General features: G+C 64.9%; 224 protein-coding genes and 3 tRNA genes (1 of these 227 only partly in view). 107 read left to right on the forward strand and 120 right to left on the reverse strand.

Annotated features, from left to right (window positions below):
• On the reverse strand, positions 1-532 hold the 5' end (the start) of the coding sequence (gene ggh, locus CH274_RS02820) for a glucosylglycerate hydrolase (RefSeq protein WP_032396956.1). 806 nt of this gene lie to the left of the window's left edge; 532 of the gene's 1,338 nt are visible here — the first part of the coding sequence; its start codon is at positions 530-532; the stop codon falls past the left edge of the window.
• A 109-nt stretch (positions 533-641) separates the two neighbouring features.
• Between ggh and CH274_RS02825 the strand changes: the two genes are divergently transcribed.
• Positions 642-1,157, forward strand: a complete 516-nt coding sequence (locus CH274_RS02825; RefSeq protein ID WP_094656678.1) for a DinB family protein — start codon at positions 642-644, stop codon at positions 1,155-1,157.
• Positions 1,158-1,170: 13 nt separating this feature from the next.
• On the forward strand, positions 1,171-1,842 hold the full coding sequence (locus CH274_RS02830) for an SDR family oxidoreductase (protein WP_094646238.1): 672 nt from the start codon (positions 1,171-1,173) through the stop codon (positions 1,840-1,842).
• A gap of 72 nt (positions 1,843-1,914) precedes the next feature.
• Here CH274_RS02830 and CH274_RS02835 read toward each other — a convergent pair whose 3' ends face one another.
• Complete coding sequence (locus CH274_RS02835) at positions 1,915-2,277, reverse strand: LuxR C-terminal-related transcriptional regulator (RefSeq protein WP_082322619.1); 363 nt, start codon at positions 2,275-2,277, stop codon at positions 1,915-1,917.
• Positions 2,278-2,502: 225 nt separating this feature from the next.
• On the opposite strand from CH274_RS02835, the gene CH274_RS02840 reads away from it, so the two are divergent.
• Positions 2,503-3,762 (forward strand): TetR/AcrR family transcriptional regulator, encoded by a 1,260-nt coding sequence (locus CH274_RS02840; protein ID WP_094656679.1) that lies wholly within the window; start codon positions 2,503-2,505, stop codon positions 3,760-3,762.
• Between the two features lie 66 nt (positions 3,763-3,828).
• Positions 3,829-4,254 (forward strand): pyridoxamine 5'-phosphate oxidase family protein, encoded by a 426-nt coding sequence (locus CH274_RS02845; RefSeq protein ID WP_045200650.1) that lies wholly within the window; start codon positions 3,829-3,831, stop codon positions 4,252-4,254.
• 28 nt (positions 4,255-4,282) lie between these two features.
• Here the strand turns inward: CH274_RS02845 and CH274_RS02850 are convergent, their stop codons facing one another.
• On the reverse strand, positions 4,283-5,521 hold the full coding sequence (locus CH274_RS02850; RefSeq protein WP_373453903.1) for a lipase family protein: 1,239 nt from the start codon (positions 5,519-5,521) through the stop codon (positions 4,283-4,285).
• Between the two features lie 122 nt (positions 5,522-5,643).
• Positions 5,644-8,466, reverse strand: a complete 2,823-nt coding sequence (gene leuS / locus CH274_RS02855) for a leucine--tRNA ligase (RefSeq protein ID WP_094656681.1) — start codon at positions 8,464-8,466, stop codon at positions 5,644-5,646.
• A 68-nt stretch (positions 8,467-8,534) separates the two neighbouring features.
• On the opposite strand from leuS, the gene CH274_RS02860 reads away from it, so the two are divergent.
• From CH274_RS02860 to CH274_RS02875, 4 genes are read left to right on the forward strand one after another with little or no spacing between them, the layout of a single operon-like run.
• Entirely contained in the window at positions 8,535-8,939 is a 405-nt protein-coding gene (locus CH274_RS02860; protein WP_094656794.1) for an SdpI family protein, read from the forward strand.
• A gap of 9 nt (positions 8,940-8,948) precedes the next feature.
• Positions 8,949-9,929, forward strand: a complete 981-nt coding sequence (locus CH274_RS02865; RefSeq protein ID WP_094656682.1) for a DUF1648 domain-containing protein — start codon at positions 8,949-8,951, stop codon at positions 9,927-9,929.
• Positions 9,930-9,938: 9 nt separating this feature from the next.
• Positions 9,939-10,940: a bile acid:sodium symporter family protein gene (locus tag CH274_RS02870; protein WP_094656683.1), complete on the forward strand. Its 1,002-nt coding sequence runs from the start codon at positions 9,939-9,941 to the stop codon at positions 10,938-10,940.
• Positions 10,941-10,973: 33 nt separating this feature from the next.
• Positions 10,974-12,335 carry a glutamate decarboxylase gene (locus CH274_RS02875; RefSeq protein ID WP_045197745.1) on the forward strand — a complete coding sequence of 454 codons (1,362 nt, stop codon included), beginning with the start codon at positions 10,974-10,976 and terminating at the stop codon, positions 12,333-12,335.
• A gap of 64 nt (positions 12,336-12,399) precedes the next feature.
• Here CH274_RS02875 and CH274_RS02880 read toward each other — a convergent pair whose 3' ends face one another.
• Both CH274_RS02880 and CH274_RS02885 read right to left on the reverse strand, forming a co-directional pair.
• Positions 12,400-13,017, reverse strand: a complete 618-nt coding sequence (locus CH274_RS02880) for a YqgE/AlgH family protein (RefSeq protein ID WP_032396966.1) — start codon at positions 13,015-13,017, stop codon at positions 12,400-12,402.
• An 86-nt stretch (positions 13,018-13,103) separates the two neighbouring features.
• The gene (locus CH274_RS02885) at positions 13,104-13,793 is read right to left on the reverse strand and encodes a TetR/AcrR family transcriptional regulator (protein WP_094656684.1); all 690 of its coding nucleotides are present in this window, start codon (positions 13,791-13,793) and stop codon (positions 13,104-13,106) included.
• A 117-nt stretch (positions 13,794-13,910) separates the two neighbouring features.
• On the opposite strand from CH274_RS02885, the gene CH274_RS02890 reads away from it, so the two are divergent.
• From CH274_RS02890 to CH274_RS02900, 3 genes are read left to right on the forward strand one after another with little or no spacing between them, the layout of a single operon-like run.
• Positions 13,911-14,840 (forward strand): NAD-dependent epimerase/dehydratase family protein, encoded by a 930-nt coding sequence (locus CH274_RS02890; RefSeq protein ID WP_094656685.1) that lies wholly within the window; start codon positions 13,911-13,913, stop codon positions 14,838-14,840.
• Between the two features lie 24 nt (positions 14,841-14,864).
• On the forward strand, positions 14,865-16,151 hold the full coding sequence (locus tag CH274_RS02895; protein ID WP_094656686.1) for an MFS transporter: 1,287 nt from the start codon (positions 14,865-14,867) through the stop codon (positions 16,149-16,151).
• Positions 16,152-16,210: 59 nt separating this feature from the next.
• Positions 16,211-17,707 (forward strand): DUF4185 domain-containing protein, encoded by a 1,497-nt coding sequence (locus tag CH274_RS02900; protein WP_094656687.1) that lies wholly within the window; start codon positions 16,211-16,213, stop codon positions 17,705-17,707.
• A gap of 51 nt (positions 17,708-17,758) precedes the next feature.
• On the opposite strand, the gene CH274_RS02905 is transcribed toward CH274_RS02900, so the two are convergent.
• A complete protein-coding gene (locus tag CH274_RS02905) occupies positions 17,759-19,225 on the reverse strand; it encodes a CCA tRNA nucleotidyltransferase (RefSeq protein WP_094656688.1) in 1,467 nt (488 codons plus the stop codon).
• Between the two features lie 101 nt (positions 19,226-19,326).
• Between CH274_RS02905 and CH274_RS02910 the strand changes: the two genes are divergently transcribed.
• The 8 genes from CH274_RS02910 to CH274_RS02945 all read left to right on the forward strand — a co-directional run bounded on the left by CH274_RS02910 (position 19,327) and on the right by CH274_RS02945 (position 30,740).
• Positions 19,327-19,887, forward strand: coding sequence for an NUDIX hydrolase (locus tag CH274_RS02910; RefSeq protein ID WP_045200652.1), 561 nt, complete (start codon positions 19,327-19,329; stop codon positions 19,885-19,887).
• Between the two features lie 2 nt (positions 19,888-19,889).
• The gene (locus CH274_RS02915) at positions 19,890-22,295 is read left to right on the forward strand and encodes a glycoprotein (protein WP_094656795.1); all 2,406 of its coding nucleotides are present in this window, start codon (positions 19,890-19,892) and stop codon (positions 22,293-22,295) included.
• A complete protein-coding gene (locus tag CH274_RS02920; RefSeq protein ID WP_179275621.1) occupies positions 22,292-26,449 on the forward strand; it encodes a lipid II flippase MurJ in 4,158 nt (1,385 codons plus the stop codon). Before CH274_RS02915 ends, CH274_RS02920 begins: the two co-directional genes overlap by 4 nt.
• Before the next feature lie 99 nt (positions 26,450-26,548).
• Complete coding sequence (gene sigM / locus CH274_RS02925; RefSeq protein WP_032396975.1) at positions 26,549-27,130, forward strand: RNA polymerase sigma factor SigM; 582 nt, start codon at positions 26,549-26,551, stop codon at positions 27,128-27,130.
• A gap of 60 nt (positions 27,131-27,190) precedes the next feature.
• Positions 27,191-27,919, forward strand: coding sequence for a hypothetical protein (locus tag CH274_RS02930; RefSeq protein WP_094656689.1), 729 nt, complete (start codon positions 27,191-27,193; stop codon positions 27,917-27,919).
• Between the two features lie 126 nt (positions 27,920-28,045).
• Positions 28,046-29,035: a thioredoxin-disulfide reductase gene (gene trxB / locus CH274_RS02935; RefSeq protein WP_032397344.1), complete on the forward strand. Its 990-nt coding sequence runs from the start codon at positions 28,046-28,048 to the stop codon at positions 29,033-29,035.
• Positions 29,036-29,069: 34 nt separating this feature from the next.
• Positions 29,070-29,402, forward strand: a complete 333-nt coding sequence (trxA, locus tag CH274_RS02940; protein ID WP_008711582.1) for a thioredoxin — start codon at positions 29,070-29,072, stop codon at positions 29,400-29,402.
• A 144-nt stretch (positions 29,403-29,546) separates the two neighbouring features.
• Positions 29,547-30,740: an N-acetylmuramoyl-L-alanine amidase gene (locus tag CH274_RS02945; protein WP_032396977.1), complete on the forward strand. Its 1,194-nt coding sequence runs from the start codon at positions 29,547-29,549 to the stop codon at positions 30,738-30,740.
• A gap of 34 nt (positions 30,741-30,774) precedes the next feature.
• Here the strand turns inward: CH274_RS02945 and CH274_RS02950 are convergent, their stop codons facing one another.
• The 9 genes from CH274_RS02950 to rpmH all read right to left on the reverse strand — a co-directional run bounded on the left by CH274_RS02950 (position 30,775) and on the right by rpmH (position 39,027).
• A complete protein-coding gene (locus CH274_RS02950; protein ID WP_032396978.1) occupies positions 30,775-31,455 on the reverse strand; it encodes a hypothetical protein in 681 nt (226 codons plus the stop codon).
• Positions 31,456-31,719: 264 nt separating this feature from the next.
• Positions 31,720-32,796, reverse strand: a complete 1,077-nt coding sequence (locus CH274_RS02955; RefSeq protein WP_094656690.1) for a ParB/RepB/Spo0J family partition protein — start codon at positions 32,794-32,796, stop codon at positions 31,720-31,722.
• A gap of 4 nt (positions 32,797-32,800) precedes the next feature.
• Positions 32,801-33,811: a ParA family protein gene (locus CH274_RS02960; protein ID WP_032396980.1), complete on the reverse strand. Its 1,011-nt coding sequence runs from the start codon at positions 33,809-33,811 to the stop codon at positions 32,801-32,803.
• Positions 33,812-33,892: 81 nt separating this feature from the next.
• Complete coding sequence (gene rsmG / locus CH274_RS02965; RefSeq protein WP_094629016.1) at positions 33,893-34,570, reverse strand: 16S rRNA (guanine(527)-N(7))-methyltransferase RsmG; 678 nt, start codon at positions 34,568-34,570, stop codon at positions 33,893-33,895.
• A gap of 1,792 nt (positions 34,571-36,362) precedes the next feature.
• Positions 36,363-37,025, reverse strand: coding sequence for a Jag family protein (locus CH274_RS02975; protein ID WP_094656692.1), 663 nt, complete (start codon positions 37,023-37,025; stop codon positions 36,363-36,365).
• A gap of 25 nt (positions 37,026-37,050) precedes the next feature.
• Positions 37,051-38,142: a membrane protein insertase YidC gene (gene yidC, locus CH274_RS02980; RefSeq protein ID WP_032396984.1), complete on the reverse strand. Its 1,092-nt coding sequence runs from the start codon at positions 38,140-38,142 to the stop codon at positions 37,051-37,053.
• Between the two features lie 4 nt (positions 38,143-38,146).
• The gene (gene yidD / locus CH274_RS02985; protein WP_032396985.1) at positions 38,147-38,476 is read right to left on the reverse strand and encodes a membrane protein insertion efficiency factor YidD; all 330 of its coding nucleotides are present in this window, start codon (positions 38,474-38,476) and stop codon (positions 38,147-38,149) included.
• Complete coding sequence (gene rnpA / locus CH274_RS02990) at positions 38,473-38,853, reverse strand: ribonuclease P protein component (RefSeq protein WP_032396986.1); 381 nt, start codon at positions 38,851-38,853, stop codon at positions 38,473-38,475. The genes yidD and rnpA overlap by 4 nt, the downstream gene beginning before the upstream one ends.
• A gap of 30 nt (positions 38,854-38,883) precedes the next feature.
• Positions 38,884-39,027, reverse strand: coding sequence for a 50S ribosomal protein L34 (gene rpmH, locus CH274_RS02995; protein ID WP_026347786.1), 144 nt, complete (start codon positions 39,025-39,027; stop codon positions 38,884-38,886).
• Positions 39,028-39,648: 621 nt separating this feature from the next.
• Here rpmH and dnaA point away from each other — a divergent pair.
• The 15 genes from dnaA (at position 39,649) to CH274_RS03070 (ending at position 59,049) form a co-directional block, all read left to right on the forward strand.
• Positions 39,649-41,181 (forward strand): chromosomal replication initiator protein DnaA, encoded by a 1,533-nt coding sequence (gene dnaA / locus CH274_RS03000; RefSeq protein WP_032397345.1) that lies wholly within the window; start codon positions 39,649-39,651, stop codon positions 41,179-41,181.
• A 583-nt stretch (positions 41,182-41,764) separates the two neighbouring features.
• The gene (gene dnaN / locus CH274_RS03005) at positions 41,765-42,949 is read left to right on the forward strand and encodes a DNA polymerase III subunit beta (RefSeq protein ID WP_032396987.1); all 1,185 of its coding nucleotides are present in this window, start codon (positions 41,765-41,767) and stop codon (positions 42,947-42,949) included.
• A 65-nt stretch (positions 42,950-43,014) separates the two neighbouring features.
• The gene (gene gnd, locus CH274_RS03010; RefSeq protein ID WP_032396988.1) at positions 43,015-43,941 is read left to right on the forward strand and encodes a phosphogluconate dehydrogenase (NAD(+)-dependent, decarboxylating); all 927 of its coding nucleotides are present in this window, start codon (positions 43,015-43,017) and stop codon (positions 43,939-43,941) included.
• On the forward strand, positions 43,942-45,192 hold the full coding sequence (gene recF, locus CH274_RS03015) for a DNA replication/repair protein RecF (protein WP_094629012.1): 1,251 nt from the start codon (positions 43,942-43,944) through the stop codon (positions 45,190-45,192).
• Positions 45,189-45,752 carry a DUF721 family protein gene (locus tag CH274_RS03020; RefSeq protein WP_032396990.1) on the forward strand — a complete coding sequence of 188 codons (564 nt, stop codon included), beginning with the start codon at positions 45,189-45,191 and terminating at the stop codon, positions 45,750-45,752. The genes recF and CH274_RS03020 overlap by 4 nt, the downstream gene beginning before the upstream one ends.
• 166 nt (positions 45,753-45,918) lie before the next feature.
• Positions 45,919-46,836, forward strand: a complete 918-nt coding sequence (locus tag CH274_RS03025) for a metal-dependent hydrolase (RefSeq protein WP_052049959.1) — start codon at positions 45,919-45,921, stop codon at positions 46,834-46,836.
• Positions 46,837-46,868: 32 nt separating this feature from the next.
• Positions 46,869-47,966 carry a PDR/VanB family oxidoreductase gene (locus CH274_RS03030; RefSeq protein WP_094656797.1) on the forward strand — a complete coding sequence of 366 codons (1,098 nt, stop codon included), beginning with the start codon at positions 46,869-46,871 and terminating at the stop codon, positions 47,964-47,966.
• A gap of 257 nt (positions 47,967-48,223) precedes the next feature.
• A complete protein-coding gene (gene gyrB / locus CH274_RS03035; protein ID WP_032396991.1) occupies positions 48,224-50,266 on the forward strand; it encodes a DNA topoisomerase (ATP-hydrolyzing) subunit B in 2,043 nt (680 codons plus the stop codon).
• A gap of 68 nt (positions 50,267-50,334) precedes the next feature.
• Positions 50,335-52,878, forward strand: a complete 2,544-nt coding sequence (gene gyrA / locus CH274_RS03040) for a DNA gyrase subunit A (protein ID WP_032396992.1) — start codon at positions 50,335-50,337, stop codon at positions 52,876-52,878.
• Positions 52,879-54,288: a DUF3566 domain-containing protein gene (locus tag CH274_RS29885; RefSeq protein ID WP_306436591.1), complete on the forward strand. Its 1,410-nt coding sequence runs from the start codon at positions 52,879-52,881 to the stop codon at positions 54,286-54,288. It begins immediately after the preceding gene.
• A 109-nt stretch (positions 54,289-54,397) separates the two neighbouring features.
• Positions 54,398-54,471: transfer RNA gene (locus CH274_RS03050), tRNA-Ile, on the forward strand.
• Positions 54,472-54,661: 190 nt separating this feature from the next.
• Positions 54,662-54,734, forward strand: a tRNA-Ala gene (locus tag CH274_RS03055).
• A 409-nt stretch (positions 54,735-55,143) separates the two neighbouring features.
• Positions 55,144-56,094 carry an acyl-ACP desaturase gene (locus tag CH274_RS03060; RefSeq protein WP_045197778.1) on the forward strand — a complete coding sequence of 317 codons (951 nt, stop codon included), beginning with the start codon at positions 55,144-55,146 and terminating at the stop codon, positions 56,092-56,094.
• A gap of 205 nt (positions 56,095-56,299) precedes the next feature.
• Positions 56,300-57,298 (forward strand): GGDEF domain-containing protein, encoded by a 999-nt coding sequence (locus CH274_RS03065; RefSeq protein ID WP_230596956.1) that lies wholly within the window; start codon positions 56,300-56,302, stop codon positions 57,296-57,298.
• A gap of 119 nt (positions 57,299-57,417) precedes the next feature.
• Positions 57,418-59,049: an alpha/beta hydrolase gene (locus CH274_RS03070; RefSeq protein WP_094656693.1), complete on the forward strand. Its 1,632-nt coding sequence runs from the start codon at positions 57,418-57,420 to the stop codon at positions 59,047-59,049.
• Here the strand turns inward: CH274_RS03070 and CH274_RS03075 are convergent.
• Positions 59,044-59,424 carry a hypothetical protein gene (locus tag CH274_RS03075; RefSeq protein WP_143546519.1) on the reverse strand — a complete coding sequence of 127 codons (381 nt, stop codon included), beginning with the start codon at positions 59,422-59,424 and terminating at the stop codon, positions 59,044-59,046. The two genes, CH274_RS03070 and CH274_RS03075, sit on opposite strands and share 6 nt — an antisense overlap.
• A gap of 94 nt (positions 59,425-59,518) precedes the next feature.
• On the opposite strand from CH274_RS03075, the gene CH274_RS03080 reads away from it, so the two are divergent.
• Positions 59,519-60,055, forward strand: a complete 537-nt coding sequence (locus CH274_RS03080; RefSeq protein ID WP_094629007.1) for a peptidylprolyl isomerase — start codon at positions 59,519-59,521, stop codon at positions 60,053-60,055.
• 24 nt (positions 60,056-60,079) lie between these two features.
• Entirely contained in the window at positions 60,080-61,009 is a 930-nt protein-coding gene (locus CH274_RS03085; RefSeq protein WP_045197780.1) for a rhomboid family intramembrane serine protease, read from the forward strand.
• 77 nt (positions 61,010-61,086) lie between these two features.
• Here CH274_RS03085 and CH274_RS03090 read toward each other — a convergent pair whose 3' ends face one another.
• Complete coding sequence (locus CH274_RS03090; protein WP_094646260.1) at positions 61,087-61,572, reverse strand: PH domain-containing protein; 486 nt, start codon at positions 61,570-61,572, stop codon at positions 61,087-61,089.
• A 36-nt stretch (positions 61,573-61,608) separates the two neighbouring features.
• Positions 61,609-61,872 carry a cell division protein CrgA gene (gene crgA, locus CH274_RS03095; protein WP_032396997.1) on the reverse strand — a complete coding sequence of 88 codons (264 nt, stop codon included), beginning with the start codon at positions 61,870-61,872 and terminating at the stop codon, positions 61,609-61,611.
• 203 nt (positions 61,873-62,075) lie between these two features.
• Between crgA and CH274_RS03100 the strand changes: the two genes are divergently transcribed.
• Positions 62,076-62,822 (forward strand): DUF881 domain-containing protein, encoded by a 747-nt coding sequence (locus CH274_RS03100; protein WP_094656798.1) that lies wholly within the window; start codon positions 62,076-62,078, stop codon positions 62,820-62,822.
• Between the two features lie 13 nt (positions 62,823-62,835).
• Entirely contained in the window at positions 62,836-63,477 is a 642-nt protein-coding gene (locus tag CH274_RS03105; protein ID WP_094656799.1) for an aminodeoxychorismate/anthranilate synthase component II, read from the forward strand.
• Between the two features lie 16 nt (positions 63,478-63,493).
• Here CH274_RS03105 and pknB read toward each other — a convergent pair whose 3' ends face one another.
• From pknB to CH274_RS03140, 7 genes are all read right to left on the reverse strand, one after another.
• Entirely contained in the window at positions 63,494-65,431 is a 1,938-nt protein-coding gene (gene pknB, locus CH274_RS03110; protein WP_032397000.1) for a Stk1 family PASTA domain-containing Ser/Thr kinase, read from the reverse strand.
• Positions 65,428-66,792, reverse strand: a complete 1,365-nt coding sequence (locus CH274_RS03115; RefSeq protein WP_094656695.1) for a serine/threonine-protein kinase — start codon at positions 66,790-66,792, stop codon at positions 65,428-65,430. The genes pknB and CH274_RS03115 overlap by 4 nt, the downstream gene beginning before the upstream one ends.
• A 7-nt stretch (positions 66,793-66,799) precedes the next feature.
• Positions 66,800-68,284 (reverse strand): peptidoglycan D,D-transpeptidase FtsI family protein, encoded by a 1,485-nt coding sequence (locus tag CH274_RS03120; RefSeq protein ID WP_032397002.1) that lies wholly within the window; start codon positions 68,282-68,284, stop codon positions 66,800-66,802.
• The gene (locus tag CH274_RS03125) at positions 68,281-69,738 is read right to left on the reverse strand and encodes an FtsW/RodA/SpoVE family cell cycle protein (protein ID WP_032397003.1); all 1,458 of its coding nucleotides are present in this window, start codon (positions 69,736-69,738) and stop codon (positions 68,281-68,283) included. The genes CH274_RS03120 and CH274_RS03125 overlap by 4 nt, the downstream gene beginning before the upstream one ends.
• Positions 69,735-71,174 carry a PP2C family protein-serine/threonine phosphatase gene (locus tag CH274_RS03130; RefSeq protein WP_032397004.1) on the reverse strand — a complete coding sequence of 480 codons (1,440 nt, stop codon included), beginning with the start codon at positions 71,172-71,174 and terminating at the stop codon, positions 69,735-69,737. The genes CH274_RS03125 and CH274_RS03130 overlap by 4 nt, the downstream gene beginning before the upstream one ends.
• A complete protein-coding gene (locus tag CH274_RS03135; protein ID WP_032397005.1) occupies positions 71,171-71,635 on the reverse strand; it encodes an FHA domain-containing protein FhaB/FipA in 465 nt (154 codons plus the stop codon). The genes CH274_RS03130 and CH274_RS03135 overlap by 4 nt, the downstream gene beginning before the upstream one ends.
• 168 nt (positions 71,636-71,803) lie before the next feature.
• Positions 71,804-73,255, reverse strand: coding sequence for a DUF3662 and FHA domain-containing protein (locus tag CH274_RS03140; RefSeq protein ID WP_094656696.1), 1,452 nt, complete (start codon positions 73,253-73,255; stop codon positions 71,804-71,806).
• Positions 73,256-73,462: 207 nt separating this feature from the next.
• On the opposite strand from CH274_RS03140, the gene CH274_RS03145 reads away from it, so the two are divergent.
• The 4 genes from CH274_RS03145 to CH274_RS03160 all read left to right on the forward strand — a co-directional run bounded on the left by CH274_RS03145 (position 73,463) and on the right by CH274_RS03160 (position 81,117).
• A tRNA-Leu gene (locus tag CH274_RS03145) sits at positions 73,463-73,548 on the forward strand.
• Between the two features lie 429 nt (positions 73,549-73,977).
• Entirely contained in the window at positions 73,978-78,567 is a 4,590-nt protein-coding gene (gltB, locus tag CH274_RS03150; protein WP_094646264.1) for a glutamate synthase large subunit, read from the forward strand.
• A complete protein-coding gene (locus tag CH274_RS03155) occupies positions 78,560-80,011 on the forward strand; it encodes a glutamate synthase subunit beta (protein WP_045197790.1) in 1,452 nt (483 codons plus the stop codon). The genes gltB and CH274_RS03155 overlap by 8 nt, the downstream gene beginning before the upstream one ends.
• A 200-nt stretch (positions 80,012-80,211) precedes the next feature.
• Positions 80,212-81,117 (forward strand): cutinase family protein, encoded by a 906-nt coding sequence (locus tag CH274_RS03160; RefSeq protein ID WP_094656697.1) that lies wholly within the window; start codon positions 80,212-80,214, stop codon positions 81,115-81,117.
• Here CH274_RS03160 and CH274_RS03165 read toward each other — a convergent pair.
• Entirely contained in the window at positions 81,096-82,622 is a 1,527-nt protein-coding gene (locus tag CH274_RS03165; protein WP_094656698.1) for an MFS transporter, read from the reverse strand. The genes CH274_RS03160 and CH274_RS03165 overlap by 22 nt on opposite strands.
• A 99-nt stretch (positions 82,623-82,721) precedes the next feature.
• Between CH274_RS03165 and CH274_RS03170 the strand changes: the two genes are divergently transcribed.
• Positions 82,722-83,018, forward strand: a complete 297-nt coding sequence (locus CH274_RS03170) for a putative quinol monooxygenase (RefSeq protein ID WP_045197796.1) — start codon at positions 82,722-82,724, stop codon at positions 83,016-83,018.
• Here the strand turns inward: CH274_RS03170 and CH274_RS03175 are convergent.
• From CH274_RS03175 to CH274_RS03185, 3 genes are all read right to left on the reverse strand, one after another.
• Entirely contained in the window at positions 82,953-84,458 is a 1,506-nt protein-coding gene (locus tag CH274_RS03175) for a phage infection protein (protein ID WP_094656699.1), read from the reverse strand. The genes CH274_RS03170 and CH274_RS03175 overlap by 66 nt on opposite strands.
• A gap of 105 nt (positions 84,459-84,563) precedes the next feature.
• On the reverse strand, positions 84,564-85,160 hold the full coding sequence (locus tag CH274_RS03180; RefSeq protein ID WP_045197800.1) for a histidine phosphatase family protein: 597 nt from the start codon (positions 85,158-85,160) through the stop codon (positions 84,564-84,566).
• A 4-nt stretch (positions 85,161-85,164) separates the two neighbouring features.
• Entirely contained in the window at positions 85,165-86,076 is a 912-nt protein-coding gene (locus CH274_RS03185; protein ID WP_256988125.1) for a LysR family transcriptional regulator, read from the reverse strand.
• Positions 86,077-86,158: 82 nt separating this feature from the next.
• Here CH274_RS03185 and CH274_RS03190 point away from each other — a divergent pair, with 82 nt between their 5' ends.
• Positions 86,159-87,385, forward strand: a complete 1,227-nt coding sequence (locus CH274_RS03190; RefSeq protein WP_094656700.1) for an MFS transporter — start codon at positions 86,159-86,161, stop codon at positions 87,383-87,385.
• Here the strand turns inward: CH274_RS03190 and CH274_RS03195 are convergent.
• The 5 genes from CH274_RS03195 to lysX form a co-directional block, all read right to left on the reverse strand.
• Positions 87,374-87,835 carry a DUF4190 domain-containing protein gene (locus tag CH274_RS03195; RefSeq protein ID WP_179275622.1) on the reverse strand — a complete coding sequence of 154 codons (462 nt, stop codon included), beginning with the start codon at positions 87,833-87,835 and terminating at the stop codon, positions 87,374-87,376. The genes CH274_RS03190 and CH274_RS03195 overlap by 12 nt on opposite strands.
• Positions 87,836-87,887: 52 nt before the next feature.
• Positions 87,888-88,289, reverse strand: coding sequence for a PPOX class F420-dependent oxidoreductase (locus tag CH274_RS03200; protein ID WP_094628988.1), 402 nt, complete (start codon positions 88,287-88,289; stop codon positions 87,888-87,890).
• A 173-nt stretch (positions 88,290-88,462) separates the two neighbouring features.
• On the reverse strand, positions 88,463-89,467 hold the full coding sequence (locus CH274_RS03205) for a beta-ketoacyl-ACP synthase III (RefSeq protein WP_032397016.1): 1,005 nt from the start codon (positions 89,465-89,467) through the stop codon (positions 88,463-88,465).
• Between the two features lie 100 nt (positions 89,468-89,567).
• The gene (locus tag CH274_RS03210; protein WP_176459181.1) at positions 89,568-90,464 is read right to left on the reverse strand and encodes an alpha/beta fold hydrolase; all 897 of its coding nucleotides are present in this window, start codon (positions 90,462-90,464) and stop codon (positions 89,568-89,570) included.
• 109 nt (positions 90,465-90,573) lie between these two features.
• Positions 90,574-93,885 (reverse strand): bifunctional lysylphosphatidylglycerol synthetase/lysine--tRNA ligase LysX, encoded by a 3,312-nt coding sequence (gene lysX / locus CH274_RS03215; protein ID WP_094656702.1) that lies wholly within the window; start codon positions 93,883-93,885, stop codon positions 90,574-90,576.
• Positions 93,886-94,192: 307 nt separating this feature from the next.
• Between lysX and CH274_RS03220 the strand changes: the two genes are divergently transcribed.
• Positions 94,193-95,182, forward strand: coding sequence for a hypothetical protein (locus CH274_RS03220; RefSeq protein ID WP_256993461.1), 990 nt, complete (start codon positions 94,193-94,195; stop codon positions 95,180-95,182).
• Here CH274_RS03220 and CH274_RS03225 read toward each other — a convergent pair.
• From CH274_RS03225 to CH274_RS03240, 4 genes are all read right to left on the reverse strand, one after another.
• Complete coding sequence (locus CH274_RS03225) at positions 95,158-95,718, reverse strand: GNAT family N-acetyltransferase (RefSeq protein ID WP_094656703.1); 561 nt, start codon at positions 95,716-95,718, stop codon at positions 95,158-95,160. The genes CH274_RS03220 and CH274_RS03225 overlap by 25 nt on opposite strands.
• Before the next feature lie 149 nt (positions 95,719-95,867).
• The gene (locus CH274_RS03230; RefSeq protein WP_094656704.1) at positions 95,868-96,287 is read right to left on the reverse strand and encodes a TIGR03668 family PPOX class F420-dependent oxidoreductase; all 420 of its coding nucleotides are present in this window, start codon (positions 96,285-96,287) and stop codon (positions 95,868-95,870) included.
• Positions 96,288-96,302: 15 nt separating this feature from the next.
• Positions 96,303-97,688 carry a putative bifunctional diguanylate cyclase/phosphodiesterase gene (locus CH274_RS03235; RefSeq protein ID WP_094646274.1) on the reverse strand — a complete coding sequence of 462 codons (1,386 nt, stop codon included), beginning with the start codon at positions 97,686-97,688 and terminating at the stop codon, positions 96,303-96,305.
• Positions 97,689-97,781: 93 nt separating this feature from the next.
• The gene (locus CH274_RS03240; protein WP_032397020.1) at positions 97,782-98,846 is read right to left on the reverse strand and encodes a substrate-binding domain-containing protein; all 1,065 of its coding nucleotides are present in this window, start codon (positions 98,844-98,846) and stop codon (positions 97,782-97,784) included.
• A gap of 47 nt (positions 98,847-98,893) precedes the next feature.
• On the opposite strand from CH274_RS03240, the gene CH274_RS03245 reads away from it, so the two are divergent.
• The 4 genes from CH274_RS03245 (at position 98,894) to CH274_RS03260 (ending at position 103,106) form a co-directional block, all read left to right on the forward strand.
• Positions 98,894-100,093: an MFS transporter gene (locus tag CH274_RS03245; RefSeq protein WP_032397021.1), complete on the forward strand. Its 1,200-nt coding sequence runs from the start codon at positions 98,894-98,896 to the stop codon at positions 100,091-100,093.
• A 177-nt stretch (positions 100,094-100,270) separates the two neighbouring features.
• A complete protein-coding gene (locus CH274_RS03250) occupies positions 100,271-101,299 on the forward strand; it encodes an ABC transporter substrate-binding protein (protein ID WP_094646276.1) in 1,029 nt (342 codons plus the stop codon).
• The gene (locus tag CH274_RS03255; protein WP_032397023.1) at positions 101,296-102,321 is read left to right on the forward strand and encodes a FecCD family ABC transporter permease; all 1,026 of its coding nucleotides are present in this window, start codon (positions 101,296-101,298) and stop codon (positions 102,319-102,321) included. Before CH274_RS03250 ends, CH274_RS03255 begins: the two co-directional genes overlap by 4 nt.
• Positions 102,318-103,106 (forward strand): ABC transporter ATP-binding protein, encoded by a 789-nt coding sequence (locus CH274_RS03260; protein ID WP_045197814.1) that lies wholly within the window; start codon positions 102,318-102,320, stop codon positions 103,104-103,106. The genes CH274_RS03255 and CH274_RS03260 overlap by 4 nt, the downstream gene beginning before the upstream one ends.
• A 79-nt stretch (positions 103,107-103,185) precedes the next feature.
• Here the strand turns inward: CH274_RS03260 and CH274_RS03265 are convergent, their stop codons facing one another.
• Complete coding sequence (locus CH274_RS03265; RefSeq protein ID WP_094656802.1) at positions 103,186-103,656, reverse strand: nuclear transport factor 2 family protein; 471 nt, start codon at positions 103,654-103,656, stop codon at positions 103,186-103,188.
• A gap of 60 nt (positions 103,657-103,716) precedes the next feature.
• Here CH274_RS03265 and CH274_RS03270 point away from each other — a divergent pair, with 60 nt between their 5' ends.
• The 3 genes from CH274_RS03270 (at position 103,717) to CH274_RS03280 (ending at position 105,220) form a co-directional block, all read left to right on the forward strand.
• Positions 103,717-104,085: a glyoxalase gene (locus CH274_RS03270; RefSeq protein ID WP_094656705.1), complete on the forward strand. Its 369-nt coding sequence runs from the start codon at positions 103,717-103,719 to the stop codon at positions 104,083-104,085.
• Positions 104,086-104,287: 202 nt separating this feature from the next.
• On the forward strand, positions 104,288-104,707 hold the full coding sequence (locus tag CH274_RS03275; protein WP_218829190.1) for a tetratricopeptide repeat protein: 420 nt from the start codon (positions 104,288-104,290) through the stop codon (positions 104,705-104,707).
• A gap of 81 nt (positions 104,708-104,788) precedes the next feature.
• Positions 104,789-105,220 carry a PPOX class F420-dependent oxidoreductase gene (locus CH274_RS03280; RefSeq protein ID WP_094656706.1) on the forward strand — a complete coding sequence of 144 codons (432 nt, stop codon included), beginning with the start codon at positions 104,789-104,791 and terminating at the stop codon, positions 105,218-105,220.
• Between the two features lie 82 nt (positions 105,221-105,302).
• Here the strand turns inward: CH274_RS03280 and CH274_RS03285 are convergent, their stop codons facing one another.
• The gene (locus CH274_RS03285; protein WP_094656707.1) at positions 105,303-105,758 is read right to left on the reverse strand and encodes a DUF3237 domain-containing protein; all 456 of its coding nucleotides are present in this window, start codon (positions 105,756-105,758) and stop codon (positions 105,303-105,305) included.
• A 1-nt stretch (position 105,759) separates the two neighbouring features.
• Positions 105,760-106,287: a phenolic acid decarboxylase gene (locus tag CH274_RS03290; RefSeq protein ID WP_094656708.1), complete on the reverse strand. Its 528-nt coding sequence runs from the start codon at positions 106,285-106,287 to the stop codon at positions 105,760-105,762.
• A 59-nt stretch (positions 106,288-106,346) separates the two neighbouring features.
• Between CH274_RS03290 and CH274_RS03295 the strand changes: the two genes are divergently transcribed.
• Positions 106,347-106,790 (forward strand): MarR family winged helix-turn-helix transcriptional regulator, encoded by a 444-nt coding sequence (locus CH274_RS03295; protein WP_218829191.1) that lies wholly within the window; start codon positions 106,347-106,349, stop codon positions 106,788-106,790.
• A gap of 102 nt (positions 106,791-106,892) precedes the next feature.
• Here the strand turns inward: CH274_RS03295 and CH274_RS03300 are convergent, their stop codons facing one another.
• From CH274_RS03300 to CH274_RS03310, 3 genes are all read right to left on the reverse strand, one after another.
• Positions 106,893-107,387 carry a hypothetical protein gene (locus CH274_RS03300; protein WP_094656710.1) on the reverse strand — a complete coding sequence of 165 codons (495 nt, stop codon included), beginning with the start codon at positions 107,385-107,387 and terminating at the stop codon, positions 106,893-106,895.
• Between the two features lie 160 nt (positions 107,388-107,547).
• Positions 107,548-108,417, reverse strand: a complete 870-nt coding sequence (locus CH274_RS03305; RefSeq protein ID WP_094656711.1) for an AraC family transcriptional regulator — start codon at positions 108,415-108,417, stop codon at positions 107,548-107,550.
• Positions 108,418-108,505: 88 nt separating this feature from the next.
• Entirely contained in the window at positions 108,506-109,366 is an 861-nt protein-coding gene (locus tag CH274_RS03310; protein WP_094656804.1) for a helix-turn-helix transcriptional regulator, read from the reverse strand.
• A gap of 127 nt (positions 109,367-109,493) precedes the next feature.
• On the opposite strand from CH274_RS03310, the gene CH274_RS03315 reads away from it, so the two are divergent.
• Entirely contained in the window at positions 109,494-110,567 is a 1,074-nt protein-coding gene (locus CH274_RS03315) for an aldo/keto reductase (protein WP_094656712.1), read from the forward strand.
• Positions 110,568-110,579: 12 nt separating this feature from the next.
• Here the strand turns inward: CH274_RS03315 and CH274_RS03320 are convergent, their stop codons facing one another.
• Both CH274_RS03320 and CH274_RS03325 read right to left on the reverse strand, forming a co-directional pair.
• The gene (locus CH274_RS03320; RefSeq protein WP_179275624.1) at positions 110,580-111,041 is read right to left on the reverse strand and encodes a GNAT family N-acetyltransferase; all 462 of its coding nucleotides are present in this window, start codon (positions 111,039-111,041) and stop codon (positions 110,580-110,582) included.
• On the reverse strand, positions 111,038-111,367 hold the full coding sequence (locus tag CH274_RS03325; RefSeq protein WP_218829194.1) for a cupin domain-containing protein: 330 nt from the start codon (positions 111,365-111,367) through the stop codon (positions 111,038-111,040). Before CH274_RS03325 ends, CH274_RS03320 begins: the two co-directional genes overlap by 4 nt.
• Before the next feature lie 369 nt (positions 111,368-111,736).
• Here CH274_RS03325 and CH274_RS03335 point away from each other — a divergent pair, with 369 nt between their 5' ends.
• A complete protein-coding gene (locus CH274_RS03335; protein ID WP_094656715.1) occupies positions 111,737-112,462 on the forward strand; it encodes a haloacid dehalogenase type II in 726 nt (241 codons plus the stop codon).
• A gap of 34 nt (positions 112,463-112,496) precedes the next feature.
• Positions 112,497-112,691 (forward strand): hypothetical protein, encoded by a 195-nt coding sequence (locus CH274_RS03340; RefSeq protein ID WP_143546520.1) that lies wholly within the window; start codon positions 112,497-112,499, stop codon positions 112,689-112,691.
• Between the two features lie 38 nt (positions 112,692-112,729).
• On the opposite strand, the gene CH274_RS03345 is transcribed toward CH274_RS03340, so the two are convergent.
• The 4 genes from CH274_RS03345 to CH274_RS03360 all read right to left on the reverse strand — a co-directional run bounded on the left by CH274_RS03345 (position 112,730) and on the right by CH274_RS03360 (position 115,591).
• Positions 112,730-113,185 (reverse strand): MarR family winged helix-turn-helix transcriptional regulator, encoded by a 456-nt coding sequence (locus CH274_RS03345; protein ID WP_094656717.1) that lies wholly within the window; start codon positions 113,183-113,185, stop codon positions 112,730-112,732.
• A gap of 164 nt (positions 113,186-113,349) precedes the next feature.
• Positions 113,350-113,562, reverse strand: a complete 213-nt coding sequence (locus CH274_RS03350; RefSeq protein ID WP_032397043.1) for a hypothetical protein — start codon at positions 113,560-113,562, stop codon at positions 113,350-113,352.
• A 16-nt stretch (positions 113,563-113,578) separates the two neighbouring features.
• Positions 113,579-114,649 carry a phospho-N-acetylmuramoyl-pentapeptide-transferase gene (gene mraY / locus CH274_RS03355; RefSeq protein WP_094656718.1) on the reverse strand — a complete coding sequence of 357 codons (1,071 nt, stop codon included), beginning with the start codon at positions 114,647-114,649 and terminating at the stop codon, positions 113,579-113,581.
• A 117-nt stretch (positions 114,650-114,766) separates the two neighbouring features.
• Positions 114,767-115,591 (reverse strand): helix-turn-helix transcriptional regulator, encoded by an 825-nt coding sequence (locus CH274_RS03360; RefSeq protein WP_254923854.1) that lies wholly within the window; start codon positions 115,589-115,591, stop codon positions 114,767-114,769.
• Between the two features lie 45 nt (positions 115,592-115,636).
• Here CH274_RS03360 and CH274_RS03365 point away from each other — a divergent pair, with 45 nt between their 5' ends.
• Both CH274_RS03365 and CH274_RS03370 read left to right on the forward strand, forming a co-directional pair.
• Positions 115,637-116,014, forward strand: coding sequence for a VOC family protein (locus CH274_RS03365; protein ID WP_094628940.1), 378 nt, complete (start codon positions 115,637-115,639; stop codon positions 116,012-116,014).
• Complete coding sequence (locus tag CH274_RS03370; RefSeq protein ID WP_094628938.1) at positions 115,995-116,420, forward strand: VOC family protein; 426 nt, start codon at positions 115,995-115,997, stop codon at positions 116,418-116,420. The genes CH274_RS03365 and CH274_RS03370 overlap by 20 nt, the downstream gene beginning before the upstream one ends.
• 4 nt (positions 116,421-116,424) lie before the next feature.
• On the opposite strand, the gene CH274_RS03375 is transcribed toward CH274_RS03370, so the two are convergent.
• The 4 genes from CH274_RS03375 to CH274_RS03390 form a co-directional block, all read right to left on the reverse strand.
• On the reverse strand, positions 116,425-116,817 hold the full coding sequence (locus CH274_RS03375; RefSeq protein ID WP_032397048.1) for a VOC family protein: 393 nt from the start codon (positions 116,815-116,817) through the stop codon (positions 116,425-116,427).
• The gene (locus tag CH274_RS03380) at positions 116,814-117,335 is read right to left on the reverse strand and encodes a mycothiol transferase (protein WP_094656719.1); all 522 of its coding nucleotides are present in this window, start codon (positions 117,333-117,335) and stop codon (positions 116,814-116,816) included. The genes CH274_RS03375 and CH274_RS03380 overlap by 4 nt, the downstream gene beginning before the upstream one ends.
• 19 nt (positions 117,336-117,354) lie before the next feature.
• Positions 117,355-117,708, reverse strand: a complete 354-nt coding sequence (locus CH274_RS03385; protein ID WP_032397050.1) for a PLD nuclease N-terminal domain-containing protein — start codon at positions 117,706-117,708, stop codon at positions 117,355-117,357.
• Between the two features lie 106 nt (positions 117,709-117,814).
• Positions 117,815-118,432, reverse strand: coding sequence for a LysE/ArgO family amino acid transporter (locus CH274_RS03390; protein WP_094656720.1), 618 nt, complete (start codon positions 118,430-118,432; stop codon positions 117,815-117,817).
• A gap of 75 nt (positions 118,433-118,507) precedes the next feature.
• Here CH274_RS03390 and CH274_RS03395 point away from each other — a divergent pair, with 75 nt between their 5' ends.
• Positions 118,508-119,362 carry a LysR family transcriptional regulator ArgP gene (locus CH274_RS03395; RefSeq protein WP_179275625.1) on the forward strand — a complete coding sequence of 285 codons (855 nt, stop codon included), beginning with the start codon at positions 118,508-118,510 and terminating at the stop codon, positions 119,360-119,362.
• A 1-nt stretch (position 119,363) separates the two neighbouring features.
• On the opposite strand, the gene CH274_RS03400 is transcribed toward CH274_RS03395, so the two are convergent.
• Together CH274_RS03400 and lat are read right to left on the reverse strand one after the other, a co-directional pair.
• On the reverse strand, positions 119,364-119,768 hold the full coding sequence (locus CH274_RS03400; protein WP_045197865.1) for a hypothetical protein: 405 nt from the start codon (positions 119,766-119,768) through the stop codon (positions 119,364-119,366).
• Positions 119,769-119,837: 69 nt separating this feature from the next.
• Positions 119,838-121,166, reverse strand: a complete 1,329-nt coding sequence (gene lat / locus CH274_RS03405; protein WP_094656722.1) for an L-lysine 6-transaminase — start codon at positions 121,164-121,166, stop codon at positions 119,838-119,840.
• A gap of 124 nt (positions 121,167-121,290) precedes the next feature.
• Here lat and amaB point away from each other — a divergent pair, with 124 nt between their 5' ends.
• Complete coding sequence (amaB, locus tag CH274_RS03410; protein WP_094656723.1) at positions 121,291-122,826, forward strand: L-piperidine-6-carboxylate dehydrogenase; 1,536 nt, start codon at positions 121,291-121,293, stop codon at positions 122,824-122,826.
• A gap of 16 nt (positions 122,827-122,842) precedes the next feature.
• Positions 122,843-124,075, forward strand: a complete 1,233-nt coding sequence (locus CH274_RS03415) for a hypothetical protein (RefSeq protein ID WP_143546521.1) — start codon at positions 122,843-122,845, stop codon at positions 124,073-124,075.
• A gap of 60 nt (positions 124,076-124,135) precedes the next feature.
• On the opposite strand, the gene CH274_RS28825 is transcribed toward CH274_RS03415, so the two are convergent.
• Both CH274_RS28825 and CH274_RS03425 read right to left on the reverse strand, forming a co-directional pair.
• Positions 124,136-124,324: a hypothetical protein gene (locus CH274_RS28825; RefSeq protein ID WP_143546522.1), complete on the reverse strand. Its 189-nt coding sequence runs from the start codon at positions 124,322-124,324 to the stop codon at positions 124,136-124,138.
• A gap of 157 nt (positions 124,325-124,481) precedes the next feature.
• On the reverse strand, positions 124,482-126,167 hold the full coding sequence (locus CH274_RS03425; RefSeq protein ID WP_094656726.1) for a cutinase family protein: 1,686 nt from the start codon (positions 126,165-126,167) through the stop codon (positions 124,482-124,484).
• Positions 126,168-126,271: 104 nt separating this feature from the next.
• Here CH274_RS03425 and CH274_RS03430 point away from each other — a divergent pair, with 104 nt between their 5' ends.
• The 7 genes from CH274_RS03430 to CH274_RS03460 all read left to right on the forward strand — a co-directional run bounded on the left by CH274_RS03430 (position 126,272) and on the right by CH274_RS03460 (position 132,672).
• Complete coding sequence (locus CH274_RS03430; RefSeq protein WP_143546523.1) at positions 126,272-126,526, forward strand: hypothetical protein; 255 nt, start codon at positions 126,272-126,274, stop codon at positions 126,524-126,526.
• 86 nt (positions 126,527-126,612) lie between these two features.
• Entirely contained in the window at positions 126,613-127,500 is an 888-nt protein-coding gene (locus tag CH274_RS03435; protein WP_094656728.1) for a hypothetical protein, read from the forward strand.
• Complete coding sequence (locus tag CH274_RS03440) at positions 127,497-129,683, forward strand: heavy metal translocating P-type ATPase (RefSeq protein ID WP_094656729.1); 2,187 nt, start codon at positions 127,497-127,499, stop codon at positions 129,681-129,683. Before CH274_RS03435 ends, CH274_RS03440 begins: the two co-directional genes overlap by 4 nt.
• A 43-nt stretch (positions 129,684-129,726) precedes the next feature.
• Positions 129,727-129,960 (forward strand): RNA-binding S4 domain-containing protein, encoded by a 234-nt coding sequence (locus tag CH274_RS03445; RefSeq protein WP_032397061.1) that lies wholly within the window; start codon positions 129,727-129,729, stop codon positions 129,958-129,960.
• Positions 129,957-130,694 carry a class I SAM-dependent methyltransferase gene (locus CH274_RS03450; protein WP_094628922.1) on the forward strand — a complete coding sequence of 246 codons (738 nt, stop codon included), beginning with the start codon at positions 129,957-129,959 and terminating at the stop codon, positions 130,692-130,694. Before CH274_RS03445 ends, CH274_RS03450 begins: the two co-directional genes overlap by 4 nt.
• Positions 130,691-132,208, forward strand: a complete 1,518-nt coding sequence (locus CH274_RS03455; protein ID WP_094656730.1) for an NAD(P)/FAD-dependent oxidoreductase — start codon at positions 130,691-130,693, stop codon at positions 132,206-132,208. Before CH274_RS03450 ends, CH274_RS03455 begins: the two co-directional genes overlap by 4 nt.
• 8 nt (positions 132,209-132,216) lie before the next feature.
• On the forward strand, positions 132,217-132,672 hold the full coding sequence (locus CH274_RS03460) for a GNAT family N-acetyltransferase (protein ID WP_094656805.1): 456 nt from the start codon (positions 132,217-132,219) through the stop codon (positions 132,670-132,672).
• A 52-nt stretch (positions 132,673-132,724) separates the two neighbouring features.
• Here CH274_RS03460 and CH274_RS29065 read toward each other — a convergent pair whose 3' ends face one another.
• Both CH274_RS29065 and CH274_RS03465 read right to left on the reverse strand, forming a co-directional pair.
• On the reverse strand, positions 132,725-132,898 hold the full coding sequence (locus tag CH274_RS29065) for a hypothetical protein (RefSeq protein WP_155290817.1): 174 nt from the start codon (positions 132,896-132,898) through the stop codon (positions 132,725-132,727).
• A 50-nt stretch (positions 132,899-132,948) separates the two neighbouring features.
• Positions 132,949-133,386 (reverse strand): Hsp20/alpha crystallin family protein, encoded by a 438-nt coding sequence (locus tag CH274_RS03465; protein WP_094656806.1) that lies wholly within the window; start codon positions 133,384-133,386, stop codon positions 132,949-132,951.
• Positions 133,387-133,614: 228 nt separating this feature from the next.
• Between CH274_RS03465 and CH274_RS03470 the strand changes: the two genes are divergently transcribed.
• Positions 133,615-133,959 carry an ArsR/SmtB family transcription factor gene (locus CH274_RS03470; protein ID WP_032397064.1) on the forward strand — a complete coding sequence of 115 codons (345 nt, stop codon included), beginning with the start codon at positions 133,615-133,617 and terminating at the stop codon, positions 133,957-133,959.
• Positions 133,956-134,423 (forward strand): SRPBCC family protein, encoded by a 468-nt coding sequence (locus CH274_RS03475; RefSeq protein ID WP_094656731.1) that lies wholly within the window; start codon positions 133,956-133,958, stop codon positions 134,421-134,423. Before CH274_RS03470 ends, CH274_RS03475 begins: the two co-directional genes overlap by 4 nt.
• A gap of 1 nt (position 134,424) precedes the next feature.
• On the opposite strand, the gene CH274_RS03480 is transcribed toward CH274_RS03475, so the two are convergent.
• The 3 genes from CH274_RS03480 to CH274_RS03490 form a co-directional block, all read right to left on the reverse strand.
• Positions 134,425-135,444 carry a DUF5914 domain-containing protein gene (locus tag CH274_RS03480; RefSeq protein ID WP_032397363.1) on the reverse strand — a complete coding sequence of 340 codons (1,020 nt, stop codon included), beginning with the start codon at positions 135,442-135,444 and terminating at the stop codon, positions 134,425-134,427.
• Positions 135,445-135,597: 153 nt separating this feature from the next.
• Positions 135,598-136,743 carry an NAD(P)/FAD-dependent oxidoreductase gene (locus tag CH274_RS03485; RefSeq protein WP_179275626.1) on the reverse strand — a complete coding sequence of 382 codons (1,146 nt, stop codon included), beginning with the start codon at positions 136,741-136,743 and terminating at the stop codon, positions 135,598-135,600.
• Positions 136,740-137,075 (reverse strand): bifunctional 3-phenylpropionate/cinnamic acid dioxygenase ferredoxin subunit, encoded by a 336-nt coding sequence (locus CH274_RS03490; RefSeq protein ID WP_179273657.1) that lies wholly within the window; start codon positions 137,073-137,075, stop codon positions 136,740-136,742. The genes CH274_RS03485 and CH274_RS03490 overlap by 4 nt, the downstream gene beginning before the upstream one ends.
• Positions 137,076-137,252: 177 nt before the next feature.
• On the opposite strand from CH274_RS03490, the gene CH274_RS03495 reads away from it, so the two are divergent.
• From CH274_RS03495 to CH274_RS03505, 3 genes are read left to right on the forward strand one after another with little or no spacing between them, the layout of a single operon-like run.
• The gene (locus CH274_RS03495) at positions 137,253-139,685 is read left to right on the forward strand and encodes a GcvT family protein (protein WP_094656732.1); all 2,433 of its coding nucleotides are present in this window, start codon (positions 137,253-137,255) and stop codon (positions 139,683-139,685) included.
• Between the two features lies 1 nt (position 139,686).
• The gene (gene solA, locus CH274_RS03500) at positions 139,687-140,826 is read left to right on the forward strand and encodes an N-methyl-L-tryptophan oxidase (protein WP_032397068.1); all 1,140 of its coding nucleotides are present in this window, start codon (positions 139,687-139,689) and stop codon (positions 140,824-140,826) included.
• A complete protein-coding gene (locus CH274_RS03505; protein ID WP_045200696.1) occupies positions 140,823-141,968 on the forward strand; it encodes an aromatic ring-hydroxylating oxygenase subunit alpha in 1,146 nt (381 codons plus the stop codon). Before solA ends, CH274_RS03505 begins: the two co-directional genes overlap by 4 nt.
• On the opposite strand, the gene CH274_RS03510 is transcribed toward CH274_RS03505, so the two are convergent.
• From CH274_RS03510 to CH274_RS03520, 3 genes are read right to left on the reverse strand one after another with little or no spacing between them, the layout of a single operon-like run.
• Positions 141,942-142,703: an IclR family transcriptional regulator gene (locus CH274_RS03510; RefSeq protein ID WP_094656808.1), complete on the reverse strand. Its 762-nt coding sequence runs from the start codon at positions 142,701-142,703 to the stop codon at positions 141,942-141,944. The two genes, CH274_RS03505 and CH274_RS03510, sit on opposite strands and share 27 nt — an antisense overlap.
• A gap of 18 nt (positions 142,704-142,721) precedes the next feature.
• Positions 142,722-143,033 (reverse strand): AzlD domain-containing protein, encoded by a 312-nt coding sequence (locus tag CH274_RS03515; protein ID WP_094656733.1) that lies wholly within the window; start codon positions 143,031-143,033, stop codon positions 142,722-142,724.
• Positions 143,030-143,728, reverse strand: coding sequence for an AzlC family ABC transporter permease (locus tag CH274_RS03520; protein WP_045197892.1), 699 nt, complete (start codon positions 143,726-143,728; stop codon positions 143,030-143,032). Before CH274_RS03520 ends, CH274_RS03515 begins: the two co-directional genes overlap by 4 nt.
• 66 nt (positions 143,729-143,794) lie before the next feature.
• On the opposite strand from CH274_RS03520, the gene CH274_RS03525 reads away from it, so the two are divergent.
• The 3 genes from CH274_RS03525 (at position 143,795) to CH274_RS03535 (ending at position 146,132) form a co-directional block, all read left to right on the forward strand.
• On the forward strand, positions 143,795-144,352 hold the full coding sequence (locus CH274_RS03525) for a helix-turn-helix domain-containing protein (protein ID WP_032397072.1): 558 nt from the start codon (positions 143,795-143,797) through the stop codon (positions 144,350-144,352).
• 166 nt (positions 144,353-144,518) lie between these two features.
• Positions 144,519-145,346 carry an SDR family oxidoreductase gene (locus tag CH274_RS03530; RefSeq protein WP_094656734.1) on the forward strand — a complete coding sequence of 276 codons (828 nt, stop codon included), beginning with the start codon at positions 144,519-144,521 and terminating at the stop codon, positions 145,344-145,346.
• A gap of 255 nt (positions 145,347-145,601) precedes the next feature.
• Complete coding sequence (locus tag CH274_RS03535; RefSeq protein ID WP_094656735.1) at positions 145,602-146,132, forward strand: hypothetical protein; 531 nt, start codon at positions 145,602-145,604, stop codon at positions 146,130-146,132.
• Here the strand turns inward: CH274_RS03535 and CH274_RS03540 are convergent.
• Positions 146,116-146,502 carry a hypothetical protein gene (locus CH274_RS03540; protein ID WP_094656736.1) on the reverse strand — a complete coding sequence of 129 codons (387 nt, stop codon included), beginning with the start codon at positions 146,500-146,502 and terminating at the stop codon, positions 146,116-146,118. The genes CH274_RS03535 and CH274_RS03540 overlap by 17 nt on opposite strands.
• A gap of 27 nt (positions 146,503-146,529) precedes the next feature.
• The gene (locus tag CH274_RS03545; protein ID WP_256993464.1) at positions 146,530-147,090 is read right to left on the reverse strand and encodes a DUF3558 domain-containing protein; all 561 of its coding nucleotides are present in this window, start codon (positions 147,088-147,090) and stop codon (positions 146,530-146,532) included.
• Between the two features lie 463 nt (positions 147,091-147,553).
• Here CH274_RS03545 and CH274_RS03550 point away from each other — a divergent pair, with 463 nt between their 5' ends.
• A complete protein-coding gene (locus tag CH274_RS03550) occupies positions 147,554-148,810 on the forward strand; it encodes a reverse transcriptase family protein (RefSeq protein ID WP_094656737.1) in 1,257 nt (418 codons plus the stop codon).
• 81 nt (positions 148,811-148,891) lie between these two features.
• On the opposite strand, the gene CH274_RS03555 is transcribed toward CH274_RS03550, so the two are convergent.
• From CH274_RS03555 to CH274_RS03570, 4 genes are read right to left on the reverse strand one after another with little or no spacing between them, the layout of a single operon-like run.
• Complete coding sequence (locus tag CH274_RS03555) at positions 148,892-151,024, reverse strand: alpha-galactosidase (protein WP_256993465.1); 2,133 nt, start codon at positions 151,022-151,024, stop codon at positions 148,892-148,894.
• On the reverse strand, positions 151,021-151,950 hold the full coding sequence (locus CH274_RS03560; protein ID WP_082073862.1) for a carbohydrate ABC transporter permease: 930 nt from the start codon (positions 151,948-151,950) through the stop codon (positions 151,021-151,023). The genes CH274_RS03555 and CH274_RS03560 overlap by 4 nt, the downstream gene beginning before the upstream one ends.
• Positions 151,950-152,849, reverse strand: coding sequence for a carbohydrate ABC transporter permease (locus tag CH274_RS03565; RefSeq protein WP_045197906.1), 900 nt, complete (start codon positions 152,847-152,849; stop codon positions 151,950-151,952). The genes CH274_RS03560 and CH274_RS03565 overlap by 1 nt, the downstream gene beginning before the upstream one ends.
• Positions 152,850-152,907: 58 nt before the next feature.
• Positions 152,908-154,203 (reverse strand): ABC transporter substrate-binding protein, encoded by a 1,296-nt coding sequence (locus CH274_RS03570; protein WP_045197909.1) that lies wholly within the window; start codon positions 154,201-154,203, stop codon positions 152,908-152,910.
• A gap of 212 nt (positions 154,204-154,415) precedes the next feature.
• On the opposite strand from CH274_RS03570, the gene CH274_RS03575 reads away from it, so the two are divergent.
• From CH274_RS03575 to CH274_RS03595, 5 genes are read left to right on the forward strand one after another with little or no spacing between them, the layout of a single operon-like run.
• Positions 154,416-156,449 (forward strand): beta-galactosidase, encoded by a 2,034-nt coding sequence (locus CH274_RS03575; protein ID WP_094656738.1) that lies wholly within the window; start codon positions 154,416-154,418, stop codon positions 156,447-156,449.
• Entirely contained in the window at positions 156,449-157,267 is an 819-nt protein-coding gene (locus CH274_RS03580; RefSeq protein WP_094656739.1) for a DeoR/GlpR family DNA-binding transcription regulator, read from the forward strand. The genes CH274_RS03575 and CH274_RS03580 overlap by 1 nt, the downstream gene beginning before the upstream one ends.
• A 16-nt stretch (positions 157,268-157,283) precedes the next feature.
• Positions 157,284-158,399 carry a galactose-1-phosphate uridylyltransferase gene (galT, locus tag CH274_RS03585; protein ID WP_094656811.1) on the forward strand — a complete coding sequence of 372 codons (1,116 nt, stop codon included), beginning with the start codon at positions 157,284-157,286 and terminating at the stop codon, positions 158,397-158,399.
• Positions 158,396-159,562, forward strand: a complete 1,167-nt coding sequence (gene galK, locus CH274_RS03590; RefSeq protein WP_094656740.1) for a galactokinase — start codon at positions 158,396-158,398, stop codon at positions 159,560-159,562. Before galT ends, galK begins: the two co-directional genes overlap by 4 nt.
• 21 nt (positions 159,563-159,583) lie before the next feature.
• On the forward strand, positions 159,584-160,675 hold the full coding sequence (locus CH274_RS03595; protein WP_094628896.1) for an ABC transporter ATP-binding protein: 1,092 nt from the start codon (positions 159,584-159,586) through the stop codon (positions 160,673-160,675).
• Between the two features lie 7 nt (positions 160,676-160,682).
• On the opposite strand, the gene CH274_RS03600 is transcribed toward CH274_RS03595, so the two are convergent.
• A complete protein-coding gene (locus CH274_RS03600) occupies positions 160,683-161,333 on the reverse strand; it encodes a cutinase family protein (protein WP_094628894.1) in 651 nt (216 codons plus the stop codon).
• Between the two features lie 196 nt (positions 161,334-161,529).
• Here CH274_RS03600 and CH274_RS03605 point away from each other — a divergent pair, with 196 nt between their 5' ends.
• The 3 genes from CH274_RS03605 to CH274_RS03615 all read left to right on the forward strand — a co-directional run bounded on the left by CH274_RS03605 (position 161,530) and on the right by CH274_RS03615 (position 163,940).
• Positions 161,530-162,654 carry a hypothetical protein gene (locus CH274_RS03605; protein WP_094656741.1) on the forward strand — a complete coding sequence of 375 codons (1,125 nt, stop codon included), beginning with the start codon at positions 161,530-161,532 and terminating at the stop codon, positions 162,652-162,654.
• A 118-nt stretch (positions 162,655-162,772) separates the two neighbouring features.
• Positions 162,773-163,042, forward strand: a complete 270-nt coding sequence (locus CH274_RS03610) for a GNAT family N-acetyltransferase (RefSeq protein WP_094656742.1) — start codon at positions 162,773-162,775, stop codon at positions 163,040-163,042.
• Between the two features lie 67 nt (positions 163,043-163,109).
• A complete protein-coding gene (locus CH274_RS03615; RefSeq protein WP_094656743.1) occupies positions 163,110-163,940 on the forward strand; it encodes a MerR family transcriptional regulator in 831 nt (276 codons plus the stop codon).
• Here CH274_RS03615 and CH274_RS03620 read toward each other — a convergent pair.
• Together CH274_RS03620 and CH274_RS03625 are read right to left on the reverse strand one after the other, a co-directional pair.
• Positions 163,928-164,110: a hypothetical protein gene (locus CH274_RS03620; RefSeq protein WP_032397091.1), complete on the reverse strand. Its 183-nt coding sequence runs from the start codon at positions 164,108-164,110 to the stop codon at positions 163,928-163,930. The genes CH274_RS03615 and CH274_RS03620 overlap by 13 nt on opposite strands.
• Before the next feature lie 39 nt (positions 164,111-164,149).
• Positions 164,150-164,782 carry a DedA family protein gene (locus CH274_RS03625; RefSeq protein ID WP_094628888.1) on the reverse strand — a complete coding sequence of 211 codons (633 nt, stop codon included), beginning with the start codon at positions 164,780-164,782 and terminating at the stop codon, positions 164,150-164,152.
• Positions 164,783-164,917: 135 nt separating this feature from the next.
• Here CH274_RS03625 and CH274_RS03630 point away from each other — a divergent pair, with 135 nt between their 5' ends.
• The 3 genes from CH274_RS03630 to CH274_RS03640 are packed head-to-tail and all read left to right on the forward strand — an operon-like array spanning position 164,918 to position 167,609.
• Positions 164,918-166,192 (forward strand): sensor histidine kinase, encoded by a 1,275-nt coding sequence (locus CH274_RS03630; RefSeq protein WP_094656744.1) that lies wholly within the window; start codon positions 164,918-164,920, stop codon positions 166,190-166,192.
• Entirely contained in the window at positions 166,183-166,839 is a 657-nt protein-coding gene (locus tag CH274_RS03635; protein WP_032397093.1) for a response regulator transcription factor, read from the forward strand. Before CH274_RS03630 ends, CH274_RS03635 begins: the two co-directional genes overlap by 10 nt.
• The gene (locus CH274_RS03640) at positions 166,836-167,609 is read left to right on the forward strand and encodes a DUF4097 family beta strand repeat-containing protein (RefSeq protein WP_094656745.1); all 774 of its coding nucleotides are present in this window, start codon (positions 166,836-166,838) and stop codon (positions 167,607-167,609) included. The genes CH274_RS03635 and CH274_RS03640 overlap by 4 nt, the downstream gene beginning before the upstream one ends.
• A 20-nt stretch (positions 167,610-167,629) precedes the next feature.
• Here CH274_RS03640 and CH274_RS03645 read toward each other — a convergent pair whose 3' ends face one another.
• Together CH274_RS03645 and CH274_RS03650 are read right to left on the reverse strand one after the other, a co-directional pair.
• On the reverse strand, positions 167,630-168,850 hold the full coding sequence (locus CH274_RS03645) for an FAD-binding domain-containing protein (protein ID WP_094656746.1): 1,221 nt from the start codon (positions 168,848-168,850) through the stop codon (positions 167,630-167,632).
• Between the two features lie 44 nt (positions 168,851-168,894).
• Entirely contained in the window at positions 168,895-169,236 is a 342-nt protein-coding gene (locus tag CH274_RS03650; protein WP_094628878.1) for an FmdB family zinc ribbon protein, read from the reverse strand.
• Positions 169,237-169,322: 86 nt separating this feature from the next.
• Here CH274_RS03650 and fmdA point away from each other — a divergent pair, with 86 nt between their 5' ends.
• On the forward strand, positions 169,323-170,579 hold the full coding sequence (gene fmdA / locus CH274_RS03655; RefSeq protein WP_032397096.1) for a formamidase: 1,257 nt from the start codon (positions 169,323-169,325) through the stop codon (positions 170,577-170,579).
• 324 nt (positions 170,580-170,903) lie between these two features.
• Positions 170,904-172,814, forward strand: a complete 1,911-nt coding sequence (locus CH274_RS03665) for an HNH endonuclease signature motif containing protein (RefSeq protein WP_094656747.1) — start codon at positions 170,904-170,906, stop codon at positions 172,812-172,814.
• 228 nt (positions 172,815-173,042) lie between these two features.
• Here the strand turns inward: CH274_RS03665 and CH274_RS03670 are convergent, their stop codons facing one another.
• Entirely contained in the window at positions 173,043-173,882 is an 840-nt protein-coding gene (locus CH274_RS03670; protein WP_094656748.1) for an SDR family NAD(P)-dependent oxidoreductase, read from the reverse strand.
• Positions 173,879-174,223 (reverse strand): nuclear transport factor 2 family protein, encoded by a 345-nt coding sequence (locus CH274_RS03675; RefSeq protein WP_179273154.1) that lies wholly within the window; start codon positions 174,221-174,223, stop codon positions 173,879-173,881. Before CH274_RS03675 ends, CH274_RS03670 begins: the two co-directional genes overlap by 4 nt.
• A gap of 163 nt (positions 174,224-174,386) precedes the next feature.
• Between CH274_RS03675 and CH274_RS03680 the strand changes: the two genes are divergently transcribed.
• On the forward strand, positions 174,387-175,211 hold the full coding sequence (locus tag CH274_RS03680; protein ID WP_094656749.1) for a MerR family transcriptional regulator: 825 nt from the start codon (positions 174,387-174,389) through the stop codon (positions 175,209-175,211).
• A 53-nt stretch (positions 175,212-175,264) separates the two neighbouring features.
• On the opposite strand, the gene CH274_RS03685 is transcribed toward CH274_RS03680, so the two are convergent.
• Positions 175,265-175,648 carry a GNAT family N-acetyltransferase gene (locus CH274_RS03685; protein ID WP_176459084.1) on the reverse strand — a complete coding sequence of 128 codons (384 nt, stop codon included), beginning with the start codon at positions 175,646-175,648 and terminating at the stop codon, positions 175,265-175,267.
• Positions 175,649-175,703: 55 nt separating this feature from the next.
• Positions 175,704-176,678: an aldo/keto reductase gene (locus CH274_RS03690; protein ID WP_094656750.1), complete on the reverse strand. Its 975-nt coding sequence runs from the start codon at positions 176,676-176,678 to the stop codon at positions 175,704-175,706.
• Between the two features lie 64 nt (positions 176,679-176,742).
• Between CH274_RS03690 and CH274_RS03695 the strand changes: the two genes are divergently transcribed.
• Positions 176,743-177,654, forward strand: coding sequence for an aminotransferase class IV (locus CH274_RS03695; RefSeq protein WP_179275627.1), 912 nt, complete (start codon positions 176,743-176,745; stop codon positions 177,652-177,654).
• 127 nt (positions 177,655-177,781) lie between these two features.
• Here the strand turns inward: CH274_RS03695 and thrS are convergent, their stop codons facing one another.
• The 3 genes from thrS to CH274_RS03710 form a co-directional block, all read right to left on the reverse strand.
• Positions 177,782-178,999: a threonine--tRNA ligase gene (gene thrS, locus CH274_RS03700; protein WP_094656751.1), complete on the reverse strand. Its 1,218-nt coding sequence runs from the start codon at positions 178,997-178,999 to the stop codon at positions 177,782-177,784.
• Between the two features lie 197 nt (positions 179,000-179,196).
• The gene (locus tag CH274_RS03705; protein ID WP_094656752.1) at positions 179,197-179,565 is read right to left on the reverse strand and encodes a glyoxalase superfamily protein; all 369 of its coding nucleotides are present in this window, start codon (positions 179,563-179,565) and stop codon (positions 179,197-179,199) included.
• Between the two features lie 45 nt (positions 179,566-179,610).
• Positions 179,611-180,171: a TetR/AcrR family transcriptional regulator gene (locus CH274_RS03710; RefSeq protein ID WP_094656814.1), complete on the reverse strand. Its 561-nt coding sequence runs from the start codon at positions 180,169-180,171 to the stop codon at positions 179,611-179,613.
• 103 nt (positions 180,172-180,274) lie between these two features.
• Between CH274_RS03710 and CH274_RS03715 the strand changes: the two genes are divergently transcribed.
• On the forward strand, positions 180,275-181,114 hold the full coding sequence (locus CH274_RS03715; RefSeq protein ID WP_094656753.1) for an alpha/beta fold hydrolase: 840 nt from the start codon (positions 180,275-180,277) through the stop codon (positions 181,112-181,114).
• Between the two features lie 50 nt (positions 181,115-181,164).
• Here the strand turns inward: CH274_RS03715 and rraA are convergent, their stop codons facing one another.
• A complete protein-coding gene (gene rraA / locus CH274_RS03720) occupies positions 181,165-181,644 on the reverse strand; it encodes a ribonuclease E activity regulator RraA (protein WP_032397105.1) in 480 nt (159 codons plus the stop codon).
• Positions 181,645-181,668: 24 nt separating this feature from the next.
• Positions 181,669-182,052: a DUF5313 family protein gene (locus CH274_RS03725; protein ID WP_032397106.1), complete on the reverse strand. Its 384-nt coding sequence runs from the start codon at positions 182,050-182,052 to the stop codon at positions 181,669-181,671.
• Between the two features lie 112 nt (positions 182,053-182,164).
• Between CH274_RS03725 and CH274_RS03730 the strand changes: the two genes are divergently transcribed.
• Together CH274_RS03730 and CH274_RS03735 are read left to right on the forward strand one after the other, a co-directional pair.
• Positions 182,165-183,205: an amidohydrolase family protein gene (locus CH274_RS03730; RefSeq protein ID WP_256993466.1), complete on the forward strand. Its 1,041-nt coding sequence runs from the start codon at positions 182,165-182,167 to the stop codon at positions 183,203-183,205.
• Between the two features lie 23 nt (positions 183,206-183,228).
• Complete coding sequence (locus CH274_RS03735) at positions 183,229-183,522, forward strand: WhiB family transcriptional regulator (protein ID WP_032397107.1); 294 nt, start codon at positions 183,229-183,231, stop codon at positions 183,520-183,522.
• On the opposite strand, the gene CH274_RS03740 is transcribed toward CH274_RS03735, so the two are convergent.
• Both CH274_RS03740 and CH274_RS03745 read right to left on the reverse strand, forming a co-directional pair.
• Positions 183,491-184,285 carry a MerR family transcriptional regulator gene (locus tag CH274_RS03740; protein ID WP_256980405.1) on the reverse strand — a complete coding sequence of 265 codons (795 nt, stop codon included), beginning with the start codon at positions 184,283-184,285 and terminating at the stop codon, positions 183,491-183,493. The two genes, CH274_RS03735 and CH274_RS03740, sit on opposite strands and share 32 nt — an antisense overlap.
• 66 nt (positions 184,286-184,351) lie before the next feature.
• Positions 184,352-185,557: a lipase family protein gene (locus tag CH274_RS03745; RefSeq protein ID WP_256993467.1), complete on the reverse strand. Its 1,206-nt coding sequence runs from the start codon at positions 185,555-185,557 to the stop codon at positions 184,352-184,354.
• A 154-nt stretch (positions 185,558-185,711) separates the two neighbouring features.
• Here CH274_RS03745 and CH274_RS03750 point away from each other — a divergent pair, with 154 nt between their 5' ends.
• Positions 185,712-187,265 carry a succinic semialdehyde dehydrogenase gene (locus tag CH274_RS03750; RefSeq protein ID WP_094656755.1) on the forward strand — a complete coding sequence of 518 codons (1,554 nt, stop codon included), beginning with the start codon at positions 185,712-185,714 and terminating at the stop codon, positions 187,263-187,265.
• Positions 187,266-187,301: 36 nt separating this feature from the next.
• Here CH274_RS03750 and CH274_RS03755 read toward each other — a convergent pair whose 3' ends face one another.
• The 3 genes from CH274_RS03755 to CH274_RS03765 all read right to left on the reverse strand — a co-directional run bounded on the left by CH274_RS03755 (position 187,302) and on the right by CH274_RS03765 (position 191,310).
• Positions 187,302-188,696 (reverse strand): outer membrane protein assembly factor BamB family protein, encoded by a 1,395-nt coding sequence (locus CH274_RS03755; protein ID WP_094656756.1) that lies wholly within the window; start codon positions 188,694-188,696, stop codon positions 187,302-187,304.
• Between the two features lie 121 nt (positions 188,697-188,817).
• The gene (locus tag CH274_RS03760; RefSeq protein WP_256993468.1) at positions 188,818-190,821 is read right to left on the reverse strand and encodes an MDR family MFS transporter; all 2,004 of its coding nucleotides are present in this window, start codon (positions 190,819-190,821) and stop codon (positions 188,818-188,820) included.
• Positions 190,822-190,824: 3 nt separating this feature from the next.
• Positions 190,825-191,310 (reverse strand): MarR family winged helix-turn-helix transcriptional regulator, encoded by a 486-nt coding sequence (locus tag CH274_RS03765; protein ID WP_032397378.1) that lies wholly within the window; start codon positions 191,308-191,310, stop codon positions 190,825-190,827.
• A gap of 214 nt (positions 191,311-191,524) precedes the next feature.
• Between CH274_RS03765 and CH274_RS03770 the strand changes: the two genes are divergently transcribed.
• The gene (locus tag CH274_RS03770; protein WP_032397112.1) at positions 191,525-191,875 is read left to right on the forward strand and encodes a VOC family protein; all 351 of its coding nucleotides are present in this window, start codon (positions 191,525-191,527) and stop codon (positions 191,873-191,875) included.
• Positions 191,876-191,877: 2 nt separating this feature from the next.
• Here CH274_RS03770 and CH274_RS03775 read toward each other — a convergent pair whose 3' ends face one another.
• From CH274_RS03775 to CH274_RS03815, 9 genes are all read right to left on the reverse strand, one after another.
• Positions 191,878-192,981, reverse strand: coding sequence for a TDT family transporter (locus CH274_RS03775; RefSeq protein ID WP_094656757.1), 1,104 nt, complete (start codon positions 192,979-192,981; stop codon positions 191,878-191,880).
• A gap of 68 nt (positions 192,982-193,049) precedes the next feature.
• Positions 193,050-193,958, reverse strand: a complete 909-nt coding sequence (locus CH274_RS03780; protein ID WP_032397113.1) for a LysR family transcriptional regulator — start codon at positions 193,956-193,958, stop codon at positions 193,050-193,052.
• A 24-nt stretch (positions 193,959-193,982) separates the two neighbouring features.
• Positions 193,983-194,852, reverse strand: a complete 870-nt coding sequence (locus tag CH274_RS03785) for a GIY-YIG nuclease family protein (RefSeq protein WP_143546524.1) — start codon at positions 194,850-194,852, stop codon at positions 193,983-193,985.
• Entirely contained in the window at positions 194,836-196,020 is a 1,185-nt protein-coding gene (locus CH274_RS03790; RefSeq protein ID WP_256993469.1) for a DNA cytosine methyltransferase, read from the reverse strand. The genes CH274_RS03785 and CH274_RS03790 overlap by 17 nt, the downstream gene beginning before the upstream one ends.
• 48 nt (positions 196,021-196,068) lie before the next feature.
• On the reverse strand, positions 196,069-197,022 hold the full coding sequence (locus CH274_RS03795) for a copper resistance D family protein (protein WP_256993470.1): 954 nt from the start codon (positions 197,020-197,022) through the stop codon (positions 196,069-196,071).
• A 7-nt stretch (positions 197,023-197,029) separates the two neighbouring features.
• Positions 197,030-197,575: an MprA protease, GlyGly-CTERM protein-sorting domain-containing form gene (gene mprA, locus CH274_RS03800; protein ID WP_094646351.1), complete on the reverse strand. Its 546-nt coding sequence runs from the start codon at positions 197,573-197,575 to the stop codon at positions 197,030-197,032.
• Complete coding sequence (locus CH274_RS03805; protein WP_094656820.1) at positions 197,572-198,237, reverse strand: YcnI family copper-binding membrane protein; 666 nt, start codon at positions 198,235-198,237, stop codon at positions 197,572-197,574. Before CH274_RS03805 ends, mprA begins: the two co-directional genes overlap by 4 nt.
• Positions 198,238-198,283: 46 nt before the next feature.
• The gene (locus CH274_RS03810) at positions 198,284-198,805 is read right to left on the reverse strand and encodes a hypothetical protein (RefSeq protein ID WP_094656758.1); all 522 of its coding nucleotides are present in this window, start codon (positions 198,803-198,805) and stop codon (positions 198,284-198,286) included.
• Between the two features lie 15 nt (positions 198,806-198,820).
• Positions 198,821-199,471 (reverse strand): DUF6474 family protein, encoded by a 651-nt coding sequence (locus CH274_RS03815; RefSeq protein WP_094656821.1) that lies wholly within the window; start codon positions 199,469-199,471, stop codon positions 198,821-198,823.
• Positions 199,472-199,633: 162 nt separating this feature from the next.
• On the opposite strand from CH274_RS03815, the gene CH274_RS03820 reads away from it, so the two are divergent.
• The gene (locus CH274_RS03820) at positions 199,634-201,202 is read left to right on the forward strand and encodes a TM0106 family RecB-like putative nuclease (RefSeq protein WP_094656822.1); all 1,569 of its coding nucleotides are present in this window, start codon (positions 199,634-199,636) and stop codon (positions 201,200-201,202) included.
• A gap of 40 nt (positions 201,203-201,242) precedes the next feature.
• Here CH274_RS03820 and CH274_RS03825 read toward each other — a convergent pair whose 3' ends face one another.
• The 9 genes from CH274_RS03825 to CH274_RS03865 form a co-directional block, all read right to left on the reverse strand.
• The gene (locus tag CH274_RS03825) at positions 201,243-202,010 is read right to left on the reverse strand and encodes an SDR family NAD(P)-dependent oxidoreductase (protein ID WP_032397116.1); all 768 of its coding nucleotides are present in this window, start codon (positions 202,008-202,010) and stop codon (positions 201,243-201,245) included.
• Between the two features lie 116 nt (positions 202,011-202,126).
• Complete coding sequence (locus tag CH274_RS03830; protein WP_032397117.1) at positions 202,127-202,966, reverse strand: carbohydrate ABC transporter permease; 840 nt, start codon at positions 202,964-202,966, stop codon at positions 202,127-202,129.
• Positions 202,963-203,904 (reverse strand): carbohydrate ABC transporter permease, encoded by a 942-nt coding sequence (locus CH274_RS03835; protein ID WP_094656759.1) that lies wholly within the window; start codon positions 203,902-203,904, stop codon positions 202,963-202,965. Before CH274_RS03835 ends, CH274_RS03830 begins: the two co-directional genes overlap by 4 nt.
• The gene (locus tag CH274_RS03840) at positions 203,901-205,196 is read right to left on the reverse strand and encodes an ABC transporter substrate-binding protein (RefSeq protein ID WP_094656760.1); all 1,296 of its coding nucleotides are present in this window, start codon (positions 205,194-205,196) and stop codon (positions 203,901-203,903) included. Before CH274_RS03840 ends, CH274_RS03835 begins: the two co-directional genes overlap by 4 nt.
• Positions 205,197-205,284: 88 nt before the next feature.
• Positions 205,285-206,301, reverse strand: a complete 1,017-nt coding sequence (locus CH274_RS03845) for a hypothetical protein (RefSeq protein ID WP_094656761.1) — start codon at positions 206,299-206,301, stop codon at positions 205,285-205,287.
• Positions 206,298-207,482: an ATP-binding protein gene (locus CH274_RS03850; RefSeq protein WP_094656762.1), complete on the reverse strand. Its 1,185-nt coding sequence runs from the start codon at positions 207,480-207,482 to the stop codon at positions 206,298-206,300. Before CH274_RS03850 ends, CH274_RS03845 begins: the two co-directional genes overlap by 4 nt.
• 33 nt (positions 207,483-207,515) lie before the next feature.
• Positions 207,516-208,220 (reverse strand): TMEM165/GDT1 family protein, encoded by a 705-nt coding sequence (locus CH274_RS03855; protein WP_032397121.1) that lies wholly within the window; start codon positions 208,218-208,220, stop codon positions 207,516-207,518.
• 207 nt (positions 208,221-208,427) lie between these two features.
• The gene (locus tag CH274_RS03860; protein ID WP_032397122.1) at positions 208,428-208,955 is read right to left on the reverse strand and encodes a hypothetical protein; all 528 of its coding nucleotides are present in this window, start codon (positions 208,953-208,955) and stop codon (positions 208,428-208,430) included.
• A gap of 283 nt (positions 208,956-209,238) precedes the next feature.
• Positions 209,239-209,862 (reverse strand): superoxide dismutase, encoded by a 624-nt coding sequence (locus CH274_RS03865; protein WP_045197953.1) that lies wholly within the window; start codon positions 209,860-209,862, stop codon positions 209,239-209,241.
• 260 nt (positions 209,863-210,122) lie between these two features.
• Here CH274_RS03865 and CH274_RS03870 point away from each other — a divergent pair, with 260 nt between their 5' ends.
• The gene (locus tag CH274_RS03870; protein WP_256993471.1) at positions 210,123-211,262 is read left to right on the forward strand and encodes an acyltransferase family protein; all 1,140 of its coding nucleotides are present in this window, start codon (positions 210,123-210,125) and stop codon (positions 211,260-211,262) included.
• A gap of 92 nt (positions 211,263-211,354) precedes the next feature.
• On the opposite strand, the gene CH274_RS03875 is transcribed toward CH274_RS03870, so the two are convergent.
• Positions 211,355-212,290 carry an LLM class F420-dependent oxidoreductase gene (locus CH274_RS03875; protein WP_032396472.1) on the reverse strand — a complete coding sequence of 312 codons (936 nt, stop codon included), beginning with the start codon at positions 212,288-212,290 and terminating at the stop codon, positions 211,355-211,357.
• 277 nt (positions 212,291-212,567) lie between these two features.
• Between CH274_RS03875 and CH274_RS03880 the strand changes: the two genes are divergently transcribed.
• The 4 genes from CH274_RS03880 to CH274_RS03895 all read left to right on the forward strand — a co-directional run bounded on the left by CH274_RS03880 (position 212,568) and on the right by CH274_RS03895 (position 215,666).
• On the forward strand, positions 212,568-212,915 hold the full coding sequence (locus CH274_RS03880) for a rhodanese-like domain-containing protein (protein WP_373453904.1): 348 nt from the start codon (positions 212,568-212,570) through the stop codon (positions 212,913-212,915).
• Between the two features lie 267 nt (positions 212,916-213,182).
• Positions 213,183-213,974 carry a DUF4328 domain-containing protein gene (locus CH274_RS03885; protein ID WP_179275628.1) on the forward strand — a complete coding sequence of 264 codons (792 nt, stop codon included), beginning with the start codon at positions 213,183-213,185 and terminating at the stop codon, positions 213,972-213,974.
• Positions 213,971-214,744, forward strand: coding sequence for a glycerophosphodiester phosphodiesterase (locus tag CH274_RS03890; protein ID WP_094656764.1), 774 nt, complete (start codon positions 213,971-213,973; stop codon positions 214,742-214,744). Before CH274_RS03885 ends, CH274_RS03890 begins: the two co-directional genes overlap by 4 nt.
• 10 nt (positions 214,745-214,754) lie before the next feature.
• Positions 214,755-215,666 (forward strand): DUF5926 family protein, encoded by a 912-nt coding sequence (locus CH274_RS03895; protein WP_094656765.1) that lies wholly within the window; start codon positions 214,755-214,757, stop codon positions 215,664-215,666.
• Positions 215,667-215,796: 130 nt separating this feature from the next.
• On the opposite strand, the gene CH274_RS03900 is transcribed toward CH274_RS03895, so the two are convergent.
• From CH274_RS03900 to CH274_RS03925, 5 genes are all read right to left on the reverse strand, one after another.
• Entirely contained in the window at positions 215,797-216,351 is a 555-nt protein-coding gene (locus tag CH274_RS03900; protein ID WP_032396487.1) for a ferritin, read from the reverse strand.
• Positions 216,352-216,462: 111 nt separating this feature from the next.
• Positions 216,463-217,020 (reverse strand): ferritin, encoded by a 558-nt coding sequence (locus CH274_RS03905; protein WP_094646361.1) that lies wholly within the window; start codon positions 217,018-217,020, stop codon positions 216,463-216,465.
• Positions 217,021-217,087: 67 nt separating this feature from the next.
• On the reverse strand, positions 217,088-218,383 hold the full coding sequence (locus tag CH274_RS03910) for an LCP family glycopolymer transferase (protein WP_373453906.1): 1,296 nt from the start codon (positions 218,381-218,383) through the stop codon (positions 217,088-217,090).
• Between the two features lie 358 nt (positions 218,384-218,741).
• Complete coding sequence (locus CH274_RS03920) at positions 218,742-219,551, reverse strand: CPBP family intramembrane glutamic endopeptidase (RefSeq protein ID WP_373453905.1); 810 nt, start codon at positions 219,549-219,551, stop codon at positions 218,742-218,744.
• Between the two features lie 34 nt (positions 219,552-219,585).
• On the reverse strand, positions 219,586-220,353 hold the full coding sequence (locus CH274_RS03925) for a DUF2470 domain-containing protein (RefSeq protein ID WP_032396466.1): 768 nt from the start codon (positions 220,351-220,353) through the stop codon (positions 219,586-219,588).
• Positions 220,354-220,552: 199 nt separating this feature from the next.
• On the opposite strand from CH274_RS03925, the gene CH274_RS03930 reads away from it, so the two are divergent.
• From CH274_RS03930 to CH274_RS03940, 3 genes are read left to right on the forward strand one after another with little or no spacing between them, the layout of a single operon-like run.
• Complete coding sequence (locus CH274_RS03930; protein WP_094656767.1) at positions 220,553-221,275, forward strand: hypothetical protein; 723 nt, start codon at positions 220,553-220,555, stop codon at positions 221,273-221,275.
• 9 nt (positions 221,276-221,284) lie between these two features.
• Positions 221,285-222,217: a prephenate dehydratase gene (gene pheA / locus CH274_RS03935; RefSeq protein ID WP_045197959.1), complete on the forward strand. Its 933-nt coding sequence runs from the start codon at positions 221,285-221,287 to the stop codon at positions 222,215-222,217.
• Positions 222,214-222,879, forward strand: a complete 666-nt coding sequence (locus CH274_RS03940) for a histidine phosphatase family protein (protein WP_032396463.1) — start codon at positions 222,214-222,216, stop codon at positions 222,877-222,879. Before pheA ends, CH274_RS03940 begins: the two co-directional genes overlap by 4 nt.
• Here CH274_RS03940 and CH274_RS03945 read toward each other — a convergent pair.
• The 4 genes from CH274_RS03945 to CH274_RS03960 form a co-directional block, all read right to left on the reverse strand.
• Entirely contained in the window at positions 222,872-223,699 is an 828-nt protein-coding gene (locus tag CH274_RS03945) for an ESX secretion-associated protein EspG (protein ID WP_094656768.1), read from the reverse strand. The two genes, CH274_RS03940 and CH274_RS03945, sit on opposite strands and share 8 nt — an antisense overlap.
• The gene (locus CH274_RS03950; protein WP_256993472.1) at positions 223,696-224,865 is read right to left on the reverse strand and encodes a PPE family protein; all 1,170 of its coding nucleotides are present in this window, start codon (positions 224,863-224,865) and stop codon (positions 223,696-223,698) included. Before CH274_RS03950 ends, CH274_RS03945 begins: the two co-directional genes overlap by 4 nt.
• 70 nt (positions 224,866-224,935) lie before the next feature.
• Positions 224,936-225,247 carry a PE family protein gene (locus tag CH274_RS03955; protein WP_094656769.1) on the reverse strand — a complete coding sequence of 104 codons (312 nt, stop codon included), beginning with the start codon at positions 225,245-225,247 and terminating at the stop codon, positions 224,936-224,938.
• An 88-nt stretch (positions 225,248-225,335) separates the two neighbouring features.
• A complete protein-coding gene (locus tag CH274_RS03960; RefSeq protein WP_094656770.1) occupies positions 225,336-225,902 on the reverse strand; it encodes a histidine phosphatase family protein in 567 nt (188 codons plus the stop codon).
• A gap of 290 nt (positions 225,903-226,192) precedes the next feature.
• Here CH274_RS03960 and CH274_RS03965 point away from each other — a divergent pair.
• Positions 226,193-226,363, forward strand: a 171-nt coding sequence (locus CH274_RS03965) for a CbtB domain-containing protein (RefSeq protein ID WP_094629299.1), incomplete at its 3' end; no start/stop codon positions are given.

The following is a 226,363-nucleotide window of genomic DNA, read 5'->3' on the forward strand; positions in this document are numbered from 1 at the left end:
ACTCCCAGCCGTGGAAGACCGCGATCCGTCCGTTGTCGTCGACATCGCGGGCCTGAGCGAGCCAGCGATGCCACCGCACCAGATCACCCCAGCGGCGGTCGAGGAACTCCTCGGCGACGGCACGCGTCGTACGTCCGTGGCGCTTGGAATGATCGAGGATGCGCTGCACCGCGATCGCGTGCACCGGCGGTTGGGTGATCCCCGAGGTCTGCGGGCTCATCGGTGCGTGCGACGCGAGCGTGCCCGTCGCCCACCGCGCAGGACCGGGGAAGTAGCCGTCGACACCGTTGGCGAAGACGATGTGCGGGATCATCCCGTTCTTCCACTGTGCGGAGAGCAAGGTGTCCATCTCCACCACGGCCCGCTCTACGCTCAGCGGAGCCAGCCCGACCGAGACGAACGCCGCATCCCAGCTCCACATGTGCGGATACAGTCGCGGGGCCGCGCTGGTCATGGTGCCCAGGTCGTTGCCCCTGAGCAGATATGCCGCGCGCGCCGCCAACTGCGTGGAAGTGAAACCTCGATCGCCCATGCAGACAGTTTGCGTCCGCGCGCGTGATTCCGCTCGTTTGAAATCGAGGACCGAATATGTCCTCGATTGTTTCTAGTGTGGGATTCACCAGCCCATCCAGGAGGAAACGATGACCACCGAGAACACCGACATCACCAGAATGCTCGACGAACAGCGCGCGAACTTTCTCATCACCGTGCGCGGCATCAGCGACGAGCAGGCGCGTACCCGCACGACCGCCAGCGAACTCACCCTCGGCGGACTGCTGCATCACGTGATCAGCAACGAACGGCACTGGATGAAGGTGATCGCCGAACTCGACGACACGGCCGAGTTCGACATGGAGTTCGCCGGCGGCGAATACGTCATGGCGGACGACGAGACTGTCGCAGGGCTCATCACCGAGTGGGAAGAGGTGGCGCGCTCCACCACCGATGCCTTGGCGACGTTGGATCTGAATCTGTCCGTCCCGGTCCCGACGGCACCCTGGGCACCCGAACGCATCTGGCAGAGCGCACGATTCACGGTGCTGCACATCCTGCGCGAAATCTCGCAGCATGCAGGGCACGCGGACATCATTCGCGAGGAACTCGACGGAGCGAACACCACCCGGACCTGGGCATCCGAGGCGGGGATGAGCTTCTAGATAGTCTGGCTTCATGACTCGTACTGCGCTGGTGACCGGGGCAAGCCGTGGCCTCGGGGCCCACATCGCCCGATTGCTCGCCCCGGATCACCACGTCCTGCTCGGCGGACGATCGGCCGAGTCTCTCGAGGCCGTCTCGTCGGAACTGTCGGGAGCCACCCCGTGGCCGGTGGAACTGACCGATCCCGACGCGGTGGCCGCAGCCGCGTCGGGCATCGATTCTCTCGACGTGTTGGTGCACAACGCCGGAGTCGCAGCACTGGGGACCGTCGAGGAGTCGACGGCGGAGGACTGGCGGCGACAGTACGAGGTGAACGTCATCGCCGTCGTCGAGCTGACTCGGCTGCTCCTACCGGCGCTGCGGAAGGCCAACGGCCATGTGGTGCTGATCAATTCGGGTGCCGGCATTCGCGCGAACCCGGGGTGGGGCGGCTACGCGGCGAGCAAGTTCGCGTTGCGCGCATTCGGTGATGCACTGCGACAGGAGGAGCCGACGCTTCGTGTGACCTCGGTTCATCCCGGACGTATCGACACCGAGATGCAGCGCGAGATCGTCGCACACGAGGGTGGGGAGTACGACGGCTCGAAATTCCTGCAGCCCAGCACCGTTGCCCTCGCGGTGCGCAACGCCATCGATACCCCCGCCGATGCTCACCCCACGGAGCTGGTGCTGCGCACCAGGTGAGCAGAAGTGCCCTCGGCCGTTGCGCAGGCTCCACTCCGGCCTCGTAGGAGGGGATGGAATCTCCGATCGCGTTCAGAGGTCGTCGAGCGTCACGATGCCGTCCTGCAGTGCCCGGGCGACCAGTGCAGCCTTCGTCGGAGCCGCTCTACCCACGCGGGAGTACTTGTCGCGGATTCGCGTCAGGTGCGTGTTGACGGTTCCCAGTGCGATGTGAAGACGGGCCCCGACGTCGACTTTGGAGTCGCAGTCCAGCCAAGCCTTCAGGACGGTGACCTCACGCTCGGTCAATCCGGGAGATGCGTACACCGGCACCGCCTGCGGCGGTGTCCTCTGCACTCGCACCGGAGGGTGCGTGGAACGTGTCAGGGGCTGCCTGGTGCCGAGTGGTGCCAGAGCTCGCGGCTGTGTGGGGGGTCGATGACCGATCACCACCATGTGTGCCTCCTTGCGATATCGGCCGTCACACGAACTCTCGGCCCGTGTGCATCTGATCACGGCGCGTGAATCCCCTGCAACACAAACCAATTCGACTCAGGTCTCTATCAGAGTGTTCCAACTAACCCCACGTGTAGTTGGTTGTAAACCAAGCGGGCGACACACTCGGATTGCTATGGTTCGAGGTCCATTCCGGAGCTGTGCAGTCTGTAGAGGCGGTAGTCGTTGAACACCAGGCCGACCCCGCGCGAGCAGTTCCTTCGGACCGGCTACCGGCTTCTGGACGAACTCGACACCACCGATCTGGCGCGATCGCTCTCCATCGCGGCCGTCGTGGACGGTGCCGGTCTGTCCCATCAGACCTTCCACAACGCCTACCCAGGCAACTCACGCAGCGGTGGCTCCGGCGGCAAAGAGGCGTTCGTCGCGGATCTGCTGGACAACCTGACCGTGAATTACAGCGGAACCGTCTCACCCACCGACCCGCCGACGGGATGGCGCGACGCGGCTGCGCCGGTGTCGGCCCTGTTCGACGACCTGACGTCGGGATTGATGCGGCGCCGACTCATCGCCGTCCTGTTCGCAGCCGACCACGACGGAGCCCGCAAGGCAGTCACCCCGGAATTCGAACGGCTCGATGCAGACCTCCGCACAGTGGTCGGTCAGGCGATCCAAGCCCAGGGTGGGTCCGTGCGTCGGCCGTTGTCCTTGACGTCCCTGTCCACTGCCCTGGGCGCACTCCTCGACGGCTACGCGCTCCGTGAGATGCTCACGCCCGGTTCGGTTGCCACGGACGAGGTATCCGACGCAGTCACCTCGATCCTGCGGTGGGCCATCGACCCGGTGCACTCCGATCGAATTGCACCCGAACCCGACCCCGTCGATGCGCTCGAGGGTGCCGCTTCCCTTCGCCCGGATCTGGAGGCCGACGTCATCGCGGCTACGGAAACGCTCTTCCTCGACAACGGCTACTTCCTGGTCACGCTCGCCGACATCGCCGCAGCGGCGAAGATCCGGGTCGAGGATCTTCGCCGCCTGTTTCCCAGCAAGGTCGACATCATCGTCGCCGCACTGAAACCCGAGTTCGATCGCGTCCTACGGTTGCGCCGCGCCGACGAACGCCTCGGAATCGAGCCCGCAGTCGCACTGCAACGAACCCTGATCTCGCTGGGGGACTTCGTGATCGAAAACCGGGCGATGAGCTCGGGGATGCTCCTCGCCCTGAGCTTCGAGCAGTTCCAGCATCCGAGCACGATCACGACCGTGATCGAGAACCTCTACCTCCCCGCTGCCGTCGTCCCCATCCTCGAACGCGGACGCGAAACCGGTGTGTTCAGCGACGAGGCACCCGCACCCGAGGTGGCGATCATGCTGACCAACAACGTTCTCTTCCGATGCCTGACGCGTCCCACCGAAACGGCGTCGGACGTCGTCGCCGGTGTGCTGCGAGTACTGATGCCGGGCGTCTCGACCAGGACGCCCTGACATCACCCGGCCCGAGGGTGCGTCGTAGGTCTGGAACTCGGTCTGCGAAAGTCCTACGGTTGTGTCATGGCACTGTCGAAGGCAGAACGCGAAGAATTTCTGGCCGAGTCTCACGTCGCCGCGCTGTCCGTCTCCGCGGGCCCGGATCGTGGTCCGCTGACCGTCCCCATCTGGTACGACTACACACCTGGTGGCCAGGCCTGGGTTCTCACCGGAAAGACGTCCAGGAAAGCCGAATCGATCCGGGCTGCACAGCGTTTCACGCTCATGATCGAGCAGACGAATCCGACCATCAAATACGTGTCCGTCGAGGGACCGGTTGCGCGGGAAGAGCCGAGTACGCCGGAGCTACTACGCGCCATGGCTGCGCGCTACCTACCGCCGGAGAAGGTCGACGGCTATCTCGAAATGGCCGACAGCGAGCACGAAGAGAACGTGGTGTTCTACCTGCAGCCGGAGCACTGGCTGTCGGCCGATCTGGGCGCGATCTGAGGTAGCGCGCCGGTAGCGCCTTCCCGAATCAGGTGGTCGGTGTCAGGGCGTTGCCGGGCGGGACGGTCGCACAGTTGCTGCGCGTCGGCCCACCGGCGAATCGCTCGGTCAGGAACTGCAGGCTCTGCGCCTCGAACACCGGGAACGCATCACTGTGCGTCAGGCCGTCGTACTGTGCGTACTGCACATCGACGCCCCGCCCGCAGTATGCGTACGCCAGCCCCTGCACGTCGCCGGTGATCATGATCGTGTCGCCGATCGGATCGGCGTGCCCGACAGCGAGGAACATCGGCGTTCGCGGAGTGCCCTGACTGCCCATGATGTTGTCGTCGATCGCCGCCACGACCTCGGGTACGTCCAGCAGTGAGGTGTACGGGGCCTTGACCATCGACGCGTCGGTGAGCGTCGGATAGTCGTCGGCGAACTGCGCGATGCACTCCTGATCGACCTGATCGATGACATCGAGGCCGTAGTCGGAGATGAAACTGTTCAGGTCGAGGCCGTATGCACGTTCGTAGGCGACCACCAGTGCCGGGATGACACCCGCCCACTGCTTGTTTCCGCTGACGTACGGCAGGTTGTGAGCCAGGTCGACCGGCAGCCCGCCGGCCGCCGCACCGACGAGGTTCAGCTCGGGGGCGTACTCGGGAGCGATCTCGGCACCCCACTGCGTCGGCACGGATCCACCGGAGTACCCGACCATGCCGACGGGCGTGCTCGACGGAAGCCCCAGAAAGGACTGGGCCGCACGAACGCCGTCCAGCGCTGCGTAGCCCGACTGCCGCCCGATCGTCCACTCGAGCTCCTCACCCTCGTAATCCGGTACGACGACGGTGTAGCCGGCTGCGAGGTAGCCGGCAATGACTGCCTGTTCCGCGCCGGCAATGGGACTCGTCGACCCGCCGCTGAGCGTGTACGAGGGATTGCACTGAGAGCCGAGCGCGTCGTAGGCCATGTGGTACGAGACGATCCGCGTCGGCCCGGGAACCAACGGCCGCAGCACAGTTGCGACCGTGACGACGCCGTCACCCTGCTGGTCGGTGGTTCGGTACAGAACCTGGCTACCCGTGATCGGCGTCGGGTGGCTGGGGGTACGGAACGTCATGGGCCTCGACCGAAGGACCGTTCCCGGGGAGACGTCCAGCCCGCCGTCCCACTCGTAGAACGGATCGTCGGCGGGAATCGGTGAGCCCGGCCCCGGATCTGCTTGTGCCACAGGGACACTGACGAATGATGCGGACCCGAGAAGTAGAACGACCGAGGCCATCAGCCTCATTGCAAAGCTTCTACCAGCCAGTGACATGGAACAATTAAACCCCCGCGAACTCGAAGTCATGGACGGAAATCGCCAGATTTTCATCCATGACTTCGAGTTCGGCGGAGGCTGGGTTACTTCAGGACGATGTTCACCATTCGACCCGGGATCACGATGATCTTGGTCGGGGCCTTGCCGTCGAGCAGGGCCACGATTTTCTCGTCGGCCAGCGCAGTCTTCTCGACGTCGTCCTTCGTCGCATCTGCGGGGACGGTGATGCGGCTGCGGACCTTGCCGTTGACCTGGATGGGGTAGTCGACGGTGTCGGCGACGAGCCACTTCTTCTCCACGCGCGGGAAAGGCCCGTGCGCCAACGACTTCTCGTGACCGAGCTTGCTCCACAGTTCCTCGGACAGGTGCGGTGCCAACGGAGCGAGCATCAGGATCAGCGGCTCCACCACCCCACGCGGGGCACCGTCGGGGTACGCCTTGGTGATGTGGTTGGTCAGCTCGATCAGCTTGGCGCCGGCCGTATTGTCGCGCAGCGCAGCGTAATCCGCGTGCACACCGTCGATAACGCGGTTGAGTACACGCAGCGTGTCCTCGGTGGGCTTGGCGTCGGTGACGCGGATCTCGCCGGTCACCTCGTCGAGCACCAGTCGCCACACCCGCTGCAGGAAGCGCTGCGCGCCGACGACATCCTTGGTCGCCCACGGCCGCGAGGTGTCCAGCGGTCCCATCGACATCTCGTAGAAGCGCAGGGTGTCGGCACCGTACTCGGCGAAGATCTCGTCGGGGGAGACCGAGTTCTTCAGCGACTTACCCATCTTTCCGTACTCACGGTTGACGGGCTGATCCTGGTGGAAGTAGCCACCGTCGCGCTCGATCACCTCGGCCGCGGGCACGTAGACGCCGCGAGCGTCGGTGAAAGCGTAGGCCTGGATGTAGCCCTGGTTGTAGAGGCGGCGGTACGGCTCGCTCGAGCTGACGTGGCCCAGATCGAACAGCACCTTGTGCCAGAAGCGCGAGTACAGCAGGTGCAGCACCGCATGCTCGACGCCACCGACGTAGAGATCGACTCCGCCGGGATCGTGGGGTCCGTGGATCTCCGGACGCGGTCCGACCCAGTACTTCTCGTTCTCCGGGTCGGCGAAGGCCTCGGAGTTGGTGGGGTCGATGTAGCGCAGCTGGTACCAGGAGCTACCGGCCCACTGCGGCATCACGTTGGTGTCGCGGGTGTAGGTCTGCAGCCCGTCGCCCAGATCCAGTTCGACGTTGACCCACTCGGAGGCCTTGGCCAGCGGCGGAGACGGCTCGGAGCCCGCGTCGTCGGGATCGAACGAGACGGGTGCGTAGTTCTCGACCTCCGGAAGTTCCACCGGCAGAGCAGAATCCGGCAGCCCGTGCGGGTTGCCCTCGGCGTCCCAGACGATCGGGAAGGGCTCGCCCCAGTAACGCTGACGAGCGAACAGCCAATCGCGCAGCTTGTACTGAATGGTGCCGCGGCCGGTGCCGTCGGCTTCCAGTCGCGTGATGACGGCGGCCTTGGCCTCGTCCACCGGCAGACCGTCGAGGAAGTCGGAGTTCACCAGCTCACCGTCGCCGACGTATGCGGCCTCGGTGACGTCTCCGCCCGAGATGACCTCGCGCACAGGCAGATCGAACGCGGTCGCGAACTCCCAGTCGCGTGCGTCGTGTCCGGGGACGGCCATGATCGCGCCGGTTCCGTAGCCGGTCAGCACGTAGTCGGCGATGAACACCGGCACCTGCTCACCGTTGACCGGGTTCTTCACGTAGGCACCGATGAAGACGCCGGTCTTCTCCTTGTTCTCCTGCCGCTCCAGATCGGACTTGGCGGCGATCGAACCGCGATATGCCGCAACGGCTTCCGCGGGGGTTGCGGCTCCGCCGGTCCACTTCTCGGAGACGTCCGCCGGCCACTGTTCGGCCACCATGCCGTCGACCAGCTCGTGCTCGGGGGCCAGCACCACGTAGGTGGCACCGAACAGCGTGTCCGGACGAGTGGTGAACACCTCGATGTTCGAGAAGGAGACCTGCGCACCGCGGGAGCGCCCGATCCAGTTGCGCTGCATGGTCTTGACCTTCTCGGGCCAATCCAGGTACTCGAGGTCGTCGACCAAGCGGTCCGAGTACGCGGTGATCCGCATCATCCACTGCCGCAGGTTCTTTCGGAACACCGGGAAGTTTCCACGATCGCTGCGTCCGTCAGCGGTGACCTCCTCGTTGGCGAGCACCGTACCCAGACCGGGGCACCAGTTGACCATCGAGTTGGACTCGTACACCAGACGGAAGCCGTCGATCACCTCGCGGCGTTCACCGACGGTCAGCGACTCCCAGGAGCGGCCGTCGTCGAGGGTCCGCTCGCCCGAGGCGAAGGCCGCCTCCAGCTCGGAGATCGGACGCGCCTTGTTCTGATCGACGTCGAACCAGGCATTGAAGATCTGCAGGAAGATCCACTGCGTCCAGTGGTAGAAGTCGACGTCCGTCGTCGCCAGGGACCGTCGGCGATCGTGCCCGAGACCCAGCCGACGCAGTTGGCGTCGCATGTTGGTGATGTTGTCCTCGGTGGTGCTGCGCGGGTGCGTGCCCGTCTGCACGGCGTACTGCTCGGCCGGCAGACCGAATGCGTCGTAACCCAGCGCGTGCAATACGTTGCGGCCCTGCATGCGGTGATAGCGCGCGAAGACGTCGGTGGCGATGTAGCCGAGGGGGTGACCGACATGCAGCCCACTGCCCGAGGGGTACGGGAACATGTCCTGGACGAACAGCTTGTCCTTCGGGACGTCTCCGGCGAGGCTTCCGACCGGATTGGGCGCGTCGAAAGTGCCCTGCGTCTCCCACAGGTCCTGCCACTGCTCCTCGATGTGCCCGGCGAGTTCGGCTGTGTAGCGGTACTCGGGGGCGGACTCGGTGGGTGCTTCAACGGAATCGGTCACACCTACCAGCCTAAAGTGTGACGCGGCCCGCCTGGTACCAGGACCTTGCTGCGCCGTATCCTGGCCAGGTGGTCATCGTCTCGGTTGTGTTGTTCGTGCTCGCCCTCGTCGTCGGCGCTGTCGCTGTCGCGTCACTGCTGGGCCGGCTGCCACGCAACCGTTTCGCGGGTGTCCGCACCGCCGAGGCCATGCGTGACGACGACACGTTCACCCTCGCCAACCGCGTCGCAGGCCCAACCACCGCCGCATCGGCCCTGGTACTGGCCATCGGCGCCGTGGCCGCTCTCGCACTGAGCGGCATCGCCGCTGTCGTCGGCGTCGTCGTTGCCCTCGTGGCCGCGCTGTTCATCGCCGCAGCCGGCGGGACCATCGGGGCCCGCGCAGCAGCGGCCGTTCCGCCACCCGCCGAGGCGGACGGATGCGGAAGCTCGTGCATCTCGTGCAGCCTCAAGGACGCCTGCCAGCCGAGCTGAGCCGAGCAGATGAAATCGAGGGCTGCCCGCACGTTCGATCCCGCCGGGGTCGTTTTCGGTGTTCTCGGACCTCTGGTCGTCGCTGCTCTCGGGCTCGTCCTCGCGTACCTGTGGCAGGACCGTCTGCCGGAGCAGGTCGCCACGCACTTCAGCGGCACCGAACCGGACGACTTCGCCGACCCGCTCTCCAACGCCTGGACCCTCGCCATCGTGATCGTGCTGGTGGGCGGCGGGTGCAGTGCCGTCGCATCATTGGCTCGGGTGCTGCTGATCATGCGTCGCACGATGCTGATCATCGGGCTCACGGTCGTCGGGACCATCGGTGTTCTGCAGATCGCGACCCTCGTCCGTGAACTCGACATGGCCACCGCGCAGAGCGTCACCATCCCCGGTTGGGCCATGGCGGTGGGAACCGTCGCCGGCTTCGCGGCCGGACTGTTCGGCGCATCGCGGCTGCGCGACCACCGCGAGCGCGTTCTCGCCACCTCGCCGCCGCACTCCGATCTGCCGCGGTGCAGTCCCGAATTGCCCCTGGTCGTCCATGTCGGCGCCAGTCGAATCGCCGGCACGACCGTCGCGGCGGTATCTCTGGCAGGCGCTGCTCTGACGTGCTACCTGTCCAGCTCGCTGTGGCCGATCTTCCTGTTCGCCCCGCTGACGATTCTCATCCTGTCTCTGCTGCGCTTCACCGTGCACGTCGACAGCGACGGCCTGTACGTATCGAGTTTGGGAATGGCCGCGTTCGACTACGACATCGACGAGATCACCGGCTCGTCCGTTCGGACGGTGGACCCGTCGAAGGAGTTCGGTGGTTGGGGTCTACGGGCCAAGGGACGCGGCAACTACGCCGTCGCCACCGAAGCCGGGCCCGCGGCCTTCGTCACGTTCGCGAACGGGGACCGGCTCACCATCGGGTCTGCCGACGCGGCGATCATCGCGGGAACCCTCAACACCCTCACCGATCGGACCCGCAGCACCACGATGGATTAAGTTAGCCGAGTGAAGTTGTTGCGGGATACCGTGCTGGATCCCTTCCTGCTGGGCATCTTCGCGGTCGCCGCGCTGGCAAGCCTCTTCCCTGCCACCGGCACGGCGGAGGACGTCCTCGGCTGGATCACGCGCATCGCCATCGCACTGCTGTTCCTCATCTACGGAGCGCGGCTCTCGCCGCGCGACGCCTGGGACGGCGTCAAACACTGGCGGCTGCACTCGGTGATCCTGGCGTGCACGTACCTGCTGTTCCCCGCGCTCGGGCTTGCGCTGCGGATTCTCGTTCCCGGCGTGATCAGTGACGACCTCTACACCGGAATCCTGTTTCTGTGTCTGGTCCCCTCGACCGTCCAATCCTCGATCGCCTTCACCTCCATCGCCCGCGGCAACGTCGCCGGAGCTGTCGTGAGTGCATCGTTCTCCAACATCATCGGCGTGTTCGTCACCCCACTGCTGGTGATCGCCTTGATGACCACCACGGGTTCCGTGACCATCGACCCCGGCTCGGTACTCGATATCGCTCTTCAACTGCTGCTTCCGTTCGCCGTCGGTCAGCTGATCCGGCCCTGGGTGACCGGATGGCTCACCCGACACAGCGCGCCGACAAAACTCGTCGACCGCGGTTCGATCCTGCTGGTGGTCTTCGCCGCATTCAGCGAATCGATGAACCAGAACGTGTGGTCGTCGGTAGCGGTGTGGCGCATCGGCGTCGTCGTCGCCGTGTGCGCCGCGTTGCTCGCCCTGGTGCTCACGATCACCTGGTACGGAGGCAAGTGGTTGGGCTTCACGTTCGAGGATCGATTGGTGCTGCTGTTCTGCGGATCCAAGAAGAGTCTGGCCAGCGGGCTACCGATGGCGGCGGTGCTGTTCGTCGGCCAACCCGTCGGACTGATCGTGCTGCCGCTGTTGATCTTCCACCAGATCCAGCTGATGGTGTGCACCGTGATCGCGCAGCATTTCGCGCGACGGCCGGAATCGGAACTGGGCCCCGTGGCCCGCGTCGCGGACTAGATTGAAAACCAGTCGAGAACTCGGGAGAAGACGATGACCAGGAAACTGCACACCGACGGCGTCGTCTCTGCCGCCTACACCGGCCGCCTCGCCACCAATCCCGTACCCGCACTGCGACTTCCCGAGGACCAACTCGATCCGGAAGCCGCATACCGCTACATCCACGACGAACTGATGCTCGACGGCAGCTCGCGCCTGAATCTGGCGACGTTCGTCACCACGTGGATGGATCCGCAGGCCGAGAAGCTCATGGCGGAGACGTTCGACAAGAACATGATCGACAAGGACGAATACCCGTCCACCGCGGCCATCGAAGAGCGCTGCGTCAACATCGTCGCCGATCTGTTCCACGCGCCCGGACTCGACCGAAAGGACCCGTCGTCGGCCACCGGCGTGTCGACCATCGGGTCCAGTGAGGCCGTGATGCTGGCCGGGTTGGCACTCAAGTGGCGCTGGCGAGCCAAGGGCACCGGAACGGCCGCGCCGAATCTGGTGTTGGGCAGCAACGTTCAGGTGGTGTGGGAGAAGTTCTGCCGCTACTTCGACGTCGAGCCCAAGTATCTGCCCGTCGAACGTGGACGCTACGTCATCACCCCCGAGCAGGTTCGGGATGCAGTGGACGAGAACACCATCGGCGTCGTCGCGATTCTCGGCACCACGTTCACCGGAGAACTCGAACCGGTGCAGGAGATCTGCGCGGAACTGGACAGGATCGCGTCGAGCGGAGGCCCGGACGTCCCGGTCCATGTCGATGCGGCCAGCGGCGGCTTCGTCGTTCCGTTTCTCGACCCGGATCTCGAATGGGACTTCCGGCTGCCGCGGGTCAAGTCGATCAATGCCAGCGGCCACAAGTACGGATTGACCTATCCGGGAATCGGATTCGCAGTCTGGCGCACCAAGGAAGATCTTCCCGAGGACCTCGTGTTCCGGGTCAACTATCTCGGCGGAGACATGCCCACCTTCACCCTGAATTTCTCCAGGCCGGGTAATCAGGTGATCGGGCAGTACTACAACTTCCTGCGACTCGGCAGATCCGGATACACCGACATCATGAAAGCACTGCGCGACACGGCCGTTCGTGTGAGCAGGCATCTCGACGAACATCCCGACGTCGAGGTCGTCACCGACGGATCTGCGATCCCGGTGCTGTCGTTCATGCTGAAGGATCACTGCGACTTCACGGTCTTCGACGTCTCCCACGAACTACGCGCCCGTGGATGGCAGGTGCCGGCATACACGATGCCCGACGACGCCACCGACGTCGCAGTTCTCAGAGTCGTTGTCCGAGAGGGTTTCAGCGCGGATCTGGGCCGAATGCTGTGCAGCGCCATCGACGAAGTGATCGACGGACTGAAATCAGGCGGGCACTCGAACGCGAGGGCCTTCTCCCACTGAGTGCCTGCGGCAGTGGTGCGCTTGAGTGCCCTGGGTGGCACCTGACCGCACCACTGCGTAGCACTCAGTTCCGGTCGACGTCGATCGGATGGGATGCCAGCAGCGCCAACGGCATCGGCTGCCGACGCAACACATGGGCCCACAGGTCGATGCGTGGTGGACCGATCACATCGGATGGCAAGGCAGACAACACCATCCAGTCTTCCCGGTCCAGTTCACCTTCGAGCTGGCCGAACGTCCACCCCGAGTACCCGGCGAAGATGCGGACACCTTCGACCAGTGGGGCGATATCGGCAGGATCGGAATCGAGATCGACCATCACCACTCGGCCGTCGACGCGTCGCAGACCGGCAACACCGTCGAGCGACACGCCGGTCCGCAGCGTCGCCAGGCACAGCGCCGAATCGCGCTTGACCGGGCCACCGACGTACAGCGCCTGCGGCTTGGCGGCCAGCTCGGACCAGTTGGGCAGCACGTTCTGCACCGCGGTATCGCTGGGACGGTTGATCACGACACCGAGGCTGCCCGCATCGTTGTGTTCGATGATGTAGATGACGGTGCGCCGAAACGTGGGCTCCACCAGTTCGATGGACGACACCAACAGGCTGCCTGGGCGGACATCGCGCAAGGCCGATGTCGTCTGGTCCTCGGGTTCCTCCGCATGCGATGCCACGCTAGCCATTGTGGCACCGCGCACCCGCCGATGTGGCGCAAGCACCGCGGCCAGTTTCCATGGGTCGTTCCGCGGGCTCCACTCCCGCCTCGGCCCTACCGGAGCCCGGCGATCTCGGTGAGAAGTCCCAACTGATACTCGAACAGGTCGTCCCTGTTGGCGAACGTCGTGGCACCGTACTGATCGAACACGTCGAAGCTGATGGCCCCGAACAGTGACGCCCACACCATGACTCCCAGTGCGATCAGCCCGTCGGGCAGATCCGTCTCCATCTGCGCACGGATGTCCTCGAAGCTTCCGTGCAGTGACGCCAGCTCCGGCGGATCGGCCTCGACGTCCGGTCGACGTGTCTGCCACGCCGAGTGGAGGACGGCCACCAACGTGGTGATCACGCGCGTGCCCGGCCCGGTGGTCTGCTCCGCGGGCGCGTGATAGCCGGGCACCGGACTGCCGAACAGCAACGCGTAGCGCGCCGGCTCCCGCAGTCCCCACTGTCGAACCGTCCGGCCGAGCGCGAGGAACTTCTCCCTGGGACTGTTTACCGCGTCCACCGCCGCGTCGACAGCGTCCCCGAGCTCGGTGTATCCGTCGACGACGAGCAGGGTCAGCAGCTCGTCGCGGCTGGCGACGTACCGGTAGACGGCGGAGGACACGACGCCGAGGTCCCGGGCGACTGCCCGCAGCGACAGGGCCGCGGCACCGTCGGCGGCCAGGTGCTCGCGTCCGATCCGCGTGATGTCGGCCAAGGTCTGCGCACGGGCTCGGGTGCGGGGGGTGCTCGCCATGGCTCTCACAGTAACTGCCGCTCTTTTTGGAGAGCACTGCTCTTGCTTTATTGCGGCCACGGGTGCACACTCGATACATCAGAGAGCACCGCTCTCGTTTACCGAATTGGAGCAGTCATGACCGAACTACACGTCGTCACCGGAGCCGGGCCCGTCGGCTGGACCGTCGCCGAACAACTTGCTGCACAGGGCCACTCGGTGCGCGTCCTCACCCGGTCGGGTAGCGGACCGGATCATCCGATGATCGAACGCCGCGCCGTCGACATCGAATCCGACGATCTTCGACCCCATCTGAGCGGTGCCACCGCGATCTACCACTGCACCCACGTCGCCTACGAGGACAAGGTGTGGCGGGACAAACTCGAAGCGATGGAAAAGCGGGTGCTCGACGCGGCCGCGGGCACCGTCGTCGCGTTCCCCGAAAGTCTCTACGCATACGGCCGGGTCGACGGACCGATCCGCGAGGACTCGCCCCGAGACGCGACGTTCCGGAAATTGGGAGTACGTACCGAGCTCCTCGCTGCGCGTGATGCGCACGCGACCCCCACCGTCAGCGTCGCCGCCTCGGATTTCTACGGACCACGCGTGCTGGCCTCGCACATGGGGGAGCGGGTGATTGCGCCGATCCTGGCCGGCAAGCCGATCCGCGTCGTCGCCTCCGCCGATCTACCCCACTCGTTCACCTACGTCCCGGATCTGGCAGCCGCGATGATCACCGCCGCGGCGTCGCCATCGCTGTGGAACACCGTCCTGCATGCCCCGACAGCTCCCGCGGTATCGCAGCGATCCATGATCGAGATGTTCTCCGCTGCAGCTGGACTCACCGCACCGAAGGTCGGCGTCATTCCGGCCTGGGTGATGCGCGCACTGAGGCTGGTGCCCGGCCCGATGAAGGAACTCGGCGACACGCTGTATCAGTTCCGCTACCCCTATGTCCTCGACTCGAGCCGCAGCGAGAGCATCCTGGGGCAGCAGCCCACCTCACTCGTCGACGGTACGGCCGCCACGATGGCGTGGTGGGCCTCGACTCCCGCTGTCTCCGTATGACGCGCGGGGGCTAGAGTCCCGTCGGTGAGCGACGCGTCCTTCCGTACCCGACTGCGCCGGTCTCCGGGAGTCGGCAAGCTGACCACAGTTCGGTTCGCCGGTCAGTTCGGCGACGGGTTGTTCCAGGCCGCGCTCAGCGGTGCCATTCTGTTCAACCCGGAGCGTGCGACGAACCCGGCCGAGATCGCGGCGGGATTCGCGGTGTTGCTCGTCCCGTATTCAGTGGTCGGACCGTTCGCCGGGGCATTGCTCGACCGCTGGGATCGCCGCTCGGTCCTGCTGTGGGCCAACTTGATTCGCATCGTTCTGATCATGGCCACGGCAGGACTGCTGTGCAGTGGGGTCGATTCCACACCACTGCTTCTGCTGGCGTTGGCCACCGTGGGGCTCAGCCGGTTCGTGCTCGCCGGAGCGTCGGCATCGCTTCCTCACGTGGTTCGGCAGTCGTGGCTGGTGCCGATGAACTCGGTCCTTGCAACCGTCGGCTCCGGTTTCGCCGCCGCGGGTGCCGGCCTGGCTGTCGCGGTGATCGGCATCGTCGGTGCCGGCGATGTCGGCTCGGGGATCGCCGTGGGTCTGGCGGCCACCGGCTCGGTCGCAGGCGCTCTCGCGGCGGCACGGTTTCGGCCCCGATCACTGGGACCGGGAACCCCGAGCCGAACCGACAGTACTGTGAAAGACGTTGCGACAGGATTGAAATCGGGCGCACAGGCCGTCTGGCGCTCGGCCGGCGTCACGACCGCGATGATCGGCATCGGCGCACACCGCATCGTGTTCGGCATCAACACCCTGATCATGGTGTTGATTCTTCGCGAGACGACAGCGAGCAGCTTGCCCGGAGGACTCGCCGGCTTCGGCATAGCCGTGGGTGCCACCGCCACCGGCATGTTCCTCGCTGCCGTCATCACCCCCTTCGTCGTTCCCCGGTTGGGGCGCACCCGCACGATTGCCTCCGCTCTCGTGCTCGCCATCGCGGCGCAGCTCGGAGCCGTCTCCGCCCTGACGCAGACCAGCTTGCTGATCGGAGCCTTCCTCCTGGGCATCGCCGGGCAGACCGTCAAGCTCAGCGGGGACGCCGCCATGCAGATCGAGATCGACGACGCCCACCGCGGACGCGTCTTCGCGTTGCAGGACACCGTGTTCAACGTGGCATTCGTCTCTGCCCTCGCCGCTGCGGCCTTCGCCGTCGGCCCCGACACGACCGATCTGAGCCAGGACCCCAGCGCACACACGCTGGTGTTCGTCGGGGCGGGAATCTATACCCTCGGCCTGGCCGCAGCGGTGATCGACACCAGGCGCGCACGCCTCTGACGTGGTGTATCTTCTCGTACCGGACCGATGAGTATCGTCGGAGATCACGGGGGCAACACATGCAGGGCCGTACGACATCGCTCGGCTGCATACTGGCAGTTGCCGCTGGTACGGCCGTCCTTGCTGCGCCCCCGGCGTTCGCAGCCCCGCCGCCGCCGGTGAACTCTTGTGGGGAAACCGGTTTCGACCCCAAGGACTACCCACCCGAGCCCATCGGACCCGGCAATCCACCGCAGTTGCCGCCGTTGCCGGACCGCGTGGTGATCCCCGTGCCGTACCCGTCGATCGAACTCGTGCCGGTGCCCGACCCGGCCCCGAACAACACCCGCGTACAGGCCGATGTGCTGACCGACCCGTGTGCGGACCCGTGCCCCGATCTCACCGACGACACCGATTCACCGGCATCGGGCTCCGCAGACCATCTGCCGTTCCCCCGCATCGAGATCGACCCGCAACCCGAAACCATTCCCATCCCGATCCCCGGCCCCGGCGGTACCCCGGGAACCCCGCCGCCCGCTCCCGCCGTCACCCCAGCAGAGCCCGGACCCACGACGATGCCACCCGCGGCACCTGCCGTCGGACACGTCGAGGTCGTCTCGCAGGTGACCGGACCGGGATCGGAGAACCGCACCGACAAGCGCTGGCAGGTCGACGGCACCGATCTCGGCATCATGTGGGAGAGCAAGCCCGGCGAGATCGCAGTGGCATTCGGCGATTCGTTCGGCAAAGGGTGGGAATTCGGCGTCGTCGGCGGCGACGACTGGCGATCCAACGCACTGGGACACAGCACCGACACCGACCTGTCCGACGGCATGACCCTGGACTCGATGGTGCAGGACTCGCGTTGCCACGCAGCCGAACTGCTGCCCTCGCGCAAGATCGAGAACTGGGAGACCACGGTCATCCCCACCTCCGGGTTCGCGATCGATGATCGACAGTACATGTCCTACATGTCCATTCGACGCTGGAGCACGATCCCCGGCATGTGGTGGACCAACTACGGCGGTATCGCCTACTCGGACGACAACGGGTCAACCTGGGTCAAGGACGAGCATGCCAAGTGGGACAACGTCTTCGGCTTCTCGAAGTTCCAGGTGTCGACGATGGTCCCGGCGGGGGAGTACGTGTACATGTTCGGCACCGTCAACGGTCGCGTCGGACAGGTCGGGCTCGCGCGCGTCCCGAAGGCGGACGTGCTGAACAAGACGGCCTACCAGTACTGGGTGAACGGCACCTGGGCTCCCGTCGGCTCGAACGAGGCCACCCCCATCGCCGACGGTATGGCCGGGGAACTGTCGGTCCATCACGACGAGGCCCGTGACCTCTGGCGGATGACGTATCTCGATCCACTGCGCGGCGATATCGTTCTGCGCGAGGCGAATTCGCCGCAGGGGCAGTGGACCGCGCCGGCGACCCTGATCGACACCGCCGAGTACCCGAAGACCTACGGCGGCTTCGTTCACCCGTGGTCGACGGCGGACGAGCTGTACTTCACCGTCTCGGAGTGGGACAGCTACAACGTCTATCTGGTCAAGGCCGAGCTGCGCTCGTCGTGAGCGGAAATTCGTAGTGGGCTACGAACGTTCGCGCACGTGCGCGGGACGCGCCTAGTGGGTGGGCCACCACTCGAGCAACGCGGCCTCGGCCTCCTCGCGAGAGAGCGGTCCCCGATCCAGGCGCAGTTCTTTCAGGTACTTCCAGGCCTTGCCCACATCGGGTCCGGCCGGGATGTTCAGCAGCTCCATGATCGCGTTGCCGTCGAGGTCGGGCCGCACCCGAGCCAGGTCCTCCTGCTCGGCAATACGGGCGATGCGCTCTTCCAGGTCGTCGTAGGTGGCCTGGAGCGCCGCAGCTCGTCGCTTGTTTCTCGTCGTCGAATCCGCGCGAACCAGCTTGTGCAGCTTGGGAAGTAGCTCGCCGGCATCGGTGGCGTAGCGGCGGACAGCAGAGTCGGTCCATTGACCCTTGCCGTAGCCGTGGAACCGCAGATGCAGGAACACCAGATGCGAGACGTCCTCGATCATCTTCTTCGAATACTTCAACGCGCGCATACGCTTTCGCACCAGCTTGGCACCCACGACCTCGTGGTGATGGAAGCTGACTCCGCCGCCCGGCTCATTGCGTTTGGTGTCGGGCTTGCCGATGTCGTGCAGCAGTGCAGCCCAACGCAATACGAGATCCGGATCGCCGTCCTCCAGATCGATCGCCTGCTTCAACACGGTCAACGAGTGCGAGTACACGTCCTTGTGCTGGTGGTGCTCGTCGATCTCGAGCTTCATGTTGGGCACCTCGGGAAGGATGCGCTGCGCCAGACCCGTCTCGCACATCACGTCGATGCCGTCGATCGGGTGCGCACCGAGGATCAGCTTGTCCAGCTCCACCTGGATTCGCTCGGCGGTGATGCGATCGATCTGATCCGCCATGTCCTCGATGGCTCGGTGCACCCGAGGCATCAGCGAGAAGCCCAGCTGGGAGACGAACCGCGCAGCCCGCAGCATCCGCAACGGATCGTCGCCGAACGAGACCTCCGGTGCCGACGGGGTATCGAGAACGCCCTCGAGCAGCGCATCCATCCCGCCGAGCGGATCGACGAATTCCTGGGCGCCGTCGGCTCCGAGACGCACAGCCATGGCGTTGACCGTGAAATCGCGGCGCACGAGATCCTCTTCGAGGCTGTTGCCGTACTGCACCTCGGGATTACGGGAGACCTGATCGTAGGAGTCGGTGCGATAGGTGGTGATCTCGATCGTCTGGCCGTCCTTGGCCGCACTGATCGTCCCGAACGCGATGCCGGTGTCCCACTGATGGTCCGCCCAGCCTGACAGCAACGACTGAACGTCCTCGGGCCTGGCGTCGGTGGTGAAATCCAGATCGGTTCCGAGTCGTCCGAGAACTGCGTCGCGCACCGTGCCGCCCACGAGGTACAGCTCGTGCCCGGCTGCGGCGAACAAGGTACCGAGCGGAGTCAACACCGGAGCGAGTTCGCGCAACGTCACAGCAGCTCCCGCCAGCAACCTCTCCCGGCGGGCATCGGTGTGCTCGGCGGAAACGGAGGACAGGGACTGATCGGCCACGGTGGAAGAGCCTACTTGCGCCGAGACCAACGATTGTCCCGGCCTTCACCGCGCGGTGCGGCACGGTAGAAGAGTGCGCACAGGCAACTAGTATGGATTGGGTGTCTGCTGCCGAACGTGCGAACAGGAGCCGCCGCAACCCGCGGCGGCGTCAGGCACGCGCCGACACCGAAGCACCCAAGCTGAGGACCGTCCGCGAAACCTCGGCAGGAGGCCTGGTGGTCGACGGCCTCGACGGGCCGCCCGCCAAACGCTGCGCCGCCCTGATCGGCCGCACCGACCGTCGCGGACGCCTCCTCTGGTCCCTGCCCAAGGGACACATCGAGCAGGGCGAAACGGCCGAACAGACCGCCATGCGCGAGGTCGCCGAGGAAACCGGCATCCGCGGTACCGTCCTGGCCTCGCTGGGCAGCATCGACTACTGGTTCGTCACCGAGGGCCGACGCGTCCACAAGACCGTCCACCACTACCTGCTCCGATTCCTGGGCGGCGAACTCTCGGACGAGGACCTCGAAGTGACCGAGGTCGCGTGGGTTCCGCTGACCGAACTACCGTCCAGGCTCGCCTACGCCGACGAACGCAAACTCGCCGCCATCGCCACCCGCCTGATCGACGACATGAGCAGCGGCAACTCGGGCGCATCCATCCCCGGCGGGAAGTGATCGTGCGGGCCCGGAAGGTCGCTGCCGCCGCATTGACCACGTTCGTTCTCGCGGTGGCACCGTCGGTCGGCACCGCGGCACTGATCCCGGCACAACTTCCCGACGCCGGAGCCCAACCCGACTCCTCCGTCGGCGATACGAGCGGTACCACCAGCGCCGTTCCGGACACCCCGATGACGCAGGACGGCAACCCCTTCCTGACGCTGAGTATCGAAACCGTCGCCCCCTCCACCGTCACCACCAGCAGCGATCCGTTCGTGACGGTGCGCGCCACCGTGAAGAACACCGGGGACCGCCGCGTCGACGACGTCAGTGTCCGGATGCAGGCCGCGGATGCCGTCGACACCACGGCCGGACTGCGGACCTCGCTGACCCTCGACCAGGACCGCTTCGAGCGTGTCGGCGATTTCGTCACCGTGGCCGAGTCCCTGGAGAAGGACGAGAGCCGCCAGTTCGACATGTCGATGCAGCTGCGCAGCACCACCGAACCCTCCCTGGGAATCGAGGCCCCTGGCGTCTACCCGCTTCTGCTCAACGTCAACGGCACTCCCGAATACGGCGGAACCGCACGACTCGACGACGCCCGCTTTCTGCTCCCGGTCGTCGGACTGCCCCGCAACCCCGGTGAGATGGACCCCACCGCTCCCGACGCGATGCCACTGCCTCCCAACACCCGCAACCCCGTCGCCATGACGGTTCTGTGGCCGCTGGCCGACATTCCGCGACTCGCTGCCGGGATACCCGGTTCGGTCGACGAGCGCGTTCGGCTGATCGACGACGAACTCGCCGGCGAGCTGGCCACCGGTGGCCGACTCGACACCCTCCTCAAGGCCGTCGAGTTCGCGACACAACCCGGCCTCGATCCCGACGGCCGACTGGCGTCGAGCCTGTGTATCGGCCTCGACCCCGACCTGCTCGTCACCGTCTCGAACATGACCCGCGGCTACCTCGTCGTCGACAACCCGGCCGACCCTGCCGGCACGACCCGCGAGGGCACCGGAAGCGCAGCCGCAGCTCAGTGGCTGTCCCGACTGGAAACGATCGCATCGAGCACCTGCGTGACGGCGATGCCGTTCGCCCAGACCGATCTGGGGGCGGTGGCCGACATCGGCGATCCCACGCTGCTCAGCAGTGCCGTCAGCGCCCCGGCCGACATCGTCGACGGCATCCTCGGCATCACCTCGACACGCGGCTTCACCTGGAGCACCACCGGTGGGGTCGACGCGAACACCGCCGACGCCCTGCGAGCGGCAGGCACCGGCACCGTCCTGGTCGCCGACAACAGCATCAGCCCACCGACCTCGGCACCGACCTCCCTGCTGGCGACGACCGACAGTTCATCGACCGGAACCGAGCAGACCCAACCGCTGGCCGCCACCCACTACGACGCCGCCACCGCAGCGGCATTGGCCGGGGTCGGGGCCACGCCGTCCACGCCTGCCCTCACTCCCTCCGAGCAACGCTTCGATCTCGCCACGGACTCGCGCACCGCACGCCTGCAGGACGCGCTCGGAGCCGTCAACTTCCACGCCCTCGTCGGTGCCGATCGGCCCGGACGCACCGTCACCGTCGCGCCCCCGCAGTACTGGACCGCGGGCGGAGACGAACCGTCGGCGATTCTGTCGACGGTGTCCTCGCTGCTGCGGTCCGGACTGGCGACGCCGCGGCCTCTGGCCGAGTTGCTCACCGAGCCCACGACCGGAACTCCGGTGACCGGCATCGACGCGGCCACCGAACTCGATGCCGGCACCATCGACCTGGTGCGATCGCAGAGCGCCCGAGTCGACACCCTGATGCAATCGCTCGTCGAGGATCCGCAGTCGGCGCTGACTCCACGCCTGTACACCGCTCCGCTCCGCGAGGACATGCTCCGCGCGCTGTCGACGGCAGGTCGCGCGAGCGCCGCCAGCGAACGAACCGGCACCATGGCGCGCGACCGACTCGCGGCAATCCGCATCGGACTGGACACCATCTACGGATCGGTGACCGTGCTGGCCCCCGGCGGCGTCTACACCCTCGCCTCGGAACAGAGCCCGCTGCTGCTCGTCGCCCGCAACGACCTCCCCGTCCCGGTCAACGTGCTGCTCCAGGTCGACGCACCACCGGAGATGACGATCAGTGACGTCGGCGTCACCCAACTTCCGGCCCGGGGATCACGGACCATCACCGTTCCGGCCGAGGTCGACGACACGCGCAACCTGTCCGTCGACTTCTCCGTCACCACGCTCGACGGCTCCCGGCTCGGCGAAGTGTCCACGGTGTCCGTGCGATCGAACGCATACGGCCAGGCACTGGCGATAATTACCGCCTGCGCCGGAGCTCTCCTACTGTTACTTGCAGGTCGACGCCTCTGGCATCGATTCAGAGGTCAACCAGACCCGGCCGACGAAGGGTACGAGAGACCATGACTGGCAACGTCCCGTACGACGGCGACCTGCCGCGGTCACGCCTGCCCGCGTCGCAGGTGTTCCGACGTACGACGCCACCGCGGTCCGCGCCCTGGGAGCGGCAGGCGCGGCCGGAGCTGCGCTCGTACCCGGCACCGCCGTCGCTCGACGGGCAGCCCGCCGCCGACGACACCGTCACCCAACTCATCCCACGCTTCCGCGAGGAGGATTACCCGCAGGCACCCTCCGGAACGGTCCCGCCGACAGAGCTTCCGCCGAAGGGGTCCGACTCGGCACCGCAACCCGAGCCGAAACCGCAGAAGTCACTGCTGGCTGCGTCGGGTTCGATCGCGGTGGCGACCCTGGTCAGCCGCATCACCGGATTCGCCAAGCAGGTCGCCATGACGGCCACCCTCGGCCCAGCGCTGGCCAGTGCGTTCACCGTCTCGACGATCCTGCCGAACATGATCTCCGAGCTGGTCCTCGGTGCGGTGCTCGGAGCGATCGTCGTTCCGGTGTTGGTCCGGGCCGAGCAGGAGGACGCCGATGGCGGGCGAGCATTCGTTCGACGGCTGTTCACCATCGCGGTGGCGCTGCTCGGAACCGTGGCGCTGGCCGCAACGATCGCGGCCCCGCTGCTGGCGCGGCTGATGCTCGACGGCGATCCGAAGGTCAACGAGGACCTGACCATCGCATTCACCTACCTGGTGTTGCCCGCGCTGATGTTCTACGGATTGTCCGGCCTGCTCACGGCGGTGCTCAACACCCGGCAGAACTTCAAGCCCGGGGCCTGGGCACCGGTGTACAACAACCTGATCGTGCTCGGCGTCTTCGCGCTGTACTTCTTCATGCCGGGCGAGATCAGCGTGAACCCGGTCGAGATGGGCAACCCCAAACTCCTCGTTCTCGGCCTCGGAGTCACTGCCGGTGTCATCACCCAGGTCGTCGCGCTGATCCCGGCACTGCGCCGTGAACGCATCGACCTGCGCCCGCTCTGGGGATTCGACGAGCGCCTGAAGAAGTTCGGCGCGATGGCCGCCGCGATCGTGCTCTACGTCGTCATCAGCCAGATCGGGCTGATCGTGGCCACCAGGATCGCGTCGGGCACCGACGACGCGAGCAACGTGATCTACTCGCAGGCCTGGATCGTCCTGCAGCTGCCTTACGGCATCCTCGGCGTGACGGTTCTGACGGCCATCATGCCCAGACTCAGCCGCAACGCCGCCAACGGTGACACCCCGTCCGTCGTCGACGACCTCTCGGTCGCCACCCGCCTGACGATGGTCGCGCTGGTGCCCATCGTGGTGTTCCTGACCTTCGCGGGCCCGTGGGTGGGCGAGGCGCTGTACGGCTTCGGCCGGTTTGCCGATGTCGCACCCCGACTCGGCGAGGCCGTGAGCTGGTCGGCGTTCTCCCTCATCCCGTACGCCCTCGTCCTGATCCATCTCCGCGTGTTCTACGCCCGCGAGAAGGCCTGGACGCCGACGTGGATCATCCTCGGCATCACCGCCGTCAAGATCGGACTGTCTCTGCTCGCCCCGATCGTCGCGTCCGACCCGGATCAGGTGGTGCTGCTCCTCGGCGCAGCGACCGGCCTCGGGTACACGGTCGGCGCGATCATCGGCGGATACCTGCTACACAAGAGCCTGGGCCGCCTGCGGATGGCCAACGTCGGCAAGACGGTCTGGCTGGTCCTCATCGCCTCACTGGCCGGCGGTGCGGCCATGCTCGCGATCGACCGGATCCTGGGTCTCGACGCCATGACGAACGGCTGGATCGGCAACTTCGTCCGCGTCGCGATCGACGCCGTCATCATGCTCGGCATCACCTTCTCGATACTCTGGTTCGGCAAGATTCCCGAAGTCCTGGCAGTCACCGTGGCCCTGAGCCGCGTCGTTCGGAAATTGCGCGGCACAACCGCTCGGACGGACACCGATCCGGCCGCCGCAGAAACCGGCGTGATTCCGGTTATTCGAACCGAGCCCACATGGGACACTGCGCGGGATCGGCTCCCGTACCCTGGTCATCGGCACCCGGGGGCAGAAGCCAACGCAGGTCGACCTTTTGCAGGACAACACGGGGCATATTCGCCTGAAGGAGTGACAGTGACCGACGACGAAGTTGCTGGGGGGCCGGCACAATCTCCAGCAAGCGAAGCCGACCGAACGAGCGGCGGCGGCGTCGAGGTCGACACCCAGGACCGCACCGAGCCCGTGAAGGCCGACGCTGCCTCGCCATCGAAGAGTGCGAAGCCCGCCGAGACACCGGCCGAGCCGAAGGCTGCACCCGAAGCGAAGAAGTCGGCCGCAGCTCCCGAGCCGGACGCCGAGAAGGCAGCCGACAAGCCTGCCCCGAAGCCGGCCGACAAGACGGTCTCCATCTCCAAGGCCGCTCTCGCGGCCCGTCCGACCGACAAGACCATCTCCATCTCGAAGGCCGATCTCCCGGTCGAAGCCGACAGCGACAAGAAGGCCACACAGGAGTCGAAGCCTGCGGCCGACGCTGATTCCACAGCGGATGCGGATTCCGAGAAGACCGAAGCGGCACCGGCCACACCCGACGCCTCCGACTCGAACAGCACCGACGAGGGTGCCACTGCAGCAGCCCCGGCGAGCGCTCCCGAGCGCACGCTCCGCGGCCCGACGCTCATTCCCGGTGCCTCCGTTGCCGGTGGCCGCTACCGACTGCTGGCACCCCACGGCGGAGCACGTGGACTCAAGTTCTGGCAGGCACACGACGTCAAGCTCGATCGCGAGGTCGCCTTGACGTTCGTCGACGCCGATCAGCAATCGACCGCCTCGACCGACGACCGCACGCAGGGACCGCAGGCGATTCTCTCGCGCACGCTGCGTCTGGGTCGGATCAATTCGCCCGGCCTCGCCCGCGTGCTCGACGTGGTACGCGGCAGCTCCGGCGGCATCGTCGTTGCGGAGTGGACTCCCGGCCGCTCACTGCGTGAGATGGCCGACACCGTGCCCTCACCGACCGGCGCTGCGCGTGCGATCAAGGTCCTCGCCGCAGCGGCCGAGGCAGCGCACCGCAGCGGAGGCGCCCTGTCGATCGACCACCCCGATCGGGTGCGTATCAGCTCGAGCGGCAACGCCGTCCTCGCATTCCCCGCGACACTGGCCGACGCCGACCCGAGTTCGGACGTCCGCGGACTCGGCGCGATGCTCTACGCCCTGATCACCGCCAAGTGGCCGCTGTCCGACACCACCGGCGATGCCGTCGTGTCCGGTGATGCAGCTCCGGCACGCAGCGTCGGTGGCATGCGTCCGGCCGACCGTGACGACAAGGGTGCCCCGCTCGAGCCGAGGCAGGTTCGTCCGGACGTTCCGTTCGAGATCTCCGCCGTCGCCGTGCGGGCATTGGAACAGAACAGCGGCATCAGGACCGCTGCCACCGTGCAGCACGTTCTCGATCAAGCAGCAGTGGTCAACGACAAGACGGATCTGATGCCGGCGCTGCGACTGGGCCAACGAGCGCCCGGTGCCAGTGGGCACTCGCTCGCCGATCCCGAGGAGATCGCTGCCGAGAAGGCCAAGTCGATGCGCACCAACATCGCCATCGCGGTGCTCGGTGCCCTGACGGTGGTGGTTCTCGCATTCGCCGGCTTCTGGCTGTTCACCTCGATTGCCGGCAACGACACCGACACTCCGCTCGACACCCAGGACTTCGGTCTCACCACTCCTGCCACGGCACCACCGGCGGGCGATGCGGCCGCTGCGCCGCCGGCCGAGACCGGTGGACCCGTGGCGATGGAGGACGTCAGCGTGTTCTCACCTCAGGGTTCCGCCGACAACCCCAGCACCGCGTCCAACGCGATCGACAACGACCCCACCACAGCGTGGACGACCGACTCGTACTTCCAGCAGTTCCCGGCCCTCAAGAACGGCGTCGGGCTGCTCGTGTCCATTCCGTCCTCGACGCTGCAGAACGCGTGGATCGAGTCGACATCTCCCGGAACTGTCGTCGAGATCCGGTCGGCCCCGAACGGCTCGCCCAGTCTCAGCGACACCACGCTCCTCGGTGAAGCCACACTGCAGAACGGCCGCACCGACATCGCCCTGAGCGACGCGGAGCCGACCGGGAACGTGCTCGTCTGGATCACCCGACTCGGCGAGCAGGGCGGCCGCATCGCCACCTCGATCTCCGGGATCGGTTTCGACTCCTAGATCGGGCTTTCGGTAGCCGATACCGACTTGTTTCGTACTTCGCGGTCTCGATGGCTTAGGCTCCCCCCAATGCGTTAACACGGGGGGAGCCGTTTTCGTATGACCGAACGTTTCGATTCGGCGCCAGGGGAGCGCACGGATGCGGAGCTTCTTGCTGCCCATGCGGCCGGGGAGCCGAATGCCTTCGCCACGCTGATCTACCGACATCACGAACATCTGTGGCTGACGGCTCGACGCACCAGCTACACGCCCGAGGACGCCTCCGATGCTCTGCAGGAGGCACTGCTCTCCGCTCACCGCACGGCCGGGTCGTTTCGCGCCGACGCCGCGGTGCGAAGTTGGTTACACAAAATCGTCGTCAATGCCTGCCTGGACCGCATCCGAAGAAACAAGGCTCGGCCGTCGGTTCCGTTGAGCGAGAACGAAAGTCACGAGCCCGTTTCGCCCAGGGACCGGATCTCCGAGACGGAGACGAGCATTCTCGTTCGACAGGCTCTGATGACGTTGCCACCCGACCAACGCGCAGCCGTCGTCATCGTGGACATGGAGGGCTATTCGGTGGCCGACGCTGCCGTGTTGCTCGGTGTTCCCACCGGTACCGTCAAGAGTCGATGCGCCCGCGGCCGGCTCAAACTCTCGACACAGCTCGCGTATCTGAAAGATGCAGGGAACCGAATCTGACCCTCTCGCGTCTATACCGTGTGAGAAGGAAAGCAGATTCGGCGGAGGGAGGGCAGGAACGTGTCGTCGAGCACCGACGCTCCACAAGCCCCGTTCTCGCCGGAACTACTCGCCGATCTGCATGCGGATGCACTTCCCGAGGACGTCAGCAGACGACTGTGGCCACTGGTTCGTCTCGACGAGGATTCGATGCGGATCCTCGCCGGTCTCGACGCCGTCTCGGCTCGACTCCACGAGATGGGTGAGGACCCCACCGGAACGTTGTCGATTCCGCCCGAGGTCGCCCGGCAGATCGACCGCACTGTCCAGACGGTCGAGCGATCGGCATCCACGCCGGGGGTCGTCGTTCCGCTCCGTCCCCGAAGACGACGTGTCGTCCTCGGAACTGCCGCTGCCGCAGCACTTCTGGTGGCCGGGTCGGTTGCCGTCGTGGCACTGTTGTACACCCCGAACGAACCCGAATCGATCGCCGCCGACCCGTCGCAGGCTCCGGATTCGTCTCTGGTGCTCGATTCCGCCGACCTCGATTCCGGTTTCGCCTTCAGCATCATCGGCAAGCGCGATCCCGGAGCACTCGCCGATCCCGCCGATCTCGCTGCCTGCCTTCGGTCCAACGGTGTGGATCCGGCCACCACCGTTCTCGGTTCGAGTCGAGTGCGCGTCGACGGCCGAGACGGAACCCTGCTCGTCCTCGCCGGAGCACAGCCCTCACAGTTCATCGCCCTCGCGGTGGGCAACGACTGCGGCACCGCCAACCCCGACGTGCTCACGCGTCGCGATATCGGCTGACGGATCTCTCACCGGGGAACAACTGCCTCTAGGGTGGTGTTGACCAGATGTACGTCGAGAGCCGTGTGCGCTGAGCACTCGCTTGTCGACGACACGTACACGCCGCACAAGATCGGAAGGTCTGCATTGAGTACCCCCAAGGTTCACGATCTCATCATCGTCGGCTCGGGACCGGCCGGTTACACCGCCGGCGTCTACGCCGCACGCGCGGAACTGGAACCGATCCTGTTCGAGGGAACGCAGTTCGGTGGTGCGCTGATGACCACGACCGAGGTCGAGAATTTCCCCGGGTTCCGCGAGGGCATCATGGGCCCCGATCTGATGGAACAGATGCGCGAGCAAGCGCAGCGATTCGGTGCCGACATCCGAACCGAGGATGTCGAGGAGCTCGACCTGACCGGTCCGATCAAGACCGTCTCTGCCGGCGGCGAGACCTACCGGGCTCGCGCGATCATCCTCGCGATGGGCGCAGCAGCTCGCTACCTGTCCATCCCGGGTGAGGAGAAGCTGCTCGGACGCGGTGTCAGCGCCTGCGCCACCTGTGACGGCTTCTTCTTCCGCGATCAGGACATCGCCGTCATCGGTGGTGGCGACTCGGCCATGGAGGAAGCGACCTTCCTCACCCGCTTCGCACGCAGTGTCACCATCGTGCACCGCCGCAGCGAGTTCCGGGCGTCGCGCATCATGCTCGAGCGCGCCAAGAACAACGACAAGATCCGCTTCCTGACCGACACCAAGGTGCTCGAGGTCCTCGGCGACACGAGCGTGACCGGACTGTCGCTCGAACACGCCGACACCGGCGAGAAGACCACCCTGGACGTGACCGGAATGTTCGTGGCGATCGGTCACGATCCCCGCAACGAACTGGTCAAGGGCCAGGTCGAGCTCGACGACGCCGGCTACGTCAAGGTCGCGTCGCCCACTTCGGCCACGTCCGTCGAAGGCGTGTTCGCTGCCGGAGACCTCGTCGATCACGTGTACCAGCAGGCCATCACCGCTGCGGGTACGGGCTGCACCGCGTCGATCGACGCTGAGCGTTGGTTGGCCGAGCAGGGCGATATCACCACCAACACACTCGAACACGCCGACCAACCGGTCGACGCCGTCAACGCCTGACAGGCACCGAGCTTCCAATATCGAGGAGATAGACATGTCCGACGACAAGAGCACTGTCACCATCACCGACGCATCGTTCGTCGACGATGTTCTGACCAGTGAGAAGCCCGTCCTGGTCGACTTCTGGGCCACCTGGTGCGGCCCGTGCAAGATGGTCGCCCCGGTTCTCGAGGAGATCGCGGCCGAGCACAAGGACAAGCTCACCATCGCCAAGCTCGACATCGACGCCAACCCGCAGGCCGCCCGCGACTTCAAGGTCATGTCGATTCCGACGCTGATCCTCTTCCAGGGCGGCAAGCCGGTCAAGCAAATTGTCGGCGCAAAGGGCAAGGCCGCGCTGCTCAAGGACCTCGAAGGCGTTATCTGACTCACCCGCACACCGTGTGGATTGCAGCGGAAGCCAGTCTTTCTGCGACAATCATCTGATGTGCCGATGCTTCGGCATCGGCACATCGGCACATCGGCCGCGAGGTGCGAGTGCCGTCGGAACGATCGAGAGGCTTTGTCGAGGATGCAGGAACTCAGTCACGGCGATTCCGGACCCGCCGTCGCCGAGGTCCGCGGCACCCTGTCGGCACTCGGCTTTCTCCACGAAGCAGTCGTTCCCCCAGGTCCGATGGCCGACGGCCACTGGACCGCTCCCGGATCCGTGTTCGACGGTGCCCTCGGAGGTGCCGTGCGCGCCTTCCAACAACACCGCGGCCTGCTGGTCGACGGCGTGGTGGGCCCGGCCACGTATCGCGCGTTGAAAGAGGCGTCGTATCGCCTCGGCGCTCGAACCCTCATCTATCAGCTGTCCGCTCCGCTGTACGGCGACGACGTCGCCTCGTTGCAAACGAGACTTCAGGATCTCGGCTTCTACAGCGAACGCGTCGACGGCTTCTTCGGTCCGCGCACACACGAGGGTCTGTCCTCGTTCCAGCGCGAGATCGGGCTTTCCCCCGACGGCATCTGTGGGCCTGCGACTCTGCGCTCTCTGGACCTTCTCGGAACTCGTGTCACCGGTGGATCCCCTCACGCCATGAGCGAGGAAGAACTCGTTCGTAAGTCCGGCCCCCAGTTGACCGGCAAGCGCATCGTCATCGACCCCGATCTCGGCGGAGCAGACACCGGACACATCGTCGACGGAGCGTTCGGCCGAGTCTCCGAATCGGAGATTCTGTGGGATCTGGCCAGTCGGCTCGAGGGCCGCATGGCCGCGACCGGCATGGAGACGTTCCTCTCCCGTGCGCGCGGAACCAATCCTTCGGTTGCCGACCGCGCCGAGACCGCAAATGCCTGGGGTGCCGATCTGATGATCTCGTTGCGCTGCGCATCGAGCACCAGCCCCATGGCCAACGGTGTCGCAAGCTTCCACTTCGGTAACTCGCACGGATCCACCTCGATGATCGGCCAGGTACTGACCAGCTACGTACAGCGTGAAATCGTCGCTCGCACACCGCTTCTGGACTGCCGTAGCCACGGCCGCACGTGGGATCTGTTGCGTCTGACCAACATGCCGACCATCCAGATCGACCTCGGCTACCTCACCAACGAATCCGATGTCGAAGTGCTCAGCGACCCGAAGTTTCGCGACATCATCGCCGAAGCAATTCTGATCGCCGTCAAACGTCTGTATCTACTCGGGCAGGACGATCAGCCGACCGGAACGTTCACCTTCGCGGAGTTGCTCGCCGAAGAACTCGCCGCCTCCGATCGCCCCTGACCGACCGCGCACGAACGTGTCGATCGGTGAGTACTCAGCGCGCCCCGACCGTCGACTTCTGCTCGATGTCGACGACGGAGATACTCGCCGCGATCAGTAGCTGCTCGAGTGCGGATTCGACGTCCTGCTTCCACCCGTGATCACGATCGAGCTCGAGCCGTAGTCTCGGGAATCTGTGGTGGGGAGCGATGACCTCGAACCCGACCTTCTCGAGGAAATCCGCTTCGATCATGCACGTCGATGCCGAACACGTCAGTTGTGCGGTGGCGTTGGGAACCACCGGCGCAGCATCGTCGGCGTTGCGTCGAATGCCGAACGCTTCCAGAGCGCGAACGCCACGATTGACCAGATCACCCACGACTGCCTGGATCAGGGTCGCCGAATGCAGATCCGCGTCGTCGGGCGAATCGATGCGGAGTTGGGTCAGTAGAACCGCATCGTGGCTGACGGGCGAAGTCGGGAACGTCGCCGCGCGTGGAACTGCTCGGGGTGGGCAGTAGAGCGCGCAGCCGATCGTCCTACCATCGATGGACAGCAACTGCCCACACGATCCCCACTCGAGCATGATGGTCGACAGCCATACTTCGTTCTCGAATTCGAGATCGACCGACGAACTCTCCGACGCGGGATCGAGTACCCAGAAGCTGCACCGCCGCGAATGCGTCGGCAAGTGCTCGAACGAACCGAGCGTCACTCCGGTCACCATCGCCGACACCGCTTACCTCAGCCTTCGTGCACTCGTTCAACGCGAGAATTCTCCGTCGGAGTCGATCCGCTCCTCGACAAGGATGTCACATGGGTTGTTCCGCAGGCGTCACCCCCGCCATTCCATCGTCGAACCCGTCGAGCGGAGCGAATCATTCAAATGCGTTGTATGACAATATCTTTCGACCCTTTTGCGAACATTCGTGACCACCTCCGACCGAGCTACGTCACAGTGACGTTTCGACCGCGTATGACTGGTCCTGAAAATTCGCGACTACATTTTCTTCTGTGCTTCCATCATCTCGACGATCCTCTGAAGGTCATCGACCGAGCCGAATTCGACCACGATCTTGCCTTTCCGCTTGCCGAGACTGACCGTCACCCGAGTATCGAACGAATCCGAGAGGCGATCGGCGACGTCCTGGAGGCCCGGCATCTGAATCGGCTTGCGACGGGGTGCCGGATCCGGGCTCTTTCCGTCCTCCCGATTGGCGAGAGTGACGGCCTCCTCCGTCGCGCGTACGGAGAGACCCTCGGCGACGATTCGCGCAGCCAACGACTCCTGCGCATCGGAACCCGCGTCCAAGGACAACAAGGCGCGGGCGTGTCCGGCCGAGAGAACTCCGGCCGCCACTCGTCGTTGTACGGGAATCGGCAGCTTCAACAGACGAATCATGTTGGTGACGACCGGACGTGATCGACCGATTTTCGCAGCCAGTTCCTCGTGCGTGACGTCGAATTCCTCGAGCAACTGTTGGTAGGCCGCCGCTTCTTCGAGCGGATTGAGCTGTACCCGATGGATGTTCTCGAGCAAAGCATCGCGCAACATCGCATCGTCGGCGGTCTCCCGAACGATCGCAGGGATCGACTCGAGGCCGGCTTCCTGGCTCGCACGCCACCGACGCTCGCCCATGACGAGCTGATATTTCGCGTCACCGGCACCAGCAGATCCCGATACGAGGCGCACAACGATGGGCTGCATGAGTCCGAATTCACGGATCGAGTGCACCAGTTCGGCCAACGACTCGTCGTCGAAGACGTGCCTCGGTTGCTTCGGGTTGGCTTCGATCCGGTCCGGTGCGATCTCGCGATAGACGGCACCGACGGGGGAGAGGTCGTCTCCACTGAGCACCGGCGGTGTCGGAGTGGGCGCCGTGGCTGTCTCGGTGAGATCGTCTGCGGGTGCGGTTCGCTTCGGCTTGGTGGACGTATCGGGACGGTCCTTGGCGTTGCGATCCGCGCCGATGATCACGTCTGCCGCGGCGTTACCGAGGCGTGGTCCGGCGTCAGGTCCGGTAGGGATCAGTGAGGCCAGGCCGCGACCCAGACCACCCTTACGTGTCGAACTCATCTGGTTACTTCTTTCGTGCTTCGTCGATGCCGGCCGATCGGGCAGCGAGCTCTCGTCCGGCGTCCAGGTAGCTCATCGCACCTCGCGAACCGGGGTCGTAATCCAACACCGTCATGCCGTACCCGGGAGCCTCGGATACCTTCACGCTGCGGGGGATGACGGCGCGCAAGACGGCGTCCCCGAAGTGCTTGCGTACTTCTTCTGCTACCTGGTCCGCCAACTTGGTCCGGCCGTCGTACATCGTCAGGATGACGGTCGAGACGTGCAGTTCGGGATTCAGATGAGACTGCACCAGCTCGATGTTGCGGAGGAGCTGACCCACGCCTTCGAGCGCGTAGTACTCGCACTGGATGGGAATCAGTACCTCGGTCGCGGCCACGAGCGCGTTGACGGTCAGCAGACCGAGCGACGGCGGGCAGTCGATCAGGATGAAGTCCGCGTCGATGCCTGCGAGCTCCTCCACGGACAGCGCCGTCTTGAGGCGCCCTTCGCGAGCGACCATCGACACCAACTCGATCTCGGCTCCGGCGAGGTCGATGGTTGCCGGGATGCAGAACAACCGGTCGCTGTGCGGACTCTTCTGCACCGCGTCCTTGGCGCTCACCTCACCGATGAGGACCTCGTAGCTCGACGGCACACCTGAGTGGTGCTCGACGCCCAACGCGGTGCTGGCGTTGCCCTGAGGGTCCAGATCGACCACGAGAACCGTCAGGCCTTGGAGCGCGAGCGCGGCAGCCAGGTTCACGGCGGTCGTCGTCTTCCCGACGCCACCCTTCTGGTTGGCAATGGTCAGCATGCGTCGCTTCGCCGGTTTCGGCAGCGACACCGATCCGGGATGCAGAACCTGGCTGGCTCGATGTGCCGCGGCACCGATGGGGGTGTCGTTCGGTGAGATCGCGTTGGTGTACTCGAACCCTGAGCCGGCCGTCACCCCCGACTTGTTCTCCGAGTTGCTCGAGGCGTTCTTCTTGGGCGCTGTTTCACGTGAAACAGCGGGATCGGACCCACCCGACATATGTGCTCCTTAGTGCGGAACTGACTGTGTTCAATACGATCGATCGGGTCGAGCGCGCGGCGTGTGAGCCCGCAATCGACTTCAGTGACGACTCAGTCTCCGCGGCTCACGCACCGCTCTGACGACAATGGTGGGAGTGGGCAACAGCCCCACTCCGCACTCCACTACCTCCAGCTTGCCAGCACCCATCCGAGCGAGGGAAGCCCGGTCACGTTCGATCTCTTCAGCGGCGCTCGAACCCTTCAGAGCCAGCATTCGACCGTGCTCGTGAACGAGCGGCAGCGACCACTTTGCAAGCTTTTCCAAAGGTGCCACCGCCCTCGACGTCACCACGTCGGCGCCGCCGGCTTCCTTCTTGACGCCGGGCTGCTCCGCGCGGCCGCGCACGACCAAGATGTTCAGATCGTGTTCCTCGATGAACTCGGCGAGATACACGGTCCGCCGGAGGAGGGGCTCGACGAGTGTCACGCGCAGATCGGGTCGCGCGATCGCCAGCGGGATCCCGGGCAAGCCCGCGCCGCTGCCGATGTCCACGACGGTCTCGCCTTCATCGATGAGCTCACCGATCGCCGCACAGTTGAGGATGTGTCGCTCCCAGAGCCGTGGAACTTCACGCGGTCCGATGAGTCCTCGTTCGACGCCTGCCGTTGCCAACGAGTCGTGATACCTCCGTGCCAACTCGAGCCGGTCACCGAAGATCTGCTCTGCCACGGCCATCACTTGGTTGCTGTCCGAGCCTTCTTGTTCCACGTGAAACATCTTCCCGTGCCCGAGCGCGGAACGCCAAACGACATCGCTGTAACTCGGCGGATTGCGACATCGACACCGGAATTGGCGACAGCACGTGCGCCGTGCGGGCGCCCTTCGGACCGAGCCGCAGCAAGTCACGATTGGCGAGCCAGCCGGTTTTCGGCCAGGTCCGTCCGAGCAAACCGATCCGCCCGTGCGCTCGAATCGATGACCTCCAGCCCAGCCCGAATCAGAATCGCGCTGATCGATCCAAACCCGACGGACTCGGTCCTGTCGACGACTCGAGGTCTACCGGCCCCACATCACGTTTCACGTGAAACTTCACCTCCCATCGATGGCACTCAATCGCCTACCGCGCACCGACTCGATAGGGCACACGTTCGTCGGCTGAGCAACAAGTCGATGGGAGAAGAGCCGACGCAATCGATCGGTTCGTCCGCACCTGGCAGCAGCCTCCAGAATCCAACCGAATGGGCCCGGTGCGATCCCACCAACGTCGCCGTACCGATACCGCGGGACGGGTCCATCCCGTCGGCGAACGAACACAGTCGGTGGCGCTACGCCTTGACGGCACGGATCCTCGAGAACAACGTTTCACGTGAAACCGACCCACCGTTGCTCAGCCCCGCGTCAAACGTCATCGCAGAACGACCGCGGGTAGCCGATGCACACCGCAGACATTCTCGGCCGCAATGGCGTCCCGGAGATCCTCGATCTCGCGGCCGGGCACGGACGGGGGAGAGTCCACAGTTTCGATCTCGATCACATCGCGATCGCCTCGAGCACCCAGCCGCTGCACCCGAACTCCAGACGCACCCACACTGCATGTGGATCAGCCGGATGGGTCAGCAGTCGTACACAGTCGTTCGCTGGACGAGTGCTCCCGTGCAACTGTCTCGAGCACATCGTCGGCCCTCGCTCATGTCCCCGAATCGAGCCCGCGGAGATTTCGACGGGCACCCTCTCGAAGATCGACAACGCCGCGAGTATCGCCTCATCGTCGGCTTCGCGGTACGGGCACTTCGTATCGCGCTGGAGTTCCCGCCGCGGCTACAGCAATCGAACGATTCTCTCGACCTTCACAACGATCGATGCGCGACTGTCCAAGGTGAGTCGCATCGTCGTCGGAAGGATCGTCCATGAGCCCGGGCCCGCTGTTGTCTATCTCCGAATCCCGGCAACGCCGATCTTTGCCGACATCGAATCCCACAGCGACGGCCCGATGTCCTGTCCCACGTATATGCCCTCGGCCGGATCGTCGGCACACACCCTGCGCGATCGATGCCCGTCGCTATTTCTTCGCTGAGTGTCTCGAACTCAGTTTCACTGCTGCGCCGAACTCGATCCGGACACCCAACTGGCATCGGACTGTTTCACGTGAAACCGCCCCGGCTCCGGACCGTCTCGAATAGCAGTCGAAATGTCTCAACTTCATCAGAGAACGAACGTCACGACGGCCCAGTGTGCGCGGTGCCTAGAACCAGCGTCCGCGAGAACAGCACTGCGACGGACGCAACATGCTTGGACGATGACGACATCGATGTCACACGTCTCACGTGAAACAATTCCGCGCAATGTGCGCTCGATACCGACGCGTCACACCGCCATAGTTGCCGTCACAGTGACGAAAGCGCACTGGATGCCTGGATCTGGTAATTCGGCGAGGAAATCGATCGAACCGGCAACATAGTCGTCTGCTCGGCACACAAATTACATCGATGATATTCGCCAGGATGTGCGGCTACATCCGGATACGACGATGGCCCCCACCGAAGTGGGGGCCATCGACTGGGAGGCTCAGTTACGCCTTGACGACGACTACTCGTCGGGCCGGCTCGACGCCGGTGCTTTCGCTCGCTACGCCGTCGATCTTCGCGACCGCGTCGTGCACGATCTTTCGCTCGAACGGAGTCATCGGGGTCAGTTCTTCGCGTTCACCGGATTCGAGAACGCGACGGGCTGCTTCGGCACCGAGGTTGCCGAGTTCCGTACGCCGGTTGGCGCGCCAGCCGGCGACGTCGAGCATCAGCTTGCTGCGCTCACCCGTCGACTGCTGAACGGCGAGACGAGTCAGCTCCTGCAGTGCATCGAGAACTTCGCCCTTGCGACCGACGAGCTTGGCGAGATCGTCGCCGCCGTCGATGCTGACGATCGCGCGATCACCCTCCACGTCGAGATCGATGTCGCCGTCGAAGTCCAGGACGTCCAGAAGTTGCTCGAGGTAGTCGCCGGCAATCTCGCCTTCCTCGACCAGATAATCTTCGTCGTCCTCGTCATCCTCGTCGATCTTGTCCTCGACCACTCCCGAGTCATCGGATTCCTCGACCACAGGAGTCCGATCTGCCTCCGCGTCGACTGCACCCACCTGATCGGCCTCGACCACCACGTCACTCGCTCCATCCCCGGATACCGCGCCGGTTGTCCGTACTTCGTCGTTCTGTGCTTCTTCTACGTCCGCTGCCATGTTCGTCCTTCTCTCGACGTGTCGGTCAGCGCCGCTTGCGCTTGGTCGACTTGTTCCGGTTCGCCTGCGGTCTCGGTTTCGCCGGCGTTGCGGCACCGGTCGTCGAACCGGAACTGCCCTCGCCGGTCTCCGCCACGGACGAATCGCTCGTCGGCGTCATCTTCGAGAGCTTGGGACGAGCACCTGGCTTCGGCTTGGTGGTCGATACCGGCTTCACACCGGGCTTGGGCGCGTTCTCGGAACGCTTCTCCACTGCGGCAGCGACCTTCGCGGCTTCTTCTTTGTCGATCTTTCCGAACACCAGGTGCTGCTGCGCGTAGGTCCAGGTGTTGTTGCTGACCCAGTACAGCAGGATCGCGACGGGCAGCAGGGCACCGAACACGAGAACACCGAGCGGGAAGACGTACAGCGCGAGCTTGTTCATGATCGCGGACTGCGGGTTCGCTGCGGCCGCCGCGCTCTGACGCGCGACCGATGCGCGCGAGTTCAGGTGCGTCATGATGGCCGCGATGATCATCAGCGGGATGGAGACTGCTGCGATGACCCAGGTGGACGGAATGGTCGCATCCGGTCCTACGGCGAAGGCATTGAGCTGGTCCTGCGGCATCGTGATCCACGCCGAGATCGGTGCACCGAACAGGCGGGCGTCCAGGAAGGACTGCACGTCCGCCACGTTGAACGCGTAGTTCGACAGCTCGCGGTTCTCCTCGGGAGTCAACCCGAGCTGACCGAAACCGGTACCGGTGCGGTTGAACGAGCGCAGTACGTGGAACAGGCCGATGAACACAGGCGCCTGCGCCAGCACCGGCAAGCAGCCCATCAGCGGATTGAAGCCGTGCTCCTTCTGGAGCTTCTGCATCTCGACGGCCATCTTCTGCTTGTCTTTGCCGTACTTCTTCTGCAGCGCTTTGATCTGCGGCTGTAGCTCCTGCATCTGCCGCGTGGTGCGAACCTGCTTGACGAAGGGCTTGTACAGAATCAGGCGGAGGGTGAAGACCAGGAAGACGACGGACAGTGCCCAGGCGAACCCATTGCTGGGATCCTGGAACACAAAGCCGAACACCTTGTGCCACACCCAGAGAATCCAGGCAACCGGGTAGTAAATGAAGTCGAGCACGGCTCTATGTACTCCTCTGTTCTTCCACTCGCACGAGATCGTGGTGTTCTTCGGTTTCGGTAGGTTCGGTGACGATCGCGCGCCACCTACCGGGTTCGGGTACCGGGTCCCACCCTCCAGAGTGCCAGGGAGCACATTTGAGGAGGCGGACGACTGCCAGCAACGAGCCCTTCGTCATTCCGTGCACCTGGAGGGCCTCGATGGCGTACTCGCTGCAGGTGGGGGAGAAGCGACAGGTGGGAGGTCTCATCGGGGACACGTATGTCCGGTACAACCCGATGACGTAGACGAGTGTTCGAGCAGGAATGGAACGAAGGTTGCCCATGAATGTCATGACGGCGGACCCTTCGGAGCTTCGAGAAGACCGAGCTTCTTCAATCCTGAACGCAGTTGAATCGATAGATCTGCCGAGGACGCGCGCGCGGCTCCGGGCAGTGCACGGATCACCACGTCGGTGGTCTCGGGGAGCTCACCGATGACGTCGGTACAGATATGCCGAAGCCGGCGCGCAACTCGATGACGAGTTACGGCCGGCCCGACTGCCTTGCTGACGATCAATCCGAATCGTGGCCCGCGAACGGTCGATGCGATGTCCTGTTCGTCACGCACGACGGCGTGAACCACAAGATCCGATCTACCCATTCGGCGTCCTCGACGCACCGCTACGGAGAAATCACGTGCTCGGTGTAGTCGATTCGGCTCAGGAAGCATCCCGAGCTCCAAGCTTCGGACGAACAGATATCAGGCTGTGAGTTCTTTACGGCCCTTGCCGCGACGTGCGGAAACGATTGCACGACCCGCACGGGTACGCATACGAAGACGGAAGCCATGAACGCGCGCGCGGCGGCGATTGTTCGGCTGGAACGTCCGCTTGCCCTTGGCCACGGTCAACACTCCTCGAGATTCGACGACGCCGATCTGTCGGCGCCTGCTGTAAAGGTTCTCAGCGAGTTCGGATGAAGTCGCTAGCCTCCCGAGCGAGAAATCCGAGTGAAGACAGACTGTGAGCAGCCAGCAAGCATCGGCCACCTCGCTATTGGGTGACTGTTCGAGAGTACTGATCGAGTCACTGCCGGTCAAACTCGCTCCCGAGTGCACCGTGCCGTCGTTCATGCACAGGCAGCGCCGGTCCGGGGCCACAGATGGTGTGACGGTGCTCGACATCGCCGCCGAACGAGCAGGCACTGCGACACAATTCGTCCGATCGCACGACAGACAGTCGGCATCGATGCAGGTCAGACTGGCGCAAACGCCATACCACGAACCGAAACGCGTTCTGGGGTCACATCGGTGTCGTTTATCCACACCTGTGGATAATTGTGTGGAAACACAGTTCAGGTGGCATATTCGTACCTTGCGGGGTCCACCCACGGACCCTGGTCTCGGCCGCAGCGACGCACGAACGACGACGCTATCCGACGCTGTTGCTGCGCGGGTACGAAACGACGCACGAATTCACGCGTCGAACACCGCCCGAGACCAATGCTCGACGACGGAGGGCCCAACGTGAACGACGATCCGGATGCGCTCGCGCGCATCTGGCCCGAGGTGGTCGCGGAGCTCACATCCGACCGACACAGTGGGTCGCCGCTGACCAAAGGCCAGAAGGCCTGGCTCGCGCTGGTCAAACCGCTGACCTTGACGCAGGGGTTCGCACTGCTCGCAGTTCCGTCGACCTTCGCGCAGGAAGCGATCGAGCGAGATCTTCGCGAACCCATCCTCGGCGCCCTCGGGCGTCACCTGGGACAGGGTGTCGAGGGACTCGGTGTGCGTATCTCGGCTCCCGAGGACGAGAAGATCGAAGCCGAGCGATCCACGTACCCCGATGCAGTCAGTTCTCCTACCTACCGGCGCCGAATCCTGACCAGCAGAGACGACGAGCCGTCGGACTCCGAAACCGCCGACTACGAAGAGGTCGACGACGAACGCGAGGCCTTGGCCAGCGTCCAGAACTCCTGGCCGACGTATTTCACCAAGCCTCCCGACTCGACGCCACCGTCCTCGGGCGCCAACAGCCTCAACTCGAAGTACACCTTCGACACGTTCGTCATCGGTGCCTCCAATCGATTCGCACACGCAGCCGCGGTGGCCATCGCCGAGGCACCTGCTCGCGCCTACAACCCGCTGTTCGTCTGGGGGGCGTCGGGTCTGGGCAAGACGCATCTGCTGCACGCGGCCGGCCACTACGCGCAGCGGCTGTTCCCGGGCATGCGCGTCAAGTACGTCTCGACCGAGGAATTCACCAACGACTTCATCAACAGTCTTCGTGACGACCGGAAGGTGGCGTTCAAGCGCCGCTACCGGGAGACCGACGTGCTGCTCGTCGACGACATCCAGTTCATCGAAGGCAAGGAAGGCATCCAGGAGGAGTTCTTCCACACCTTCAACACCTTGCACAACGCGAACAAACAGATCGTCGTCTCGTCCGACCGGCCACCGAAGCAACTGGCCACGCTCGAGGAGCGACTTCGTACCCGCTTCGAGTGGGGCCTGATCACCGATGTGCAGCCACCCGAGCTCGAGACGCGAATCGCAATTCTGAGCAAGAAGGCTCGGATGGATCGGCTCGATGTGCCACACGACGTGCTCGAGCTCATCGCCAGCCGGATCGAACGCAACATTCGTGAGCTCGAAGGTGCCCTCATTCGAGTGACGGCCTTCGCATCGCTGAACGGACAGGCACTCGACCTCACCCTGGCCGAGGTGGTCCTGCGCGATCTCATCCCCGATTCGTCGAGTCTGGAGATCAACGCGGCCACGATCATGGCCGTGACCGCGGAGTACTTCAACACGTCCATCGAGGACCTCTGTGGTCCGGGTAAGGCCCGAGCATTGGCCATGGCCAGGCAGATCGCGATGTATCTCTGCCGTGAGCTCACCGATCTGTCGCTGCCCAAGATCGGCCAGACGTTCGGTCGCGACCACACGACGGTGATGTACGCGGACAAGAAGATCCGCAAGGAGATGACCGAGCGTCGCAAGGTCTACGACCAGGTTCAGGAGCTGACGGCGCGGATCAAGCAGCGCTCGAAGAGGTAGACGACCCGGCATGGACCGACTCGTCGGACGGCACCGAATCCCATCGCGGGTTCGGTGCCGTCGTGCTTTTCTCGTCGTTCGGCGGACCGATTCCCGACGCGGATTCGGTGATTTTTCGAGGCGTCGACCATTGATTCACACCTGTGGATAACCATGTGGACAACATCGAAGTTCTGGGGATGGAGTGTGGGCGCCTGTGCACCGATGTGATTCGTCCACAGGCAGCGGTTCGTCAACCACGAATTGGTCCCGAGTTCATCCCCACGACACCACGCTCGGCCACCAGCGGATCGAGTGGTCCGTGCACAGATTCCACAGGACCTATTAATACTTCTGTTTTCTCCTTGAAAGAACTTCTTTGAAAACAGGTGTTGGGGAACGATCCGTTCACAGGCCCCTCGGGGACACCCGAATCCCGAGTTCGGCGAGACCCTCGCGCTTCCGTCTCCGGTTCGGAGGGCATACGGTGTGCTTGCGCTGGATGTGCCACACTCGTCGTTGCATCGGTTCGAGCGGCAACCATCGTGGTTGCACCGCCGGATCGTGAAGACGAACGCCACCGAACGAGAGGAAATGCCGAGCGATGGAGCTTGGAAGTTTGAAGTTTCGCGTTGCTCGTGAAGATTTTTCCGATTCCGTCGCGTGGGTGGCTCGTAGCCTGCCGTCCCGGCCGCCCGTTCCCGTTCTCGGTGGAGTTCTTCTTGCCGCCGACGAGCAGGGTCTGACGGTCTCCGGATTCGACTACGAGGTCTCCGCTCAGGTCAAGGTCTCCGCCGAAGTTGCCACTGCCGGCCGAGTTCTGGTGTCGGGCAAGCTACTTGCCGATATCACCAAGTCGTTGCCGAACAAGCCGGTCGACGTCACCGTCGACGGAACCCGCGTTCTGGTCAACTGCGGCAGCGCCAAGTTCTCGCTGCCCACGATGCCGGTGGAGGACTACCCGCAGCTCCCCGAGCTGCCCAACAACACCGGTTCGCTGGCCGGCGATGTCTTCTCCGAGGCAATTGCCCAGGTCGCAGTGGCGGCGGGCAAGGACGACACACTGCCGATGCTCACCGGCATCCGCGTCGAGATCGACGGCACCAACGTCGTTCTCGCGGCCACCGACCGTTTCCGGTTGGCTGTTCGAGAGGTGGAGTGGACTCCCGCCGGCGCCGATACCACCACCGCGGTGCTCATCCCGGCCAAGACCCTGTCAGAGTCGGCCAAAACCCTCGGCGGTAACTCCGGCTCACCCGTCGAACTGGCCCTCGGTTCCGGTTCGACCATCGGTAGTGACGGGCTGCTCGGCATCGTCAGCGATGGGCGCCGCACCACGACGCGTCTGCTCGACGCCGAATTCCCGAAGTTCCGTCAGTTGCTGCCGGCCGAACACACTGCGGTGGCGACCCTCGAGATCGCGTCGCTGATCGAAGCGATCAAGCGTGTGGCTCTCGTCGCCGAGCGTGGCGCGCAGGTTCGACTGGAGTTCAACGGCGAGGGTGTGTTGCTCTCCGCAGGTGGAGACGATGCAGGTCGCGCCGAGGAGGCGCTGCCTGCCGATTTCCAGGGCGAGGCTCTGACCATCGCGTTCAACCCCGGTTACCTCATCGACGGCCTGTCGTCGCTGCACAGCGAGAAGGTCACGTTCGGATTCACGACGCCGAGCCGACCCGCAGTGCTGCGGCCGACCTCGGACGAGGAATTGGTGCCCGACGACGCGGGCAAGTTCGCGGCGCCGCAGTCCGAGTACACGTACTTGCTGATGCCGGTCAGGCTGCCGGGCTGATCCGGTCTGGTTACTGTTGAACCCGCGCGAACTTTCGCACCTGACACAGACAAGGACGCCTCATCATGCAGCTGGGCTTGGTCGGTCTCGGAAAAATGGGCTTCAACATGCGCGAGAGACTGCGTGAGCACGGTCACGAGGTGGTCGGCTACGACCCCCGACCGGAGGTGACCGATACTCCGTCACTGGCCGGTCTGGCCCAGGCGCTGACGGCGCCTCGTGTGGTGTGGGTGATGGTTCCGTCGGGCAAGATCACCCGCGACACCATCACCGGTCTGGCCGATGTGCTCGAGCCGGGCGATCTGGTGATCGACGGCGGAAATTCTCGATTCACCGACGACAAGCCCAACGCAGAGCTGTTGGACGCCAAGGGAATCGGCTACATCGACGCCGGAGTATCCGGTGGCGTCTGGGGCCTGAAGAACGGCTACGGCCTGATGGTCGGCGGTCAGGACGAGCACGTCGCTCGGGCGATGCCGATCTTCGACGCCTTGCGTCCCGAAGGCGAGCGTGCGGACGGTTTCGTGCACGCCGGTCCGGTCGGTGCAGGCCACTACTCGAAGATGGTGCACAACGGCATCGAGTACGGGTTGATGCAGGCGTACGCCGAGGGTTACGAGATCCTCGAGGCCGAAGAACTCGTGCAGGATGTCCAGGGCGTACTGCGAGCCTGGAGCAAGGGAACGGTCGTGCGATCGTGGCTGCTCGACCTGTTGGTCGAAGCGCTGGGCCAGGATCCGGAATTCAGTGCGATCTCCGGCTACACCGAGGATTCCGGTGAGGGTCGTTGGACCGTCGAGGAGGCCATTCGTCACGCGGTCCCCGCGCCGGTCATCTCCGCGGCCCTGTTTGCGAGATTTGCGTCGCGGCAAGAGGATTCACCGGCAATGAAGGCTGTTTCCGCACTGCGCAACCAGTTCGGCGGGCACGCGGTGAAGAAGGCCGATGCCGACGAGACCCTGCGCGCCCCGGCGCCGAAGAACACCGAGTAAGTGTTCGTTCGGTCTCTGCAGCTGCACGATTTTCGATCCTGGGACGATCTCACCGTCGACCTCGGACCGGGCTCGACCGTGTTCGTAGGGCCCAACGGACACGGCAAGACCAATCTGCTCGAGTCGCTCAACTATCTGTCGACGTTGTCCTCGCATCGTGTGTCGTCGGACGCTCCCATGATTCGAGCCGGTGCTGCCAAGGCCTTCGTGGGCAGTGCCGTGGTCAATCACGGTCGCGAACTGATCATCGATGTCGAGCTCCTCGAAGGCAGAGCCAACAAGGCTCGGATGAACAGGTCTCCGCTGCGGCGCCCCCGTGAGATTCTGGGGGTGTTGCAGAGTGTGCTGTTCGCTCCCGAGGATCTTTCGCTCGTGCGCGGCGATCCCGGCGAGCGACGCCGCTATCTCGACGAGCTACTGACCACTCGGATTCCTCGAATGGCCACCGTCCGTGCCGATTACGACAAGGTGCTGCGGCAACGATCGGCTCTGCTCAAGACGGCGAGTGGATCGCTGCGTCGCGGATCGTCCTCGGGCGACGGCGCGAGTGCGCTCGCCACCCTGGACGTCTGGGATGGTCATCTGGCAGCGCACGGAGCTCGATTGCTCGCTGCCAGAATAGCGTTGGTGCACGAGCTGATGCCGTTCGTGCAACAGGCCTACAGTTCGATCGCACCCGAGTCGCGGTTGGCTGCCGTCGCCTATCGCTGCAGTCTGGCCGAGGCGCTCCCACCGGAGTTCTCCGATGCCGACCGTGCACCCGAGCCCGACGACACAGAAGTTCTCGAAGCTGCCTTCCTCCATCAACTTTCGGTGATGAGACAGCGTGAAATCGAACGCGGGGTCTGCCTGGTCGGACCGCACCGCGACGACCTGGAACTGATGCTCGGTGACCAACCGACGAAAGGCTTTGCCAGCCATGGTGAATCGTGGTCGTACGCATTGTCTTTGAGGCTCGGCTCCTTTGCCTTGTTGCGGGAGGACGGTACCGATCCGGTACTGATGCTCGACGACGTCTTCGCCGAACTCGACCGCAAACGGCGTGCCGCGCTGGCGACGGTGGCGGCCGGTGCCGAGCAGGTGCTCATCACGGCCGCGGTACCGGAAGACGTACCACCCGAGCTGGACGCTCGTCGTTACGGAGTGGAAGCGAAGCAGAGCGCGGATTCCGGTGCAGCAGGACGTATCTCGCGTATCTCGGACTTGTCGAACGATATCGATATCGCACGTTCGGAAGGTGAGGATCGATGACCGACGACGACGCGACTCCCACGGACAACGGTGACGTACCGGAACTGAAAGGCGTGGATCTGGCGCGTCGAGCACTCGAGGACGCCCGAGCCGCAGCCAAGGCCAGCGGCAAATCGGTGGGACAGGGACGGTCGTCACCGACAGGCGGAGTCAGAGCACTGCGGGGGCGTCGTCGCCGGGGCTGGTCGGGAGCGGGGCCGGACGACCGTGATCCCCAGGCGTTCGGGGCGCTGGCGAACTCGATCGCGTCCAAGCGCGGATGGTCGGCGAAGGTGTCGGAGGGCGCGGTGCTCGGCCGGTGGCCGAGCGTGGTCGGCGAGGACATCTCGGCTCATGCGGACCCCACCGGTCTCAAGGACGGAGTGTTGAGTATTTCCGCCGAGTCCACGGCGTGGGCGACCCAGTTGAGGCTGATGCAGTCGCAGATTCTGGCCAAGATCGCTGCCGCCGTCGGTCACGGCGTGGTGACCTCGCTACGCATCACCGGTCCGACGACCCAGAGTTGGAGAAAAGGCGAACGGCACGTCCGGGGACGAGGTCCGCGGGACACGTACGGATAGTGAGAGGTCCCAACCTTCGCTTTCGGAATCTCCTGGTCCAGGTGATTCTCAACAGATGTTGGGGCCAGTGTTGCTGTGACATGGTCGATGTGCGTAGCGTGATTCGGGACACGCAACGGTCGGGGGACCGATTTACTGTTCTGTGCGCATCGGACGAGGAGAAGTTGTGTCTGCACCAACGAAGAAGACATCGACAGCAGCCGTCGATGTGGACGGAACCCCCGAAGATCGCGTCATCCTGCACGCGCGGAACGTGGAGTTCGATTGGAACTCGCTGCCGCTGCATTACATGGATGGCAACCCACTCGCGACGCACCTGATCAACGTGATGCACCTGCTCCTGCCCGAGGGTGAGGAGTGGTTCGTGCGCACGTTCAAGGAGGCGCTGCCACTCATCCACGACGATCAGCTGCGCGACGACGTGATCGGATTCATCGGTCAGGAAGCGATGCACGCGCAGGCGCACACCGATGTGCACGATCAGCTTCGGGCCCACGGCATCGACGTCGATCCGTACGTCGATCAGATGAAGTTCCTGTTCGGCCGTGCTCTCGGCAACCGGACCGGCCACGGCCAGAACAGCCTTGTCGAACGTCTCGCCCTGATCGCCGCCGCCGAGCACTTGACCGCTTTTCTCGGCGATTGGGTTCTCAATGCCACGGCGTTGGACGAGGCGGACATCGATCCGATCATGCTGGACCTGCTGCGGTGGCACGGAGCCGAAGAAGTCGAGCATCGATCGGTGGCCTACGAGGTGATGCGGTACTTCGACGTCCGCCCGGCCCGCCGGATCCGAACCTACGTCGTCATCGCGCCCACGCTCGTGTGGTTCTGGACCCGCGGTGTTCGCTTTCTCATGAGCCAGGATCCGACGCTGGCGCACCTTCCCGCAAAGCAGCGCACACCGTCGTTCCGAGAGTTTCGCCGAGTGGCCGCTGCGGGTCTGTTCCCGACCCCGATGTCGATGGTGAAAGCGTCGCTGCGCTACTTCAAGCGCACGTACCACCCTTCGCAGGAAGGGTCGACGGCGCAGGCAGTGCAGTATCTGGCCACCTCACCGGCAGCTCGGTCCGCCGATCGATGACCAAACGCACGTTGCGGAGCAAGCTCGGCGCAATGGCACAGAAGGTGGACTCGTTCCGACTGGGACGCACGATTCCGAAGAATCTGTACGGCCGCGACGAGCCCGATCAGACCGTGTCACTGGTGACCGACGCGCTCGACAAATGGTTCGCTCTGCTCGACGGTGACGACTACGACGCGTCGTTCGCGGCACCGCCCGTCGTCCGGACCCGGGTACTGACCTTGGTCTCACGCGAAGTGCTCTGCGTGGACGAGCAAGTGATCCGACTGACGTTCGCCGCGGCCGACGGAGCGGTGTTGCCTGCGTGGGCACCGGGAATGCATCTGGACTTCTATCTCCCGTCCGGCCGCCGTCGGCAGTACTCGTTGTGTGGCGATCCGGATGCCGACTCGTACTCCATCGCGGTGCGCCTGGTGCCCGACGGCGGCGGCGGGTCGCGCGAGATGCACGATCTCCCGGTCGGCACCGAAGTCTCGATTCGGGGGCCGCGCAACGGTTTTCCGTTCGTACAGTCCGAGCATGCACTGTTCGTGGCCGGAGGAATCGGTATCACTGCCATCATCTCGATGGTCCGTCGCGCTCGCCGGACGGGAATGGACTGGCACCTGGTCTACTGTGGCCGTTCGCGTGAATCGATGCCGTTCCTCGACGAGATCGCCGGCTGGGAGGCCGAGCGTGTCACGGTGCGGACCGATGATGTGGACGGCATGCCGTCGAGCATGGATCTGCTCGGTGCCGCGGCACCGGGTGGTTCGGTCTACGTGTGCGGGCCGCCGCCGATGATCGACCTGGTTCGGGCCTCGTTCGACTCCTTGCCCGCAACGCATCTGCACTTCGAGCGGTTCTCGCCGCCACCGGTGAAGAACGGTGCCGAATTCGAGGTCCAACTCGTCGACTCCGGTGACATCGTCACGGTCGGCCCGGAAGAGACTGCGCTGCATGCCATTCGGCGGCTGCGCCCGGATGTGGCGTACTCCTGTCAGCAGGGTTTCTGCGGGACGTGTCGCGTTCGAGTACTGAGCGGAACACCGCAGCATCGGGAGAATCGGCTTACGGCCGAGGAGCAGCAGCGTGAGATGTTGATCTGCGTGTCGCGTTCCGAGGGCGAACGGATCGTGCTCGATCTGTAGCCGAATCGCCGGTTTTACCCTTCATCTTTGCCGTCCGGTATCGAAAAAATGCGTCTGTGAAGCAATCAGGGGCCTTTTAGGGGTGTCATCGTGCCCATGCTGTCGCAGGCAACCAGTACTATGGACCGGTACGACATCAAGCCCGGAAAAAACGCATGGACTCGGGCGCGGCCGGAACCGACTGCGCCCATCCCTGCGGTAGCACCCTGCGGGGTGTGAGCGGGGTAGTGGACGCGTAGAAGGAGAACCAGCTAACCGTGGCTGCCCAGAAGTCAGGTACCAACGACAACAGCAAGGATTACGGCGCTTCGTCCATCACGGTCCTCGAGGGCCTGGAAGCGGTTCGTAAGAGGCCCGGTATGTACATCGGCTCCACCGGTGAACGAGGCCTGCATCACCTGATCTGGGAGGTCGTCGACAACTCCGTCGACGAGGCCATGGCCGGCTATGCGTCCACCGTCGACGTCACCATCCACGAGGACGGCAGCGTCGAGGTCAAGGACGACGGTCGAGGAATTCCCGTCGCCATGCACGCCTCCGGTGTTCCCACCGTCGAGGTCGTCATGACACAGCTGCACGCAGGCGGCAAGTTCGACTCCGACTCCTATGCCGTCTCCGGTGGACTGCACGGCGTCGGCATCTCGGTGGTGAACGCACTCTCCACCAAGGTGGAACTGCAGATCGCGCGCGACGGTCATCGCTACAAGCAGACCTACGACTACGCCAAGCCCAGCCCGCTCGAGACCGTCGGCGATACCGACGAGACCGGCACCACCGTACGATTCTGGGCCGACGGCAAGATCTTCGAGACCCTCGACTACAGCTTCGAGACCGTACATCGTCGCCTGCAGGAGATGGCGTTCCTGAACAAGGGCCTGACCATCAACTTCACCGACGAGCGGGTGGCAGCCACCGACGCCACCGAGGAAGAACTCGGTGAGACGGCCGAGGCACCCAAGACCGCCGAGGAAGAACAGGCCGACGCGGCCGTCGCCAAGCCGGCCAAGGTGCGCAAGCGGACCTATCACTACCCGGACGGCCTGGTCGACTTCGTCAAGCACATCAACAGGACCAAGACCGCGATCCACAATTCGGTCGTCGGCTTCACCGGTAAGGGTGAGGGCCACGAGGTCGAGATCGCCATGCAGTGGAACGCCGGGTACTCCGAGTCGGTACACACCTTCGCCAACACCATCAACACGCACGAGGGCGGCACCCACGAAGAGGGCTTCCGAACCGCGCTCACCTCGACGGTGAACAAGTACGCACTCGAGAAGAAGCTGGTCAAGGAGAAGGACGTCAAGCTCACCGGCGACGACATCCGTGAGGGTCTGGCCGCAGTCATCTCGGTACGGGTCGGCGAGCCGCAGTTCGAGGGACAGACCAAGACCAAGCTCGGCAACACCGAGATCAGGTCGTTCGTGCAGAAGGCATGCAACGAGCACCTGGCGCACTGGTTCGAATCGAACCCCGCCGACGCCAAGACCATCATCAACAAGGCGGTCTCCTCCGCGCAGGCCCGGATGGCTGCACGCAAGGCGCGAGAATTGGTGCGCCGCAAGAGCGCAACCGACATCGGAGGCCTGCCGGGCAAGCTCGCCGACTGCCGCTCGAACGATCCGAGCAAGTCCGAGATCTACATCGTGGAGGGCGACTCCGCCGGCGGCTCGGCCAAATCGGGACGAGATTCGATGTTCCAGGCGATCCTGCCGCTGCGCGGAAAGATCATCAACGTCGAGAAGGCTCGCATCGACCGCGTCCTCAAGAACAACGAGGTCCAGTCGATCATCACCGCCTTCGGCACTGGCATCCACGACGAGTTCGACATCACCAAGCTTCGCTATCACAAGATCGTGCTGATGGCCGACGCCGACGTCGACGGCCAGCACATCTCGACCCTGCTGATGACGCTGCTGTTCCGCTTCATGCGACCGTTGATCGAGCACGGCCACGTCTACCTGGCCATGCCGCCGCTGTACAAGTTGAAGTGGAGCCGGGGTGAACCCGACTTCGCCTACTCCGACCGCGAGCGCGACGGTCTGCTCGAGGCCGGTATCGCCAACAAGCGCAAGATCAACGTCGAGGACGGCGTCCAGCGCTACAAGGGCCTCGGCGAGATGAACGCCAAGGAACTGTGGGAGACCACCATGGATCCGTCGGTGCGCGTCCTGCGTCTGGTGACACTGGACGACGCGGCGGCAGCCGACGAGCTGTTCAGCGTGCTGATGGGCGAGGACGTGTCCGCGCGTCGTAGCTTCATCGCCCGCAACGCGAAAGATGTTCGCTTTCTTGACGTTTAGTCACTTCCCTTCACGCACCGATGAGTTCTCTCGGTGCGTGACGGTGACCGTTTCTTGAGGAGATTTGCATGTCTGACATCACCGAACCGCCGGTAGGACCCCCGCCGGGTTCGACCACCAACGCCGAGGGCGGCGACCGGATCGATCCGGTCGACATCCAGCAGGAAATGCAGCGCAGCTACATCGATTACGCGATGAGCGTCATCGTCGGGCGCGCGCTGCCCGAGGTGCGTGACGGACTCAAGCCGGTGCACCGCCGCGTGCTGTACGCGATGTACGACTCCGGCTTCCGGCCCGACCGCAGCTACGTCAAATCCGCACGCCCCGTTGCCGAGACGATGGGTAACTACCACCCCCACGGCGACACCTCGATCTACGACGCACTGGTGCGTCTGGCTCAGCCGTGGTCGATGCGGTACCCGCTGGTCGACGGCCAGGGCAACTTCGGCTCCCGCGGCAACGACGGCGCCGCAGCCATGCGTTACACCGAGGCCCGGCTGACTCCGCTCGCGATGGAGATGTTGCGCGACATCGACGAGGAAACCGTCGACTTCATCCCCAACTACGACGGCAAAACCCAAGAGCCGACGGTCCTTCCGTCCCGCGTGCCGAACCTGTTGATGAACGGCTCCAACGGCATCGCCGTCGGTATGGCCACCAACATTCCGCCGCACAACCTGCGTGAACTGGGCGACGCGGTGTTCTGGGCCCTCGACAACTTCGAGGCCGACGAAGAAGCGACGCTCGCGGCCTGCATGGAACGCGTCAAGGGCCCCGACTTCCCGACCCACGGCCTCATCGTCGGTGGCCAGGGCATCCAGGATGCGTACTCCACCGGCCGTGGCTCGATCCGCATGCGCGGCGTCGTCGAGATCGAAGAAGATTCCAACGGTCGCACCACGATCGTCATCACCGAGCTGCCCTACCAGGTCAACCCGGACAACCTGATCACCTCGATCGCCGAGCAGGTCCGAGACGGCAAGCTCTCGGGCATCTCCAAGATCGACGACGAGTCCTCCGACCGTGTCGGCATGCGCATCGTCGTCACGATCAAGCGCGACGCCGTCGCGAAGGTCGTGCTCAACAATCTCTACAAGCACTCGCAGCTGCAGACGAGCTTCGGCGCGAACATGCTCTCGATCGTCGACGGCGTTCCGCGGACGCTGCGCCTGGATCAGATGATCCGCTTCTACGTCACTCACCAACTCGACGTGATCGTCCGACGTACGCGGTATCGCCTGCGCAAGGCCGAAGAGCGTGCCCACATTCTGCGCGGCCTGGTCAAGGCTCTCGATGCGCTCGACGAGGTCATCGCCCTGATCCGGGCATCTCCGACGGTCGACGACGCGCGGCAGGGCCTGATCTCGCTGCTCGACATCGACGACATTCAGGCCCAGGCCATCCTCGACATGCAGCTGCGACGCCTCGCAGCCCTCGAGCGTCAGAAGATCATCGACGAGCTGGCCGAACTCGAACGCACCATTGCCGACCTGCAGGACATTCTGGCCAAGCCGGAGCGGCAGCGACAGATCGTGCGCGACGAGCTCGCCGAGATCGTCGAGAAGTTCGGCGACGACCGTCGCACGCGCATCATCGCCGCCGACGGGGACGTCAACGACGAGGATCTGATCGCCCGGGAGAACGTGGTCGTCACGATCACCGAGACCGGTTACGCCAAGCGCACCAAGACCGACCTCTACCGATCGCAGAAGCGCGGCGGCAAGGGTGTGATGGGAGCGGGGCTCAAGCAGGACGACATCGTCAGCAAGTTCTTCGTCTGCTCGACTCACGACTGGATCCTGTTCTTCACCACCAAGGGGCGCGTCTACCGGGCCAAGGCCTACGAACTGCCCGAGGCCAATCGGACCGCCCGCGGTCAGCACGTCGCGAACCTGCTCGCCTTCCAGCCGGACGAACGCATCGCCCAGGTCATCCAGATCAAGACCTACGAGGATGCGCCGTACCTGGTGCTAGCCACCAAGGGCGGTCTGGTCAAGAAGTCACGACTGACCGACTTCGACTCCAACCGCAGCGGCGGCATCGTGGCCGTCAACCTGCGCGGCGAGGACGAGTTGGTCGGGGCCGTTCTCGCGTCCTCGGACGACGATCTGCTGCTGGTCTCGGCGCAGGGACAGTCCATCCGGTTCTCTGCCACCGACGAGGTGTTGCGCCCGATGGGCCGCGCCACCTCGGGCGTGCAGGGCATGCGCTTCAACGGCGAGGACGCGTTGCTCTCGCTCAACGTCGTCAGCGAGAACAAGTTCCTGCTGGTCGCGACCTCGGGTGGATACTCCAAGCGCACCGCGATGGAGGACTACCCCCAGCAGGGCCGCGGCGGAAAGGGAGTGCTGACAATCCAGTACGACCCGAAGCGTGGCACGCTGGTGGGAGCTCTCATCGTCGACGACGAGGACGAGCTGTACGCCATCACGTCCAGTGGTGGCGTGATCCGGACCGCTGCCAAGCAGGTTCGGAAGGCCGGCCGACAGACCAAGGGCGTGCGGTTGATGAATCTCGGTGAAGGCGACACACTGCTCGCGATCGCGCGCAACGCCGACGAGATCGAACCGGATTCTCTGGGCACCGAAGACGATGCAGCGAAGGAGTCGTAAGTGAGCACTCCCAACCGGCCTGGTAGCAGGCCCGGCCCCAGCGGTGGACCGGACAGCCGGGATGCCGCGCGGGCCGAGCAGCCCGCGCGTCCCGCGCCGCCCGAGGGAGCTCGCCCGGGCAACCGCCCGCAGCCGGCCACTCGTCCCGCGCCCGCCGCAGGCCGTGGTCCGGCCCCACAGGGGGGTGCACGCCCACCGATGCGACCCGCACCGGGTGCTCCGAACGGTCCGGCACGTCCGGCTCAGGGACCCCCGCCGCAGCGGCCGCCTGCACCTCAGGGACCGCCGCCTCAGGCTCCTCCGGGGGCCACCGAGCAGGGTGCGCCTCGGCAGGGACAGGCTCCTGCCGGTCCGGCGCAGGCCCAGCCGCCCCAGGCTCCCGGCCGTCCGCCCGGACCCGGTCAGCAACCGGCCGGTCGACCCAACGCTGGTCCGCCGCAGAACGGCCAGCCGCCACAGCGGCAGGCACCGGGCGGTCAACCTCCACGACAGCAGGCTCCACAGCTCTCGACTCCACAGCGATCGGCACCCGGCGAGACCGTGCGCACTCCGGAGGTCTCCGCCGAGTCGACGGCCACCGGCGAGGCGTCACGCGCGCCGGAAGCCGCTCGGGGTCAGGACCAGGCCGGTCCGGCAGCAACTCAGGCGATGCCGGCCCAGCAGAACGACGGTCCGCAAGGTGGCTCGGGAACCCCGCCCTGGCAGCGCGGTCAGCGTCCCGCATCGCAGGGAACCGACGATCGGCAGCAGCCGCAGAATCAGCCGCAGACCAACCTCTCCGGACGCGGTGCGGCACTGCCTCCGACCGGTGAGTTCGATCGATCGGCTCGCACGTCCGCCGAGCCGATCCAGCGCGAATCGACCGAGGACAAGACCGAACGGCGAGAAGCCGCCAGGTCGAAGGCCGCGGTCATCGACGGACCGACACGGCACATCGAACGCAAGGATCTGGCGAAGGACATGCCGGATCTGTCCGCGGTGCGGCACCCGGAGCCGTCCCTGTCCGAGCGTGCGGCACCTGCATCGATCACGGCCGTGCCCAGTGCCGACGGCGATCCCCTGCGGGCGACCATCCAGATCCGCAAGATCGATCCGTGGTCGACGCTCAAGATCGCCCTCGTGATCGCAGTGTCGCTGTTCTTCGTGTGGATGGTGTCGGTCGGCCTGCTGTACGCAGTGCTCGACGGCATGGGCGTCTGGGAACGGCTCAACAGTGCGTTCACCGAGATCGTCAACGAATCCGGCGACGGCGGACTCGTCAGCGCCGGGCAGGTATTCGGCTACGCGGCGGTGATCGGTGTGATAAATGTCGTACTCTTCACCGCTCTGACGACCATCGGCGCCTTCATCTACAACCTGTCGTCGGACCTGGTCGGCGGCGTCGAAGTGACATTGGCAGACCGCGACTGACCTGCATCATCGACAGCCGTATCGGGCCGTTTTGGAAGACAGCGGCCCGATACGGTAATCTCATCCCTCGGTTCGAGGAGAGGTTTTCTTCGGTCCGAAGTAGTGATGAGGGCCTATAGCTCAGGCGGTTAGAGCGCTTCCCTGATAAGGAAGAGGTCGGAGGTTCAAGTCCTCCTAGGCCCACACCGAACGAACGAAAAGAGGCAGGACGTGAAAATCCTTCTTCTGGTCGCATCGGCGGTGATTGCAGTGCTGACACTATCGAAGGTGCGCTCGCAGCGCAGCGCAGACGGCGTCTGGCACAGAATCCCCACCGCGTGACAATCGCTCGGAGTGGACGTGTAAGGTTCGTCTACGATTACCGGCAACACCCGGGGCCTTAGCTCAGTTGGTAGAGCGCTGCCTTTGCAAGGCAGATGTCAGGAGTTCGAATCTCCTAGGCTCCACAAGAAATAGGACGTCCACTTCGGTGGGCGTCCTTTTTCGTTTCTCCACCCGGCCCCACGTCCACTCGATGTGACATCGACCCCCCAAAAGTCCACTGAATGTGACATCGAGTGCCCGCGAGTGCCGAGAGGTTCGAAGCGGATTCGGCGGCCCGGTTGTGATCGGACCCAAGGCGGTCTGTGCTTCGGCGCCCACATGTCCAGACAGTCGTCGGTTCTGTGTCGTATCCGTATTTCGATCCTTAGCGTGGTCGCTGTGCAAAGCACGTCGGTTCTCGGATCGATGTGGATGGTCGCGACGGCGCACCGCAGGGGGGTGTGCCGTCGTCCGATCTCGGCGGACGCTGTTCGCCACTGTCTCGAATCGGTTGGCGGTTCGGGCATCTCGAATCTCTAAGGAGTCCCGCAGATGACGCGTGTTCTCGATCATGAAGAGCTGTTGACGGAACTCGACGGCACTCTGGAAGCCAATTTGAATCGCCATCTGTCGATGGCGAAAGAATGGCATCCGCATGATTACGTTCCGTGGGATCTGGGTCGGAACTTCGCGGCGATGGGTGGGCAGGACTGGTCTCTGGAGCAGTCGTCGTTGTCGGAACTGGCTCGCACGGCGATGATCACCAATTTGCTCACCGAGGACAATCTGCCGTCGTATCACCGGGGGTTGGCAGACAACTTCTCGTTGGACGGTGCCTGGGGGACGTGGGTGGGGCGTTGGACTGCGGAAGAGAATCGCCACGGCATTGTCATGCGCGACTATCTGGTCGTGACCCGAGCGGTCGACCCGGTGGAGCTGGAGCGGGCGCGAATGCATCACATGACGGTGGGCGTCGATGCGCCGATGGATGGCGCGAATTTTCTCCATTCGGTGGCGTATGTGACGTTTCAGGAGTTGGCGACGCGGGTGTCGCACCGGAACACGGGTCTGGCGTGCGGAGATCCGGTGGCGGATCGAATGTTGGCTCGTGTTGCCGCGGACGAGAACCTGCACATGATCTTCTATCGGAACCTCGGTGAGGCGTCGCTGGATCTGGTGCCCGATCAGATGGTCCGCGCCATCACCGATGTCGCGACCGACTTCCAGATGCCCGGTCTGAACATGCCCAATTTCCGCAAGAATGCGATGACGTTGGCCAAGCACGGGATCTACGATCTGCGGCAGCATCTGGACGAGGTGTTGATGCCTGTCTTGCGCAAGTGGAAGATCTTCGAGCGCAACGATTTCACGGGTGAGGGCGAGCGGGATCGTGATCGGCTGGCAGCCTTCGTCGAAGACCTGGCAGTCAAGGCGACCAAGTTCGAGGAGTCTCGCGATCGTCTGCTTGCCAGGGAGGCGGCACGCGCCGAGAAGGCGTCCTGACCTGCTACGTCTTCGCCGGCCAGAGTCGTGATCACGTCTCGGAGGTGTTAGAGTCCGGGCATCGTTGGGTCATGTGAGGCGATGGCCGTAGTGCGTGGGGAGGGCCGATGGTGCCTGGGGGGTATCGGGTGAGTGGTGGTGTTTCTTTCGGTGAATGCTGCCTCCAGTCGGCCGAATCATGGTCTTGCACGGTTGGAATCGACTGGTGAGCAGGCCCAGGTTCGACGAGTCCGGACGCATGCTCGCCGTGTTCGCGGCGGTCACCACGGTTCTGTACGCCGCCAGCGCGATAGCGTCGTGGTCGAATCTGACCGGTGCGCAGCAGGTTCTGGCCGCCTTGGCTCTGATACTCGGTCCGACGGCGATCGTGGTGCTGGCAAGGGCGGGTGTGCCGAGCCCCAAGCAGGCGGTGGGATTGGCGACCGCATTGTCGGTGATGGCACTCGCCTGTGCGCTGGGGAGCAGCGACACCATGCCGGCGTTCTTGATCTGCGTCCAGGCGGCCATGTTCCTCGGCATGCACATCGGTGCGTTCTGGTCCGAACGCAGTGCAGGCATTTGGGTTGCAGTGCTTGCTGTTTCGGCGGTCATCGGAGCCGCGATCGCGCCGTACGGAACGCCGTTCATCAGTTACATCCTCGTGGCGCTCGGCATCGTCGGTGCCACGGAGGTGTTCGGTGTCTTCGCGCGCCGAATGCGCTATTCCGCGACGCACGACGCTCTGACCGGCCTGCTCAACAGATTCGGGTTCGAGTCCAAGATCGAGAAGATGTTGCCGGCATGTGCCGCTCGCGGATTGTCGGTCAGCCTCGCCGTGCTCGACCTGGACAATTTCAAGGAGATCAACGACGAGTACGGCCACATTGCCGGTGACGTCCTGCTCGCCCGGGTCTCGAAGGCATGGAAGGGGCAGTTGACCCGACGTGACGTTCTCGGTCGGCTCGGCGGAGACGAGTTCGTGCTGTTCATGCCGGGGGTTCTCGAAACGGAGGCCTGGCAGATCATCGAGCGACTGCGCCGCGCTCATCGTGCGGAGTGGAGCGTCGGATTGGCCTGCATGCCCGCGGGTCGCCGCTGGGGTGAGATCTATCGGGCAGCCGACGCCGATCTGTACCGGGCGAAGCGAAGCCGGCCGCCGAGGACGAGTCGGCCGTCCGATCCCGACGCCGGGTACAGCGGCCCGATTCGCAGGATCGCGCAGTAGCGCTCCGTCGACGCAGCATTGATCCCCAGATTTCATCCACAGGCTGGGGATAGATTTTCCCGCGCTGTGCACTTCTCGCGTTGACTCGTCGACAACGACGATGCTGCGGGGGATGCGCGATGGTCACTCTCGACGAGTTCAGGACATGGGACAGCCGAGTGCTGGCAGCCGCGTCCGAAGCCCTGATGCGGCGCTGGCGTGAAGTGACTGCCGTGCACGATTCGGTAGCGGACGCGGCCATGGGCACAGGGTGGGACGGTCCTGCGGCCGAGGCGGCGCGTGAGGCGATGAGCCGCATCCGATCCGATCTGGCAGACGTCGCAGCCGAGTTGCTTCGGATCGCGACCTGTACCGCGGATGCCTCGATCGACATGCAGAGTCTGGTCGCTGCCCTCCGCTCGGTGGAGCAGACAGCGGCGGACGAGCGATTCGCGGTCGAATCCGATGGCTCGGTGTCCGACGCTGCAGCGTCGTATTCGGTTGCGCTCGCGGATCTGTGGTCGACGATGCGAGAGCGGCGGCGGTGCCGTGACGAGCTCGCCGAGCGAATCGCGCAGCTGATCCGTACGGCCACGGACTTCGACGACTTCCTTGCCCGACGCCTCGCCGGGGAAACGTCCGCAGCCTCCGTCGCGACGGTAGTTGCGGCTTCGGTGCCGCGCGACGGGTCACCGGCGGCCAATGCTGCCTTCTGGAGCGCGCTCTCGTCCGCGGCACGGACCAGGTTGCTCGTCGAACAGCCCACGCTGATCGGCAATCTCGACGGCCTGCCTGGACGGGTACGGGACAGCGCCAACCGCCGAGTGTTGGCCGCCGAGCGTATCCGCCTCCGCGCCGTCGAGGCCGAACTGCAGAAAGAGTTGGACGACAATGTGTTCGGCGGAATCTTCAGTGACGCCGATGCCGGACTCGAGCAGACTCGCACACGGCTGGCATCACTCGATGCGATCGACGCGACGCTGGCGCAAGGAGCTCGACAGCTTCTTGTCCTCGACAATTCCTCGTACGAGGAGACGATGGCGGCCGTGGCGGTCGGCGATGTCGATACCGCAACCCATGTCGCCGTCTTCGTGCCCGGTCTCGGCTCGACGGTGCACGGTCATCTTCCCCGCTACGACGGCGACATGGAGAACCTCGAAAGCACTGTGCAGCAACTTGTTTCGCAAGACGGACCACAATCTGCGGCTGCCGTGACCTGGCTGGACTACCAAGCCCCTCAGGTGGGGTGGAGTTTGCTCGATCCGAATCGGACCGTGGTCTCGGGTGCGGCTGCGCAGGCGGGAGCCGATCGACTGGTTCCGTTTCTGAACGGCCTCGACGCCGCGCGTGCGAGCGATCCGCATCTGTCGGTCTTGGCCCACTCCTACGGATCCCTCACGGCAGCATCTGCGCTCCGAGGTGACACGGGAGTCGACGAGTTCGTGGCTCTCGGGTCACCGGGGCTCGGCACCCACAGCGTCGCGGACCTTCAGCTTCCCGTCGGACACACCTTCGCAGCGGAGGCCCAAGGCGATATCGTCGCCGATCTCGCCGCGTTCGGCCGCGATCCGGGCGCACTCGACGGAGTCACCTTGCTGTCCACCGAGCCGTCCGACGGGGCCGGCGGCTCGAGCGGGCACAGCGACTATCTCACCGAGGGCACCACCAGCGGACACAACACTGCACTGGTCGTCGCCGACCGCGGCGCTGAGGCCGTGATCAGAACGAGGCCGGGTCTGCTCGACCTGCTGCAGAAAGCTCTGTACCTATGACGGCGTGTCGTCGTAGTCGGCCAGACTCGGCGGAACGTCGGCAGGCGGGGGCACCTCGTTGCGACGACGACCGAGGAAGAACACGACACCTCCGACGACGGCAGCAGCGGCACCGAACACCAGGATTCGGCGGGTCCGACGTGATCCGGCGTCGGCCGTGACCAGCGCCGGGGTGCGATTCGCTTCGGCAATACGTTCCGCGGTCACCGCTCGCCGCTGCGCGGCCTGCTTGCGTGCCAGCCCGTAACCCTGTCTGGCCAACAGCAGGCCCACTCCGGCCGGACCCTTGCTAGCGGCAGATGCGGCTCCGAGCAGCGCGGACGCTGCGGTACCGGTGGTCGACCGACCCTGGTCGGGCTTCGTTGTGCTCGTCATACCCTCACTGTTCCACAACACACCCCCGCTGAACCCTCCCGATACACCCGACTCGATGCCCGTTGTGAACTGCCCGATCACCCGAGATGGCACGATGGAGGGCGTGACTTCACCAAACAAGACCCAAACGGCCACGCTGCACACCAACCGCGGCGATATCGTCATCGAACTGTTCGGCAATCACGCCCCCAAGACCGTCGCGAACTTCGTCGGTCTCGCGGACGGATCCAAGGAGTACACGACGCAGAACGCATCGGGTGCCAAGACCGGACCGTTCTACGACGGCGCGGTCTTCCACCGCGTCATCGACGGCTTCATGATCCAGGGCGGCGACCCGACCGGCACCGGTGCAGGCGGACCGGGCTACAAGTTCGAGGACGAGTTCCACCCGGAGCTCTCCTTCGATCGCCCGTACCTGCTGGCCATGGCGAACGCCGGCCCCGGCACCAACGGCTCGCAGTTCTTCATCACCACCGGCAAGACCCCGCACCTCAACCGCAAGCACTCCATCTTCGGTGAGGTCACCGACGAGGCGTCGAAGAAGGTCGTCGACGCGATCTCGAGCACGCCGGTCGGCCGCGGAGATCGCCCGGTGGACGAGGTCGTCATCAACAACGTCACCATCTCTTGATCTGACCGAAGGACTCTCGACAAGATGACGAACCCCGGCTGGGGTGGCGCCTACGGCGACCAGCCCAACCCACCCCAGTCGGTGTGCGTCCGACATCCCGATCGCCCCACCGGCCTGGCCTGTTCGCGCTGCGGCCGGCCGGCATGTCCGCAGTGTCTGCAGGCCGCCGCCGTCGGACAGCACTGCGTCGATTGCGTGCGCGAGGGCAACAAGAACATCCGCACTGCGCAGACCGTCGCCGGTGCACCCATGGCACGATCGGCCAAAACCCCACTGACGTACGCCCTCATCGCCGTCAACGTGATCGTCTACGGCATCACCGTGGCACAGTCCGGCGATCCGATGAACAACACCTCCGGATCCGCGCTCGCGCGCAGCTGGGCTCTCAACAGCCTGCTCGTCTCCGACGGCGACGTGTTCCGGTTGATCGGCAGCGGCTTCGTCCACTACGGGCCGATCCACCTGCTCGTGAACATGTTCGCGCTGTACATCATCGGTCGCGACGTCGAACTCGTGCTCGGCCGAACCCGCTACCTGGTCGTCTACTTCCTCTCGCTCCTCGGCGGAAGCGCGTCGGTGATGCTGCTGGAGAACCCACTGGCGCTCACCGTCGGCGCGTCCGGTGCCGTCTTCGGCCTCCTCGGCGCGCAGGCCGTCATCCTGCTGCGGCTCAAGCGAAGCCCGGCACCCATCCTCATCGTCATCGCAGTGAACATCTTCATCAGCATCTCGATCCCCAGCATCTCGCTGTGGGGACACATGGGCGGACTCGTCGCCGGAGCCGCCGCAACCGCCGGTCTGGTGTTCCTCTCCCGACGAACCCCGGACACGGGTCGACAACGAACCATGGCCGGCGTGTCCATGGCCTGGCTCTCGGTCATCGCCGTCGCTCTGGTGTCACTGGGCATCATCGCCATCCGTGTACTCGACCTGCGCGCCCATATGGGCCTCTAGCCAGTCCACTCGATGTGACATCGACCCCCCAAAAGGCCACTGAATGTCACATCGAGTGACCCCTGGGGGCCGGGCGGTCAGGAGTTGCGTGGCACCAGACCATGTATTTCGAGTGCGTCGTACACATCTCGGGGGTCGGTTCCGAGGTCCCATCTGCCGAAGATGATGAGTCGGTCGTCGTCTTCGCCGGGTGGGCGGACGTCGAGTTCGAGCATCGGGACGCGTCGGCCCAGTCGTGGGTATTTCACGATTTTGATGCGGACGATGTCATTGCGGGTGTACGTGTGTTTGCCGCCGAGGCGTTTCATCACCAGTGATCCGTCGTGGGTGATGGCCAGTCGGGGGCGTTGTGCGGCGGCGAGTGCGGCGATGATCCACATTCCGACGGCGGCGAGGCCGACGAGGAATGTTCCGGCTGCGTCGGTGGATGAGAGTGCAGCTCCGATTCCGAGCGCAATTCCGCCCACGACCAGGGCTGCGACGGCGACGAGGGGCGTCGCCCACTGCTGTTCGTACACACCCTGTGGATCGTTCGTAGAGTTATCCACAGGGTTTATCCACATTGGGGATGAATGACATCGATGTAACTCGGTCGGCTCTCAGCGCCACCGCATGGTCATCACGAGTCCGACGACCATGAACCCGAAGCCGATCAGGAAGTTGTAGGCACCGAGGTTCCCGATGAAGGCGATGTCCTCGGAAGCCAGGTAGTAGACGATCAGCCACAGCAGCCCGACCAGCATGAATCCCAGCATCAGCACCACATACCAGACCGGTGACGGCCCGGCGTTGACCTTGACCGGCGTACGGTTCGCCGGGTTGATCGTGTAGTCGTTCTTCTTCCGTACCTTCGACTTCGGCATTGCTTCCTCTTCGTGTTCGTGACGGCCGGTGGCACTGCGGCCGTACCTGTGGACAACTTACGGTCGGAACCTGTGGATCGGCGGGTGCCGCGCATCCCCAGGCTATTGTCACCTCGAGGACCGTGACGGTCACCGAACCGGTTGCTGTACACGCTAACGCAGGTGAGCCCAGCACCGACCCACCGGACAAATTGCGAGCACCCGTGAGACGACGATCGACTGCCCCCGCCGACACGCGCTGGTGGGTGCTCGCCGTGGTGGTCTGCTCTGTCGTGGGTCTGCTGCTCGGCACCACCAGGCATGTCTCGGACGGCTCCGAGCTGCGCGGCGGCGACACCACTCGGCTCGCGGATCTGGTCGATGCGGCCCGACTCAGCAGTGACGATGCCCAGCGGAGCCGGGACGCGCTCGAGCAGCAGGTCGAGTCCATCCAGCAACGCACTGCGACGGGGGACACCGAGGTTGCCGATGCGTTGGTGCGTATCGATTCCCTGGCCGACGCGGCGGGACGCGAGCCCGCGTCCGGTGGGGGTGTGACCGTCACGATGGCCGACGCTCCCCGTGGACCGGACGGCTCGTATGCGTCCGACGCGTCCGTCGACGATCTGGTGGTTCATCAGGTCGATGTCCAGAGCGTGCTCAACGCGTTGTGGGCCGGCGGCGCGTCGGCGATCGCGATGCAGGATCAACGCCTGGTGGCCTCGTCGGCTCCGCGGTGCATCGGAAACACCCTTCTGCTCGGCGGGCGGACGTACAGTCCGCCGTACGTGATGACGGCGATCGGAGATTCGGATCGGTTGCGCGCGGCCTTGAAGAACGAGCCGGGTGTGCGGTTGTACGAGCAGTACGCGCTTCGATACGGCCTCCGTTACGACGTCGCTGCGTCCGAGAACCTCTCGGTGCCCGCGTACTCCGAATCGGTGCGCATGCGGTATGCACAGCCTCGCTGAGTACGCTGTCCACATGCGTATTCTCGTCGTCGACAACTACGACAGCTTCGTCTTCAACCTCGTCCAGTACCTGGGCCAGTTGAATGCCGATGTCGAGGTCTGGCGCAACGACGACGAGCGCCTCACCGACCGTGACGCCGCTGCTGGCCGGTTCGACGGCATTCTGCTCAGCCCCGGGCCGGGCACGCCGCAGCGCGCGGGTGCCACGATGGATCTCGTCTCGGCCAGCGCTCGCGCGAAGACGCCCCTGCTCGGGGTCTGTCTGGGCCATCAGGCGATCGGTGCAGCCTTCGGTGCGACGGTGGAGAAGGCCCCGGAACTGCTGCACGGTAAGACCAGCCTGGTGCACCATTCGGGCGTCGGAGTTCTCGAGGGGATGAACGAGCCGTTCACGGCCACTCGCTACCACTCGCTGACCGTCCGGGAGGACACGATCCCGGACGAACTCGAGATCATCGGGCGCACCGAATCCGGTCTGGTGATGGCGATGAGGCACACCGAACTACCGATTCACGGCGTCCAGTTCCATCCGGAGTCCATCCTCACCGAGGGCGGCCACCGAATGCTGGCGAACTGGCTGACCGTCTGTGGGATGCCCACCGACCAGGGTCTCGTCGCCAAGCTCGAAGCCCAGGTCGCCGAGGCGTTCGCCTGACCCGGCCTCGACGCGGCTAGTTGCCGCTGGGGATTCCCAGCGCCCCGATGCTCACAGTGATGGTGTCGGTCTTGCTGATCTCCGAGCCTGCCGGTTGCGTCTGGTTGACGATTCGCCCGACCATCAGTGGGTCGAGTGTCGACTGCCTCGACGTCGACAGGTTCGATGCAGTTCCGGTCCACCCCGCCGATTCCAGCGCTGTCAGGGCCTGAGCCTCGGTGAGGCCGGACAGGTCCGGCATCGGGATCTTGTCTCCGTTGGAGACCCTCAATGTCACGACGGTGTTCTCGGCGACGTTGGCACCACCGGTCGGGTCCGTCGAGACGACCTGTCCCACCGGCTGACTCGAGTCGATGTTCTGTATCTGGACACGGAGCCCAGCACCCTCGACGTTCGGCTGCGCGACGTCGACGAGCTGGCCGACGACGTTGGGCATCCGGACCTGTGCAGGCCCCGAACCGAGCGTGATGCGAACCTGCGAGTCGGCGTTCATGCTCACGCCCGAGGACGGGTTTTGCTCGATGACCTTGTCGAGGTTCTCCGGCGTCGACGGCGCACGGGCGACGGTGGGATCGAGTTCGAGGCCCACCTCGTTCAAGGCGTCTGCCGCCTCCTGTTGCGTTCGTCCGGTCAGCCGCGGCACCTGCACCTGCTGCGGGCCCGAGGAGACATCGAGCTGAATGTCTCCCGGTGATTCGGTCTGCGACCCTGCGGCCGGGTTGGTGCCTATCGCCGAACCCTCGGGGACCGACGCATCCGGCCTCTCCTGCACGGTGACGCGTAGTCCGACGTTCTCGAGTTCCCGCTGGGCCTCGTCCGCGACGAGTCCGGCGACGGACGGCACGGTGACGGACGTGGGCTCCGCTCCGGGACCGAGGGACCACAGGAATGCTCCGACGATCGCGACGACGATGATCGACGCCGCGGAAACGAGGGCGATCTTGAGGCCGCGACGGCTCCTGGGTTCGTCCTCGCGTTCGGCGTGCCTCGACGCACGGGGTGCGGCGGCTGCGGCCGGTTTGTCCGCGCCGGAGAAGTCTGCCTGCCGTGAGTCGACCGATCCGAGGATCGTGGTGCGGTCCTCGTCGTTCATGACCATCGGGGCGCTCGGGCGTTGACCTCCGAGGACACGGACCAGGTCGGTACGCATCTCGGCGGCGCTCTGGTAGCGGTTGGCGGGGTTCTTGGCCATCGCCTTGAGGATGATCGAGTCGAGTTCGCGCGGCACGGTGTCGTTGACCAGCGACGGCAGCTGAGGATCCTCGCGCACGTGCTGGTAGGCGACGGCGACCGGTGAATCACCCTTGAACGGCGGTTCGCCGGTGAGGATCTCGAACAGCACACATCCGAGCGAGTAGACGTCCGATCGAGCGTCGACCTGTTCGCCGCGGGCCTGCTCGGGTGAGAGATATTGAGCGGTCCCGATGACGGCGGCGGTCTGGGTCATCGGCGACGACGAATCGGCGATGGCACGCGCGATGCCGAAGTCCATCACCTTCACGGCGCCCGCGTTGTTGATCATGATGTTCGCGGGTTTGACGTCGCGGTGCACGATTCCGTTGCGGTGGCTGAAATCGAGTGCAGCACAGACGTCGGCGATGACCTCCATGGCCCGACGCGGCGCCATGGGTCCCTCGGCGCGCACGATGTCGCGCAGGGTGTCGCCGTCGACGTACTCCATGACGATGAACGGGAGCGGTCCGGCCTCGGTCTCGGCCTCGCCGGTGTCGTACACGGCGACGATGGCGGGGTGGTTCAGGGCGGCCGCGTTCTGGGCTTCGCGTCGGAAGCGCAGGTAGAACGTGGGGTCGCGAGCGAGATCGGCGCGCAGGACCTTGATGGCGACGTCGCGATCCAGCCGAGTGTCACGTGCCAGATGAACCTCGGACATGCCGCCGAAACCGAGTATCTCGCCCAGCTCGTAGCGAGAGGACAGCGTACGGGGAGTCGTCATTGTTGTCCTCGAGGATCTTGCTGGAATGGAATCTCGATCAGCGGCCGTCTCGTCGTCGTCTGCGTCGGCTCGGCCGTGGTCGTCGTGGTTTCCTCGGTGGTCGTCGGCGCCTCGGTTGTGGTCGTCGTCGTGGTCGTCGTGGTTTCTTCGGTGGTGGTTTCTTCCGTGGTCGTCGTGGGTTCGGTGGTTGTGGTCGTGGTGGTGGTCGGCTGCGTGGTCGTGGTGGTCGGCGGCACGAACGGAGTCGGCGTGTCGTCCCTGCCCCCGGTCAACAGCACGTAACCGCCGATGAGGATGGCCAGCAGCAGCAGTCCGGCGCCGCCCCAGGCCAGGGCCTTCTGCGCCGACGACATTCCGGTGGACTCGGGGACTGCGGCGGCTGCCGTTCCGGTGACCGGTCCGCGGTACTCGCGCTGCGATGTCGGCATCATCTGGGTGCTCGACGGCGCCGCAGGGCTGGGTACGACGCCCGGCATCATGACCCGGCCGGTGCCCGTACCGCGGGAGTTTCCGGGTGCGGGCGGGCGACGGCCTGCACGGACCGCGGCGACGGCGTCGGCGAACTCGCCACCGTTGGCGTAGCGCGCGGCGGGGTCCTTGACCATCGTGATCTCGATGAGTTCGCGTACGGCAGGCGGCAGGTCGAGCGGCATGGGTGCCGGCGTCTCGCGGACGTGCTTCATGGCCACGGTCAGGGCGCCGTCGCCCACGAACGGCCGCGTGCCCGCGAGTACTTCGTATCCGACGACTCCGAGCGAATAGACGTCGGAAGCCGAGGTGGCCTCTTCGCCGAGTGCCTGTTCGGGGGCGATGTACTGCGCTGTGCCCATGACCATTCCGGTCTTGGTGACCGGCGACGCGTCCACCGCTTTCGCGATTCCGAAGTCGGTGATCTTGACCTGCCCGGTGGGGGTGATCAGGATGTTGCCCGGCTTGACGTCGCGGTGGACGACGCCTGCAGTGTGCGCGATCTGCAGGGAGCGGCCGGTCTGTTCGAGCATGTCGAGGGCATGGCCGAGCGGCAACCGGGACATCCGGCCCAACACCGCGTTCAGCGGCTCACCGTTGACCAGTTCCATCACCAGGTAGGCCAGTGATTCGCCCGCGCCGTCACGGGTCTCGCCGTAGTCGTAGACCCCGGCGATTCCGGGGTAGTTCAGCTGTGCGGTGGTGCGCGCCTCGAACCTGAAGCGCTGCAGGAATTCCGGGTCCTCGGAGAACTCCGCCTTCAGTACCTTGACCGCCACGCGGCGATCCAGGCGGTTGTCCATCGCCTCCCACACCTGACCCATACCGCCGGTGGCGATCAGGCGCAGCAGTCGGTAGCGCTGGGCGATGACAGCCCCGTTGCTCAATGGCACCGTACGTTCACCTCCCCTGCAATGCGGCTGCGATGACGGCTCGCCCGATGGGGGCGGCCACGGATCCACCGGTTGCGGCGAGAGCTCGGTCGCCACCGTCCTCGACGATGACGGCGATGGCGACCTTGGGGTCGTCGGCGGGTGCGAATCCGATGTACCACGCGTGCGGTGGGGTGTTGCGCGGGTCGGAACCATGTTCTGCGGTACCGGTTTTCGACGCGATCTGGACGCCGGGGATCTTGCCTTCGCCGCTGGTGTTGTTCTCGGAGCCGATCATCAGATCGGTCAGCGTCGCCGCGGTCGCCGAGCTGATCGCCTCGCCCATGGCCTTGGGCTGGTAGCTCGACAGGTCCGACAGGTCGGGAGATTGCAGCTGCTGCACCAGGTTCGGGGCCATTCGCACGCCGCCGTTGGCTACGGTGGCGGCGATGACGGCGTCCTGCAGCGGGGTCAGCGCCACGTCGCGCTGGCCGATGCTGGATTGGCCGAGCGCGGCGTCGTCGTCGATGGGCCCGATGGTGCTGTCGGCGACGGTGAGCGGAATGGTCGAGTCCTCACCGATGCCGAATGCCGCGGAGGTCTCACGCATCCTGTCGACCCCGGTGTCGATGCCGAGCTCGACGAAGGCGGTGTTGCACGAGCGTGCGAACGCTTCGCGCAGGGTTGCCGTCTGGCCACCGCCGCACGTCGACCCGTTGTAGTTCTCCAGTGTCGTCGATGTCCCCGGCAACGTGATGTTCGACGCGGCCGTGAGTTGATCGTCCGGTGTCGCGCCCGCTTCGAGTGCGGCTGCGGTGGTGATCACCTTGAACGTCGATCCGGGTGGGTAGGTCTGCGAGATCGCCCGGTTGACCATCGGCTTCTCGGGATCGTTGCTCAGGTTCTCCCACGCTTCGGTGGTGGTGCTGCCGTCGTGGCTGGCCAACAGGTTCGGGTCGTAGCTGGGGGTGCTGGCCATGGCCAGGATGTTGCCGGTGGCGGGGTCGAGGGCCACTACCGAACCGGTGTATCCCTTGGCGGTCAGCTGGTCGTACGCGACCTGCTGAACGACGGGGTCGATGGTGGTGACGACGTTGCCGCCGCGGGGATCTCGGCCCGAGATGAGGTCGAACAGGCGTCCGCCGAAGAGCCGGTCGTCGGATCCGTTGAGGACGGGATCCTCGGCGCGTTCGAGGCCACTGCTCGAGTACAGCATCGAGTAGTAGCCGGTGATCGGCGCGTTGGCCTGCGGGCTGGCGGGGGAGATCGAATTCTGCGGGTAGGTGCGCAGGTACTTGTAGCGGTCGTCGGTCGGGACCGAGGACGCGAGTACCTGGCCGCCTGCCGAGATCTGACCGCGCTGGCGCGAGTACTCGTCGAGCAGTACTCGCGAATTCCTGGGGTCGGTGCGCAGATCGTCGGCCTTGATGACCTGGAGGTAGGTGGCGTTTGCGAGCAACGCAACGACCATGACCATCACGGCGATGGAGACGCGGCGCAGGGGAGTGTTCATGCGCGCTTCACCATCTCGGTGGGTGCCTCCGCGATGGGCGCTGCGGGAGCGGGCTTCTTCTTGGGCGTTGCCGGCTCACGGGCTGCGTCGGAGATCTTGATCAGCAGCGCGAGGAGCAGGTAGTTGGCGAGAAGCGACGATCCTCCGTAGGACAGATACGGCGTGGTGAGGCCGGTCAGTGGGATGAGTTTGGTGACGCCGCCGACGACGACGAACAGCTGGATGGCAATGGTGAACGACAGACCTGCGGCCAGCAGTTTGCCGAAGCTGTCGCGGACGGCCAGCGCGGTACGCAAGCCGCGAATGATGAACAGCAAGTACAGGATCAGGACCGCGGTCAGGCCGATGAGGCCGAGTTCCTCTCCGACCGTCGCGATGATGAAGTCGGTCTTGGCGAACGGGACCTGGGACGGGCGACCGCTGCCGAGCCCGGTGCCGGCCAACCCGCCCGTGGCGAAGCTGAACATGGACTGGACGATCTGGTAGCCGGTGTCGTTGTAGTCGTCGAACGGGTGCAGCCAGGTGTCGGTGCGGATCTTGACGTGGCCGAAGACCTGATACGCGAACAGGAATCCGACGAGCAACAGCCCGAATCCGATGATCAACCAGCCGACGCGTTCGGTGGCGATGTAGATCATCACCAGGACGGTTCCGAAGATCAGCAACGACGTACCGAGGTCCTTCTCGAACACGAGTACACCGACCGAGACGATCCAGACGACCAGGATCGGCCCCAGATCGCGTGCCCGTGGGAAGTCCATTCCGAGGAAGTGCTTGCCGGCGACGGTGAACAGTTCGCGCTTGGCCACCAGCAGTGAAGCGAAGAAGATGAGCAGCAGGATCTTCGCGAACTCACCGGGCTGAATACTGAAGCCGGGGAGTCGGATCCAGATCTTCGATCCGTTGACCTCGGAGAATGCCGACGGCAGCATGGCCGGGATGGCCAGGAGCACCAGTCCGGCGAGTCCGACGGTGTAGCCGTAGCGAGCCAGGGTGCGGTAATCGCGTAGCAGCACCAGCAGAGCGACGAACCCGGCGATGGCCAGCGTCGTCCACAGCACCTGCTGGTTGGCATCGGGGGACGGAATGGGGTTGCCGAGATACTGGGCCTGCTGCTCGTCGGCCAGATCGAGGCGATGAATGAGCACCAGACCGAGTCCGTTGAGCAACGCCACGATCGGCAACAGCAACGGATCCGCGTAGGGCGCGAAACGGCGTACCGCCAGGTGCGCCACCGTCATCAGCGCGAGATACGCCACCGCGTACTTCGCCAGATCCCAGGTGATGGTCTGTTCCTGACTGGCTTCGACCAGAACCAAGGAGATCGTGGTGATCAGAACGGCAGCGCCGAGCAACAGCAGTTCGATGCCGCGCCGGTTGGATTGAACCGGCGCGGGCGCGAACCCTTCGGGCGGACTCGGAAAGGATCCTCCCGCGGACGGATTGGAACTCATCGAGTACCGGTCCTGCAGTTCTGGCCGGGAATTTGCGGAACCGTCGGTGTCGGCACCGCTGTGGTGGTCGGTGCTGCCTCAGGAGTGGGTTCGACCGTGGGCGGCAGCGGGGCGGCGGGCGGCGGGATGATCGCCGTCGGAGTCGGTTCGACGGTCGTGGTCACGACCGGCTCGGTCTCGCAGACCTGAAGCAGGTCCCCGGAGGCCAACCGCTCGACCTGTCCGCGCGCATCGTCGAGAGATCCCGACGGCAACCCGGCCGTGACCTGCTCACGTGCAGCAGGCAGAAGATCGTCGATCTCGAACGGAACACAGTCCGCCGGGGCGGCATCCGGCGCGGTCAACGTGACGGCTCCGTCGTCGTCGAGGCAGCCGATCAGTTCGACGCTCTGCAGCGAGTACCCCAGCACCGAGCCGGGCAGCCCGCGCAGCACGGTCACCTTGCTGTTGTCGGCACCGACGTAGTAATTGCCCTTGATGATCGAATTGGCCACCACCGCACCGATTCCGGCGAGAACGATGAGCGTCAGGGCAATGAGTGTCCAGCGCAGCTTGTGCGATTTCTTCTCCGGTGCGACAACCGGAGCGGTGACGCGCTTGGGCGTCGTACGGGGGGGACGCATCGCTGCGGCGCGCCCTGCTGCGGTGTTGGGCGGAGGGGCGTCCTCCTCGTCTTCGGTGCTGGCGGCACCGCCGAGGATGGGGTGGCTCTGTCCGTAGTCGAGGTCGATCACATCGGCGACGACGACCGTCACGTTGTCCGGCCCGCCACTGCGAAGCGCGAGTTCGATCAGTCGGTCGGCGCAGGGTCCCGTCTCGCCCTCGTTCAGCGTGTTCTCGATGGTTTCGTCGCTCACGACGTCCGAGAGGCCGTCGGAGCACAGCAGATATCGATCGCCTGCGCGCACTTCCCGAACGGTGAGCGTCGGCTCGATCTCGTTGCCGGTGAGGGCACGCATGATCAAGGACCGTTGCGGATGTGTGTGCGCCTGCTCGGCGGTGATGCGGCCTTCGTCGACGAGAGACTGAACGAAGGTGTCGTCTCGGGTGATCTGGGTGAGCGAGCCGTCGCGCAGCATGTACGCACGCGAATCGCCGATGTGTACCAGTCCGATTCGCTTGCCCGCGAACAGGATTGCGGTCAGTGTGGTCCCCATGCCGTCGAGCTCGGGTTCGTCCTCGACCTGATCTGCGATGGACGCGTTGCCTTCGCGGGTGGCCGCCTCGAGCTTGCCCAGCAGATCCTCGCCGGGCTCGTCGTCGTCGAGATGAGCCAATGCCGCGATCATCAACTGCGAGGCCACTTCACCGGCGGCGTGACCGCCCATGCCGTCGGCCAACGCCAGTAGGCGAGCCCCGGCGTACACGGAGTCCTCGTTGTTGGATCGAACCAGACCGCGATCACTGCGGGCGGCATAGCGAAGGACGAGGGTCACGGGCGCAACTCGATCACGGTCTTGCCGACGCGGACAGGGGTTCCCAGGGGGACGCGAACGGCGGTGGTCACCTTCGCGCGGTCGAGGTAGGTGCCGTTGGTCGAGCCGAGGTCTTCGACGTACCAATCTCCGCCGCGGGGCGAGATGCGCGCATGCCGCGTCGACGAGTAGTCGTCTGTCAGAACGAGAGTGGAGTCGTCCGCTCGCCCGATGAGGACGGGCTGCGTGCCGAGCGATATGCGCGTTCCGGCGAGACCGCCCTGGGTCACCACGAGGTACTTGGCCACCTTCTGCTTGTTGAACGACGGGAGAACTTTCGAGCCGCCGGAGTAGCGAGGAGGCACTCGCATGCCTGCGGCCGCATAGATGTCACTGCGCAAGGTGCGAAGGACGGCCCAGACGAAGAACCACAGCAAGAGCAGGAAGCCCGCCCTTGTCAGTTGCAGAATCAATCCCTGCACGACGATTCACCTCCTCCTTCGCAATCGACCCGTGTTCCGCACACGCGCAAAGTCGCGGCGCGGCAGACATGGTTGCCTCGCAGCATCATAGGGTGAAGCAGCTCGTGTCGACGACATACGGGTGGACGAGAGTGCGAGTCGAACCCCCACCCGAGCCCACGTCGATCGTCAGACGATCCGAACCAGAATTTCGGAGTGACCGGCCCGAATGACGTCGCCGTCGGCCAACTGCCAGTCCTGCACCGGAGCGCCGTTGACGGTGGTGCCGTTGGTGGAACCGAGGTCGGAGAGCATGGCCACGCGGCCGTCCCACCGGATCTCGATGTGTCGACGCGAGACACCGGTGTCGGGGAGCCGGAACTGTGCATCCTGGCCACGGCCGATGATGTTCTGACCGTCACGGAGCTGGAAGTAGCGGCCGCTGCCGTCCTCCAGTTGCAGCGTGGCGGCGAGCGCCTGGCTCCGCCCTGCGTACGAGGCGGGCTGGTCGTAGCCGTAACCGTCCCCGCGGTCGCCCGCACCCTGCGGGTAGCCACGGCCGTAGGCGGCCGGTGCAGGCGGGTAGTCGTAGCCGGGCTGCTGGTAGCCGGGCTGTTGATATCCGGCGGCCTGAGGCTCGGCATACCGGCCGGCCGGGTCGTTGTACGCCTGCTCCTGGTAGGGGGCCTCGGAGTACGCGGCACCCTGCTCGGCGGCGTTGTAATCGTAGCCCTGGCCGTTGTAGCCCTGCGCGTTGTAGGCCTGCGCGTCGTAGGCCTGGCCGTCGTACCCCTGCGCGTCGTAACCCTGGGCACCGTAGCCCTGATCCTGGCCGCCGGGCGCGCCGTAGGCGTTGGGGTCGTAGCCCTGTTCCTGGCCGGCCGCGCTGTAGGCCTGACCCTGCTCGGGGTACGACTGCTCGTCGTAGCCACCGTTGTACGGCTGCTGGTCGTAGCGCGGATCGTGATCGGCAGGCGCGTAGGCCTGGGCGTCGTACCCGTTCTGCTCACGTGCGGGGTAGCGCGGATCCTGGCCACCGGCGTAACCGTTGCGCGTGCGCGGATCGGGACGATGGCCGTCCGCGGGATCGCGCTGCGGGTCGTAGCCTGGGTTCTGCGTCATGTGGCCGGCTCCTGGTATCGACATCGGTGGGGCAGACGGTCGCTGCGTAGCTGAAGGGACGGGACTGGGTGCCGGCGGAGCCGATACGTTCTTCGGGGCCGAGGCACCCTGCTGCGCGTTGCGGCCAGCAGTCGCCGATCGTCCCACATCGGGATCGACCGAGCCACTGGCACGGAACTGTCCGGTGTGCAGGGTGGGCGAGGGCTCGAATCGAACCACCACGTCGCCGTAGGTCTGCCAGCCTTGATCGCGGATGTAATCGTCGAGATGGCGTGAGAACGCCTTGACCGTGAGTTCTCGGTCGCCGGCGAGCTCGTCGTGGTCCGAGCTGTTGATGGTGATGACGTAGCTGTTGGGTGCCAGCAGATGCCCGCCGTCCAGGGGCCGAACCAGATCCGACGCTTCCTGCTGGAGCGCTGCCTCCACCTCCGCCGGTACGACGCCTCCGCCGAACACGCGGGCGAAGACGTCGCCGACAGCGCCTTGGAGCTTGCGTTCGAAACGTTGAACGATGCCCATCGTGACCCCTCCTCTCACTGTGTTCTTCCACCGTGTGGTGCCTGCTGGTGTGCAGGACGCGACGGCCGCGTGTCATCACGAAGTCGCGCTGCAAGCATGATATACGGTGCCGCCGACGGGGACTGCTCGCCGCGGTCGGCTCCCGGCTGCTCGACGCGGCGATTTTCGAGCGCGGCATGGTGCGTGTTAGTGTTCTCGCCGTTACCCGGGCGGGTGGCGGAATGGCAGACGCGCTGGCTTCAGGTGCCAGTGTCCTTCGGGACGTGGGGGTTCAAGTCCCCCTCCGCCCACCACACTGGCCGCAGCTGATTCGATCGCTGCGGCCAGTAGTTTCTTTCGGGTCGGTTTCTTCGCGGCCCGTTCCTCGAATCGTCCTACAGGCGTGTGATTCTCGGCCGATGTCGGCCGGGTGGTCCAGTACCCGGTCTCGATGGCGTCTCGTGTACGAGAATTCGCAGGTGAAAGCCCATAATAGGCTTACCTTATTTGCGGGGGCACCCAGGTGCTGACTTATCGTTCGTAGTTGGATCGGCCTCACCACGGCCGGATCCGTCGAGACCCTCACTTTTCTACCATGAGCTCACCCGCTCGTGCAGGGGAAAGCGTCGACGATCGACAGGTGCTGCTTCAACGGCGAGGACGCACCGCAGGCCGTTCGTGCAGCCGGTTACACCACACCGTCGCCGACGAGTATCAAGGCTGGACTTATCCGAAGGCTAGGTATGAAGCACACTCCGGGCCCGCAAGGCCTCTACGATCCCGTCAACGAACACGACTCCTGTGGTGTCGCGTTCGTGGTGGACATGCACGGTCGACGCAGTCGCGACATCGTCGAGAAGGCGATCACCGCACTGGTCAACCTCGAGCACCGCGGTGCTGCCGGCTCCGAACCGAACACCGGTGACGGTGCGGGCATTCTGATCCAGGTTCCGGACGCGTTCTTCCGCGCCGTCGTAGATTTCGAGCTCCCCGCTGCCGGCGCGTACGCGACCGGTGTCGCGTTCCTTCCCCAGGGCCGCAGCGATGCCGCGCGTGCCTGCGAGGGTGTCGAGCGCATCGTCGAGAGCGAGGGCCTGTCGGTTCTGGGTTGGCGTGAGGTCCCCACCGACGACTCCTCCCTCGGAGCTCTGGCGCGCGACGCGATGCCGACCTTCCGTCAGCTGTTCCTCGCGGCCCCCGACGCGTCGGTCACCGACCTCGACCTCGAGCGGCGCGCGTTCGTCATCCGCAAGCGCGTCGAGCACGAGCTGGGCGAAGAGGGCGCGGGCAAGGACGGCCCCGGCCGCGAAACCGTGTACTTCCCGTCGCTGTCCTCGCAGACGTTCGTCTACAAGGGCATGCTGACGACGCCTCAGCTCAAGGGCTTCTACTTGGACCTGCAGGACGAGCGTGTGGAAAGCGCACTGGGACTTGTGCATTCGCGCTTCTCCACCAACACGTTCCCGTCGTGGCCGCTGGCACATCCGTTCCGCCGCGTCGCCCACAACGGCGAGATCAACACCGCCACCGGCAACGAGAACTGGATGCGCGCCCGCGAGGCACTCATCACCTCCGACGTGTTCGGTGGCTCCGAGGCTCTCGAGAAGATCTTCCCCGTGGTCACCCACGGAGCAAGTGACACAGCACGTTTCGACGAGGTGCTCGAGCTGTTGCATCTCGGCGGCCGCAGCCTGCCCCACGCCGTACTGATGATGATTCCCGAGGCCTGGGAGCGGCACGAGTCCATGGACCCCGCACGTCGGGCGTTCTACAAGTACCACTCCTCGTTGATGGAGCCCTGGGACGGACCGGCCTCGGTGTGCTTCACCGACGGCACCGTCATCGGTGCGGTTCTCGACCGCAACGGCCTGCGCCCGAGCCGGCTGTGGGTCACCGACGACGGTCTGGTCGTCATGGCCTCCGAGGTCGGCGTGCTCGACATCGATCCGTCGAAGGTCGTCCGCAAGGTTCGCCTGCAGCCGGGCCGCATGTTCCTGGTGGACACCGCGCAGGGCCGCATCGTCTCCGACGACGAGATCAAGGACGAGCTCGCCGCCGAGCATCCGTACCAGCAGTGGCTCGACGAGGGCCTGACCTCGATCGACGACCTGCCCGAGCGTCCGCACGTGCACATGCCGCACGACCGCGTGCTCATCCGTCAGCAGATCTTCGGGTACACCACCGAGGAATTGAACGTGCTGGTCTCGCCGATGGCGAAGTCCGGTGCCGAGGCCATCGGTTCCATGGGTACCGATACCCCGATCGCCGTGCTGTCGGCTCGTCCGCGGATGCTGTTCGACTACTTCTCGCAGCTGTTCGCGCAGGTCACCAACCCGCCACTCGACGCCATCCGCGAGGAGATCGTCACCAGCCTCGGCGGCACCATCGGACCCGAGGGCGATCTGCTCAACCCGGGTGCCGAGAGCTGCAAGCAGATCGTGCTTCCGCAGCCGATTTTGCACAACGACGACCTCGCCAAGCTCGTTCACATCAACGACGAGGGCACGCAGGAAGAACTTCGCTCGGTGGTCGTGCGTGGTCTCTACCCCGTCTCCGAGGGCGGTGAAGGTCTGCGAAAGTCGTTGGAGGCCATCCGCGCTCAGGTTTCGGCCGCCATCTCCGGTGGCGCGCGGATCATCGTGCTCTCGGACCGCGAGTCCAGCGAGAAGCTCGCTCCGATCCCGTCGTTGCTTCTCACCTCCGCGGTGCACCATCACCTCGTCCGCGAGAAGACCCGCACCAAGGTCGGCCTCATCATCGAGGCCGGTGACGCCCGCGAGGTGCACCACATGGCTCTGCTCATCGGATTCGGTGCGGCAGCGGTCAACCCGTACATGGCGTTCGAGTCGATCGAGGACATGATCGAGCGCGGTGCCCTCACCGACATCGAGTTCGACAAGGCCGTCGCCAACTACATCAAGGCCGCGGGCAAGGGTGTGCTCAAGGTGATGTCCAAGATGGGCATCTCCACTCTCGCGTCGTACACCGGAGCTCAGCTGTTCCAGGTCATCGGCCTCTCGCAGGAACTGGTCGACGAGTACTTCACCGGCCTCAACAGCCACCTCGGCGGTATCGATCTCGATCAGGTCGCCGACGACGTCGCAGCGCGGCACGCGGTGGCGTACCTGGACAACCGTCAGGAGCGTGCGCACCGCGAGCTCGAAACCGGCGGCGAATACCAGTGGCGTCGCGAAGGGGAGTACCACCTCTTCAACCCGGACACGGTGTTCAAGCTGCAGCACTCCACTCGCACCGGTCAGTACGACATCTTCAAGGAATACACGAAGATGGTCGACGACCAGTCCGAGCGCCTCGCGTCGCTGCGCGGTCTGTTCCGCTTCAAGACCGAAGAGCGACAGGCTATTTCGATCGACGAGGTCGAGCCGGCCAGCGAGATCGTCAAGCGTTTCTCCACGGGCGCGATGAGCTACGGCTCCATCTCGGCCGAGGCGCACGAGACCCTCGCCATCGCGATGAACCGTCTCGGCGGGCGCTCGAACTCAGGTGAGGGCGGCGAGGACGTCTCGCGGTTCGAGCCGGACGAGAACGGGGATTGGCGACGCAGTGCCATCAAGCAGGTCGCGTCGGGACGTTTCGGCGTCACCTCGCACTACCTGACCAACTGCACCGACATCCAGATCAAGATGGCGCAGGGAGCCAAGCCCGGTGAGGGCGGCCAGCTTCCGGCGCACAAGGTGTACCCGTGGGTCGCCGAGGTTCGGCATTCGACGCCCGGCGTCGGCCTGATCTCGCCGCCGCCGCACCACGACATCTACTCCATCGAGGATCTCGCGCAGCTGATCCACGACCTCAAGAACGCCAACCCGCAGGCCCGCATTCACGTGAAGCTGGTCTCCGAGGTCGGCGTCGGAACGGTCGCCGCCGGTGTGTCCAAGGCGCACGCCGACGTGGTGCTCATCTCGGGCCACGACGGCGGCACCGGCGCGACGCCGCTGACGTCGGTCAAGCACGCGGGTGGACCGTGGGAGCTCGGGTTGGCCGAAACGCAGCAGACGTTGCTGCTCAACGGGCTTCGCGATCGGATCGTCGTGCAGGTGGACGGTCAGCTCAAGACCGGCCGCGACGTCATGGTGGCCGCTCTGCTCGGCGGCGAGGAGTTCGGTTTCGCCACCGCTCCGCTCGTCGTCTCGGGCTGCATCATGATGCGCGTGTGCCACCTCGACACCTGCCCCGTCGGTGTTGCAACTCAGAATCCGTTGCTGCGCAAGCGTTTCGCAGGCAAGCCGGAGTTCGTCGAGAACTTCTTCATGTTCATCGCCGAAGAGGTTCGCGAGCTCATGGCCGAGCTCGGGTTCCGCACGCTCGACGAGGCCGTCGGTCAGGTGGGTCTGCTGGACACCACCGCGGCCAAGGAGCATTGGAAGGCGTCGAAGCTGGATCTGGCGCCGATCCTCGAAGAGGTCGAGTCGGCGTTCATGAACCAGAATCTCTACAACACCGGCGTCCAGGATCACGGTCTCGACAAGGCTCTCGATCAGCAGCTCATCTCGGCCAGCCGCAATGCGTTGGACAGGGGTGAGAAGGTCGCGTTCGAGTCCAAGATCACCAACGTCAACCGCACCGTCGGCACGATGCTGGGGCACGAGGTCACCAAGGCGTACGGCGGCGTCGGCCTGCCGGACGACACCATCGAGATCACCTTCACCGGCTCGGCCGGCAACAGTTTCGGTGCGTTCGTGCCCTCCGGTATGACGCTCCGACTCAACGGCGATGCCAACGACTTCGTCGGCAAGGGACTCTCCGGTGGACATCTGGTGTTGCGTCCGTCGCTGAATGCTCCGAAGGGATTCGTCGCCGAGGACAACATCATCGGTGGCAACGTGTTCCTGTTCGGTGCCACCAGCGGTGAGGCTCTCATCCGAGGCGTCGTCGGCGAGCGTTTCGCCGTTCGTAACTCCGGTGCCGTTGCCGTCGTCGAAGGCGTCGGAGATCACGGCTGCGAGTACATGACCGGCGGCAAGGTCGTCATCCTGGGCTCGACGGGCCGCAACTTCGGTGCCGGTATGTCCGGCGGAGTCGCGTTCGTCTTCGATCCGAACAAGACCTTCGAGGCCAACCTCAATACCGAGCTGGTCGACATCGAGGAGCTCGAAGGTGACGAGTTCACCTGGCTGAAGGACATCGTCACCCGCCATCAGGAGCAGACCGGCTCCGAGGTGGCCGAGCGGATCCTCGCGGATTGGTCACAGCAGGTGAACCATTTCGTGAAGGTCATGCCTCGCGACTACAAGAAGGTACTGCTGGCCATTTCCGAAGCCGAGAAGAACGGCGCGGACGTGGACGAAGCGATCATGGAGGCAGCTCGTGGGTGACCCACAGGGATTTCTGAAGAACACGGTTCGCGAAGTGCCGAAGCGGCGCCCCGTCGACCTGCGCCTGATGGACTGGAAAGAGGTCTACGAGGACTTCTCGAAGGACACCCTGCGCACGCAGGCCAGTCGATGCATGGACTGTGGTATTCCGTTCTGCCACAACGGCTGCCCGCTGGGTAACCTGATTCCCGAGTGGAACGACCTGGTGTTCAAGGACCGCTGGCGCGACAGCATCGATCGACTGCACGCCACCAACAACTTCCCGGAGTTCACCGGTCGGTTGTGCCCCGCCCCGTGCGAGGCGGCGTGTGTCCTGGGCATCAATCAGGATCCGGTCACCATCAAGCAGGTCGAGGTCGAGATCATCGACAAGGCCTTCGAAGAGGGCTGGGTCACGCCGGTCTACCCGACGCATCTGACCGGCAAGACCGTCGCCGTCGTCGGCTCCGGACCCGCGGGACTCGCTGCAGCGCAGCAGCTCACCCGCGCCGGGCACACCGTCACGGTGTTCGAGCGGGCAGATCGCATCGGCGGATTGCTGCGCTACGGCATCCCCGAGTTCAAGATGGAGAAGCGCCACATCGACCGTCGCCTGGCGCAGATGGAGGCCGAGGGCACCGTCTTCCGCACCGGTGTCGATGTGGGCGTCGACATCTCGGCCGACGAACTGCGCGAGCAGTTCGATGCCGTGGTCCTCTCCGGCGGCGCCACCGCATGGCGCGACCTGCCCATCGAGGGCCGCGAGCTCGACGGCATCTACCAGGCCATGGAGTTCCTGCCGCACGCCAACCGCGTCCAGCAGGGCGACTTTGCCGCACCGCCGGTGAGCGCCGAGGGCAAGAAGGTCGTCATCATCGGCGGCGGCGACACCGGGGCCGACTGCCTCGGCACCTCGCACCGTCAGGGCGCAGAAAGCGTCCACCAGTTCGAGATCATGGCCCGCCCGCCCGAGGAGCGTGCGACGTCCACCCCGTGGCCGACGTACCCACTGATGTACCGGGTGGCCTCGGCCCACGAAGAGGGTGGCGAACGCGTCTTCTCCGTCAACACCGAGCGTTTCGTCGGCGAGGACGGCAAGGTCACCGCACTCGAGGCCTGCGAGGTCGAGTTCAAGGCGGGCAAGTTCGAGAAGGTCGAGGGCAGTGAATTCACCCTCGAAGCCGATCTGGTTCTGCTCGCCATGGGATTCGTCGGACCGGAGAAGGGCGGCCTGCTGACCGACCTGGGTGTCGACTTCAACCAGCGCGGCAACGTCGAGCGCACCAACGAGTGGGTCACCAACGTCCCCGGCGTGTTCGTGGCCGGCGACATGGGCCGCGGCCAATCGCTCATCGTGTGGGCCATCGCCGAGGGCCGGTCCTGCGCGGCCGCCGTCGACACCTTCCTGCAGGGAGCAACGGCGCTACCGGCGCCGATCGTGCCCACTCAGGCACCGCAGCGGTAAGTCGCGTTTCTCCGCCGAGCTCGAAGTTGTGGACGAATCGAGGTCCGATTCCGTCCACAACTTCGAGTTCGTCTGCTGTCCGCTGCCATTCGACACACGGTTACGTCCGTTAACCATGTAGGCATCTGATGGTCACAGGCCGCTGTCATTGTGGTGATCGAACAACGAAGCGCGTTCGACCACCAGTGAGGCCCCCTCCCATGAGTGTCAAGAAGATCTGCGCCGGTATCGGCGTCGCTGCAGCTGTTGCATCCGGAATCGTCGTCGGAACGGCTTCGCCCGCCGCCGCAGACCCGGCCGATTGTCCGGCGATGTACGTCGTGGCCATTCCTGGCACTTGGGAGACCAGCTCGGGTGCGGCCCCCAAGCCGGGCATGCTGACCGACGTCACCGATCGTCTCGGTGGCGACATCCGCACCGACTACGTCTCGTATCCCGCGACCGCGTTCCCATGGGAGGGCGAGGTGTACGGGCAATCGCGTGCCGAAGCCGTCGCCAACGCGGGCGGCATGCTCGAGGCCATGGCGGATCGTTGTGGCGCAACGAAATTGGGCATCATCGGGTACAGCCAGGGTGCCGACGCGGCGGGCGATCTCGCCGCGGCCATCGGCACCGGAGTGGGCGTGGTGCCCGCGGACAAGGTGGTCGCCGTGGGGCTGATCTCCGACCCGAAGCGCTCCGATACCGACGCTCTCGTGGGACCCGCCGTGGTCGGAACCGGGGTCGGTGGACCCCGCGTCGGTGGATTCGGCTACGTCAGCCCCGTGGTGCGGACGTTCTGTGCCGTCGGCGACCTGTACTGCTCGACGCCCAAGGACGATTACGTCGCGCGGCTGGCCGGCTTCTTGGCCGTCTCGTCCAACCCCGCGCCGAACGTCGCCGATCAGTACTCGCAGGAAGCACAGTCCCTGATCGCGGACCTCGCCGCGGCCGGTGGTCTGCCGGTGTTGCAGGGCCAGCTCACCGACCAGGCGAACGCTCAGCGTCAGCGTGAGATCGAGGCGTTCTACCGTTCGGGTATCCACCAGGAGTACCAGAGCTACGAGGTCGGGGGCGGCCAGTCCGCCACCCGGTGGTTGGCGCGCTACCTCGCCGACGCGGTCTGACGGCGTAGCAGCACGAAAACCGCCACAGCGCTGACGGCCATCAGACCGGCGCTCCAGCCGGCCGCGAGGTTGAAGCCGTCGACGAACGACGAGTTCGCGACGGTGGTCAGTTGCGAGGCGAACGGCTCGGGCAGGTAGTCCGCGACGGCGACGGCACCGCCTATGGTTTCTCGTGCGGGGTCCGCTATCTCGGCAGGGGTACCCGCGGGGATGGCGTCGTCCATGCGGTGCCGGTAGACGGTGCTGCCGATCGTGCCGAGGATCGCGATACCCACGGCACCGCCCAGTTCGGCTCCGGTCTCCGACAGTGCCGATGCGGCACCGGCCTTTTCGGGTGCCGCATCGGTCAGGACGATATCGGAGTTGAGCGTCGACGCCGCGCCGATGCCGAACGTCAGCAGAGCCATCCCGGTCAGGAGTAACGGTAGGCCCGAGTCGCTGGTGACGAAGACCATTGCCACACAACCGAATCCGATGAAAGCCAGGCCGCAGGCGATGATGGTGCCCGTATGGATGACCTTACTCATCGTCGGTGCCAACACAGCCCCGGTCGCTGCAGCCGCGGCGGGAATCAACAACCACAATCCGGCCTCGAGCGGCCCGAGCCCGACTACCAGCTGGAGATACTGCGCGGCGAACAGGCTGAAGCCGGTCATCGCGAAAATCACCAGGAACTGCACGACGACGGCTGCACTGAAGGCACGTTCGGCGAACAGCGTGACGTCGATCAAAGGGTGTGCTGCCTTCCGTTGCCGGACGACGAACACTGCACCGAGCGTCAGCCCGACGAGGGCGGTGACGATCGTTGCCGCGTCGATCCCCTCCTGCGCACCGTGTTTGATGGCGAACACGATCGAGAGCATCGAGGAGATAGCGAGAATCACGCTGATGGGATCGAACTTCCCGGGGTCGGAGTCCTTGAACTCGGGGACCAGAAACGGGGCGGCGACGAAAAGTACCACCATGATCGGAATGTTGATCAGGAACACCGAGCCCCACCAGAAGTGTTCGAGCAGAACACCGCCGATGACAGGGCCCACTGCTGCTCCACCGGCGAAGCCGGCAGTCCACAGGCCGATGGCTTCCTTTCGCTGAGTGGGGTCGTGAAACATGTTGCGGATCAACGACAATGTGCTCGGCGCAATGGTGGCTCCGCCGATTCCCAGCAGAGCGCGCGCCGCGAGCAGCATCTCGGGAGAGGTGGAGAACGTCGCGGCCAGAGACGCCACTCCGAACACGACGGCACCGATCATGAGCAGGGTGCGCCTGCCGATGCGATCGCCCAGCGAGCCCATGGTGATCAGGAGGCCGGCAAGCAGAAATCCGTAGATGTCGAGAATCCACAACGACTGATTGCTGGTGGGTTCGAGATCGGCCGTCATGAACGGCAGGGCCAGGTACAACACCGACATGTCCATCGACACGACGAGAATCGGCACCACCAGCACTGCGAGGCCGAGCCACTCCTTACCGGTGGCGCGCTGGTCGGTTGCCGTCTGGCTCACTGTGGTTTCCCTTCCCGAATGGACACCTCAGCTTAGGGGGATCGGGAGTACGTTCGGTGAAGAAACATGTCTCTCGCCGAACGAAGGAAAAATCACCTCATGACCAACGATCTGAAGGTAGTCGCGACGATCATCGCCAAGCCGGATGCCATCGACGCCGTGCGCGACGGCCTCTCCGCTCTCGTTGCCGAATCGCGGAAGGAAGACGGCAACCTCTCGTACGAGCTGTTCGAGTCCGCGATCGAGCCGGGAACCTTCATCACCGTCGAGGTGTGGAAGTCGCAGGAGGACCTCGACGGCCACATGCAAACTCCGCACCTGCAGCAGGCGCTAAGCGAGTTCGGGGCCCACCTCGCGGCTGCGCCCGCCATTCATCCCCTCCGGCCGGTCGGCTGACTCACCCCGCACGCTTGCGTACACGAGTGCCGACACGATGAGCAGAGCCATCGTGGCACCGATCGCGAGCCAGCCGGTCCCGCTCATCTCTCCCGACGCGATGACGCGGGCCCCGGCGGCGGTGTAGCTCATGGGCATGAAGGCGGCGAGATCGCCCCAGATCGGTGCCGTCGACGCGTATGCGAAGCCACAGACGACGACCTGCACCGCGAGCGCGGCGACGTTGACGATCTGGCCGATCACGGCACCGAGCACCCGTTGGATCGCTCCCGCTGCGGCGAGGTAGGCCGCAGCCGAGACGATCAGGAACGCACCCGCTCCCAGGACCGGCCCGAGGGCGGCGTCGGTGGCGAAGGCGAACGCAACGGCGGCGCTGATGCCCACTGCGGCGACCGCTGCGGCCACGGCGAGCCAGCGAGGCTTGCTGTCCCTGCCCAGAACCCGCACGAGACTGACACACCCGAGAGCACCGAGCGCGACCAGGGCAGCGATCAGATACGGGGTGGCACCGGTTCCGGTGCTCGACGACGTGGCCGCGATGTTCTGGTCCGACGCTGCGTCGTCGGTAGCGGCAGCGGTTCCCTGCGGAAGTGCTGCCGAGGCGTCGCGCACATTGGTGGCGATGCCGTTGACGATTCCCTCGACCGGTTCGACCGACGTCACGAGCTGATCGGTGCCGGCCTTGAGCTGCTGGCCGCCGTCGTCGAGTTGGCCCAGTCCGTCACGCAACTGCACGGTCGCGTCGCCGAGTTGGGCGGTGGCTCCGAGGAACTGACTGTTGGGGTCGTTGAGTTCGGAGGACAGCTGCTGAGCACCGCTCTTGAGGGTCTGCAGCTGGGCGAGGGTGTCGGGCCCGAAAGCCTGCGTGTTCAGAGTGTCGATGACCCCGCGGATCTCACCGGAGATGGCGTCCGATCCCGGGTGCGGGAAACGATCGACCTGGTCAGCGGTGGCGGCGAGTTTGGCGGTGAAATCGGCCTGCAGAGCGCCGAAGCCGGCGAGCTGATCGACGACCTGGTCGACGCCACCGCTGATCTGGGACGCGCCGTCCCCGAGCTGACCGATGCCGTCGCGGTACTGCCCGAATCCATCGGCGAGCTGAATGGTTCCGTCGTGTGCCTGGGTGATGCCGTCGGCGAGCTGCCCGACGCCGTCGTTGAGCTGCGTTCCGCCGTCGGTCAGCTGGCCGATACCGCTGGAGAGGAACGTGATGGGCAGCGATGCGCTGTTGAGGCTGCTCCTGGCCGCGGCCAGGGGATCGGCTGTCTGCTGGTCCGCTGCCGGTGCCTGCTCGGTGTCGGCGACGACGGTGGTGGTTGCTGCGGACTCGCCACCGAGGTCGTAGCCGGTGCCCAGTGCAAATGCACCTACCGCTACCAGAGGAAACGCCAGCGCAGTGAGAGCAACGGCAGGACGTCGGAAGATACGCAATTCACCCATGATGAGTTCGAGGCTAACCGCACGGTGCAGCGTCGCCGACCAGTCGACGACCGTCGACGCCCTATTTTGTGCCCTCGACCTGGGAGTTTAAGAGGTCTCTGTGGATTACCGATTGCGGGGCAGCAGGTCCCACACGTGCTCGGTTTCGTTCACCGAGGAGACCGACCTCGCGCCGCTGCGCGAGAACAGCACCCGCGTCACCGAGCAGTAGTCGATCGGGAAGCCGAGCACCTTCGGGGTCTGCAGAATGTCCTGCAGCAGGATGTTGATCACGCCGCCGTGAGCGAACAGCGCCACGGTGTCGGTGTGTGCGCTCGCCGAGACGACATCGGCGACACCGTCCAGAACTCGCCGGCGAAACGCCTGCTCGTCGACCTGCTCCGGGAGATGCCCGGCCTTGATGCGATCGAATGCCTCACGGAATTCGGTCTTGGCCGACTCGATCGGAACGTAGCCGCCGAAGTCGCGATCGTATTCGGTCAGGCGATCGTCGGGCTCGACGGTCAGACCGAGCCGATCGGCCAGAGGCTGCGCGGTCTGGACGGCGCGTAGCTGCGAGCTCGAGACGACTCGCGAGATCGGGAACCGGGCGACGGCACCCGGCACTCGCTGGGACTGTTCGACGCCGAGTTCGGCCAGAGCGGGATCGGCCGAGGTCTCCGACCGTTGCGGGAGGGCATGCCGCACCAGAACCAATTGCATCGACTCACCTAATCACGAGTGTTCTGCCGCTGCGCAGCACCATCGATCGAAATGCCGCCACCTGACGCGGCGAATCGGCCCGCGGATCCCACACCATGCCGATTCGCCTGCGCGCGGCCGGTTGGGTGAGTCCGATGTCCACGGTTCCGCCCTCACCGCCGTGCGCGCGTATTCGCGGCAGAATGGCGATACCGAGACCGGCTCCGACGAGTCCGCGCACCGTGTGGGTGTCCTGACCCTCGAAGGCGATACGCGGGCTGAAGCCGGCGTCCGCCCACAACTCGTCGCAGATCGAGCGCATCCCGAAGCCGTGGCCCATCGCGATGTAGTTCTCGTCGGCCGTGTCGGCCAGATCGACCGACCTGCGCGTGGCCAGCCGATGATCGGCCGGGACCACCAGCATCAGTCGCTCGTCGTAGAGCTGGAACGAATTGTGCTCGGTGTGTTCGGCGCTGAGAGAGACGAACGCCAGGTCGGAGACCCCGTCGGCGAGACGGTCGAGGCAGCGTGCCCGGGCACCCTGGTCCAGATCGAACGTGACGGCCGGGTGGTCGACGCGGAACTGGCGGATCAGCGCCGGTACGACGTCCTCGCCCAGGGTGTTCTGAAACGCCACCGCGATACGGCCGCGGGCTCTGGCGTCGTGCTCGGTCATGGCGTCGATGCCGGCGTCGATGTCGCTCAACGCCCGCTGGAGATAAGGAATGAGCACTCGGCCGGTGCTGGTGAGCACGATCCCGCGGCCGCGTCGTTCCACGATGTCGACGCCCAGAATTGCCGAGGCGCGGGCGACCTGCCGACTGACGGTGGGCTGTGGGACGCCCAGGACGTGCGCGGCGTCGGTGATGTGTTCGGTGTCGGCCACTGCGACGAGAGTCGGTAGCAGCGGCAGGAGTTCGATCGCTTCACGACGCATTCCCGAATCATATCGCTGGTGTATCGGTTTGCCCGGTCTCATGCATTGGACGAATATCGTGAGCGCTTCTAACGTGATCTGCATGACCACGACGCAGCCCGAGGTGCTCGGATGGGAGGGACACCCCAGGGGATCGCGCGAATACCGCAGGCTCGTGCTGGCACTGCTGTTCGCCGGAGTCGCAACGTTCGCTCAGCTCTACTCGGTGCAGGGCATCCTGCCCCTCATCGCCGCCAATCTCGACATCACGCCGTCGCAGTCCTCGCTCGCGGTCGGGCTCGCGACGGTCGGCGTTGCGGTGTCCGTCATTCCCTGGTCGGTGGCGGCCGACCGTACCGGTCGTGTTCGGGCCATGACGGCGTCGATCCTCACCGCCACGACGTTGGGTCTGCTGGTTCCGCTCGCGCCGTCGCTCGAAGTGCTCTTGGTGATTCGATTCTTCGAAGGTGCTGCACTGGGCGGTCTTCCGGCCATCGCCATCGCGTACCTCAGCGAAGAGATCCATCACAAGCACACAGCCCTGGCCGCGGCGACCTACGTGTCCGGTACGACGCTCGGCGGACTGCTCGGCCGCATCGTCGCGGGACCCGTTGCGGAATACACCAACTGGCGGATCGGCACGTTGACCGTGTCGATGATCGCTGCGTTGGCCGCAGCACTGTTCGTCTGGCTCGCACCGAAGCCGCGAACGACGCTCGTGGACAGCCAAATTCGTGACCTACCCGGACGGCTGTGGGTGAACCTGCGCGAGCCGGGGATGGCGGCACTCTACGGCCAGGGATTTCTGCTGATGGGCGGCTTCGTCGCGATCTACAACTACCTCGGATTTCGTTTGGAGGCCGTGCCTTTCGGACTCCCGCAGTCTCTGATCAGCCTGATCTTCGTGGCGTACCTCAGCGGTACCGTGTCCTCACGGGTAGCGGGCAATCTCGCGACGAAGCACGGCAGATCGGTGGTGCTCGCCGGATCCACCGCCACGATGATCGCCGGAGTTGCCCTGACGATGGCGTCGAATCTCGCCGTCATTCTGACCGGCTTGGTGATCCTGACCATGGGATTCTTTGCCGCCCACGCCATCGCGTCGGGATGGACCGGACAACGAGCCGTCCACGGCCGAGCCCAGGCGACATCGCTGTACAACCTCTTCTACTACGGCGGATCCTCCGTCGTCGGCTGGATCGGCGGCGTCGTCTTCCAATCCCAGGGATGGAACGCGTTGGCGCTGTTCGTCATTGCGTTGGCAGTGATCGCAGGCGTATGGGCCGCGTGCATGAACGGCCGATTGGCGAAGCCGGTATCAGTAGGTTGACGTGTTTGCGGCAGCGAGGGCAAAAATGACGATCGCACCCACGATGACGACGAAGAGCGCGATCGAGACGTAACCCACGATCAGGCCCGCCGTCGCAAAACCCGATCCGCCTTCGCCGGTGCGCTTGATCTGACCGCGCGAGATGTGGCCACACACCACCGCGCACACCGACGCAATCAACGGAATGAACGTCAGACCGAGAATCGCCAACACGAGTGACACGATCGCCAAGGTGTTGGTGGACGCCGGAGCGCGATACCCGCCGGCATACGGCGCATTCCCGTACTGCGAATACTGTTGCTGCGGGTTCGGGTACTGGGGGCTCTCTTGCGGGGGGTTCGGGTACTGGGGATTCGGGTTCTGATAGGGCGGGTACTGCTGCCCGCCGTACGGCTGATCCTTGTTCGCTGCGTCGAACGGATCGTTGCTCTCACCCTGCGGATAACCCATGGCGGGAGTGTGGCACCTGGAGACAGCAGTCCGCAACCGCTCTCCCTCGGCGCTACGTGCCGAGCTTGCCCCACCCCACATAGGCGTCGACAGTGACGTATCCGGTCACGCGCGGCTGATCCCGAACCGGATACGGATCGCCGGTGTAATGCGTCGAGATGCGGTCGATGTCGACCAGATCGGGATCGTCCTGCAACTCGATCGAACCGTGCACCGTCACATGGGTGTACCAACTGGCCTCGTCCAACACCGAAATCGAGACCTTCGGATTCGCCTTGATGTGCTCGAGACGCTTCCGCGACGCATCGAAATTGAGCACGACCTTCCCGTCCTCCCACAGATACCACGTGGGTGCGGTGATCGGCGTTCCATCTGCACGAACCACCGCCATGACCGCGGGATTGGCCTTCTTCAGCAATTCGACAGCGGCATCGGGCAACGGAGGCTTGGGCATACGACAACAGTACGACTCGACCCCCGCCTTGGGTCCCGAATCGCCCCACAGCGTCCCCCGGAGTCCACTCGATGTGCCATTGACTGCCGAAAAGGCCACTCAATGTCACATCGAGTGCACTGGGGTGAAGGGTGTGCACTCGGGAATCGGGTGCATCCGGTGTGGATCGGCGACTACAGGTTGGGGAGTTTGACTACCTGTCCGGCGTAGGAGAGTCCGGCACCGAAGGCGAGCAGCAGTGCTGTGTCTCCTGCTTTTGCTTTGCCGGTGCGCAGTAGTTCTTCCATGGCCAGGGGGATCGAGGCTGCCGAGGTGTTGCCGGTTTCGGCGATGTCGTTGGCGACGGGTGTGTCCTCGTTCAGGTTCAGGCTCTTGGCGAGGAGTTCGGTGATGCGGCTGTTGGCCTGGTGGGGGATGAAGGCGTGCAGTTCGTCGGTCTTGATGCCGGCGACGTCGAGGACGCGCTGCGCGGCCTTGCCCATCTCGAAGGCGGCCCAGCGGAAGACGGAGATTCCGTTCATCCGGATCCAGGGGCGCTCGAGGCCTTCTTCGGTGATGTAGTCGTACCAGTCGGTGGTCTGGACGATGGCGTCGGATTGCGAGCCGTCGGAGCCCCAGACGGCGGGTCCGATCTCGGTTTCGTCGCTCTGGCCGACGACCACGGCACCGGCGCCGTCGGCGAAGATGAAGCGGGTGGTGCGGTCGTAGGGGTCGGTGGTGACGCTGAGCTGTTCTGCACCGATGACGAGGACGTACTTGGACGTTCCGGCCTTGACCAGGTCCGATGCGACGGCGAGGGAGTAGCAGAAGCCTGCGCAGCCGGCGCAGATGTCGAATGCGGCCGGCCCCTTGGTGCCGAGTCCGTGCGCTACTTTTGCAGCTGCTTGGGGTGTGAGTTCGAGATGCGTCGAGGTGGCGACGATGACGGTGTCGACTTGGTCGGCGGTGATTCCACTGGCTTCGAGGGCCTTACGACCTGCCGCGATGGACATCTCGACGACGTTTTCCTTGGGATCGGCGAAGCGCCGGTTCTTGATTCCGGACCGCGTCTGGATCCACTCGTCGCTCGAGTCGATGAATTCACAGATCTCGTCGTTGGTCACGACTCTCTCGGGGCGGTGAACGCCGAGTCCGAGTAGTTTCGACTGTCGTCCCTGCGTCGTGCTGATCGCACCCATCTTCAATTTCCTCTCGTGCTACCGCGCCATCGCCGAGCTTCGGCTCGGGTCTTGGGCTACGGGCTCGGTGACACACGTTACGTGCGTCGCCTCGAGGAGTTCACACCAGTTCGGTGATGAGGGCTGCGACCTCGGCGGGCTTGTCGATCATGGCGTGGTGGTGGGCGGGCATGACGACAGTGAAGTCGGCCCGCAGATACGCGGCCAGCTTGCGTTGAGTCTTGATCCATCGCTTGCCCCACGGGGAGGGTCGTCCGGTGTGGGCTGCGGCGACGATGACCGGAACGACGAGGGGCGAACGCTTCCGCATTCTGTTCAGTTCGGCGGCGAGGTCCGGGTAGACGACGTCTTCCACCAGGGCGGCGGCGAGGTAGGTGGGTCGTCGATAGATGTCGTCGACCCAGTCGAACGTCTCCTGCGGTGTGCCGTCGGGCGGTGTCGCCTGATTGAGGACGCGTCGCACACGCGGTCCGACCAGCTTCTGCAGGCCGGTCTTGCTGAGCGCGGTGGCGATGACGTGGGCGGCCTCGACGCGCACGACGGTCGGGACGAAGCGTCTGGGGTCGGATTCGGCGCTGGAATCGAGCAACAGAATTCCGCGGGTGCGCGACGGGTACAGCCGGGCCACAGCTTCTGCGTAGAAGCCGGCTATCGAATGACCTACCACGACGGCCGGGTCGGTGACTCCGAGTGCGTCGAGGACACCGATGATTCGGTCTGCCTCCCCGCGGACGGTGGGTGTGGCACCGGCGGGCAAGGGGTCGCTGAGTCCGAAGCCGGGGCGGTCGAGAACGACCACGTGATGGTGGGCGCTCAGGATGTCGACGGTGTCGTTCCAGTCGAACCAGTTACTGCCGAGGCCTCCGCACAGGACGACCGTGGGGCCGGTTCCGCGTACGAACAGATGCAGACGTTGCCCGTCCACCTCGACGTACTGACCGGGAGGATGTTTCACGGGAAACAACGCACTGCGTTCGGCTCGATCCCCGCTGTCCATGTTTGGTACTCCACGATGCTCTACCGACCTGTCGACTGTTTCACGCTCCAGTTTCCATCATTTTCCCCGTTTTGCACACTCGTGTGCGTGGATCGGTCACGAGGGAAGGTCATTGACGCGGCTTGGCCAGGGGGAACGCGAGCGTTTCCCGAATGCTGCCACCGGTGATGAGCATGACGACCCGGTCGACTCCCATGCCGAGACCGCCGGTCGGCGGCATCCCGTGCTCGAGTGCTTGCAGAAAATCCTCGTCCAGGCTCATCGCTTCCTCGTCACCGCCGGCCGCCAACAGCGACTGTTCGGTCAGGCGCTGCCGCTGATCGACAGGGTCGGTCAGCTCGCTGTACGCGGTACCCAGCTCCACACCCCACGCGACGAGATCCCACTTCTCGGCGACGCCCGGAATGCTCCGATGCGGCCTCGTCAACGGCGACATCGACGTCGGGAAGTCCTTGTAGAAAGTGGGGAACTCGGTGTAGTCCTCGACGAGATGCTCGTACATTCCCTGCGCGACGGCCCCAGCATCCCAGGTCTTCTCGTACGGAATGTCGTTCTCGTCGCACAGGCGTTGTAGCTCCTCCAGAGGAGTCGCCGGTTCGACGGGCACTCCCAACTTCTCGGCGACGGCACCGTGCAACGTCTTGACCGGCCATTCACCGGAGATGTCGATCTCGATCATTTCCCCGTTCGGACCATCCGGGCGCAGGATGATCTCGCGTCCGTGCGCGGCGACGGCTGCTCGCTGGATCAGCTCGCGACACAACACCATTGCGCGTTCGTAGTCGCTGTGGGCCTCGTAGGCCTCGAGGATCGTGAACTCGGGGTTGTGCTTGAAGTCCGCGCCTTCGTTGCGGAACACGCGGCCGATCTCGAACACCTTCTCCATGCCGCCGACACACAGGCGCTTGAGATAGAGCTCCGGTGCGATCCGCAGGTAGAGGTCGAGGTTGTAGGCATTGATGTGGGTGACGAACGGTGCTGCGTTGGCACCGCCGTGAACCTGCTGCAGAATCGGTGTCTCGACCTCCATGTATCCGCGCTCGCCGAGCGAATCACGAAGTGACTTCACGACATTGGATCGGGCGATCATCAGTGCACGAGCATCGCGATTGATGGCCAGATCGACGTAGCGTTGCCGCACCCGAGCTTCCGGGTCGGTGAGTCCGCGATACTTGTCCGGCAGTGGATGCAAGCACTTGGCATTCATTCGCCAGTCCGTCGCGAGCAGCGACAGCTCCCCACGCTTGCTGCGGCCGATCGCGCCACTGACCTCGATGAGATCGCCGAGGTCGAAATCGGCGTCGAAGTTCTCGATCGAATCCCCGACGCGATCGCGGTCGAAGAGAACCTGGATATCGGCCGACCAGTCACGCACCACAGCGAATACGACACCGCCGTAGTCGCGAATCCGCAGGATGCGTCCGGCAATTCGTACCGTTGTGCCCTGCGGCGAGGCCACCGCCGCCTCGACCGTATGCGTCGGGGGATAGGCGACGGGATAGCCCTCTGTGCCCTCGCGTTCGAGACGATCGAGTTTCGACATGCGTACGCGCACCTGGTCGGGACGCTTACGGCCCGGTGTCGGCTCGTCCGGGACGCTGTCGGGGCCGCTGCCGTCGGGATGAATGTCGTCGGCGTCGGCCAGAGCCGCGGGCACCGCAACGTGAGAACCGGTGTGCTTCGAGGCGCGTCGGAAGGTCGGCAGGGTCAAGAAGCCCTCGGCGATGGCCGACGCGACGCCGACCTTGGGCAACACCCGATTGTCTGCGAAGCAGAGGTAGCGCGGCTCCCATTCCGGAAGGTACTTCACGTTCGAGCGATACAGGGCCTCGAGCTGCCACCACCGAGAGAAGAACACCAGCACGCTGCGCCAGATTCGCAACACCGGCCCGGCACCGATCCGGCTGCCCTCCTCGAACGCCGCGCGGAACACCGCGAAGTTCAGCGAGATCTTGCCGACGCCGAAATGATCGGCGCTGGTGGCGAGTTCGGTCACCATCAGTTCGATCACCCCGTTGGGCGACGCCGGATCACGACGCATCAGATCCAAGGACACTCCGGTGCGACCCCACGGCACCAGCGAGAGAACGCCGATCACCTTCTCGCCCTGAACTGCCTGCACCAGAAGACAATCGCCGTCGAGCGGATCACCCAGTCGACCCAACGCCATCGAGAAACCACGCTCGGTTTCGGTATCGCGCCACGCATCCGCGCAGGCAATGATCTCCGACATCTCCTCCGACGAAATGTCACGATGACGACGCACGGTGACCACGACACCCGCTTTACGAGCCCGGTTGACCGCCTGACGCACGGGGCGCATCTCGCGTCCATTGAGATTGAAATCCTTGGTTTTCAGGATTGCTTCGTCGCCGAGTTCGAGGACACTCAGTCCGGCCCGCTTGTACGCGGTCGCGCCGATCTCGCTGGCGCCCATGACAGCTGGGGTCCAGCCGTATTTCTCGGCCAGGTCCAACCATTCCGAGATCGCATGCGGCCACGCCTCGGGATTTCCGATCGGATCACCACTGGCCAGACACACGCCGACCTCGACGCGATACGTCACCGCCGCCTTACCGCTGGTGGCGAAGATGACGCCCTTGTCGCGGCGAGTGGCGAAGTAGCCGAGGGAATCGTCGGCACCCCATTTGTCGAGCAGGCCACGCAGCGCGGACTCGTCGCGACCGGTGAGCGCGTTGCTCGACCGCTGCGACCGAAACAACGTGACGACAGCCCCCAACAACGCCAACGCTCCGAACAGACCCAGGGCCGTGTTCACGATGCCGTTCGGCCTGCCGTCGAACTGCTCGTTGTCCACCGTCGCCAACGCCGTCACGCGATTGAACGCCCACAGGAACGTCTGACTCTCCGGTAACGACCCGGGGAACAGCGCAACCAGCGCCCACCCGATCACCGTCCCGACGGCCGCGCCGAGCACGAGCACCCCGAGCGCCTTCCACACCGCACCACGACGCACCCGCGTGTAGAACTCCTTGCGCGCGGCGATCAACACCCCCGTCACCACAACATGGACAGCCAGCGCAATCCACGAATTGACGCTCTTGTCCGTGATCCCCTCGACCACATTGGTGATCGCCAACAACACCAGATAGATCGTCAGCAACCACCACGCAATGCGCTTACGACTCGCCAACGCCGCCGCCAACAAACCGACCACCAGCGCCCACGACAAACTCGTATCGGGAGCATCGAAGTAATAGCTGTCGACGTACTCACGCGGAACGTGAATCAGGAAACGAAGAGTCGGCGACAGACTCCACAGAAACAACAACACCGCGAACACACCGAGCACCAGACCCGCGATATGCGGAACCTCACTCAAACGACCGCGCTCGGGTGGCACGAACGACCGCGGAACCATGGACCCGGACCGCTCCGAGGAAACTGCTGTCGCCGTCATATCTCACTCCCGAAGTCAGAATGCACTTGCACCGTAGACGGTATCCCCGCTGACACGAGTCAGTTGCCCATTGCCCGCACCCCCGCCCACTCAATGTGACGTTCAGTGGCCTTTTCGACAGTCGATGTCACATCGAGTGGACATCGGGTCGGTTGCGGGCGGCGGATCTTCGGGTGCGTTGGATCTCGATACGACGTCGCCTCGGCGCGCGTGGGTGAAGGGTTCGTCCACAGGGAGTGAGTTATCCACAGGGCAGTTCGTTTCCCGTCGTCGCGGCGGATTCGGGGTGCGCGGACTGTGCATCATCATGGCCATGAAGCGGGGTGGAGCACGAGTCGATGCGAAGGTGATCGCGGCTGCGTCGGATCGCGGCTTCATGAGGACAGCGCACTTACTCGAGCTCGGGGTGGCGTCGAAGACCATCGTTCGACGCACCCAGCCGGACGGCAGCTGGTCACGGGCGTTACCTGGGTTGGTGTTCTTGAAGAATCGTTCGCTGACGCCGATCGAACGCGCCACCGCGGTGGCGATCTACTGCGGCAAGGATGCTCTCATCAGCGGTCGGGCAGGGCTGGCGTTGCATGGATTGGGCCCGTCGGGTTCGTTGGAGGAGACGTTCGCACTGATTCCCGAGCCGCAACATCGCAAGTCCGTGGGCTTCGCTGTCGTGGAGCGGACGTGGCGAATGCCGACGGCGGAAATCAAGTCGGGACTTCGCGTCGCCCCGATCGTTCGGTGTCTGTGCGATGCAGTTCGACGGATGAAGAATGCCGAGCAGTGCATGGCGTTGATTGCCGGTGTCGTGCAGCGAGGTGCGGCTACCGTGGCCGCGATCATGAAGAAACTGAACGCCGGTAGTACGCGGGGAACTGCGATGCCACGTCGAGTTCTGAGGGAACTGGCTGCAGGTGCGCACTCGGTGGCGGAGGCTCAGGCCCAGAAGCTGTACGCGCGCAGCGGACTTCCGACGATGCAGCACAACGTGGCTGTCCACGACGAGCAGGGCAGGTTCCTGCTGATAGCCGACAACTGGCTCGACGATGTCGCGTTGGATTGGGAGATCGATTCGCTCGAATACCATCTCTCGCCCGCGGCGCACAGGGCGACGGTGGCGCGTCGGGAACGAGCGCAGAATGCCGGCCTCATCGTGGTGACACATCTGCCGAGCGATATTCGGGAGGACCCGGAACGCGTTCTGTCCGACCTTCGTGCGCGTTACGAGCAGGCCAAGGCGCGACCGCGACCGAATGTCACGGTCCGGCCGCGAGCGGATCAGGCTCGTAGTCGCTCGGGTTGATACACCCACACCATGTGCTTGCCGGTCTCGGACGTAGCTGCGATCGGCCGATGCTCGATCCTGTCCAGCACGAATCCAAGCCTCTTGGGTACGGCCTGGCTCCGGAGATTCGCTGCGTCACAATGAATTTCGACTCGATTGATTCCGTCCAGCCTCGAGGCCTCCCGTATGAGGGCGGCGACGGCCTCGCTGATCATCCCACGTCCCTCGGCCCGGGCGTCGAGCCAGTAACCCAATTCGATGCCGTGCGGGCCGATCCGGCGATGCATCCCGATCTTGCCCAGAAACGCACCGCCGTCGCGCTCGAAAATTCCGTAATCGAACATCTCCCCGGCATTCCACTGCTCGACGGCCTCCGCAATGCGAGCCGATTGCACCGAAGGCTGGGCAGCTTCTTCAGTCGCCCACCCCATCCACGGCGCAAGGCGCGCGAGATTGCGACCGATCACGTCGGCAACGGCGTCGGCATCGCCGGCCGACTCGCGACGAATGAGAAGTCGGCCGGTGACAATCCGATCGGGAGGTACATCCAGCATGGCCAGCAGTGTGTCAACAGTGCACCCGATCTGCCAACGAATTTCGTTGCACTGTCACCCGCTCGCAGTCCACTCGATGTGCCATCGACGGGCGAAAAGGCCACCGAAGGTCACATTGAGTGGACAAGGGGCAGCGGCAAGGGCGGGGTTCAGGAAGCCGACCAGGATCTCCAGGACAGTTTGTCGATGATGATGACCGGACCTCCGGGTCTGTTGTTTTTGTATTGACTGTATTTCGCGACCAGGGCGTCGGTGGCCGATGTGCCTTCGGCGCTGGAGGTTTCGACGATGTGGGCGGATCCGTCCGCGCGGATCCACCAGAGTTGGGACCAATCGTCGGTGTAGTGGTCGACGATGAGGCTGACGGCGGGGTCGGCGCGGATGTTGTCGAGTCGCTGGAGTTTCTGCGTTGTCTTGGGTTTCCAGTCGATGGCGGTGAAGATTCGGTCGCCGGTGGGGGCGACGGCGAAGACGATCGGGACCAGGTGTGGTGTGCCGTCGGGGTTGATGGTGGAGAGTTGGGCTCGGGGTGCGGCGGTGAAGCGTTGGACTTCGTTGTCGATCTTCACGTTCGGTTCCTCGGGTTATGCGGATTCGCTGTGGGTGCTGTGTCGGGTGATGAATTGTTCGAGTGCCGCAACGGACATGGGGCGTCCGAGTAGGTGTCCTTGGCCGAAGGTTACGCCCATGTCGGTGCAGATCTGGAGTTGTTCCGGTGTCTCGATTCCCTCGATGACGGTGTCTTTGCCGAGAGTGGTGGTGACGTCGACGAGGGCTGTGCAGAGCGTGGTCATGGCGCGGCGTCGGTGCAGGTTGTCGCTGTCGAGGTGTTGGGTGAGGGATTTGTCGATCTTGAGGGTGTCGACGGGGAGGGTGGCCAGTCGTTCGAGGGAGGAGAAGCCGGAGCCGAAGTCGTCGATGGCGATGAGGACGCCGTGGCGTTGGACGTCGCGGAGTTGGTAGTGGACTGCGTCGAGGTCGTGGAGTGTCTGTGATTCGGAGAGTTCGAGGGCGAGTCGTCCGGGTTCGATGCCGTAGGTGTCGACGGTGTCGATGACGTCGGTTGCGAGGGTTCCGGTGGCGAAGTGGGCTGGGCTGATGTTGACGCCCACTTGGAGGTGGATGTTGCGGGTCTGCCAGTCCGCGATCGTGTGTGCGACCTCGGCGAGAATCCACATGCTCAGCGGGACGATGAGGTCGGCGTCCTCGGCGAGGGGGATGAAGGTGTCGGGCATCAGCAGGCCGAGTTCGGGGTGGTTCCATCGGATGAGTGCTTCGGCCCCGACGACCGTTCCCGTCGCGAGTTCGACGATGGGTTGGTAGACCATCGTCAGTTCGCGCTCGACCATGGCGGTGCCGCGTAGTCGTTCGATGAGTTCGAGTCGGGTGCGGTTGGTGTGGTGGAGCTCGTCGGTGAAGACGTGGTGTTCGTTGCGTCCGACGGCTTTGGCGGCGTGCATGGCTGCGGTGGCGTTGTGGACCAGTTGGGTGGCGCTGATGTCGGTGGTGGTACTCGAGGCGACTCCGACGCTGGCGGTGAGGGTGAGTTGGCGGCCGGAGAGCTCGAAGGCGGGCTCGAAGATGCTCGCGAATCCGGCAGCCAGGGCGCGCGCGGCTATGGAGTGGCAGCCCCGTGCGATGACGACGAATTCGTCGCCGGTGAGTCGGCCGATGGTGTCGCCGGGGCGGGTGGAGGCGAGCAGTCGGTCGGCGACCATGCACAGCAGGCTGTCGCCCTGGGCGGGGCCGAGGGCGTCGTTGAACTCTCGGAATCCGTCGATGTCGACCAGCAGGACGCTGAACTGACGATCCGGGGTGCGTCGGTCGAGCTCGTCGGTGATGAGGGCAAGGATCTCGACGCGGTTCGGAAGACCGGTCAGCGCGTCGCGTTGGGCGGCTGTTCCGCCTACGGCGGCGGCTGAGGTGACCGCGGCGACATGACGGGGCGGCGCGTCGTGCTCTCGGCTCACTGTTCCCCCTCATGGCCGGACAGCCATGGATGATACTAGCCGAAGAGTCTGCTTGAACGCTATAAACAGGGAGCATCCCCTTTTTTAGGACTATTAGATCACGGTGTCCTTGGTTTGTGGGCCGTTTGCGCGTCCTGTCGATGCTCGTTCTTCGACGCTCCAGATCGCGTCGTCCACGCTGTCGCTGAGTCCGAGCACCCACCGAGCCGCCGACCGGCCCTGATCGAACAGCGACTGCGCAACGGTGGTCAATCCGGCCTCGGCCGCGGCAGGGGAGTCGTCCCACCCGGTCACGGCCAGTCGCCCCGGAACGTCGATTCCGGCCGTGGCCGCAGCATCGAGCACCCCGAGGGCAAGTTCGTCGCTCATCACGAGCAATGTGTCGATAGCGTTGTCCTGCAACAACACCTGCGCTGCCCGGTCCCCTTCGGGGCGGGCGTTGTTGGTGGTGAACAGTGTCGGTACCGTCGACCATTCGATCCCCGATTGCAGGCATGCGTCTCGGTAACCCTCGAGTCGAGCTCGGGTCACCGGCATCGAGATGTCCGACGCGTCCGCGCCACGCACGATCGTCGATTCGCGTCGGGTATCGGGCCTGAGAGCGACGATGGCAGGTCGAGATCGGCTGTGCAATGCGGCGGTGGCCACTGCGTCGGCTGCCGCCCTGTCGTCGATGGCGATCGAGTTCAGGCCGGGGTGGTCGGGCCCACCCTGGATGCACGTGGGGCGGCCGGTCTCGACGAGCACGTCGAGCAAGGGGTCGTCGATCTCCGTGGTCCACACCACGTACCCGTCGACCTGTGCGTCTCGGATGCGAGCGTTGTCGGTGTCGCGGTGCAGGTTCGGCAGCATCACCAGCGCGGTGTCGGCGTCGAGACACGCTTCGGCGATGCCGGACAGAAACCGTCGAGCCTGGGGATCCTCGAAGGCGTAGGTGAGCTTCTCGCCGAGGACGACGCCGATGCTGTCGTGCCTGCCGCTGCGCAACGACCGCGCGGTGCGGTTGGGACCGGCGTATCCGAGGGCCGCAGCTGCCTCGTGCACACGATCGCGGGTGGCCGCGGAAACTCGGCTCGGTCGGTTGTAGGTGTACGAGACGCTCATGGTGGAAACGCCTGCGGACGCTGCGACGTCGGCCATGGTCACCCGAGTGTTCACCGGCCCACTGTAGCGCGCGGTACCGATGATGTGTAACGATACACAGCATGTCGTCGCCGCTACCGAAGCTGCTGGTGCTCGCCGCAGCCGCATTCATCTACGTCACGGCGGAAACGCTGCCCGTGGGGTTGCTCCCCGAGATATCCGGGGACCTCGGCGTCGGCGAATCCGCCGTGGGTCTCCTGCTGACCTTCTACGCGTACGGCGTCGCCGTGATGACGATGCCGTTGATCCGGTTCGTGCGGCAGTGGCCCCGACGACGCGTCGTGGTCATCACCGTTGCCGCACTGGCACTCTCGCAACTCCTCTCGGCGGTATCGGTCGGATATCCGATGTTGGTGATCTCTCGAATGCTCTGCGCGGCAACGCACGGAGTCTTCTGGGCTGTCGTCGCTCCGGTCGCGGCATCGCTGGCTCTACCCGGTAAGCAGGGCAAGGCCATCGCGACGGTGTATGCCGGTACCTCGTTGGCGTTGGTTGCCGGCAACCCGCTCACGGCAGCACTGGGCCAGTGGCTCGGATGGCGTACCGCAGCAACGATTCTCGGCATCGTCGCCGCAGCCATCGCGGTGGCGCTGTACTTCGTCCTCCCAGCACTACCGGTCACCCGAGCGGTCTCGGAAACGAAGAAGACACCGCGGGTGCTCGACGGCTCCCTGGCCGTTCTGTGTGCAGTGACGTTCCTGGCCGTCCTCGGTCATTTCGCCGCGTACACCTACTTCTCGGTGATCGTCGACCGTGCCATCGGATCGGCGGGAACCACCCTGACCTTGATGCTGATGCTGTACGGACTGTTCGGGGTGGTCGGCATCTGGGTGATCGGGAGAACCTACGACCGGTGGCCCCGGCACTCGACCATCGCGGCCCTCGGTGCGGTCGCAGCGGCAGTGGCAATTCTCTGGTGCACTCTGAGCGGGGCTCCGGGCAGCTGGGCCGTGTTCGCCGTCGGTGCCATCGCGTTGTGGGGGCTGGCCTTCACCACGCTTCCGGTGTGTATTCAATCGGCCGTGGTCAGAGCCGCCCCGGCCGATGCGGACAAGGCGTCGGCGATCTACGTCGTTTCCTTCCAGTTGGCGATCGCGACGGGCGCACTGCTGGGCGGTGTGGTGATCGACCTGAGCGGCATCGGGGCCGTCACCGCTGCTGCAACAGCCCTGGTCGCCGCAGCGCTGGCCGTGGTCGTGGTGGCGCGCAGAACCTTTCCGAGTCGCTACGCACAGGAGCCGGTGACAGCAACGGCACGCTGACCGTTGAGGTACCCCGCACGATAGGGTCAGCACGCGACGAACGAGGGAATCCGGTGCAATTCCGGAGCTGGCGCGCAACGGTGACGAGTGAGAGCTCGAAGTCCGAATGCTCGGACGTCGCGATCCACCTCCAACCGCGGCTCCGCGACACGAGCCCTCAGCAGGAAGCTCTTCACGATGCGCACCACCCTCGCCGTACTAGGCGCTGTCTCGTTCCTCGTTCTCGCCGGCTGTTCGTCCACGGCGACGACCGACGCGGCCACCCCGACCACAGGAAACTATCCGCTGACCATCGACAATTGCGGTCGCGACGTCGTCGTCGACGCCCCACCGCAACGTGCGGTCTCGTTGAATCAGGGTTCGACGGAAATCCTTCTCTCGCTCGGCCTCGCCGACCGTATGGTCGGCACCGCCACCTGGACCGACCCCGTCCGTGCGAACCTCGAGTCGGAGAACGCGAAGGTGCCCAGGTTGGCGGACAACAAACCTTCCCTCGAGGTGGTGTTGGACGCCGAGCCCGACTTCGTCACCGCGTCGTTCGGCGGCACCCTCGGACCGGGAGGCGTCGCCGACAGAGACCAGTTCGAGCAGCTCGGTGTGCCGAGCTACCTCTCTCCCACCGACTGCAACGGCAAGACCGACGACAGCGTCAACTCCGACGGCGCGCGTACGTCGCCACTCGAGATCGAGACCGTCTACCAGGAGATTCGCGACCTCGCGGCCATCTTCGACGTGCGTGATCGCGGTGAACGCTTCATCGCCGAACTGCAGGATCGCTTCGCGAAGGCATCGGGAGCCGTCGACGCCTCCGGTGTGTCGCTGGCGTACTGGTTCGCCGACACCGACACCCCCTACATGGCCGGATGCTGTGGATCGTCGGGCATCATCACCGAATCCGTCGGTGCCGAGAACATCTACGCCGACACCACCGACGAATGGCCACAGGTCAATTGGGAGAGTGTTCTCGATCGTGATCCCACCGCACTCGTGCTCGCGGACCTGAGCCGACGGAGCATCGCCGGTGATGCTCTCGACAGCAAGATCGCTTTCCTGGAATCGAATCCCGTCACGAGTCGGCTCACCGCCGTCGAGAGCAAGCGGTACATCGTCGTCAACGGTGCCGACCTCAACCCGTCGATCCGTACGATCGACGGGGTCGAAAAAGTTGCTGCTGCTCTGCAGAACTGGGGATCGACCACCCCATGAGCCGGACCGATCGCGGGTTGCTGATCCCGCTTCTGCTCGGTGGCTTCGTGGTGTTGGTGCTTTCGATCGGCGTGGCCGTGACCATCGGTCCGGCCAGCGTGTCGGTATCCGATGTGTATCGAGTGATACTGGGGCACATCGGGATCGGTACGGCCGAAGTGAGCCGCATCGAGGACGGCATCGTCTGGCAGTTGCGATTGCCCCGAACGCTGCTCGCCGCCGTCTGCGGTGCAGGCCTCGCGCTGTGCGGAGCCATCATGCAATCGCTGCTGCGCAATCCCCTCGCCGACCCGTTCGTACTGGGTATCTCGTCGGGCGCATCCACCGGTGCCGTCGTCGTCGCGGTGCTCGGCGTCGGTGGCGGTGCACTGTCGCTGTCCACCGGAGCCTTCGCCGGAGCGCTGCTGTCGTTCGTGCTGGTCATGCTGCTCGCCGCAGGTGCGGGCGGCGGCAACGACCGCGTCGTGCTGGCGGGAGTGGCAGGTACACAACTGTTCTCGGCTCTGACGTCGTTCATCGTCATATCTTCGGCCGACGCCGAGCAAACCCGAGGAGTCTTGTTCTGGCTGCTCGGTTCCTTGAGCGGCGCCGACTGGACGGACGTGGCACTGTGCGGCACTGTGGCACTGCTGGGCATGGCGGTGTGCCTGTTCAACACCTCGGCCCTCGATGCCTTCACTTTCGGGCACGACGCGGCCGCATCCCTCGGCGTTCCGGTGAAGTACGTGCGAATCCTGTTGCTGGTCATCACCGCATTGATCACGGCCGCCCTCGTCAGCGCCGCCGGTGCCATCGGATTCGTAGGGCTGGTGCTACCGCACGCTGCTCGTTTCCTCGTGGGGTCGCGCCATCGAAGACTGCTTCCGACGACGGTGGTGATGGGGGCAATATTCATGGTCTGGGTCGACACCATCGCTCGAACGGTGTTCGCACCACAGGAAATTCCGGTCGGAGTGGTCACGGCCCTCATCGGCGTTCCGGCCTTCGCCCTGATTCTCTTTCGGCTCAGGAGATCTCGATGACACTGCACGCCAGAGACATTCGATGGACCCGGAGTGGACACCCGATCCTCGACGGCATCAGCTTCGCGCCCGAACCGGGAGAGACCATCGGCCTGATCGGCCCCAACGGCTCGGGCAAATCCTCCCTGTTGCGCATTCTTGCCGGCATCGTCGCACCCGACAGTGGCGACGTGCTGCTCGACGGAGACAACCTGCGAACACTGCGCCGACGTCGCGTCGCCAGACGGGTGGCCATGGTCGACCAACACTCCGACACCGACGTCGACATCAGCGTCCGCGACGTCGTCCGCCTCGGCCGCATCCCACATCACGGCATCCTCGGCGGCGACGCATCCGACGACGACGCCGCCATCGCACGAGCACTCACCGACACCGCCATGGCATCGAAAGCCACCCGACGCTGGCACACCCTCTCCGGCGGCGAACGCCAACGAGTCCAGATCGCCCGAGCCCTCGCCCAGCAACCCACCGAACTACTGCTCGACGAGCCGACCAATCACCTCGACATCCAACATCAACTCGACATCCTCACCCTCGTCGCAGGCCTACCCCTGAGCAGCTACATCGCCCTGCACGACCTCAACCTCGCCGCCATGTTCTGCGACCGAATCATCGTCCTCGATCACGGCACCATCGTTGCATCGGGAACCCCGAACGAAGTGATCACCGAACACCTCGTGCGCACGGTATACAACGTGAACGCCAGCGTCACGAATGCCGACAACTACCCCCAGGTGACCTATCGCCGCCCCACCCCCTCCGACCCTGGAGTCCACTCGATGTGACATTGACTGCCGAAAAGGCCACTGGATGTCACATTGAGTACCGGCGGATGGCACACAGTGTGACGCCGGGCCGGGGGATCTAGAGTTGCCGCAGTTTCTTCTCGAATGCGTCGATGCGTGTGGTGTCCTCGAAGAAGTCTTCTTGCGAGATGATTTTCCCCCAGCTCGTGCGGACCAGGAGCACGGTGCGGTTGGTGTAGATCTGGGTGCCGTCGGCTGCGTGGGCTCGGTCGTCGAACCGCACGAGCAGGGTCATTCGCCAGGGTGCGCCGCCACTGTAGATTTCGCTGATCTGTCCTTGTATCCCGGCTGCGACGAAGTCCTGGAAGAATCTTTCGATGGCTGCGCGGCCGCGATGGGTGCCCGACCAGCGGCTGTCTCCGTCGGCGAACTTGAGCACTGCGTCTCGGTGGAACGACGCGAGCAGGGGACGGTAGTCGCCGTTGTTCAGCGCTTCGATGTCTCGCTGCAGCTTGAGTGTCAGCGCTCGCATCAGCAGAAGCTTGAATGCGAAGGCCGTCGAGATGCCGGCCAGAAATCTCAGTTGCATGCCCATACGTTTGCCTACCGTTCATCGACGTGTCAATCGAGTCGGCGGTACGTTCTGTCGATGATTCATCATGTGCAGGTCGCGTGTCCGGCGGGCGGCGAGGATCTCGAGCGGGCGTTCTTCTCAGGAGCCTTGGGCTGGGAGGAGGTCCCGAAGCCGCCGTTGTTGGCCGTTCGCGGGGGCTGTTGGTTCCGGGTGCCGGGTGTGGGTGGTCCCGACGGTGAGTTGCATGTCGGCGTCGACGACGACTTTCGTCCGGCAGTGAAGGCGCACCCGGCTTTCGTTGCCGACGTCGAAGCAACCGCTGCGGCGTTGACGTCTGCCGGCTACCCGGTGAATTGGGCCGACCCCGAGGAGATCCAGGGTCGACGACGGTTCCATACCCGCGACGGAGTGGGCAATCGAATCGAATTCGTGGCAGCTCGATAGTTGTCGAGTGTCATCGCTACGCGGGAGAGTCGCTGTGCCGACTTCTCCGGGTGCATCGCTCGTGTATCGAGAGCCATGCATTCGCCGAAGAACGCAGCAGTGGCGGTAGGCCGTAGCATCGTGGACGATCGATTCCATGCTGAGTTGGGATGATCGAATGGCCGAATTCTGGAGCGCCGCGGACGACACAGATCCCGTTGGTATGAGGATTCAAATCGACCAATTGCTCTCCCCTGGAGCGTGTTCCGACGCACGTGCATCGTTCGAGCGAGCTTCCGTCGAAGACTTCCTGGGCAACGAATCCGCGGCCGTCCCGCTGTACGAGGCGTCGTTGTCCCAGGGACTCGATGTCGACAGAGAGAACCAGGCTCGGATTCAACTGGCGAGCTCGCTGCGCAACGTGGGCAGACAGGACGACGCGTTGGGAGTGCTCCTCGAGTTCGAGTTCTCCACCGAATACTTGCCTGCGCGAGATGCATTCGTGGCACTCGCACTGTGGGACAAGGGAGACGGTGTGCAGGCTTTGCGGAACGCATTGCATGCCGCAGACCCGGGCCTGGGGAGATACCGTCGAGCAATCGGGGCCTACGCGTCGGAGTTGTTCGATCACAGACACCCGTGAGCTCGGACCGGAACAACCGCGTCGTCGACGGCGTTCCCCGTTGAAATCGTGAACACTGTTTTCGACGACCGAGGGAAATCCATGACCGGTAGCTCCAACGATCCACATGTGCTCCTCGAGCAGAGCCGAATCGGCGTGCTCGCCACCATCAAGGCCAGCGGAATACCGCAGCTCTCGCCGGTGACGCCGTTCTACGACCGAGCAGCCGGCACCATCACGATCTCGGTCACCGAAGGACGAGCGAAAACGGCCAACTTGCGTCGAGACCCTCGCGCCGCACTCGAAGTGACCAGTCCCGACGGTAGGGCATGGGCGACGGCGGAGGGCACCGTCACCCTCACCGGTCCGGGATCGTCACCGAACAGCCCCGAAGTCGAGGCACTGGTCGACTACTACCGCGCTGCGGCCGGTGAGCACCCTGATTGGAACGAATACCGAGCAGTCATGGTCGCCGACCGACGAGTTCTGGTAACTATCTCGGTGACCCACGTCTACGGCCAATCGATGGCCTGACACCCCTCCCCGTCCACTCGACGTGACATTGACTGCCCGAAAGGCCACCGAATGTCACATTGTTTGCGCGGAATAACGTCGGTCAGGTGATCTGATAGATGTCCAGTTCGATCGAGTTCGGCAGTCGTCTGCCGGATCCGAGAAACAGTCGTTCGTTCATCCATGCGAGGCGGCTTGCGGCGGAGGACAGGCGCGGCTGGCTTCGGAAGTAGACGCGATCGGCGGGCACATCTTCGCCGCGGACAAGTGCGTCGATGTCCTCTTCGGCACCACTTCGTATGCCCATGTTGTGTACGGCGACTCGTTCGCCCGCATCGGTCTCGAGGGCGTATCGGGCGTCCAGTTCTGTGAGTGTGGGTGTGCGGAGAATCTGGTGATCCGCTCCGCCGGGCAGGACTCGGCCGCGCAGTAGGGGGCCCTCGACGGTCCCGCCGAGGATCGGCACAATTCGGCGGTGACCATCGACCACCTCGCCCAAGTCGATCGGTTCGCCCACGGTTACCGACAGATGTGCGACGAAGATCAGCTCGGGGCCCACGTCAGTTCGTTCGGTCGGCGAATCCGTCGGGCAGATCGCTGGGCGCGACCGACACGATGGTCTCGTCGTCGATGCCGACGTGCTCGAACAGAGTGATTCGGGCGAATTCGGGGACCACGTAAATGGGGTAGGTCGGTCCGGCATCACGGTAGGCGCGCATCTCGTCGAGATGGTCATTTTGGTACAGAACAGTTTTCGTACCGTCCAGCTCGATCCACTGAGGGAAGAAGATCGTGCCGTGCAGACGCCGCTTGCAGGGAATGACGTTGACGACGACGGATGTTCCGGTGGGCTCGTTCCATGAGATCTTGTAGACGTCGTCATCGAGTTGGACCAGATCGACTTCCTGGTCCTTGACCCATCGACCACCGACCATGCCGGTGTGGATGCGGTAGTCGATCGTCGTAGCGTTCTTGACGTACATCTCGTACTGCCAGCCGTTCGCGTACGTGTAGATGAAGCGGTGCCCGACGATGCCGCTGAGGTCCTGATTCGGGACCGGATTCTGAACCGAGGTCTCTATATCCATAAGGACATTTTGTCACAAAACTATGTTTGCGGCAAAACTACATGTGCGATCATCGAACGATGCACTCCTCCGCAATCGAACTCGGGCGACAACTGGGGCCGCTGCGACGCTCGCTGCTCCGCGCGACCCGCGAGGCCGCGGACTTGCCTGACCTCCCCGACTCGCACGTCGAGGTGATGAGGGCGCTGGTCGACAAGCCGTCGATGAGCCCCGGCGTCCTTGCGGCACATCTGAACCTCGCTCGCTCCACCGTGAGCAACCTGATCAAGGCAATGGTCGACGCGGGTCTCGTCGAACGATCGATCTCGTCGAACGACCTCCGGGGAGCGACCCTGACGGCGTCGACCAAGGCCCTCCGCCTCCTCACCGAATACGACGCAGTCAGCTCGCAGGTCCTTTCCGACGCACTCGACGAGCTGACCGTGGACAGCCGTCGAGCACTCTCTGCGGCAATCCCTGCTCTGGCCGACATCACGGAAATCCTGTCTCGTCGATCGTCCTGAACGTTTCGCCCAGTCGACCGCAGTCCACTCGATGTGACATTGACTGCCGAAAAGTCCACTGAATGTCACATCGAGTGTCTACCGGGAACGCCGTCGGCGGAGTCAGGCAACAGTGTTCATGTCGCGAACCAATCGAGGAGTGCGCAGCTGACGAACAGTCGACAGCCAATGGCGTACGGGATAGGAAAGCCGGACGACGAAGTAGTTGACGAACTCGATGACTCCGAAGAGCCATACCGCGACGACGGCGAGAGCCGCACCGATCCCGGCGGGAAGCCATACGATGATGCCCACCAACCCGGCAGCGAGCAACGCGACGTCGACGATTCGACACACCCGGTAGGTCCCGCGTAGGAAGACGGGCATCGGGTGGTTTTCGACCCAGGAACGCGCCAGCAGCCAGTAGACCCCCGCTTGTACGAGCACGACGAGCAACGGAACAAGGGCGGACCACAACGCGAGACGGTCTTGTCGGTCGTCGAGCCGCGGTATCGCCATGGTGAGGGCAAGCGTCAGGAAGACTACGGCTGCGACCAGCTCGCCGATCCCCAGCGACAGATATCGCCGACGCAACCCCTCTCGTCGGCAGGCCAACATGTCGTCAGACTACCGATCACGACGGCCGAGACCGATCGGCCGTGCGCTGGGCTCCCTCCAGCAGTCCACTCGATGTGACATTGACCCCCGAAAAGGCCACTGAACGTCACATTGAGTGGTCAAACGGGGGCAGCGCCGGGAGGGGAGGAGATGAGGACGGCTATGGATTTCGTTGGATGGGGAGCCATAGTTCTCCCGCTCCCGAGGACCAGTCGGGGGAGGCTTCGGTGACGGTCAGGATTTCCGGTCCCGGGATTGTTTCGTAGGGGTTGGAGGGGAACCATTCGCTGAAGGCGTCGGCCCAGAGTTGTTGGAGTGCGGGGGCGAGTGCGGTGTTGCTGCTCGTCTCGAATACCGCCCAGGTCGATGCGGGCACGGCGAGGGTGTCCCAGTCGGGTGTTCCGGCCGACGTGCTTGCAACTGCGAAGTAGTAGTCGAAGAGACTGCCGTCCTCGCGTTCGGGTTCGAAGCCGTCGCTGACGAAGAGAATGTCGGGGAGTTCGGGCAGGTCGGCAAGTAAGCGCAGTTCGTCGCCGGTTCCGGGGGCCAGGTTTCGGTGGAATTCGGTCATGGCGGTGTTCTCGCCGTGAAATCGGAGTGGGATTCGGGTGGTTTTGCCGACGATGTGGAATGCGGGCAGGTCGGTGATGCGGTATCGCATGGTGCTTCGTCCTTCGATGGTCAGGTGAAATGTCACTGCTTGTCTGGAACGAAGGATGGCTCCGGGGCGGCGTGCTCGAGATGGTGTGATGCCGTGCAGGTCTCGGAAGGCGCGGGTGAACGCGTCCGCGGTGTATCCGTATTTGGTCGCCACGTCGAGTACGCCCTGTCCGTCGAGAATGTCGGCTGCTGCCAGCGTCATTCGGCGTTGTCGGATGTAGTGCGACAGTGGTAGTCCGGCGAGCGCCGAGAACACGCGTCGAAAGTGATATTCCGATGTGAGGGTGATCCGAGCGAGTTCGGTCGGATCGATCTCGCGGTCGAGGTTCTTCTCGATGTAGTCGAGTGCTGCGTTCCATCGTTCGAGCATGTGCCGGTGACCTTCCTTCGTTCTGCCCGAAACGATAGGAGCACTGGACCGATGGAGTCTCGACTTTCGGTGCCGCGAAAGGTCGGATTCAGATCATGCGCAGGTGCCGCTGCTTTCGATGAGAGCGCAACCGGCCGAGTTCGTCCAGCGCAGAACGAGATTGCGCATCGACAGGCCGGTAGACGATCAAACGTAGATCAGGGTCGCCGAGTGGAGTGAGGACATCGAACGTCACGGTCACCGGTCCGACGAGCGGATGTCGCATCGGTTTGTCACCGCGGCTGCGCACCGACACTTCACGGGACTGCCAGTAGCGGGCGAATTCTGCGCTGCCTCGTTCGAGTTCGTCGATCGAGGCGGCGAGCTCCTGGTCGTGAGAGTGGTTCACCCATGCGGCACGCAGGTCTGCCACCGCGCCTCGGACGACGTCGTCGCGTGCCTCGTAGAATCCGTCGAATCGTCTGTCCAGGAAACACATTCGTAGAACATTGCGCTCCGACACCGGGCGTTCGTCGATGTCGAGGAGGAGTGCGGCCATGGTGTCGTTCGCGGCGAGGATGTCGAGTCGGTGGTTGAGTACCATCGCCGGCAGCGGACCGATGTCGTCGATCAACGCTCGGATGCCGTCGGGCACCTGCTGGACGGCGGGTCGGTCGGGTGCGCGATGGCCGGCGAGCGTGAACAGGTAGCCCGTCTGATCAGCAGACAACTTCAGCGCATTCGACAGTGACTGCACCACTTGGGCGGACGGCCTGACATCACGTGCCTGTTCGAGACAAACGAGGTAATCCACGCTCACACCGGCCAACGCAGCGACCTCCTCACGCCGCAGACCGGGCGTACGTGATGCCCCTATCCGAGGTGGTAGACCGACGTCCGACGGGATCAGCGCCTCGCGCCTGGCGCGCAGAAATGCCGCCAGTTCGTCTCGACCCAGGTGCCCGCTCACCCGATCCACGGTAGGGCACTCGGGCGCGATCGGCCTGGTACCGCTCTTCCCAGGATGATCTGGTCCTTTCCGTTCCCCCTCGGTTCCAGGACGGTGAGTGGGACCGGACACGAAGGAGACATGACCGATGACACGTTTGGACGACTACCGACTGCTGGGCCGCTCCGGTCTGCGAGTTTCACCGCTGTCGCTGGGAACCATGACATTCGGCGATGCGTGGGGTTGGGGTGCTGACGAGGAAAACTCGAGGAAAATCTTCGACGCCTACCTCGACGCCGGCGGAAACATGGTCGACACCGCCAACATCTACACCGACGGACAGTCGGAGCGGTACCTGGGTACATTTCTCCGGGGCCGCCGCGATTCGGTCGTCGTCGCGACGAAATACGCGGCGACGCGTGATCCGTCGGATCCGAACGCAGGTGGGGGCGGTAGAAAGAGTCTCCGCGGGTCCGTCGAAGCAAGCCTGAGGAATCTCGGTACCGACTACATCGACCTGCTGTATGTGCACGCGTGGGACCGTATGACGCCGAGTGACGAGATCATCGCTTCGCTCGGTGAGCTGGTCCGTTCGGGAAAGGTTCTGTACATAGGAATTTCGGACACACCGGCATGGGAAGTCGCGCGAATGCAGACCACCGCGGAATTGCGCGGGTGGCCGCCGTTCGCGGCACTTCAGGTGGAGTACAGCTTGATCGAGAGAACAACCGAGCGGGAATTGTTGCCGATGGCAGCGAGTTTGGGCCTCGGTGTGATTCCTTGGGCTCCCCTCGGCGGTGGCGTGTTGACGGGCAAATACTCTGCCGCAGACCTTGCGACGGCGGGCTCGGACAGCCCAGTGGGAACCCGTCGCGATCACGCCAAGGCGAACGGCACGCTGACCACGCGGGGGCTCGCAGTCGCGGACGCCGTCGTCGGTGTCGCACGCGAACTCGGGGCGTCCGCGGCTCAGGTGGCGCTGGCATGGACGCTCAGGCATCCGTCGGTCGTCAGCTCGCTGATCGGCGCGCGTACTCCGGAACAGTTGCAGGAGAACATCTCTGCGCTCGATGTCACCCTCGACGACTCCCACCTCGATGCGCTGCACGCAGCCAGCGTTATCGACCTGGGGTTTCCGCACGAATTCCTGATGCGACCGATGGTGAGCGGCGTCACCACCGGCCGCACCTCGGTTCGGCCCCGTCCCATCAGGACCTGGTGAACCGGAGAATCCTTACGTCGGAGGACATCGAAAGATCATGGGATCACCGTCGTCGACGAGTGTGAACCCGGCACGCTCGAGCACCCGACGTGAGGCACTGTTGGCCGGATACACCTGCGCCGCCATCGGGAGACCATCCGTGTGATCCCGCGCGAGGTCGATCAGTTCGCCGCCGTAGCCACGACCCCATTGGGTCGGATGCACCCAGTACCCGACTTCGATGTGATCCGACCGTCGAGTCAGGCTGAGCAAGCCGACGGGGTGTCGATCCTCGGCGGTGCCGATGAACCACCTCGGCACGTCCGGCGTTCGGGTGTCCTCGGCGTTCAGGGCACATGAGAAACGACCATCGAAATAGTCTCTACTCCAGGGTTTTCCATCACCGACCGATCGGACGACCTCCGGGTCCGACGCCATCGAGAAGAGAAAATCGGCGTCGGACGGGACAGCAGCGCGCAGCTTCAGTCGAGTCACAACTCGTGGACTTGCGAAGTCATCTCTCCGCCGACATCCCCGGTGTTGACGGTGCCCGCCCTCTCGAACAGCAGCGCCGACACCTCCTCGACGGCCTTGGGACAGTGCTCGACGCCTGCCGGGACGACGAAGACATCACCAGGTCCGAGAACGACGTCCCGGTCGCGCAGCTGGATGATCAGTTCCCCACTGTGGACGAAGAACATCTCGTCGGTGTCCGGGTGTGTGTGCCAGACGAATTCGCCGAGCAGCTTGACGACCTTCACGTCGTAGTCGTCGACGCTGACGAGTCGGTGAGGCTGCCAGGGCTTGTCGATCTTGTTCAGTGCGTCGTCGACATTGCGTTTGTTGCTGTCGGCACTGTCGCGGTCGATGCTCACAGGGCTGCCCTTCGTCGTCGATCGAGTCGGCTCGGTGAAATTCTACCTGCGTCGTGACCCGGCGACGGTCCGCACGGATCGCTGCGAACGAGCTCACCCCGCCCGACACTTTCCCGGACGGGACCACGGTGAACAACCCGATACATCTGCTGCGCAACACGTTTGATCTCGAATCGGTCGGCATCCGATCCGGCGGTCGCAGCGACGGTCGGACGCTCGAGAACAGACGAAGAGCAGTAGGCTGCTGGTGACCTGAACACGGTATCGGCACGAACAGTCGGCCGTCATCGAATTGTCGCAAGGAGGACCGGCCGCATGAATCTCGCCGACTACGACGTCCTGAGCTTCGATTGCTACGGAACGCTGATCGATTGGGAAGCGGGCATTCTCGAGGTGCTCAGACCATGGGCGCAGCAGGCCGGTTCGCCGCTGTCCGACGACGAGCTTCTCGAGATGCACGGCGTCAACGAATCTCAGGCGCAGCGGGATTCACCCTCTGCGCTGTACCCGCGGATACTCGCCGATGCTTTCGCGCAGACCGGGCGCGCATTGGGAATACCTGTATCGGCCGAGTGGGCGGACAAGCTCGGGGCCTCCGTTTCGGACTGGCCGGCATTCGAGGACTCCGCCGACGCCTTGGCGTCCCTCGGTGAGAGCTACAAGCTCGTCATACTGTCCAATGTGCACCGCGACGGTTTCGCAGGTAGCAACCGCCGGCTCGGCGTGCAGTTCGATGCCATCGTGACCGCGGAGGACGTCAAGGCCTACAAACCGGCCGACAACCACTTCGACGCGCTCGATGGAGTCCTCGAGACGCTGGGTGTTCCACGATCACGGCTACTCCATGTTGCACAGAGCCCGTTCCACGATCACGTACCGGCGAAACGGCACGGCATCGCCTCGGTGTGGATCGATCGGCGACACGATCGCCCCGGATGGGGCGCAACACCGGAGCCGTCCGAGCAATACAGCGTCGACATGAAATTCCCGAGCATGGCCGCATTCGCAGCAGCGGCCCGCGAGGCCCGCTCGAATGCGTAAGGTCTGCGCTTCGATCGGGTTCTCACTCGGTCTCTTGGCGTCTATCGGTATCGTCCTGTGGACGGGCGCACCGCGTCGAGTGAATTACGCGTTCGTCGGCGATGATTCGCAGTACTCGGAGTTCCTGGGTATGCCCGGGCTCATGGCCGCCCTTGTCGTCGGTTTGCCGGTTCTGGGTGCAGTCCTCGGCTTCGTTGTCGGCGCGCTGATGTCGAGGGCGCGAGGGTAACCCGGATCCCGTGCGAGGTGGCCCGCACCGCCTGATCGTCACCAATGCCAGGCGTTGCCTCCGACGTTCTCGATCGTTCGTTGCAGGACCTCGATGGTGGTCACGAAGTCGGCCTCACTGATGCCCCTCATGCGCTCCTCCTGCAGCAAGTTCTGGAGATCGGCTGCGCGCCGGAACACGTCGCGACCGTCCGGGGTGAACGTCAGACGTGAATTCGATTCCACGATCCAACCTTTGTACTCCGCGGAGTCGATGGCCTCGACGATGACCTCCGGGGTGTCGTTGTGACCGATCTTCTCGATCGTCTCGGCGCGATCGGCTCCCGCGGGATGCAGCGAGATCTGATGTAGGAGCCACCATTCGGGTTGTGTGACGCCTATGTCGTGCAGCGCGCCGCGGGTCCGCGCTCTAATGGCTTCCCCGGCTCGCGCGGTCCAGAACCCGATGGGCTGTCGCTCTGGCGGCTGCATCGGTCTGCTGGTTGTCGTTGTCATGAGGCTGACCCTAAAACCTGAACCGAGCTTGAGGTCAAGTGGCCCGTGGGTCGATGTTCAGGACTACACGAACGAGTCCGTACTTCAGCACGCCGGTAGTTCTCGGCCACAAGTTCACCCGGCCACTCCGCTCGGCCCGGGCTGCATGGTCGCGCCCTGAAGCCTTATTCGTCGGTGCGCAGTTGGTCGACCAGTGCGAAGAGTCGGCCCAGGTAGTCGCTGTGGAAGACCTCCGTCGCGCGGATTTTGGCGTCTCCGTCGAGACCGAATTGAAGATTGACGAGTTCGACCCCGATGGCGACGCGTCGAGCATCGAGTTGCTCGAGTTCGGCGGCGAGAGCGTCGACCTTGGCAACCGGAGACAGTTCGTCAGTCATCCCAGAATCGTAGAGGTCAGCCGACGGCGGCGAGGAACTCGCTGTAGAACAACCCGAGCCCCAGTGCCGACGCGATGGCAGCGAACAGCCACAGTCGGATGATGACCGTCGTTTCCGCCCAGCCGGCCAGCTCGAAATGGTGGTGGATGGGTGCCATGCGGAACGGTCGCTTTCCGGTGCTCTTGAACGACGCGACCTGGATGACGACGGAGGCACTCTCGGCGACGAACAGGGCTCCGAAGACGAGGGCGATCAGTTCGGTCTTGCTCACGATCGACAGGCCTGCGAGCAGTCCGCCGAGGGCGAGTGAGCCGGTGTCGCCCATGAAGATCTTCGCCGGAGCTGCGTTCCACCAGAGGAATCCGATGCAGGCACCCGCGGCAGCCGCGCAGACGACGGCGAGGTCGAGTGGATCGCGCACCTGGTAGCACCCGGCCACGGAGTTGGTTGCGCAGGATTGCCGGTACTGCCAGAACGTCATCACCGTGTACGCGCCGAGGACGAGTGTCATCGATCCTGCGGCCAAGCCGTCGAGACCGTCGGTGAGGTTGACCGCATTGGACCAGGCGACGACCAGGAAGACACAGAACAGCACGAAGACGATCGGGGCCATGGTGAAGAACGTGGACTGGCGTACCAGCGACAGTTCGACATTGCCCGGAGTCAGCCCGTTCCCATTGCGGAACTGCAGAGCCAGCACGGCGAAGATCACCGCTGCACTGATCTGCCCGACGTACTTGCCGGTCGCCTTGAGTCCGAGGCTCCGCTTCATGCGGAGCTTGATGTAGTCGTCTAGGAATCCGACGATTCCGAGTGCCGTCGCAAGAGCGAGTATCAACAGCGCCGAAGCCGACGGTCCGTCACCGCCCATCGTCACCAGGTGGGAGCCGAGGTAACCGGCCCACAGGCCGACGATGATCGCGACGCCGCCCATCGTCGGCGTTCCTCGCTTGGCGTGGTGACTTGCCGGACCCTCGACACGGATCTCCTGGCCGAATCCCTGCCGGGTGAACAGCGCGATGAGAAATGGAGTCAACAGAATCGAGACCGCCAACGCGATTCCACCGGCGATGAGAATGTTGATCATGCGTTGAAGCCCACTCTTCCTCTGTGCTGCTGTTCCTCACCGAGATGCTCGTCGAGCACCGCGGGATACTGTGCCAAACGAATCCGCAAAAGTCGCATTGCGTGACGAAGGCGTTACTCAGGGTTGGTAGGCGCTCGGCGGCATTCCGACCAGTTCGGTGAACTCCCGAGTGAAGTGAGCCTGGTCGAACCAGCCGTATCGCGCGGCCAGGTCTGCCAGCGGACCCGAGTAGCCGTTGTCGAGCTCACTGACAGCGTCGTGAATCCGATACCGCCCGAGCACCCACTTGGGCGTCGCACCGACGTAGCGCTCGAACAGCCGTTGCAATCGACGAGTGCCGATTGCGCACCGCTGTTCCACCTGTGCGACGCGAACCAGCGTCCGGTCGCGCAGCATCGTCGTGATGATGTCCAGGACGGTCCGGTACTCCGGTTCCACGTCACGGGCATAGGGCGCGAGAACCGAGTCGACGACGGTTCGGCAGTGGTCGGCATTGAGATGTCCTCCCAGCTCGGCCAGTGCAGCAACGGTCTCGGCTCGGAACGGGGTCGGCGGCGCGACCGAGACGTCGCGCAGATTTCGGGCCACGGTTCCGGTGAAACTCGCGTAGCCGCCGGGACGGAACTTGACCCCGAAAACCCAACCGGATTCGGCGAGCACGACGTCGAAGCGACGGGTGAGCACGCCCGTCACGACCACCGGTTCGACGACGCCTTCCCGGGTCCAGCCGTGCTCGACGCTCAACGTGCAGGCCGGGTGTGGGAGCGTCGAGCTGCGATACGAGATGTCCGACGGCAGATCCCATCGCAGCTGCCAGTAGTTCTCGACCCACGGTTCCAACGCCGCTGCACACGGCAGCCTTGTCAGATCGACATACCGAGCCAGCTGATCCGGCCGCAGGACGCCGGACTGGGTGGCTGTCGCGTTTTTCCTATCCGGCACGCGCGTCAGTGTAGGAGCCTGGTCCGACACGAAAAGGAGAACACCATGACCCAGACACCCGTTGCCACGCTGAAGATGGTCACCCTGGACTGTGCCGACCCTACGGCCAGCGCGGAATTCTGGTCGTCGTTGCTGGGCTGGAGCGTTGTGCACGCGGAGCAGGACTACGCGATGCTGCAGGGTCCGAGCAGCGCGCTCGGATTCGGTCGCGTCGACGATTACCAACCGCCGTCGTGGCCCAACGCCAACGGCAGCAAGCAGTTTCACTTCGATCTGGCGGTCGATGACCTCGATGTCGCGGCGTCGGCTGCGGTGGAGCTGGGTGCGACGCTGCCCGAGGACCAGCCGGGCGATACCTGGCGGGTGCTGCTGGATCCGGCCGGGCATCCGTTCTGTCTGACCAATGCCGCGAACTGGGGCTGACACGGCTAGCCTTGTCGTCGTGAAACCACGTCTGGCAGGAATCGAGATCGTCGTCGCCGATATGGCCGCAGCTCTGGCGTTCTATCGCGTTCTGGGACTGGACATTCCGGCCGACGCCGATGCCGAGCAGCACGTAGAGGTCGACCTCGGCGGCGTCAGGTTGCTGTTCGACCTGCCGTCCACCATCACGTCGTTCGATCCGACGTGGACGCCGCCCAGCGGGGGCCACCGCGTCGCGCTCGCGTTCGATTGCGGTTCCGCCGCCGGAGTGGACGCGGCGTGGGCAGCGGTGACCGAGGCGGGGTACACCGGACACCTGCAGCCGTGGGATGCGTTCTGGGGGCAGCGTTATGCCGTCGTACACGATCCCGACGGCACCACCGTCGATCTGTACGCGAACCTCTGAGGCGTCAGCTCGACGGAGCGATGATCTGAATCAGGTTGCCGCAGGTGTCGTCGAACACCGCAGTGATCACCGGGCCCATCTCGGTGGGCTGCTGAGTGAACCGAACGCCCAGGCCGATGAGCCGATCGTATTCTGCTGCAACACTGTCCACCGCGAACTGTGTGAACGGGATGCCGTCCGCGAACAGTGCGTCCTTGAACGGTGCGGTTGCGGGATGACCGCTGGGCTCGAGCAGCAACTCGGTGCCTTCAGGATCCTGCGGCGAGACGACCGTGAGCCAACGATCGGGGCCACCCATTGCTACGTCGTGCTTGACGACGAATCCCAGTACCTCGGTGTAGAACGTCAGCGCTTTGCTCTGATCGTCGACGAAGACGCTGGTGATGTTGATTCTCATGCCGGTCCCTCACCTCTCGGCCCGCCGGCCAGTTCGACTGCGACGTCGAGGTGGCCGAGGTGACGGGCGTATTCCTGGAGTACATGGAAGCAGATCCAGATCAGAGTCGGCCGCTCATCGGTGAATCTTCCACCGAGAGTTGCCAATTCGTCCATCCGATGTGTGCTCAGTACTTCTTCGGTGAGCCGGGCACCGTCGTCGAGCCTGGTCAGCAGGGTCTCGGCGTCCCCTTCGGCCGGCACATGCCAGGAGCCGTCTTTCTCGTCACCCCACGGCGCGTCGACTGCCCTGCCGAGAAATCCCCAGACGAACCAGCGCTGCTCCATGTGCACCAGATGGGTCAGCATTTGCACAGGGGTCCACTCGGACGGGACGGTTGTACTGGTCAGGGCATCGCTGCTCAGTGCAGTGATGCGCCGAACCAACTCGCCGCGATAGAAGCGCAGATAATCGCGAAACAGGTCGGCGGGATCGGAGAGGGCGGAGTTCGGTTCGGGAAACGTCGTCAGCTTGGCCATGGCTTCTCTAGTTGTCGGCTCATTCGCTCTTGCGCTGTTCGCGGGCGATGCGACGCTGCTCCTCGGCGCGGGCGCGGCAGCGGCGTAGGAACTCCTCGTCGCTTTCCTGCGACTGGGCGACGGCCCGTCCGGGTCTTGCGTCGTACTCGGGATAGGCCGACGCAGTACGCGGTGCACCGCTGCCACCCCAGATGCCGCCGTTCTCGGGCCGACCGACGATGAGCCACGCAATGGACCCGGCGAGTGGCAGAACGATGACGAGCAGCAGCCAGACGATCTTCGGGAGGTGCCGGATTCTCGAATCGTCGGCGGTGATGACGTCGATCAAACAGAAGATCGACAGCAGCATGATCAGCAGGCCGAGGTACGGCACGGAGAATCCTCCAGTCTTTTCGAGACCGTGCGGTCGGTCTTTCGCGACTATCAGATCACTCGTTGTACCACCGATCAAGTGCTGCGAACGTCTCGAGTGTCGTGGCTCAGCCGAAAACCAGCAGAGCAGCCAGGGTGAGCATCATCGTTCCGATGCCGAGGTCGAGTACTCGCCACGCCGCGGGCTTGGCGAACAGCGGACTGAGCACCCGTGATCCGTAGCCCAGGGCGGTGAACCACAGGACGCTGCCCAGCATCGCGCCGACGGCGAACCACCACCTCAAGTCCCCCGGCTGTCGGTTGCCGATCGACCCGAGAAACACCACGGTGTCGAGGTAGACATGCGGATTGAGCCAGGTCAGGGCCAGGCAGGTGGCAAGGGCGGCGATCAGCGAACCCGTTCCCTCCACCTGGGAGGTCATGGAAGCGGGCGTTCGGGCGCGGTTCAACGCCATCAGACCGTAGACGAGGAGAAACAGAGCACCCAGGACGGTCACGATCCGCAGAGCCACGGGAAATCGATCCACGAGGACGCCGATTCCAGCCACCCCGGCCAGGATGAGGACCGCATCGGACAGTGCGCACACCGCGACCACCGGTAAGACGTGGGCTCGTTGCAGCCCCTTGCGCAGCACGAAGGCGTTCTGCGCTCCGATGGCGACGATGAGGGAAAGTCCGACGCCCAGTCCGGTGAGGGTCGATTGTGCGGCCGCAAGGGAGGTCATGACGGCAACGTTAGGAGCGAGCCGTCATTAGGTCCAGCGAATGTATTTCAGGAACAATTAGCGTAGCTTCATCTGATGGAAATCGAGCAGCTCAGAGCCCTGAGGGCCGTGGTCGACAACGGAACGTTCGAAGCCGCGGCCCGCGCGCTGTACGTGACGCCCTCGGCGGTCAGTCAGCGCATCAAGTCACTGGAGCAATCACTCGGCCGGACTCTGGTCCAGCGGAGCAAGCCGGTGGTCGCAACTCAGTCGGGCGTCGCAGTGCTGCGTCTGGCGCGCCAGATCGACACTCTCACCGAGCAGACTCGTGCCGAACTGAGTGACGACGGCGTCGCCGCGCCGATTTCGCTCGCCGTCAATGCGGATTCGATGGCGACCTGGGTGTTGCCCGCGCTCTCTTCACTGGCGCGCAACACCACCTTCGATCTGCATCGACAGGATCAGGACCGGACGGCGCAGTTGCTGCACGACGGGATCGTCTCTGCCGCAATAACGTCCGTTGCCGATCCGGTTCGTGGCTGCACCGTCCGACGCCTCGGTGCGATGCGCTACCGGCCGTCGGCCACACCCGAGTTCATCGAACGGTGGTTCACCGCAGGAGTGACGGCAGAGGCCTTGCGCTCCGCGCCGGTGGTGGTGTTCGATGCCGACGACCGGTTGCAGGACAACTACTTACAGCGATTCGATGTCGAACCGCATGAGCCGCCGAGACATCTGGTGCCTGCGTCCTCGGATTACGCACGGGCCGTCGACCTCGGCTTCGGCTGGGGCATGATTCCCGATCTTCAGGCCCGCGAGACGCTGATGTGCTTCGACGACAACGGAATCGACGACGTGACGCTGTATTGGCAGCAGTGGTCGCTGTCGTCTGCCGCACTCCAACGAGCAGCCGATGCCGTGGCAGAGGGCGCAGAGCGAATGTTGTTGTGATTCAGGCCGGACTGTCGTTCGGCACGATCTCGGGCAGACCGTCGCCGACCGGATCGAGAATCGCCGCCGAGCGGGCACCCCACCGCTCGTGCGCGGATTGCCGCGACATGCCGACGGCCGTCCCGATCGTCGCCCACGTTGCACCCTGAACCCGGAGCACCACCACGGTTTCGATGCCGTCCAGGCCTGCCGCCAGTTGCACGCGCAGGCTGAGTAGATGCCACGCGAGACTCCGTCGTGCAGGCAGATCGGAAGATTGATCGGCCTCCCATTCCGGGGTGCCCGGCAGCGGACCGGTGCCGATGATCTCGTCTGCGATACGGCCCGCTTCGGTGGCTGCCGCTGTTACGACCGCCCGCGTTGCAGCGGTGATATCAGCCTCGGCTGCGAGGGTGATGGGATCCATGACCGACCTCCTGTGTCAGGAAAAGCCTGACAGCAGGCCGACCATGTTGTCAAGAGTTACCTGACAATGTCAGAGCATCCTCAGCACCCGGTCGATGGACTGGACGGCCTGGGTCAGCTCGGTTTCGGTGATCGTCAGTGCAGGGCGGAATCGCACTGCCGCGTCGCCGCAGCCGAGTGCCAGTACATGTTCCTCGGTGCGCAACAGCTCGATCACTCGGTCGCGGGTGGAGGCGTCGGGCAGGGAGAAGGCGCACATCAGCCCGCGTCCACGGACCTCGGATACAATCGTGTGTCGAGTTGCCAACTCCTGCAACATGTTCAACAGCACTGCTCCGAGCTCACCGGCGCGGTCGATGAGCTTCTCGGACTCGACCACTTCCAGAATTCGACGCGACCGCACCATGTCGGTGAGGTTGCCACCCCACGTCGAGTTGATGCGGGAGCTGACAGCGAAGACATTGTCGTCGATGTCGTCGACGCGACCGCCGGCCATGACGCCGCAGACTTGAACCTTCTTACCGAAGGCGACGACATCGGGGACGACGCCCAGCTGCTGGAATGCCCATGCGGTGCCGGTCATTCCGGCACCGGTCTGCACCTCGTCCATCACGAACAGCGCGTCGAACTCGTGGCACAGCTCGCGCAGCTTCTGCAGGAAGCGCGGCCGGAAGTGATGGTCTCCACCCTCGCCCTGGATGGGTTCGATGATGGCGCAAGCGATGTCGTGCGGATTGGCCTCGAACGCCATGCGGGCTGCCGCCAGCGATGTGTCCTCGAGTTCGTCCATGTTCGCGTCGGATCTGATGAAGGGGGACGGGATGCGCGGCCAGTCGAATTTCGGGAAGCGGGCGACCTTGTTCGGGTCGGTGTTGGTCAGCGACATCGTGTAGCCCGAGCGTCCGTGGAATGCGTGTTCGAAGTGCATCACCTGCGAGCCCAACGAGGGATCGATGCCGTTGCGCTCGTTCCACCGTGACTTCCAGTCGAAGGCGACCTTCAACGCGTTCTCCACCGCCAGTGCTCCGCCCTCGACGAAGAACAGGTGGGGTAGGCGAGCGTCACCGAGAACCCGCGCGAACGTGTCGACGAATCGGGCCATGGGCACGGTGTAGATGTCGGAGTTGCTGGGCTTGTTCATCGCCGCCTGCATGAGATCGGCCCGAAACTCCGGGTCGTTGATCAGAGCGGGATGGTTCATGCCCAGCGCATTGGACGCAAAGAAGGTGAACAGGTCCAGATAGCGGGTGCCGTCTCTGGCGTCGACCAGGGTGCACCCGGTCGAAGCATCGAGGTCCAGTACCAACTCGAAACCGTCGGCCAACAGGTGTTCGCCGATCACGTCGCGGACGTTGGAGGCATCGATGGTCACTCCGGTGCGCTGTAATACTTGCGTCATGAAGACGAAGATACGCGTTACAATTCCGTAAGCAAGTCCATATGACAGGAAATTATACTGTTGTGACCGTCGTCGGTAGGCTGATCTCCGACGGTTCGGTTCTCTTCACGGAAGGTGTACGCGCATGTCTGCATCCATCACCCACGACGAGTTGAGTGTGCGCACTCGCGCCATCCTCGACCGGCTGGGTGCCACGATCGCGCTCGACGCCCCCGCGGGACCCGACGCGATCATCGCGCGATCGCCGATCACCGGAGGGAACCTGGCGTCGCTGGCGTCGGCCTCGGCTACCGACGTCGAGGCCGTCGTCGCCGACGCGCGCACCGCGTTCGTGTCGTGGTCGCAGGTGCCCGCTCCGGTACGTGGTCAGGTGATTCGGGAACTCGGCGAACTGCTGCGCGTACACAAAGAGGATCTGGGCGCGCTGGTGTCCATCGAGGCCGGAAAGATCGTCTCCGAGGGCCTCGGTGAGGTGCAGGAGATGATCGACATCTGCGACTTCGCCGTCGGACTCTCGCGTCAGCTGTACGGCAACACGATCGCCACCGAACGGCCCGGGCATCGGATGATGGAGCAATGGCATCCGCTCGGTGTCGTCGGTGTCATCACCGCCTTCAATTTTCCTGTTGCGGTGTGGAGTTGGAATACCGCTCTTGCGCTGGTCGCAGGAGACACCGTCATCTGGAAGCCGTCGGAGAAGACTCCGCTGACCGCCGTCGGAGTGCAGGCGCTGTTCGAGCGTGCCGCCGCTGCCGCGGGCGTGGACCCCAAGATCGCACAGCTGGTGATCGGTGATCGCGCGTCCGGCGAAGCGCTGGTGGACGATTCGCGAGTTGCGTTGGTGTCGGCCACCGGCTCGACGAGAATGGGCCGTGCCGTCGCACCTCGGGTCGCCGAGCGATTCGGCCGGGTGTTGCTCGAACTCGGTGGGAACAATGCCGCGATCGTGACGCCGTCGGCCGATCTCGATCTGACGACGCGTGGACTGGTGTTCTCGGCCGCCGGGACGGCCGGTCAGCGCTGCACCTCGCTGCGACGCGTCATCGTGCATTCCTCGGTCGCGGAGCAACTGGTCGCAAAGCTGGTCGCGGCATACGAGACGCTCTCCATCGGATCTCCCTTGGCCACAGACACTCTGGTGGGCCCGCTCATCGACGCCGGTGCGTTCGCGGGGTACCAGAAGGCGCTCGAAGCCGCGGTATCCGACGGCGGAACAGTGGTGGTCGGCGGGGAGCGGGTGAACGTGGTCGACGAGTATTCGTTCTACGTTCAGCCCGCGATCGTGACGATGCCCGCGCAGACCGACATCGTCAAGCACGAGACGTTTGCCCCCATCATGTACGTGCTGACGTACGACACCCTCGACGAGGCCATCGCACTGCACAACGATGTGCCGCAGGGTCTTTCGTCATCGATCTTCACGACCGACCTGCGTGAAGCCGAGCGCTTCCTGTCCGCTGCCGGCTCCGACTGCGGCATCGCCAACGTCAACATCGGACCGTCCGGTGCCGAGATCGGCGGGGCATTCGGCGGAGAGAAGGAAACCGGCGGCGGACGTGAATCCGGTTCGGACGCATGGAAGGCATACATGCGCCGCGCAACCAACACCGTCAACTACTCCAACGAACTGCCCCTGGCGCAGGGAGTGAAATTCGGCTGACGGCATGATCGACAGTATGAAAGTACTGTCGATGATCCTGGCCGGCTTCGTCGTCGGCTATGCGGTCAGTGATATCCGACCCTTCGACTCCCTGCTGAGCAGCACGGCCGAATTCGGTTCACCGACAACGATCGTCAACGGGCTCACCGTCCTCGCGTTGACCGCCTGCCTGGTGAGCGTCGCGCTCGCGCGTTCGAGTGCGCGGGGTGTGCTCGTCGTGGCGATCGGAGCAGTACTCGTCGTCGTGTTCCGGACAGTCGGCATGGTGACCGGGATGTTCGGCGACTGGGCCGGCGCAGTGGGCGCAGGTGCCCTGCTCGGCGCCTCCGCCGTACTCGCGGGGCGACATCGCGCAGCGCAGGCATCGCTGGCCGTCGCCGCGATCGGAGCCGGTCTTCTCGGCACAGCGCTGGATGCCCTGTTGCAAGCCGACGACGGTCCCGTGTTCGTGTGGGATGTCGCCGGTGCCGAGGATGCGGTGGTTCCGGAGCGAGCGATCGTCATGGTGATTGCGGCACTGGGTACGGCGCTCTCGCTCTACCAGGCACACCGCGATGTGGCGTTGCAGTCGCACGAGACCCGACGGACTCTGCTGGTCGGACTTCCGCTGCCCATAGCTGCCGGTGTTGTGAGTTGGTTCGCCGGCGGCCACGACAGTGGGGATGCCGTCTGGCTCGGTGCACTTGCCGGTATGGCCGTGCTTGCTGTGGTGGCCGCGTTCGCATTGCCCGGGCGGGACGGGCGCGTACTGCTGGTGCTGTTCGCGTCGGCCACGATCGGGTCGATGGGATTCGCGGTCGAGGATTCGCTGCAACTCGCCGTGAGTGTCGCGTTGCTGGTCGTCGGAGCGGGGATCGGCTATCGGTGGCCGCAGCTGTACGTCGGACTGGGTGGGCTGCTCGTCGTCGCCGGTGCATCTCTGATCGAGGGCTACGTCGCTCTGCCGTCGTTGTCGCAGTTCGCTCTGCCATTCGTCGTCGCGTACGCGCTGGTGTCCGTGTTGTCGACGGCGCCGGGTTCGTTGGCCGTCGCGTTGCCTGCGTTGTTCACCATGTCGCTGCCGGTGACGGTGTTCGCCGCGAGCTACCAAGCGGGGCTGTCATTGTCTTCGGACAACGCGGTCGCCACCCGCACGAGCGAGCCCGACCACCTGGTGTTGTCGCTGGCCGGGCTCGTGGTCGTTGCGGTGGTGACGGTTGCCTGCGCGGTGTTGATGCGCAGACCCACCCAGAATCCGGCGGCGCGGTAGCTGCCGACAGCGGCCATTCCCGCGACGGCACCGTGGCCGTAGCCTGCATGGGATTGCCGATCACAACCGGAACAGAGATCTGCCCGACGACGTCTCCGATGTGACATTGGGTTTCTGCGTCGCCGTCGCGATGTTCTTGCCCTCGTATTTCGGTGCCACGCTCATCACCGACGCGCAGCTCGGCCGGGTTGGACTGCCGCTGTCCCCGCTGTTGTGGCTGGTCGTAGCGGTACCTCTGGCGATTGCCATGGTGCATGTCCAGGATCGTGGGCATCGTGATCCGAGGGAAGCTACGCGGCACGGCCTGAGTCCGGTGAATTCGACGGCGAATCGCTTGATGCGAAACCACACGAGCCCGCCCACCCGATGACTGCGGTGGACGGGGTCGTGAGCGTTCTGCAATGGACTACGGCGCAGGCACAACCTCGGTGGTCGTGGGAACCACGGACTCGGCAGCCGTCTCGGTTGCGGTGACGCAGACCGGCGGTGCTCCCTCGACGGGGGTTTCACCCTCGACGGGGATCGTGCACTCGGGGGTCGTCGCGACGACGGCGGGTGCCGGTGTCTCGGCGGTGGTGACGGGTGCAGGCACAACCGGAACGGTGGTGGTCACGATCGGCGACGGGGTTGCCGGGGTGGTCGTGGTGGCCTTCGGAGTCGTGGTTGCCGACGTGGTCACAGGTGCCACGATCGTCTCGACCGCTGCACGTCCGGCCTTCTCCTGCACCTCTTTGGTCTTCACCGGCTCGCCCCGGTTGGCCTGCTCGGCCAGCTGGGTCAGCCAGGCCGCTGCGTACTGCACCGAGGTCAGTGGCTTGCCGTTGGCGGCGTCGGCGTCGCGCCAGTAGTCGAAGTGGTGTCCCGATCCGGGTGCCAGGGTGAGGCCGTACGGGTCGTTCATCACGACGGGGATGGTGTTCTGGTTCGAGGAGATGAATCCGGTGATCTCCTTGAAGATCTTCTGCGGCAGGTACACCATGTCGACCATCTGACCGGTCTCGATGGGCTCCTGCTCGCCGTCGACCTTGGCCGAGACCGGAGTGGTCACAGTGCCGGGCTTGTAGCCGGGCTCCGACACCTTGATCAGCACGTCGAGGAACGTCTCGTCACTCTGCATCCAATTGGGCTGAGAAGCAATGTCGTTGAAGGCATTGACGGCGATGCGTCCCAGTGCCAGCGCCAGATCGGCACCGGTGGCGGGGTTGAGGTTCTCGTTCTGCAGCGCGTCGGCGTTGACCTGGCGACCGACGTTGGCGGCGAGGTGAATCAGTGACGTGTTGGCGGGCAGTGCGCAGGTGAGGTCGCCGTCGGAGCAGAAGGACGCCACTCGGCCGTCTAGCGCTCCGAATCCACCGGACGTACCGGGTAGTGCTCCTTGACCGGGAATTGCGTTGTTGCCGTTCTGGTACCGGGTGTCGAAGCCGTCCGGATTGCTGAACGGGTTCTCGGCGCCGGGGAACGGTCCTTCCCCGGCGACGCGGCCGGCGTCGGCGAAGATGACGACACCGACGACCTGGTTGGGGTCGACGATTCCGTAGGTGCCGTCGGCGGACGCAACCTGGTTACCGACCTCCATCGCGGTGCGGCGGGCAACGTCTGCGCCCTCGCTGTAGCCGACGATGGCGAAGCGGGTCTTGGGGCAGGACGCCGAGATCGTCCTCATGATGGTCTGCGAGTTGGTGACGCCGGTCTGTACGGCGTTCTCGTAGCTCGCCAGGTCTGCCGGGTATTCGACGTACACCGCGGCGTAGGAGTCCGGAACCACGTTGCCGTTGTTGGGCGCACGGACGGCCTGGTCGATCCAGTCGCTGGAGTAGTCGCCGGACATCGCTGCGGGGAGCCGCTCGCCCTCGGGGGTGGTGAGCCACTTGACGCCCTCGCGCGGGGTGTCGCCGCGGCCGCCGATAGCGATGCTCACCATGTCGTAGCAGGTTGCGGTCGAGACCAGTTCGATCGATGCCTCGGTGCTCGTGGACGGAGTCGACCACGGTGCGGCAACGACTACTCCGGCACCGAGGGCTCCGATCGCAAACGCGCTCAGCGCGACGCGCGCACGCTTCGACTTGCCAACATTCATGTCTTCGATCCCCATCATGTCCGCCCGAACCGATCCCCACTGCAGTTGCCAATGGGTTACCCGGGGTTTCGTCGGTCGGGTCGTTCGCGTTACAAACCGCATCATTTACCGTCGTACGCATGGCTTTTCGCAGACGAATGACATCGACGGAATTCGACCTGACCGATGGGTCGACCTGCGTCGTGCGCGAGGCGGTGGCGTCGGACCTCCAATCGATCGTGGCTCTGCTCGTCGACGACCCGCTGGGTCTCACGCGGGAGCGCGCCGATGACATGGATCGGTATCGCACCGCCTTCGACGACATCTCATCGGACCCGCGAAACCTGCAGGTCGTGGCGGTGCACGGTGACGAGGTGGTGGGAGCGCTGCAGTAGACCGTCCTGCCCGGGCTCGCCCACGTCGGATACAAGATGACACTCGGAACTACCGAATAGATACCCTGGGGGGGTAGGGTAGTGCCGTGAACACGGAACGGCAGGAGCTCGACGCACCCACCAAGCTCGTCGGATTTTTCGTCGGGATCGCGTTCCTGTTCCTGGCGGCGCTGTTCGTCGGGGACAAGATCGGACCCGACGCCCAGGCGACCGCAGCCGCGTCGCACACCGGCCACGACGCGCACGACGAGACGGCTGCCCCGGCCGCAGTGCCAGCCGGGCTCCAGGCCACCCAGGACGGCTACACACTCTCGCTCGAACGATCGGTCGTCGAATCGGGACCGGACGTACCGGTCGCCTTCACGATCAGCGGACCGGACGGGGCGGCACTGACCGACTACGACCTCATGCACACCGAGGAACTGCACCTCATCGTCGTTCGGCGCGATCTGACCGACTTCCAGCACGTCCATCCGACGCGCGACGCGTCGGGAACATGGTCGACGACTCTCGATCTCACCCGATCCGGGCCGTACCGCCTGTTCGCCGACTTCACCCCGGCCGGCGGGGAGAACATCACCCTCGGGGCAGAGTTGACCGTTCCCGGCGACTATCGGCCGGAGCCCCTGAGTACACCGAATGTGACATCGAGGGTCGACGGTTACGACGTGACGCTCACCGGAGCGGTCACCGCGGGCGAGGACTCCATCGTGTCCTTGTCGATCGCGCAGAACGGCCGCGAGGTCACCGATCTCGAGCCGTATCTCGGTGCCTACGGACACCTGGTGGCCCTCCGCGCCGACGACCTCGCCTATCTACACGTTCACCCCGAGGACGGCCCGCCGGGACCGACGGTCGACTTCACCGTCGACGCGCCGACCGCGGGAACATATGCGCTCTTCCTGGACTTTCAGCACGGGGGCGTCGTGCACACAGCCGAATTCACCATCGAAGCACGGGAGGAGCAGGCATGAGCCAGGAAACCGAACTGATCCTCGGCGGCATGACCTGTGCGTCGTGCGCCAACCGCATCGAGCGCAAGCTCAACAAGCTCGACGGGGTAACGGCGACGGTCAACTACGCCACCGAGAAGGCGCGCGTCACCAGTGACGGCGTGGCCACCGAAGACCTCATCGCGGCCGTCGAGGCGGCCGGCTACACCGCCTCTCTGCCTGCGGCCGAACCGGCCGACCAGCCTCCCGCCGACCCGTTGAAGCAGCGGCTGATCGTCTCGGCGGTGCTCAGCGTGCCGGTGATCGCGATGGCGATGATTCCGGCGTTGCAGTTCACCAACTGGCAGTGGCTGTCGTTGACTCTCGCCGCGCCGGTGGTCGTATGGGGCGCGCTGCCGTTCCACCGCGCCGCATGGACCAATCTGCGGCACGGCACCTCGACCATGGACACCCTCGTCAGCATGGGCACCCTCGCGGCGTTGGGGTGGTCGCTCTATGCACTGTTCTTCGGCACCGCAGGCACCCCGGGTATGACGCATCCGTTCGAGTTCACGATCGCGCGTACGGACGGGGCAAGCAACATCTACCTCGAGGCCGCAGCGGGCGTTACCACCTTCATCCTGGCCGGACGATGGTTCGAGAGCCGATCCAAGCGCCAGGCCGGCGCGGCGCTGCGCGCTCTGATGGACCTCGGTGCCAAGACGGTGGCCGTTCTGAAAGGCGATACGGAACAAAAGATTCCGATCGAGCAGTTGGCCGTCGGCGATCTGTTCGTCGTTCGTCCGGGCGAGAAGGTCGCCACCGACGGCACCGTCGAGAGCGGCTCCTCGGCCGTCGACCGATCGATGCTGACGGGCGAATCCGTGCCCAAGGAAGTCGGCGTCGGCGACGCAGTGGTCGGCGCGACGCTCAACGTCGGTGGCCGAATCACCGTCCGAGCCAGGCGAATCGGCTCCGAAACTCAGCTCGCACAGATGGCGAAGGCCGTCGAGGACGCGCAGACCGGCAAGGCGCAGGCGCAGCGATTGGCCGATCGTATCTCCGGGATATTCGTGCCGATCGTCATCGCGATCTCGGTCGCGACCCTCGGATTCTGGCTCGGTGCAGGCAGTTCCGCAGCGGGCGCGTTCACTGCTGCAGTCGCGGTGCTCATCATCGCGTGCCCGTGCGCGCTCGGCCTGGCCACACCGACTGCGCTGATGGTCGGCACCGGCCGGGCCGCTCAACTCGGGATCCTGATCAAGGGCCCGGAAATCCTCGAATCCACGCGCCGCATCGATACCGTCGTACTCGACAAGACCGGGACCGTCACCACCGGTGAGATGACGCTGCAGTCGGTGCACGTGGCCGACGGTGAGGACGAGACCGAGGTCCGTGCCGTGGCGGCAGCGTTGGAATCGGGTTCGGAACACCCCATCGCCCGCGCCATCGCGGGTTCGACCCAGTCCATGGCCGTCGAAGAATTCACCAGCCTCGACGGCCTCGGGGTGCAGGGCGTCGTGGACGGTCGCGCCGCGGTCCTCGGGCGTCGCTCGTTGTTGGCCGACTGGTCGATGCCTCTACCCACCGAACTCGCAGATGCATTCGAGGCCGCCGAACGGCAGGGACGCACCGCCGTCGCTCTCGGCTGGGACGGCAGGGCCCGCGGAGTGCTGGTGGTCGCCGACTCGGTCAAGCCGACTTCGAAGCAGGCCGTCGCGGAACTGCGGGCACTCGGCCTGACCCCGGTCATGCTGACCGGCGACAACGAGGCCACCGCTCGCACGATCGCCGCCGAGGTGGGAATCGACGAGGTCATCGCCGGTGTCCTGCCGACGGGCAAGGTCGATGCCGTTCGGGAACTGCAGGCGTCGGGCAAGGTGGTGGCGATGGTCGGCGACGGCATCAACGACGCGGCCGCCCTCGCCACGGCGGATCTGGGGCTTGCGATGGGTACGGGCACCGATGTGGCGATCGAGGCCAGCGACCTGACGTTGGTGCGCGGTGATCTACGGGCCGTGGGCGATGCCATCCGGCTCTCCCGGCGCACCCTGAGCACCATCAAGGGCAACCTGTTCTGGGCCTTCGCCTACAACGTCGCCGCTGTGCCGCTGGCCGCTGCGGGCCTGCTCAACCCGATGCTCGCCGGTGCCGCGATGGCGCTGTCGTCGGTGTTCGTGGTGAGCAACAGCCTGCGGTTGCGCCGGTTCCGTTCGTCGATGTGACCGGTTGGTAGCAGCGAACGGCTTGCTAGTACAGGATGGAGACATGTCCGACGCACACGATGTCCCCATCCGCGACGAATCGATCAGACTGGGTCAATTCCTCAAGCTCGCCAACCTCATCGAATCCGGTGCCGAGGCGAAGGGCGTGATCGCCGACGGTCTGGTCAGTGTCAACGGGGATGTGGATGTGCGGCGCGGACGGCAGTTGCAGCACGGTGATGTCGTATCGGTCCAGGGTGGGCCCTCGGCCCGCGTCAGCAAGGAAGAGGCACTGTGAAGGTCGGTAAGGGCGGACTGCCGCGCAACGAAGTTCCCGGGGCATTCGATGTCGGTGCCAAGGCGTACGACCGGCTCGTCGGAGCGAACCCCGGTTACCACGAACACCTGCTCAAGTCGGCCAAGCGGCTGCGGATCCCGAACCTGGGTGCAGGCCTGCGTCTGCTCGACATCGGTTGTGGCACCGGCGCATCCACTGCAGCGCTGCTCGAAGCCGCGCCGCATGCCGAGATCGTCGCCGCCGACGCGTCGGCCGAGATGCTCGAGGTCGCGCGGAGCAAGGACTGGCCGTCGAACGTGACGTTCGTGCACTCACGCGTCGAAGATCTGGCGATCAACGGGGTGGACGGTCCGTTCGACGCGATACTCGCCGCGTACCTCATCAGGAACGTCGACGATCCCGACACGGAGCTGAAATCGCTTCTGTCCCTGCTGCGTCCGGGCTCGACCATCGCATTCCACGAGTACTCGGTGCACGACTCGCTGCGGGCAAGGATCTCCTGGAACGTGGTGAGCTGGGGCATCATCATTCCTCTCGGCTGGCTGGCGACGCGCGACGCCACCCTGTACCGGCACCTGTGGCGCAGCGTCGTGACCTTCGACGGTGCCTCGGCCTTCATGCGGCGGATGCAGCGAGCCGGCTACACCGGGGTGGCCAAAGAGACCATGACCGGTTGGCAGAACGGTGTGGTGCACACGTTCCTCGGCTCTCGTCCCGCGGAGGAAGAGCGTTGACCGATTCCAAGAGAGTCACTCATGCTGCGGTGCAAGGGTATTCCGACGCCGCACAGCTGGCGGACGTCCCGCAGGTGGTGGTGGTCGGCGGTGGCATCGCGGGTCTGAGCGCTGCGACCGCACTGGCCGAGCGCGGCGTGAAAGTGCACGTGGTCGAACGCGAGAGCTACCTCGGCGGCCGCGTCGGCGGATGGGACACGACGCTCGAGGACGGCTCACCCGCCACCATGAGCCGCGGCTTCCATGCGTTCTTTCGGCAGTACTACAACCTGCGAAACCTGCTCCGCCGCACCGACCCCGACTTGGCTCGGCTGCGTCCGGTGGACGACTACCCACTGATCGACGGTGACGGCCGGATCGACGGATTCAAGGGCTTGCCCGAAACGCCGCCACTCAACGCCTTCGCGTTCGTCAAACGTAGTCCGACGTTCCGGTGGAAGGACCTCACCGACCTCAACGGTATTGCGGCACTACCGTTGATGACGGTCAGCGTGCCCAAGACCTTCGACGAGCTGGACACCACTCCCGCCGCAGAGTTCCTGCGCAACATCAACTTCCCCGAGGCCGCTCGGCACCTGGCGTTCGGAGTGTTCTCCCGCAGCTTCTTCGCCGACCCCGAGAAGATGTCTGCCGCCGAGCTCGCCATGATGTTCCACATCTACTTCCTCGGCTCCTCCGAGGGCCTGATCTTCGACGTTCCCCGTGACCCGTACCCGCAGGCTCTGTGGAACCCCTTGGGGGAGTACCTCACCGGACTCGGAGTCGACATCAGAACCTCCACACCGTGCGGCGAGATCAGCCGCGGCGGGTTGCGAAAGTTTCGCGTCGACGCAGGCGGCATCATCGACGCCGACGCGGTGGTACTGGCGACCGACATCGCCGGATTGCAGCGAGTGCTCGAGCAGTCACCCGAGCTGGGGACGCCCGATTGGCGCAAACAGGTTGCTGCGCTGCAGAACACACCGCCGTTCCTGGTGCACCGCGTGTGGTTGAGCAAGGCCGTCAACGCCGATCGCCCCGCCTTCATCGGCACCGGTGGCATGCCTCCGATCGACAACATCAGCGTGCTCGAGCGGTTCGAGGACGAGGCCGCACAGTGGGCTGCCCGCACCGGCGGCTCCGTCGTCGAACTGCACGCCTACGCCGCCGAGGAATCCGAGGAGGTGACGCGTCAGCAGCTGATGGATCGGATGCACGAGATCTATCCGGAAACCGCCGATGCAGAGGTGATCGCAGAACGATCCGAGTGGCGTGACGATTGCCCCATGTTCGGCCTCGGCGCGTTCGCCGAGCGCCCCACCGTCCGTACCCCCGAACCCGCACTGGTACTTGCCGGCGACGGAATCCGTATCGATCTGCCGGTGGCGCTGATGGAACGTGCGGCCACCACCGGGCTGCAGGCCGCGAACACACTGTTGGCGAGCTGGGGCGTCACCGGTCACGACATCGAAACAGTGCCGACGAGTGGACGATTCAAGATGTTCGACGCCATCGAGAGGCTCATGAACAGGTGAGTTCCGGCATGCGGATCGAGGTCGACGATCTGTCGCGTCCGCAGGTGCAGGCGCTGCTCACCGAGCATCTCGCGGACATGAACGCCACCTCGCCTGCCGAGAGTGTGCATGCCCTGGATCTGTCGGGTCTGCAGGGGTCCGACGTCTGCGTGTGGACGGCTTGGGATGCCGACACACTGTGCGGTATCGCAGCGCTGAAGGAGCTCACCCCGGATCATGGCGAGCTGAAGTCGATGCGGACCACGGGGGCGGCGAGGGGGCAGGGTGTCGCCTCGCGCCTGCTCGTGCATGTTCTCGACGATGCGCGTCGACGTGGGTACGGGCGGGTGAGCCTGGAAACGGGAACCCAAGACTACTTCGCTGCGGCCCGCAGGCTGTATGTGCGCCACGGATTCGTCGAGTGCCCACCGTTCGCGGACTACGTGCTCGATCCATCGAGCACGTTCTTCTCGTTGTCTCTGTAGAGGTCCCGATGACGGAGGGCCGGCACCGAGTATTCGGTACCGGCCTTTCTCGTCACGCTGCTTGCTGTGTGTGCGGGTAGAGATCGTCGTCGAGAGGCTCGGCTCGACACTGATCGAGCACATCCGCCGTCGAGCATTCCCTGATGCTCGTCTCGACACCCACCACTGTGCGCCACCACTGCTCACGGTCGGCCGATTCCGTCCACACCACCGCCTCGGATGGCATAGTGCATCACCCCAATGGTTTTCGTGATCTGTTCGGCTGTCCGTTTCGGGTCAGGTCGATTCGTGTTCGATGGACTTCTGCTCGGTGTGTGCGATGTCGATCTTGCGTGGTTTCGCGCGTTCGGCGAGGGGAATGGTGATGGACAGAACGCCGTTGTCGTACGCCGCGGAGATGCGCTCGGTATCGACGCCGTCACCCAGCGAGACCTGGCGGCGGAACGTGCCGGCGAATCGCTCCGAGGTAATCCACTGCACCCCAGTGTTTTCCGGAGCGGATCGATGAGCGGTGAGCGTCAACGTACCGCGGTCGACGTCGACATCGATCGATCCGGGGTCGATGCCGGGAAGATCGGCACTGAGCACGTAGTGGTCGTCGACTTTGTAGAGGTCCATCGGCATGAATCGCGGGGCGCGGTCCGAACCGGAAGAGGCACCCAGCATGGCCGAGGTGAAAGAATCGACATCACGGAACGGATCGAAACGAAGCACAGCAACCACCTCCTGTACCCAGATGCGCTCACCCCTGTGGCGAGTCGCTCCTCAACTGTGCAGATCAGAAATTAGCACTCTGACCCTTCGAGTGCCAAGTGGTTTTCTGGAGGTTCTCAGAAATTTTTCAGATCCAATAGTGCTGTGCCGCAGCATGGGTCGTGATCAGAGAAGTCGGTTTCGATACTTAGCTCTTGCGCTAAGTATGACTTGGGGATAGTGTGCCTTATGGCTCAGTATTCGACCGTTCTCGACGACGTGTTTCAGGCACTGGCCGACCCGACCCGGCGGGCAGTGTTGAGCCGGTTGAGCTCGGGACCGGCCACGGTGGGTGAACTGGCCGAACCGTTCGACATGACTCTGCCGTCGTTCATGAAACACATCCATCTGCTCGAGCGCAGTGGCTGGATTCGCACGCGCAAGGTGGGCCGTGTTCGTGCATGCACGATCGAGCGAGCCAACCTGGACGTGGCCGATCACTGGCTACGCGAGCAACGAGCCGTCTGGGAATCCCGCACCGATCGCCTCGAACAGTTCGTCACCGACACCGCGAAAGAAAGTGAAGCGCAATGACATCGATCGATCCTTCCCTCGACCTGACCATTTCACGCGTGATCAAGGCTCCACGCGCAGCAGTGTGGAGTGCGTGGATCGACCCGTCGAAATTCGAGAAGTGGTGGATCCCTGCGCCTGCTCTGTGCCGGGTGGACGGCTGGGACCCGCGACCGGGTGGCGCCTTCCGGACCCTCATCAGCGAATCCGGTGGCGACTTCGCTCCGCACATAGACGGCTGCTTCCTCGCCGTCGACGACGGTGAGCGCATCGTGTTCACCAACTCCCTCGTCGAAGGGTGGCGGCCGGCACCGCAGCTGTTCATGACCGCGGTGATCACCCTGTCCGACCACCCCGACGGAACCCAGTACAACGCCCACGTGATGCACCGCAACGAAGAAGACCGAAAGACGCACGAGGAGTACGGCTTCCACGACGGCTGGGGAACCGTCATCGCGCAACTCGCCCAGTTCGTCGAAGGCTAGATCAAGCCCGGCCCTGCGAACGCAACTCGTAGCGTCGCTCGGCGTAATCGAGATCGTCCTTCCACAACCGTGCAGCGGTGAAGTTCATCGCCGGTCGCAGGAGACCGGACGCCTTGCGCGCCATCTGGAATCCCGGTCGATCCGAACTTGCGATCGTGGCTTCGATGACGGCGGTACGCGGTGTGCCGTCGGGTGCGGGGGCCAACGGCGTCGCATGGGTTTCGACGACGCTGCCCGCTCCCTCACCGTCGAGGATGCGCATCACGATGGTGCGGGGACCGGGGCAGACGAACTCGGCCCGCACCGGAACACCGATGCCACGACTGACGCGGAAGGTCACATCGACGAGAAAGCGATCGTCCTCCTCGGGCACATCGATGTCGGTAGGTGCGCTGACCACCTTCAGCCGTGCGAACGAGTACGGGTGGAACCACGCACCGTGCCAGGGGTCGAGTCGATTGGCGATGATGTCGTCGGGCTCGCACTTGCCGACGAGAGTGACCACACCGGCGATGGCAGTCGAAGCAGGCGGGCGGATCGGAACCACAGGGACGGGTGTCGGCTCCTCACCACCGAGCTCGTCGAGCCGAACCCACACCAGAACCCCGTCGTCGAACGCGGGCACCGGACGCCAACCGGGCTTGCCCTTCGGCCCGAGCGCAAGACCGTGCCAGCGGCAGACCAATGTGTCGCATTCGATCTTCGCGGTATCCAACGCAGCGCCCAGATGCGGGCAGGCACCCGGCCCGATGTGCACCTTGCCCGCAGAGTCCCGCCAGGCCACCAATTCGGTGGTGCCGACATACCTGCCGAACGGTTTGTCGGCCTTGACGTCACGACTGGCAGCGAACACGAACCAGTTGCCCGAGGTCCGCGTCTTCGCACGCTTCAAAGCAGACTCGATGACCTGCGGATTCGCACCCTTCCAAGTGGGCTCCTGCTTGGCCCACGACTCCGACGGCAGCGGCTGCAGCGGCATCGTCTTCGGCCACCGTCGTCGTACTGCATCCAGCGCGGTCATTGCTGCTCCCAAAGTCGACAATCGATTCCCGTGTTCGATCACCATTGTTCCCGTTGGTGGGTACTCAATGTGACATTCGGTGGCCTTTTCGGGGGTCAATGTCACATCGAGTGGACCTGGGGGGTGCCGTCGGCGGAAGGAAACAGGGAACGGTCAGGTCATCAGGGTCGAGGTATCGACCACCTGACGGCGCCATTTGCCGAAGGATCGCGGCGAGGACACCGCGAGAACGGCGACCGGGCGGTCGTTGTGTCGGTAGAGAGCGACGAAGGGCCCGGTGGTGGGGTCGCCCTCGACGATGTCGGCGATGCAGTCGGGTCCGTGATGTCCGGCGAACTGGATTCGCGCGGCGTATTGGTCGGACCACACGTATGGCAGTCCGGTGAACCCCTTGGACCCACCGGTCAGCAGTGCCTCGACGGCGACGGCAGGGCGGGTTGCGGCGGAGGTCCAGTGTTCGTCGCGCCGAATCACCCCGGAGGCATCGCGCACTGCAGCGCAGTCCCCGACGGCGACGACGGCTGGGTTGGAGGTGATGCCGCGGTGATCGGTCACCACTCCGCCGTGGATGTCCAGGCCGGATCCGTCGAGCCAGCCGACGTTCGGCGTCGAACCGACGCCGAGGAGGACCACGTCGGACTCGATCATCGAACCGTCCGCCAATTCCACCGCACGTACCCGGCCCGCCTGGACGACGAATCCGGCTACCGATACTCCGGTCAGCAGTGCCGCACCGGCGTTGCGGTGCCACCCGGCGATGAGTGAGCCCAGCTCACTGCCGAACACGCGAGCGAGCGGAGTCTCCGAGGCTTCGACGACGGTCACCGAAGCGCCCATTCCTACTGCAGTGGATGCGACTTCGCTGCCGATGAACCCGGCTCCGACCACCGTGACCCGAACTCCCGACGACAGCGAAGACCGCAGCGCACGCGCATCGTCCAGGCTGCGCAGCACATGAATTCCGTCGATCCCGACGGTGCCGGGGAGCCGGCAGGCCGCAGCTCCGGTTGCGATCACCACCGCGTCGGCACCGATATCGCCGGATGCGGTCGAGACCGTGGTTCCCGACAGGCCGGTGGCCGCACAACCGAGACGCCACTCGACGTCCAGACCGTCGATGTCGAGTGACAATGCGGATTCGTCACCGAGAAGGAAACTCTTGGACAGTGGCGGTCGGTCGTACGGCAGGTGCACTTCGTCGCCGATCATCGTGATGCGGCCGTCGAAACCCTGATCGCGCAGTGCGCGGGCTGCGGCCACCCCGGCGAGCGAGGCTCCGACCACTGTCACCGACTTCACGGAGTGACCGCGATGCGGATGACTCCGTCCTCGACGTGTACGGCGTGCGTACGTACGGGGATCTTCGCGGGAGCACCCAGTGCCGCTCCGGTGCGTAGGTCGAAACATGCTGTGTGGAGCGGGCATTCGACGGCGCAATCCTCCACCCAGCCTTCGGACAATGAGGCGTCCTGGTGGGTGCAGGTGTCGTCGATGGCGAAGAACTCACCTTCGACGTTGAAGATCGCGATCGGCGGTGCTCCGGCCGGGGTGATGCGCAGGGCCTCGCCGTCGGGGAGATCCTCGGCGCGACCGACGTCGAGCAGGACGCGGGTGGAGAACGTTGCGGTCATGGTCGGGCCTCCGGGGACCTGAGGGTGTGCAGTGCTCGTGTTGTACCCAGCGTGGGATCACCCCGTTGCGGCGATGGAACGCTCGAGTTTCGATCGTGTGAATCTGTTGCGCTATACGAAGTGCAGTTCGTATTGTGCAACTAAATCAACTCGACGTACACCCCCTAGGAGCGTGTCATGTCCTCGAGCATCCCGAGGGTTGTGATCGTCGGTGCCGGAATCGTCGGCTGCAGCCTCGCCGACGAACTCACCGCACGTGGCTGGACGGACGTGACCGTCCTGGACAAGGGCCCGCTACCGCTCACCGGAGGTTCCACCTCGCATGCGCCGGGCCTGGTGTTCGCCACCAATTCGTCCCGATCGATGTCGCGCTTCGCGGCCTACACGGCCGCCAAGTTCAAGAGCCTCGATTGCTTCCTCGGCGTCGGTGGCCTCGAGGTGGCGACGACGCCCGAGCGCGTCGACGAACTGCATCGACGCCACGGTTTCGCCACGTCCTGGGGACTGCAGTCGGAGGTGGTGGACGCCGAACGGTGCCTCGAGCTCTACCCCCTGCTCGATCGCGGCTGCATACTCGCCGGCCTGCACACCCCCGACGACGGACTGGCCAAGGCCGTCAAGGCCAGCGCGACGCAGGCCGAGCAGGCCACCGCCCGCGGTGCGCGCTTCATCGGCGGCATGGACGTCACGTCGATCGACCGGAGCAACGGTCGAGTCACGGCCGTGCGGGCGGGCGAGCACACCTTCGAGGCCGATATCGTCGTCTGCTGCGCCGGATTCTGGGGGCCGGAGCTGGGCGAGCTTCTCGGTATGACGGTGCCGCTACAGCCCCTGGCGCATCAGTACGCGCACACGACCGAGTTGGACCTACCGTCGCGTCGAGCTCGTACCGAAGCGGTTCTGCCTATCCTCCGTCATCAGGACGAGCGGCTCTACTACCGCGAACACGGCGATCACCTGGGAATAGGCTCGTACCACCACCGTCCCATGCCCGTCGATTCTCGCGAACTCGGTTCCAGTGAGAACGTGACCGCGCAGAACATGCCGTCGTCGATGCCGTTCACCGAAGCCGATTTCGCCGACGCCTGGCAGCGCAGCACCGAGCTCCTTCCCACGCTCGAACACGCGAAAATACAACACGCGTTCAACGGCATCTTCTCCTTCACACCCGACGGCGCACCGATCGTAGGAGAATCACGAGAAGTGCAGGGGCTCTGGGTCTCCGAGGCGATCTGGGTGACGCATTCTGCCGGCGTCGCGAAATCGCTCGCCGAGCAGATGATCACCGGGCACAGCGAGATCGACATGCACGAGTGCGACCTCTACCGATTCGAGAAGACCGACCTGGTGCCGTCGAACGTGGCGCGCACCAGTGCGCAGAACTTCGTCGAGGTGTACGACATCATCCACCCACTGCAGCCCAAGGTGGAACCGCGACCGCTCCGCGTCAGCCCGTTCTACGGTCGTCAGCAGGAGCTCGGCGCGATGTTCCTCGACGGTGCCGGCTGGGAGCGACCGCACTGGTACGAGTCGAACAGCGTTCTGCTCGAACAACTTCCGGAACAGTGGCAGGCACCGAAGCGAGAGCCGTGGTCGGCGAAGTTCTGGTCACCGATCAGCGCCGTCGAGGCCTGGCGCACCCGCGAGGCGGTGGCGATGTACGACATGACGCCGCTGCGACGCCTCGAGGTCGGCGGACCCGGTGCGCTCGCGCTGCTGCAGAAGTTGACGACCAACCAGCTCGACAAGAAGGTCGGCAGCGTCACCTACGCACTGATGCTCGACGCGACCGGTGGTGTTCGCAGCGATGTGACCGTCGCCCGAGTTGCCGAGGATCGGTTCCAAGTGGGAGTGAACGGTCCGCTCGACGAAGACTGGATGCTGCGCCATGCCGGCAGTGATGTGTACGTTCGCGACATCACCGGTGCCACCGCCTGTATCGGTCTGTGGGGACCGTTGGCGCGGGAGGTGCTGGCTCCGCTCACCTCGGCCGACATCTCGCACACAGGGCTGAAGTATTTCAACGGTAGGACCATTCATGTCGGCGGGGTCGACGTCCTGGCGCTGCGACTGTCGTACGTGGGCGAGCTCGGCTGGGAGCTGTACACCGACGCCGATACCGCACTGCGCCTGTGGGACACGCTGTGGGAGGCCGGGCAGGCGCACGGCGTCGTGGCCGCAGGGCGCAGTGCGTTCAACAGTCTCCGACTGGAGAAGGGCTACCGGTCGTGGGGTACCGACATGACCACCGAACACGATCCGTATCAGGCGGGGCTCGGGTTTGCGGTACGAAAGGCCAAGGGCGACTTCATCGGAGCCTCGGCGCTGCAGGACGAACGCGGCGGACCGGTGTTGACCTGCCTGACGTTGGACGACCCGTCGCACGTGGTGATGGGCAAGGAACCGGTCTTGATCGACGGCACCGTGGTCGGGTACGTGACCAGCGCCGCGTACGGATACACGGTCGGCAGGACGGTGGCCTACGCCTGGCTACCGGCAGGGCTGCAACCCGGTGATCATGTTGCAGTGCAGTACTTCCGAGACATGCTCCCCGCGACGGTCATGGCCGAACCGCTGGTGGATCCCGACATGAACAAGATCAGGTGCTGACATGACGTATGACGTGATCGTCCTCGGTATCGGTGGCATGGGCAGCGCTGCCGCCTGTCACCTCGCCCGACGCGGGCAGCGTGTGCTGGGTATCGACCAATTCGGACCGGCGCATGCGCTGGGATCGAGTCACGGCGGCTCCCGCATCTACCGGCAGTCGTACTTCGAGGACCCGGCCTACGTGCCGTTGCTCCTGCGCGCGTACGAACTGTGGCACGACCTCGCCGCGGACAGTGGGCGCGATGTGTTCACCGAAACCGGTGGCCTCTATGTGGGAAGGCCCGACGGGCTCACGTTCGGCGGAAGCCTGCGGGCGTCGGAGAAGTGGGGTCTGAAGCACGACGTACTCGACCCTGCCGAGGCGCAGCGACGGTTCCCGACGGTCCGACTCAGGTCCGACGAGTTCGCCCTGTTCGAGGAGAAGGCGGGCATCGCGCGACCGGAGACGACGGTGGCCGCACATCTCGATCTCGCCGAGGCTGCCGGTGCCGAACTGCGCTACGACGAGAAGGTGCTCGGTTGGGAATCCACCGACTCCTCGGTGACCGTGACCACGGTGGCCGGAACGTACACTGCTGGAGCGCTGGTCATTTCACCGGGAGCGTGGGCACCGCAGCTGTTGGCCGAGATCGGCGTACCGCTGGTGGTCGAACGGCAGGTGATGCACTGGGTCACCCCGGAATCGGGCGAAGCGGCCTTCGACAGCTCGCACCACCCCGTCTATATCTGCGGGGACGGGCCGGATCAGATCTACGGCTTTCCGGCCATCGACGGGGACGGCGGCGGTGTGAAGATCTCGTTCTTCCGCGCCGGGACACCGTGTGATCCCGACACCATCGACCGCACAGTGCATCCCGAAGAGATCGCTCGACTGCAGGAGCGCATCGTCACCACGTTCCCGGCACTGTCGGGACCACACCTGGATGCGAGGACCTGCATGTACACCACGACGCCGGACGAGCATTTCGTACTGGCGAAGCATCCGGACCACGCCAATGTCACCGTGGCGTGCGGGTTCTCGGGCCACGGGTTCAAGTTCGTTCCCGTCATCGGAGAGGTTCTGGCCGACCTCGCGATCGACGGGGCCACGTCACACCCGATAGCGCTGTTCGACCCGGCGAGATGCGCGGTGTCGGCATGACCATGGTCGATCCCGAACTGCAGCCCACTCTGCTCCCGACGTTGGGCGGCGAAACATACGTCGATCCAGCATATTTCGTTCGCGAGCAGGAGCAGATCTTCGAGCAGATGTGGTTCTGCGCCGTCAGATCGGACGACATCGCAGAGCCCGGAAAATTCCGCACGGTTCAGGTCGGTCGAGAGTCGATCCTGGTCAGCCGCAATCGGAAGGGCGGCGTGACCGCGTTCTTCAACATCTGCCGACATCGCGGCGCGACTCTGTGCACCGAGGCGTCGGGCACGGTGCGTCGAAACTTTCAATGTCCCTATCACGCATGGACGTACGATCTCGACGGCAAGCTGATCGCAGCTCCGAACCTGATCGATATGCCGATGATCGATCGGGTGGAGTACGGGCTCCGGAAGGTGCATGTCCGGGAATGGCTCGGATACGTCTGGGTGTGCGTTGCCGAGGAGGCCCCGTCGTTCGAGGACACGGTGCAGGGCGACGTTCGCGAACGACTCGGAGGTGTGGGTGCCATCGATTCGTACGACGTGGAATCACTCGCCCTCGGGCGCCGGATCGTCTACGACGTCAAGGCCAACTGGAAGCTCATCGTCGAGAACTTCATGGAGTGCTACCACTGCGCCACGATTCATCCCGAGCTCACCGAGGTGCTACCCGAGTTCGCCGACGGCATGGCAGCACAGACGTACGTGGGGCACGGTGCAGAGTTCGGCAGTGACATAGCCGGCTTCACCGTCGACGGCTCCCACGGATTCGACGCCCTCGACGGGGTAGGGGAGGATCGGGATCGACGGTACTACGCCATCACGATCAGGCCGACGGTGTTCGTCAACCTGGTTCCCGACCACGTCATCATCCATCGCATGTTCCCGATGTCCGTCGATCGAACGGTCGTCGAATGCGATTGGCTCTATGCCCCTGCAGTCGTGGCAGATCCGCACAGCGCGGCGACGATGGACAAGAGTGTGGAGCTGTTCCATCGCGTCAACGAGCAGGACTTCGAGGCGTGCGAGCGGTGCCAGCCGGCGATGTCGTCACGGATGTATCGCGACGGCGGCGTGCTGGTGCCGGCGGAGCATCACATCAGGGCGTTTCACGACTGGGTCGGATCACGTTTGGCCGGACCAACCCAATAGCGTCGAGACGCGCTGTGCAGCAGCGAGAACGGACACCCCTGCCGCGGTGAGGCGGTCCTCGTCAAGTCGGTAGGCGGGGCCCGAGACGGTGATCGCACCCACCGCGGAGCCGTCGTAGCTGAGGATGGTGGCCGCTGTCGCGTTCAGTCCGATCTCCAACTCCTCGCGCGCGTAGGCGATTCCGGTGGACCGGACCGTCTCGATCTCGTCGAGCAGATCGGTCTTGGTGGTGATGGTGTTGGCGGTGAACAGTTCGAGATGACCGTCGACTCCGGCTTTCAGAAGCGAGTCGTCGTACGCCATCAGTGCTTTCCCGCTGGACGTCGCATGCAGAGCAGATCTCTCACCGAGCCAATTGTGACTGATGATCGACGAACCGCCGCGGACCTGATCGATATTGACGGTGACGTTGCCGTCCGGCACAGCGATGTTGACGGTCTCGCCGATGGTGTCGGCGAGTTCCTGCAGGATCGGTCGGGCGATGCGGGTGATGTCGAGTTGCGCGGATACCGACGTGGCGAGGCGGATCAAACCGATGCCGAGGCGATACTTGCCGCGCTCGCCTGGTTGTTCGACGAGTCGGCGAAACTCCAGTGCGCTGAGCAGGCGAAACGCCGTGGACTTGTGCACTTCGAGGTGCGCCGCAACGTCCTGCACGCCGGATTCACCGTGGTCGGCAAGGTATTCGAGCACCTCGATCGCGCGATCGACGGACTGAACAGGGGACTCGGACACCAACCCAGTGTTGCAGACTCAGGCGACGCCGACCCATCGAAGCCCCGCAGTGGTGGCGGCTGCGGCGAGAACGATGACCACGAACGGCGCTCGTCGCCAGGCGAGTACGGCAGCGACAGCTACTCCTGCGGGTAACGCGAATCCGGCGAAGTCCTTGCCTACGAGGAGCGTCGAGGTGGCGACCAGTGCCACGAAGATGACGGCGACTGCGGTGGTCATCACCTTGTCCATGCGAGGGGAGATCGTGACTCGGGTGCGGAGTGCCGGGCCGGCGATGCGGAGCGCGTAGGTGCCGATGATCAACGCGAGCAGGGGAATCGTGAGGCTCATGCGGATTCCTTCTGTGCGGCAGGGGTATTGGAGAGCATGGCCGGTACGACGGCGATCAGTGCCAGGAGAACGGGTAGTCCGCTGGGCAGGAACATCGACGCGACGAGCGCAATGCACGCGCCGGCGAGGGCTGCGTTGCGGGTTGCCCGGTCTCGGAGCGCAGGCATGATCAGTCCCAGCAGAATCGCCGGGAATGCGGCATCGAGACCGAGTGCGGCGGTATCGCTGATCGCTCCACCGCCAAGGGTGCCGATCGCCACGCCGATGTTCCAGGTGACGAACAGTCCGATCCCGCACACCCAGAACGCTGTTCGACGGCTGCCCTCGTCGTGTTCGGCCACGCTGAAGGCCACTGCCTCGTCGGTGATGAGGTGAGTGCCGAGTAGCCGCTTCAGTGGTGCGACGTTCCGAAACACCTCGCCGATGGAGAAGCCGAGCGGAACCAGTCGGATGTTGGCGAGCAACGCGCTGGCCACAGCGGCAACGGGATTTCCCCCGGCCGCCAGAATTCCGACGAAGATGAACTGGGACGAGCCCGCGAAGACCACCAGTGACATCACGACCGGAAGCCACAGTGGCAGGCCCGCGGCTACGGAGATGGCACCGAACGATGCCCCGACCAAGGCGTCGGCCAAGCAGACCAACGCAATGTCGCGGATGTTGACCCCCTGCAGGGTTCGCCATGTCGAACGCATGGTCGTTATAGTGGACCCTGTTAGTCTGTTCGTCAAATCAAACGGACGTACCGATGGAGTGAACGAATGGCGGATACCGGTCCACCGATTGCGGCCATCGCTGCCGCTCTCCAGCAGGAGCGACGACGCGTCGGCCTGTCTCTCGCAGAAGTCGCCCGCCGTGCCGGCATCGCCAAATCGACTTTGTCGCAACTGGAATCGGGTACCGGAAATCCGAGCCTGGAGACTCTGTGGGCGCTCAGCGTGACGCTGGACGTGCCGTTCTCCAGGCTGGTCGAGCCCGCGAAGCAGTCGGTCCGCCTGATCCGTGCGGGGGAGGGGCCGAGATTCGCGTCGGACAGAGCGGACTACACGGCGACCCTTCTGGCGTCGTCTCCGCCGAACGCCCGCCGAGACATCTACTTGATCAGCGCGGACGTCGGCGAACCTAGGCGTTCGGATCCGCATTCGCCGGGTGTCGTCGAGCACGTGGTGCTCAGCGCGGGACGAGCCATGGTCGGGCCACTCGGCGAGGCCGTCGAGCTGGCTCCGGGCGATTACGTGGCCTACCCCGGCGATGTGCCGCATATCTTCGAAGCGTTGGAGCCGAACACCATGGCAGTGATGATCACCGAACACAGCTGACGGGTGGGGAATAGTCGGCGGGGGTGTCTCGTTGGAACCTCTGACGGCGTCCGCTTGGCAAGCCCCGGGCCTCACCCCATTTGTCGCTTCGAGCGACCACTCGCCGAGAGGCGTTTGCAGCGGGCGTCGTCGCTACTTCTGTCCGTGTAGCGAAGGGACGAGATTCATGGCAGCGAAGACATGGTTCATCACCGGCACCTCCAAGGGCTTCGGTCGTGAGTGGACGATCGCAGCGCTCGAGCGCGGTGACCGGGTAGCGGCCACCGCCCGCAACACCGACACATTGAAGGACCTGGTGGAGCAGTACGGCGACGCCATCCTGCCGATCGAACTGGACGTGAACGATCGCGCGGCCGACTTCGCGGCTGTGCAGCAGGCCTACGACAAGTTCGGTTCGCTCGACATCGTGGTCAACAACGCCGGCTACGGCCAGTTCGGCATGATCGAGGAACTCTCCGAGGAAGATGCCCGCGCGCAGATCGAGACCAACGTCTTCGGTGCGCTGTGGGTGACGCAGGCGGCCCTGCCGTTCATGCGTGAGCAGGGGAGTGGCCACATCCTGCAGGTGTCGTCCATCGGCGGAATCTCCGCGTTCCCGAATGTCGGTGCGTACCACGCCTCCAAGTGGGCCCTCGAAGGATTCAGTCAGGCGTTGGCCCAGGAGGTCGAGGACTTCGGTATTCACGTGACGCTGATCGAGCCGGGTGGGTTCTCCACCGACTGGTCCGGCCCGTCCGCGAAGAAGTCCACCGATATCGCGGCCTACGACCCGATTCGGGACAAGGCTGCGAAACTGCGCAGTGCCCGACAGGCGACTCCCGGTGATCCGAGTGCAACACGGTCGGCACTGCTCAAGGTCGTCGACGCCGAAAAGCCGCCATTGCGAGTCTTTTTCGGCGAGGCTCCGCTGCAGATCGCGACGAAGGACTACGAGTCGAGGCTCGCGAGCTGGCGCGAATGGCAGCCCGTGGCCGTCGAGGCACACGGAGGCTGATTCTTCCCAGGGACCAGCAGAAGTCGACTCGAGCTGCAGCGACTTCGGCTTCGGACCGTGGCAGGTTGGCGTCGACGCCTCTTCGAGGTAGGGGTTGCGAAGCACGACCGTCTTGCGGGTAGCTGCCTGCAAACGCATCGCCTGCCAGAAGTGCTTGCGCGCGGATTCACGCCCCTCGTGGGGATTCACACCGCCTGTAGCGGGCGTGAATGACGATGAAGGGCGTGGATTGGGTAGTGGACTTATCGTGGCGTGATGAAAATCCGATTCGACGTGGGTTCGTATGCGGTCCGGGAGGTCGAGGGCAGCGATGGTCCTGAGGACCTCCTGGCGGTGTTCAACAGCAATCCCGAGTTCCTCGACGCGAGTACGTTGCACACCGGTGTCACCGCATTCACCACGGAGGATGTCGAGAAGTTCCTGTGGCACAACACGGTTATGGAGAACTCCCATTGTTTGGTGATTCGTGTAGCAGAACGAGTCGTGGGGGCGATGACGTTGCTTGTTCCGCATCCGCGCGAGGGACAGCCATGGGTGGGGAGTCTGATCGTCGACGCGGACGAGGGCCTCGATCGTGTGGCGAATCCGGTGCTGGCGCAGCTCGAGCGCAGGCTTGCGGCGCAGGGGTGGACCCATGTGTTCGTGGGTCCGATGGTCAGCATGGTCGAGAGCATCGGATGGTGGCGTTCACACGGCTATCTGCCGGTCGAACGGCGACTGGACAACGACAAACGCGAGGTCGAAGTCCGTCGAAAAGTGTTGCCGTCTATCAATTCTTCGGAGTGAGCGCCGTGATGTTCGACGACGTCAGTTCATCGGTGTCGGCCGTCTCGTCGAAGTAGCGCCGAAAGAGCATCCGCATCGACTCGATGACCTCGATGTGCTGCTGAAGAATGGCATCGAGAGACCGATCGGTGCCGGTGGCGAGACGCAGGAATTTGCCTTGCAAATCCTGGGCAGACTTGAGGTCGCCCCAGGACTTGACTTCGGTCAACTGGGTTGCTTGAGCTTGCATCTTGGCGAGGTGTATGAGGTAGGCAGCGCATGCCGCGTCGCATTTCGCGGCGACGTCGGGGGGAATGGTGATGGTGCCGGCGTCGGCTTGGGCGTTGAGGTCTTCCCAGTGTGCGATGAGGTTTGGCCTGGCTTCGGTCACGATTTCTGCGTCTCTCAGTCGATGGATTTAGCTGGGAAGATCCGAGTCGAGCCCTGCGACCAGGGAGTTCAGCTCCGTGCACGGGGCGTACAGCGGGTTCTTGACCAACGCGCTGGTGATGATTGTGGCTCTGATCAGTTCAGGCCCGGCTGCGAAGGCGACACCGCAGTTTCGGGACGCGTCAGCAGACAATTGTTGGTACTGGGTGGCGTCACGCGTGCCCACTCGAACAGGTTGGAGGCGGTCGAAGTAGCTCGGATCGTCGATGTATTCGATGCTTTCCAGTCCGACAAATATCGAGAAGATGTACTCGCTGCTCGGAGGTTGCGTCTCCCAGCTGCAAATCTTGAAACCGTTTTGATCCCGCCCGAAGACTCCCGATTCCTTGGTGTCCACGTTCAATCCCGCTCGTTCGATGGCCTCGTCGGGGATGGTGCAGGGGTCCCAGGGCGTCGGTGCGGGGTTGGTCGTACTGGCCGCCCCACTTGATGTCGCGTCGGCGACGGCGTCATCATCGGTGGTGTTCGAGCAGCCCGCGGCGATCACCAGCACCGCCATCGCCGGTATCAATTGTCGTGCCCTGCGCATTGCCTCACCCATTTCTCGCGGACGTCTACGTCCTTGGACGCGGCCCGGCTCTTGTCGGTTCCAGTACCTTCGCTGCGAACCTCGGCGTTCGGAATCGCAGTCGATCGGCGGGTAGTCGCGCGCGGTGGACGCTGGTGAACCAGCAGATTCGGCCGCAGATCTCCGACCTCATGGGCGAAGTCGAGTCTCTTCTTCCGTGACGGTCCTGCGGGCAACGCGCTGACAGATCTGCGTCCCTTTGGCATGGTGGAGGGATGCAGCGGCGCGTGGGCGAGAGTTGTTCCGCGGGACCGGTCTCAGGGGTAACCCCTGGGTACATCACGAGAATCGAGCACTGCGTCCGAAGCTGGTCTGCACGCTCCGCGTGCTTGGCAGCTCCGAGGACGAAAGATTTCGGTCGCCCCGCGCCGTTGCATGTCACAGCGTTGAATTCCACGGCACTGCATCCGATCGACGACCGCCTGTGACCGAACGCGAATTGACCCCACAGGCGGCCGCGACGCTGGCGCGCCTGGCTGCGGACGCCGAGTGGACGCGATCAGGACTCGCGGAGGCGTTCGAGCCACTCGTCCCGGCCAAAGCGACGTGGTTGGCGGATCGGGTCATCAATCTGTATCCGAGTCCGCCGTTCGACGAGGCATCGATCTTCGTTCTGCTGCGCGACCTTCCGTTCATTCCGGAGCCGTCGGTGTCGTCACAGAGACCGACGCGCAACAGTGACAAGCCCTGGCGATTCGAGGTACCGCGGTACGAGACCACCGGTCAGCTCGCGCGGTCGCTGGACCTGACGATCTCCGAAATCGAATGGTTCGCCGATCTGCAGGGCAGGCTTCGCACTGCGCCGTTCCCGTTGCAGCACTATCGATCTGCACGGCTCGACAAGCGTCAGGGCATCCGACTGCTCGAGGTGCCGAAGCCACGTCTACGGGAAGTTCAACGAAAAATACTGCGCCGCATCCTCGATCGGATCCCGGCTCATCCGGCGGCGCACGGCTTCGCGAAAGCGCGCAGTCCGCGTACATTCGCGATGCCGCATTCCGAACGCGACGTGGTGATCTCGGTGGATCTTCGACGCTTCTTTCCGTCCATCGGATTCGATCGAGTGGTCGCGATCTTCGAGGCCGTGGGATATCCGCGGACAGTCGCGGCGAATCTTGCCGCGCTCTGTACCACGGTGACCCCGGCACGTGAGTTGGTCGGCGTGGACCGTCCCACGGCGGCGCGGCTTCGCGCCACCCACCTGCCGCAGGGGGCGCCTACGTCACCTGCGTTGGCGAATCTGGCTGCGCGACAACTCGATATCCGGGCCACCGGGCTTGCCCGGTCCGTCGGTGCCCGCTACAGCCGATACGCCGACGATCTGGCGTTCTCCGGTGGGCCAGACCTCGACGTGGACAGACTGCTGTGGTTGGTTTCTCAGATCGCCCACGACGAAGGCTTCACGATTCATCCGGACAAGACCAGGGTCAGGCGCGCTCATCAGCGACAACAGCTCACCGGACTCGTCGTCAACTCGTGGCCGGCGGTGCCCCGAGAGGAGTACGACACTCTCCGGGCACTGCTGCACAACTGCATCGCCAGCGGCCCAGCCGAGCAGAATCGGCATCGCCACAACGACTTTCGGGCGCATGTATATGGACGCATCGCCCGAATAGGCGAAACGAACGAAATGCGTCGAGCAAAGCTACTGAGCATGGCATCCCGGGTGAATTGGGACTGAAGCGGCGAATCGGCTCCTGGGATTCGGATTCCATCCTCTGATCGCAGTCGGAAATCCAGAACTGAGGAGCCGATTCACAGTTCAGACGGCTTGCACCCTGAGCAATACCCCCGTCTGCGGGAACAGCACCGGTAGTGCCACACCTGCCCGAGCCAACATCGACCCCGACAGCTCGACCACTCCGCCGTCGGCGATCCACGGTGGTAGCTCGATCCCGTTGCCGGAATCACTCAGTGCATGAACGAATTCGACGCGATACCGCACGGCCGGATCGAGGCCGGGAAGCCGAACACGATCGGTGCGGTCCTCGGGGGAGGTGTCCATTCGCACCACTGCGTACGCGGCCTCCGAGCAGTCCGCAGCCACGACGCCGTGCACCCAGACACTCGGGTCGGGATGGTCGGCGCGTACCACGTTGCCGGTGTGAAGCAGTCCGCGCAATTCCTTGTACAGCGCAGTCCACGACCGCAGGTACTCGTGATCTTCCGACGACAGCTCGGTGACGTCCATCTCCAATCCGGCGTGACCGAACAGTGATGTCAAGCAACGGAACTGAAGAGTCGACCATCGACCGGACGTGTGCGCGATCTGCGGACCGACATGCGAGCCGATCAGCTCCGGAGGCAGCAACTGCGTCGTCCACCGCTGCAACCTTTGACGTTCGAGTGGATCGTTGGTGTCCGACGCCCATACGCGGTCGGTGTGTTCGAGGACCTCGAGGTCGATGCGGGCGCCGCCGGATGCGCAGGATTCGAATTCGACGTGGGGATGCCGCGAACGCAACGCGTCCAACAGCCGATAGAACGCCGAGGTCTGGGCATGCACCGCAGCGCGTCCGTCGGAATCGACCGCCAGCATCAGGTCCCGGTTGTGGTCCCACTTCACGTAGTCGGGCCGCTCGTTCGTCAACACGGTATCGATGGCAGTGAGGAGATACTCGAACACCTCCGGGCGGGTCAGATCGAGCACGTGCTGGTGACGCCATTCGAGGGGTAGTCGCCCGGGTGCCGCGAGCAGCCAATCCGGATGCGCCCGAGCGATGTCGGAATCCAGGTTGACCATCTCGGGCTCGAACCACAGTCCTGGACTCATACCGAGTTCACGAACGTGATCGAACAGCGGTGCCAGTCCGTCGGGCCAGACGCCCTCGTCCACCTGCCAGTCGCCGAGGCCGGCTCGATCGTCGCGGCGGTGTCGGAACCATCCGTCGTCGAGCACGAATCGTTCGACGCCTACGTGCGCGGCGACGTCGGCGATCTCGCGGAGTCGGGTGAGATCGTGATCGAAGTAGACCCCTTCCCACACGTTCAACACCACCGGTCGCGGCGAGGTGGGATGTGCGGATCGGGATCGCATCCATCGGTGCAGCGACTGCGCCGAACCATCCAGCCCTGCATCGGAATACGCGAAGTGCACCCACGGTGTCGTGTAGGTGTCGCCGTCCTGGAGTATCACCTCGCCGGGTGCCAGCAGCTCTCCGCCACCCAACACTCCTGAGGCCTGGCCGGCCCGCTCGGGTAGACGCTCGGCCAGATGCAGGTGATCGCCGCTCCAGGCGACATGTGCACCCCATACCTCGCCAGTGCGAAAGCCGAAGCCTTCACTACCGGCGGTGAGAACCAGGGTGGCGTCGTGCCCGGTTCTACCGCGTCGTGAGGCGCGCACGGTAGAGCCGTGATCGAACCGTCGCCGCTGCGGGGTACGTTCGCGGCAATGCCGTCCCGTCAGGTCGAGTAGTTCGGTTGCACTGTCCGGCAACGGCATCAGCGTCACCACGCCGTCGACGGTCAAGGGTCCACCGGAAACGTTGCGAACACTCTGCTGCACTCGCAGTGAGCCACCGATCTCCAACGACAACTCGATCGACCACGCGATTCCCAACTCGGAGTCGGACGCCTCGACCTCACAACGGAAGTCGTCCGCGCGAACAGCGACGTCGCCCCACCGTGGGTACTGCACCGACCCATTGCGGTGCAATGCCAGAGCCGGTGTGCCCTGCCAGGCGTCGTCGCTGCCGGGTGCGAGGGTGAGCCACCGGGGCACATCCACGCTCGAATGCGGGACAGCGGGGATCGCGGCCCTGCGCAGCTCGGTCAGGTCGTTCTCGGACAGCTCCCCCAGATCGGTACCCCAATGCAGCACGGCCGGAACGGCGGTGGACGACGGGCCGAGAATCACCATGACACCGTCACGGCGAAGGACGGAAAAACTCACTTGTTGGCACCCATCGTCAGACCGGATACGAAATGGCGTTGCAGCGCAACGAATACCAGCACTGTCGGTAGAGCCACCAGCACCGAGCCTGCGGCCAGCAGGTTGGTGTCGGTGAAGAAGCTACCCTGCAGATTCTGCAGCGCCGTCGTGACCGGGAGCTTGTCGCCACTGACCATCAGGGCCAGAGCCCAGAAGAAGTCGTTGTAGATCCATGTCACCATCAGTGTCGCGAGTGCAGCCAGCGCGGGACGGCACAGCGGCATGACCACCTGCCAGTACTGGCGGAACAGGCTCGCTCCGTCGACGGTGGCGGCCTCGAGCAGCTCGTGCGGAACTGTTTTCATGTAGTTGCTCAGCACGAACACACAGAATCCGGTCTGGAACGCGACGTGCACGATGATCAGACCCCAGTAGCTGTCGTACAGCGAACCGGAGGAACTCATCCAGTACGGAACGGGAATTGCGTTGTACAGACGGAAGAGTGGCGTGAGCAAAGTCTGCTGGGGCAGCAGGTTGCCTGCGATGAACACCGCGAGCATGAAGATGTTGAACTTCCAGCTGAAGCGGGCCAGGATGAATGCCGCCATCGAGCCGAAGAACAGGATGAGCAGTACCGACGGCACGGTGATGATCAGCGAGTTGAAGAAGTAGTGCGGGATTCCGCCGATCTGCCACGAGTCGATGTAGTTGCTGAACGTATAGCCGCCGACGGACAGGTATCCGTTGAGCAACACGTAGTCGTAGTCGCGGAACGAGTTGTACACCGCCCACACGAGCGGGAACATCCAGACGAGCGCCATGACGGTCAACAGCACGTAGATGGCGATCTGGGCGGTGCCGGCGCGCCGACGGTTGGCGACGGCGGCGCGGTTGCGGGTCAACGGATCGCGCTCGGGCGGTGCTGTGCGGGTGAGTGAAGTGGTCATCAGTCTTTGCTCCGAAGAACGATGGCGAGGTACAGGGCGATGAAGACGAGAGAGATGAGAAGCATGACGGTCGCCAGGGCCGAGCCGAAGCCGATGCGGCCTGCTTCACCGACGACGTTGGCGGTGACCAACGCCGATATCAGTTCCAAACCGTTTCTGCCCCTGTTGATCACCCAGACCAGGTCGAAGGCGCGCAGTGCCTCGATGACGGTGATGACGACGATGAGCAGATTGGTGTTCTTCATCAGCGGGAAGATGACGCTGAAGAACGTGCGAATCGGCCCGGCACCGTCCATCACCGCGGCTTCGCGGACGGATGGATCGATGGCCTTGAGGCCGGCCAAGTACAAGAGCATGATGTAGCCGGTGTGACGCCACCCGGCGGCGACCATCACGGCCCAGATGTTGATGTCCGGGTCGCCGAGCCAGTCGACGTCGGTGCCCAGCAGGCTGTTGAGGACGCCGCCCTCGGTGGAGTAGATGAGCTGCCAGATGAAGCCGATGAGAGCCATCGACAGCACCACGGGAATGTAGAAGATGCTCTGGTAGAGCCGAGACCCTTTGAGGTTCTTGTCCAGAAGGATCGCCAGCAGGATGCCGATGACGGTGGGGACGAGGAACAGGAATACCAGCCAGAGCACGTTGTTGTGCAGGGCCTGTTGGAACGGTGGGTAGGCCTCGACGGCATCGACGTAGTTCCGAGTGCCGATCCATTCGATGCTCGATGTGCCGCCGATGCCGTCCCAGCGGGCGAAGGACAGGATCACCGTGAAGATCGTCGGAATCCAGACGAGACCGATGACGATCAGCGCGGGGACTCCGAGCATGAGCGCGATGGTCCACTTCTCGCGAACACTGCGCCGAATCTTCGGCGACTTGACCCGTTCGGGTGCGGTCATGGCATTACCTGATCTCGATGTCGAGTGGATGATGGGGGTCGAATCGCACTGCGCACGATCATGTTCCGAACACCGCCGACTTCTGACGTTCGATACTGCGTACCAGGCCGTCGACATCGTTGGGGTTGCCGATGAACTGTTGTAGGGCCGGGATCATGACGATCGAGGCGAAATCGGGTCGGGTATCGCGGTCGAAGAACTGGGTGATCTCCTCGGCGTTCTGCACCAGATCGGCCGATTTGCGGACCAGTGCAGGGAAACTCGACAGGTCGGCATCTCGGTGAGCAGGTATCGCCTGCGGATCCTGCTTCGCGTATGCGACGGCAGGGTCGGGGCCGGTCATGTAGGTGAGAAAGTCCTCGGCTCCGGGCCGGTTGCGCGGGTCGGTGCGCATCATGAACCCGTCCATCGGTGCCTCGACCGTGGATGTTCCTACAGCTGAATCGAGTTCGGGGAAGGTGAAGAAGTCCAGATCGTCGCGCTCGGCACCAGCGGGGAAGCTCTGCGCGACGAACATGCCGGCGACGAGCGACCCGACGCTCTTGTTCAGCAGCGCCATCTGCGCATCGGCGATCTTGCGGCCCAGCGGCTGCGGCTGGTGGAAGGGCAGCAGTTCACGCCAGGTGTCGAACACGGAACGCACGCGATTGTCGGTCCAGCTCACGTCTCCGGCGAGCAGGGTTCGGTGGAACTCGACGCCGTTGAGCCGCAGATTCAGATAGTCGAACGTTCCGAACGGTGGCCACCCGTCGCGGGCCCCGAAGCCGATCGGGGTGAGGCCGTCGGCCTGCATCTGCTTGCTCAGCGCCACCCACTGGTCGTAGGTCGCCGGGGGCTCGTACCCGCGCTCGGCCCACAGGCTCGGCCGGTAGAACACCGCCCATGGGTAGTAGAAGAACGGGATCAGGTACTGCTTGCCGTCCATACCGGTCGAGTTCTCGCGGAAGCTGTCGTTGAAGCCACCGCCGTGGTTCGCCCAGATCGGCGACAGATCCTCCACCAACCCCTTCTCGGCGAAGTACTTCACCCGATACCCGCCCATCCAGGTGACGACGTCGTCGGGCGTGCCCTGGAGGTAGTTGTTGACGTTCTCCTGGAACGACGTCGAGTCGACGGTGTTGACGGCGAGCTGCCGCCCGGTCTGCTGTCGATACATCGCAACGAAGTCCTCGACACCCAGCTTGGAGTTGGGGTCGGACAAGCGTGACCCGAGCGTGGTGACGTTCGGGTCGACGCTGTTCGAGCACGACGACAGCGCGCCACCGGCGGTGATCGCACCCGCGGCGACGAGCGCGGACCGCAGGAAATCGCGTCGTGACGGCTGCCACGTGCGCGGCCACTCGTGTGGGTTCATGGAAGTCCTTCGACGAGAAGTATCGATAACGATCAGAAGTGAACATCTTCGCGGAAGGTTCCGCGTCGTTTCTCCGACCATTCGGGGTGATGCAGGTTACAGAAACACGACGCGAGGGCGCCTGTCAAGCTCTTCGAGGCCCGCTCACCTGCATCAGTAAGAAAATGTTCATTCATGTTGACATCTGAGAACTGCTCGTTCATATTGTGAGCATGGACACAGCGCGACGCAGCACCTGGCCGACCCAGGGAATCTCCTTCGGCGGCGACTACAACCCCGAGCAGTGGCCCGAGGACGTCTGGCGACGCGACGTCGAGCTGATGCACGAGGCCGGCGTCGACTTCGTGACCGTCGGTGTCTTCTCCTGGGCGCGTCTGCAGCCGACCGCGTCGACGTGGGACTTCGAGTGGCTCGACCGAGTCATGGATCTGATGCACGAGGGCGATATCCGCGTCGACCTCGCCACGGCGACGGCCTCGCCCCCGCCGTGGTTGGCCACCGCCTACCCGCAGATGCGCCCGGTGGACGAGCGCGGCTACCGCTACGCCATTGGAAGCCGTCAGACGTGGAGCCCCAGTTCTGCTGTGTACCGCGAACATTCGCTCGTGCTGGTCGAGAAGATGGCGCATCGCTACGGTGAGCACCCAGCACTGGCGATGTGGCACGTCTCCAACGAACTCGGCTGCCACAACGCACTGTGCTACTCCGACGACAGTGCCCATGCATTCCGAGAATGGCTCAGCGCCAGGTACATCGACCTCGAGACCCTCAACACCGCCTGGGGAACCGACTTCTGGAGCCAGCGCTACAGCGACTGGGACGAGATCGTTCCCCCGTCGGTGAGCACCACGTTCGGCAACCCGACGCACCAGCTCGACTGGCGCCGCTTCTGCTCCGACGCTCTCCTCGAGCAGTACCGCGCCGAGAAGGCCCTGCTGAACCGCATCACCCCGAACGTCCCGGTCACCACGAACTTCATGGTCGGCATGGGCCAGGGCCCCGCGCTCGCAGGCAACATGGACTACGCGTCCTGGGCCCCCGAGCAGGACATCGTCTCGACCGACCACTACCTCGTCGGCCCCGAAACCGGTGACGCGGCAGCGCATCACAAGCTGTCGTTCTCCGCCGACCTGACCCGCGGCGTCGCCGGCCGTCGACCCTGGTTGTTGATGGAGCATTCCACCAGCGCGGTCAACTGGCAGCACATCAACCGGGCCAAGATGCCCGGTGAGATGATGCGAAACTCCCTGGCGCACATGGCCCGAGGCGCAGACGGCATCGCGTACTTCCAGTTCCGTGCCTCCAAGGCCGGGGCGGAGAAGTTCCATTCCGCACTGGTGCCGCATGCCGGTGAGGACTCCGCGCGGTGGCGTGAGGTCGTCGAGCTCGGCGCTGCGCTGCGTCGTATGGCCCCGGTGGCAGGAAGCACCGTCGATGCCCGGGTCGCCGTGCTCTTCGACTGGGCATCGCAATGGGCGTGCGAGCAGGAGGGCCATCCGTCGATGGCGATGCAGCCCATGGAGATTGCCCGACGCGCACATCGCGGCTTCACCTCCGCCGGCGTGACCGTAGACGTCGTTCCGTCGTCCACGGACCTCAGTGGCTACGACATCGTCGTGGTTCCGGCTCTGTACCTGTGCAGCGACGAGACCGCCGCGCGGATAGCCGACGCGGCCGATGCCGGCGCGCAGGTACTGGTCACCGCATTCTCGGGAATCGCCGACGAGGACGACCACGTGCGACTCGGCGGCTACCCGGGCGCATTCCGCGAGCTGCTCGGCGTCCGAGTCGAGGAATTCTTCCCGCTCGCCGACGGCGAGACGCTGACTCTCGACGACGAGACCGTCGGTGAGATCTGGAGCGAATACCTCACCACGACCGAGGACGTCGATGTGCTGGCGCGCCATACCCGGGGGCATCTGCGCGGCGTTCCCGCGCTGACCAAACGTACTGTCGGCACCGGTGCCGCCTGGTACGCCGCCACCGTGCCCGACGCGGCAGGTTGGGCCACGCTCGCCGACAAGCTCTGCGCCGCAGCCGGAATCGACACCCGACGCGATTTCGGATCGGATGTGGAGATCGTCCGACGGTCGGCAGGGGAGCAGTCCTGGCTCTTCGTGCTCAACCACGGTACCGACAAGGTCAGCGTGCCCGCCTCGGGTACCGATCTGGTCGGCGGCGCACAGATCGACGGTGAACTCATCCTGGCCGCAGGCGGCAGTGCCGTGATCGCCGAGAACCGCTGATGCTCGCCCACCAGCGTCAGCAGAAGATCCTGGACCAGGTGACGGCCGAGGGTGCGGTCAAGGTCGCGGATCTCGGTGCTGCACTGTCGGTGTCGGACATGACCATTCGACGCGACGTCAACGAGCTCGTCGCCCGCGGTCTGGTCGAGCGGGTGCACGGCGGCGTGACGCTGCCGCGATCGGCGAGCGTCTTCGAGCCGGGGTTCTCGGCCAAGTCCGAACTCGATCGCGATGCCAAGGCGGCCATCGCCCGTGCCGCTGCACGATTCGTGCGGCCCGGGACCTCCATCGGCATCTCCGGTGGCACCACGACGCATGCACTCGCACAGGAACTCCTCGACGTTCCGGACATCACCGTCGTCACCAATTCGCTGCCTGTCGCCGAGGTCTTCCACACCGGTGGGCGGTCGGATCAGACGGTGTTGCTCACCGGCGGACAGCGCACGCCGTCCTACGCGCTCGTCGGACCGCTCACGGTCAGTGCCCTGCAGAGTATTCACCTGGACATGTTGTTTCTCGGAACACACGGAGTGGACATCGAATCCGGGCTCACCTGCCCCAATCTCATGGAAGCACAGACCAACCAGGCGCTGGTCGCGTCGTCTCGTCGCGTCATCGTGCTCGCCGACCACACCAAGTGGGGTGTCCGCGCACTGGCCAACACCATCCCGCTCTCGCGCGTGGACGTGTTCGTCACCGATGCCGGACTCGACCCCGGCGTTCACGAGGCGTTGTCCGAGACGGTCGACGACGTGGTGATCGCCGGAGAGCACACCCCCGACACGAACGAGGAACGAGCACTCGATGACCGCGCATGACGCCACGACGCACTCGATGCGCAAGACGTCGACCACTCTGGCCGACGGCCGTGAGCTGATCTACTACGACGACACCGAGCCCTATCTCTCCGGTGGAGCCACCCGCGATCTGGTCGATACCCGGGCCCTCTCACCGTCGATGTCCCAGTCGCAGATGCGATTCGACGTCCTCACCGGGGAATGGATCGTCATCGCGGCGCAGCGAATGGACCGCACGTTCCTGCCGCCGGCCGACGCGTCGCCGTTGGCACCGAGCCGACCGGACCGTCCGGCCACGGAAATTCCGGCGGCCGACTACGACGTGGTGGTGTTCGAGAACCGCTTCCCGTCCCTGTCCGAAACGGCAGCGCAGCAATCACTTCCGAGCGAGGTGGACGGCGAAGCGCTGTGGCCGATGGCTCCCGGCACCGGGCGGTGTGAGGTGATCTGCTTCGCGAGTGACCCCGATACATCCTTCGTCGCGCTGGAGCTCTCTCGCGTCCGCACCATCATCGACGTCTGGGCCGATCGCACCACCGCATTGTCCGCGATCCCCGGTGTCCAGCAGGTGTTCTGCTTCGAGAACCGGGGTAAGGAGATCGGCGTCACCCTGACCCACCCGCACGGTCAGATCTACGCGTACCCGTACCTGCCGCCGCGCACCGATGCGCTGATTCGTCAGTCTCGCAAGCACTTCGAGAGCACGGGCCGGGTTCTGCTGGCCGATGTGCTGGCCGCCGAGCTGCGTTCGGGGCGACGCATCGTCGTCGATGCCGAGCATTGGGTTGCGTACGTGCCTGCAGCATCGCGGTGGCCGGTCGAGGTACATCTCGCTCCGCGTCGCGACGTTGCAGATCTCGCCGAGTTGAGCGGTGCCGAGCGGGACGAGCTGGCCGTGCTCTATCGGGATCTGTTGCGTGGAGTCGACGCGTTCTTCGAGGGCGTCGACGAGGTGCCGTACATCGCGGCGTGGCACCAGGCCCCTGTCGGAGCCGATCGCGAACTGGGACGCCTGCATCTGCAACTGTTCTCGATGATGCGCTCACCTGGTCGGATGAAGTTCCTCGCCGGATCGGAATCTGCGATGGGGGCCTGGATCAACGACACCACTCCCGAGCGGATCGCAGACCGGATGCGCGAGGTGCTCGCGTGAACTGGCTCGACGTGATTGCCGACGAGGATCTCGCCGACGGTGCCGCCGCGCTGTTCCGCAGTGCACTGGGCGGTGAACCCGACGGCGTCTGGATCGCTCCGGGTCGCGTCAACCTCATCGGTGAACACATCGATTACGCGGGGGGACTGGTGTTGCCCTTCGCGCTGCCGTATGCCACCGCGGTGGCCGTGCGTCGCCGCGAGGACACGACCGTGCGGGCCGTGTCGACGCACACCGAGCAGTCGTGGACCGGAGAGCTCGACGAGATCGGTCCGGGCACCCCGTCGGGTTGGGCGGCTTATGTGGCGGGAGTGTCCTGGGCACTCGGTGAGCATGGAGTCGGCGGAGTCGACGTGGCCGTGCATTCCTCGGTGCCGGTGGGTTCGGGGCTGTCGAGCTCGGCGGCGCTGGAATGCTCGTTCGCCCTCGCGCTCGACGATCTGTTCGGTCTTCGGCTCGACCGAAAGGTGCTGATCGACGCCAGTATTCGCGCCGAGAACGAGATCGCCGGCGCGTCGACGGGCGGCATGGATCAGAACATCGCGATGTCGGCCGAGGTGGGACACGCGCTGCTGCTCGACTGCCTGGACGGTTCGACGCGTCAGATCCCCCTCGATCTGGCCACGTCGGGAACGCGCTTGCTGGTGATCGACACCAACGCCCCGCACCGTCTGGTCGACGGTCAGTACGGAGCCCGGCGCGCCGCCTTGGATACGGCGTACGCCGAGTTGGGGGTGACGACGTTACGAGGTCTGGATCTCGAGCGGGCGGTCTCGGGACTCGGCGACGAGACGTTGATCGCCCGAGTCAGCCACGTCATCAGTGAAATCGGGCGCGTGGAGCAGGCTGCCGAACTCCTCGACCGCGGTGCCGCAGGTGCCGAACTCGGTGAGCTGATGACCGCGTCGCACAGGTCGTTGCGTGACGACTACGAGGTCAGTTCTCCCGAACTCGACAGCGCAGTCGACGCGGCCCTGCGGGCAGGCGCGTACGGCGCTCGGATGACGGGCGGCGGATTCGGCGGCTCGGCCATTGCGCTGGTGCCCTCGGAACTCGTCGAGACCGTGGCGAACGAGATCGCCTACAGTGCAACACGATCCGGACTGCCGGAACCCACCTTTCTCACTGCCGAGCCCGCCGGCTCCGCACATCGATTCTTCTAACCCATACAAAGGAGCACTCCCATGGCACAGGTCACGTACGAAGGAGCCACCAAGCTCTACCCGGGATCGGACGTCGCGGCAGTCGAATCGCTGGACCTCGCCATCGAGGACGGCGAATTCCTGGTGCTCGTCGGGCCTTCCGGTTGCGGTAAGTCCACTTCGCTGCGGATGCTCGCCGGTCTGGAGGACGTCGACTACGGTGCCATCAAGATCGGCGACCGGGATGTCACGTCACTCGCGCCCAAGGAACGCGACATCGCGATGGTGTTCCAGAATTACGCGCTGTACCCGCACATGACCGTCGCCAAGAACATGGGTTTCGCGCTGCAGATCGCCGGAATGGACAAGGCCGAGGTGGGCCGACGCGTCGAGGAGGCTGCGAAGATCCTCGATCTCACCGACTACCTGGGCCGTAAACCCAAGGCGCTCTCCGGTGGTCAGCGGCAGCGCGTCGCGATGGGCCGCGCGATCGTGCGCAACCCGCAGGTGTTCCTCATGGACGAGCCGCTGTCCAACCTCGATGCCAAACTCCGCGTGCAGACCCGCACTCAGATCTCGCTGCTGCAGCGCAGGCTCGGCACCACCACCGTGTACGTCACCCACGATCAGGTCGAAGCCATGACCATGGGTGATCGCGTCGCCATCATGAAAGCCGGTGTGCTGCAACAGTGCGCCAGCCCCAAGGAGCTCTACGAGCACCCGGTCAACGCATTCGTCGCAGGATTCATCGGATCGCCCGCGATGAATCTGTTCGAGGTGGACGTCGTCGCCGGTGCCGCGAAGCTCGGATCGCTGTCGGTGCCCATCGAGCGCACGATCTCCGATCGAATCGACGGCAGCCGCGTCACGATGGGCGTCCGCCCGGAAGCGTGGACGCTTTCCGACTCCGGTACCGACATCGTCGTCGACGTCGTCGAGGAACTCGGCGCGGACGCCTACATCTACGGCCGGACCGTCGAGGACGCGTCGAACCTCGGTACCGTCGGGGCGCAGATCATCGCGCGAATCCCCGACATCGCTACCCCGTCGCAGGGCGATGTCCTCCGCATCGCCCCTCGCGCCGAGGCGGCCCACTACTTCTCGACCACGACGGGATTGAACCTGCGCCGCTGAGATCGGGTCAGCTACGAACTCGAGCCGCTGCGAATTGGGCACCGGCGGTGGTGGATCCGTCGATTGCGTACCGAAGGTGCGCGAGAACATCGAAGCCGCCGATCTGGCACACCGGGTCGCCGACCGTGCAGAAACTCTGCGTGCGCGGGCCGTACGTGGCGCTGGCGGTCTCGATCTTGCTGCCGCGGAGCCCGAGCGGGTTGCCGAACACCACCACCGCGTCGATGCGGTCGGCGATCTCCGCCGGGATGACGGCTCCGGTGTTGCTGCTGCTGGTCCGCAGACCCACAGCGTTGGTCACCACGGTGGCCCCTTGTGAGTATCCCCCGATCACGAACGTCGTCGACGGGCACGACGCTGCGACGGACGTGAGGTGTTCGACGAGGTCCCGAGATCCCGGTCCGGCGCTGGCCTGTGTGACGTCGGCCGCGTAGTTCACCGCGTACGTACTGATCGAGCGGTCCGACAACTCCGACTTCAGCCGATCGACGAACGGCCCGCCGGTGATACCGAGGCCGGGGAACTCCGCGGTTCCACGGGCGAAGGCCACGTCGACATCCGAGCACGGGGCAGCGTTCGCCACACCGGTGGGTTGGGCCACGAAGAATGTGGAAGCAGCAAGTACTGCAACCGAATACGATGCCAGACGCTTGTTCATGAAGTCTCTCCTCGGTCGGTGAGTGCGCAGGTCGAACCCTAGCCGTGTCGTACCGCCGGGTTGGAAGTTTCCGGCGAAGTCTCAGCTACCGCTGTGGTCCTCCAACTCTCGCTTCTCAACGTCTGTTGCGCTACTGTCCTCGGCGGGGTGAGTCCGATCTGCACCGATTGCGGATCCAGATGTTCCGGGGGAACACGTGTCGAAGAAGTGGTTGCGCGGCGTCGTGGTGTCTGCAGTGGCGGTCGCATTGTGTCCGATCGCCACGGTCTCGGCGGATCCTGCGCCGAGCCAGGCACCAGCGACCATCATGGGGTCCATCGACGACGGGCCGGGTAGCTTCAGCGTCTTCCGTACCGTCGACAGTGGTCAGCGCCCCACCGCCGAGGACAACGCTGCGTGCAACGACTACTTCGGCTCCCCGCGTTCGCTGACCGTGGTGGAACGGCTCGACGCACGGATGTACACCTTCACCAACGACCCGTCGACGGGCTTCCTGCAGAACCCGACGGCCCAGAACGTCGGACCGATCTACGTGTGCGACGGGCCCCTGCTCGACGGTCAGGCCTTCCTGGATCAGTGGGGTGCTCTGACGGCTCCCGGCCTCGGCACGCTCTCCATGTACGGCCCGTGCGGACTCGAGTTCCTGATCGGTTCGCCCGGACGCGCGGCCGTCGATTGTGTGATGCGAGTCGACCCCAACGATTCCGGGGTCGTCGACGGCGTCGCGACCAGCAACTCCATCGTCAACCCGCTTCGCCTGCCGGACGGTCGCACCGGCTCGCTGTGGACCCTCTACACACTCGGTGACGGCACTGCCCCCGTGCCGGAACCCGTTGCAGGAACACCGCAACCGACCGGGTCGGTGAAGTACAGCGTCGGACGCGAGGTGAACTCGGTTTCGAACGGAAGCACTCCCGCATGTCCGGGTGGCGTGCGCACCACCGAGATCCACGCCGTGTCCGTGGACGCTGCCACTGGCGCGGCATCGACCGAGCCGTCCGCGGACGTGGCCGCCACCGCATCGATCTGCTATCAGAACCCGTCGACTCCGGATTTCGGCGCATCGCTGAGCATCACCAGCTACGGCGTCACGCCTGCGCTCACGGCCACGTCCACCGGGCAGTGCCGTCGTACCGATCTGCCCATCGAACCGGGCACCGTACAGCAGTCCTGTGGCTTCACCCTGCCGCCGCAGCCGGCTCTCGGCCTGACCGGTGGCCAGGTGACGCTCAACGGTCTGGTTCCGACGAACGATGCTGCAGGCTCGGCCAATTCGGCGATCTGGACCACCTCCTTCCTCGGTTCCATCAGCCCAGGATGAACGGCCGCCGGATCGGCGGTGGTAGTTCTGTCGCTGGTGGCAACGACGCCAACACCTACCATGCGTCGGGTCTGACGCCGGTGTTACCGTCTGCCAGTGGACCTCGTCGTTCCCTCCGGTGATCTCGCCGCTCAGACACGACAGCAATGAGTTCGCCGACCGACTCGGGCACATCGGCTACGGGGTTCGCCCGTCCGAACGAGGTCGGGGAGTTGCATCGTGGGCGGTACGCGAGGTGCTGACGCTCGCGGCGGGCATGGGCATGACCCGGGTGACGGCAGTCTGCGAGGTGAGCAACGCGGCCTCGATAGCGACTCTGGAGCGTGCCGGAGGCGAGAAAGTCGACTGCATCGGGTCGGTGGTTCGTTTCCGGATTCCCGTGCTGTGAAGGTCGAGTGCACCCAACTTTCTGCGCTTGACCCTCACACTGTGTGAGACGAGAACCTCGGAGGGTCATGTTCAGCATTGGAGAGTTCGCATCGATCGGCCGGGTGTCGGTTCGTATGCTTCGGCATTACGACGAGATCGGGTTGTTGACGCCGGCGCGGGTTGATCCGTTCACGGGCTATCGCTCGTACGACGGTTCGCAGTTCGAGGTTCTGGGACGCATTCTGATGTTCAAGGACCTCGGGTTCAGGCTCGACGAGGTGACAGAGATCGTGCACGGCCAGGTCGATGACGATCGGTTACGCGAGATGCTCACGGCCAAGCGCGATGATGTCGCTCGTCGGCTCGATCTCGACGCCGCTCGCCTGCGTCGCATCGAAGCGCGACTCTCCCACACCGAAGGGATTTCGATGATCACCGTGGATACCAAGTCGTTGCCGGCCACCCGTATTGCCGTTCTCGCCGAGACTGCCGCTGGCTTCGGCCCCCAGAACATCGGACCGATCATCGGTCCGATGTACGCCCGGCTCGCCCGGACACTCGCCGAGCACGGCGTGACGTTCGGACCGTCGTCCATCGCCATGTACGAGGCCGTCGACGACGGAGACGGCAGCGGCGTCACCGTGCATGCCGCATTCGAGGTGGGACCCCAGGTCGTGGGCGGTGAGGGCTACGAGGTGCGCGAGCTACCGCCCGTCGAGCTCGCGGTGACCACCGTTCACCACGGTTCGATGGCCACGATCGGCGAAACCTGGGAGCAGTTCATCGCGTGGATCGAGGCGAACGGCTACGAACTCTCCGGCATCTGCCGCGAGTTCTACCTGGTGTCCGAGCCGCAGCCGCAGGAGAATTGGGTGACCGAACTGCAGCAGCCGGTGGTTCGACGTCAGGACGCCTGAGCGAACTCCACGAGGGCGGTGCACTGGCAACCGCCGGTGACTTCCTCGCATTCGAGCACCAGGAAGTGACGTACGTACTCGAGATCCACGCAGTCCGGCTCCGTGCACTCCGCACCGCCGACCGCGTGGATCACGAGTGTGCCGTTGCAGGTATCGAAGCGTGCGGACATGCGAATCCCTTTCTGTCGTATCTCTCTACCTCCTTGATATCACCGGGCTCCGACAAGTTCGGGAGAAGACGAGCGTGTTCGACGCCTGAGCTGGGTAGCAGCCATGATGGTCAGAGCCGGAATCCAGGCGTATCCGAGCGCGGTCCTGATGACCGTCCGGTCACCCAGCCACGCTCCGACCGACACCAGTACACCCGCCCACACGACTGCGGCCAGCAGGCTGAGCGCCGTGTACTCGCGGTGCCGCAGTGAGGACGTCGCGACCAGCCGGGGCGTGATGGTGCGGATACCCCCGATGAGGTGTCCGACGATGGCGACAGCGCGCGGCCTCGATCGCGCCTGTGTGGTCAGCCCGAGCACGACCCTCATCACCGCGGCAGGCAGCGCCGACTCCGCTCGTCCGAGACCCAACACGGTGCCGGTGCGGCGACTGTGCCAGAACGCCCACTGCGCACCCATGCTCGACGCCACCGCCGCGGTGACGACGGCAGGCAGCCACGGCACCACACCGATCGACGTCAGCACCCCGAGCGTGATCGGCACGCTGTTTCCCGGTGTGAAAAGACCGAGCAATGACGCGGACTCGAATGCCAGCAGTACGAAGACGACGGCAAAGACGACCCACACGGGCACGGACGACAACCGGTCCACATCGAGGATGTTCAGGTTCATACCTGTCGAATCTCGTCGTCCGGAACGCGGAAAACACCACGATCGACCCACGGACCGACGGTAGGGCTGGCCCTACCTCGGGCCGTGGGTTCACAGTGCCGACAAGCCGACGACACCCGACTTAGGCTGATCCGCATGAACGAGGCACTACCGATTCCCCTGAATCCGCTCAGGGCATGGATCTCGCCGAACTGGTGGCTGGCGGTGGCGTCGTTGCTGGCATCGACGGTCGCCGGGCTCGGCGGCTGGATGATCCTGGGACTGCTGGTACTGGCGGTGTGCGCATTGCCGTTTGCGCTCAGTGGTGTGCTCGTCTTCGCGCTGACGATAGTGGCGCTCCGGTGGATGGACCGTGCAGCGCGTGCCGGAATCGGTTTCACCGGTGGAATTTCCATCGAGGGCCCAGAACCGACCGTGTACCCGACCAGTTGGCGCAGGTTCATCTGGTGCCTCCGCGATATCGGATTGTGGAAGTCGTTCTGCTACTGGCTCCTTCGGATTCCGGTCTCGGCCGTTCTGCTGTTCTTGCTGCCGGCGCTGTTCGTGGTCCTGCCGGTTCTGGCGGCGGCACCGGTCGCCTGGATCGTGACGAACCCGGTCGGCAATCGGCTCGAAATCGGAGATCGGGTGGGCTATCCGTTCGTGGCGCTGGTCGGCTTCGCCTCGCTGGTGACCTTCGTCGCGGGGGTTCCACTGCTGCTCACAGCTCTGGCACGGCTCGACTGGTGGAGTGCCGCAGTCCTTCTCGGCCGATCCGAATCCAGTAGGCGAGTGGACGAATTGACGGTCAGTCGTGCTCGCGTCGTCGACGCTGCCGATGCCGAACGCCGCCGCATCGAACGCGATCTGCACGACGGGGCCCAGCAGCGTTTGGTATCGGTGGCAATGTCACTGGGGCAGGCGAAGTCGCGCGCATCGGCAACGGACGATGCGGTACTGAAAGGACTGCTCGACGATGCCCACCGGGAGGCCAAGAACGCGATCGGCGAGATCCGCACCCTCACCCGCGGTCTGCATCCGCCGATTCTGACCGACCGCGGTCTCGACGCCGCACTGTCGTCCGTCGCGGCGTTGTGTGCGGTACCGGTCACTGTTCGTATCGACCCCGCCCTCTCCGGTGATCGACGCCCGGACGCGACGGTCGAGTCGACGGTCTACTTCGTCGTCTCCGAGGCCCTGACCAACGTGAGCAAGCACGCGAAGGCCGCCCACGTCCGAGTCGATGTCTCGAAAGTCGAGTCCGCCGTACGAGTGACGGTGGTCGACGACGGTTGTGGGGGAGCGCATCCGGCACCGGGGGGCGGTCTGGCCGGGCTCGAGGACAGGCTCAGCGGAATCGACGGAACCATGTCCATCACGTCGCCGTCCGGCGGCCCGACGCGGCTCGAGGTGAGCATCCCGTGCGAGTGATCATCGCCGACGATTCGGTTCTGTTGCGAGAGGGTGTGGCTCGCCTGCTGATCGATACCGGAGCAGACGTGATCGGGAAGGTGTCCGATGCGTCGGAACTGCTCGCGGCCATGTCCGCTGCCGATCCGCTTCCCGACGTGTGCGTGATCGACGTACGCATGCCGCCGACCTTCCTGGACGAAGGTCTGCGCGCAGCGCTGGTCATTCGCCAACGGTGGCCCGCTGTAGGAGTTCTCGTGCTCTCCCAGTACGTGGAGGAACGGTACGCAGCCGAACTCATCCGGCAGAGCACGGACGGCGTCGGATACCTTCTGAAAGACCGAGTGGCCGATGTGGACGAGTTCGCCGATGCGGTGCGGACCGTTGCGACCGGCGGAACCGTCATCGATCCCGAAGTGGTGCAGCAGATTCTGGCGCGAGCTCCACGCTCGGATCCGCTCGATTCGCTGACTCCGCGGGAGCGGGACGTGTTGACCGCCATGGCCGAAGGCAAGTCGAACGCCGGAATCGCCGCTGCATTGGTGGTCGGTCAAGCTGCTGTGGAGAAGCACATCGGAAACATATTCGCCAAGCTCGGTCTACTTGGAGACAGTGCCGATCACCGCCGCGTCATGGCCGTCCTACGATATCTGGGAGCGATTCAGTGAAGAAGTCATTGTGGCGCAACGTCGTTGCGGTGTCGGTCGCCATAGCTGTCGTGGGCGTGGCGGGTGCGGCGACGACGGCCACTATTGCCTACGGATTCACCATGCCCAAGATGCAGTCGTTCGACTACGCCACCGACGCAGCGATCACCGGGAAGAATCTCTCGCTCACGACCGGTTTCGCCCACGTGTCGGTGTCCATGAGTCCCGACTCGGAGGTGCACGTGCGGGCCGACGGTTCCTATCGAGGCGACACTCCGACCGTCGACATCAGTGACGACGGGTCGAACATCGCTGTGGAATGCTCCTACCGGAAGCGCAGCAGTTGCGACATAGGTCTCGAACTACGGATACCGTCGGGCCTGACACTCGATATCGATGGCACCACAGCCGATGTCGAGCTCGTCGACGTCGACGCGCAGACATCGGTGTCCACCTCGGCGGGTTCGGTGATCTCTCGGGGATCTGCCGGAACCCTGAACATAACAACACGATTCGGTGACGTGGACATCACCGATGCGGCCGTGTCGGCACTGGAGGTGGACACGACGTTCGGTCGGGTCGCCGTTGATTCCAGGCTGCCGCCGGATTCGTTACGTGTGCAGAACATGCAGGGCGACAGCATGATCGAACTCCCGCCGGCCGATTTGTACGACGTCGAGGCGACGTCGGAGAAGGGAGATGTCGAGATCGACGTCGTCGACGATCCGAGTTCTCCGAGGTCGGTATCGGTCAGCAGTGAAGAAGGCCGGATTTCGGTGCTGCGGAGATAGCTCCGGTCGAGGACCGCCGTTCAATGACTGCGTCGCCACGCGCTGAACGACCGTACCGAGGATGTGGTCGGTCGGAACAGCCACGGCCACGGATGCAACTCGACCGGGGCTATGGCGTCGGCGATGCGGGAGAAGCCGGGAACGGGTGCCCAGGTGGTAGCCAAGGAGCGTCCGGAGAGCTCGTCGGACACTCTGCCGCGACGTACCTCCAACGGGCGGGTCGACGCGATCTCGCCGAGCGTCTCGGCGAGAAAGACCAGCCTCTTGCCGGAGAGCCTGAGTTTCCGCAGGAGCGGCTCGTCGAAGACGAACACCGCGGGTCGATCGGTGTCGGCGGCCAGTGCCGGGTCTGCGGTGCCGAGTGACTCTGCCGTTATCCACACCTGTTCTGCGCCAGTGCCTTCCGCATGGGCGGGGCCGGCGGGAATCGGTGCCTTGTTCAGGTCGGGACCGTCGACCGCCGGGCCGAGCTCGTCGTCGGGCCAATTCTCGATGGGGCACGCATCTTTCAATGCGCAGTTGCGGCACAGGGACGGTGCTCGCTTGTTCACCTGCCACCGGCTGAATCCGTAGACCTTGCCGCTTCCGGTACCGACGGTCCACTGCCAGCCGAGGCGGTTGGCTGCGCGGGAGCCGTCGAGTAGATGGGCGAACATCTCGTCTTCGCCGTCGCGCCACGTCGCCCCGGCACGGACTGCCCACTGGGAGGCGAGCCACATGCGGGTTTGGTTGACCAGCCAGCCGTCCTGGTGCAATTCACCCACCACCGAGGACATGCAGTTCATCTCCTCGGGCCACGGCTGCGCGGTCCAGCCCTGGGGTCGCGGCTGCTCACGGCGTAGCGAACGACCGAGATCGGATCCGGTGCGCGCGTAGAGATGACGCGCGTATTCCTGCCACATCAGTTCGTCGCGATAGCGGGAACGGTCGCGTGGGGGAGCGTCGGCGACCGCGTCCCATACCTCCCGCAGCGTCAGCAGCCCGTGTCGGATGTACGGCGACATGCGGCTTGCGCCTCGGCGATTCACCGGTAGAACGGTGCTGCGATCGCGCGCATATCCGGTGATGTCGAGTCCGGCCAGCGCGGTATCAGCAGCGGACTGCCCGCCGCGAATGCCGCCGGCCGTGATGGCATCCGGACCCTCGCGAGTCAGATCCCCCAGATGCTCGGCGACCCAGTCGACGAGGTCCTCAGTGGTGGAGCCGTCGGCAATCGACGGGGGAGCTGGAATCGTGGGCATGGCGTCGGACTTCCCTGTCGTAGCGAAAGGGAAACGCGGAGTCGTCAGGGGCGCGGCAGGCGGCGATGCAGTGGATTGGACGTGGTCCTTGTTGCGGATCTGCCGGCCGGAGGTAGAGACGAGACCACGGCAGGTGTGTCCGCTGTGGCGCGCGAGGCGTCGTGTGCCTTCATCGCAGCGCTGTTCCCACGTCCGAGAGCAGGCGAGGAGATCTGTCGTGGGGCCGCGTCACCGCACTCCGGGCACGTCACCTCGGACGGCGCGTCCGCCATGGAGAATCTCTGCTCGACGGGGGCGCATCGTCGCGCGCAGCGGAAGCTGTAGGTGGGCACGCATTCGAGAGTAGCGCGATGTGGCGCATCAGCAACGTTCCGGCACAACGTCATACAAGGTTTACATGCGATATCCGACCGGATGGACTGCGACGGTGCAATGATCGAGGCAGGAGAACCCGCGCAACCGGAGGTGCCTCGTGCCCGAACTGCTGTTTCCGCTCGACTCGACGAAGAGTTTCACCGAGCAGGAGGTCGTCGGCCACAACCGATGGCATCCCGATATCCCGGCGGCGGTCACAGTCAAACCCGGTACGTCCTTTCGGGCCCACTGTCGCGAATGGTTCGACGGGGCCATCCACAACGACGATTCCGCCGAGGACATCCTGAATGCGCCGCTCAACAACGTGCACACACTGTCAGGGCCCTTCCACATCGAGGGTGCAGAGCCCGGTGACCTGCTGATCGTCGACATCCTGGACGTGGGTCCGATACCGCAGGAGGATTCAGGTCCGCTGGCCGGTCAGGGTTGGGGCTACACGGGGATCTTCGCCAAGCAGAACGGAGGCGGATTTCTCACCGATCGATTCCCCGATGCGTACAAGGCGATCTGGGACTTTTCCGGTCAGACCACCACATCTCGCCACGTGCCGCACGTGAAGTACACCGGCATCACCCATCCCGGGCTGATGGGGACCGCGCCGTCGGCTGCCCTGCTGGCGAAGTGGAACGCCCGTGAAGGTGCGTTGATCGCGACAGATCCCAATCGTGTTCCGCCACTGGCCCTTGCACCCGAGCTCGACGGTGCAATCCTCGGTTCCTTGAGCGGCGACGAATTCACCCGTGTCGCAGGTGAAGCCGCACGCACAGCGCCGCCCCGGGAGAACGGTGGAAATCAGGACATCAAGAACCTCACCAAAGGAACCCGCGTCTTCTATCCGGTGTTCGTGCCGGGCGCGAAGTTGTCCTTCGGTGATCTGCACTTCTCGCAGGGTGACGGGGAGATCACGTTCTGCGGTGCCATCGAGATGGGTGGCTTCATGGACCTGCACGTCGACCTGATCAAGGGCGGTATGGAAACCTACGGGGTGAGCGAGAACGCGATCTTCATGCCCGGAAACACCGCGCCGCAGTACTCGGAATGGATTGCCTTCTCGGGCATTTCGGTGACCGTGGACGGCGAGCAGAAATATCTGGACTCCGACCTGTCCTACCAGAACGCATGTATGCACGCGATCGACTACCTCACCAAGTTCGGCTACAGCCCCGAGCAGGCGTACCTGCTACTGGGATCGGCTCCGATCGAAGGACGCCTGTCCGGGGTGGTGGACATTCCGAACTCCTGTGCCACCGTGTACATCCCCACGGCGATCTTCGATTTCCCGATAGCGCCCTCTGCGAGCGGACCGTTCCAAATCGACCCGGGAATGGGTGCTCCGAGGGCGCAGTTCTCCTGAGGCGCATGGGCGAATGCCGCAACTGTGGATGCTCGAGGACATGGAACCCTGGCCTGACGAACCAGCCGTAGGTGCGGTGTTCTCACCCACGACGTACTGGGCTTCACCAGAGCAGATGGAACTTCCCCCGCAGGTGTGCGCCGAGGTGCCGGCTCGGGTCGAGGCCGTGCACATCGATGGCAGAACGGAGAGGATCGCTCACCTCGGTGACGGCTTCACCGCCATGATGGGTGACGAAGGCCCGATAGGCGACCGATCTGCGGTATGGCCATGCGGAGAACGTGTGTTCGAAAGTGTGTCGGTGGGTCGCGATAGATTCTGTGCATGCTTTCGGGGGACGGCGGATCAGGGGTGGACGGCATCGAGACGGTGCCGCCCGCCCCCGAGGTGTCCGATCCCGACTTGTCTGCGCTGGTCGACCGAGTTGAATCCGCGATCGCGGAATTAGCGGAACAGTCGTCGGTAGCGTGGTCGAACGCGGACCGGCGCGCGGTGATCCAACGGATGGAAACGGCGACGAGATCCCTGACGGCGCACTCGTACACCTGGCTCAACGAGCTGATCTCTCAGCACGGCCTCGATGTGTACCCGGGATCGGTGCCGTCGTCGGTGGCGTGGATGCTGCGGATCACCCCACGAGCAGCCGGAGCACGGGTCCGTCTGGCGGCCGAGTTGGGTGACCGCACCGCCTTCTCCGGTGAAGTCCTGCCGCCGTTGCTGCCGCACACCGCGGAAGCGTTGCGGGCGGGGTTGCTCGATGCCAAGCATGTGCAGATGATCCGCGAATTCTTCCGCCATCTGCCCCGAGACGTCGATCCGCAGACCCGCGAGCTCGCCGACGAGCAACTGGCGGGCTACGCCTCGACCAGGCGACCCGACGATTTCGCACCGTTGGTGGCGCACCTGGATTCGATCCTCAATCCCGACGGCGACCACGACGAGGACGAAGACGAGGACGAAGACGGGAAGCCACCGAGACCACCGAAACGCAGGGATGCGTTCTTCTACCTCGGTGAACAGGGTGCCGACGGAATGTCCGAAGGAAAATTCTGCGTCGACCCCGAACTACGGGCCTACCTCGAAGCCCTGTTCTCCAAAGCCGCGAAACCGGGAGTCAACAACCCCGCCGACCCGACGTCCGTCGTCCATGACGAGACCTACAGCTCTTCCGGCGGCAAGGACAGCACGAGCCCTGCCGCTGCGAGCGACGGTGCGCGTCCCGATCCTGCAGCAGCCGAACCGGATTCGGCCACATCCGGTGGTGTCTGCGATACCGACACCCCACCGCCACCGGAGCCGGACGACCGTTCGACGAGCGATCATGGACTGTGGAGCGATGCGGGACTGTGGAACGACGGTTCATTCGACGGCGACGATCCCTGCGACGGTGACGGCCGGTGCGGTTCCGGCATCGACTGTGGTTGCGGCACAGGGCCCGACGGCACCATCGAACCAGAGGACAGTGCTGAGCCCGGCGACACAACCGACCCGGACGACGCAACCGATCCCGACGACGCCGTCGGATCCGACACCGACGACGCACCGGACACCGCAGCACGCGACGCTGCCGCCGCGCGGGATATCCGCACCCAACGCGAACGCCAACACGACGCCCTCAAACTCGCGCTCCGACACACCCTCGCCTCCGGCACCCTCGGCACCCACCGCGGCCTACCCGTCACCGCCATCGTCACCATGACACTGAAAGACCTCGAAGCCGGCTGCGGCTACGCCATGACCGCCACCGGATCACGGGTGTCGATCCGCGACGCGATCCGCATGGCCTCGCACGCCCACCACTACCTGACCATCTTCGACGACCACGGCCGAGCCCTCTACCTCGGCCGCTCCAAACGCATCGCCTCCGCAGACCAACGCATCGTGCTCATCGCCCGAGACCGCGGCTGCAGCTTCCCCTCCTGCACCCGCCCCGCAACGTGGTGCCAAGCCCACCACGTCACCGACTGGAACACCGGCGGCCTCACCGACATCGACTCCCTCACCTTCGGCTGCGACATGCACCACGCACTCGTCGGCACCGGACCAGGCACGTGGGCCACCACCAAAACCGGAGCCCGACATCGCTATCCGGGCCGCACACTGTGGCACCCACCCGCCGGAATGGACCCAAAACGCCGCGGGCTGGTCAACCACGCCCACCACCCAGAAGAAGTCCTCTACCCACCCGACAACCACAACGACCCCGGCGACGAGGAACCACGACAACCCGCCTGACGGTCCGAACCAGTCTCGGGGCACAGTCCTGCCTGAAGCCAGCGCAACGCGCGGCCATGTCGAGCGTGCGCGCACGTCCGGACGGGCGGCGTGCTGTAAGCCGAGAGATCGACCCAGCTCGAGAGGTGGCTCCGGTCGACGCCCACCCTCGAATCCGTCGCCATCCGAGCAACATTCAGGCCCGGATGCGCCGGATGCTCGGTGTCGTACGTTGCTTCGCCGGTCCCGCTATGCGGGGAAATCCGCACTACGAGAGAGAGTTTCGTTCGATCGTATGTCGCTCAGGTTCTGTTCCAACGCGTCGATGACGGCGTCGTACCCGCTGTTGCCCAGGATCAGTCGGCGTGGCGGCGGGTCCTGGGTCATCGCTGCGATCACCGCATGGGCACCGCGACGCGGATCTCCCGGTTGCACCCCGTTCATGTCGACGAAGGCGGCCCGCACCTGTTGCACCATGTCGTGGTACTCCGGAATCACCTCCGAGACCGGCTCTTCGGCGAATCCGGCGTACGCGTTCGTGCGGAACGCCCCTGGTTCGACCGCCAACACGGAGATGCCGTGTTCGGCGACCTCCTGGCGCAGCGCATCGGTGACGGCCTCGATCGCGTATTTCGTGGCGCTGTAGTAGCCGAATCCGACTGCCGCCACGAGTCCGGCCACCGAGGACACGTTGACGATCCACCCGCTTCCGTGGGCGCGCATACCTGGTAGCACTGCGCGGGTCACGGACAGTACGGCGAAGAAATTCAGCTCGAACATCGCCCGTATCGAGGTCTCGCTCATTCCCTCGATCGATCCGTACCAGCCGCGGCCGGCGTTGTTGACCAGCACGTCGATACCGCCGAAGTGCTCTTCGGCTGTTCGTACTGCTCGTGCAACCTGTTCCGCGTCGGTGACATCCATGGGCACGACGAGAACGCGGTCACCGTACTGCTCGGCCCACGACGTCAGTTCCTCCGGACGCCGGGCGGTGAGTACCACGCGGTCTCCTGCCTCCAGCGCCACCTCGGCGTAGGCCATGCCGAAGCCGCCCGGTGTGCCACCGGTGATGAACCATCGCTTGCTCATGGCTCGATCACCAAGCGGTCGATCAGCGCGCCGTCCAGCGTGAAGCGGTAGTGCAGGTCGACGACTCCCCCGGGGAAGTTGCCTTCCAGGTGCTGCACGACGTCGACCGTCGGGCCGGTCGTGGTCGCCCCGGTGAACTCTGTTGTGTAGGTGTATTCGCTCTCGCTGACCGAGGCGGTCAGCCATGTCTCGATCTCGTCACGGCCGGAGTGGTCGTGGCCCTCATCGGTCACCACGGCGTCCGCGGTGAACACGGTGAGCGCTCGCGCGCCCTGTCGGGCGTCGAGTGCGGTCATGAACGTCTTCACGTTGTCCGGGAGTCCATCCCATTCTGTTGTCATGACCCCACGGTGATGCTTCCCCCAAGGGGAATGTCAACACTGGGTCTGCACCGGTGTCCGTGCCCGACACTCGGTCCCGGCTTCCTGTTGACCTTGCCCTAGGGGGAAACTTCACGATGGGCCCAACCGACAACGCGAACGGTGCTACGGACAGGAGGACGCCATGGGCGCACAGGTCTCGATCGGCGACTTCGCAGTGATGACCAGCCTCAGCAGAAAAGCGCTGCGCCACTACCACGAGATCGGGATCCTCGAACCGACTCTCGTCGACGCACACACCGGTTACCGCTTCTACGACACCAGCCAGGTCGATCACGCACACATCATTCGCCGATTCCGATCGCTCGGCATGTCCATCCCGGACATCAAGGCGCTGCTGAGTGCAGACGACGCCGCGGCCCGCACCGAGATCCTCACGAGTCATCTCGAACGGATGGAGATGCAGCTACAGCACACTCGCGATACCGTCGGCGCGCTGCGCGAACTACTCTCGCCCGTGCACGCACCCGCCGAGATCGAACTGCGCTTCGAGCCGGCCCTCGCCGTGTGGTCCATCGGCACCACCATCGAGGTCGCCGAGATCGACAGCTGGTTCGCGGTGACGGTCGGGAAACTGCGAGATGCAGTCGCGGCGACAGGCGACGACTCCGAGGTCGTGCCGGGCGGCCTGTACGACCGGGCACTCTTCCTCGAATCCCGGGGCGAAGCAACGCTGTTCGTCGCCGCTCCAGGATCGGCGGACCCTCCGGACGGTATCCGGGCCCAGGTCCTACCCGAGGCCCAGTTCGCGGTCCTCACACACTCCGGCGGTCACGAGGGCATCGACCGCAGCTACGCGGCCCTGGGGACGTACGTGAACGAACGACTGGTGAGCGGCCGAGGACCGATCCGCGAACACTACATCGGCGCAACGCCATCGGAGCCGTATGCGTTCACCGCAACCGAAATCTGCTGGCCCATCTTCGGTACCGCTCCAACGTCGGAATGATCCTCGCCGAGTCGGGTGGGGACAGGCCCTGGACCGAAAGCCGTTGACTCTGATCAGCGGACGAGTTCGTAGCGGGCGAGCCACAGCCCGGGCAGTACCTGAGTGTCCTCGGTGTGCACGAAGCCGAAGGCCTCGTACAACGTGCGTGCCGGTGGATTGTCTCGCCCGGTGGCCACACGCACGCGTTGTGCGACAATCGATTCCAGCATTGTGCCGACCAATGCCCTACCGATGCCTCGCCGATGGGCGTATGGAGCAACGACCAGGCGGTCGATCTCAGCCTCGGACCACGCTGCAGCCCCGAGGATGTCGTGCTGGTCCTGCGCGACGAGCCAGTGGACCTGCGCAGCGCACAGATCGTCCACCGACTCGTGCAGCAGCGGGATTCGCTCGTCGCCGATCAGTCGCGCCTCGACTGCATACGAACTCTTCTGCACCGCGAGAATCCGTTCGGCGAGCCCCCGATCGGCGGCAGGGTCGACGCGGACGATCTCAATAGCGACTACCGGCGGGTGCAGGCAGAGCGTCCAGTGCCGCAAGGTGATCCCGACTCAAGGTCAGCGTCGCCGCTCCTGCGTTCTCGTCGAGACGCGACGTGCGTCGAGTACCGGGAATCGGCACCACGTGCTCGCCCTGCGCCAGAACCCAGGCCAAGGCCACCTGTGCAGGCGTCGCACCGAGGTCGTCGGCGACACCCGCGATGGCGTCGACGATCACGAGGTTCGCATCGAGGTTGTCCTGGCTGAAGCGTGGCAATCGCGATCGGAAATCGTCTGCGGCAGGGGTGGTTCCGCGGAAGTTGCCGGTGAGGAATCCGCGGCCCAACGGTGAGAACGGGACGAACGCCGCACCGTTGTCCTGCGTCCACTTCAGCGACGTGGCAAGGTGATCGCGTGTCCACAGCGACAACTCCGACTGCACCGCCGAAATCGGATGCACCTGCTGGGCCCGATCCAGCTGCTCGACGCTGAATTCCGAGACCCCCAGTGCACGCACCTTTCCTGCCTGCACGGCCTCGGCCATCGCGCCGATGCTGTCCTCCACGTTCACTTCTGGGTCCGGACGGTGGAGGTAGTACAGATCGATATGGTCGACGCCCAAGCGGCGCAGCGAATCGTCGATGGCCTGCCGAAGGTGATCGGGCTTGCCGTTGGGGCCCGAAATGACGGGTTCACCGGCGTCGCCGACGTGGGAGACGAGACCGCCCTTGGTCGCGAGGATCACCTCGTCACGCCGGTTCCCGATGGCTTTTCCGACAACTTCCTCGTTGGTGAACGGCCCGTACACATCGGCCGTGTCGATGAAGTTCACACCCAGATCGAGGGCATGACCGATCACTCGATCAGGGCTCTGCGTCTGATCGTCGGCCTTGTATGCCCAGGTCATCCCCATGCATCCGAGGCCTATGGCACCGACTTCGGGGCCGTCGTTCCACAGGGTTCGGGTCGGTACGGTGCGTGCGCTCATGCACTCGACGATAGAGAAGAAAAACCGTTGTCGCCCGCATTCGATGGGCGGCTAGCATCGCCACATGGCTCTTCCACACTCGAAGGTGTATTTCGGCGACCGTCTGGTCGACGCGCAGGACGCGACTCTCGGAGTCGCCACCTCGGCCGTTCTGTACGGGCTCAGTGTCTACACCGTCTTCCCGGTGCAGGTGGACGGTGATCGGCGTACCGCGTTTCGGTTGCTCGACCATTACCAGCGGCTGGTCGAGTCCTGCAAGATCATCGGCATCGACACCTTCGCGTCGCAGTGGACCTTCGAGAGGTTCGTCCAGGCGACGCGCGACGTGGTCGCCGCCAACGCTCCGACGACCGAGGTCTACGTTCGGGCCACCGTCCACGTGGACGAGTCGATCCCGGGAACTCGGGTCCGTGGCCTGCACACCACCGTGTCCATCTTCCTGTACGACGCCACCCCCATCGTTCCGCAGAACGGAATGCGTCTGAAAACGAGTGTGTGGCGACGCATCCCGGACAATGCCATTCCCTCGCGCGCCAAGGTGAACGGAGCTTACGTCAATTCTGTTCTGGCCAAACAGGATGCGATCGACAGTGGGTTCGACGACTGCATCTTCCTCGACATCAACGGTCACGTCTGCGAGCTCAGTGCCGCGAACATCTTCCTCGTCCGTAATGGAACGCTCATCACCCCTGACGTCACCAGTGACATCCTCGACGGCATCAACCGTCGGACGCTCCTGACGCTCGCGCGCGAAGAGGGGCTGACGGTTCAGGAGCGCACCGTCGATCTCACCGAGCTGTACATCGCCGACGAGGTCTTCGTCTGCGGCACCTCGGCGGGAGTTGCCCCGGTGTACGAAATCGACGGTCGCGCAATAGGAACGAAGGAGTCGGGCCCGGTGACGCTTACCCTGCGAAAGCGTCACCAGGCCGCGCTCACCAGCGACGAAATACACGGCTGGGTGTCCGTCTTGTAGGTGCTGTGCCTGAGAATGTTCAGATCACTGACCGTAGACACCACGGCAGCGCGCTGGCACCGGGATTCGTAGCGTGCTCATGTCCTCGACGCTTTCGTCGCGTAGTCGAGAATGTCGGTGTCAAATGTCAGTGATTCTCCGTGTCCGGGACAGTGGGAAGCGGAGCGCGAGAATGTATGTCGTGCTGTACCGCCCCGACGAAGACGTCACTACCGAGTACAGCTGTCGCGTTCAGTGCAGGATACGAGACCGAGACCGCATCACTGTCTCGCTCTCGTTCGCCGATGACCGCGATGTAGGAGTCGCGATGCAGTCTTGCACTCCGGATACGTGCGCCCAGGGAACCGTCCTCGAGAATCTCGGCGCGTACTGATGCGTCGTGCAGTCGGTCGACCAGCGCGTTCGCCGGCTGGGAATCCGACGCGCTCACCGGAATCACCGCCACTTGCCGCGGTGCGAGCCATGGTGGCATTCGACCTGCGTGGCGATCGATCAGCATCGCGGTCAGACGCTCCATCGAACCGAGCACGCCGCGGTGAATCATCACCGGTCGGTGCTTCTCACCGTCGGATCCGGTGTAGTCGAGGCCGAACCGCTCCGGTTGATTGAAGTCGATCTGCACGGTCGACACAGTGTCCTGATGACCAGCGACCTGTACATCTATCTTCGGCCCGTAGAAGGCGGCATCTCCCTCCCCGATGGTGAACTCGCGATCACCCAGTGCCGCGCGTAGCTGACCTTCGGCGCCACTCCACTGCGCGGTGTCACCCAGGTAGCGTCCAGTCCCACCCCGAACCGAGAGCCTGAACGAGGGAACGAGTCCCATTACGCAGTAACACCTTTCGATGGAGTCGAGAGCCAGTCGGACCTCCTCTCCAACCTGATCAGGGGTGCAGAACACATGCGCGTCGTCGAGGGAAATCTGCCGTACTCGGGTCAATCCGCCCAGCACACCGGACAGTTCGCTTCGGAACATCGATCCCAGTTCCGATACGCGAAACGGTAGGTCGCGGAAGCTGCGCCCACGGGCATCGAACACTTGGGTGTGGTGTGGGCAATTGGCCGGTCGCAGAACGAATTCCTCACCTCCGATACGCATCGGTGGGAACATATCGGCCGAGAATTTGTCCCAGTGGCCTGACCTCTCGAACAGCGAGCGTTTCGCCAGGACGGGGGTGTAGACGCCGAGACATCCCGATCGAGCCGATTCCTCGGCTGCCAGTTTCTCGAGTTCCGCTCTGATGATTGCGCCGTCTGGGAGCCAGACGGGTAGACCGGCACCGATGGCCGGGCTGGTTGCAAAGAGATCCAACTCGCGACCGAGCTGGCTGTGGTCGGACTTCATGGGTACTCCACTTCTGCTATGGCCCAGAAGAAGTGCCCAGAAACGTCAAAACCCCGGGAGCAACTCCCGGGGTTCGTCGAAACAGGGGCGGTGCAGGCCTATTTCGGACGCCGGAAGAAAACCGGCGTCGTCGTCTGTGGCTGCAGGCGCATCATGGCGAAGACAGTACAAGCGTCCGCGACGGCTGGCAAGAGCCGTCAGCGATCGACCTGGCAGAAGCGGAGGGTGTTCGAGAACGGGTCTATGACCGTCATGGTAGGACCGCCCGGCGCGTCGTGATCGATTCCCGGTCGGCTGCGTGGGTTGTTCTTCTGGAGCAGTTCGGCATTGAAGGACGCGACATCGGTGATCGGTATCCAGACGGAGGTTCCCGGAGTGCCGTCGCCGTAGTGTTGGGACAGATCCAGGGTGCAGTCCCCGCGCGAAAGACGAATGTACAGCGGCAGATCCGGCTCGAATCGATGTTCCCATTCGACCGAAAAGCCCAGATAGTCCAGATAGAACGCACGCGCTTCGACGTCGTCGAAGATGCGCAGAATCGGAACAGCGGGGCCGAATGCCGTCATGGCATCGAGTGTGGCACGTTCGGCGCCGCCTACACCAGGGCTGCGCTACTGCTTACCCGAATCCAGCAGCACCTCGGCCGCAGCCTTTGCTGCAGTGGCAGATTCGGTGAGTTCGGTGATGGCTGCGGTGGTTTGCGCACCTTCGGCGAGCAACGCGATCTGCAGTCCCACCGACGGAGCGCATCCGGCTTCGACGGCCAATCGAGTGACGTAGTCGATGAAGTTCTTCTTGTGCTGCTGTGCCGCGTCGGCGACCTCGGGCATGGTTGTACCCAGTTCACCGAACGAGTTGATGAAGGCGCACCCGCGGAAGTCGTCCTCCCGGAACCAGTGGTCCAGAAAGTCGAAGATCGACAGCAGTTTCCGACGAGGTGACTCGTAGGCCGCGGCCTCGGCGTTGATGCCGTCGTTCCACTGCCGAGTACGACCACGAAGAACCTCGGCGACGATGGCAGTTTTCGAGGGAAAGAGCGTGTACAGGCGCTTGAGGGAGATACCGGCCTTGGCACGCAACTCGTCCATCCCCACCGCCTGGACACCGCGCGCGTAGAACAGTGCGTCCGCGGCGTTCACCACCTGTGCGCGTCCGATTTCCGTACTGGTCATCGCATACCCCTTGCCGAGAGAACCAACGTTCTCTACTGTAGTCCACATGCGCGGAGAACGACCGTTCTCCCGCTCGATGATCAGGACACAGGAAGGCAGGATCATGGCGTACATCAACGTCGGAACCGAGAACTCCACCCCCGTCGAGGTCTACTACGAGGATCACGGCTCCGGTCAGCCGGTCGTCCTCATCCACGGCTACCCACTCGACGGCAACTCCTGGGAACGTCAGTCACGGGCGCTGCTCGACGCCGGCTACCGCGTCATCACCTACGACCGCCGCGGCTTCGGCCAATCCAGCAAGCCGACCGTCGGATACGACTACGACACCTTCGCCTCGGACCTGGACAAGGTTCTGACCGAACTGGATCTGCGCGACGTCATCCTGGTCGGATTCTCCATGGGCACAGGCGAACTCGCTCGGTACGCGGCGAAGTACGGCACGGATCGCGTCGCGAAGTTCGCATTTCTCGCCTCACTCGAGCCGTTCCTGCTGCAGACCGACGACAACCCAACCGGAGTTCCGCAGTCGGTGTTCGACGGCATCGACAGTGCCGCGCGGGAGGATCGCTTCGCCTGGTTCGACAATTTCTACAAGGATTTCTACAACCTCGACGAGAACCTCGGGAGCCGTATCAGCGAGGCCACGGTGCGTGCGAGCTGGAACACCGCGGCCAACAGCGCGCCCGTGGCCGCCTACGCCGTCGTGCCCACGTGGCTCGAGGACTTCCGCGGCGATGTGGAGAAGGTACGCGCATCGGGCAAGCCCACGCTGATTCTGCACGGCACGGCCGACAACATCCTGCCGATCGATTCCACCGGCCGTCAGTTCCACAAGGTGTTCCCGGAGGCCACGTACGTCGAGGTCGACGGCGCACCGCACGGACTGCTGTGGACGCACTTCCAGGAAGTCAACGACGCGCTGCTCGCGTTCGTGAAGTAGAGGCAAACGCAGAAAGGGACGGCGAAATCGCCGTCCCTTTCTGCGTCGGACTAGACCGCGACGACGCCGTCGTGGTCGCTGTAGACGATCTCGCCCGGGGTGAAGGTGACGCCGCCGAAGCTGACCGGCACGTTCTTCTCACCCGAGCCGGTCTGTGTGCTCTTACGCGGATTCGTGCCCAGTGCCTTGACGCCGATGTCGAGCGTGCGCAGGATGGCCGAGTCCCGCACCGCGCCGTTGACGATGACTCCGGCCCAACCGTTGGTGACGCCCCGGCCCGCGATGATGTCGCCGACGAGTGCGGTGTGCACGCTGGCGTCGCCGTCGACCACCAGAACGCCACCGTTACCGGGTTCGCTCAGAGTCTGCTTCACCAGCAGGTTGTCCTGGAAGCAGCGGATGGTGGTGATGGGGCCCGCGAATTCGGTGTGCTTGCCGTACTGGATGAACTGGGTGTCGCAGCTGCGGATGTCGGGACCGATCTCGTCGGCCAGATCAGCTGTTGCCTTGAATTCCACAGGTGAAGTCATGCGGCACAGACTATCGCCCGGACATCAACCGCGGCCGTGACGGCGTTCGTAGTCGTTTCGAGTGCGGTCGGCGCGGCTCTGCGCCTTCGCGTTGATCAACTGCGGGTCGAGGCCGTGAATCAACAAGCGATGCCGCCGGTAGACGTTCATCAATGCGATCGCGAAGTAGACGAGCGGAATGAACAGCAAGGCCATCATCGCCAGCGACATCCACAGCGGTCCCGGGATCAACAAGAACAACAACAGCAGCGGGATGACGGGCACCGTGAACCGCGCGATGTAGCGGACCTGCGCTCCGTTGCCCACCAAGTCCTTGCGTACCCACTCCTGCATGGACTCGGGCAGCGTGCGACCGAACGAATACCCCAGAAATTGCAGCGGGCTCGGCTTCGTACGTTCGGTGGTCATCGCGCAATGCTAGTCCGATCTTCGTTGGTACATCTCACCGTTGACTGCGGATTATCTCATATGTGACGATAACGTCAGTTGAGTCGGTGGCATCGAAACGAGGACCTCCACTGTGATCGATCGCAGAACGCTGCTGGGCACCCTCAGTGCCGCGACGATCTCCGGGGTTGCCCTCTCGACCTTGACCTCCGCCATGGCATCGGCGTCCCCCGGCCTCACGTCGGCCGGGCTCGTCGACGTCCACTCGCACATGGTTCCCGACTTCTATCTCCGCGAAGCTCTCGCGTCGGGCATCGTCCTTCCCGACGGCATGCCGAAGTGGCCGTCCTGGTCGGTCGATGAGCACCTGCAGATGATGGACGGCTGCGGCATCGACTGCGCGATCCTGTCCGTCTCCTCGCCCGGTGTGCACTTCGGTGACGACGGAAAAGCGGCCGAACTGGCTCGACGGGTCAACGATTTCGGAGCCGGGGTGGTCGCGAATCGGCCTCGACTCGGGTTCTTCGCGTCCTTGCCACTGCCGAACGTCGTCGATTCGACGGTCGAGGCCATCCGTGCGCTGGACCAGCTGGGGGCCGACGGAGTGACGGTGATGTCGAACGCAGGCGGAATGTATTTGGGCAACGCCGCTTTGACGCCACTGCTGGTGGCGCTCGATGCGCGATCGGCGGTCGTGTTCGTACATCCGACGTCACCGCCGAATTCGGGGGCAGTATCGCTCGGGCGTCCGGCACCGATGATCGAATTCCTCTTCGACACAGCACGAACCGTCATCGACCTGCTTCTGCTGGGCGTGGTCGATCGATTCCCCAACATTCGCTGGGTGTTCACTCACGGCGGCGGAGTTCTACCACTGCTGGCGGACCGAGTCGATTTCTTCCGAACCCAGGTGGGTCTGGGGACCCCGACCACGCCGGATGTGCTGCAGCGCTTGTGGTTCGACCTCGCCGGAACTCCTGTACCGAGGCAGCTGCCCGCATTGCTCTCCACCGTCGGCCCCGATCGTCTGGTCTACGGCAGCGACTACTGCTTCACGCCGATCGCCGCGGTGCAGGAGCAACTGCAATCACTCGACGCCGGTGCCGCGAACGGCGGACTGGACAACTGGCGAGGGACCACATCCGGCAACGCTCGCCGACTGCTCGATCGCTGATCCGAAAGAGGTGGACACTGCCGATGAAAGCGCAAGCACTGCAACCGATCGCCGAGCACTGGGACTGGCAGATCGATGCCGCCTGCCGCTCGATGCCGGTCTCGATGTTCTACCCGCCGTTGGGATTGCGGGGATACTCGCTGAAAAGCCTCGAGCGACAGGCGAAGCTCGTGTGCGAACGATGCCCCGTGATCGCACGCTGCCTGCAACACGCGCTCGACTCCGACGAAAAGCACGGAGTCTGGGGAGGGTCGACCGCACACGAGCGTTCTGCGATGGTCCGCGTCACCCCTGACGAGCGGCGTTCGCGACAATGACATCACGAAGGTACTGCGCCAAACCGTCGGCGATATCGTTGTAGTGCTTGGCGAATCGCTCGTCCGCGATGTACATCTCCGCCAGGTTCACCTGCATCTCGTAGCCGCAGTCGTAGTACCGCTCGATCGACGCCCGGTGACGCTCGGCCAGTTGCCCGGCCTCGGTGGACTCCGGCGACACACCCCGCTGCATCGCGGCAGCGAGATCCGCTTCCAGTAGATCCGTCTCCTCTTTGACGGCCTTCCAATCGTCCTTGGTGAACGACGCCGTCCGCTGCTGCGACTGCTTCCACTCGTCGGTCTCGCCCCAGCGTTGCTCGGCTTCCTCGGCGTACTCCTCGCCAGGCCAGTTGTCGCCGAAGATCTCTCGCTGCTCCTCGGGAGTCAGTTGCATACCCATCTTTTTCGCCTCCATCATCTTGTCCACGGCCGCAGCCATTGCGTGCAAGTGATCGATCCGCTCGTTCAGTAGGTCGCGCTGTCGGCGTAGATGCGCCATGGCATCGACCGTAGGATCGTCGAGCAACGCCGCGATGGCGTCGAGCGGGAACCCGAGTTCGCGGTAGGTCAGAACCTGGTGCAGCCGTTCGACATCGGCGGACGAGTACGTCCGATAGCCCTTCGGCGTTCTGCCCGACGGCACCACCAACGCGATCTCGTCGTAATGATGCAGCGTTCGGACACTGACACCCACCAACTTCGAGACTGCCCCGACCTGCAAGCCGGCCGAACCGTTCGCGGAAGAATCACTCACGAAAGACACTGTGCCGCCTCCCGTGACGTGAGGGTCAAGCTACGAGCCTCGCGGGTCGTTCCGCAGGGGCAACTCCTAGCGGATGACGCGCTCGCACCCGGAGGTCGATTCTCCGGCGAGCCGCTGCCCGAGCCAGTCGTACGCTCCGGGACGGCCGTTGGTCTGCGCCAGAGAATGATCCCCTGGAATCTCTTCGAGCCGGACCGACGCCCCGGCTGCGCACCACTGGTCCTGCACCGCCTCGGCACCCTCCTTGGGAATGAGGAAGTCCTGCAGTCCCTGGTAGATGTAAATCGGTGCGTCGGGCTTGCGCTGGCCCATGCGGTTCTCCTCGACGATCGCCTTGGTGATCGGATGCTCGAACACGTCGGGGACGTTGGAGAGGTTTCGCTGGTCCAGCAGCAGCAGTCCCGTGTAGGACAACACGTCCACGCATTGATCCTTCTGCGCCAGAGCCAGTCGCTTGCCGTTGTCGTTGGCGAGCTGCCGCATCTCCGGGTACTCGCGGGACAGGCCGATCGTCGCCGCAGTGAACAGACCCGATCCGATCTGGCCGTTCAGTGACGTCTGCAGAATCTTGTAGTCGGTCGGCGGGCCACCGAACGCGACGCCGGCAATGTTCAACTCCGGCGCGTATTCCGGAGCCAACTGCGCGGCCCAACCCGAGGCGATGGCACCGCCGGAGTAACCGGTGATGCCGATCGGAGCGTCCGCAGCCACCCCCGCGCTCTGCGATGCGCGCAAGCCGTCGAGCACGGTATGCCCTGAAACGAGACCGGCCGAATAGGCCTGTCGAGGACCCTGATAGTCGGTGACGACCACCGTGTAGCCGCGACCGAGCAGAATTCGAACCTGATCGATCTCCTTGTTGTTGCCCCGCGGCAGTGTGTACGACGGCGCGCACTGATTACCGAGCGAGTCCGTTGCCTCGTTGTATGCGACGACGGGACGATCTCCGGCTCCTGACCACGGCGCGGTGGGCGTCAGGACCGTCGTCGCCGCCGCGATGGGGCGGTTCTTGGAATCGGTCGAACGGAAGAGCAACTGAACGGACGACGCCTCGGGCGTCACCGCGACGTCTCGACGGTTGAGCACCGTGCCCGGCTGCCGGTTCTCGTACCCGGCCGGGGGATCGAACCACGCATCGCCCAGGGGGGTGGGCAGGTACGCAGCGGGGTCCGAAGGGGGAGCGACGAAGTCCTGAACAGGATCGGCTTGAGCCGGGCCTGCCAACGACAGCATCAATGCTGCGGCTCCGGCCAGAACGAGTGCCTTGCGCATGTGATTCCCACCCTGTAGCTCCGTACGCCCCGACGTCCGGTAGACCAGTGACCATCGTGCCATACGGTGGTGCAATTTCGGGTCTGTGAACTGAGCCAGCAAGCAGGTAGGTTGTCTGTTACTCCGAACACTACTCACCAGTAGGGACCCGTCCATGCCAGCACCGTCAGCTGCGACCTTCACCCGGCTCGCCGATCTCATCGCCATCCCCGACGCCGAATCGCGGCCGACGAAGACCATCACCGAGGTGTTCACCGGCAAGGAGCTGGCGACCATCCCGGTCGGTACCGCCGCCGATGCGACCGCCGCGATCGCGCGCGTCCGCGCAGCTCAGGCTGCCTGGGTCAAGCGGCCCGTGTCCGAGCGCGCCGAAATCTTCCACCGCTACCGCGACCTGGTGCTCGCCCACCGCGACGAGCTGATGGACATGGCGCAGGCCGAGACCGGCAAGTCCCGCGCCGCCGCTCTCGAAGAGGTTCTCGACATCTCGATGACCGCGCGGCACTACGCGCGCACCGCCGCGAAGCTGCTGGCTCCGAAGAAGGTCACCGGCATGCTGCCCGTGCTGACCAAGACCCGGGTCCGCTACCAGCCGAAGGGCGTCGTCGGAATCATCGCCCCGTGGAACTACCCGATGACCCTTGCAGTGTCCGACGCCATCCCGGCACTGCTGGCAGGCAACGGCGTCGTGCTCAAGCCCGACAGCCAGACGCCGTACTGCGCGCTCGCCTGCGTCGAACTGCTCTACAAGGCCGGTCTGCCCCGTGACCTGTTCGCCGTCGTTCCCGGCCCGGGTTCGGTGGTGGGAACCGCCATCGTCGAGAACACCGAGTACGTCATGTTCACCGGCTCCACCGCTACCGGCCAGCTCCTGGCCGAGCAGGCCGGGCGTCGACTCATCGGATTCTCGGCCGAGCTCGGCGGCAAGAACGCGATGATCGTGGCCAAGGGCGCCAACCTCCGGGAAGTGTCCGACGCGGCCGTGCGGGCCTGCTTCTCCAACTCCGGCCAGCTCTGCATCTCCATCGAACGTATCTACGTCGAGAAGTCGATCGCCGCGGAGTTCACCGAGAAGTTCGGTCAGCGGGTCCGCAACATGAGCCTCGGAGCCGACTACGAATTCGGCATCGAGATGGGCAGCCTCATCTCCGAGGATCAGATCAAGACCGTCTCGGCCCACGTCGACGACGCCAAGGTCAAGGGCGCGACCGTCATAGCCGGAGGCAATGCGCGCCCCGACATCGGCCCGCTGTTCTACGAGCCGACGTTGTTGACGAACGTCACCGAGGACATGGAATGCGCGGCAACCGAGACCTTCGGGCCGCTGGTGTCGATCTATCCCGTCGCCGACGTCGACGAGGCCATCGAGAAGGCCAACGACACCGAGTACGGACTCAACGCCAGCGTGTGGGCCAAGACCAAGGCCCAGGGCGAAGCCATTGCGGCACGGCTGCATTCGGGCACCGTGAACGTCGACGAGGGCTACGCACCGACGTGGGGCACCACCGGTGCTCCGATGGGCGGCATGGGCGTGTCCGGTGTCGGACGCAGGCACGGTACCGAGGGCCTGCTCAAGTACACCGAGTCGCAGACCATCGCGACGACGCGTCTGCTCAATCTCGGTGGACCGCGCGGACTTCCGCCGAAGCTGTGGGCGAAGATCATGCCGCCCTTCGTCAAGGCGCTGAAGTACATCCCGGGTCGGTAGAACCGGGCCCGGCGACGTCGGGCGACGAGGGACGGTCTAGGTCGTACGCAGGACCGAGATGCTCAGGGCCCTGGTGAAGATCGAGTCGGTGCCGACTCGATCGAACATCGGCCACGACTGCCGATCGATTCCCTCGTCGTCGAATGTCGCCACGGGGATGTCCCACACTGTGGATCCGGTTCCGACGTCGATCCCGTGCAGCACTTCCGGTCCGAACAGAGTGGCGACGTCACCGTCGAGCGCACCGACCTCCGCGAAACCTTCTGATTCGCGACTCCACAGCGTGTTCCCGGTGTCGAGGTCGATTGCGGATTCGGTGGCTGTGTCGTCGTTGCGCAGCAGCGCCACCGAACCCGTGACGGCGTATGCCAGTCCGTTGGTGGACAGGAACGCAGCGGCTGGTCCGGTGATCTCCGGCGCAACAGCCCAGACCAGACTCTCGTCGGTCCACACGGGATCCGGATTCGGTGGCCGATAGCCGCCCGTCCCGAGCAGCAACGGGCTCTGCTCGGCGGGTGCGTCGAAAGTCGGCCGCTGCAGGGTCACGGAATTCGTTGCAGCGAGCACGGATCCGTCGGCGTCGACGATCTCCGAACCTGTGACCACGGTGGGATCCGAGCAGTCCGTCCGCACCACCCGCACGTTGCCGTCGCTCGACGCGGTGCCCGAGCGAGCGCAGTTCGGAGCTGTTCTGGACCACCGGTTCTCCCCGGTGGCGAGGTCGAAGGCGAACACTCCTCGGCCGTCGTCGAACAGCCCGATTCCGTTCTCGGTGTGCAGCGTCGAGGCGAACTGTGTGTTGAGTGAGGACGTGGAATCGAACTGCACCGACCAGTCCGCGTCCACGTCGTCCGCGGTGCCGCGAGACACCGTCGGCCGGACGCCCTCGCGGACCGCCCGAGAGGTGTACACGTGACCGTCCGTGGTGGTCAGACCGGTGATCGGAAACGCTGCGTCCCGAGTACTCGATTCCCCGGATTCAGCGTCGACGGTGAGGATTTCGGATGTCGTGCCTGCGGAGCCGCGGTAGCAGACGACCTGCCCGTCGACCAATTCCTCACCGCAGCCGACGACGTTCTCCGCGGGGGTACGCCACCGCACCGCACCGTCGGCGATGTGCAATCCCACCAGGGTGGCGTCGACGAACTCTCTGCCGTCGAGGCGGCCGACGAGCGTGACGACCGTCGACCCGTCGGAGATGGAACCGGATTCCGTCGAATCGGTGTCGCTGCCCTGGACGGGATCACGAAACTGACCGCCTTCGACACCCACATCCGAGGGAGTGAGAGTCCAGCCCAGAGTCGGAGCAGGTCCTGTTGCACCGTCGATGGGAGTGCCGGACGTTGACGCTCGTTCCTCTGTTCCGCACGACGCGCAGGCAAGCGCTGCTACCAGGACCGCGGCGGCGGAGACCTGGAGACGACGTGTCATGAAAGATCCTCCCGCCTGTGCAGAACCGAAAGATGGTGGACGGTTCGGTCTTGGAGCATAGAGAACGAAAAATCCCCGCACTCCCGGTGGGGGTGCGGGGAACTTTCGTCGACGCGCGAGCCTAGTTGACGCTGTGTCCGTTCAGTCCGGCGTGTGCGTAGTGGTTGCGACTGTCGGGAATGTGGTTGTCTCCCAACACCCGAGCAATCTGCTGCTCGCTGAGTCCGAGGCGACGAAGCCGCTCGCAGACCGCATCGAAATCGAGCATTCTCGCGTCGAGTTCCTGCTGCAGTGCAATCACTTCGGCGCGGATGGTCTCGGCCTCGTCCAGTGCCGCCAGCGTGTCCTTCGGCTCGGGTAGCAGCAGGGCGAGCAGCCGGTCACGTGCGTCGGTGCTCAGCCCCTCGAAGGGGCGCTGCCCCGGCTGCGCCTCGTGACGACCCTCGGCGCGGCCGGCCTCGAAGCGACGGTCGGTCTCGTACTCGGCGGAGACGTAATCCTGCGTGGCACCGAAGGAGGGAATCTCGGCGAGCTGGTCCTGCGGCTCATCCTTGGGTCCCTGGGCAGGGGTCGACGCGATGTCGATCGTCTGGCGCAGTGGGCGATTGGGAATGAAGACGACCGCGATCAGCGTGACGATCGCGACGAACCCGGCGATCATGAAGATGCGACCGGTCGCATCGCCGTACGCGGTGCGGATGACTTCGAGGACCGGAGCAGGCAGTGAGGTGAGATCGAGCGATCCACCGCCGCCCGACGAGCTGTCGACGCCGAGCTGGGCCAGGCCGGCTGCGGACTTGTCGGCCACCCGGGTCGCCAGCAGGGAACCGAGAACCGAGACGCCGATCGCGCCGCCGAAGGTGCGGAAGAACGCAACCGTCGACGATGCCGCACCGACGTTCTGCACACTGACCGTGTTCTGCACTGCGAGAACGAGATTCTGCATCAGCATGCCGGTACCGAGGCCGACGATCGTGATGAAGATGCCGACCGTGACCAGGCTGGTGGCGTGATCGATGGTGCCCAGGAGCAGGAATCCGATCACCAGCAGGATGGATCCGGTGACGATGAACGGCTTCCACTTTCCGAACTTGGTGATGAGCTGACCCGAACCGACGGAGGCCACGAGCATGCCGAACACCAGTGGGATGGAGAGCAATCCGGCTTCGGTCGGGGTGTAGCCGCGAGCGGTCTGGAAGTACTGGCCGAGGAAGGTGGTGGCTCCGAAGAGGCCGACACCGACGGCGATGGAGGCGATGATGGCCAGGCCGGTCGTGCGCTCGGTGACGATCTTGAGCGGGATGATCGGCGACTTGTGCCGAGCCTCGACGACGATCGTCAGGATCAGCAGCAGAACTCCGCCGCCCACCAGGTAGGCAGTCTCACGGGAGATCCAGGCGTAGTAGTCCGCCTTGCCTGCGAACGAGACCCAGACGAGGAGAACGGAAACGCCCGCGGTGAGCAGGAGTGCGCCGAGCCAGTCGATGGAGACGTTGTCCTTGCGGACGGTCTTGATGTGCAGGGTCTTCTGCAGCAGTCCGAGGGCGATGACGGCAAGCGGCACGCAGACGAAGAAGCACCAACGCCAGCCGAGGGGGCTGTCGACGATGACGCCGCCCAGGATCGGGCCACCGGACATCGACACGGCCATGACCGCTCCGGTGTAGCCGGAGTAGCGGCCGCGATCACGCGGCGAGACGATGGTGCCGATGATGGCGATGACGAGTGCCGTCAGACCACCCATGCCGATGCCCTGGACGACGCGGGCAGCCAGCAGTACCGGCACGTTGTGTGCGAAGCCGGCGATGAGCGAGCCCGCGACGAAGATGACGATCGCGCTCTGGACCAGCACCTTCTTGTTGAACAGGTCGGCGAGCTTGCCCCAGATGGGAGTGGAGGCGGCGTTGGCCAGCAGGGCCGTGGTGATGACCCAGGCGTACGCGGTCTGCGAACCCTTCAGATCACCGATGATGGTGGGCAGCGCCGTCGAGACGATCGTGGTGCTCAGCAGCGCGGTGAACAGCGCGGCCAGCAGGCCGGTGAGTGCCTCGAGGATCTGGCGGTGCGACATCGCGTCGGGATCGACGACTGCCTGATTGGGCGGAGTTTCCGCAGATGTAGTCATGTTCTATCTCGCAATCGATTCAATGCGGACCACGTCCTGGTGCTGGGCGTGGGCGTCTTCGTTGAAGGTGTCGTTCAGTTTGCGGATCGAGTCGAGGGCATCGAGTGCCTCGGACTCGCTCCAGCCGCTCAGCATCTCTGCCAGGCGACGTGCGCGTCTGTCCCAAATTTGTTTCAGTCGAACCTGGCCGACGTCCGACACACAGACCCGGGACGCCCTTCGGTCGTCCGGATCGGGATGCCGATCGATGTAGCCGAGGTCGACGAGGTCCGCGATCTGCCGGCTGAGGGCGGACTGGCTGACGCAGAGCCTGCTGGCCAGGTCGGTCTGTCTGCATTCGCCCTCGGTCGCCAGGATGGCCAACACTCCGGTCAGGGCCTGCGGCAGGGGTGAATCCTCGACTCCGGTGGTCACGGCCCGCTTCAGCGTGCGCCCGAAGAGGAAGACCTCTTCGACCAGCGACTCCGCTGTAGTGGATCGAACTGCCATGAGTGCTCCAACGATGAGTTCCATTTACTTGCTGTCTGCAACCATATATATACATACATGCGCTAAGCAAACATTATTCCTGTCTGGTGGGTCACAGGGTTGGAGCCGGATTGCGGATCGGCTCCTCGGATATGGATCCCGGCCTCCGATCGCAGTCGGAAATCCGAAACTGGGGAGCCGATCCGCGGTCGGGGGTGGGCGATACAGTCCGGGCATGGACGTTGTGCGCGCGATGCCATTGCTCACGGTCACCGATCTCGATGCGGCGCTGGACAGGTACGTCCAGGTCACCGGCATGGAGGTGGTGATGAATCACGGGTGGATCGCGACGCTCGCGCCGTCGGGTGACAGTGCGGCGCAGCTGAGCCTGATCACCATCGATCCCACCGGACCGGTCAACCCGTCGGCGTCGATCGAAGTGGACGACGTGGACGCGGCGTACCGGGCAGCGATGGACGCCGAACTCGAGATCGTCTACGAGATCACCAACGAGGAGTGGGGCGTACGCCGATTCTTCTTTCGCGACTCCGACGGCAACGTCGTGAACGTGCTCTCGCACATGTGAGATCAGGCGGGGTACAACAACTCTCCGCGCCGGATACCGCGCAGAGTGCGGGTGGCCACGGTGAACCAGGCGGCGAGCAGCAAGAGGTACAGGGCAACGGCCAGAGCCTGCACCGCACCGAAATTCAGTGCATGTCCCAGGGCACTCGCCCCGGTGACGCACGTGCCGACGGGGAAGGTGAACGACCACCACGTCAGCGAGAACCCCAGGTTCCTGCGCGCCGCGTGGACGGTGAGAGCCGTCGCGAGCGCGAACATCAGCACGCCGAAGCCGCCCATGATCAGTCCGTAGCCGATGCCGAAGACGTGCAATCCGACGGCGATCGACGACTGTCCACCGGTGAACACCATCGATGCGTCGGTGCCGAGCAGGTTCGCCGCCGTGATCGACTGACCGATCAACCCCAGCGTGATCCACACGGTGGGAGCCGCGCCGACGGGCGGTAGACCGCCGTGCAGCAGACGCCCGTAGATCAGAGTCAGCGTGATCATCCCAACGATCAGCGACAGCCCGAACATCGCGTAGCAGGCGCACAGCAACGCCAGCCGCCATTGGCCTTCGGGTAGGTGCGGAAGCAGCAACGCCCCGGTCGACGCCGAGACCATCGGCGGAACGACGGGCATCAGCCATGCGGGTAGGGCTGTGACCTGCTCTCGGTGAACGGAGGTGATCATGCGGAAGGGAACCACGACGCTGGTGAGCAGACCGGTGATCGTCCCGGCGATCCAGAGACCGGCGAACAACGTGGTGGCCGCGATGGATCCGAGCAGGTCCGTACCGAGGAGGCCTGCGCCCGCGCCGACGGTGAGCAGTGCCATCGGCGGAGCGCCGTAGAACTGCACCATCACCGGGTGCCGGGCATAGGTGACAGCTCGGTCGCGGTGCCCGATCCAGTGCATCGCGAAGGCCGCACCGATCACGACGAGCGCCGTAGCTGCGCAGACCCAGACAGCGACCGCGAACACGTGCAGAGCCGGGGACTGCACCGGCAACGTGGCGGCCGCGGTGGCCACGATGCCGGTCCCCATCACCGCGGCGAACCAGTTGGGGGTGATGTGCTCGAAGGGCTGGCGGCGCACCACGCGGGTAGGAGCTGTCACGGTCATGTCTTCAGCCTGCGGGGTGCCGTGCCGGCTCGGTAGGCACCGGTTCAACACTCAGTCATAACCCAGGGCTATGGCTGCGTCTTCGCAGCCACGGTGAGCAACTCGGCGGCGGGTCCACTCGGCGCGCGGCCGGACGGCCAGATCGCCCGCAGTTCACGATGCAGTGTCAGTCCTGGAATCGGTACGCGGACCAGGGTCCCGGCCGCCAGCTCGGGAGCGACGGCCAGTGAGCTCAGCACGGCTCCGCCGATTCCCGCTCCGACCGCGGACTTGATCGCCGTCGTCGAGGACACCTCGAGGAGCGGCGAGGCCGGTTGCCCGAGACCCGCTGCCGCCAAGGCGCTTTCGTAGGCCGAGCGCGTCCCCGACCCGGCCTCCCGCGTCACCAGTGCGGTGCCGACGATCTCGACGGCCGACGGCGCAGTGACGGCCCAGGGGTGGTCCGGTGCCACCACGAGCACCAGTTCGTCGGTGGCAACGGTCCGGTGATCCAGAGCCGTAGGGACACTGGGGCTTTCGATGAAACCGACGTCGGCATTGCCTGCGAGCACCTTCTCGGCGACCACTGTCGAGTTACCCGAGCTCAGCGTCGGCACGATGTGCGGGACAAGCGTGTGCAGCGTGACCAGCCAGCGCGGCAGAAGATACTCTGCGACAGTCTGACTCGCGGCGATCTGCACGTGGCCGATGCGTTCGGCATGCAGTGCGGCGATCGCCGTCGCCAAGTCCTCTGCCGACCGGACGACCGGCGCGGCCCAACTGGCGACGAGCTCGCCGAACTCGGTCAACACGGTCCCGCGTGCGCCCCGTTTCAGTAGCGGCGCGCCGACACGGCGCTCCAACGCGCGGATGCGGGCACTGGCCGCGGGCTGAGACATGCCGTGGGCTCTACCCGCTCGCCCGATGCTGCCGAGCTCGGCCACCGACAGCAGCAGATCGATGCTGGTGAGATCGGCGACGTGAGGGGGAAGCGGCACAGGGCGAGCCTACGGCGGCGCGAGTCAGTACTCGCTGAACAGGTCCAACTCGCCGTCGGGCTCGGTGATGTCCGCGGACTCGATCGCATCTTCCGTGTCTTCGAGATCGTCGGGCTCACTGCGCTCGTGCAGCACCGATCCCACCAGGGCGGTGACGTCGATGGCTGCGGGGTCGGGGATGGGATGTCCCTCGACGAAGGCGAGTCGCTCGGCCGACAGGTAGGCCAGGCGCACGGCCTGGACCACGAGTACGCGTCGTAGACCCTCGGAGACCTCGCCGCGTTCGCGGGTGACCGCAGCCAATCGCGAAATCGTCTCGGCACGACGGGCGATGCGGATGTCGGGGTGCCCGCGCTCCCGGCGGGTCTGCTCCGAGATCAACGATCGACGCAGCGACGCCGGGAGTGCGATGGGCTCCGAGACCGGTGGGATCTTCTCGTTCAGGATCGCCTTGTGCCGCGACTTGTCGATGGCCTCGAGGTACGCCGTGTACTCGTGAGCGTTCAGATCACGCTCGGCTGCGCGGAATCGTTCTGCACCGTCGGACTTCTTGAGATCCTCGTACTGCCACAGCGGCCAGATCTCGATTTCCGCGACCTCGAAGACGTCGAGCACCCGCATCGCGACGGCGTCGGTGCGCTGGTTGGTCAGGTGACGCTGCACCCGAACGCTCAGCTTCTCCTTGGTCTGCCCCACGTAGATCGGCTCGCCGTCGTAATCGTAGAACGCATACACGCCCCACTTGGCCGCCGACCACACCCGGCCCTGATCGTCCCTCTCGCTCAGCACTTCTCGCAGAGCCGTGCGAAAGGACTGCACATCGTCCGCGGGAAGAGTGCTCTTGCGCGGCGCAACGGCAGACGACCGCAGCGAGGACTTACCGTGACTGGACATGCGCCGCAGCTGTATTCGATGCATGCATCGTCCCGCTGACCAGTGGCATCAGGTAGTGCTCGGCGAGCCAGGAGACCACGGGAACGCACACCGCATCACCGAAACCGAAGAGCGCCTGGTTGTTTCGCAGACCGTCGAGTGTGTACTCGCCGGCACCCATCAGACGAGCGTATTCGAGCGGCGTCATCCAACGCACCTGCAACCGGCCGTTGCCCATCTTCACCACCGCCTGTTTCGACGAACCGCCGCGGGCGGTACGAAGGCAGCCGGAGATGTCGTCGGGCCGAGCCTCCCAGACCGCGACGCCGTTGCGGGTGCGACGGTAGGCGGTGCGGTAGCTGACCTTGCGGGACTTCTTCAGAATCTCTATGCGCTGCAACTGGATCGGCGACAACGACTGCACGAACGCCGCGGTACGGGCTGTGTCCCACCACCGCTCGTCTCGGTAGTCCATGCGCTCGACCACATCGCCGAGGCCACTGGTCAACGGAATCGGCGGACTCGGCAACGGAGCGCGGTGCGTCAGCAACGTCGAATCGCCGTACACCGCCTGCAACCAATCCGGCCGCAGCTCGCTGTTGGGATCGCGGGCATCCTCGGGGGGATTCTGCGCGCCGATCAGGAACAGGCGTGGACGCGACTGCGGAACGAAGCGTCGAGCATCGATGGTGAGCACATCGACCGAGTAGCCGAGCTCGTTGAGTTCTCGCACTGCTGCGGCCAGATCGTCGCCGCCGTGACTGGTGGCCAGCCCGACGACGTTTTCGAGCGCCACCACCTTCGGCCGAGCGGCACCGAGCTCGCTCAACACCCGCGTGAAATGCCGGAACGTCGAGGAGTTCTTGCCCGCCAGACCGGCGCGGCCCCCGGCCAACGACAGGTCGGTGCACGGAAACGACGCCCACGCCAGCGACAAACCGTCGGGCAGGTCTTCTCCCCGGGTGTGGGCAACATCGCCGAGTTGAAAATGGCCTGCATCGTCACCGAAGTGCTGGCGATACATGTGGTGCTTGTCGCGCTCGATGTCGTTGGCCCACGAGACCTCGAAACCGGCCTGCTCCAAGCCCATTCGCACCAAGCCGATACCGGCGAAGAACTCCGCGACAGTGTGGATGCGGCCGAGCGCAGGTGCCGAGGATCCACCCGGCACCACAGTCAACTTCGGCATGCACTCAGGCTAGTACAGCGCACCGACACGGTTGTGCCTACCGCCGGCTCACGCGGTGGTCGCCAGCGCCGCCGCCAAGCCGAACGCCACCGCCAGCAGGCTCACATGCGCGGCCGCTCGCCCCACCGAGTGCTCCACCGTGGATCGGTGTGCGGCGACGGTCGGCAACCACGTCCCACGGATCCGGTGAGCCAACGCGACCAGGATCACCGTGGCGAGAACCTTCGCGAGAACGATTCGGCCGTAACCGGTCTCGACCACGGCACCGAGGCTGTCGAGCTTCAGAACCGCGTCCAGCACCCCGGTGGTGGCCACCCCGACGACGCACCAGAACGCGACCCGCGAATAGACCGGCAACAGAGTCGCCCACGCCGATTTGCTCCGTAGACTCAGCGCCATCGCACCCAGTACACCGAGCCACACCGACGCGCACAGCACATGCACGGCAACGGCGAAGGAGCCGAACGCGAACTGCGACATGTGACCGGTGATCGGCCGCGCCACCAGGGCGAGGGACGCCAGCACGATCACCGGAGTCGGAGACCAGCTCGCCCGCGACCGATACCCGGCCACCCCGACGGCGCACAGAGCGAGCGCGAGGATCACCGTCGCCGAACCCAGACGGCCCACCGAGATCGAGGTGGTGAACGTGGTGAAAGCGCTCGGCGACAACGTCAGTGGCGTACGCCCGGCCGAATCGGCTGCCGCAGCGGCCAGCAGAACGAACTCGGCCACCGCCCACAGCCCCGACAGATAGCCGATCGCGCGCCACATCACCAGCGGGTCGACGGCGGGGCGTCGGGACTCGGAACTGGCGTCCAGGACAGCGAGAACTCCGAACCCCAACACCACCGAGCCCGACGCCACCGCGATCACCCGTAGCCACGACGACCCACCGGGAAAGGTGGGGTACGCCAGCGCGAATGCCGCCGCGACCCCCAGCAACGCCGCAGCTGCGGCGGCGAGCACCAACCGAACGCTTCTCTCGCCCACCGCAGCCACGTCGGTACTACTTCTGGGTCTTCGGCTTGCGCAGGGCGAACCCCAACGCGCCCGCGAAGGCCAGAACCGCGACCACGATCAACACGATGTGTCCGTAGCCGCCGAGAAATCCGCCAGCCGACTCCTCCGAGGTGCCCGACGCGTCGGCCGGTGCCCCGGGAGTGCCGGAACCTTCCTGCGTCAGCGTGAACGTCGCCGTGCCGCTCACGGGATGACCGTCGGCGGAGGTGATGCGGTACGCGAGGGTGTACTCGCCGATCGGTCCCAATTCACCGACGTCGACGACGACGCTCTGGCCCTCGATGCGTGCGTCGCCCTTCGACCAGATGTTGCCGTCGGGCCCGACGACGTTGAGCGTGGCGAACTGCGACTGCGGCACCTCGTTGAACGACACCGACGCCGTCGCCGGAGAGGAGTCGAGTGAGGAGCCGTCGGCCGGGCTGTAGCCGGTGACCTGCGAATGCGCCGACGCGATCGGTGCGGCGATCAACAGCACCAGCAGTGCTGCGGCCGAGACGAGCAGTGCCTTCGTGGACACGACGAGCGATCTCACGAGCGCCGCGCCCTGATCGTCGCGCCGATGCCCAGACCTGCGCCGACGGCTCCGAGTACCAGTCCGACGCCGGCGAGCCAGCGCGCGGTGTTGTCGGAGGACGACGCCTCCGACGATGCCTCGGCGGTTGCGGTGGTCTCGGTGTGGGCGCTGCCGTGCGCATCACTGCCGGCCGCGGCGAGAGTCAGAGTGGGAGCGGGCAATTCGGGCTCGCTGCCGTCCTCGGTCATCGGCTCGTCCCAGTTCACGACCTCACCGTCGGTGTAGGTCTGGGTGGCCGGGAACGAGACGGTCTCCTGCTCGGGCAGCGGTCCCGCGGAGAGCAGGAACTGCTGGAACTGGCCCGGGCCGACCTCGGAACCGGGGTTCGCCGTCCACGTCACCGACACCGCCAGATCGGCCGAGTCCTTCTCGACGGTGGACGTCCAGCCCGGGATGGGCTGCGTACGAGCCGAATTGAGGCCGGGGAGGGTCACCTTGACCGAGCTGGTCGAGGCGGTATCGGACTCGGTGGGAACGCGGAACGTCAGCACCGAGTAGCCGCCCTGTGCGGCGTCGGGTGCCGAGACGACGACGTGTGCGGACGCGGCACCTGCGCCGACCAGCACCGCGCCGACGGTGGCTCCTGAGACGAACAGGGCACGGGAAAGAGAGCTCTTCATGGGTTGGGTCATTTCTGTGCAGAGATGTGCGGAAAAAGGATGTCGGTCAGTACGACGACACCGGGGGTCCGCGACGAGAGATGACCCAGTCGAGCGCAGTGCCGTCCACCGACGGAACTGCGACGGACATGCAGACGCGACCGACGGCGGAACCGTCGGGCAGGGGAGTGAGGAGGGCGAGAACCGCTCGGACGATGGACGTGATCGGGCCGTAGAGGCGCTCGGCTGCGGCGATCGTGAATCCGGCGACGACCGAGGCGACCGCGTGGAAGGCGATCATGGCTGTGCTGGGAAGCAGGGAGTGTGCGTGCATCTGAGCTGCGCTGCCGAGGCTCAGCGCGATGTGGGCGACGAGTTGGCCGGTCAGCAGAGCCGGGAGCAGCAGAACGGTCGAACGCCTGGGCAGGGCTGTCATGGCACCGACACCGATGCCGACGACGATCAGCAGGGCCAGGGCAGAACCGTCGGGCCAGTCGCCGCCGGCCATGCCGTGTGCGGCCACCGCGAGCGCCGCGGTGACGATACCGACAGCTCCGCCGCGAAGCGGGGCGGCTGAGCTGTCGGTCATCGGTTCGTTCAGGGGTCAGCGCACGCCGAGACGGGCGAGCAGATCGGCCTCGATGCCGTCGAGCTCTGCGGAGATAGCGGCGTGTGCGGTCTTGCGGCGAGCGGGCGGCATCTGCTCGGATGCGCGGACAGCGGTGGTCAGATCGTCGAGACGCTCGCTGATTGCGGCACCGAAGCTCTTGGTTTCGGGATCGGAGTGGCGCGCACCGATGGTGCCGAGCGACTTCTCGGCACCGGCGATCCGTGCGCTGAGCTTGCCGCCGTGGCCGGTGTACTCGCTGAGCTGATCGGGTGCAACACCGAGCTGCTGCGCCTTGCGGTTGTCGAGCTGCGCACGAACGACGGTCGCACCGCGGTAGAGGATGGGGGCCAACACCGGAATCAGCAGCCGGGCAATACCGAGGTACTTGCGGATCTGAGCCACGCTCAGTGTTCCCTGCAACGCAGCTTTCTGCTGAGCCTTGAGGGCCGAGACCTGCGCCTTCTCGACGTTCTTCTGCGACTTGGCCTCCACCGCGCTGAGCTTGCGCTGTGCCTTGGCGATCGCCTTCAACTGCTTGCGCTCGTTCTTCGCGCCCAGCTTCGCTTCGAGTGTTGCCTTGTGCTTGAGAGCTTTGGCCTCTGCCTTGCGAGTGGCACGACCCTTACGCTTGCGGAACAAACCCATCGACAAGGCTCCTGACATGTGCTGCTGGGCGGGAAAAGTGCGTTCCACACACCTTATCGGGCGGTGGTGTTCGCAGGCTGACGGGCGGTGATCTGCACCGGCTGTCGGAGGGCTGACCTAATGTCTTGAAGTGTGAACGGTCGACGAGCTCCTGCACCCGTGCTGCTCGATGCCGGATCGTTGACGCGGTGCAGGCACCGGCTCTATCTCGACACCGCGTACGGATCGTTGCTGCGCGGTGAACCCGAGAACCCAGGGGTGCGGCAGCGTCGAGAAGCAGCTCAGGCCCACCGGGAGAACATCCGCGCGCAGCTGGCCGTGGACGATCCGATGCTGTGGACCGAGATCGACGAGCCCACCGCCCGAGACGCTGCCGACGCCACCGTCGCCGCCTGTCGGGACGGAGTGGAACGCATCTGGAACGCGGTACTGCCCCTCGAACGCGACACCGGTCGACGCGGGCGCAGCGAACTGCTCGTCCGCGACGCGTCCGGCGGCTACATCCCGGTGATCGTGGTCAACCACAAGGTCACCGACCCCGGCCGCGGCGCGCGCACCACCCCGCTCGATCGATGGTCTCCGGCGATCGACGAGACCCGCAAGGTGCGCAGCCAACTCCGCGACCAGCTCCGGCTCGCTCACCTGTATCGCATGCTGGCGCACGAGGGCCTGGCCACGGCCACGCCCGTCGGCGGCGCGGTGGGCTACAAGGGCGAATGCATGCTGGTGCACGATCTCACCTCGGTCCTCGACGAATACGACACCCGCTTCGCAGACCGGCTCTCGGTTGCACAGGGCACCGCGTTCACCGTTCCCTCCCAGGTCAGTGAGTGCCGATCCTGTTCGTGGTGGTTCGACTGCAAGCCGCAACTCGAGGCCGTTCGTGACGTTTCGCTGGTGGCCTCCGGTTCCCGCGCCGATGTGCTGCGCAGCGCGGGCGTGCGCACCATCGACGAGTTGGCGCAGTGGACCGGCCCGGCACCGGAGGAGTGGCCTTTCGGAAACTTCGACGACGCCGTGTCCGCGGCACTGGCCTGGCGAGCCGACGTGCCGTTGCTGCGGCGCTCGGAGACCGTGACGGTGCACCGCGCCGACGTCGAGGTGGACGTGGACATGGAGAGCTATCAGGAACACGGCGCGTACCTGTGGGGCACGCTGCTCACCGAAGCGGGTGGCCCGCCGCCGACCTATCGCGGCTTCGTCACCTGGGATCCGCTGCCGACCGTGGACGAGGGCCGCTCGTTCGCGGTGTTCTGGAACTGGTTGATGGACACCAGGGCCGATGCGGCCGCGCGCGGCAAAACCTTTGCCGCGTACTGCTATTCACGGCAGGCGGAGGACAAGTGGTTGCTCGATTCGGCCCGCCGCTTCGCCGACGTTCTCGGGGTGCCGACCGAGGCGCAGATCCGCGAGTTCATCGACAGTGAGCAGTGGGTCGATATCTACCAGGCCGTGAGCGATCAGTTCATCTGCCCGAACGGCAAGGGACTGAAGAAGATTGCGCCGGTCGCAGGATTCGCGTGGCGTGACGACGAGGCCGGCGGCGAGGCGTCGATGGGCTGGTATCGGGAAGCCGTCGGATACGACGACGAGCCCGACCACACGCAGCGCGAGCGACTGCTCGTCTACAACGAGGACGACGTTCTGGCCACGAAAGTGTTGCGCGAGTGGATGTCCGACCGTGCGGAGAAGGAGATCCCGACGGTGGCGGACCTGCGCGCTCGCGCGTGACCCCGCGTCGATCGGCGGGGCCACGCGGAGTGGTCAGTGGTTAACGCGGAGCCATACGGATCGCACCGTCCATGCGGATGGTCTCACCGTTGAGGTAGTCGTGCTCGGCGATCATCTGGACCAGCTGCGCGTACTCGGTGGGCTGAGCCAGGCGCGACGGGAACGGCACCGACGCCTCGAGGCCCTGACGGTATTCCTCGGTGACGCCTGCCAGCATCGGGGTGTCGACGATGCCGGGCGCGATGGTGTTGACGCGGATGCCGACCTGCGCGAGGTCGCGGGCAGCGGTGATGGTCATCGCGTGCACGCCGCCCTTGGAGGCGGTGTAGGCGATCTGGCCGATCTGGCCCTCGAAGGCGGCGACCGATGCGGTGTTGATGACGACGCCGCGCTGGCCCGCATCGTCGACGGTCGACTGCGACTGCATCCGGTTCGCGGCCAGCCGCATCACGTTGAACGTGCCGAGCAGGTTGATGGTGATGACCGTGCGGAACAGCTCGAGATCGTGCGGTCCCTTCTTGGACAGGATGCGGCCCGCCCAGCCCACGCCTGCGCAGTTGACGACGATGCGCAGCGGCACACCGGATGCGACGATCGTGTCCAGGGCGGCCTCGACCTCGGCCTCGCTGGTGACGTCGGCGGGCAGCAGAGTCACCCCGGCCGGGACGCTGTCTCCGGCGCGCTCGATGGACTGCGGCAGATCGAGCCCGAACACGGTGACGCCTGCGGCGGCCAGACGAGCGGCCGTTGCGGCACCGAGGCCCGACGCTCCACCGGTAACAAGTGCTGCTGTTCCTGAAATCTCCACGTCGTACGATCCCCTTCGCTCACGGTGGCGGGCCGCGGCACAGGCAGCGACCTCGTAGTCGCTTGCACCATAACCGGCGGGACACCTCACCCACCTTCAGGCACCCTGGATGGGACCTACTTGATCCCGCTGCGAGCGAATCCGGCGATGAAGTACTTCTGGAAGAACAGGAATAGCAGTGCCATCGGCACGACGTTGATCAGTGCGAACGCCATCGTGGCACCGTAGTCGCTGTTGGCCTGGCCCTGCAGGTACAGCAGGCCGATGGGCAAGGTGAACAACTCGTTCTCCCGCAGCGCGATCAGTGGCCACGCGAAATCGTTCCACGATTGCAGCAGGCTCATGAAGGTGAGGACAGCGATCAGCGGTCCCGACAGGGGCAGCACGACGCGCCGGAAGATCTGCCAATGCCCGGCACCGTCGAGACGCGCCGCCTCGAGCAGCTCACGCGGAATGCCGAGCATGAACTGGCGTGCGAGGAACAGCCCGAACGCCGACGCCGAACTCGGCAGGATCACCGCCCAGTACGTGCCGTACAGGCCGAGGCCGACGACGATGCGGAACAGTGCCACCATGATCACCTGCACGGGCAGCACCAACGTGGCCAGCGCGATGAAGAACAATGGCGTCGAGAATCGAAACCTCAAGTGCGCGAAAGCATATCCTGCAAGCAGGCTTGTGACCACGGTGATGATCGTGACCACGACGGCGATGGCGATCGAGTTGCCGAGCCACGTCGCGACCGGGAACGAGTCGAACACGCGAGTGACGTTCTCCCACGTCACCTGGCGAGGCCACAGGCGCAGTTCGCCGCCGCCCAGCAACTCGCCGCGAGTCGAGAACGCCACGGCGAGCATCCAATACAGCGGAGCGACGGTGATCAGGCCGATGACGGCGATGACCACCGTGCGCAGTACCAGTGCCCGGCGAGCGGACGCGTTCCTCGGCCCGCTCATTCGACCAGATCCTTCGTTCGACTCGCGCGCCACTGCGCGGCGGCGAAGACGAGGGCGAACAGGAACAGCACCATGCCGATCGACGCGGCGTAGCCCTGATCGCGGGTGACGAAACCCGTCTCGTAGGCGTAGGTGACCAACACCGATGTCGCCCCGCCCGGTCCGCCGCCGGTGAGAACGAAGACCAGATCGAACACCTGGAACGAGTAGATGACGTTGAGCACCAGCAGGAAGAACGACGTCGGACCCAGCAGCGGAACCGTCACGTTCCGGAAGCGTTGAAATGCGTTGGCACCGTCCAACCGGGCCGCCTCGTACAGATCCGGCCCCAGACCTTGAAGGCCGGCCAGGTAGATCAGCATGTTCAGCCCGGTGCGCCACCACACGGTGGCGATGACGATCGACGCGAAAGCCGGCCCCGGAGAGGACTGCCAGTCGATGGCGGGCAGACCGAGGAATCCGATCAGGTTGTTGAGCACACCCGAGTTCTGGTCGAACACCAGAATGCCGATCAGGCCGGTCGCCACGCCGGAGACGGCCATCGGCAGGATCACCAGCGAGCGCCACAGAGGCCGGGCGGGCAGCGCGGAATTGAGCAGTACGGCCGCGATCAGACCGAACAGCATCGACAGCGGAGTGACCAGCGCGGTGAACAGCAGCGTATTGATCAGCGCCCGCCAGAACAGCGGATCCTCGACCAGGCGTGTGTAATTGGCCGCCCCGACGAACTCGCCTGCACCGAATCCGTCCGTTTGCTGCAGGCTGACGACGAACGCGGCGACGAGGGGAACGAGCACGAACACGGCCAACAAGGCGTAGCTGGGGGCGAGAAACCCGGCGGCCGCGAACGCTTCTTTCCTGGCCCCGGCGCGCTCGGTCTTGGTTTTCGGCCCGGTCTTGGTTTCGTGCCCGGCCTCGGTGATCGGTGTGGCCGTCATGCCCCGGTGACCTCGGCTATTCCGCTCTGCAGCGCGGAGACGGTGGCGGCGGCGTCCTGCGACCCCGCGAAGGCGAGATCGAGCTGCTCCTTCAGAACCGGAATGATCGCGGACATCGACGGCGATGCCACCTGCGCTGCATCCTGCGGCTGCACGGTGGTCGCCTGTGCCGCGAAGATCGGGGCCAGCTCCGACCGGATGTCGAACTCGAGGTCGGAGTTGAGCAGGTCGGTGCGCGTCGGCAGCAGTGAGGCGGCCCTGCAGAAGTTGCGCATCTGCTCCTGCTGGGTGACGAACTCCAGGAACGACGCCGCCAGCTCCGGCTGAGAGGTCTGCGACGTCGCCACGAGTGCATTGCCGCCGAAGTCGCCGCCGCCCCGGCGATCTCGCGGCGCATAGGTGGCCGTCCAATCGAAACTGGCCGTGGCATCGGCGTCGGGCAATTGGAACGCACCCGACCAGACCATGGCCACCGACTGCGAGAACCAGGCCTCGCTGGCGTAACTCGACGACGCGATGGTGTTGTTGGCCGGCACATAGCCCTTGGAGAAGAAGGACGACGAGAATTCGACGGCCCGTCGAGCCTCGTCGGAGTCGATCAGTGGCGTCTTCTGGTCCTCGGCCAGGAAGGATCCGCCGGCCTGGAACAGCAGGCTGAGCCAGCGGGTGACACCGTTGCCCTGCCAGTTGTAGGCCCACGGGTACTGGTCCGCCGGCAGCGAGGAACGCAGTCGGTCACCGATCGACGCCAACTCGTCCCACGTCCAGGCGTCGTCCAGAGTGGTCGGAACCGAGTCGATGCCGGCCTGCGACAACAGGTTTCGGTTCACCAGAATTGCCGAGGTATCGGTGTGGTGCGGCAGGCCGTAGGGAATTCCGCCGTTCTGCACCGCAGCCCACGCCGTCGGCGTGAACTGATCACGTGTGTCCGACGCCAACAGCGGCGACAGATCCAGCAGTTGGCCGCGGCCTGCATACGCGCCGAACGTGTAGTACGGCACGCGGAAGATGTCGGGCGGATTGCCCGCCTGGAGCTGGGCGTCGATGTTGGTGAACATCTGCTCGTACGGCACCGCGTTGAGGGTGATCGTCGACCCGGGATTGGCCGCCTCGAACGCGTCGATCGAGGCTCGGAAGCCGGCCAACTCGGCGTCGGTTCCCCACGTGGTGAACGTCAGCGTGCCCTCGGCCTGTTGCGACGGGCTGGACTTGACGAAACCGCACCCCGCCAACAGCAACGGCACTGCGGCGGCACCGGATCCGATCAGGAAGGATCGACGATCGAGAGGCATTTCTGGGCTCCGTTCATCGGCTGCCGGTGCGGCAGACCAACTGGTCCGCCGCAGGGTAACCACGACGGTCTGCGCCCAAACCCGGCCGTCAGCTTCGGTTGCGCCCGGTGTGGTCGTACTCGACTCGGTGTGCACCGTCGCCCAGGTCGTCGAGCAGAATCGTCGCCGCCACGGGACGGCCAGGAGGTAGGAGCCGGACCGTCACCGCGCCTGCTTCGGCGGCATCGAGTGCGCTCGACGCGGCGGCCACGATGCGTTCTCGGGCGTCGTCGTCGAGAGCGTTCGGAGATCGGTCGTCGAGCAGCATGACCTCCACCCCGCGGGCCCGCGCAGACCTGGCCGCGCGAGCGAGGTCGGGTCGAACCAGACCGCGGGCGCGCAGGGTGTCGCGAAGTTCGGCTTCGAGCAGCCGACACGCGAGGATCTCCTCGTCGGTGGGATCGGGACCGTCGGCGATGCGCTGCAGCAGCGGACGGGCCAAGGCGTCGAGACTGGCCAGCCGAGCGTCGCGTTCCTCGAGAACTGCCGCCGCGGCAGCCTGGGACGCGATGCGCACCGTCGACTGCCTGCGCAGCTCGAAAATTGCCGCGGCCAGCGGACGGATGGTGAACGCGAAGAACGTCGACATCAACAGCGGCGCGATGTTGATGGCGCTGAACGAAAGTCCGTACAGAAATCCCTGACCCGTCACGACCGCCCATCCGATGGCCACGGACATGGTCAGTGTCAACCCGACCCACGCGGCCAGCGTCCGACCGCGCACACACATGAAGGTGTAGATCACCAGTGGCATGCCCAGCGGCCACGTCTGCAGGCTCCCGTTCAGCGGTACCGGCACCACTGTGAAGACCAGGGCGGCTGCCACCGGGCCCGATAGGGTCATCAGTACGGTCGACCGCAGGCTCGGTGGGTCACCCGGCGCGCGGAGCAACAGGATGACCGCGGCCGAGAGCACCAGCACCGCTGCGTATTCGGGCCACACCGCGGACACCCCGGTCAGGGTCGTCGATGCACACACCAGGCACGCGAGGATGAAGAATCCGGCAACCGCATATGCAGCTGCCGACTTCATCGACAGCAGATCGCGAACGTCCTCGCCGTTCATCGCTTCCAGCCCAATCGCACGATGGTGCCTGCGGCGGAGGACACGATGTCGGCAGATCCGCCGTCGAGCTGACGCATCCGGCCCTCGATGCTGACGGCGACGCCGAGTCGGTGGGGCGGCACCGAGCGTCGATCGAAGCCGATGCCGTCGTCCATCACGGTGATCTCCACCGTCGACGGAGCCAGCCGGGCTGTGACCGACCGTTTCGATGCCTGTGCGTGAATCAGACTGTTGCGCAACGCTTCGGCCAGTGCGGCAGCGATGGCTCGTACTGTCTCGACCGGGTACTGCTCCGTCCGCTCCAGCAAGTCGTCTTTCACGGTGAATTCGATCGACTCGTCGACCGTCGTTGCGGCAGAACGGAGCTGAGCCAAAACCTCGTCGGCCGAGAACGTTTCGAGGACGATGCCCGTGGTCAGGTCATCCAGATGCATCAGAGCCGAGCGGGCCTGACGCGCCAGGCTGGGCGTGCGGCCGTGGCGAGTCACGGCGAGCAGTGAGGACATGACCTCGTCGTGGATCAGCGCGTCCAACCGTTCGCGCTCGACCTCGCGCGCGGCGGCCGCAGCCGCCCGGGCTGCGTCGTCGTGTGTCGTCGAGATCGTCGCGTCGAGAATGCGTCCGGTACGTACCGCGGCCAGTGTTGCGGCGACGAACACCGTGCAGAACATCATTGCGAAGCAGATCTCCGCGACGATGTTGCTGCGGGGGAACGGTTCTCGCACAGCTTGATTGGAGAGCTGTACGAGAACGACGCTGACGGTCATGTGAACGAACGCCGGGACGGGGTGCCACACCGTCGCAGCAGCAAGTGCCGCCACGCCGGGAAATGCCGCGAGAAACGTTCCCCCCTGATCGAACGTCACGCCGTCCCAGGCAGTCCACCACAGCGCGGCCATGACCGGGAACGCCAGCGCGGCGATGGATCCGGCCGTACGAATCACTCCGATGCTGGGGTGAAATGTGGAGGCCGCGAATGCGAAACCGGTGCCGAACACGACGGCCACTGTCGTCGGAGTCCACCACCCGGGAACGACGTTTCCGGTGCGTGCGATATCGGGAATCAACAGCAGCAGGTACGCCCCGTAACCGACACCGACGAATCGCCCGGTGATTCGGATCAGCCGATCGGTCGAGTGGTGCGCCGCATCGGTCGTGCTCACCTGCTGGTCGTCGTCCATGCACCCCTCCCGGGAGAGGAGTGTAAACCAAGGTCAGGCGCGTTCGATGGTGGTCTGCTTCTCCGATTCACGTGCGGCCCGGGTGCGGGAGCGTCGAACGAACACGGCGACGACGACGGCGGACATCACGACAACCGCTGCGGCAGCGATGTACGGGGCTGCGGTGCCCGGCATCAGGCCCTCGAAGAACAGGACGGCACCGAAGACGAAGAACAGGATGGCCGCGCCGTACTGAATGATGCGTTCCGGCAGGTGCTTTCCGAGCACTGCGCCGACCACGATGGCGAGTGCATCTGCCGCGACCATGCCGACCGTCGAGCCGATCCAGACGCCGACCCAGTCGTTGTCGGCGGCGAGAGTGACGGTGGCCAGCATCGTCTTGTCGCCCAGCTCGGCGAGGAAGAACGCCGAGGCGATGGCGAGGAACGCAGATTTGGTGACCCGGGAGGCTTTCGCGCCCTCGTCGTCGGACAGGGAGTCGCCGCGCAGCGTCCAGAGTCCGAAGATGACGAACGCGACGCCGCCGACGATGGAGATCAGCTCGGTGGGAATCGACACCCCGAGGAAGTGGCCGACCGCGACCGAGACCAGGTGCACGACGGTGGTGGCGACGGTGATGCCGCCGATGACGACGTACCACTTGTAGCGCAGGGCGAATGTCATGGCCATGAGCTGGGATTTGTCACCCAGCTCGGCGACGAAAATGACAGCGAAACTCAACAGTAATGCGGACAGCACAGAAGACTCCTCGGTCGTCGAACGGACCGAAGGTCTCGCCCACCGGAAGAACCGGTTCAGGTGCCGGGCCGCAGTTTTACGACCAGTATGTCGACACGTTGATTGGGGGCTACTCCCCTTCGCTGTAGACGACTTTAAGTGCCGTTTCGCGAATTGTCCAATGCGCCAATAAGTTTGGACACCCGAAAAATCGTGTGCGGGGAGCGGTCAGGAGGCGAGGAGCATTGCCAAAACTGCGGTGTCGGGATCGCTGATCGGATCGAGGCCGACCCGGCTGACCATCGAGGTCACGGTGCCGTCGGATTCGGCCTCCACCCACGCCGCCCGGTGATCGAGGCCGAGATGCGGAAGACCGGGGAGCAGAACGCAGCCGGACGCCGCGCCCGCACACTCCGGGAGTGTCGGTGTCGTCTCCGACGGTGGATGCAGCATCAGCAATGCGGCGGGTTGCTGCGCGGCGAACCGTCCGGGAGCCAACGCGAAATCTCCGATCACCGGACCCTCGGCGACGACCAAGCCGACCGTCCCCGGCGCGGGGTCGTCGGGCAACTCCTCCCGCACCCCGAACACCGTCGACGTCGCCAACAGGCCCGGCATCGAGGCCACCCGCACGGCGAGGGCCAGAAATTGTGCCCATTCCTTGGTGGTGTCCGGCCAGCGGCCGGAGATCACGAATCCGCGCAGCAGACCGGCGGCGTGAAAAGGCGAGACACCGATGAGATCTCGATCGTCCATTGCGCATTCCTCCCAGACAGGTACAGGGCTCGAAGCCGGGTACACGACGTTGGGTAGGAAGAGAATGACGTGAAAACGGCTGGCACACAAGATGGGGAGAGTGCCAGTCGAAACGTAGCCGCCCCCGGCGCTGCCGGGCATTCGCGACGCTCGACCACGGTATCGCCTCGATTCGGGCGACCCTTGCGGCAGCGAAGGCAAAGGTCGTTCGACGAGACAGGGCCACCGCAATGGATGCGGTGGCCCTGTCTCGCAGTTGTTCGACTGTCGGCGATCTCCTCGGTTACGGGAAGATCAGACCCGGGGTCTTCGACGTTGCGGCCTCGAAACGAGCCTGGACGTCGGCCCAGTTGACGACGTTCCAGAACGCCTTCACGTAATCGGCCTTGACGTTCTTGTACTGCAGGTAGAAGGCGTGCTCCCACATGTCGACCTGGAGCAGCGGGATGATGCCCAGAGGCACGTTGGCCTGCTGATCGTAGAGCTGGAAGGTGAGCAGCTTCTTGCCGAGCGAGTCGTAGCCCAGAACTGCCCAGCCGGAGCCCTGCAGGCCGTTGGCGGCAGCGGTGAACTGTGCGCGGAACTTGTCGAACGAACCGAACTGGTCGTCGATCGCGGCAGCGAGCTCACCCTCGGGCTTGTCGCCACCGTTGGGCGAGAGGTTCTTCCACCAGATGGAGTGGTTGACGTGGCCACCGAGGTGGAACGCGAGGTTCTTCTCCAGCAGGAAAATGGCTGCATGATCGTCGTTGTCACGCGCTGCGGCGAGCTTTTCGACCGCGGTGTTGGCGCCTGCGACATAGGTGGCGTGGTGCTTGGAATGGTGAAGCTCGTTGATCTCGCCCGAGATGTGCGGCTCGAGGGCGGAGTAATCGAAATCAAGGTCGGGCAAGGTGTACTCGGACACGTGGTTCCCTTCTCTAACGACGCCGTACCCATCGTGTGATGCGGGCACGTTCGTCCTACTGCGGATCATTCGTAGGGTTCAACCCAATCTCATTCCTACCCCCAGTGCAACAGTTGTAATCGAGATGCTTTTCTCGGAATAATTTCGCGTGAACGAGACAGTCGAATTGTTCGGCTGTGAATCCGCTCCGAATATCACGAAACAGTTGCGCATCGGCTGCGGATTGGTCCAATACATGAACGGAACCTAAACTCCAGGGTGTGGATGGGGACCGACCGAGCCGGAACACGGTCGACGAGTCCGTCGCCGTACAGCCGGTGATCGCGCCCCGAGTGCAGATGGACGGTGCCGACCTCCTTCGCGTCATCGCCGTCCTCGCGGTGCTCTACTCGCACATCTCGTTCTATCTGCTCGACGACGTCGGCGGCGGCTGGTGGATGATCGACGTCGTCGACACAGTCCTGATCCAGGACGCCGGCCTCAACATGCACCTGTCGTTCGTCGGCGTCAGCATCTTCATGCTGCTCACCGGCCTGCTGATCACCCGATCCGCCATGCGGCAATCGCGTCGGGACTTCATGGTCGCGCGTCTCGCCCGCCTCGTCCCGGCCCTCTGGTTCGCCATCGCGATGGCCGTCATCCTCGTCAAACTCGGACTCAACGGGATGTTCAGCGGCCAACCCGGCATCACCAACGGAGAGGCATTTCTCAGCTTCTTCCTCGGTGGCTTCTTCCTTCGACCCGAGGTCGCCGTCCTCGGTGTCACCTGGACCCTCGTCGTGCAGATCGTGTTCTACCTCTACTGCATCTCCATGCGCGGAACGCTGCGCACCAGGCCCATCGTGGTGCCACTGGTCGGCGCAGCATTGTGCGCGCTGGTGATCGTCTACAACCTCTACCTCCCGCAGCCCTACACGATCCCGTTCCTGACCAAGGTCGCGGGCGTACTCCCGACCCTGTTCCTCGGCCAGATCATCTACCTCGGATGGGCACGACTGATCACCTGGCGATGGGTCGTCCTCGGCGTCATCGCCCAGATCGAAGTGATCCGACTGGCCATCGAAGTCCACACCTTCTGGATGGGCGGCACCTACCTCTGGACCCTGCTGGTCGTCACCGGCACCGTCCTCGTCCTCGCCCGATACGACGGACCCATCACCCGCTGGCCCGTCGTCCAGTGGATCGGCACCCGCAGCTACGCGATCTACCTGATCCACACCCTCGTGCTCTACCGCATCTACGCAACCGTCGAACCGCACCTGGGCGCCACCGCCGCCGTCCTGGCATTCCTGGCCGGCACCGCCGCACTCGCCGAAATCATCTACCGCTGGATCGAACTGCCAGCCGCACGACACATCAGCGCGCACTACTCACGCCTACGCACCCGATCCGCCACCTGACCGACCCCCCGGGTACTCAATGTGACATTCAGTGGACTTTTGGGCAGTCGATGTCACGTTGAGTGGACTCGGGCGGGTCGGTTTCTGGTCGGTCAGAGCTGCGGAAGAACCTCGGATGCGACGAGTTCGAGGTGATCGAGATCGGTGAGGTCCATGGTCTGCAGGTACACGCGGGTCGCGCCGATGGCTCCGAAGCTGCCGATTTTGTCGACGAGTTCGGCTGGGCTTCCTGCGGCGCCGTTCTCGCGTAGTTCGGACACCTCGCGGCCGATGGCGGCGGCGCGCCGTGCGATTTCTTCTTCGGTGCGGCCGCAGCAGAGGACGAGGGCGTTGGAGTAGACGAGGGAGTCGGGGTCGCGGTCGGCGGCTGTGCAGGCTGCGCGGACGCGACCGAACTGGGTCTCGGTGTCGGCCAGCGAGGCGAAGGGGATGTTGAACTCGTCGGCGTATTTCGCGGCGAGTGCCGGGGTGCGCTTCTTGCCTCCGCCGCCGATGACGATGGGCGGGTGCGGTGTCTGCACCGGCTTGGGCAGCGCGGGGGAGTCGGTGACGGGATAGTGCGTGCCGGCGTGCGAGAAGGTCTCGCCGACGGGTGTGTTCCAGAGTCCGGTGACGACGGCAAGTTGCTCTTCGAGTCGGTCGAAGCGTTCGCCGAGCGGCGGGAACGGAATGCCGTAGGCCTTGTGTTCGTCCTCGAACCAGCCCGCACCGAGCCCGAGGTCGACGCGACCACCGCTCATCGCGTCGACCTGGGCGACGCTGATGGCCAGCGGCCCCGGGTAGCGGAAGGTCGCGGAGGTGACGAGGGTGCCGAGCCGAATCGTCGAGGTCTCGCGGGCGAGCCCGGCCAGGGTGATCCAGGCATCGGTGGGGCCGGGGCCGCCGTCGCCGCTCATCGCGAGGTAGTGGTCGGACCGGAAGAATGCACCGTAGCCGAACTCCTCGGCAGCTTTCGCGACGCGGAGCAGTTCGTCGTACGTGGCGCCTTGTTGCGGTTCGGTGAAGACGCGCAGCTCTGTGGAAGTCATGTTCGCCAGCCTAAACAGCGGATTATCGGAAGCGCAGACGACGGCTGTGTCAAATCACCATCGATCCACAGGCGGAGTTGGTATTCGGTACACCGCGAGACCGACTCGGAGCTTTGACCTGTGGATAGAAACCGGCACAGGCCCCGATTCTGTGGATCGATCTGTGGATACTGTGGATAACTCATGTGACTCGAGTGACGCAGGTCATAGCGAGACGGCGCTTCGGTCGAAAGGACACGGGTGGCAGGCCCGCGCGGACGCGTGACAAGATCGAGGTGTGTCGCATCCCGAGCAGTCTCCCGCCGTCACCGTCGATCGTCTTCCGGTGCCGTTCCCGACGGCGGCCATCCTGCTCGACGTGCGCGAGGACGACGAGTGGCAAGCCGGACACGCACCCGGCGCCGTTCACATCCCGATGGGCGACATCCCATCGCGCGCCGGTGAGATCGACAACCAGTCCGAGGTGTACGTCGTCTGCAAAGCCGGTGGTCGCTCGGCGCGCGTCGTCGAATACCTCAACCGCGTGGGATACGACGCGATCAACGTCGACGGTGGGATGCTCGCCTGGCAGGCCGCTGGTCGACCGATCCAGCGCGACGACGACCACGAAGCGAGAATCATCTAGATGTCGGCACCGCAGGGACGCGCTCAGGCGTTCCAGGTCTGTGCCCGCTGCAGCACTCGTTGGGCTGTCGGCGCACGGCCGGGTACGTGGTGCCCCCGCTGCCACGGAGTATTGCTTTCGCCGGTGTCCACGAGGGCACCGGCGCACGGTGCCCGAAACTTCCGATGGGTAGCCCGACCGGCGATCTCGTCGAGTAGAGCCGAGCGCCGCAGCCGATCCGTATCGCCGACCCCGACGCCGCACTACACCTCGACACCTACCTGGGGCTTGCGCGACATACCCCGCGACCCCGAGGCCGATCGCAGCATCGGTCGCGTCGAGCGGTACGCAGCCAACGCTCAGAACCTGGTCCTCGTCACCGCGATGTTGCTGGCGCTCGCCGCGTTCGCCGAAGTGTTCAGGTACGGGATCCTGCTGCACAACCGAGTGCGACTGATTTCGCCGATCACCCTGGCCGTGTCCGACGCCTTGGTGTACTTCGCTCAGGTCGGTGCACTCCTCATCGGTCTGGCGGCGCTGATCACCTCGTCCTGCTGGCTGATCGACCGGCGCAGACGTACCTTCGCTGCCGCCGGCTCCACCGATCCGCGCTCGGTGCGCACGATGTTGCTGATGTCGATGCTGCCGTTCGTCCGCATCGTGATGCCAGGGGTCTACCTCACCGAGGTGGTCCGCCTCAGAGGCGGTGCCGATGCCGACGTGCACCGCGAACTGACACTGGTTCGCATCTGGTGGGCGCTCTGGGCAGCGAGCAATGCGCTGGTGATCGTCCAGCTGTTGTGGAACCTGCGTGATTCCCTTCAGGCCCGCGCCGACGGAGTTCTGTTGTCGGCGTTCGTGGCACTGGTGGCCGCGGTCTCGGCCGTATCGACCCTGGCCGTGATGCGCCGACTGGAAGGCCGCACGCTGCGCGGCTCCGCCGTGTCACGACCGACCCGCTGGGTGATCGCCACCGGCACCGAGCAGAAGCCGAAGCAGCCCGAACAGCAGCAGCCAGAAGAAAAGCAGCCCGAAGACAAGGAACCCGAGTACGAATCCGAGGCGGTGACGGCGTCGTGAGTCCCGATCGTCGTGGGCCACTGGTCGTCGCGCATCGAGGTGCGTCCGCGGCCAGGAAGGAACACACTCTCGCCGCCTACGACCTCGCGCTGCGCGAGGGAGCGGACGGCGTCGAATGCGACGTGCGGCTCACCAAGGACGGGCACATCGTGTGCGTGCACGATCGCCGGGTCGATCGAACCTCGAACGGCACCGGCATCGTCAGCGAGATGGATTTCGCCGAACTCGCCCGACTCAACTACGGCGACGCCGACGAACCCGCCGAACTTCTGACCTTGCACGACCTCATCTCGCTCGTCCTGGACTGGACCAGCAAGCCGGTGAAACTCTTCATCGAAACCAAGCACCCCGTGCGGTACGGCTCGCTGATCGAGAGCAAGGTTCTCGCCGAGCTGCACACGTTCGGGATCGGGGCACCCGCGTCGGCCGACCACTCGCGCGCGGTCATCATGTCGTTCGCGCCATCGGCCGTCTGGCGCGTACGGCGGTCGGCTCCGATGCTTCCGACGGTGCTCCTCGGCGACAGCTCGCACTACCTCGGTGGGGGAGCGGCGACGACCGTCGGGGCCACCGCAGTCGGTCCGTCGATAGGTGCACTACGTGAGCACCCGGCCATCATCGACCGCGCAGCAGCGTCCGGCCGGGCCAGTTACGTGTGGACCGTCGACGAGAAAGAGGACGTGGAGCTGTGCCGCGAGCTCGGTGTCGGCTGGATTGCCACCAACCATCCCGGTCGAACGCGAGCCTGGCTCGAATCGAAGAACGTGTAGGTTTTCGGGCGTGGGTAAGAGCAAAAGAAACAGTGGACCGAAGCAGGACAGCAACCGCGCAGCGAAGCTGGCGCAGCGGGAAGCGGAACGGGCGAGCATCGAATCGGCGTCGACGCGCCCGTTCGAAGGCCTCGCTGCCGAATGCGACCTCGTAGCGCTGCGTGAGTTCGTCCCGTCGGCGACGGCAACCGCGCCGATCACCGTGGACGGTCGCACCATCACACTGGCAACGGTACTGCCCGGAGCCGTCGCGGCACTGGTGCGCGAAGACGGGGGCACCGTCGAGGGATTCGTCGGCCTACAGGTGCAGACGCAATCGAAAGACGTTGCGGCAGATATCAGTAGCGCATTGGGCTGGGTGTCCACCGCGTCCGCGGGCGAGTCGCTCGAAGCCGCGAAGATCACCGACGCCACCCCCGCATTGACCGAGGTGCTCGACGCGTCCGCGCTGCTCGAGATCACCGTCCATCAGGACTTCAACTGGTGGATCCCCGAAAGTGCCACTCCCGCAGCCGATGTGGCTGCCACCGTGGAGCGCGCGAACCAGGCGATCATGCCCTCGGCGCGGATCGAAGCCGACGGCGTCGTCGCGGCGTGGTGGGTGGATGCCGGCGACAAGGCGCACATCCGGTGGGTTCGTCCGGAGAGTGAGGACGACGTGATGCTCGCTCTCGCGCGGCTGCACGCTGCGGGTGATCTCAACTTGGGTGAGGGCTCGCGCTACGCCGGTTCGTTCCGCACACATGGACTGCTGGTGCCGGTGTTCGACCTCGACCCCGAGATGCACCCCACCGAATGGGCAGCGCCCACAAAGGAATTCGGCGAGAAGCTGGGCGAAGCTCTCGCTGTCGACGCTCCGCTCACGGCAGCGCAGCTGCGCTCACGTGACGGCTTGCGCGGTCGTCAGGTCACGTTGCGCTGACGGCTCCCGGCCGGATGTACGGCCGAGAAGAATTGCTCGAGAAAGCACATCGGGTGGCCGCCCGAACAAGAATCCTTGTTCGGGCGGCCACCCGTATGAGCGCGCTACTTGCCCAGACGTGCGGCGGGATCTACAGCGATCCGCCGGCGACGGTGGGTGCGCCCGAGTCGGCCGTCACGCTGGTGTTCATCTCACGGGCGACGAACTGCTCGAGATCGAACAGGTTGTGGCCCGCGCGATCGGCGATGTTGAGCAGCGTCTTCATGCTGGCAACTTCCTCGACCTGCTCCTTGAGGAACCACTGCATGAACTGCTCGCCGAGGTAGTCGCCCTCTTCGCGTGCGGTGCTCGCCAGAGCGATGATCTGCTCGGTGACGGTCTCCTCCTGCGCAAGCGCCAGGGCGATGGCCTCACGGGGATCGGTGAAGACGGACTTCGACGCGTCGACGCCGGTCAGCTCGACCGTGATGTCGCGATCGAGGAAGTACTGCACGATCATCATCGCGTGGTTGCGCTCTTCGACCGACTGCGCGTAGAAGTGCTTGGCCAGCTGCGGCAGATCGACATTCGCGAAGTACACAGCGGTGGCGATGTACTGCTGCGAGGCGTTGAACTCGTTGCGAATCTGGTCGCGGAGAAGTGCATGGAACTTGGTGTGGCTGGTTTCTTTGATGTCTACGCTCATGACGAGGACAATATGCCTGGTCAGAGGCGTTGTCATCCAAGTCGAACCTTATTGAGGCGAACGTAGCCTAATACAGTGAATCCTAAATGTCCGCTCTGAGCAGGGCGCAAACTACGCTCTTCCGGCTTCTTTCGGGGCATTGGTGGCGCGGATCACCGTCGAGCCGATCTCGCGTGCGACGTACTGCTCGATGTCGAACAGGTTGGTTCCGGCCCGGCGAACGATGTTGAGCAGACTCTGCATCGCCGCCACCTCCTCGACCTGCTCGGTGAGGAACCAGTGGATGAACTGCTCGCCGATGTAGTCGCCGTCGGCCCGGGCAGCGCGCGCGAGCGCGGTGATCTGCTCGGTCACCGTCGACTCCTGAGCCAGTGCCAGTTCCACCGGTTCGACGACCGACCGGAATGCCGTCACCACGTCGTCGATGCCCGACGCGTCGACCTCGAGCCGATTGTCGATGAGGAAACGGATCATCATCATCGCGTGCCGACGCTCCTCGGCGGATTGAGCGTAGAAACGCGTGGCCAGCTGCGGTAGATCGTTGCGGTCGAACCACACCGCGATGGCGACGTACTGCTGCGAAGCGGTGAACTCGTGCCGGACCTGGGCGCGCAGAAGGTCGTGGAACGACGTACCGGGGGCGGCGGGCTGGGCAGACGGCGATGTCATGGTCCTCAACCTACAACCCAGGGTCGTTCCGCAGGCTCCGCTCCCGCCTACCGCTCACGCCTGCCGATCAGGGGCCGCCGGTCAGCAGTTCCGGCGGGATCTCGCGATCCTGTGCGATGGCGTCGAAGAATGCCGGAGCGCGAGTGTCGTCCCACAGCAGAACGTTTCCGACGTCGGAGTCCTGGAATCCGCCGACCGGCACCGTCGTGGTCACCGGGCCGCTGCGCATCGCCCAGGCCAGCGCGGCGAGGTTCCAGATGTGATCTCCCTCGTCGACGCTCAACGACGATGCGGTGTCGGACACCAGCGGCCACAACCGCAGTGGGTTGAGGAAAGTCGAAGCGCTCGTTGCCTTTTCCAGAAGGGCCGACATGAACGCGCGTTGATTGTTCATGCGGTCGATGTCGGCCAGTGCCGTCGCGCGCGAGCGCACGAATCCGAGCGCCTCGGCTCCGGTGAGATCCTGACATCCGGCGGCAATGTTGATGCCCGCCAACGGATCGTCGATTGCATTCTGCACGCACACGTTCACTCCACCGACCGCGTCGACGATCCCGGCGAAGCCACCGAATCCGATCTCGGCGTAATGATCGATGTGCACACCGGTTGCACCCTCGACCGTCTGTACCAGCAGTGGCGGCCCACCGAATGCGAAGGCCGCGTTGAGTTTGTCCTGGCCGTTGCCCGGAATCGACACGTACGAATCGCGCGGCAGGCTGACCATCGTCGGCGCGCCGCTGCCCTCGGGGATGTGAATCAGAATGATCGTGTCGGTCCGGCTCGGGCCCACCTCGCCGCCGGTCGCGAGCGCGGCTTCCTGCTCCGGCGTCAGGCCGGCCCGCGAATCCGACCCGACGAGAAGCCAGTTGGTGCCGGGGGTGTCGCCGATGCGCCCGGGATACGAGGTGAGGGCGTCCACGCGCGTCAACGAGCTGTCGACGTAGTAGACGACACCTCCGATACCCAGCACGAGAACCAGCAACACGATCAGGAAGCGTCGTCCCCAGCGTCGGCGCCTGCGCGGCTTCGCCGCTTTCGGTGGCCGAGAATCACGTTGCGGCCGAACAGGTTCGGGGCGACGTAGCGCCCGCTGCGCAGGCGGTTGCCTGCGCTCTTCGGTGAACGGCTCCGGCTGCTGACGCGGCGCGTATCCGGTGCGACCCGGTGGATCGTCCTGCGAACGTGAGTACTGACGCGTCGAATTCGCCGCATCCGCTCGACCCGGATTCGACTGTGCTGGATACGACTGGGCCGAACGAGGTTCGGGTGCCTGCGACCAGGCCTGCTGAGGGCTGTCGCGTGGAACCGGTGTCGGCCGAGGTGGCCCGTCCGGCCCGGGAATCGGGCGGCCGTCGCGTCGGATGAACTCGGTACCCTCCGGCGGCGGCTGGCCCGGTCGATACCCACGTGGGGGCGGCTGTCGGCCCGGCGGCGGGCGGTTGGGCCGTGGCTGGGGCGGCTGTTGCCCGGGTGGCTGCTGACGGGGTCGCGGTGGACCCGGAGGCTGCTGCGGGGGTGGACCTTGCCGGGGCGCGGGATCGGGACGACCGTGCCGGCCGGGCGTGGATCTGTCCGCCGGCGGCGTTCGGTTCGGTGGCGGCGTTCGACCGGGAGGCGGCGTGCGCCGGTCCGGCGCGCCGTGCCGTCCGTAGCGATCGTCGTCGTTCACGGATCGACTGTAACCGTCGTCGCGGAAACAGCGGTCTTACTCGAGGTTCGATTCACGGGAGCCACGACAGATGTTCGCGCAGGAGGGCGTAGCCGACGAAGGCGACGATGTCGATCAGAGCGTGCGCGATCAGCAGGGGCCACAGTCTGCCGGTGCGCTGCCAGTAGCGGCCGAACACCAGGCCCATGAGGAAGTTCCCGACACCACCGCCCACACCTTGATAGAAGTGATAGCTGCCGCGCAGCAGCGACGAGCACAGCAGGGACGCGTTCTCGCTCAGACCGAGTCTGCGCAGGCGAGAGATCAGGTACGCCACGACGATGATCTCCTCGGCACCGGAGTTGGCCAGCGCGTACAGAATCAGTGCGGGCACGCGCCACCAGTGGTCGTCGAGGGCGCTGGGAACGACGTTCAGGTTGAACCCGAGGGCGTTGCCCACCAGATACAGCGCCAGCCCGGGCAGCCCGATCAGTGCGGCCAGTCCGACGCCGTGACCGAGGTCGATCTTGAGCCGCGGACGGGCCAGCCCGATCGCTCGTGGTGCGAGATCGGCTCGCCACAGCAGGTACAACCCCAGGGCACCCCAGGCGCACAGACGCAGGATGCTCAGCAGCTGGAACAGCAGATCGATCAGGCTGAAACTCGACCGCGACGAGTTCAGCGACACGGTCTGATCGGACAGGGCAGCGGTCTGCAGCGCGTCCTCGACGAGCGAGAGGATGCTGCTCATTCCGCTCAGGCCGAACGTCACCAGCAGGACGATCGCGATCTCGACCTTGATGGTGGTGCGTTCGCGGGCATCGGGCGGGGGAGCCGTGCTCGCGGGCGGCGGTGGCGTCAACCAGCTCTTGAAGTCGATCACCGCACGAGTCTGCCCTGTTTCGTGCAGTGAGGTGTCAGCCGCGGGCGCGTAGTCCGTTCAGGAACGGGCAACCGGCGAGAACGCGAAGCGCGCGACTGAGGGAGAGGACGTCCTGGACGGGCTCGGTGAATCCCAGCCGGACGTCGTTGTCGCCGCATTCGCCCTCGATCCGCAGTCGAATGCCGTAGCGATCGATGCCCAGCGGCCGGATTCGACCCTGCCGCAGCGACGGCGGGAGGCGTCGGGCCAATTGGGCCAGCAGGTCCGGGTGGTCGGCGTCGAGGTGCTCGAGCCAGCTGGTCTCCATCTCCCAGAAGGGATCGGGTTCGGCGGCCAGCAGTGTGTCGACGTCGACCGGCTCCGCTCCGGTGCTGTCGGCGACCACGGCGGAGGTGACGATCAGACGCATCAGCGAGGTGGTGTGGCCGACGTCGAGCAGGGCCGGATGCGGATGCTCGGCGGCCACCGCTCCGGCCATGGGTCGCATCAGCGATTCCGGAACCGGACGTAGATCGCCCCGAAGCCATACCAACGACCGCACCGGCTCACGCAGGGCGAGCGGCGCGTGATCGGTCAGTTCGAGGACGGCGGGCGTTCCGGCACGGGAGGACTGCCCGGTGACCGCACTGTCGAGGGAGTCGGTGGGGACGGCGAGGATCATCTCCCCGTTGGGACGAAGGTGGTGCAGGGTCGTGATCACCGGGCCGCTGCCGTCGATGGCCAGGGCTGCGCCCTCGGCGCGCATGCAGGCACTGCGCACGCGTTCGGCGGTGGTCGGTCCGGTGGTGGTTGCGCCGAGCATGGGCTCCTCCGATGCGATCGGTCAGGCGAGTAGGTGAGGCAAACCTAAGTTAGCGCGGTGTGGCGAGGATCGCAAGACCCAGGCCACGTGAGTGGAGCCTGCGGAACGACCCAGGCCCCGGGAGTGGAGCTTGCGGAACGACCCAGGCCCCGGGAGTGGAGTCCGCGGAACGACCCAGGGCCGGGTCTACCGTGAAGGCGTGCCGATTCCGCTGACCCTCGGTGTGCCACACCGACCCGACCCGAACGCGCTCGTCCACGGACTGCTGCAGCCGATCTGTGCCGACGCCCACTCGCTCGCCGCTGCCCCGCGTGGACCCGAGTACGGCCCGCCCGTCGTGCGGGCTTCGACCCTGCTCGGACTGTCCGAATCGGACGACCTGGGGCGCATCGTGGTGCACCTCGACATCGACCCCGACGAGCTCCGGGCCGGTAGGACCGGCGGCTACGAGGCCGTACGGTTCCACGTCGACGCCCCGGTCGAGCACCTCGCCGATGCGCTCACGCTGCGGTTGCCCTCGCCGTTGGTCGTCTTCCCGATGTTCGACGCGATCGACGTGGCCGAGACCGCGGAGGCCGTCGTCCTCGCCCACCGGACTCCGGGCATCGACGTCGGCGACACCCCACGGCGCATCGCCGACGTCCTGGCGGTGGTCTCGCACGCCGATGTGGGCCTCGTCGCCCGCGCCGAGTCCGGCGACGATGTGCTCGCGATTCTTGCTGCGACGGTGGCGTCGCTGCGCGGGGACGACATCGCCTCGGCCCTCGCCGCTCCGAACGTCGCCGGACTGCGGGCTCTCATCCCCGAGGCGGCCGAGGCGGTGCGCGAGGTGCTGCTCGGAATCGAGATCGCCGACGCTGCTGCCGCCCGCGCCCGGCTCGTCGACGTCGGTTTGATCGCTTCACGGACGTCGACAACGTAACCTCGAGGCGTGCCTCGCATCGCTTACTTCGGCCCATCGGGAACGTTCACGGAGATGGCGCTTGCTCAGTTCGAGAGGCTCGGAACGTTCGGCGCAGTCGGCCTGGACGGGGCGGTAGAGCGGATATCGGCGTCGAATCCGCCGTCAGCGCTCGAGGCCGTGCGATCGGGTGCGGCCGACGCGGCCGTGGTCCCCATCGAAAGCTCCATCGAGGGAGCGGTTCCACCGACGCTCGACGCGTTGTCGGAGGGCCGCCGGTTGCAGATCGTCGCCGAGACCGAGATCGAGGTGGCCTTCACCATTCTCGGCGGTCCCGGTGTCACCCTCGACTCGGCCCGCACGGTCAGCGCCTACCCGATCGCACTCAATCAGGTGCGCCAGTGGCTGCAGGCTGCCATGCCCGACGCGGTGGTGCAGTCCGCGTCGTCCAATGCCGGTGCAGCGGAAGACGTTGCGGCCGGAATGGTCGACGCCGCGGTGTCGACGCGGCTCGCCGGTGAGCGTCTGAAGTTGCCGCAGTTGGCCGACGGGATCATCGACGTGGAGGGCGCAAGGACTCGCTTCGTGCTGGTGACCGCGCCGCAATCGGTGCCTGCGCGCACCGGTGCCGACCGCACCTCGGTGGTGCTCGAGCCGCCGAACGATCCGGGCACACTGCCGGCAGCGTTGGCCGAGTTCGGAATTCGCAACATCGACCTCACGTTCATCGAATCACGGCCCACGCGTTCACGATTCGGAACGTACAGGTTCTTCGTCGACTGTGCGGGTCACATCGACGATCCGCTCGTCGCGGAGATGCTGGCCGCATTTCACCGCAAGATGCCCCTGCGCTTCCTCGGATCCTGGCCCACCACAACGGGAACGGGTGGATCGGTACCGCCGCCGATCGACGAACACGTGCAGTGGGTAGCAGACGTTCGTGCCGGACGCGGTGATCTGTGATGGGCAAACTGATTCTGGTCCGGCACGGTCAGACGACGGCCAACGTCGCGAAGGTGCTGGACACCTCACCGCCGGGAGCCGAACTCACCGAGCTGGGGCACCAGCAGGCCGAGGCCTACGCGCAGACCTGGATCGGACGCCCACCCGCGGTGCTGGTGTCCTCGGTTGCGTTGCGCGCCAAGCAGACTGCCGGCTACATCGAGCGAGCTACCGGGGTTCCCCTGCTGGTGACCGAGGGAATCCAGGAGACCTTCGCGGGAGATCTGGAGGACCGCGACGACCCGGATGCGCACCGGGAATTCACCGAGATCTTCAGTCGCTGGCACGCCGGAGATCTGGCGGCGACCGTGCCCGGAGGCGACAGCGGACATTCGGTTCTGGAGCGCTACGTCCCGGTGCTCGACGGCCTCCGCGCGCAGTACCTGGGTGACGACACCGCAGGCGACGTCGTCGTCGTCAGCCACGGTGCCGCAATCCGACTGGTCGCGGCGGTGCTGGCCGGCGTCGAGGGCACGTTCGCGGCCGACAACCATCTCGACAACACCCACACCGTCGAGCTGCTCCCGCTGCCGGACGGCGGATGGTCCTGCGTCCGGTGGGGCACGTTCCTGCCACCGTTCGAGGGCAAGGGCAGCGACAAGGCCGACAACCCGATCAGTTAGGGAGAAGGCCCTGCGCCGATGCGATCAGCTCGGCCAGGGCAGCGGTCACTCTGCGATCCGTTGCGCCGGTCAGGGAACTCCACGACGTGCCGTCGGCGGCGAGGGTGGAGGTGGCGAGTATGCGTCCGGCTCGGGTGTCGAACAGGGCGACCGGTCTGCCGGCCACATGGCGGGTGCCGTTGCTGCGGGCCACGGCCGTGATCTCGGTTCTGCCTGCGCAGGTGGCCATCGCCGACGCCAGAGCCGCGGTGCGGTCGGGCGCTATCCCGATTCCGCGTAGCCGAGACGCGGTTGCTCCGACGTCGGTCGGTGCCGCATCGAGTGCTTCGGCCAGCAGATCGGTTGGCGCGTTGATGCTGCCCGGGTCGAACGACGCAGCCGAGCCGATCGACGACGCGAGGTCTCGGGCCGGATCACCGTCGACGGCGCGGATGGTGACCACGTCGTCTCGCCGCACCGCCGACACCGTCAATCGATCGTCGGACGCAACGCAGATCCGAGTGGCCGGAACGGGCTCGGCACTCTCGACGTCGAACACACGGACCGAGACATACCAGCGAGGTTGTTCGAGAACACGCATCCACTGCCGAAGATCCTCGTGGACGCGGCCACCGGCCGACAGTCCGGCCGAGTCGAGGGAGCAGCGGCCACGTTCCAATGCGGAATCCCGCGCAGCTGCGTCGTCGAAACGCGGGAACACGTTCAGGACGACGGGTAGCTCGGCGATCGACAGTTCGTCGACCAAGAAATCCATCTCGTCCGCACCGAGTGAGGCGATCGGCAATGTGTGGCCCACCGGCACGGTTCCCAAGTCGATCAACGGCCGTTCCCGTTGATGTCCGGCACGGTCGGATCCGCGCCGATGACGGACGGCGCGACGGTGCGGCCGTCCGCGAAGTGCTCGAACTGCTTGAGGTAGTCCGGGGTCTGGTGTTCGTCGTCCTCGGCCTGCCCGCGCGTGCCGGATGCCGGGGCACCGGCCGCGCCCGTTCCGCGCTGAGCGAGGCCGCTATCGGCCGGGGATGGTGCGCCGAACGCCGTCTGACCGCTCTGAACAGCACCGGCCGGCATCGAACCACCACCTCCTGGCCCCAACGTCGAACCAGGGAGTCCGCCGCCACTGCCGAGCCCACCTGCTCCACCTGCGCCGCCGCCGAACGACACCGGACGCGTGGACGCCGGACCGACGGCAGGAGATGCCGAAACGCCGGGCGCGAATCCACCACCGGCCCCGACGCCACCGGACAGTGCACTCGACCCGATGTTGGACGCGGCGGTGGCCACGGTCGAGACGCCGGTACTGGCGATGGAGGTGGCAGCACTACCGATCTGACCTGCCGCCGCGGCAACACCGGGATTCTGGGTTGTGGCCATCAGGCCGCCGATCGCGGCCTGAACCGGCGATGTCATCAGCGCGCCGTCGGCGAATCTGCCGAGGCCGGTGCCGGAATCGGAGACGATGGCCGGCGGCCGATCGAACGTGGTCTGGACGATGCGGTGCGAGGAGACCAGCTCGAAGCCCTCCATCACCATCGCGGCGCGGATGTCGAGCAGTCGATCGGCCACCTCGGCCGCCTCGTAGCTGCCGTTCATCACGCCACCCGTCGAGGCGGCGGTGACCTTGGCGGCCTGCACGGCTCCGATTTCGACGAGGGAGGGCATGGTCGCCAACGCCACGCCGTACGAGGTGCCCGCGGCCGGGGCCTCGACCGAGAGCGCCGCTGCCTTGACTGCCGTGGCAGCGGTCCAGGTCGCGAAACGGCCGAGCGCAGCCTGAGCGAGCAGTGCCGACTCGCCTTCCCAGCCTGCGGTCAGTGCCGCGGTGACGGCGGCGATACTCGCCGATGCCTCGGTGAACGCCGCGGCGACCGAACCCCACGCCCCACCGGCGACGTGCAACGGCACCGGTCCAGGACCGAGCAATCGCGTCGAGTTTCCCGTCGCCGTGCGTGGCAGCCACACCACACCTGTCACTCCGAGCGTCATCTGATGGCCCCCATGATGTTCGAGCGTCGTGTCGTTTCGAGCGTCGTCTGCTGCGGTCGAGTTCGGTGCGTCAGATGCCGGGTGGGCCGGGCAGGCCCCCGGCGGTGTCGTCGTCGGTGGCCACGTAGTCCGCGGCCTGTTTCCGCAATTCCTCGGCTGCTCGGAGCAACTCCGAAATGCCTTGTGCTGCAGCGGGTCCGAAGGTATCGGCCGCGGTGCCGAAGAATCGTTCGGTCAGCAGCGACACCTCGTCGGTGCCCGGTGGTAGCGGCCGCACGGGGATTGCCGTCGCAGTGACAGCTGCCTGCAAGCGAGCGGCGACCGCATCGAGCTCGGAGGCAGCGAGCTGCAGTGCCACCGGATCCACCTTGATGACGGTCATGAGCCACGCTCCTTGATCGAAGAACTTTGCGCTGTCGGTAGGTAGGACGCCGCCGTGTTCGGTTCGGTTCCCTCGACGCGAGAAAAATTCAGACGAACTTCCGGGCCACCGAGCCCACAGTCCACGCGCCGCCTCGACGGCTGACCGCCGTGCGCGTGAGCGGGGAGACGTCGATGCGCCAGAACGAGGACACCGGGGCCGCCAACACCAGCACCACCACGGCTCGAACGACGGCAGGAGAGGTAACCGCCAGCGTGCGGCCAGGCGTCGATCCGACAGCACTCAGCCACGTCTCGACGCGAGAGAACAGCGCGACGAGGGACTCACCACCCGGCGGAACGAACGCCGGATCGCCCAACCAGGCCATCGCGTCGGCGTCGGGCAGATCGGTCATCTCGAGGCCGGCCCACCGGCCGTAATCGATGTCGGCCAACGCGGGTTCGACCGAGATGTCCGAGCCGAAGATGCGCGACGTGGAGACCGAGCGGGTTTCCGGGCCGGACAGGACGCGGTCGGCTCGGGGAATGTCGGTCACCGCGGCAAGGTCCCGCAGACCTGCGTCGTCGAGTGGTTCGTCGCCGGGAAACCGGCCGGTGCGCATCGCGTCGGTTCTGGCGTGGCTCACCAGGATCAGTCGGGTCACGGGCGCACTCACTGGGTCATTGTGGCGCAGGCACCGTGTGGTTGTGGCGCAGGCACCGTGCCATTGGGGCATCGACCTGCGGTGGATCGGGACAGCGATTGACACAGCATCGCGTTCGGTGCCACAGTTCGCAGGTTAGACGCGATGTACGCAGGTAATCCGGTGAAAATCCGGAGCGGTTGCGCCACTGTGATCGACGTCGGGCATATGTCCGAATTCGAGAGTCAGAAAACTCGTTCATCGCATGGCCGTCCCCGTTTTCGAGCGGGGACTACGGGACGCATATCCCAGAAGGACACACCATGGCAATCATTCACGCACCCAGTAATACGACGGAGTCGGCTGCCCTTGCCGTCATCGTCGCCGCAACGATTCTGCTCGCTTTCGTCGTGCTCTACCTCGTCGGTTTCGATCAGGGCGCGATCTCCCGCAGTGGCATGTACATGCACGAACTGATGCACGACGGCCGCCAC

The sequence above is a fragment of the Rhodococcus sp. 06-418-5 genome, assembly GCF_002258285.1.
GTDB lineage: Bacteria > Actinomycetota > Actinomycetes > Mycobacteriales > Mycobacteriaceae > Rhodococcoides.

Bases quoted from the DNA above. Each gene is read 5' to 3' on its own strand.
- CH274_RS02825 (WP_094656678.1), top strand. From the start codon at position 642: ATGACCACCGAGAACACCGACATCACCAGAATGCTCGACGAACAGCGC.
- CH274_RS02830 (WP_094646238.1), top strand. From the start codon at position 1,171: ATGACTCGTACTGCGCTGGTGACCGGGGCAAGCCGTGGCCTCGGGGCC.
- CH274_RS02835 (WP_082322619.1), bottom strand. From the start codon at position 2,277: ATGGTGGTGATCGGTCATCGACCCCCCACACAGCCGCGAGCTCTGGCA.
- CH274_RS02845 (WP_045200650.1), top strand. From the start codon at position 3,829: ATGGCACTGTCGAAGGCAGAACGCGAAGAATTTCTGGCCGAGTCTCAC.
- CH274_RS02850 (WP_373453903.1), bottom strand. From the start codon at position 5,521: ATGGCCTCGGTCGTTCTACTTCTCGGGTCCGCATCATTCGTCAGTGTC.
- CH274_RS02865 (WP_094656682.1), top strand. From the start codon at position 8,949: ATGAAATCGAGGGCTGCCCGCACGTTCGATCCCGCCGGGGTCGTTTTC.
- CH274_RS02875 (WP_045197745.1), top strand. From the start codon at position 10,974: ATGACCAGGAAACTGCACACCGACGGCGTCGTCTCTGCCGCCTACACC.
- CH274_RS02880 (WP_032396966.1), bottom strand. From the start codon at position 13,017: ATGGCTAGCGTGGCATCGCATGCGGAGGAACCCGAGGACCAGACGACA.
- CH274_RS02885 (WP_094656684.1), bottom strand. From the start codon at position 13,793: ATGGCGAGCACCCCCCGCACCCGAGCCCGTGCGCAGACCTTGGCCGAC.
- CH274_RS02890 (WP_094656685.1), top strand. From the start codon at position 13,911: ATGACCGAACTACACGTCGTCACCGGAGCCGGGCCCGTCGGCTGGACC.
- CH274_RS02900 (WP_094656687.1), top strand. From the start codon at position 16,211: ATGCAGGGCCGTACGACATCGCTCGGCTGCATACTGGCAGTTGCCGCT.
- CH274_RS02920 (WP_179275621.1), top strand. From the start codon at position 22,292: ATGACTGGCAACGTCCCGTACGACGGCGACCTGCCGCGGTCACGCCTG.
- sigM (WP_032396975.1), top strand. From the start codon at position 26,549: ATGACCGAACGTTTCGATTCGGCGCCAGGGGAGCGCACGGATGCGGAG.
- trxA (WP_008711582.1), top strand. From the start codon at position 29,070: ATGTCCGACGACAAGAGCACTGTCACCATCACCGACGCATCGTTCGTC.
- CH274_RS02945 (WP_032396977.1), top strand. From the start codon at position 29,547: ATGCAGGAACTCAGTCACGGCGATTCCGGACCCGCCGTCGCCGAGGTC.
- CH274_RS02955 (WP_094656690.1), bottom strand. From the start codon at position 32,796: ATGAGTTCGACACGTAAGGGTGGTCTGGGTCGCGGCCTGGCCTCACTG.
- CH274_RS02960 (WP_032396980.1), bottom strand. From the start codon at position 33,811: ATGTCGGGTGGGTCCGATCCCGCTGTTTCACGTGAAACAGCGCCCAAG.
- rsmG (WP_094629016.1), bottom strand. From the start codon at position 34,570: ATGTTTCACGTGGAACAAGAAGGCTCGGACAGCAACCAAGTGATGGCC.
- CH274_RS02975 (WP_094656692.1), bottom strand. From the start codon at position 37,025: ATGGCAGCGGACGTAGAAGAAGCACAGAACGACGAAGTACGGACAACC.
- yidD (WP_032396985.1), bottom strand. From the start codon at position 38,476: ATGACATTCATGGGCAACCTTCGTTCCATTCCTGCTCGAACACTCGTC.
- rnpA (WP_032396986.1), bottom strand. From the start codon at position 38,853: ATGCTTCCTGAGCCGAATCGACTACACCGAGCACGTGATTTCTCCGTA.
- dnaN (WP_032396987.1), top strand. From the start codon at position 41,765: ATGGAGCTTGGAAGTTTGAAGTTTCGCGTTGCTCGTGAAGATTTTTCC.
- gnd (WP_032396988.1), top strand. From the start codon at position 43,015: ATGCAGCTGGGCTTGGTCGGTCTCGGAAAAATGGGCTTCAACATGCGC.
- CH274_RS03020 (WP_032396990.1), top strand. From the start codon at position 45,189: ATGACCGACGACGACGCGACTCCCACGGACAACGGTGACGTACCGGAA.
- CH274_RS03030 (WP_094656797.1), top strand. From the start codon at position 46,869: ATGGCACAGAAGGTGGACTCGTTCCGACTGGGACGCACGATTCCGAAG.
- gyrA (WP_032396992.1), top strand. From the start codon at position 50,335: ATGTCTGACATCACCGAACCGCCGGTAGGACCCCCGCCGGGTTCGACC.
- CH274_RS03060 (WP_045197778.1), top strand. From the start codon at position 55,144: ATGACGCGTGTTCTCGATCATGAAGAGCTGTTGACGGAACTCGACGGC.
- CH274_RS03070 (WP_094656693.1), top strand. From the start codon at position 57,418: ATGGTCACTCTCGACGAGTTCAGGACATGGGACAGCCGAGTGCTGGCA.
- CH274_RS03075 (WP_143546519.1), bottom strand. From the start codon at position 59,424: ATGACGAGCACAACGAAGCCCGACCAGGGTCGGTCGACCACCGGTACC.
- CH274_RS03080 (WP_094629007.1), top strand. From the start codon at position 59,519: ATGGAGGGCGTGACTTCACCAAACAAGACCCAAACGGCCACGCTGCAC.
- CH274_RS03085 (WP_045197780.1), top strand. From the start codon at position 60,080: ATGACGAACCCCGGCTGGGGTGGCGCCTACGGCGACCAGCCCAACCCA.
- CH274_RS03090 (WP_094646260.1), bottom strand. From the start codon at position 61,572: ATGTGGATAAACCCTGTGGATAACTCTACGAACGATCCACAGGGTGTG.
- crgA (WP_032396997.1), bottom strand. From the start codon at position 61,872: ATGCCGAAGTCGAAGGTACGGAAGAAGAACGACTACACGATCAACCCG.
- CH274_RS03105 (WP_094656799.1), top strand. From the start codon at position 62,836: ATGCGTATTCTCGTCGTCGACAACTACGACAGCTTCGTCTTCAACCTC.
- pknB (WP_032397000.1), bottom strand. From the start codon at position 65,431: ATGACGACTCCCCGTACGCTGTCCTCTCGCTACGAGCTGGGCGAGATA.
- CH274_RS03120 (WP_032397002.1), bottom strand. From the start codon at position 68,284: ATGAACACTCCCCTGCGCCGCGTCTCCATCGCCGTGATGGTCATGGTC.
- CH274_RS03125 (WP_032397003.1), bottom strand. From the start codon at position 69,738: ATGAGTTCCAATCCGTCCGCGGGAGGATCCTTTCCGAGTCCGCCCGAA.
- CH274_RS03140 (WP_094656696.1), bottom strand. From the start codon at position 73,255: ATGGGCATCGTTCAACGTTTCGAACGCAAGCTCCAAGGCGCTGTCGGC.
- gltB (WP_094646264.1), top strand. From the start codon at position 73,978: ATGAAGCACACTCCGGGCCCGCAAGGCCTCTACGATCCCGTCAACGAA.
- CH274_RS03160 (WP_094656697.1), top strand. From the start codon at position 80,212: ATGAGTGTCAAGAAGATCTGCGCCGGTATCGGCGTCGCTGCAGCTGTT.
- CH274_RS03170 (WP_045197796.1), top strand. From the start codon at position 82,722: ATGACCAACGATCTGAAGGTAGTCGCGACGATCATCGCCAAGCCGGAT.
- CH274_RS03175 (WP_094656699.1), bottom strand. From the start codon at position 84,458: ATGGGTGAATTGCGTATCTTCCGACGTCCTGCCGTTGCTCTCACTGCG.
- CH274_RS03180 (WP_045197800.1), bottom strand. From the start codon at position 85,160: ATGCAATTGGTTCTGGTGCGGCATGCCCTCCCGCAACGGTCGGAGACC.
- CH274_RS03185 (WP_256988125.1), bottom strand. From the start codon at position 86,076: ATGCGTCGTGAAGCGATCGAACTCCTGCCGCTGCTACCGACTCTCGTC.
- CH274_RS03190 (WP_094656700.1), top strand. From the start codon at position 86,159: ATGACCACGACGCAGCCCGAGGTGCTCGGATGGGAGGGACACCCCAGG.
- CH274_RS03195 (WP_179275622.1), bottom strand. From the start codon at position 87,835: ATGGGTTATCCGCAGGGTGAGAGCAACGATCCGTTCGACGCAGCGAAC.
- CH274_RS03200 (WP_094628988.1), bottom strand. From the start codon at position 88,289: ATGCCCAAGCCTCCGTTGCCCGATGCCGCTGTCGAATTGCTGAAGAAG.
- CH274_RS03205 (WP_032397016.1), bottom strand. From the start codon at position 89,467: ATGGGTGCGATCAGCACGACGCAGGGACGACAGTCGAAACTACTCGGA.
- CH274_RS03210 (WP_176459181.1), bottom strand. From the start codon at position 90,464: ATGGACAGCGGGGATCGAGCCGAACGCAGTGCGTTGTTTCCCGTGAAA.
- lysX (WP_094656702.1), bottom strand. From the start codon at position 93,885: ATGACGGCGACAGCAGTTTCCTCGGAGCGGTCCGGGTCCATGGTTCCG.
- CH274_RS03220 (WP_256993461.1), top strand. From the start codon at position 94,193: ATGGCCATGAAGCGGGGTGGAGCACGAGTCGATGCGAAGGTGATCGCG.
- CH274_RS03225 (WP_094656703.1), bottom strand. From the start codon at position 95,718: ATGCTGGATGTACCTCCCGATCGGATTGTCACCGGCCGACTTCTCATT.
- CH274_RS03245 (WP_032397021.1), top strand. From the start codon at position 98,894: ATGTCGTCGCCGCTACCGAAGCTGCTGGTGCTCGCCGCAGCCGCATTC.
- CH274_RS03250 (WP_094646276.1), top strand. From the start codon at position 100,271: ATGCGCACCACCCTCGCCGTACTAGGCGCTGTCTCGTTCCTCGTTCTC.
- CH274_RS03255 (WP_032397023.1), top strand. From the start codon at position 101,296: ATGAGCCGGACCGATCGCGGGTTGCTGATCCCGCTTCTGCTCGGTGGC.
- CH274_RS03260 (WP_045197814.1), top strand. From the start codon at position 102,318: ATGACACTGCACGCCAGAGACATTCGATGGACCCGGAGTGGACACCCG.
- CH274_RS03265 (WP_094656802.1), bottom strand. From the start codon at position 103,656: ATGCAACTGAGATTTCTGGCCGGCATCTCGACGGCCTTCGCATTCAAG.
- CH274_RS03270 (WP_094656705.1), top strand. From the start codon at position 103,717: ATGATTCATCATGTGCAGGTCGCGTGTCCGGCGGGCGGCGAGGATCTC.
- CH274_RS03275 (WP_218829190.1), top strand. From the start codon at position 104,288: ATGAGGATTCAAATCGACCAATTGCTCTCCCCTGGAGCGTGTTCCGAC.
- CH274_RS03280 (WP_094656706.1), top strand. From the start codon at position 104,789: ATGACCGGTAGCTCCAACGATCCACATGTGCTCCTCGAGCAGAGCCGA.
- CH274_RS03290 (WP_094656708.1), bottom strand. From the start codon at position 106,287: ATGGATATAGAGACCTCGGTTCAGAATCCGGTCCCGAATCAGGACCTC.
- CH274_RS03295 (WP_218829191.1), top strand. From the start codon at position 106,347: ATGCACTCCTCCGCAATCGAACTCGGGCGACAACTGGGGCCGCTGCGA.
- CH274_RS03300 (WP_094656710.1), bottom strand. From the start codon at position 107,387: ATGTTGGCCTGCCGACGAGAGGGGTTGCGTCGGCGATATCTGTCGCTG.
- CH274_RS03305 (WP_094656711.1), bottom strand. From the start codon at position 108,417: ATGCTCGAACGATGGAACGCAGCACTCGACTACATCGAGAAGAACCTC.
- CH274_RS03315 (WP_094656712.1), top strand. From the start codon at position 109,494: ATGACACGTTTGGACGACTACCGACTGCTGGGCCGCTCCGGTCTGCGA.
- CH274_RS03335 (WP_094656715.1), top strand. From the start codon at position 111,737: ATGAATCTCGCCGACTACGACGTCCTGAGCTTCGATTGCTACGGAACG.
- CH274_RS03345 (WP_094656717.1), bottom strand. From the start codon at position 113,185: ATGACAACGACAACCAGCAGACCGATGCAGCCGCCAGAGCGACAGCCC.
- CH274_RS03350 (WP_032397043.1), bottom strand. From the start codon at position 113,562: ATGACTGACGAACTGTCTCCGGTTGCCAAGGTCGACGCTCTCGCCGCC.
- mraY (WP_094656718.1), bottom strand. From the start codon at position 114,649: ATGATCAACATTCTCATCGCCGGTGGAATCGCGTTGGCGGTCTCGATT.
- CH274_RS03365 (WP_094628940.1), top strand. From the start codon at position 115,637: ATGACCCAGACACCCGTTGCCACGCTGAAGATGGTCACCCTGGACTGT.
- CH274_RS03370 (WP_094628938.1), top strand. From the start codon at position 115,995: ATGCCGCGAACTGGGGCTGACACGGCTAGCCTTGTCGTCGTGAAACCA.
- CH274_RS03375 (WP_032397048.1), bottom strand. From the start codon at position 116,817: ATGAGAATCAACATCACCAGCGTCTTCGTCGACGATCAGAGCAAAGCG.
- CH274_RS03380 (WP_094656719.1), bottom strand. From the start codon at position 117,335: ATGGCCAAGCTGACGACGTTTCCCGAACCGAACTCCGCCCTCTCCGAT.
- CH274_RS03390 (WP_094656720.1), bottom strand. From the start codon at position 118,432: ATGACCTCCCTTGCGGCCGCACAATCGACCCTCACCGGACTGGGCGTC.
- CH274_RS03395 (WP_179275625.1), top strand. From the start codon at position 118,508: ATGGAAATCGAGCAGCTCAGAGCCCTGAGGGCCGTGGTCGACAACGGA.
- CH274_RS03400 (WP_045197865.1), bottom strand. From the start codon at position 119,768: ATGGATCCCATCACCCTCGCAGCCGAGGCTGATATCACCGCTGCAACG.
- lat (WP_094656722.1), bottom strand. From the start codon at position 121,166: ATGACGCAAGTATTACAGCGCACCGGAGTGACCATCGATGCCTCCAAC.
- amaB (WP_094656723.1), top strand. From the start codon at position 121,291: ATGTCTGCATCCATCACCCACGACGAGTTGAGTGTGCGCACTCGCGCC.
- CH274_RS03415 (WP_143546521.1), top strand. From the start codon at position 122,843: ATGAAAGTACTGTCGATGATCCTGGCCGGCTTCGTCGTCGGCTATGCG.
- CH274_RS28825 (WP_143546522.1), bottom strand. From the start codon at position 124,324: ATGGCAATCGCCAGAGGTACCGCTACGACCAGCCACAACAGCGGGGAC.
- CH274_RS03425 (WP_094656726.1), bottom strand. From the start codon at position 126,167: ATGGGGATCGAAGACATGAATGTTGGCAAGTCGAAGCGTGCGCGCGTC.
- CH274_RS03430 (WP_143546523.1), top strand. From the start codon at position 126,272: ATGGCTTTTCGCAGACGAATGACATCGACGGAATTCGACCTGACCGAT.
- CH274_RS03440 (WP_094656729.1), top strand. From the start codon at position 127,497: ATGAGCCAGGAAACCGAACTGATCCTCGGCGGCATGACCTGTGCGTCG.
- CH274_RS03445 (WP_032397061.1), top strand. From the start codon at position 129,727: ATGTCCGACGCACACGATGTCCCCATCCGCGACGAATCGATCAGACTG.
- CH274_RS03460 (WP_094656805.1), top strand. From the start codon at position 132,217: ATGCGGATCGAGGTCGACGATCTGTCGCGTCCGCAGGTGCAGGCGCTG.
- CH274_RS29065 (WP_155290817.1), bottom strand. From the start codon at position 132,898: ATGCCATCCGAGGCGGTGGTGTGGACGGAATCGGCCGACCGTGAGCAG.
- CH274_RS03470 (WP_032397064.1), top strand. From the start codon at position 133,615: ATGGCTCAGTATTCGACCGTTCTCGACGACGTGTTTCAGGCACTGGCC.
- CH274_RS03475 (WP_094656731.1), top strand. From the start codon at position 133,956: ATGACATCGATCGATCCTTCCCTCGACCTGACCATTTCACGCGTGATC.
- CH274_RS03480 (WP_032397363.1), bottom strand. From the start codon at position 135,444: ATGACCGCGCTGGATGCAGTACGACGACGGTGGCCGAAGACGATGCCG.
- CH274_RS03490 (WP_179273657.1), bottom strand. From the start codon at position 137,075: ATGACCGCAACGTTCTCCACCCGCGTCCTGCTCGACGTCGGTCGCGCC.
- CH274_RS03495 (WP_094656732.1), top strand. From the start codon at position 137,253: ATGTCCTCGAGCATCCCGAGGGTTGTGATCGTCGGTGCCGGAATCGTC.
- solA (WP_032397068.1), top strand. From the start codon at position 139,687: ATGACGTATGACGTGATCGTCCTCGGTATCGGTGGCATGGGCAGCGCT.
- CH274_RS03505 (WP_045200696.1), top strand. From the start codon at position 140,823: ATGACCATGGTCGATCCCGAACTGCAGCCCACTCTGCTCCCGACGTTG.
- CH274_RS03515 (WP_094656733.1), bottom strand. From the start codon at position 143,033: ATGAGCCTCACGATTCCCCTGCTCGCGTTGATCATCGGCACCTACGCG.
- CH274_RS03520 (WP_045197892.1), bottom strand. From the start codon at position 143,728: ATGCGTTCGACATGGCGAACCCTGCAGGGGGTCAACATCCGCGACATT.
- CH274_RS03525 (WP_032397072.1), top strand. From the start codon at position 143,795: ATGGCGGATACCGGTCCACCGATTGCGGCCATCGCTGCCGCTCTCCAG.
- CH274_RS03530 (WP_094656734.1), top strand. From the start codon at position 144,519: ATGGCAGCGAAGACATGGTTCATCACCGGCACCTCCAAGGGCTTCGGT.
- CH274_RS03535 (WP_094656735.1), top strand. From the start codon at position 145,602: ATGAAAATCCGATTCGACGTGGGTTCGTATGCGGTCCGGGAGGTCGAG.
- CH274_RS03545 (WP_256993464.1), bottom strand. From the start codon at position 147,090: ATGCGCAGGGCACGACAATTGATACCGGCGATGGCGGTGCTGGTGATC.
- CH274_RS03560 (WP_082073862.1), bottom strand. From the start codon at position 151,950: ATGACCACTTCACTCACCCGCACAGCACCGCCCGAGCGCGATCCGTTG.
- CH274_RS03565 (WP_045197906.1), bottom strand. From the start codon at position 152,849: ATGACCGCACCCGAACGGGTCAAGTCGCCGAAGATTCGGCGCAGTGTT.
- CH274_RS03570 (WP_045197909.1), bottom strand. From the start codon at position 154,203: ATGAACCCACACGAGTGGCCGCGCACGTGGCAGCCGTCACGACGCGAT.
- CH274_RS03575 (WP_094656738.1), top strand. From the start codon at position 154,416: ATGGACACAGCGCGACGCAGCACCTGGCCGACCCAGGGAATCTCCTTC.
- CH274_RS03580 (WP_094656739.1), top strand. From the start codon at position 156,449: ATGCTCGCCCACCAGCGTCAGCAGAAGATCCTGGACCAGGTGACGGCC.
- galT (WP_094656811.1), top strand. From the start codon at position 157,284: ATGCGCAAGACGTCGACCACTCTGGCCGACGGCCGTGAGCTGATCTAC.
- CH274_RS03595 (WP_094628896.1), top strand. From the start codon at position 159,584: ATGGCACAGGTCACGTACGAAGGAGCCACCAAGCTCTACCCGGGATCG.
- CH274_RS03600 (WP_094628894.1), bottom strand. From the start codon at position 161,333: ATGAACAAGCGTCTGGCATCGTATTCGGTTGCAGTACTTGCTGCTTCC.
- CH274_RS03615 (WP_094656743.1), top strand. From the start codon at position 163,110: ATGTTCAGCATTGGAGAGTTCGCATCGATCGGCCGGGTGTCGGTTCGT.
- CH274_RS03620 (WP_032397091.1), bottom strand. From the start codon at position 164,110: ATGTCCGCACGCTTCGATACCTGCAACGGCACACTCGTGATCCACGCG.
- CH274_RS03625 (WP_094628888.1), bottom strand. From the start codon at position 164,782: ATGAACCTGAACATCCTCGATGTGGACCGGTTGTCGTCCGTGCCCGTG.
- CH274_RS03630 (WP_094656744.1), top strand. From the start codon at position 164,918: ATGAACGAGGCACTACCGATTCCCCTGAATCCGCTCAGGGCATGGATC.
- CH274_RS03645 (WP_094656746.1), bottom strand. From the start codon at position 168,850: ATGCCCACGATTCCAGCTCCCCCGTCGATTGCCGACGGCTCCACCACT.
- CH274_RS03650 (WP_094628878.1), bottom strand. From the start codon at position 169,236: ATGACGTTGTGCCGGAACGTTGCTGATGCGCCACATCGCGCTACTCTC.
- CH274_RS03665 (WP_094656747.1), top strand. From the start codon at position 170,904: ATGCTTTCGGGGGACGGCGGATCAGGGGTGGACGGCATCGAGACGGTG.
- CH274_RS03670 (WP_094656748.1), bottom strand. From the start codon at position 173,882: ATGAGCAAGCGATGGTTCATCACCGGTGGCACACCGGGCGGCTTCGGC.
- CH274_RS03675 (WP_179273154.1), bottom strand. From the start codon at position 174,223: ATGACAACAGAATGGGATGGACTCCCGGACAACGTGAAGACGTTCATG.
- CH274_RS03680 (WP_094656749.1), top strand. From the start codon at position 174,387: ATGGGCGCACAGGTCTCGATCGGCGACTTCGCAGTGATGACCAGCCTC.
- CH274_RS03690 (WP_094656750.1), bottom strand. From the start codon at position 176,678: ATGAGCGCACGCACCGTACCGACCCGAACCCTGTGGAACGACGGCCCC.
- CH274_RS03695 (WP_179275627.1), top strand. From the start codon at position 176,743: ATGGCTCTTCCACACTCGAAGGTGTATTTCGGCGACCGTCTGGTCGAC.
- thrS (WP_094656751.1), bottom strand. From the start codon at position 178,999: ATGAAGTCCGACCACAGCCAGCTCGGTCGCGAGTTGGATCTCTTTGCA.
- CH274_RS03705 (WP_094656752.1), bottom strand. From the start codon at position 179,565: ATGACGGCATTCGGCCCCGCTGTTCCGATTCTGCGCATCTTCGACGAC.
- CH274_RS03710 (WP_094656814.1), bottom strand. From the start codon at position 180,171: ATGACCAGTACGGAAATCGGACGCGCACAGGTGGTGAACGCCGCGGAC.
- CH274_RS03715 (WP_094656753.1), top strand. From the start codon at position 180,275: ATGGCGTACATCAACGTCGGAACCGAGAACTCCACCCCCGTCGAGGTC.
- rraA (WP_032397105.1), bottom strand. From the start codon at position 181,644: ATGACTTCACCTGTGGAATTCAAGGCAACAGCTGATCTGGCCGACGAG.
- CH274_RS03725 (WP_032397106.1), bottom strand. From the start codon at position 182,052: ATGACCACCGAACGTACGAAGCCGAGCCCGCTGCAATTTCTGGGGTAT.
- CH274_RS03735 (WP_032397107.1), top strand. From the start codon at position 183,229: ATGAAAGCGCAAGCACTGCAACCGATCGCCGAGCACTGGGACTGGCAG.
- CH274_RS03745 (WP_256993467.1), bottom strand. From the start codon at position 185,557: ATGCGCAAGGCACTCGTTCTGGCCGGAGCCGCAGCATTGATGCTGTCG.
- CH274_RS03750 (WP_094656755.1), top strand. From the start codon at position 185,712: ATGCCAGCACCGTCAGCTGCGACCTTCACCCGGCTCGCCGATCTCATC.
- CH274_RS03755 (WP_094656756.1), bottom strand. From the start codon at position 188,696: ATGACACGTCGTCTCCAGGTCTCCGCCGCCGCGGTCCTGGTAGCAGCG.
- CH274_RS03760 (WP_256993468.1), bottom strand. From the start codon at position 190,821: ATGACTACATCTGCGGAAACTCCGCCCAATCAGGCAGTCGTCGATCCC.
- CH274_RS03765 (WP_032397378.1), bottom strand. From the start codon at position 191,310: ATGGCAGTTCGATCCACTACAGCGGAGTCGCTGGTCGAAGAGGTCTTC.
- CH274_RS03770 (WP_032397112.1), top strand. From the start codon at position 191,525: ATGGACGTTGTGCGCGCGATGCCATTGCTCACGGTCACCGATCTCGAT.
- CH274_RS03775 (WP_094656757.1), bottom strand. From the start codon at position 192,981: ATGACCGTGACAGCTCCTACCCGCGTGGTGCGCCGCCAGCCCTTCGAG.
- CH274_RS03785 (WP_143546524.1), bottom strand. From the start codon at position 194,852: ATGTCCAGTCACGGTAAGTCCTCGCTGCGGTCGTCTGCCGTTGCGCCG.
- CH274_RS03790 (WP_256993469.1), bottom strand. From the start codon at position 196,020: ATGCCGAAGTTGACTGTGGTGCCGGGTGGATCCTCGGCACCTGCGCTC.
- CH274_RS03805 (WP_094656820.1), bottom strand. From the start codon at position 198,237: ATGAAGAGCTCTCTTTCCCGTGCCCTGTTCGTCTCAGGAGCCACCGTC.
- CH274_RS03810 (WP_094656758.1), bottom strand. From the start codon at position 198,805: ATGACCGACAGCTCAGCCGCCCCGCTTCGCGGCGGAGCTGTCGGTATC.
- CH274_RS03815 (WP_094656821.1), bottom strand. From the start codon at position 199,471: ATGGGTTTGTTCCGCAAGCGTAAGGGTCGTGCCACTCGCAAGGCAGAG.
- CH274_RS03830 (WP_032397117.1), bottom strand. From the start codon at position 202,966: ATGAGCGGGCCGAGGAACGCGTCCGCTCGCCGGGCACTGGTACTGCGC.
- CH274_RS03835 (WP_094656759.1), bottom strand. From the start codon at position 203,904: ATGACGGCCACACCGATCACCGAGGCCGGGCACGAAACCAAGACCGGG.
- CH274_RS03840 (WP_094656760.1), bottom strand. From the start codon at position 205,196: ATGCCTCTCGATCGTCGATCCTTCCTGATCGGATCCGGTGCCGCCGCA.
- CH274_RS03845 (WP_094656761.1), bottom strand. From the start codon at position 206,301: ATGAACGGCGAGGACGTTCGCGATCTGCTGTCGATGAAGTCGGCAGCT.
- CH274_RS03850 (WP_094656762.1), bottom strand. From the start codon at position 207,482: ATGGACGACGACCAGCAGGTGAGCACGACCGATGCGGCGCACCACTCG.
- CH274_RS03860 (WP_032397122.1), bottom strand. From the start codon at position 208,955: ATGGACGATCGAGATCTCATCGGTGTCTCGCCTTTTCACGCCGCCGGT.
- CH274_RS03875 (WP_032396472.1), bottom strand. From the start codon at position 212,290: ATGACTTCCACAGAGCTGCGCGTCTTCACCGAACCGCAACAAGGCGCC.
- CH274_RS03900 (WP_032396487.1), bottom strand. From the start codon at position 216,351: ATGAGCGTAGACATCAAAGAAACCAGCCACACCAAGTTCCATGCACTT.
- CH274_RS03905 (WP_094646361.1), bottom strand. From the start codon at position 217,020: ATGACATCGCCGTCTGCCCAGCCCGCCGCCCCCGGTACGTCGTTCCAC.
- CH274_RS03925 (WP_032396466.1), bottom strand. From the start codon at position 220,353: ATGCTCGGCGCAACCACCACCGGACCGACCACCGCCGAACGCGTGCGC.
- CH274_RS03950 (WP_256993472.1), bottom strand. From the start codon at position 224,865: ATGACGCTCGGAGTGACAGGTGTGGTGTGGCTGCCACGCACGGCGACG.
- CH274_RS03955 (WP_094656769.1), bottom strand. From the start codon at position 225,247: ATGACCGTCATCAAGGTGGATCCGGTGGCACTGCAGCTCGCTGCCTCC.